The organism is Gilvimarinus sp. 2_MG-2023, assembly GCF_030547685.1.
Classification (GTDB): Bacteria; Pseudomonadota; Gammaproteobacteria; order Pseudomonadales; family Cellvibrionaceae; genus Gilvimarinus.
The window spans coordinates 1-230,686 of record NZ_JAUOQM010000048.1; the positions used below are offsets into that span (position 1 = coordinate 1).

Genomic DNA, 230,686 nt, shown 5'->3' on the forward strand with positions numbered 1-230,686 from the left:
TGGTTGGTTTGGCGCTTACATTTGACAGTGCCGTTGGCTTGGGCGCGCTGAGCTTCGAGCAATACGTAGCCAGACAATAGTAAACCGGCTAAATCCCCAATCACGGGCACTAACCCGATAATAGAATCTAGGCCAATCCTAAAGCGAGTTAAGGGAATGGGAATGCTACTGTCGGTTAACCGGCTAAAGGTGTCCAGTCGCGCCAGTATGGCCTGTTCTTGCTCTAGTGTTGGCTTGGGCATAGCGTTAGTGGTCTGGTGTTATTGAGTTAGGGGCCGGTTTAATCGGTTTCAGCGCCGATTTCTTGCAGTGCTTGCTTAAAGGTAGCGCTTTCTTGCGCACCAGATATTAAATATTTGCTGTTTACGATAAACGCGGGTACCGCCGTAATGCCAGCTTGTTGGTAGGTGGCTTCGTCTTTACGCACTGCCTGTTCGTATTGATCTGAGTTTAGTACTTGTTCAGCGCTTTCTGGCGCGAGCCCTATGCTGGCGGCGCAGCGAGTTAGTACGTCGTGGTCAGAGACGTCTTCGGCTCGGCCGAAATAGGCGTCAAACAGCGCTTGTTTCATGGCGGTTTGTTGGCCTTGTTTGCCTGCCCATTTCACCAGCCTGTGTGCGTCAAAGGTGTTGCATGTACTGCGCTCTTGCAGCTTGTCAAAATTAATTCCAAGGTCTTTGGCAATTTTTATCATTTGGTCTTGATTGGTGCGCATTTCGTCTTCGGTGCCGCCGTACTTTTTTACCAGTGCAGGCAGTATGGGCTCGGCCTCGCCATTGTGTGAGGGGTCTAACTCGAATGCGTGCCAGTGTAGAGTGAAGTTGTGTTCGCTGCTTAATTCTTCAATGGCTTTCTCTAGGCGGGCGTAACCTATGGCGCACCAAGGGCAGGCGATGTCGGAAACGATATCGATTTGAATGTCGGACATAATTGGGCCTGTTGAGTAATAAAATTTCGCGTTCGGTTAATGTAACACGTCGCTTCGCTTTGTACTCAGATTCGCTATGGATGGCACAGTTCCGTGATCGTAACGCCGTAAATTAAAGGTATAAGCGCCGTTTGTGTCTATTCCGAGCATTGATATTTAGCAGCATCTTGTTCACAAGCGAGCTTGAGCCAAAGGGTGGGGTTGTTACGCACATCCTCTAAGGTGTGGTCTTTTTTGATTTATCACGCCTATTGGTTGATTTATTGGTTAACCAATTAAGATAAATGGCACTATCTTTGTAGTTAGTGGCATAAAGTATTAACAAATGCGCCAAATTCTTCACTATGTGCCATTTATACAGATTGGTTCACAATAATGGCTGTGCAGATTGTATACATATTGGAATTCAATGCGGTAGTATCTAAAACCTGCTTGATCGGGACAGACGATAATAATGCGTACCTGACTTAAGCAAGGGCTCAAAGTGGCGAAGTACTAGTGTTCAAACTAGTGAGTGGCGTGGAAATTTGCCTGAGTTCTTTGAGCAAAGTTGATAACAATAACGGACCGAATACATAGACATCTATAAGCAAATTGAGTGCTTTGTAAGCTCAGTGCATGTAGGTGTGAGCTTGGCTCTTTACTACGTACTGTGACAGCTAAATTTATACCCGGACGTCACAAGCTGTGTAGAAAAAACGAATAAATCAGATTCACGCCATATTTCCTGTCATGGTTTTGTCGTTTTGCAGTTTCTTCCAGTCATTCTTTAAGCCATACGGATGGTGGGCCTCTAGGGGTTTATACATGTCCCGTAATGGCAAATTTATATAAAAATAATAGGAGAATATGCCCATGCATAAGCAAATACGCATACCCGGAAAACTAACCATGCTCGCGGCGGCCTTGGCCGTTACTCACTCTGCTGCTAGTTTCGCGGCAGTCCCGGTGAGTGTTAATGCGTCTGACCACGATGGTAATACACCTGAAAACACACTGGATAATGATCTTTCTACCCGTTGGTCGGCAAATGGCGATGGCCAATGGATAGAGTATGAGTTGGGTGCGGTCGTTAATGTTGAGTCACTGGATGTGGCTTTCTATAAAGGTGACCAACGCACCACAACCATTGATATTCAAACCTCAACCGATGGCAGTAGTTGGGAGAGTGTTTATTACGGTGACCAACCGGTAAGCACCGCGCAACAACAAAATATTGATGTGACCGACTCGGTTGCCAGTTATGTTCGTCTGGTCGGCTACGGCAACACCTCGAACACCTGGAACAGCATTACTGAAGTTGATATCAACAGCTCGGCTATTAGCAGCTCTTCTAGCTCGTCTTCCAGCTCATCAAGTGTCTCCAGTAGTTCTGCGGGCTCACTTAACGCTTCCGCCAGTAGCGATGATGGTAACGTGGCCAGTAATGTCTTGGACGATGATTTGGAGACGCGCTGGTCTGCAAGTGGCAGCGGTGCGTGGCTGCAATTAGATCTGGGCTCTGTGCAACAAGTTGGCAGTGTTAATATCGCTTTCTACAAGGGTGATCAGCGCAGCGCTTCGTTTGATATTCAAACTAGTACAGACGGCTCGAATTGGAATACCGTGCTGTATAGTGGCAATAGCTCAGGCTCTAGCACATCATTAGAATCCTTTGGGGTTGGCGAAACGGATGCTCGTTATGTTCGCTACGTGGGCTACGGCAACAGTTCAAACGATTGGAACTCCATTACTGAAATGAGTGTGAGTTCTGAAGGTGGTCAGCAAAGCAGTTCGTCTTCTTCTAGCTCTAGCGCGAACTCATCGTCTAGCAGCAGTATTTCCTCCTCCTCTTCTTCTGTAGACAACAGCTCTTCATCGAGTTCATCTACACCTTGGCAGGGCGGTGGTACTACTTATACGGCCTCACCTGATGATGTCGCCGATGTGTTAGCCGGTGCCTCAGCGGGCGACGAAATTATTGTGACTGGTTCGGGTGAGATCTCGATCAGTAATGAGCATTTCACCGCGCCGGTTATGATTCGCGCTGCCTCTATTGGTGGAACGACGCTTAGCAATGCGACCATTTCAAACAGCAGCAATATTATTCTGCAGGGATTTGTGTTTGGACCTAATGAAGAAAGCACCTACCTGAAAATTGTCAATTCGACCAATATTCAAGTGTTGCGCAATGTGTTTGATCACGATGGGATTAAAAACAGTCAGACATCCATCGTCACCACTCAGGCCAGCCAATACATTTCGATTGGTTACAACGAGTTCCGCGGTAAAAATGAAATGTTTACCTCCGAGGGTTACAAGCTAACGGGCAGCTATATCAAAACCCAGTTTGATGACCCGCAGATGACGAAAAACTTACATGTATTCCGCAATCACTTTAAAGATATTTATCCATACGTACCGGACGGTACCACACCAACCGGTGATTCGGACCGGGAAGTAATGGCTATGGGTATTGCTGACTCGCAAGATGTGGTCACTAATAATGTGGTGGAATATAACCTGTTTGAAAATTGTGATGGTGAGAATGAAATTGTAACGGTGAAAACCTCAAACAATAAATTCCGTTATAACACCTTTAAAAATTCAATGGGTTCACTGTCATTCCGTTTAGGTTCAAACAACGAAGCGTACGGTAACTACTTCTACGGTGAAGGTGCCAGTGCCAACTGGGATGATGATAACTATCAAACCGGTGGTATTCGGATTTACGGTGAAGGCCATTTGGTTTACGACAACTATATGGAAAACCTAACCGGTGTCAGCTGGCGTCGGCCGATCCTGATTGACTCAGGTGACACCTCAGACAGTACCGGTGCCGACAGTCACGAAACGCCTAGTAATAATTCTATTTACGACAATACGATCGTCAACAGTGTAGGTGGTGGCATCCATATTGGCAGTGATAATTATGGCAACATGCCTTATAACATCGACATCGATAATAATCTGGTGATCGGTAGTGAAGGTATATTGTTTAATAACTATGCCAATGACTCATCCAACAGTTGGTCCGGTAACCAGGCCTATGCAACGGGTTCTGCCACGGCAGTAGGTGGCGGTTCGCTCGGCTCGTCTGAGGTGAGTGTACTGTCCAGTGAGCCAAGTATCAGTTCGCCAGGTTACTTAACCGCAAGTGATGTTGGCCCTGACGCACCATAAAATCAACGATTGCACCCGACTTGCCGGCCCTAATGGGCCGGCTTTTTTTTGCCTCTTCATTATAGAGTTTGATATTTACCGGTTAAGTCCTCATTTGGGGAAGGCTGAGTCTATTCTCTTGATATATGCTCATCTTTTATGTGTGGCAATACGCAGTGAAGAGTGATGAGGGCGTCTTTTTTTATTTATGCTACATGGACTTTTTCTGGTCGGTTGTTCGAGTAACAACAAGTACAGATACTCGCCCCAACGCTAAATTCGGTAGCAGAATATCTAGCTCAACATGAAACGCCGTTAAGCCAAGCTACCACGATCCAGTTATTAACCTAGCGCCGGTTACGACTTCCACAACACCTGATACCGCAGAGTCATACTGGCCTTGTAGTTGGGTGTCTAGGGGCGATAAGCAGTTATTAATACGAAATTCCTGAATGAAGCTCCGCTAAAACTCACTTTTTTTGATCGCTATGAGCGGTGGTTTCTTATTGAGGATGAAAGCAGAAAGTTGTTTTTTTATTAGACTTGTAGAGCGCCGAGAAAGGTTATTCTTCTTTTACGCTTTGTAAAAAAAGCCCCGCAAAGCGGGGCAGAAATAGGAACACGACAGGGGGAGCCCGCAGGCTCGTATCATTAACCGTTCAGCTTTTTAAATTCGCGAATGGTTTGGTTAAAGGTGTCGGCGTAGCTACGTAACTCATCTTCGGTTTTGCGAGCTTCGCTTGAGCTCAGACGAGCACAAGACAGGTATTCTTCGGTAGCGCGAACATAGGCTTTTACTTCGTTGTTCACTTTAACCATCTGTGCGGTGACCGCTGTTGTTGGGTCGGGAATGGATGGTTTGCTTTGTGGCATTTCGCAGGCCAGAGCAGGGGCCGTTACCAGGGTAAAGATTGCAGCAGTAAACAATGTTTTTTTCATAGCGCTATACCGTATTTTCAATGGCTGTCCTCGCGCTTGGTAAACGCTGGGCAGCGGGTTGGTCTGGTTGTTTGTTGTCGAAGTGTGATGCACGTCTCAAACATGGGCGCATTTTGCCACTGAAATACGATGCTGGAAATAGACCCAACTAATTATTTTGTTATGGATGCGGGCGAAAAGTGAACAATTTGTTATAGCTTGAGGTTATAGCTGGTTTATCTTCTTAGTTCGTGATGGAATTATGTCGCGATTAAGACGTGATGGTTTCGCCAGTTTTAGTGTGACAAAAATATGACATAAAAAAGCCAGGGCGGGCCCTGGCTTTTTAGTGGGGCGTAATGAGCACAGTAAGCGCCGGCCATAGACGCTGTTTACTCGTCGATGGCCTCTATGGCTTTCAGTTGCTCTGATAAGGCGTCAATACTGTTGCTGTAATCAGCCAGCTTGGCTTTTTCCTTGTCCACTACTGCAGCCGGAGCTTTATCAACAAAGTTGGCATTGCCGAGTTTACCGGCAATCCGCGCTTTCTCTTTGTTTAAACGCTCCAGTTCCTTGTTAAGCCGCGCCTTTTCGGCAGCGACATCAATAAGGCCGGCCATGGGCACTAGTATTTCCAGCTTGCCGACCAGGGCGGTGGCCGCCAAAGGGGCTTCATCGCCGGGGTTAAGCCAGGTGATCTCTTCCAGGTTGGCCAGCTTTTGCAAAAATACGCGGTTGGCTTGAAGCCGGGCTTGGTCGTCGCTGCTGCCTTGCTGCATAAACAGTGGTATGGCCTTGCCCGGGGCAATATTCATTTCGCCGCGAATATTGCGCACTCCGACGATCACGCCTTTAAGCCACTCGATGTCGCTGATTGCTTGCTCGTCGATTAAGCTCTGGTCGCTAACCGGGTAGGGGGCGAGCATGATGGTGTCGCCACTTTGCCCGGCCAGAGTTTTAATGCGCTGCCAGATCTCCTCGGTGATAAACGGAATCAGAGGGTGGGCTAGCCGCAAGCTGGTTTCCAGTACACGAATGAGTGTGCGGCGGGTGCCGCGTTTTTGTTCGTGACTGGCGTTTTCATCCCATAGTACCGGCTTGGACAGCTCCAGATACCAATCGCAGTACTCATTCCAGAAAAACTCGTAGAATGTTTGGGTGGCCAAATCCAGGCGATAGGTATCGAGTGCGTCGCGCATCTTGGCTTCGGCTTGTTGCAGACGGCCGATAATCCAGCGGTCCGCGAGCGATAGCTCATAGTTTTCACTACCGTTTTGACCGCAATCTTCCCCCTCTGTGTTTTGCAGCACAAAGCGGGTGGCGTTCCACATTTTATTGCAGAAGTTGCGGTAGCCTTCCACGCGGCCCATATCGAATTTAATGTCGCGCCCGGTGGAGGCAAGCGAGCAGAAGGTCATGCGCAGGGCATCGGTACCGAAAGACTCAATACCGTCGGGGAATTCCTTGCGGGTTTGCTTTTCGATTTTGGGTGCATCTTTCGGGCGCATCAGGCCCTTGGTACGCTTGGCAACTAAGTTTTCCAGATCGATACCGTCGATGATATCCAGTGGGTCCAGGACATTGCCCTTGGACTTACTCATTTTCTGGCCCTGAGCGTCGCGCACCAGTCCGTGCACATACACGGTTTTAAACGGGATTTGCCCCTGGCCGTTTTCGTCTTTTACCAGGTGCATGGTCATCATGATCATACGTGCCACCCAGAAAAAGATAATATCGAAACCGGTGACCAGTAAGTCGGTAGAGTGGAATTTTTTCAAAAAATCGGTTTGTTCGGGCCAGCCGAGGGTAGAGAAAGTCCAAAGGCCGGAGCTAAACCAAGTGTCGAGTACATCGTCGTCTTGCTTGAGGCTGACTTCATCGCCCAGGTTGTGCTTGCTGCGCACTTCGGCTTCATCGCGGCCCACATAAACCTTGCCGCTGTCGTCATACCAGGCGGGAATGCGGTGACCCCACCACAGTTGACGAGAGATACACCAATCCTGAATGTCGCGCATCCAGGAGAAGTACATGTTTTCGTACTGTTTGGGGACAAACTGAATATCGCCGTCTTCCACCGCTTTAATGGCGGGCTCGGCCAAGGGTTTGGTGCTGACGTACCACTGATCGGTGAGCCAGGGCTCAATCACCACACCGGAGCGATCACCGCGCGGGACTTTTAGGGCGTGGTCGTCGATTTTGTCTAACAGCCCCTGAGTATCCAGATCGGCCACGATTTGTTTGCGCGCCGCGTAGCGGTCGAGGCCGGCGTAGGCTTCGGGCAAGCTGGTGTCCAAGTCGTTACGCAGTGAACCGTCAATGTTAAAGACTTGCGCCTGGGCCAGAATATGCGCGGAATAATCCAACACGTTAATCAGAGCCATGTTATGGCGCTTGCCCACTTCGTAGTCGTTAAAGTCGTGGGCGGGAGTGATTTTGACGCAGCCGGTACCAAATTCGCGCTCGACATAATCATCCGCCACAATGGGGATGCGTCGGCCCACCAGCGGCAAAATAATCTCTTTGCCAATCAGCGCTTGGTAGCGTTCGTCTTCCGGGTGCACCGCGACGGCGGTATCGCCTAGCATGGTTTCCGGGCGGGTGGTGGCGACGACTAAATAGTTTTTGCCTTCTGCCGTCGTGGCGCCATCGGCCAGTGGGTAGCGCAGATGCCACAGGTGGCCTTTCTCATCGTGGTTTTCCACTTCAACGTCAGAAATGGCGGTGTGCAGTTTTGGGTCCCAGTTGACCAGGCGCTTACCGCGGTAAATTAAACCGTCATCGTACAGGCGCACAAAGGCCTCTTTTACCGCATCGGACAAACCGTCGTCCATGGTGAAGCGTTCGCGCGACCAATCCAGCGATGAGCCCAAGCGGCGCAGCTGGCGGGTGATATTGCCGCCGGATTCTTCTTTCCACTGCCAGACGCGCTCCAGAAACTTCTCACGGCCTAAATCGTGACGGCTGATGCCCTCAGCGGCCAGCTGACGCTCCACCACCATTTGGGTGGCAATACCGGCGTGGTCGGTACCCATTTGCCACAGAGTGTCATCGCCTTGCATACGGTGATAGCGCACCATGGCATCCATGACGGCATTATTGAAACCGTGCCCCATGTGCAGGTTGCCTGTGACATTGGGTGGGGGAATCATAATGCTGTATGGCTTCTCGCCCCCTTGGGGTTTGAAGTAGCCTTGTTCTTCCCAAGTTTGATACCACTGGGATTCGATGGCCTGGGGCTGGTAGGTTTTATCCATGGACTGTCTGACCTGTGCCTAAACGATGATAGTGAAACAAAAGCGCGATTATACCGAGTTTGGCCCGCCAAGTAGAGAGCTGTGAGCCGGCGATTGCCCTTTGCTTGGCTGCGGCTTGCTTTCGCAGGCGCTTTGGGTAAAAGTGAAGCAAATCGACCATCAAATATCCGCTAAAGTCGCCGGTGTACTTGTGGGCGTACTGACCAAAACAAAAAGAGTCTGTCTATGTTTAAACTTGTGTTTAATGGGGAGCTGCAATCGGGAGCGAAGCAAGCGCGGGTGGTCGCGGCGCTGGCCAAACTGCTGAAAACCGATGCCGATAAAATTCAGGCCAAGCTCTTTGCCGGCAAGTCGGTGACGCTCAAACGAGTGGCCAGCCATGCCGAGGCGCTTAAATGGCAGAGGGCGTTTGCCAAAGCCGGAGCGGTTTTGGCTATTGTCGAGCAAGAGCCGGCCTCGGAGGTGACTTCACAACAAGCAGTCGCCCAACCACCAACCGCTGAGGACAATCGAGCTTCAGAGCCGGAGCAGCCCGACACGTCCGCACACGAAGCGGCCGCAGCAGGGCCAAACCGCGCACAGCCGAAGTCGCGCAAACGGCTCTATATTGGGTTGGGTATTTTGGCCCAGTTGATTATTGCGGCGATTGTGATCGCGCTTTGGTACGCCAGGCCACTGTGGCAACCTGCCGCGCTCAGTGATAGCCAGCAAGCACTGGGTTCGGCCATGGTGACTGATGAGAGTTTTGCCATCGCCCGTTTGGATGTGCAACGACTGAATGCTCTAGAGGGCCTGTCCGGTGATGAATTCGATTTACAGGCTCTACCCGTGGGTGAGGGGGTTGTGAATTCGCTGGCGCGTTCCGGGCTGAACATCAGAGCGGATGTCGATACTGTTTGGCTGGCCGGTTATTTAATAAACGATAAACCGGCGAGTATTTTGTTGGCAACGGGGCGCTTCGACTCCGCGCGTCTGACAACGTGGTTTTCCGAGCGGTATGAGGTGGATCAAACCTTGAGCGATGGCGTCGTTTTTCGCCCCGTGGATGAGACCAATTGTGAAAAAGGCGAACCCGTTCGCGCGTTTGTCTCGGACAACCTAGTGTTGCTGGGGGATGTCGAGCAAGTGGGCGAGGTGCTGGAGCGAATGGCACAGCAAACCGCCGCCAGTGACCGGGTGGCTCGCTGGTTTGCCGTGAGCGATTCGCAGCTTGCATCGGCCGCCGTTTTTGCTCCGGAAAACATTGGTCATACATTGTCTGGCCTACCGGGCATGATGCTCGGTGGTATGGGGCGCGCCGCGGCCCCCGCCGATGGTTTGTACTTTGGGGTGGAGCCCGTTGTTTTGCCACCAGGAGTTGAGTTGCAGGTTGTTATCGAAAGCGACGATTCTGAATTTATTCAAAAAACCGACACGGCGCTAACTACAAAGTTACAAACGCTGCGCGCCTCGGCCGAGATCAATTACCCAGAAACCGTCAAGCTGTACGATCGCCTGAGCGTTTCTCGCACCGATGCCGGGGTGCAGGCCGCTATGCGTTTCGACCAACATTTGCGCACCGAGTTGTCCACTTGGTTTACCTCGCTGTTTGCCGGCGCTATTTCGTCCAATGATGATTCCGCTCCGGTGAGTGAGCAATTGGATGAAAACCCACCCGTCTTTGGCTCCGCTTCGCCGGCCCCGACGACATTGGCGCCGTCAAGCCCCGCCTATTCGGACCCATTTTTTCAATTTAGCAGTAACGCCGGGCCTTTTGCCTTGGGCGTGCAGACGCTTGAGCTGAGCGATGCCAATACCATCGCCATTGGTTTGGAGGCGCGCGCTTATGACTTACCTAATTTAGCGTCGCGTGGTGTGGCGGCGCATATGGTCTTGACCGATATTATTAACCGTGCCGGTGACAGCATTATGCCGCCGCTAGAGTGTGGCCAAGCCGATAATCGTGAGCCGGTCGAGATAGGTCAGGTTATGACTTACAACCATTATGTGGATGGCGAGAGCCTGAGCGGCCGGTATGTGAGCGGCAAAGCCAGTTATACCTTGCCGGCAAGTATGGATGTGAATGATATCGGTCAGCTGCAAGGCTATATTGATTATCCAGCGGTGACATCGGTGGAGACGATCACGCTAAACCAGCCGCTCGCCGGTCAAACGATAGAGCGCGACGGTTTCAGTTTGCGTTTTACTCAAGCCGGCCCCAATGCCGTGAGTTACCTTTACCAGGGCGAGCCGGGTAGGTTATTGCATGTCGCGGGTTTGAACGCTCAAGGTCAAGCACTGGCGAGTGGTGGTGCCATGTGGGGCGGTGTTATGTTTGGCTCGGGACAGACCGCCAATGTCGATTTTCAAGGTGAGGTGGCAGCCGTGAAAGTCGTCTTAGCTAAGGGGCTTCGCCCGCAACGCTTTGATTTTACGCTGCAGCAGGTGGTGCCAGGGTTTCAATCAGATTCTGGTTTTAGTCATCAGCGCGAGCCAATTCAGTGGACGCCGGAGAGCTGGACGGACGTTTTTTCCGGCGAGCCGCCAGCGGTGAGTTATCGCTGGAACAAGCCTGTGCTTGAGCAAGCGGTCGGCCCCATGACGTTAGCCGTTTATGACGCCTCTGCCAATGAACACTTTGGGGTTCAATTCAATGCAGAGTTGTTTGTCGATTATAATCTGGCACTAACCGGCCTACTGAGCCCTGGCCGGTTAGTGGTGGAGTCGGTGGCAGCTCCCCTCAGTGATGAAACTATTGAGTCCCCAAATATTGAGACACCATTAAGCGCACCACTGTCGTTTGCGCTCGATGGTGGTATGTGGGTAAACGGCGTTTATCAAAAAGACGACGAGAAAAATTGGGTTAAAGCGCGTGTTGATCTTCGTGAGCGGGCGCTAAAGTTGGCCTCGCTCGGTGCCATGTCCGGTTACGTTGAGCTTAACCTACCGCTGGCAAGCGTTACCGAGCAAGTGCCGTTTACATTGGGTCAGCAGTGGCGGCGCGATGACTTGACGCTAACCGTGAGTAAAATAGAGGCAGGGGCGGCTTATCTGTCTTTCGATGGCAATTTATCGCCGCTGATATCCGTGCAGGGCAAGAAAGAGGGCGAGTCGGTAACCGAGAGCGCAGAGCTGCATTCAATGTTCGGCGATGCTTCGGTTAAGCTCACATTAACCGAGTTGCCGGATGAGCTAGTCATCACCGTAGCCACGCAAAGTAAGCCGCAGCGCTTTGACTTTGAGTTATCGTTGCCGACAAAGTGATCTTTGATATGCAAAAAAAACCGGCCAATGGGCCGGTTTTTTTTGCGATTAAAAAACGCTTAAGCGTTTTTGTGCAGCTCTTCGTTCAATTGAACCTTAGACTTGTTGGTCAAACATTCAATGCAGCCATTTTGCGAGTTGCGGCGAAACAGTAAGTCGGATTGGTTGGCCAGATCGCGCGCTTTTACAACATCGACGGTAGCGCCTTTATCGTCCAGCAGAGTCACCTTGGTGCCGGCGGTAATGTACAAGCCTGACTCAATAGTGCAGCGGTCGCCCAAAGGAATGCCGGTACCGGCGTTGGCACCGAGCAAGCATTCTTTGCCGACACTGATAATAATATTGCCACCACCGGAAAGGGTACCCATGGTGGAACTGCCGCCGCCGAGATCTGAACCAGACTCGACAAATACGCCGGCAGAAATACGGCCTTCAATCATCCCCGGGCCAGCGGTACCGGCATTAAAGTTAACAAAACCTTCGTGCATGATGGTGGTGCCTTCGCCTAGGTAGGCGCCCAAACGAACACGGGCAGTGTGGGCGATGCGCACTCCGGCCGGTACAACGTAGTTGGTCATCTTGGGGAATTTATCCACGCAGGCAACGTCCAGCAGTTCGCCGTTCAGGCGCGCTTGCAGTTGGCGCTCGGGCAGCTCTTCTAAGTCGATAGCACCTTGGTTGGTCCAAGCCACGTTTTTCAGTGCGCCAAACAGACCGGTTAAGTTAGTGCCGTGAGGCTTAACCAAGCGGTGAGAGATTAAGTGCAGCTTTAAAAAGCCTTCGGGCACATTGGCCGGCGCTTCATCGTTGGCCAAAACGGTGGCCACTAAAGGACGGTTACCGGTGGCCAGTTTAGCGGCAACGGCGGCTTGTTCGGTGTTGCCGGCTTTGGTGAGAGCGTCGGCCAGTGACTGTGCTTGGCTGGCGTCAATCGCCACCACTTGGTTGCCAGCGGCAACACCAAGTGTGTCGGTAATAGCTTTGCCGGTAGCGGCATCTGGGTTGAGCAGGGGCGCGGGGTAAAATACTTCCAGCCATTCGCCTTTGCTGTTTTGGGTGCCGACGCCGAGGCCGACGCTGTATAAATCAGTCATGAGAAATCCTATCGATCAATTAAATAGAGTTTGGTAGTGCTGGGCTTTAAAGCCTACATGCACCTCGTTACCTAAGGTTAAAACGGGGCGCTTAATTAAAGTTGGGTTGGCCAGCAGCAGCGCGGTGGCCGTGTCGGCATCTAACGCTTGTTCTTTCTCGCTATCGGTCAGACCCTTCCAGGTGGTAGAGCGCTTATTAACCAGCGTCGCCGTATCGGTCGCGTCGAGCCAGTTTTGCACTTGCTCGGCACTGAGCCCATCGCTGCGAATATCGTGGAATTGAAAATTTATACCTGCTTGCTCCAGCCATTGGCGGGCCTTTTTGACAGTATCGCAATTTTTAATGCCGTAGAGCATAGCGTCGCTCATTGCGGGTTCCTCAATGGTTACAAGAGTATTCGGTACGCTTAGAGCGTTCGTTCGCTTTAGGTGCCGAGGAAAATCGGCGGCTATTCTAGCACGGGGCGAGCTCGGTAAGAATAAGCGACGCAGTTAAGGCTTGTGGAGTTTTTTCGGGTGTTTGCGCGCCGGGTAACAGGTGCGGCAAATGCCGCAAACCCGTCCATCGCAACCGCGCGCAGAGCAGTGCTCGCGGCCGTAGAAGATGATTTGCAAATGCAGCTTATTCCAGTGGTCCTGTGGGAAGAGCCGCTTTAGATCTTTTTCCGTTTGCACCACATTTTTACCGCTGGTTAGCCCCCAGCGTTGAGCCAGACGGTGAATATGGGTGTCGACCGGAAAGGCGGGGACGTCAAATGCTTGCGCCATCACCACACTGGCGGTTTTGTGGCCGACGCCGGGCAAGCTTTCCAGTGCCGCCATATCGGCCGGCACCTGACCGTCAAATTCGTTGACCAACCGTTGCGACAGCACCGAGATTGCCTTGGATTTTTGCGGTGATAACCCACAGGGGCGAATAATGGCTTTAATGTCCTCTACCGCCACCTTAGCCATATCGTAGGGGTTGTCCGCCAGTTGCCATAGTGCCGGGGTAATTTGATTGACGCGGGCATCGGTACACTGGGCGGATAGCAGTACGGCCACCAGCAAGCTGTAGGCGTCGAAATGATCCAGTGGTACCGGTGTCTCGGGGTAGAGCTCATTCAGCGTTTGCTGAATGTATTGCACCCGCTCAGGTTTGCTGAGGTTTTTGCTTTCGTTCACAGCTACAGTGACTCAACACACGTGCGAATACGGCGCGCCGCTTCAATGCACTCGGCCTCGGTGGCGACCAGTGCCATACGTACATAGTTCTCGCCAGGGTTAAGGCCGTTGGCTTGGCGGGATAAGTAGGCCCCGGGCAGAACCGTGACATTGTGTTCGGCGAAGAGTTTTTGCGCGAAAGCTTCACCGGAGATGGGCAGCTTGGGCCAGAGGTAAAAGCCCGCTTCGGGGCAGCTTACATCGAGACAGCCGCCCAACTCTTTTAAAACAGCCTTGAACTTGGCGCGGTAGGCGTCGCGGTTAGCAAGCACGTGGCTTTCATCTTGCCAGGCCGCAATGCTGGCCAGCTGATTGGGGACCGACATGGCGCAGCCGTGGTAAGTGCGGTACTGCAAAAATTTCTTGAGAATGTCGGCGTCACCGGCGACAAAACCTGAGCGCAGGCCGGGCAGGTTGGAGCGTTTTGATAAGCTGTGAAACACCACGCAGCGGGCAAAATCGTGCCGGCCCATGGCGCTGGCCGCTTGCAGCAAGCCCGGCGGCGGAGCATTCTCATCTTGATAGAGTTCGCTGTAACACTCATCGGAGGCGATGACAAAATCGTAGCGATCGGCCAATTCAATTAATTGTTGAAATTGCTCGGTACTGATAACAGCTCCGGTGGGGTTGCCCGGCGTGCACACATAAAGCAGTTGGCAATCGCGCCAGATACTGGCCGGCACGGCGGCAAAGTCGGGGATAAACTGATTGTCGGCAGTGCAGTTTAAAAAGTGGGGTTTGGCTCCGGCTAAGAGCGCGGCACCTTCGTAGATTTGATAAAACGGGTTGGGGCTGACTACCAGTGGGTTGGCCGTCTGGCGGTTAACCACCGCCTGAGCAAACGCAAACAGGGCTTCGCGCGTACCGTTAACGGGTAAAACTTGAGTTTCAGCGCACAGCCCTGAACTTAATTGAAAGCGCTTGTTCGCCCATTGGCTGATGGCCTGGCGCAATTCGGGCAGACCTTTGGTGGCCGGGTAATTGGCAAAGCGGCCTAGGTTGTCAGCGAAGGTTTGCAAAACAAACTCAGGGGGTTCGTGTTTGGGCTCGCCAATGGACAGTGCGATATGCGCTAAGTGTGCGGGCGGCGTAATGCCGCCTTTTAATTCAGCCAGTTTTTCAAACGGGTAGGGGTGCAGCTGTTGTAAATCCGTGTTCATGGTTTTGCGAATGCTCTAATACGGTTAGTAGCCCGCCGCTTGGTCGACGCGATCGTCCAGCTGGCGACAAATTTCTTCTTGCAGGCGTTGGCATAATTCTGGATCGGCCAGTGGCTGCTCTTGATTGTCGGTGATATAAAAAATATCTTCGACGCGCTCACCCAGAGTGGCAATCTTGGCGTTCTGTAGGTGCAAATCAAACTGAATAAAAACGCCACTGATGCAGGCCAGCAGACCAGGTCGGTCTGGGCTGATGACTTCCAGCAGGGTGTAGCCGCTGGCGATGTCGTTGCGAATGATCGTGCGCGTGGGCATGGTAAAATGTTTAAGCCGGCGCGGTGTTCGGCGCGAACAGGTGGAGGGCGCCTCATCCATTTGCTCCAGTTCGGTGGTCAAGTGCTTGTGCAGTCGTTGCAGGACCGCGGGGTCGGTACCCAAGGGTTCGCCATCTTGGTTGAGGACGAAAAATGTATCCAAGGTAAAACCTGACTTGGAGCTGTAAATTCGCGCATCTTGCACGCTTAAGTTTAATTGATCTAAGGCGGCGGCCATGGTGGCAAAAACCTTGTCACGACCCTTGCAGCGCACAAAGATTTGCGTGGCGCCTTCCAATTCGCGACTGGATGTTTCCTGAATCAAAATTAAGGGTTTGGCTGGATTTTCCTGCATCAGAATCGCTTCGGTGTGCCAGGCGATATCGAGCATGCTTTCGCGTAAGAAGTAATCGTCGTCCACGTCTTCCCACACCGAACGGCATTGTTCGGCGCTGATGTCGTGGCGACTTAAGCGCGAGATGGCACCTTCTTGCGTTTCTTCAATCCAGTCTTGTTTGTCGATGGGGTTTTCTAAGCCGCGTCGTAAGGCGCGCTTGGTTTCTAAATACAGAGTACGCATTAAGCTGGCGCGCCAAGTATTCCATAGATCTGGATTGGTGGCGTTAACATCGGCTACGGTGAGTGCGTAAAGATAGTCGAGGTGTAACTGATCGCCGACAATGAGAGCAAAATTATGAATAACGTCCGGGTCAGAGATATCTTGTTTTTGCGAGACCGCTGACATTAGTAGATGTTTTTCTACCAGCCAGCTAATCAGTCGGGTTTCGCGTGGCGATAGGTTGTGGCGCTCGCCAAATTCGCGGGCATCCACTGCGCCCAACTCTGAGTGATCGCCGCCGCGGCCCTTGCCGATGTCGTGATAAAGTCCGGCCATCAGGACCGTTTCAACTTTGGGTAAACGGCGCATAACATGCCAAGCCACTGGGTAATCTTCTTTGGCTTGTGGTTGCAAAAAATTACACAAGTTTTGCACAAGTAGCAGGGTATGAGCATCGACTGTATAAATATGAAATAAGTCGTGTTGCATTTGTCCGGTCACCCGGCCAAATTCGGGCAAGTACAATCCCAGTACGCCGTAGCGCGACATCCGTTTTAAAATTTCGACTAAGTCTTCGGGGTAGCTAAACAGCTGCAAAAATAATTGCTGATTTTCGGGTTTGAGGCGATAGTTCTCGTCGATTAGATAGCGGTTTTCGCGCATTAGGCGAATAGTGGAGGCGCGCACGCCTCTAATGCTTGGGTTTTGCGCCATCAGTACAAAAATTTCTAACAGTGCCGATGGGGATTCTTCAAACACATAGATATGGCTGACTTCAATATAGTCATCGCGGCGCTGAAATCTTTCATTGATTGGAGTGACGGTTTTTTTCACCCCTTTTTGCAAAATGGCCTCGTACAAAAATTGCAAAAGCACATCGTTAAGTTCGCGCAGCGACATCACTAAGCGATAATAGTGATGCATGAATTGCTCGACTGCGAGATTCTCATCGTTGTCTTTGTAGCCGAAAAGCTGGGCGAGTTGACGCTGGTGGTCAAACAGTAGGCGCTCTTCGGGGCGCCCGGCCACCATGTGTAATCCGTAGCGTACTCGCCAGAGAAACTCTTCGCCGTTTTGTAATAGAGAAAACTCTTCTTCGGTAAAAAAACCTTTGCCGTCGAGCTGTTTTAAAGTCTTGACCGCAAAATAGCGCTTGGCAACCCAGCCGATCATTTGAATGTCCCGCAGGCCGCCCGGGGCATTTTTGATATTCGGCTCTAGGTTGTATTCGCTGTTTTTATATTTTTGATGGCGAGCGTTTTGTTCGTCGAACTTGGCTTTAAAAAATTCATCCGCGGGCCATAGGTTGCGTTCTTGGCTGAGCTTTTCTAGAGTGGCTCGCATTTTTGAATCGCCCACTAATGTGCGCGATTCCATCAAATTGGTGCCAACGGTGATGTCTTCAGCGGCGATTTGCAGGCACTGTTCAATGGTGCGCACACTGTGGCCAATTTCCAGACCGATATCCCACAAAAGGGTTAGCAGCTGCTCTAAGTTATCTTTGCACTCGGCTTCGATGCTCTCATTGAGCAGTATCAGTAAGTCTATATCTGAGTGCGGGTGTAACTCGCAACGACCGTAGCCGCCGACCGCCTCTAGGCTTATACCTTCCGGCCAGTCGAATTGATGCCAGACGTAGTGAAGTATGCAGTCTATAAAAAGGGCGCGTTCGTGAATCAGCGCACGTATATCCTCACCCTCTTTAAAGCGTACATCAAATTGGGCGTTGGCTGCGGTAATGGCGTCTTTAAAGACCCCGATTACCGGCTGACTTACGAGCGCCTGCCGGAATCGGGTTTGGTCAAAAAAGAATAGAGGGCGAGTAAAATAGGGCAGGCTGTCGGCGGCCATGTATTAGAAAGACTCCTCGGTGCGAGCGGTTAAAACTTCAACGCCATCGGCGGTGACGGCCATGGTGTGTTCCCATTGAGCAGAAAGGCGCCCGTCTTTGGTTTCGACAGTCCAGCCGTCGCGCTTGAGCTTGGTGCCGGCTTTACCGGCGTTAATCATGGGCTCGATGGTGAAGGTCATGCCTTCTTTCAGCTCAAGGCCGGTGCCGGCCTTGCCGTAGTGGAGGATTTGCGGTTCTTCGTGGAAAACTGTGCCAATGCCGTGACCACAATACTCGCGTACTACCGAGTAGTAGTTTTTGGCGGCGTGTTTTTGAATGACTTCGCCAATATCACCCAGGCGGCAGCCGGGCTTAACCAGCTCGATACCTTTATATAAACACTCCTGGGTTACCTCTACCAAACGTTGGGCGTGGGGAGCGACATCGCCGACAAAGTACATTTTACTGGTGTCGCCGTGGTAGCCCTCAAAAATCACGGTGACATCGATATTAATAATGTCACCGTTTTTAAGGATTTTTTTCTCTGAAGGTATGCCGTGACAAATCACATGATTGACCGAGGTGCATACGGATTTAGGAAAGCCACGGTAGCCCAAGCAGGCAGGAATTGCTTTTTGTTCGTCGACAATGTAGTCGTGGCAGAGCTTGTCGAGCTCGGCGGTACTCACTCCGGGCTGCACATAGGGCCCAATCATTTCCAGCACCTCGGCGGCCATGCGGCCGGCGATGCGCATTTTGGCGATATCTTCCGGTGTTTTAATCGATACGGTCATGGTGTCTCGCTTTACCGGCGCAATCGTGGTGCGCCCTTGGTCTAAAAACCCCTAGTTTAACGTACCCGAGCTTATGACTACAGTAGGAGAGGTTGTTCATTGGAGATTATTGGACGATTTGTACGCTATTTGGCTGTGGCGGCCAAAGGCTGGGTGGGGTTGCGAGCCGCAGTGGTGCGAGTGAATTCAGGGCGAAAGCGATGAAAAGCTTTATTGTCAGTTATGGTTGTGGTATAAAGCGCGCCTCTCGTCATTCTGGCCGTGATAATGGCCTGCGAGAGTTAACTTAAACGTCACACATACACCGTCACGTTCAACCTGGGTGCCCTGCGGGGTTGGTTAGCGGGGTGTATGGAGGCCTAACCCGATAGACAGGAAAAGATTATGCCTACAGTAAGCATGCGCGATATGCTGCAAGCCGGTGTCCATTTTGGTCACCAAACTCGTTACTGGAACCCAAAAATGGACCGTTTCATTTTTGGTGCTCGCAACAAGATTCATATCATCAACCTCGAGCACACTGTTCCCGCGTTCAACGAGACTCTGGAGCACGTCAAGAAGCTGGCGTCACAGAAGAAGAAAATCATGTTTGTTGGCACTAAGCGCGCCGCTCAAAAAATCATCAAAGAGCAGGCCGAGCGCACTGGTCAGCCTTTTGTTAGCCACCGCTGGTTGGGTGGTATGCTGACCAACTTCAAAACCATTCGTGCCTCTATCCGCCGCTACCGCGAGCTGGAAGCGCAATCGAAAGACGGTACTTTCGATAAGCTGACCAAAAAAGAAGCGCTAATGCGCGCCCGCGATATGGCCAAGCTGGAATGCTCCATTGGTGGTATTAAAGATATGGCTGGTCTGCCAGATGCATTGTTCGTAATCGACGTGGATCACGAGCGTATTGCAGTTCAGGAAGCCAACAAGCTGGGTATTCCTGTTATCGGTGTGGTTGATACCAACTCTAACCCCGATGGCATTGATTACGTTATCCCAGGTAACGATGACGCCATTCGCGCTATTCGCCTGTATGTAACCGCGATTGCCGATGCTTGCGCCGAAGGCGCTGCACAGGCGCAAAGCGTGCCAAACAAAGACGAGTACGTCGCAGCTGACGGCGAAGCCGCCGCTGAGTAAGCGCCACTGACCTGTCATCTTTTCAGGTTAGATTGTGCTCAAGGGGGGTAAACCGGTGGTTTACCCCTTTTTTCAAACGAATTTAGATATATTTTGAGAGGATAGATACATGGCAGCTATCTCTGCTTCAATGGTTAAAGATCTGCGCGAGCGCACCAGCCTTGGCATGATGGAGTGTAAAAAAGCTCTGAAAGAAGCCGATGGCGATATCGAGCTGGCAATTGAAAATCTGCGCAAGGCCAGCGGCTTGAAAGCCTCGAAGAAAGCCGGCCGTACCGCTGCTGACGGTGTTGTTAGCGCCAAAGTGGCCGACGATAACAGCTACGCCGTACTGGTTGAAGTGAACAGCGAAACTGACTTTGTGGCTCGCGATGAAGGCTTTTTGGCTTTCGTTAACACCGTGGTTGAAAAAGCGTTCGCCGACAAGCAAACCGATGTCGCCACTCTGATGGCCGGTGAGCTTGAGTCTGCTCGTGAAACTCTAGTTCAAAAAATTGGTGAAAACATCAATGTTCGTCGCGTTAACTTGGTAGAGGGTGGCGTGATTGATGCGTATGTTCACTCTAACAACCGTTTGGCGGCTGTGGTTCAGCTCGAGGGCGGCAACGCTGAGCTGGCGCGTGATGTAGCTATGCACGTTGTAGCGGTTAATCCTCAGGTTGTAAGACCAGAAGATATGCCAGCTGACATCGTTGAGAAAGAGAAAGAGATTATTAAGGCTCAGCCTGATATGGAAGGCAAGCCCGAGGCTATCGTTGAGAAAATGATGGGCGGTCGCATTAAGAAGTTCCTGAAAGAAGGCAGCCTGCTGGAGCAGCCTTTTGTTAAAAACCCAGAAGTGACTGTTGGCAAGCTGGCTGAAGAGGGTGGCGCTACTGTCACCAGCTTTACTCGCCTTGAGGTGGGTGAAGGTATTGAGAAGGATGAGACTGACTTCGCTGCCGAGGTTGCCGCACAGGTAGCTGCCTCTAAAGGTTGATCAAATCTTCGCCGCCTGGCGGCTTCTTTGTTCGATCCATCGAATAAAGCTCCCTAAAAAGGAGGTCGGATACCCATCCGGCCTCCTTTTGTTGTAAACTGCCCTCCGTTTTTCGTCACCACTTCGTCAGGAGCGCACCCATGGCCAACCCTCGTGAAAAAAAGTATAAGCGGATATTGCTGAAACTCAGCGGTGAAGAGCTGATGGGCGCAGAGGGGTTCGGTATCGACCCCAAAGTATTGGATAAAATGGCTCTGGAAGTCGGCCAGTTGATCGGCATTGGAGTGCAGGTGGGCTTGGTGATTGGTGGCGGCAATCTATTTCGCGGGGCGGCGCTCAATGCCGCTGGCTTGGATCGGGTGACTGGCGACCATATGGGCATGCTGGCGACGGTTATGAACGCATTAGCCATGCGTGACGCACTGGAACGCTCTAATATCTCCTCGCGTGTTATGTCCGCTATCCCCATGAGCGGTATTGTCGAGCATTATGATCGCCGCCACGCTATCCGCTGCTTGAACGCAGGAGAGGTGGTGATTTTCGCAGCCGGTACCGGCAACCCTTTCTTTACCACCGATTCGGCCGCTTGTTTGCGCGGTATTGAAGTCGAGGCCGATATTGTCCTTAAGGCCACTAAGGTGGATGGCGTTTACAGTGCCGACCCAATGAAAGACCCCACAGCCACCAAGTACGATCGTCTTACCTACGACAAAGTGCTGGAGGATAAGCTGGGGGTCATGGATTTAACAGCGATCTGCCTGTGTCGTGAACACGATATGCCAGTTCGCGTATTTCGTATGAATAAAAGTGGCGCTCTGCTGAATATTGTAGTGGGCAGTAGCGAAGGCACCTTGATTGAGGAGGGGGTAACCCATGTTGAATGATTTGAAAAAAGACGCCGAAGATAGAATGCAAAAAGCGGTTGTGGCTATGGGTAACAACCTGAATAAGATTCGTACTGGCCGGGCGCACCCGAGCTTGCTCGACGGTTTGACTGTACCTTACTACGGTGCTGATACGCCGCTGTCGCAAGTGGCCAACATTATGGTAGAAGATGCTCGAACCCTATCGGTTAAACCTTGGGAAAAGCAAATGGTGCCAGAGATTGAAAAAGCCATTATGAAGTCGAACCTGGGTTTAAACCCATCCACTTCAGGGGACAATATCCGCCTGCCGCTGCCCGCTCTGACCGAAGAGACGCGCAAAGGTTATATTAAGCAGGCTCGCGCCGAGGCCGAAAATGGCCGTGTTTCCATTCGCAATGTTCGTCGCGATATATTGTCTGATGTGAAAGCACTGCTTAAAGATAAAGAAATCAGTGAGGATGACGATCATCGCGCACAGGACGATGTGCAAAAAATCACCGATAAATACATCGCTGAAGTGGATAAAATCCTAGCTCAAAAAGAGCAGGAGCTAATGACCGTTTAAGTACAGTCAGTAGAGCCGGGCAGGCCCAGCCCGGCTCTCACTCGAGTTTGCCAGCACTATCACAATAACGCTCGGCAGCTTTTTGTTAATAGGGGCAAGATTCATCAGCCCAGGAGCGAGTTGTGTCCGGCAGTCCGTTACGTCATATCGCCATCATTATGGATGGCAACAATCGCTGGGCCAAGCAGCGAGATCTCTCTGGTATTGCCGGCCATAAAGAAGGCGTAGAGCGTATTCGCGAGGTGATGTCGTCGTGCCAAGAGCTGGGTGTCGATGTGCTAACGCTCTTTGCCTTTAGCAGTGAAAACTGGAAACGACCAAAGCGAGAAGTGGATGCGCTTATGTCGTTGTTTCAGTTGTACCTCAAGCGCGAGGCTAAAGACTTAAAAAAGCGCGGAGTGCGCTTGCGTGTGGTGGGAAATAGAAGTCAGTTTAGCACCGCACTCAACTCGGCTATCACCAAAGCGGAGCAATTAACCGATGTGGCTGAGGCCAAAACAACCTTGGTGATTGCAGCCGATTACGGTGGGCGTTGGGATATAGTTCAAGCTGCCGCGCGCCTGGCTGACAGAGTTGCAGCAGGAGAAATCACAAGTGCCGACATTAATGAGCAGACTTTTGCCCAGAGTACCGCTCTGGCGCAAATGCCTGAGGTTGATTTGTTGGTGCGAACAGGAGGGGAGCAGCGTATCAGTAACTTTGTATTGTGGCAGGCCGCTTACGCCGAACTGCATTTTTCACCCGTGCTGTGGCCAGATTTTAATGCAGATCATTTAAAACAAGCCGCTCAAGATTTTCATTCACGCCAGCGCCGCTTTGGGAAAACCCAAGAGCAGTGTGAGCCCCAATCTCACGGTGGCCCCTATGCTTAAGCAGCGTGTAATAACAGCTATAGTGCTAGCCGCGGTTTTTCTGGGTGTTTTATTTTTTCTGCCAATACCGTTATTTCCTGCATTTGTCGCGACCATTGTGCTGATTAGCGCCTGGGAGTGGGCTAACCTGTGTGGCTTTACTGCCTTGTGGCAGCGGGCGTTGTACGTAATCTTTCAAGCCGCTGCTATTGCTGGGGCTGCACTCTATGTGGGAGCGCTGCCGCTGGGGGGGGCTACCCCTATTGATGCGGAGCTACACTACCGTCCAATATTGATAGCTGGCTGTACTTGGTGGGCTCTGGCGTTGCTCTGGGTGCAGGGGTATCCCACCAGCGCTCTGCTTTGGCGACATCCGGCGCTACGGGCGGTGATGGGCTTTTTTGTATTGGTGCCCACTTGGGCCGGATTAAGCTATGTGCGCCTGCAAGAGCAGGGCGCCTGGCTCGTGCTGATGATTGTGGCAGTGGTGGCTACAGCCGATATCGGTGGTTATTTTGTTGGCCGCCGTTTTGGACAGCGCAAACTCGCGCCTAACGTGAGTCCGGGTAAAACGTGGGAAGGCTTTTTGGGTGGAGTGTCAGCCAATGTATGCCTGGCGCTGCTGGTTTGGTTTTTTACCGGTCAGGCGTTGTGGGCCATTATAGCGCTGGTACTGCCGACCTCACTGGTGTCAGTGCTAGGTGATTTGTTAGAGAGTATGGTTAAACGCGAGCGCGGCATTAAAGACAGCAGCGCTCTGCTGCCCGGCCACGGTGGAGTGCTCGATCGGGTGGATAGCCTGACCGCGGCGGTGCCTGTGTTTGCTTTGGCCTTAACCGCCGTTGATGTGACCCTGGGATAGCTATGCAGAGGGTTACCATTCTTGGTTCCACCGGCTCCATCGGTGTCAGTACATTAGATGTGCTGGCAAGGCATCCGGAGCGATTTGAGGTGTTTGCCCTTACCGCAGCTACACGTTGGCAGCCACTACTCGAGCAATGTTTGGCTTATACACCGCAGTGCGCCGTGATGAGCGACCCGAGTGCGGCAGAGCAATTGCGCCAAGCGTTGCAGCGTTCGGGCTCAAAGGTGGAAGTGTTGTCCGGCACCGAGGCGCTGGTGGCTGTAGCGCAAGATTCGTCCGTCGATACGGTAATGGCCGCGATTGTTGGCGCCGCCGGCCTATTGCCTACCTTTGCCGCTGTAAAGGCCGGAAAGCGTGTGCTTTTAGCCAACAAAGAAGTGTTGGTGATGGCCGGTCATTTGTTTATGGCCGCAGCGAAAACCCATGGCGCGCAGATATTACCGATCGACAGCGAGCACAACGCTATTTTTCAGTGTTTACCTTTAGCGGGTCCTCTAGCTCAAGGAATTGCACTGGCAGAGCTTGGGGTCAGCAAAATCGTGCTAACGGCCTCGGGTGGGCCCTTTCGCCAGCTGCCGTTGTCACAGCTATCGCAAGTCACCCCCGAGCAGGCCTGTAATCACCCTAATTGGAGTATGGGCCCGAAAATCTCAGTAGACTCAGCCACTATGATGAATAAAGGATTGGAGTTTATCGAGGCTTGCTGGCTGTTTAATGCCCGCGCACGGGATGTCGAGGTGGTTATTCATCCGCAGAGCGTTATCCACTCAATGGTAGAATATGTGGATGGCTCAGTCTTGGCACAGCTGGGCAACCCGGATATGCGAACGCCCATTGCTCATGCACTGGGTATGCCCGAGCGCTTACCCTCGGGAGTAGAGCGGCTCGATTTGGTGCGCAGTGCCAGGCTCGACTTTGAGGCGCTCGATGAGGAGCGTTTCCCCTGTATGACTTTGGCGCGCCAAGCCGCCGAACGTGGTGGTACTTGTCCGGCCATACTCAATGCCGCCAATGAAGAAGCCGTGGCCGCTTTTTTAGCCAGCCAATTGCAATTTAATGACATTGCCCAAGTGATCGCGGCGGTGCTCGATAGTGTGGAAAGCGCTGAACCGGTCAGCCTAGATGCTGTCCAACAAGCCGATTTGTCCGCGCGTCAGCGTGCTCGGGTCGCGATTCAACAAATTAGCGCCAAACAATGAGGGTGACGTGAATATAGTACAAATGGTGTTTTGGTTTTTCGTTGCCATTTTAATTTTGGTGACCGTGCATGAGTTTGGTCATTTTTACGTGGCTAGACGTTGCGGGGTAAAAGTACTGCGTTTTTCGGTGGGCTTTGGCAAGGTACTGTTCAGTCGCCGCGATAAACAGGGTACAGAATATGCCTTCTCGGCCATCCCGTTGGGCGGTTACGTCAAAATGCTGGATGAGCGCGAAGGTCCGGTGCCCGAGTCAGAAAAACACCTAGCGTTTAATAATAAAAGTGTTGGTCAGCGCATTGCTGTAGTGCTGGCCGGCCCAGCTGCCAATTTGATATTGGCGGTCTTGTTTTTTTGGCTGCTTTTAGTCGTCAGTGGTGAGCGCGGTGTGGCGCCCATTATTGGCGAGGTAGCCCCGAACTCGGTTGCGGCGGCGGCCAATCTTGAGGTGGGCCAGGAAGTACTGAGTGTGGATGGCGTCACCACCACCTCCTGGCAGCAGGTGCAAAAGCAACTGCTGCGCAGGTTGGGTGAAAGCGGCCAGCTCAGCTTTACCGTTCGCTACCCACAATCGGATTTACAGTACCAGTCCGAGGTGGAGTTAAATGCTTGGCTGCGCGGCGCTGCAGACCCGCAGCCGCTGGCCGGTCTTGGCATAACGCCGTATATCCCGGAAGTTCCCGCTATTGCCGGGCAGGTGCTGGAAGGCTCGCCCGCCGAACGCGCTGGATTGCAGAGCGATGACAAGATAATTCAAGCAGGCAATACACCCATTGGCAGCGCCCAAGACTGGATCGATTATGTCAAAGCGAGGCCTGATCAGACCTTTACTGTACGCATTGAGCGCGGTGGCCAGGTACAGAATTTATCCATGACGCCTGAGCAAATCAGCGAAAATGGCGAGGTGTTCGGCCGGGTAGGGATGGGATTTGCCCCCTATGAGTGGCCCGATGAGTTTATCCGACACTGGGAATATTCCGTGGTGGGAGGATTTATTGCCGCTGTGGACCGAACCTGGGAAACTTCTGCCTTTGTTTTGATGTCTGTTAAGAAGCTGATTTTTGGAGAGATTTCCACAAAAAACTTGAGTGGAGCTATCACCATTGCTAAGGTTGCGGGTTCTGAGGCTGAAAATGGCTGGCGTAGCTTTCTACGCTTTCTGGCCGCTCTTAGTGTAATGCTCGGTGTCTTCAACTTACTCCCTATTCCTGTGTTGGATGGTGGTCATTTGATGTACTACCTCGCAGAACTGGTAAAAGGCAAACCTGTATCGGAAAAAGTGCAGGTAGTTGGGTATCAGTTGGGGCTGGTGATGGTAATTGGTTTGACTCTGTTGGCGCTCTATAACGATATTATGCGGCTCTAACTCCGAAATGATTGCAAACACACAGGCGTAAGTTGCGTCTGTGTTACTGGACTCTGTGTTGAAGCAGATGAGAAATTCAACAATAGAAAGAACTATATGACACACGTTGTTACACGATTGATCGGCCTTATCGCTGTCCTTGCTTTTTCTACGCTCGTACAAGCCCAGTCTTTCCGGGTGAACGATATTAGGGTGGAGGGGCTCCAGCGGGTGTCCGCCGGTACCGTTTTTAGCGCACTGCCTGTCCGCGTTGGGGACACTCTGACGGACGTCGATATCCAAAACGCTATTCGCGAGCTCTTTAAAGTCGGCTTATTTACCGATGTTTCAATCGGTCAGGATGCGGGTGTTTTGGTCTTGGTGGTCAAAGAGCGACCAGCCATTAATGAGATTCTCATTGAGGGCAACAAGGTTATTAAAACCGATCAATTGATGGAAAGTTTGACCGACAGTGGTTTGTCAGAAGGTCAAATTTATCAAAGTGCCACTTTGAATATGATCAGCCAAGCTCTAGAACGCGAGTATATCGGTCAGGGTCGTTATGGCGCTTCGGTGGACTTGGAAGTAGAAGACTTGCCGCGCAATCAAGTTAAAGTTTTAGTTAAAGTAGATGAGGGTGAAACCGCCCGCATCAAAAAGATCAATATTATTGGCAATGAAGCTTTTGCCACCGAGGAATTACTGGATTTGTTTGAGCTACAAACTACCGGCTGGTTCTCTTGGATTATGGGCGATGATAAATACAACAAAGAAAAATTAACCGGTGATATTGAGCGCATTGAATCCTATTATTTAGATCGTGGTTACCTCGCCTTTAGTCTCGATTCCACCCAAGTTTCTTTGAGCCCAGACAAATCAAAAGTTTATCTCACATTAAATATCACTGAAGGCGATATTTACACCGTCAGCGACGTGAATCTAGCCGGTGACCCCGCCATTGATGAGCGACTGATTCGACGTATGATTTTAATGCGTGAGGATCAAACATTTTCACAAGCTTTGATGACTCGCTCCTCGGAATACATAACCAACCGCTTGGGAAATGAAGGTTTTACTTTTGCCGAGGTCGAAGGCATACCTGAGCGTAACGATGAAGATAAAACCGTTAAAGTGACGTTTTTTATCGATCCGAAAAAACGTGCCTATGTTCGGCGCATTAATTTTCGCGGTAATACCACCACGCAAGATGAAGTTTTGCGCCGCGAAATGCGTCAAATGGAAGGTGGTGCAGCGTCTACCTCGCAAATTGAACATTCTAAAGTTCGCTTGGAACGACTGGGCTTCTTTAAAGAGGTGAATGTCGATACGGTTGAAGTGCCTGGAGTGCCCGACCAAGTTGATGTCGATTTTACCGTTGAAGAGCAACCCTCGGGCAGCATGGGGCTGCAGATTGGTTATGCAGACCTGTCTGGCCTTCTATTGTCTGGGAGTATTCAACAAAACAACTGGTTTGGTACGGGCAAGCAGGTTGGCATCTCAGCCAGTCACTCCGCTTATCAAACTTCTTATAACTTCAATTACAATGACCCGTACTTTACTCCGGATGGGGTAAGCCGCGGCATTAGTCTGTACTACCAGTCGAGCGACTATGCGCAAATTAATATTGCCGGTTACAGTACCAATATTCTTGGCGGGGCAGTGCAATTTGGGTACCCAATTTCCGAAATTGAGCGTTTAAGCTTTGATGTGGGGTTTCGTAACTTAGAAGTTATTCCCAACAGTTATTCGGTGCGGGAAATTTTCAATACTCCCCTATACGCAACAGGCTCTGAATATATTACGCAAAGTGACTGGCTGGATCTAATCGAAGGCAAAACCACAGGCGATTACCCGACTTTGGATTATGACACCATGCCTGTCCCCACGAGCTTTGATGATGATATCGACGGTATTCGTGGCGAACCGGGCTTCCTGGACGTGCACGGTACTGAGTTTCATAACTTCACGACCAATTTCTCTTGGGCTAAGTCGACATTAAACCGCGGTATTTTGGCAACACGCGGAAGCTCACAACAATTACGTGCAGAGTTTTCGCTGCCGGGCAGTGACCTCGAATATTATAAGCTAACCTACAGCGCCCAATTTTTTCAGCCCTTAACCCGTCATTTAACCCTGCGTTTACGAGGCAATATTGGCTGGGCCGACTCTTACGGTAAAACTGAAGAGTTGCCTTTCTTCGAGCACTTTTACGCCGGCGGTTTTGGGTCGGTCCGCGGCTTTGAGCGTAACAGCTTAGGCCCTCGAGGCACTTATGCCGAGTCTTCGTATATGCCTGCCATGCTTTGGGATGATATTAACGGTGATGGTGTGGTGGATGACAATGAAGAATACGGTAATTATGCTGTACTCTGTGAAGATCCAACGCTGGGTTACGCCTCTGGTACGACCTGTCGACCTGGCCAGCTAATCACAGGAGCCGGTGGGGTTATTGACGAAGAAACCCGATCGTTCGGTGGGAACTTCTTGGTGGAAACTACCGCCGAGGTGATTTTCCCTCTGCCTTTTATTGAGGATCAGCGTACTTTCCAAGCAGCATTCTTTATTGATGCCGGCAATGTGTTTGACACCAATTGTGCCTCCACTCAGTTAAACTGTTATGACTTTGATGTGAAAAAGTTGAGCATTTCTGCCGGTCTTGGTTTAACGTGGATTTCCACCTTCGGCCCCATGACTTTCTCTATTTCGGATGCCTTGCAAAAGAACGAGTATGACGATGAGAAAAGCTTCAACTTTACACTTGGGCAAACATTTTAAATCAGTATTTATAAATCAACTCATAACTTACGATAATTAAGGGGATGTATTGTGACATTTATTAAGCGAATTTTACTGGCCAGCGCACTGATGGTGACCAGCGTAGGCGCATTGGCGGAAGGCAAGGTAGTCGTCTTGGATGCCCAGCGCGCCATGTTGGCCACTGATTTGGCTAAAAAAACAGTTGATGGTCTGCAGAAAAACGCAGAATTTACCGCTCTTCGCGCAAAAGTAGAAAGTTTGGTAGCCGATCTGCAGGCGTTGCAAGGTAAAGCTGAAAAAGACAGTATGACCTGGTCGGAAGACCAAGTGGCTGAGCACCGCAAAAAAGTGGAATACCTGCGGGCTGATTATGAGCTGGCACAAAAGAAAATGCAGTCAGAGCAGCAGCAAATCCTGCAAAAAGTGCAGCAGCAGCTTCAGCCAAAGATCCCTGCGATCTTGGAGCAGCTGACCAAAGATGAAAAAATCGGTATGATCATCAATGCTCAATCGGTCTTTTTCGCCGATCCAGACCACGATATTACGGCTCTGTTGGTAGAAAAGCTAAACGACGCCGAGTAAATAACGGGAATATTCGTGACTTCCTATACCCTCCGTGAAATAGCGGATGCCTTATCAGCAAGGCTTGAAGGCAATGCCGGTTTATTGATAACCGGCATTGCTGGTTTGGGGCGGGCGGAAAATGATCAGGTCAGTTTTCTGGCTCAGTCACGTTTTCGTAGTCTCTTGGCCGATTGCAACGCCGGTGCGGTGATTTTAGGTGAGGCAGATGCCCATCTGTTTGCCGGTAATAAGCTAATCGTTGATGACCCTTATTTTGCCTATGCCACGCTGAGTCATCTATTCGATAAATCTTTAACGCACAATCCAGGTGTTCACCCCTCTGCAGTGGTGGCTGAATCGGCTCAGGTAGATTCAAGTGCCGAGGTCGGCCCCAATGTCGTGATTGGTGAGCGAGTGGTTATTGAATCTGGAGTGAAACTCGGGCCTGGTGTTGTCATAGGCGCTGGTGCCCACATTGGTGACGGCAGCCGTATATTGGCCAATGTGAGCATTTATCACGATGTTATTATCGGTCACAGCTGTGTTATACACAGCAATACAGTCATTGGTAGCGACGGTTTTGGGTATGCGCCCGATCGAGTGCAAGGTGGGTGGCGTAAAATTCACCAACTTGGATCCGTACAAATTGGCAATCGAGTCGAAATCGGTGCCTCTACAGCCATTGACCGTGGCGCTCTCAACGATACCGTTATCGGCAATGGTGTAATTATCGATAATCAGGTACATATTGCTCACAATTGTGTTATCGGTGATAACACCGCGATTGCGGGCAACTGTGGATTTGCTGGCAGCACTGTGGTTGGAAAAAATTGTACCTTTGCCGGTGCAGTAGGCGTTGCCGGTCATCTAGAAATCACCGACAATGTACACATCTCGGGTATGACCATGGTCACCAAATCAATTTTGGAGCCCGGTAGCTATTCCTCTGGCACCAGTGCTATGCCTTCAAGAGAGTGGCGTAAAAATGCAGTTCGGTTTAATCAATTAAATGATTTGGCATCCAGAGTGAAGGCTTTGGAAAACAACAACGACAAGACTTAATTAACCGGTTTTCTGGTTATTGAAAAGCGCATTGACGCAAAGGCCGCAAGCTAATGATGGACGTAAACGAAATTCGCCAATATTTGCCGCACCGTTACCCTTTTTTGCTGGTAGATCGTGTGGTTGAGTTGGTCGAGGGCGAGTCAATCGTCGCTTATAAGAATATCACTGGAAACGAGGAGGTATTCAACGGCCATTTCCCCGATTTCCCGGTATTTCCCGGCGTGATGATTCTGGAAGCTCTGGCTCAAGCCTCAGGGGTATTGGGCTTTAAAACCATGGATAAAAAGCCAGAAGATGGGTCAATTTATCTATTTGCCGGCATTGACGATGTACGCTTTAAGCGTCAGGTTATTCCTGGAGATCGCCTCACCTTGGCTTCTCGGGTTGTGTCTTCTAAGCGTGGTATTTGGAAGTTTGCATGCCAGGCAACGGTGGACGGTGAGCTGGCTGCATCGGCGACGATATTGTGCGCGGACCGCAAGGTCTAAGGTAATCAAAGCAAGCTATGGCTAACTTGATAGATTCAAGCGCAATTATTCATCCCGATGCCCAAATAGCAGAGGATGTCGAGGTCGGGCCCTGGACTACCATTGGGCCCGATGTAGTTATTGGTGCCGGCAGTCGTATTGCCTCGCATGTGGTTTTAAAAGGCCCGACCATAATTGGGTGCAACAACCAAATTTATCAGTTTTCATCGGTGGGGGAAGATACCCCCGATTTGAAATACGATGGTGAACCCACACGGTTAATCATTGGTGATAATAATATTATCCGTGAAGGGGTCACGATCCATCGTGGTACTGTACAAGATCGCGGTGAAACCACTATTGGCGATGATAATTTAATCATGGCCTATGCCCATATTGGTCACGACAGTGTGGTCGGTAATCACTGTATTTTGGTCAACAATACAGCGTTAGCTGGCCATGTTATTGTTGGCGATTGGGCCATACTCAGTGGGTTTACCTTGGTGCATCAGTATTGCAATATCGGTGCGCACAGTTTTACCGGTATGGGCAGTGCTATCGGTAAAGATGTACCCGCTTATGTGATGGTCAATGGCGCGCCCGCTGCTGCTAAAAGTGTAAACTCGGAAGGGTTGAAGCGCCGAGGTTATAGTAAGGAACAAGTGGCTGCTATTAACCGAGCGTTTAAAATAATTTATCGTCGTGGTCTAACGGTTGATGAGGCATTGTCACAGTTGCAAGTTCTAGCACAAGATTGCAGCGATGTTCAATTAATGATTGACTCTTTGCGCCAATCCAAACGCGGTATTGTCCGCTAGTTCTATTATGAACCGTACCATTCGAATCGGTATTGTAGCGGGCGAGGCTTCCGGTGACTTGCTTGGAGCAGGGCTGATTCAAGCCCTTAAACATCATTACCCCCACGTTGAGTTCTCAGGTATCGGTGGACCCAAAATGTTAGCCGAAGGCTTTCATTCTTTTTTTCCGCAAGATCGTTTGGCGGTAATGGGGTTGATCGATCCGTTAAAGCGCTTACCCGAGCTATTAAAAATTCGTCGTTTCTTGTTTGAGCACTTCAGTGAACAGGCGCCGGATGTGTTTATCGGAATCGACTCACCCGATTTTAATTTAACACTCGAGCAAAATTTGCGTAAGTCGGGTATTAAAACCGTACATTATGTCAGCCCATCGGTGTGGGCTTGGCGTTCAGGCAGAATTAAAAAAATTAAACGCGCGGTGGATTTAATGCTAACCATATTGCCGTTTGAAACTGCCATTTATCAACAACATCAAGTGCCGGTTAAATTTGTTGGCCACCCCTTGGCCGACAGTATTCCCATGCAGCCAGACAAGCACGCTGCCCGAAAAAAGCTTCAACTGGATGCCAGCTCAGCTGTGGTGGCATTAATGCCAGGCAGTCGTCATAGTGAAGTGGAGCGGCTGGGGCCACTTTTTTTTCAAGCAGCAAAACTAATGCTAAAGCAAAGGCCCGGGTTAAGGTTTGTATTGCCTGCAGCCAGTGGCCAACGTTACAAGCAGCTACATCAAATGCTGGGCCCGCACAGTGATTTACCGGTTACCTTGGTGCAAGGTCAATCGCACGACGTGATGGCGGCGGCGGATGTGGTTCTGCTGGCGTCGGGTACTACGGCTTTAGAGGCTATGCTTTTAAAAAAACCGATGGTGGTCAGTTATAAAATGGCCTGGTTGTCGTTCAAGATTATGCGGGCGATGGCACTGGTCCGATTTGTGTCACTTCCTAATTTATTGGCCGACCGGGAAGTGGTGCCAGAGCTTCTGCAGGCGGATGCCGACCCTGAACAAATGTCAGAGGCAGTGCTGCGCTATTTTAATCAACCTGAATTAACGGCCGAGTTGGTGGAAACTTTTACTCAGCAACATCAAAGCTTAAAGTGTAATGCCAATCAAACGGCGGCAGCTGCACTGATAGAATTAATCAAAGGGCAAGAGTAGTGGAGCCATTTGTCAGTGTTTATCAAGGGCACTTATCCGCAGGCGTCGATGAGGTAGGGCGCGGCCCACTGGCTGGTGATGTCGTAGCCGCTGCGGTAATTTTGGATATGAATAACCCTATCGAGGGCTTGGCTGATTCCAAAAAGTTAACAGAACGCAAGCGAGAAAAATTGTTTGTTGAAATACAGGCTAAGGCGCTGAGTTGGTGTATTTCACGCGCCAGTGTCGAAGAAATCGATCAAATAAATATCCTGCAAGCCAGCTTACTGGCCATGAAACGAGCGGTTGAAGGCTTAGCGGTCACGCCAGAGCATGTGCTAGTGGATGGCAATAAAATTCCGAGCTGGCAATTCAGTGCAGAGGCCGTGGTTAAGGGCGATGCACGGGTAGCATCCATTAGCGCGGCCTCTATTTTGGCCAAAGTGACTCGAGACCGTGAAATGATCGCCTTTGATCAAACCTACCCAGGCTACGGCTTTGCCGGTCATAAAGGTTACCCTACTAAGGTACATATGGCGGCCTTGGATAGCCTTGGGCCAAGTCCCATTCATCGCACATCTTTTGGCCCGGTTAAACGGCTGATAGAACAACTAGAAATCTTTTAAGCCTTTATGACTGCCACTTTTATACACCTGCGCTTGCATACTGAATATTCACTGTCCGACAGTGTGATTCGTATTAAACCTTTGGCGGCCCGTCTGCAAGAACAGGGTATGCCTGCTTGTGCCGTCACCGATCAAACTAATTTTTACGGTTTAATTAAGTACTACAAAGCGTTGCAAGGTGCGGGCATTAAGCCCATTGTCGGCAGTGACTTTTTGATTGCTGGCGCCGATAGCGAAGCAAAACCCTCGTTTATTACGTTACTGGCCATGAATGATGCCGGCTACAAAAATATCATAAAGCTTATTTCTCTGGCCTATCAAAAGGGGCAACAGCAAGGCGTCGCGTTTGTTCAGCGAGATTGGATTAGTGACCATGCCGATGGCGTGATTGTTTTGTCAGGCGGTCGTCAGGGTGATGTGGGTATGGATTTGCTGGCTGGGCGCAAAGCGCAGGCGCGAAGTAATGCCGAGCGCTGGATGGCTGAATTCCCTGATCGATATTATCTGGAGTTGCAGCGAACTGGCCGTGAATACGAAGAGAGTTATATACATTCAGCTGTTGAACTGGCTGGTGAATTGCAATGCCCAGTCGTAGCGACTAACGATGTTCGTTTCTTAAGTGCGGATGATTTTGAAGTCCATGAGGCTCGGGTTTGTATTGCCGATAGTCGCACTCTTGATGACCCCAGGCGAGAGCGGCGCTACAGTGAGCAGCAATATCTACGCAGCGCAGAAGAAATGCAGGCGCTTTTTAGTGATATTCCCGAAGCGTTGGCTAACTCGGTTCAAATTGCCAAACGTTGCACGGTGAACATTCACCTGGGCGAATACTTTTTGCCTCAATACCCCATTCCTGAAGGCATGACAGAAAACCAGTTTATGGAAAAAGTCTGCCATGATGGCCTGGACGACAGACTGGAAAAAATTCTCGATAAACAAGACCCTGAATATGATGCAAAACGGCAGTCCTATTTAGATCGTCTGCGATTTGAACTCGATATCATCTTGCAAATGGGATTTCCAGGTTATTTCCTTATCGTTATGGACTTTATCCAATGGGCCAAGGATAACGCCATTCCGGTTGGTCCGGGTCGTGGTTCGGGTGCGGGCTCGCTGGTGGCCTATTCGCTTAAAATCACCGATCTCGACCCTCTGCAATACGACCTGCTGTTCGAGCGTTTCCTGAACCCGGAACGGGTTTCCATGCCTGACTTTGATGTCGATTTCTGTATGGAGAATCGCGACCGGGTGATCAGTTACGTGGCCGATGCATACGGACGTGAAGCGGTCAGCCAAATTATCACCTTTGGAACCATGGCCGCTAAGGCTGTGGTGCGCGATGTAGCACGCGTACTGGGTAAGTCTTATGGCTTGGCCGATAAGCTGTCTAAGCTTATACCTCCTACACCAGGCATGACGTTAAAAGTTGCCCTGGAAGAGGTTGAACAGCTGCGAGAAATGCTGGAAACCGATGCCGACGCCCATGAAATATGGGAAATGGCGATTAAGCTGGAAGGCTTAACTCGTAACGTCGGTAAGCACGCCGGTGGTGTAGTCATTGCTCCCAATAAGCTTACCGATTTCTCTCCCTTGTATTGTGATGAAAATGGTAAAGGGTTGGTTACCCAGTACGATAAAAACGATGTGGAAGAGGCCGGTCTGGTTAAGTTTGACTTTCTCGGCTTACGTACACTGACTATTATCGACTGGGCAATGGAAATGATTAACGCCCAGCGTGAAAAGCAAGGCGATGGGCCGCTGGTGATAGAAGAGATTGACCTTCAGGACGCCGAAACTTTTAAGCTATTACAGCGTGCGGAAACCACGGCTGTCTTTCAGCTTGAATCGCGCGGCATGAAGGATCTGATTAAACGCCTCAAGCCAGACAATCTGGAAGATATGATTGCCCTGGTAGCACTATTTCGGCCTGGCCCTTTGGATTCGGGCATGGTGACAGACTTTGTTAACCGCAAACACGGTAAGGCCGAGGTTGCCTATCCCGATGCCAAATATCAGCATGAATTCTTAGAGCCTATCCTCAAGCCCACTTATGGGGTTATTGTTTATCAAGAGCAGGTCATGCAGATAGCTCAGGAGTTGGCCGGCTATAGTCTTGGTGGCGCCGACTTGTTGCGCCGCGCTATGGGTAAAAAGAAACCCGAAGAGATGGCTAAGCAACGGGTCAGCTTCGAAGAGGGGGCGAAGTCGAAAGGCATTGACGCCACCTTGGCGATGAAGATTTTTGACTTGGTGGAAAAGTTTGCCGGTTATGGTTTTAACAAATCCCACTCTGCCGCCTACGCATTGGTTTCCTATCAAACCGCATGGTTGAAAACCCATTATCCAGCTCACTTTATGGCGGCCACCATGAGCTCGGATATGGATAAAACCGATAAAGTGGTGACCTTCATTGAAGAGTGCCGCACCATGGGGTTGACCCTATTACCCCCTGACGTTAACCGCGGTGAGCTGAAGTTTGCAGTGGATGACAATAACCATATTATTTACGGACTCGGGGCTATTAAGGGCCTTGGTGAAGGCCCGGTAGATAGTATTATTGCGGCGCGCAATGAAGGTGGCCCCTTTAAAGATTTGTTTGATTTCTGTGCCCGCATTGATTCGCGCAAGGTGAATAAGCGCGCATTAGAGGCGGTGATTCGCTCTGGTGCTGCGGACAATTTAGGCCCTGGGCGTGGGCTGGATCAAGATCGCGCCGTTATGTTCGCCGCAATCGCTGAAGCTGTAAAGGCGGCAGAGCAAAGTGCTGCTAATGCCAGTGCTGGCATGACAGATTTATTCGGCGAGGTAGTGCCCAGTTCAGACAATTTAGAAGATACTTATAAAGAATTTGCCCGTGTACGACCCTGGTCAATGAAAGAACGCTTACAGGCTGAGAATGAAACACTGGGTCTTTATTTAACTGGCCACCCCATTGATGAATACGAGCATGAGATCAATCATTTAGTGTCAACGCGTATTAGTAATCTGGCAGCTGATAAAAATGCGCAGCGGGTGGGTGGCTTGGTGGTGGCAACTCGCACCATGAAAACTAAACGCGGTGACACCATGGCCTTTATTACTTTGGATGATCGCACCGGGCGAATTGAAATTGCAGTATTTTCCGATACTTTTAACGAGTGTCGCGAGCTCATTGTGAAAGATGCCCTTGTGGTGGTTGAGGGGCAGGTAAAATTTGACGACTATAATAATGCGTTAAAAATGTCAGCTGATAATGTTAAGCACTTGGCGGAAGTGCGGCAAGACAAAGCGCGTGCCTTAAAGCTGGTGCTTAATGCAGGGAAGTTAAATCATACGGTCGGTAAAGATTTGCACCAATGTCTTGAGCCCTACCGGGATGGTCGCTGCCCAATTGTTATCGATTATTGTCGCTCGGATGCTCGTTGCCAAATAACCCTGGGGCGGGAGTGGAGTGTGCGCCCCGATGATGAGTTGTTGCAGCGTCTACGTGATGATTTTGGGGCGGATGCCGTTACCTTGCAATACACCTAACTATTTTCACGATAATAATTTTGGTTTGGATATTTTAATAGATAAAAAAAGGCCCGGAATTTCCGGGCCTTTTTTTGATCGCTTAGGCTTGTTTCTTCTTGCCTTTAAACTTTGGCTTGCCTTTGCGTGGGGCAGGGCCTCGGTCAGCGCTTATGGATAACACTTGTCCACGCACATGAATACGTGCGATTTTTTGCTCTTGCGAGCCCGATAAGTCGGCAGGCAAATCGAGAGTTGAGAATTTATCAAACAACGTGATTTGACCAATTTGCTGGCTACTAAGACCCGCTTCGTTGGCGATTGCACCGACGATATCGCCTGGGCGAGCACCGTGAGTACGACCTACTTCAATACGAAAACGCTTCATGCCTTCATCTGGCGTTGAGCTGCGACGGCGGCGTTCGCCGCGATCAGCCCGCGGTCCACTATCACGTTCGCGCTCACGCGAGGGTTTGATGTCGGCAAATTTTACTTGCAGCGGACGTTCTTTTTGCAGCATAAACGCCAAAGCTGTAGCGATGCGTTCTGGAGTTTCACCGGTCTCATTGGAGTAGTTGACCAATAATTCTTCGATAAAGCTCAGGTCGGTTTCGTTTTGCAGCACATCGGTTATGCCCTGCATGAACTGACTGGTGCGGGCGTCAGTCACTGCGCTGCCGCTAGGCAGAGTCATTGGCTCAATACGTTTACCCGTGGTTTTTTCAATGGCGTACAGCAAGCGTTTTTCGCGTGGTGCTACAAACAAAATCGCCTTTCCTGAACGACCGGCACGACCAGTACGACCAATGCGGTGTACATAGGCTTCACTATCGTAAGGAATGTCATAGTTCACAACATGGCTGATTCGAGTCACATCAATACCGCGTGCGGCAACGTCTGTGGCGATCAGGATATCCAGCTTGTTGTTTTTTAAGCGCTCAATGGCGCGCTCACGTAGCGCCTGATTCATGTCGCCGTTAATGGCCGCAGCACTGTAGCCTCGCGCCTCAAGCTTTTCGGCAAGCTCCACTGTGGCGGTTTTGGTGCGAACAAAAATAATCACACCGTCAAATTCTTCCACTTCCAGTATACGTGTCAGTGCATCTAGTTTATTAGTGCCGCTAACGGTCCAATAAGTTTGTTCGATGTTCGTGCCGGTAGTGCTTTCCCGCGCCACTTTAATTTCTTGTGGGTCTTTTAAGTAAGTACTGGCAACACGACGAATTTCTTTCGGCATAGTGGCCGAGAACAGAGCCGTTTGGCGAGTACTTGGGGTGTGTTCTAAAATCCAGGACACATCATCGATAAAACCCATACGCAACATTTCATCGGCTTCATCGAGCACTAAGTTACGCAGACCTGACAAGTCTAAGCTGCCACGGCGCAAGTGATCCATAACACGACCTGGGGTGCCGACAACAACTTGAGCGCCACGTTTAAGCTGACGCAGTTGTCCGCGCATATCTTGACCGCCGTATAGCGGCAGTACCTGAAATCCGCTTAAGCCCTTGGCGTAACTGCTTAAGGCCTCGGCCACCTGAATGGCCAGTTCGCGAGTTGGGGCAAGCACCAAAGCTTGGGTGGTTTTATTAGTAGGGTCCAGCTGGGATAGCATGGGCAGGGCAAAGGCTGCGGTTTTACCGGTGCCGGTTTGCGCTAGGCCGACAATGTCGCGGCCTGAAAGCAGGGCTGGAATGGCCTCCGCTTGAATAGGAGAGGGGGTTTCGTAGCCGATTTTTTGCACAGCTTCGAGAACCGATTGGGCTAAACCCAAATCGGCAAAAGATAGATTTTCATTTTGCATTCAAATAGTTCCATTCTGGCAAAAATAGCCAGTATTAGTGAGTCAGCCGCTAGTGGGCATGTTATGGAGCGTGGGCGCCTTGCGTGTCATTCCTGAAGGCACGGGCCTTCGCACATAACAGGAGCAGGTATTGACCTGCCGGGAGGACTGTAAGCACATCTCAAGGTGACATCCTGGAGCTTTTTTCTCCAATCAATCAGTAGTACCTCGATACACTTACTCAAGTCGCGTGTTGCGATCTTCACAGGGAGCGGCGCAATGGCCGAACAAAGGTGAGGCTTTACTGAAGGTGGCGAAGTATAGAGTATTGGTTAGCGTTTGACCAGCTATATTTTCATCTTTATGGTAATCTTAGGTGAATAAGAGGCAAATGCATGACGGATAATCACCCCAAGCACCTATCGACCACCGCTTTGGCCAAGAAAATAGGCAAAGAGAGTAAAGAGCTGTTTATTCTGCTCGCCAACAGTGGCTGGATCGTAAAAGTAGAGAGTCATTGGCAGTTGACGGCCAAGGGGCGTTTTGAAGGGGGCACCTATGCCAACCACCCTCGGTTTGGCGAATATATTGTGTGGCCCGCCAGTATTAGCGAACATCCTGTACTGGGGCTGTTGCCGGAGGCGCCGCTCAGCGCTCGTACTTTGGCACAAAAAACGGGTTTACCTGCTCGTTTAATTAACCGTGTATTGGCGAATATTGGCTGGCTAAAACCTTATATTCACGGTTGGTTAGTGACGGATTTAGGAAAAGAAAAAGGAGGTCAGCAGCACGAGGGTGAAGCGAATGCGATCCCCTTTGTGACCTGGCCTGAAGTTATGTTAGAAGATGCGAGTTTCCAGCGGGCCGTGTCGGGATTAACGTTGGGGGCAACCCAGTGTTTGGATGGACACTCGGCTGAAGCACCGGCTTTAACTTGCATTGATAATTGGCTTTATACATTGGGAATCGCACATGCTGTTGAGTACACACTGTATATAAATAGTGATTCCTCAAGCAGTTGTGTCGTAGATTTTTACCTGCCCAGTGCCAACGCCGTTATTCTCTATTGGCCGGATGCACCCAGTCCCGATGTGTTGGCGACTAAGCTGGCGCAGCGTGAGAGTTTGTTGCACAGCCGCATCGCAATAATTGAACTTACGTTATCGCAGCTCGATAATATTGATGAGCTACTAACGCGTGAGTTATTAAAGTTAGGCGTGGCGGTTTATTAGCCCGTTCATTGAATGATCGATTGTCGTTTGATGCAAATATTGAGAGGTGAAGTATGGCGAGTGTTTTTTCTAAAATTATAGCGCGGGAGTTGCCTGGAAATTTTGTCTGGGAAGATGAAGAATCTGTGGCTATTATGACGATAGCACCACTCAAAAAAGGCCATGTGTTGGTGATTCCTAAACAGGAAGTAGATCACTGGTATGATTTGCCTGATGCCACCATTGCCCACTTGTCAGTGGTGAGTAAAAAAGTAGCCAAGGCTATGCAGCAAGCCTTTCCGGCAACTCGCGTGGCTGTGATTATAGCCGGGCTTGAAGTGCCACACACACATTTGCATTTAATCCCTATGGATGAAATGCAAGAGCTTGATTTTGCCAACGCAAAACCTGCCGAGGCCGATGACCTGGCCCGTTACGCTGAAAAAATCAAAGCCTACCTCTAGCGGGTAACAAAATCTTTTGCTGGCTTATGCTGGAGATGCAGATAACACTGCCATAGTGCCGTGGTAAAAGCTAATCAGTGCAAAAATAAGAAAAATCACAAACGCTGCTCGGTGAAACCATTGAATGGGAAATTTTTGCAGCAACCAGGCGCCACCGTAAATAGCAGGAATATTGGCAATAAGCATGCCCAGGGTAGTCCCCAGAATGACGGCCATTAACGCTTGTGAGTAATGGGCGGCCAAAAGGACTGTGGCAACCTGGGTTTTATCACCCATCTCGGCTAAGAAAAAGACAATACACGTGGCGCCGAAAGCGCCGAGCTTACTAAAACGTTGATCGTTCTCATCGACCTTATCGGGAATCAACGTCCACACCGCAACTGCGAGAAAACTGCAGCCAATTATCCAGGGTAGCCAAGTGTTCGGTATCCAGTGGGTAAGCTCCGCGCCTAGCCAAGCACTCAGGCCATGGTTTACTACCGTGGCGACCAACACGCCGGCACAAATGAGCAATGGCTTGGCAAAGCGTGCTACTAACAAAATTGACAGTAGTTGCGTTTTGTCTCCAATCTCAGCAATAGCGACAGCCACTGTGGCGTTTATAAATGCGTCCATCAATAAATAGAATACTCACGCTTACCGCCATAGGGTAGCGGGGGCAGTGAGTCGGCGATTAGGTAGAGTGCCTCGAGATAGATTTTTTTCACGTCTGGCTTGAGGCCAACTTTCATACGTCTTGATAGCATGGTAACGGGAAACAAACACTCGTTAACACTCATGGCGCATAGGGCGCGCGAATGTCCTTTTTTATCTTCGTAAACTTTCCATTCCAGTTCGGACTCTTCATTCATTAACGCATCGCCCAAAGCGACGCCCAGAGCTTGCTGCATGGAGGTGTCTGACTGACTGATCAATTCGCGTTCGATAATGCGCTGCAAAGTAGTTAGATCAGCTTTAGTGCCGCGAATAGGTGCGCCAATCTTCTCTCCGGCTAGCCTGGCGATACGCTTGCGCTGGGTGTTTAAAAAACTTTCATCGGTCCAGCTTAAATCACGAATTTGCGGTGTTATGGATTGGGGCGGCTGGGCATAGGCAGTCGCAGTTGCCAGTAATGGAGCAATAAAAATTAATAACCATAATTTGTTCATAAGATTTCCTCCGCCGTATCTGAATTCGAGGCCGAAACGTCAGTAGGGGCGCCATCATTGATTAAGCGAATGGGTTCTGGGTAGATTTCACTCATAGGCGCCGAGAGACCGCTCTGGGTGACAATATGGACGTGTTGGCGTTTTAATTTTCTAGGTTCGGACACACCACAAGCGTGGGCCAGCATGCCGACGCCATAAGTCATATTGCGTTGGTAATGAGCGACACGTTCAGCTTTGTCTTTAGGGACTAAGCCCCTCTGTAATTTCGGATCGTGAGTTGTCACCCCTGTAGGGCAGGTGTTTTTGTGACACTGCATCGCTTGTATGCAGCCCAAAGCAAACATAAAACCGCGGGCGCTCACCGTAAAATCCGCACCTGCGGCAATTGCCCAGGCGACCTTCGATGGAGTGATGAGTTTTCCCGATGCTATGATTTTAATCCGTTCGCGTAGACCTGCTTCGGTTAGTAAATCGCAGACAAAAGGCAAGCTCTCTTTGAGCGGAAGTCCAACATAATCCATCAGTGGCTGGGGTGCGGCGCCTGTTCCGCCATCGCAACTGTCGATGGTGATAAAGTCGGGTGCACGGTCAATACCCCGTTGGGTAATGGCTGCCACTAAATCTTTTAACCATTGCTTGTCGCCAATGACTGACTTAAAACCGACCGGCTTGCCGGTGATTTCGCGTACATGCTCCAGCAAATCTAGCAGTTGCTCTACTGAGCGTATATCTGGGTGGCCATTGGGGCTGATGGACGCGTGACCTTCAACGATGCCGCGAATATCGGCAATTTCGCGAGAGACTTTTTCAGCCGGTAAGATACCACCCTTGCCGGGTTTTGCGCCCTGGCTGAGTTTAACCTCAAACATTTTCACTTGTTCTATGGCGGCCAGCCCGCGCAACTTATCATCACTGAGGTGCCCGTCTTTGTCTCGCACGCCATATTTTGCGGTACCAATTTGAAAAACAAGGTCGCAGCCACCTTCAAGGTGAAAAGGAGAGAGGCCGCCTTCGCCTGTATTTAGCCAACAGCCAGACTGTTTGGCGCCGGCCGACAGAGCTTTGATCGCCGGCGCAGACAGTGCCCCGTAACTCATGCCACTTATGCTAAACAGTGATTGAGTTGTATAGGGCTGGCGACAATAGGGGCCCAGTGTGATATCAGCCGGTAGGGCCGCATCTTTTTCCAGTGTAGGGAAAGCGGCATTGAGAAACATGACTGAGCCCGCTGAGGACAGATCTCGGGTGGAGCCAAAAGCAATGTTAGCATCAACATTCTTGGCCGAACGATACACCCAAGAACGTTCCGCTCGATTAAAAGGCATTTCTTCACGGTCCATAGCAAAGAAATATTGCCGGAAAAATTCGCCAAGATGCTCGAAAATATACCGAAATCGACCAATAACCGGATAATTTCGTCGGATAGTATGAGAACTTTGGTTTACGTCAATAAAGTACAGAACGATAGCTGTAATAATCAGCGCAAAAATACCAATCGTTAGCGTTAGGGCGAACAAACCTAAAATTGTCAGAGTTATACTGTTTTCCATAGTCTTAGCTGGCTAGTACCTAGTGAAATCTCAGGCTATGATAGGGGTTTTTAGCGGGAAAATCATGTTTCTGGAGGCATATTTACCATGCGAAATCTGTTGACGTTTGTGTTGTTTCTCGTGGTTGCCATTGAAGCGGGCTTGCTTTATCTGGGCCACCAGCGACAATTAGAGCTACAAGCTGACCTGGTGGAGCAGCAAAAGGCAATCACGGCTTTACAGGTGAAGGTGGATCAACAGGCTCAAACACTAGGTGCACTGGAAGACGAAACCGTCGGCGCTATGGTACAAAAAGCTAATGCGGTAATCGTCGGTGGCTGGGATGCTATTGCCAACTCTGTCGAGGCGGAGCTGGATAAAGCTCGTCAAGCTTTAGAGCAATTAAATGAACAATCCAATGACTAGGTTAATAAGCCGCGTTTATAGATGTGAGTTATGAATTTTTATTAAAAGGATGAAGTTATGAAAGCGTTAAAAATTATTCTTATCATATTAGCGGTTATCGTGCTGGTAGTCGGTGGGTGCTCGTATTGGGTGTATCGCAATATTGATGGATTTATCGTCTCGGCGATTGAGTCTACCGGATCCGACGTCTTGCAAACCTCGGTTAATGTTGACGATGTTAATTTCAGTTTAAGTCAGGCTAGAACTGAATTGCATGGCTTCGAAATTGAAAACTATCCGGGATTTGATCAGCCAAATCTGTTTGCATTAAATCAGATTGCTGTTGATTTTGACCCTAATAGTGTGGAGTCGGGAGTATTGATCTTTGATGAAGTGTTGATCGATGGGGTAACTTTAACCCTAGAACAACAAGCCAGTGGCAATACGAATATACAAGAGCTGAAAAAACGCTTAGATGCTTTAAGTAGTGGGCAGCAGTCTGAAGAGCAGGTAGAGGCTGATGGTGAACAACCTAAATTTATTATCCGTCAGCTTAAATTTACCAATGTTAAAACCGAGGTGTATTCTCCATTAATTGAGAATCAAAGCTATCAAATGCAAGATGTGATTCGTCGTGATTTGGGTGTCGAGAGCGGTGGTGTAACAGGTGCTGAACTAGCCGGGGAAGTTTTCCAGCCCTTTATTGATCAGGTTGAGGATCTCTTGCGCGATAAAGCCGGTGAGGAAATCAATCAGTTGCTGAAAGATAATCTATCGGACGAAGATGCGGAAAATCTCGATCAGCTCAATAAATTGCTCAATCAATAATGCTTTAAAAGCCGCCGCCCTCTCTATTGATCGATAGGGCGGCCCTTTTTAGTGTTAAGCAATACCATCGTACTCACTCCCAAACTGATGGCCGCTACTGCGGGTACAGTGGACGCAAGTTGTCGCTCGTTTTGGGGGGTTGATTTTTTAACTTGCGCAAACCTTTTAGTAATTCATCAAGCTTGAGGTCGGCACTCGCTGAACCGTAAATAGCTTGGTCCAGTTTTGTCAGTTGTTCTTGTGTGGTTTGATCTGATAGCTGTGCCAGTTCGGCCAATGTGTGAACCTCAACCTGTAAATGTTGTTTTGCCCAAGCAATAATTGCCCCTCGCAACTGTTTTAAGTCATTATTTTTAGCGGCTTTTTGAACGGCAGACCATTCGGTTTTGGATGAGGTCTGTTTACTTTGGGGGCTCGGAGCTGACGCAGATTTTTTACGCAGCGCCATGGGCAGTAAAATAAGAATACACAGTACGCTAATCACTTGACTGACAATAATCCAAGTAGGAATACGCTCAACAATTGTCGTCTGATCTGACTTGGCGGGTATAAACGCCTGTGGCGGTGGTGCTGCTATATCGCCCTGGTCTGTAGGAGTGCTGCCGGCCGGCAGTGATGCGCTCACCTCAACGCTTGGCAATGTGGCTGTTTCAAAGCGGCCTGTGGAGGTGTTATACCAGCGCAACGTAATGGGCGGCAACTGTGTTTGCCCAGCCTGATTGGGCACCATGGCAAGGGTTTCAATACGCGAGGCGTTAATGCCTTTGTTGCTGCGAGTTTCGTCGGTTTGTGCCTTGTCCCGATAAATACTAAAACCCTCTACCTCAGCAAACTCAAGCGGCGGTAGCTGGGTGGGGTGAAGCCCTTCGGCGCTGATGGTAATGCGCCGTGTGATAGGCTCGCCGGCGGTTAAGTTGTCTGGGGTGCGGCTAAAATGCTGACTAAGCTCAAGCTGTTGAGCTGGCAGCCAGGTGTCATTACCATTACTTTGCGGAATACTTTTAACTTCAATCGATAAGGGTTGGGCTTTGCCGCGGCGAATTGGGCCACTGTTAAAGCTTAAGAAGCCCCGCGATGAACCCGAGCGCAATTGCACCGCGTAGTCAATGGCCGGTATTTCTAAACGTCCACTAGACTGAGGGTAAACGGCAAAGGTAACCTCGTACACTTTATGCCGAATACCATTCAACTCGGTAATGTATTCGTCTTCACTGACGGCCTCTATCAGGGCATAGTCTAGGTTAAAATCCCCGATTTCCTTACCCGTCCAGTCGTACTTAGAGTAAAGGCACGCGGTTAACAACACTTGTTGCTGAACAAACACACTCTGTTGATCAGCACTGATCTCTAAAAAGGTTTCCGCATTCGGGTCGGAGGCCGTGGTAGGGGCTTCCACCACAGTAATAGTCAGTGGTTGAGTTTTACTACCGGCCAAAGCAATAGCTGGAATGGTCAGTTTGCCCACATGTTTAGGGGCCAAGGTAACCCGCCAGGTTAGAAATTCATTGGTTTCTCGGTTGACGGTGTAAGATTCTTGTCTGCGCTCTATATTAAGAATTTCAAAATTCGACTGTACCGGGCTCAGGTCAGGTTCGACATTATCAGGGCCGTTTTGCAGGCGGAAATTTACGGTTAATTGATCATTGATATTAATGTTAGTGCGCGCTGCCTCGGCGGTAAACGTGGCCGCATTGGCAAGTTGAGCCAAGAGTACGATGGCGCTAATGATTATTAGCTTAAATGGCTGTATATAGCGTTTAGACAATAAAATCTTCATAGATTTACCAGCGTTGTTCCTCATTACCGAAGTCATTTAATCCTTTGAATTGGCGTTCCATTCGGTTCTTACGATATTCGTATTGAAACTTATTGCGCAATAAGCCCGATGGATCATCGGGTATGTTACGTAGCCATTGTTGCTCGGCTTGGCGTTGTTCTTTTTCTTCGGCGGTTAAGGGCTGCTCAGCCAAAGTTTGATTTTGGCTGCCTTGCGAACTCGCTGTGCTACTGGCCGATGCTTGTTGTGAATCCTGATTTTGACCTTGCTCTTGAGCGGCACTGCTTGATTGAGCGCTGCTGGCCTGGCCTTGCTCTTGAGAGTCGCTTGCTGCGCTGGCACTTTGGCCTTGATCATCGCCAGGTTTTGGTTCCGAATTGTTTTGTGCTTGATCTTCCCCCTGGTTTGAAGCCTGATCATTTTGGTTTTGTTCGCCCTCCGACTCATTGCTATCATCATCGGTAGATTGACCGGACTGGTCTTGTTGCTGTTGTGATGGATTCTGCTCGCCCTTTGAGTCTTGCTCTTGATTGGAGGAAGATGAATCACTTTGTTCTTGTTCTTGCTGTTTTAATTGTTCGATCAGTGCTTTGTTGCTGGCGGCATCTTGCAGCTCTGGCTGTATTTCCAGGGCCTGATCGTAAGCCGCTAGTGCTTGATCGAGTTTTCCCATTTGCGCCAAGGCGTTGCCTCGGTTGTAATGAGCTTGAGCCGTATCCAGTTGCGCGAATGACGTGGCGGCTTGCTCATAGTGTCCTGCGCGATAGAGCGCGGCACCGCGCCAGGCCGGGTCTTTAAATTCTTGCGCTGCTACCTCGGCTTGGCCATTGGACAACGCTTTGGCACCGCGTTGATCGGGTGATAACAGTAGTTTGTCCAGCATTGACGACTCAGCAAGTGCCACTGGGCTATCGAATAAAAGGCTTGATGTCAGCAAAACCGCCACCAAAACCCCTTTACGAAACACGAGCAGTGCCAGAGGTAAAAGCAGTATCGCAAGCCAGGGGCCACGATCCAGCCAAGTATCCATTTTGCTGTCAGATAATTGATATTCACCTGGCGAAAGGTCGTGTCTGGGGGCTAACAAATAGGTAAGGTCTGAGGTGTCAAAGGTGGAGGTGACATAGCGCCCATCGGAAGCTCGAGCTAATCGTTGTAGCTGACCACTGGCCAGTGCGGTCGTAATAACATTGCCTTGATTGTCGCGCATAAAACCGCCATTGCCCGAGGGGATTGGCACTGGTTTATCCGAGCCAATACCTAGTATGGATAATCGGTAGGCACTGCCTTGCAGTGCTTCACGAATCGCCACTTGGGCTGACTCCGCTATTCCATCAGTAAACAATAACAACTCACCATTGCGGTAACCCGCATCGGTCAGCATTTTTATGGCGCGGTCTACCGCCGCTTCAGTGCGACTACCCGGAGCAGGCATCATACGGGGGTGCAGGGCGGGCAGTAAGGCACTGATAGTTTGTGTATCTTCGGTCAGTGGGGTAACCACGTGTGCCTGATCGGCATAGGCGATTAACGCGGTATCACCTTCGGTTCGCTGTTGCAGTAACTCGGCAATTTTTAAGCGAGCGCGAATCAGGCGTGTGGGTTTAATATCCTCACCCAACATTGAGGGCGAAAGGTCGAGCAAAATAATCAGAGCATCGGCATTGCGATGCACTTGGCTCGGCGCTTTTTCCCAGCTAGGGCCGGCCAAAGCGATACAGCCTATTAACCAAAAGCTGGCTAATCCCCAGAGCAATAAACGGGAGCTACCTGTGGTTTTACTGTCGGTTAAATAAGGCAAAAGTTTGGCATCGATGACCGTTTGCCAATCGGTAGCGCTACGCTTGTTATACCACAGCCCAATTACTGTGAGCAGCAACGGCAGCAAACCCAATAGCGCCATCGGGCGCAACAGTTGGAGGTCGTTCACAGCGCTCATGTCGAGTCTCCTTTGGCTTGTACGCGCGCGCTGCCAGTCCAGCGCAGCTGGCTTAGTGCTATAAGCCAAGTTAATGCCAGCGCCAAGCCAAGCGGCCAGAAGAATAATCGCAAGACTGGACGCACTTTCAACTGTTCAAGCTCCAGCGGTTCTAATTGATCCAGCTGTTGGTGTACTTGTTTTAATTCCGCGGTGGATTCAGCACGAAAAAAAGCGCCACCGGTTGTATTGGCAATAGTTTGCAGCGTTTGGGTATCTACTTCATTTGTGCGTCGGCTGCGTCGTGTTCCGCGAATGTTTTCGGTTGAGCCAAATGCGATAGTATAAATTTTAACCCCCATATTGGCGGCAATGTTGGCCGCATCAATGGGATTGCTGTCACCGGCAGTGTTGGCGCCGTCGCTCAATAAGATAATCCGGCGACTGCCCTCGGGCCGTTCTTTTAAACGCTTGATAGCGAGCCCCAAGGCATCGCCAATGGCAGTGGCCCGTCCAGCAAAGCCGACCTGAGCTTCTTGTAACAGTTGGTTAACTGTGACCACGTCACGGCTTAAGGGGGCCTGTAGATAGGCTTGATCGGCAAATAAAATCAAGCCTAAACGGTCTCCACTGCGCCGCTCGATAAATTCGCCGACTACGTCTTTAACGGCATCCATTCGAGTGTAATCGTTATTATTTTGAAACTGCATGGCAACCACACCCGGCGGTTGCATGTCAGGGGTAAGCATACTTTGTGATAAATCCACTGCCAGCATCATATCGCGCCCCGAGTAGGGGCTGCCGGTGGGTTTGCCCACCCATAATGGATCACTGGCGGCCAGCACTAATAATAACCAGCTTGCCCAGAGTAGGGTAAGGATACCTTTACGACTGGCTTTTCTTTCTCCGGAAAGTGATAGCGATTCTAGTTGCCGATAAAAAGGCACTTTAATTGCTGTGGTGTTGGCTGGTGCCGGTTTAACCCAACGCATCACTATCGGTAAAGGCAGCAGCAGTAATAGCCATGGATAGCTAAATTCAAACATCACTATCCTCCAGGTTAGCTGGCAAGCGTTTGCGGTGTAATTTTACCCATGCTTGTGCGGCCGCTATTAACGCAGCGCTGTCGTATTTTGGATTAGCTTGATAAGCGGCAGTGCCCAGTACTTGGCAATGCTCGGTTTGTAGCTTAGCCCGTGCTTTGGGCGCACTCTGGGCCAAAAAGTTCAACCAGTTGTGACCGTGCAGGGCGCCGCAAGTATGTTGGCCATAGGCGGCAATAGCGGTCGCCTTTAGAATTTTATTAATGCTGTTCGGGGTAGCGTCAAAGGACTGCTGTTGTAATTGCCGCAGGGCGGCGCGGCGGTAGCGATTGCTTCGATAACTACGCCAAGCCGCGACAACGGCTAACACAATAACAGTGGTTGCTAGGGCAATAATGGCCCACGAAAAAGGGGCCAGCGGCCACCAACCAATGGGCTCGGGGGTATGAATATCGTTTAGTTGCGCTAATGGATTCACAGTTAGCGCCTCCTGGTGTGACGTGTTGGGCCTGCAAAGCGGTGCCTTAAAACCGTAGCGTAATCATCGGCTGTGGATACGGGTATTAATTCAATTTGCAGGCGAGTACAGGTGTCGCGCAATTGCTGCTGTTTGTCTGCGGCCATTAGGGCGTATTCAGACTGGAAGCGCTTTTGGTTGACTGGCAGTAATTGCTTATCCGTTCCGTTAGTGACGGCCAAGGCGCTGTTGCCGATCAGTTGTTGCTCCAGCGGGTCGTGGGTGTGAATTAAACTGATGTCGAGGTGGCGGCTTAATTGAAACAGTTGTTTCTCTGCGGCTTTATCCAAATCGTTAAAATCGCTGATCACAAATAGTGCTGCCCCCGGCTTGGCTATACGTTGGGTGTCATTGAGCATTTGCGCCAGAGATAAAGGATTACTGTTGGCGATAGGCGAATGTAGTTGGTGGTTGTACTGTTCCAGCAATCGGATCAATTGTAATACGGCGTGCTTGCTGCGCTTGGGCCGACTGTCGCGAAAATCTTGATCACCAAAGACTAGGGACCCGACACGGTCACCCGCGCCGAGGGCGGCCCAGCCAATACAACTGGCCAAGTGGCAGGCGAGGGTGGATTTAAAATGCTGAACGCTGCCAAAGAACATTGGTGAGCGCTGGTCGCAAAGTAAATACACCGGTCTTTCGCGTTCTTCACTGTAGAGTTTGGTGTGGGGAACCTGAGTGCGAGCGGTCACACGCCAGTCTATAGAGCGAATGTCATCGCCTGGCTGGTACAGTCTAACTTCTTCAAAATCGACCCCCCGTCCGCGAAAGCGGGTTCTAAAGCGACCAGCTTGGGCACTTTTCACCGGGTGTGGGGCAAAAAGCTTGAGATCGCGAGCGTTAAAACGCTCGCGCAACAGATTTGCTACAGAGCAATAAGCGCTGTCTGCACTCTGGGTGTTTACGTCTGTTGGCATTAGGCTACGGGTACAGTGTTCAGCAGTTGGTCGATCGCCTGATCGCGGGTTGTGCCATCGGCCTCGGCTTCAAAGCTTAATATTAAGCGGTGGCGCAAACAGTCGTGAATCACGCAGGCTACATCGTCAGGGCTGACAAAGTCCTTGCCATTTAGCCAGGCGTTAGCACGGGCGCAGCGCTCCAGTGCGATTGTTCCGCGCGGGCTGGCGCCGTATTCGAGCAGCCCCGAGAGAGATTCGCTGTAGAGTTCTGGGCGTCGGGTGGCGTTGATTAACTGCACAATATATTCTTCAACCGCATCGCTCATGTGTAGGCTTAAAATGGCTTTGCGCGCCTCAAATAAACTGTTTTGAGCTAAGGCTGGGGGCTGGGCTGCCGCTTCTTGTTTGGCCTCAGCACGTACCAGCGCCAAGATTCGACGCTCGGCTTCAACGCTTGGGTAGTCCACATTAACATGCATTAAAAAGCGGTCGAGTTGGGCCTCGGGCAGCGGGTAGGTGCCTTCTTGTTCGATCGGGTTTTGTGTGGCCATCACCATAAACAGCGGTGGCAGGGGGTAGGTTTTATTGCCGACACTCACCTGGCGTTCGGCCATCGCTTCCAGCAACGCTGACTGAACTTTGGCTGGTGCACGGTTGATTTCATCGGCCAGTACTAAATTATGAAATACCGGGCCTCGCTGAAATTCAAAGACACCTTGCTCGGGACGATAAATATCGGTACCCGTGACATCGGCAGGTAATAAGTCTGGGGTAAATTGGATGCGGTTGTAGTCACCTTCTATGGCATCGGCGAGGGTTTTAATCGCTTTGGTTTTGGCCAGCCCGGGGGCGCCTTCTACCAGTAAGTGGCCATCTGCCAAAAGTGCTGTTAATAAGCGTTTTACAAGATGCTCCTGGCCAATAATCTGATGGCCAAGCCAATCACCGAGTGACTGAAATTGCTCCTGTAGTGTCATAGTGTGCCCCTTGCTGATTTTTTGTTCGAACTATACAACCGAGATATGGCTTCTGCGCGCCTCAGACAACAACGATGTGGAGGCAGTTCCCCAAAAATCAATAGTAAATGACCGCCAATATTAAGCCAACTGGCTGTTTTTGTTCAGAAAACGCTATTGGGCTGAATAATTTGTTGGCATAGCCGGGAAATCGCGATGCTAAGCGGCGCGCGCCTGCTTAATCGTCTAGGCTTACAGTGATTTTCAAATACATCGATTGGAGCTCTATATGGAAAGTTCTACTTCTACAGTAGATGTTGAAGCAATCGCCGAGGCAGTCGCCAAGTCACAGCCAGAGTCTGTACGTGAAGCCTGCAAAGTGTTTGTTAGGTTGTTTTTTAACCACTTTCCCGCTGAAGATTTTATCGATCGACCCAGTAGCGATATCAGCGGTTGCTTATTATGGTTGTGGAGTTTACTGCAAGGTGAAGTCGCCAATTTGCCCATCGTGCAGGTGGTGAACCCTGAACTCGACAGCTGGGGCTGGTCCAGCCCACATACCGTGATAGCCGTTCGGCAAATGGATATGCCTTTTTTGGTCGATTCGATTCGACTTGAGCTTGCCCATCGACATATTCCAATTTTTAGTGTTAAGAGTACGCCCTATATACCTGTGCGGCAGGGTGGGCAGTTAGTCGAGATATTACCGGTGCAATCTCGGCAGCATACCGCAGAGGCAATGGTGTATTTGGAAGTGGGTAAATTGACCGATGCGCGCAGTATCCGGGAAGCTGTTCTTGCCCTAAACGAGGTGCTGGGGCAAATTCAAAAAGTAGTGACGGATTTTTTGCCGCTCAAACAAGCCATGCTCGACAGTGCAGACGAGCTGGGTCAGGTCAGCCATGCCTTAGCTTGCAATGATGTCACTGAGGCGCAAAATTTTTTACACTGGCTAACCAATGATCATTTTACTTTTTTAGGTTTTACCGAATTTAACTTAGAGAATCGTCAAGGGAAGGATGTCTTAGTTGAGGATCGTCATCGGCGCGTGGGACTTTTTGATGATAACAGTAAGACCAAAATTAAAATCCTCGATGATGCTCACCCTGGCGTGTCACGTTTTTATTTGTCGCCGGCGTCTATTGCTTTTTCCAAATCGCCACGGCGATCGCGTATTCATCGCAGTGCCTACCCGGACTATGTGGTGGTTAAGCGCTATAACCCGGAAGGTAAAGTAATAGGTGAATGTCGCTTTTTAGGGCTATATACCTCTTCGGTTTACAGTGAGTCGCCTTCGGCTATTCCGCTACTTAGAGAAAAAATCAGTTATCTGTACGAGCGTATGGGATTAACCCCATGGAGCCACGAAGGTAAGGCGTTGGAGCAAATTGTTGAAACCTTCCCTCGCGATGAGCTGTTTCAGTCAAGTGCTGCGGAGCTGTACGAAACCGTTCGGGGTATATTAGAGATTAACGAGCGCTACAAGGTTAAATTATTCTTGCGCCGAGATCGATTTGCCAAGTTTGTTAGTTGTCTCTTATATGTACCCCGTGACCTTTTTTCAACCCAAATACGATTGCGAGTGCAACAATTAATTGGCGAGAAGGTAGGTGCTTGCGACGAACAGTTTAATACTTTTTTTTCCGAATCTCTTCTGGCGCGGGTGCACCTTGTATTTAGACTAAAAGACAAACAAATGCCAGAGGTCGATACCCTGGCACTTGAACAAGAAATAGAAGCGATGGTGCGCTCTTGGCAGGATGCATTACTGTCCGAGTTGTACCACCATCACACCGAAGAACAGGCTCGTTACCTGGCGAAATTATACGACACCAATTTTAGTGCGGCTTACCAAGAAGCGTTTACGGTGCAACACGCGGCCAGTGATATTGCGATTTTAGAGTCAATGGAAAAAGAAACTCTTTGGCTAGAGGTTGTTCCTGGTTCAGAGTCAAGTGGTATTCGTTTAAAGCTATATCGACAGGGTATGCCACTGGCCTTGTCCGATATTATTCCACTGCTGGAAGATTTTGGCTTAAGAGTGCTTTCGGAGCATCCCTTTAAATTGCTTAATAAGAATAAAAAGGTGATTTGGTTGCACGATTTTGAATTGCAGCGTGCGGAATCGGCGGAACCTTTGACGAATGCGGGTTTTGCCAATTTGAAACAAGCGATTATCGCTGTGTGGGAGAAAAAATCTGAAAGTGACAGCTTTAATCAACTGGTAGTAGAGGCAGGATTGGATTGGCGAATGATCTCTGTATTTCGGGCCTACGCCAACTATATGCAGCAAACACTGTTTAACTCCTCGATAGAGCACATTGCTGAAGCGTTGGTTAATCAGCGCTTTATTGTCATGTGTCTCGTTAAATTATTTAATGCTTTATTTTCTCCAGAAAATAATAATTCGAAACTAGCGGAGGAACAATTACAGGCGATAGATGATGCTTTAGAGAATGTGCCAAGTTTAATAGAAGACAGGATTATACGTCAGTACGTGGCACTTATGAATGCCACGGTAAGAACCAATTATTTTCAAAGTGATACCCTAGACTATTTAGCGTTTAAGCTTATGCCCAGACAGCTGAATAACATTCCTGAGCCCAGGCCGATGTTCGAAATATTTGTTTATTCTGGTCGGTTTGAAGGGCTTCATTTGCGCGGAGGTAAGGTTGCCCGGGGTGGACTTCGCTGGTCCGATCGCTATCAGGATTATCGTACCGAAGTGTTGGGCTTGGTTAAAGCTCAACAAGTTAAAAATGCTGTGATTGTTCCCAGTGGCGCCAAAGGTGGTTTTGTTTGCAAGCAGGTGGCAGGGCTTTCTCGCGAAGAAAAATTTGCCGAGGGTAAGGCTTGCTACCGGCAATTTATTCAGGCATTACTGTCCATTAGCGATAATGTCATCGACGATCAGGTGGTGCTACCAAACCAGGTGGTTTGCAAAGATGAGCCGGACCCATATTTAGTCGTCGCCGCCGATAAAGGTACGGCTACTTTTTCCGATCTGGCCAACAGTGTGGCACAAGAAGCTGACTTTTGGCTTGGCGATGCATTTGCCTCTGGTGGTAGTCAGGGCTATGACCATAAAGCGATGGGGATTACAGCCAAAGGTGCATGGGTGTGTGTCCAACGTCATTTTAAAGAATTGTCGGTCGATGTTCAAAATGACCCGATTACTGTAGTGGGTATTGGTGATATGGGGGGCGACGTATTTGGTAATGGCATGTTGTGCTCCGAATCGATTCAACTGGTGGCGGCATTCAACCATCTGCATATTTTTATCGATCCACAGCCGGATGCCAGTGCGAGTTTTGCCGAACGCCAGCGATTGTTCAATGCCGCCGGCTCGCAGTGGTCTGATTACGATGAAAGTTTGATTAGTGCCGGCGGTGGTGTTTTTGACCGCTCCGCAAAATCCATTTCACTGACGGCTGAGGCTCGCTCCGCCTTAGGGATAGATGCTAGCCGGTTAACACCGGCCGAACTCATTAATCATATTTTGCGAGCACCGGTTGATCTTATTTGGAACGGTGGTATTGGTACTTACGTAAAAGCTGAGGCTGAGTCACATGCCGAGGTAGGGGATAAGGCCAATGACGCGGTGCGTATCAATGGTAATGATTTGCGTTGTAAGGTTTTTGGTGAGGGCGGCAACCTGGGGATGACGCAGTTGGGGCGAATAGAGTTTGCCCTTGCAGGTGGCGCATGTAATACCGATTTTATTGATAACTCGGCCGGTGTTGACTGTTCGGATCACGAGGTCAATATCAAAATCTCCTTATCACAATTAATTAAGGCTGACGAGCTGGGTGAGGCATCGCGCAACGCGCTTTTAGTCGAGATGACCGATGAGGTGTCGAGTGATGTTTTGCTTAATAACTACCGGCAATCTCAGGCAATCAGTTTGGCAAGTGGAGATAGTCTTGCCAGAACCGCAGAAATAGTACGCTTTATTCATTGTTTAGAGGCGGCAGGCCGGCTGGATCGTGCTTTGGAATTCTTGCCGGATGATGAAAAAATTGCCCAGCGTCAGGTGGCGGGAAAGGGGTTAGTTCGGCCGGAAATATCGGTACTGATTTCGTACGCCAAAGTCGGGTTAAAAGAAGACTTAGCAACACCTACCATTACCCAAGACCCAGTGTTGGCCAAGCTGTGCCTGCAAGCTTTTCCTGCGACAATGCAAAGTCGATTCCCCAAGGTGCTGATGGACCACCCATTGGTATCAGAAATTGTGGCGACACAGCTTGCTAATGATATTGTCAACACGCAAGGATTTACTTTTGTACAAAGAATGATTGATGCCACAGGATCGACCACCGTAGAGGTGGCTAGAGCCTATTTCTTGGCTACAACCGTAGCAGGCGTTAAGGCGTTGTGGCGGGCGATTGAAGATCTCGGCTTTAGTGTTGAAGACTCCGTACAACAACAGCTGCTTCAACAATTGATGCGTCGAGTTAGGCGCATGACTCGTTGGTTTTTGCGTAATCGTCGGGGTAATTTAGATCTTATCTGCGAACTGCAGAATTTTTCCGACGGCTTGGTGGGGGTTCAACAGAGCTTGGTTAATCACTTAGGCGGCGAGGTCGTTCGCGACTGGCAAGACAATATAGATATATTGGTCAGTCAAGGTGTACCGGAATCTTTGTGTCAAAAAGTATTGTCGCCAGGGTATTTATATTCGGGCATGGGAATATTGGATGTTGCCGATCAGAGTAAGCAACCCGTGGAGAAAATTGTAGAAATTTATGCGGGTTTAGTGGCGTGTTTGCATCTCAATGGCTTTGCCCAGCTGCTCAGCGATGCTCGCGTTGAGAATGATTGGCAAGCGATGGCACGCGAGGCCTATATGGATGATCTTGAGTCGCAAGTGCGGAATATTACCCAGTCATTGGCAGGCATCGATCAGTCGCCGCAAGTGATCGTAGAACAGTGGGCGCAAAGTCACCAATCACTTTTGGACCGCTGGCTAAGTATGGTAAAACAAACACAAACCGCAGGCATGACCGATTATGCAATGTTTTCTGTTGCTCTAAGAGAGTTATTAGACTTGGCTCAAGTAACACGGCATTCATAGTCTTTAAGCAGAACTCGACGCGCACAGAGTGGTCGCAGAGTTAAGTGCAACCGAAATGTTGGAAATAGGTGATACAGATGACGGCAATACCTCAATTAACGCATACGAACTTGTGGCAAAACCGTTGCTACATCGGTGGTCAGTGGGTCGCAGCAGTGGGCGATAATACTTTAGAGGTGGTTAATCCGGCTAATGGCGAGACGTTAGCTCAGGTGCCATTGCTTACGCAAAAGCAAGCTAATGCAGCGCTGGTGGCGGCAGAGCAGGCTTTCGATGATTGGCGAGCGCGATCTCCTAATGAACGTGGCGCTTTATTGCGCCGTTGGTATGAGTTAATGCTAAAACATAAGGACGATTTGGCCACCATAATGACCCTGGAGCAGGGCAAGCCCTGGGCCGAGTCCAAAGCTGAAATTCAGTATGCGGCCGCTTTTATCGATTGGTTTGCCGAAGAGGCAAAGCGTGGTTTTGGCGATGTTATTCCGGCAACAAAACCCCACCAACAACTATTGGCGATACCGGAGCCGGTTGGGGTTAGTGTGGCAATTACCCCCTGGAATTTCCCTGCAGCCATGATCACACGTAAAGCCGGTGCCGCCTTGGCGGCTGGATGCTCAATGGTAGTCAAGCCCTCGGCACTTACGCCTTTATCAGCGTTGGCGCTGGCGGTTCTAGCGCAGGAGGCTGGCATTCCGGATGGTGTGTTTAACGTGATAACGGGAAAGTCAGCCGATATTGGGGAAGTATTTACTCAGTCAACGATTGTAAAAAAATTAAGCTTTACTGGCTCGACTGAGGTCGGACGCCACTTAATGGCTCAGTGTGCCCCTAATTTGCAGAAGCTGTCACTTGAGCTTGGTGGCAACGCCCCATTTATTGTGTTTGCTGATGCCGATCTGGATCTTGCCGTGCAGGGGGTTATAGCCGCTAAATTTCGCAACAGTGGTCAAACCTGTATTAGCCCCAATAGATTTTTAGTCGAGGTATCGGTCCAAGCTGAGTTCGTGCAACGCCTTACCAAGGCTTTGGCAGAATTAAAAGTTGGTGACGGTCTGGAAGAGGGGGTGCAGGTCTGTTCGCTGATCAATGACAAAGCACTCGACAAGGTGCGGCGACATTATGATGATGCGCTTGCGCAAGGGGCTCGCTGTGAAATGGGTCAACGGCCAGGTAGCTTAGCTAATAATCGCATTGCCCCGATTGTGCTTACCCAAGCCAATGAACACATGCAGTTTTGGCAGGAGGAGACCTTTGGGCCGCTTGTGGCCATTAAAGCGTTTAATACCGAAGAGCAAGCGTTGGCTTTGGCTAATGATACTCACTATGGTTTGGCGAGCTATTTTTATACGGCAAGCGCCAGTCGGGTAGTGCGGGTTAGTCGCGCATTACAAGCTGGTATGGTAGGTGTAAACGAGGGGGCTATATCCAATGCCATGGCTCCTTTTGGCGGTATAGATCAGTCAGGTTTCGGTCGCGAAGGTGGGCGCCAGGGCATGCGTGAGTACCAAAGTCTAAAATATATCTGCCAAAGCATTGATAATGGTTAAGTGCTCAGCTTGCTGGGTTATAATACTGCTGTTATGAGAAGTCAGTGGTTAAGCCTTTGAAAGCCGTTATTATCGATCTTGTTATCAGAGCCGAAGAGTTCGAACGCTGGTATTATGGCAGCGCTCAAGACGTGATTGCGCGCGCAGTTGATGGGCGTAAAGTGCGATTTCCGGCCAGTATTCTGCGGCCCTATGTGAGCCATGGCGGGATTAGTGGCCGATTTAGAATCCTATTTGATCAAAACAACCGTTTTAAATGTATCGATCGAATCGACCCCTAGCCATTTTTTCAGTATCCTAGCGCCCCAATTTCTTGATTACATCCCCAATGCAACCGCAAGTGACCAAAGAACGCACTATGTATCCATTGATTAAAAAAATATTGTTTGCCTTTAACCCGGAAACCTCGCATGAGCTCAGCCTTGACTGCCTCGGGGCACTGCATCGACTAAAAGGGTTAGGCCTGCTGGCTAAGCCGGTGGCTGATAACCCGGTACAGGTAATGGGGCTTACCTTTGCTAACCCAGTGGGGTTGGCAGCAGGTCTTGATAAAAACGGTGACTACTTTAACGCTTTAGGTGAATTGGGGTTTGGTTTTGTGGAAATCGGCACAGTGACACCACTTGCCCAACCCGGCAACCCTAAGCCCAGACTGTTTCGCCTGGCCGAGCACAATGCCATTATTAACCGTATGGGGTTTAACAACAAAGGCGTAGATCACTTGGTTGAGCAGGTGAAACGGAGAAAATTCAAAGGTATTCTGGGGATTAATATTGGTAAAAATGCCAAAACTCCGGTGGAGAATGCATTGGATGATTACCGTATCTGTATGCAGAAGGTGTATCAGTATGCCGACTATATAACCGTCAATGTGTCTTCCCCAAATACCCCAGGGCTGCGTAATCTTCAGTTTGGTGATAGTTTGACTGAGTTGCTGACCGGCATTAAGCATGAACAAACGGCATTGGCCCAAAGTCATCAAAGATATGTGCCCATCGCCGTCAAAATCGCCCCCGATATGGATAGTGACGCGGTAAAAGAAGTTGCCGATACACTGTTAACCGTGGGGCTGGATGGGGTCATTGCGACTAATACCACTGTTGGCCGGGAAGGGGTGGAAGATGATCCCTTGCATGAGCAGGCAGGTGGACTCAGTGGTAAGCCGGTACGGGATAAAAGCACTCAGGTGATTAAACAATTGGCCGCTATTTTGGAAGGGCGCCTGCCTATCATTGGTGTGGGCGGAATCGACAGTGGTGAGACAGCCGAAGAAAAAATAGCCGCAGGCGCGAGTTTGGTGCAGGTTTACTCTGGTTTTATATACCGCGGCCCGGCATTGATTAAAGAGTGTGCCGAGGCTATCGCCAAGCGTAACTAAGGCATAAGTCAGTGAAATGTCGGTCGGGTTTTGAGCTAAGGGTAGACAGATAATAGAAGTTAGTGGGGTTTAGTCATATATTTGGGGTATTAAAAAGCCCGCCTAAGCGGGCTTGACCTGCGGGTAGCAGGTCGTGCGGTGGTAAAACTTTCGATACGAATCTGTAATATTTCTGGTAGCTAGGTTAACGCATTCCTCCGTAAGACAAATTGCTGAGCTTTTGCACCTGTGCCATTCGATTGAGCCCGTCCCATTGGTCGGTTCGCGCCTCGCGCCATCCGCTCATCCATTGTGCCCGTACCTTGCCGGTTTCATGCGGACACAAACTTCGGGATCGTCCGTCGATGCCTGCTTGGTAGCCTTTTCCATATGCTCTTTCAACTTGGTCACGTTTTTGGCGTTTCATGCTTAGCAATACCTCTAAATTAATCGTTAACTTGGTAGCACTCGGGTCTATTCGTTTCCCCCGGTGTTACCCCATTGTTTTGAGATTGCGTAAAGCTTTGTCCTCCGTTATTTCGGTTATCGAAGCCAGCAGTAACAAAATGTAGGCCGAACAAAACCGCAAAGCGCATTTATAGGCGCCCTGTACTTTGGCCTTTTTGCCAACTGCTGGGGTTTTGATGCCCGCTGGAAGACCGGGTAATTTTGACCGGTGCACTGTACAATTTGTTCAGCGGGATATTCAGTACACCAAATTGTAGTGGCTGTGTGAACGAATTTATTCTTATAGCGAGCCTGCCTTATAGATCAACAGGCTCTTAAAAACGATCAGTTTTTGACTGATTATACTGTAACAGTTTGATTTAGCAGCCAATTATCAGGCTGCCTGGATTGCGAAATTATGACAATGCAATTTTTTGCTACCTGCCCCAAAGGGCTAGAAGGCTTGCTTAAAACAGAACTAGAGGGCTTAGGGGCCGAGCAATGCCGTGAAACCGTCGCGGGAGTCTATTTTGAGGGCGAATTATCACAAGCTTATAAGGCCTGTTTGTGGAGTCGTTTGGCAAATAAAATCCTACTGCCTCTCACATCGGGGGCTGTAAAAGACGCCGAAGACCTCTACGAACTGGTATTTGCTCTACCGTGGCACGAGCATTTACAGCCAGAGGGGACTCTATTGGTCGATTTTAGTGGCCAGAATAACGCTATTCGCAACACCCAATTTGGAGCGGTAAAGGTAAAAGACGCTATTGTCGACAAGCTTAGACAAGTCAGTGGATCGCGCCCATCGGTGGATAAAGCTCAACCGGATATCCGCATCAATGCCCGGCTCAGCAAAGGTAAATTGGTGGTTAGCCTCGATTTATGTGGCGATAGCTTGCACCGTCGCGGTTACCGCCAGCAGCAAGGCCAGGCACCATTGAAAGAGAATCTCGCCGCAGCGATCTTATTGCGATCGGGTTGGTGCCAAGAGACTGAGCAATCGGAACCTGAATTGGCCCTTATAGACCCCATGTGCGGCTCAGGTACCTTTTTGATAGAGGCGGCCATGATCGCCGCCGATATTGCGCCAGGGCTTGGGCGAGCTCATTTCGCTTTTGAGCGCTGGCTGGGGCACGACGCGTCTGCTTGGCAGACCCTACAAGAGGACGCTAAGGCGCGTCGTATGGTGGGTCTAGCGCGAGAAGACTTGCCCGAAATTCGTGGTTATGACGCCAATTTAAAAGTCATTCGCGCCGCAGAGCAAAATATTGTTCGAGCCGGATTGGATGACTGGCTGCGTGTCACTCGAAAAGAGCTGCGGGAATTAAAGCGACCCACTCATAGCGAGCTTACCCGCGGCCTTATTTTGACCAATCCTCCTTATGGCGAGCGCTTGGGTGAGGTGGAGTCAATGAAAATTCTCTACGCCCATTTAGGTGAAAGACTGCGTGCTGAGTTTACTGGCTGGCGGGCTGGGATTTTTACCGGTAATCCTGAGCTGGGTAAAAACTTAGGGATGCGCTCCAATCGTAAGTACAAACTATTTAATGGCGCGATAGCCAGTGAGTTACTGTTGTTTGATATTAATCCTGAGCAATTTTATAAAGAGACTTCGCACGAGCCAGCGGTTAGTGTCGCGGTTGACAACCTTGCCCCAGTGCCATCCAGCAAGCCAGAGCTGAGTAACGGGGCGCAAATGTTAGTCAATCGAATAAGCAAAAATCACAAGGCCTTGAAGCGTTTTTTCAAGCGGACTGGCACCAATGCATACCGATTATATGACGCGGATATGCCTGAATATGCCTGCGCAATCGATGTCTACCAAGGCCAGAGCCATCAAACTGGAGCCCCTTTACGACTGGTGCATGTACAAGAATATCAAGCCCCTAAAACGGTAGATGAGGCACGTGCAGCGGAGCGCTTTGCTGAAATACAAGCTGCGGTACCGGTAGCGCTTGAGGTGGACGAAAGCCAGGTGAGTTATAAGCAGCGCCGTCGCAACAGAGGGCTGGAACAATACGAAAAACAAAGTGAGCGCATCGACGGTGAATCTTTAGTGTTGACAGAAGGGCAGGCGAAACTTCTGGTCAACCCTTGGCCTTACTTAGACACTGGTGTGTTTTTGGATCACAGGCCTGTGCGTTTGAAAATTGCCGAGCAAGCCAAAAATAAACGATTCTTAAATTTATTTTGCTATACCGCCTCGGCGAGTATACACGCGGCCGTAGGTGGTGCCCGATACACCACCAGCGTGGACATGTCGCAAACCTATTTAAATTGGGCGCGTCGCAATTTGGCATTAAATGGCTTGTCCGAATCGAAAAATCGGTTGATTCAAGCCGACTGTTTGAAATGGTTAAATGAGGCGGATGGGCTCTACGATATTATCCTGCTGGACCCTCCCACCTTCTCTAATTCTAAGCGTATGGACAGTGTATTGGATGTGCAACGCGACCATGTAGACTTAATCAGTAAAGCCATGAAATTATTAGATCAGCACGGCGTTCTGTACTTCTCCAATAATTTACGTGATTTTCGAATGGAAATAGAAGCGCTTAGTGAATTTCAGCTCACAGATATAACGAGCTCAACCATTGATGAGGATTTCAATCGCAATAAAAAAATTCATCACTGTTGGGAAATTCGACACGGCCAATGAAAGAAGTGATTAGGGGGAGCTCCAATTGGCTGTGGAAAAACAATCCGGTAACTCGGGTTGTTTACGCCCGGGCCCCATGGGAGATTAAGCTAATCGCACTGAGTTTAATGGTGTTGTTGGCCGCCTCGATGCCCTGGTTGTATTACCGGCTTTTGCTGGCCGATGCGGCCCCACCAGATACAGTTTATTACTGTTTTTCTGCGGGGGCCGTGCTGGCCCACCTCGGGTTTTTTGTGGGTTTGGTTAGTCTGGTGGTTGAGTTTTATAAATCACGCTAACTGCCCATTAATCTTCACCCAAAAAGCCACCAGATTGATGATGCCATAGCTGTGCGTAAATACCTTTACGTGCGAGTAGCTCAGAATGGGTTCCTTGCTCGGCTATTTTGCCGTTATCTAAAACAATTAAGCGATCCATCGCGGCAATAGTTGATAGGCGATGGGCAATGGCGATAACGGTTTTATCATTCATTAAAGTAGTTAAATTGTTCTGTATGACCGACTCCACCTCAGAGTCCAGTGCCGATGTCGCTTCGTCCAAAATCAAAATAGGGGCGTTCTTTAGTAGCACACGGGCAATGGCAATGCGCTGTCTTTGTCCACCCGATAGTTTTATTCCGCGTTCTCCCACATGTGCATCGTACCCAGTTCTGCCTTCGCTATCCTCCAGCCCCATAATAAAATCGTGAGCTTGTGCTTGCTGGGCGGCCGTGATCATCTGGTTATCGGTGGCCTTGGGGCGTCCATAGGTGAGGTTGTCTCGAATCGAGCGGTGTAAAAGAGATGTATCTTGAGTAACCATGCCTATATGCTGGCGCAAACTATCCTGAGTGACGGCCCGAATCGGTTGCTGGTCTATTGTTAATTGGCCTTGGTTTATATCATAAAATCTCAGTAGTAAATTAACCAAGGTGGACTTGCCGGCGCCAGAGCGACCGACGAAACCAATTTTCTCGCCGGCTTTAATATGCAGGGAAAAGTCTTCAATGACGTTTTTCCCTTTCGCATAGGAAAAGTTTACTTGTTCAAATTTTATTTCACCTGCTCGCACTTTTAAGTGGGGCGCTTGAGGGCTGTCAGTGACTGAAATTGCTTGCGACAGTGTATTGGCACCATCTTGCACGGTACCGATATTTTCAAACAAAGTGGATACTTCCCACATAATCCACTGCGACATACCATTGATACGCAGCACCATGGCCAGTGCTGCGGCAATGGCGCCTGTACTTATATCGCCCTGTATCCACAGGGTAATCCCCAAGGCTGCCAGGGTGAAAATCAGTGCCGAATTAAGTGTCCAGACGGATATATTTAATCGGGTGGCCAAACGCATTTGCGGGTGTACGGTTTGCAGGAAATTGTCCATACCTTGCCGGGCATATTCTGCCTCTCTTCCGGCATGAGAAAAGAGCTTAACTGTGTGGATGTTAGTATAGGTGTCGACAATACGCCCGGTCATATCGGCTCTGGCGTTAGCCTGAGCGGTAGCCACTCGGCGCAACTTGGGAAGAAAGTAAATCAGTATTAAGCAGTAAATAATAATCCAGATTACCATCGGCACTGCAAGGCGCAAATCCAAAGTGGCCATAAGCACCACCATGCTGACAAAATACACAGCGACATACACGGCAACATCTAACAGCTTCATGACGCTTTCACGTACCGCCAGGGCTGTTTGCATAAGCTTGGTGCTAAGCCGGCCGGAAAACTCTTCCTGAAAATAGGCAAGGCCTTGCTGTAATAAATAGCGGTGCGCCTGCCAGCGAATAGCCATGGGGAAATTACCCAGCATGGTCTGATGTATAAGCATGGAGTGCAGAGCTACCAGCAGTGGTAAGCCAATTAATAGAGTGCCTCCCAGTGCCAGAAGCTTGCCGCTGTGTGCTTGCCATAAGCGATCGGGAGAGGTTGTATTGAGCCAATCCACCAAATTACCCAATGCTGCAAAAAGCGTGATCTCTATCACGGCAAGGCTCGCTGCGAGCATGGCCATTAAAATGAGATAACGTTTGGCACCACGACTAAAATGTAAACAAAAAGCCAATAGAGTGCTCGGCGGCTGTTTTGCCTCTGCCGTAGGAAATGGCGTGAGAAGTCGTTCGAAAAAAGAAAACATGGGGTTTCACAAACCTTTTAACCTGTCTATAGTAGCCAAGCCTAGTTTCAGCTAGAGTGTTCTCAGTGGCGGGGGCTTTGACTACTCGACGATTGGTGTGGTTATTAATAACTACAAATTGTAACAAATACCTACAATGGCATGTGTAAAATAATGAGAAAATGGTTATTGGTTTACGGTTGCGGCAGCTTCGCGGCACTATTGGTAACTCTAGCGCAATGGTTGTTAGCGAAATTCGGCGTATATTACGAACTGGGTGCAGATTTGTCACCCAGCATCAGTGCTGTGGGTTTATACCCTAAAATGGTGTGGGGCGGCGTGTGTGGATTTTTGATCCTTATGCCGCTCACGGCAAGCCGCTGGTTGCTGCGTTCTGTTTGGGTCGCGCTAATTCCAGCGTTAATACAGCTGTTTGTGATTTATCCCGTCATGACGAGTTTTGGTGTGGCGGGCTTAGCGTTAGGCGTGTTAACTCCCGGTGTGGTTTTTCTATTTTTTTGGGCTTGGGCGCTATTAGCGCTTACTCTGTATCGTTTTTAACAAGATTTAAGTCTTTGCTTTAGGAGATTAGGTATGCAATTTCAATCAATTCGTGGCTTGGCAATGCTGTGTGCTGCGCTTTTGCTTTCATTGTTGTCGGTTGTTGCCTCGGCTGCGGAAAAATTGACTAATGCCGATGTGGAAGCATGGTTGGGTGCCACGGAACAACTGATGCCTATGCAAGATGCTTTTACCAAAATGGCAAAAAATGAAACCATTGCCAATCAGTATACAGAAGAAGAGTTCAAAGCTTTGGCGCCGGCAAAGCAAGATGAGGTTATGGATGAAATGCTCAAGCAAGAGGGCGTTTATGATCAAATCTACCCAGTGCTAAAACAGTTTGACTGGGAAAGCGCTGGCGAATATATGCGAGTGAGCTCTCGCATTGGTTTGGCCATTGGTGCATACATGCGGGAACAGTTGTTGGCCTCAGTGCCAGAAGATCAGCGCGAGCGTATGGAACAAGTGGCGAAACCCGTGGATGCCAACCCTGAAGACGTGGCCGTGGTCAAAGAAAATTGGGAGCAAGTCTCTCAGTTTATGAATAAGCATATGAGACCACCACAGTAATAAATGTGTGTTGTAAGCCAGTCGTAAAGCGGCTGGTTTCTATGTTTCTGTTAACTTCCCGCAGCGATAATCATATATCGCTTGTTCTATCTCTTTATCAGTGTTCATGACAAACGGTCCGTGTTGGGCGATAGGCTCGTTGATGGCTTTGCCGCCAATGATTAAAGCTCGTGTCGGACCTGTGCCCTGCAGCTCAATAGTGCTCCCGCTGGTTAAAATTCCCGCCTGTGAGCAGGGCAGGCGTCGGTGCAATTCACCCACTAATATCTCACCCTGGTATGGGTAGATCATCAGCTGATGGTTGGGTGGTACCGCCAAAGATTCACTCACCCCATCTGGCAAGGTAACATCCCAATAAAGAGGGTCGACGCTAGATTTGGGTAGCGCTGCTGCAGTAGTGCCCGCAATGGTAGAGAATTCACCGGCGATAACTTTAACGCTTACTCCACTGTTGAGGTCTACCACTGGTATAGAGTCGGCATTGATGTCTCGATAGGCCGCCGGCTGCATTTTTTCTGCGGCGGGTAAATTAATCCAGAGTTGAAATCCGCGCATTCGGCCTTTCTCTTGCTGGGGCATTTCAGAGTGAATAATGCCTCGGCCCGCGGTCATCCACTGGACGTCTCCAGCGCGTAAGTTGCCCCGGTTGCCTAGGTGATCTTCGTGTAACATATGCCCGTCGAGCATATAGGTGACAGTTTCAAAACCTCGATGTGGATGTGCCGGAAATCCAGCAATATAATCATCGGCCTGATCGGAATTAAACTCATCGAGCATCAGAATGGGGTCGAGTCTGGTTTCTGCTGACTGGCCCAAGCTGCGTTTAATCTTTACCCCCGCGCCGTCTTGAGTTGTAAGCGCAGGAATGATTTGTCGTAACTCCCGAACTTGTCGTATTTCACTTTTCACTGCGTTCATTGCTCTGCCCTTATTGATTAAGCCGCTGCCAATTTTTTAATTTCTTTTGTCGCCTCTAATAGGGCATGGGAGCGAATGTCTTCCTGCATATTAAGGCCTTCGGCGTAGACAAATTGTACATCGGTCAATCCAATAAAGTTTAAAAAGGTTTTCATATAGCCCGATTGAGAGTCCGCTTGGGTGCCTGAATAAACCCCACCGCGGGCGGCCAATATATAGACTGGTTTATTTGCCAATAAACCTTGGGGGCCATGAGCGGTGTATTGAAAGGTTACCCCGGCTCGCGCAATATGATCAAAATAGGCTTTGAGCGTTGAGGGAATACCCAAATTGTACATCGGCAGTCCAATGGTGATGACATCGGCTGTTCGTAACTCGTCAATCAGCTTGTCTGAGAAAGCGACAATACTCTGCTCACGTTCGCTTCGCTCAGAGTGTTTGGTTAAAAAGGCGGCGAATCGTTCGGCATCGAGGTGTGGCACAGGTGTTTGTGCTAGATCGCGAGTGACCACCGTTCCCTCTGGGTTTTCACCCATCCAGCGTTCGCTAAATAGGTGGCTTAATTGCGACGATTGCCCTGAGCTGCCGTTCAGGCTACTTTTTATTTGCAGTAAGGTTTTCATGTTTGTTTCTCCGTGATGAAAAGCATAAGACTATTTAAATATCTGGCAAACAGATGATAAATAGCTTATTTTGCGGGCTTTATATCGAAAATTTCGATTGCATGAGCGAGGAGAAGGAGAGACTGTGAAAGTGACCTTAGACCAATGGCGAGCGCTAATCGCCGTTATTGAGGCCGGTGGTTACGCCAAGGCCGCCGAGGCCTTGGGCAAAAGCCAATCTACGGTTTCGTACGCGATTAACCAGCTAGAGCAAGCGCTCAATATTGCAATCTTTCAACTGGAGGGGCGCAGGGCAATAGCCACACCGGCTGGCAATGCACTGTACCAGCGCGCCAAACACTTATTGGCCGAGGCCAAGTCGTTGGAAGGGGCCGCCGAGCGCCTGGGGCAAAGAATCGAGCCCGAGGTGGGGCTAGCGGCAGACTTATTAGTTCCCAGCTGTCAGTGGTTGAAGTGTCTTGATTTGTTCTCGGAAACCTACCCCGATACTCGGGTCGATGTTCTAGAGTCGGCCCTCAGTGGTACAGAAGATGCCTTGGTACAAAAACATGTTGATTTAGCTATTACTGCCAGAGTTCCAGCTGGTTTCCTAGGGCAGAGGCTGGGGGCTGTGACCATGGTCGGTGTGGCCGCTCCGCAGCACCCTTTACATCACCTAGGGCGCCCCGTCGTACAGGAGGATTTACGTCACCAGCGCCAACTCGTTGTGCGAGACACGGGGGTACACAGGCGCTATAGCGCGGGCTGGCAAGAGGCCGAGCAACGCTGGACTTTTGCGCATTTTTCTACCTCACTGGGCGCAGTCAAGCAGGGGCTGGGCTTCGCCTGGATGCCGGAGGGGTATATTGAACGCGACCTTTTGGAGGGCAGCTTGAAGAAGTTGCCTATCGCTGAAGGTGGCGAAAGGTTACTACCGCTCTATTTAGTGTTTGCCAATCAAGATGTGGCGGGGCCTGCGACTCACGCCTTAGCGGATATTCTTCTGGCACAATTCACGGTCTAGCGCTGAGTCACCAGATTCAGGCCCATTTTAGGCGAGCAAAGTACATGCGTCGCTGAAAAAATCGTCGTTTCAGTTACAATGGCGGGTTATTGTGTATTGGATTTTGGAAATCTAGATGACGAAAGAATTTGAAGTGGTCAGCGATTACGCTCCTGCTGGTGATCAGCCCACCGCTATAGCGGGTTTGGTGGATGGCATAGATTCCGGCTTAGCTCATCAGACATTATTAGGGGTTACGGGCTCAGGTAAAACCTTTTCAATAGCTCATGTGATTGCCCAGGCGCAGCGACCTACACTGGTGATGGCGCACAATAAAACCCTGGCCGCTCAACTTTACGGTGAATTTAAAGAGTTCTTTCCCGGCAATTCGGTGGAGTACTTTGTCTCGTATTACGATTATTATCAGCCCGAAGCCTATGTGCCCTCATCGGATACCTTTATTGAAAAGGATGCTTCGGTTAATGAGCACATAGAGCAAATGCGCCTCTCGGCTACAAAAGCATTGATGGAACGTAAAGACGCGATTGTGGTGGCAACGGTTTCTGCCATTTACGGCTTGGGCGACCCCGATTCTTATCTCAAGATGATTCTACATTTGGTTCGGGGAGATCGAATCGATCAACGTAAAATCTTACGTCGATTGGCCGAGCTGCAATACACTCGCAATGACGCCGACTTTCATCGGGCCACCTACCGGGTGCGGGGTGATGTTATTGATGTTTTCCCCGCTGATTCAGAATATGAAGCTGTGCGAATTGAACTATTTGATGACGAGATCGAGCAAATCTCTATCTTCGACCCGTTAACCGGAGAAGTATTAAATAAAGTTCCGCGCATGACGATTTATCCCAAGTCACATTACGTGACGCCACGAGAAAAAATTCTGGAAGCGATCGAAGAAATCAAGGTCGAGTTGGAAGAGCGTCTAAAGCAATTGCGGGATAACGACAAGTTGGTCGAGGCACAAAGATTAGAGCAGAGGGCCCGCTACGATATAGAAATGATGCAAGAGCTGGGTTATTGCAATGGTATTGAAAACTACTCTCGCTATCTATCCGGCAGGGAGCCCGGTGATGCGCCGCCCACTTTATTTGATTATTTACCGGCAGAGGCACTACTGGTTATAGACGAGTCCCATGTGACCATTCCGCAAATTGGTGCCATGTATAAAGGTGATCGGTCGCGTAAAGAGACACTGGTTGAATACGGTTTTCGCTTACCCTCGGCTCTCGACAATCGGCCGATGCGCTTTGATGAGTGGGAGTCGCGCGCCCCGCAAATGATTTTTGTCTCCGCCACGCCGGGCCCTTATGAACAAGAACACGCCGGTCAAGTCGTCGAGCAAGTCGTTCGCCCAACAGGTCTGGTGGACCCAGAAATTGAAATTCGCCCGGCCACCACTCAAGTCGACGATGTGTTGTCGGAAATACACAAGCGGGTCGATGTCGATGAGCGAATTCTGATTACTGTGTTGACCAAACGCATGGCGGAAGACTTAACTGATTACCTAACGGAACAAGGTGTGCGGGTGCGTTATTTGCACTCAGATATTGACACCGTTGAACGGATAGAAATTATTCGCGATTTACGCCTGGGTGAGTTTGATGTGCTGGTGGGTATTAATCTCTTGCGTGAAGGTTTGGATATGCCCGAGGTGGCTCTGGTGGCTATTTTCGATGCTGATAAAGAAGGTTTCTTGCGTTCAGAGCGATCGCTGATTCAGACTATTGGTCGCGCCGCGCGCAATGTGAATGGCAAGGCCATTTTGTACGCCGACCGTATGACCGGCTCCATGGAGCGCGCCATCGACGAGACCGATCGTCGCCGTACCAAGCAAGTAGAGCACAATAAAGTTCACGGCATTACGCCTAAGGGTATTCGTAAAAATATTGCCGATATTCTTGAAGGCTCGCAGGTGCCTGGAGCGGGTGGGCGCATGCAACGCAAGGGCGACCGAAAAGGTGTTAAACCTGCGGTTGAGCTGCCGGCCGGCGGTGATGTTTTTAAACAAATTGAGCAGTTAGAAACGCTTATGATGAAGGCCGCAAAAGATTTAGAGTTTGAAAAGGCTGCGGCTATTCGCGACCAAATCAATACCCTAAAAGCCTCGGCCGTCTAGCGATGCTTATTTTAATTCACGAACTAAGCGGAAGCCCACATCTTCATGCAGTGTGTGTGCTGGCTGGTGACGACGCTTAAACGCGGTCACTTCATCGGCGTCATCCAGCATTGAGCCACCGCGAATAACCCGAGTTGAACAATTGTCTTGAGTGCGGGCTTGTCCGTTGCCGGCTAAACCTTCATAGCTATCTTGATAACAATCGGCGGTCCATTCTGCGACATTGCCAGCACTGTCATGGATGTTGAAATCGCTGGCTGCAAAGCTGCCGACAGGAGCGGTTTTACTTCGAAATAATCCTGTGTAATCACTGTCACAATAACGCCGGCAGTTGGCTTTTTGCGACGCATCTCGCACATTGTTGCCCCACCAAAATGCCGTATTACGACCGGTTTTGGCCACATACTCCCACTCGGCTTCACTGGGTAGGCGGTAAGTGTGCCCGGTTTGCTTGCTTAACCAGCGCGCGTACTGTGATGCCTCTTCCCAGCTGACGTTAATCACTGGGCGGTCTTTGCGGCCCCATTTATTGTCGCCGGGTAGGGCGAGAGATTGCTGTTGTGCAAAAATCTCGTATTGTGCAAAAGTCACTTCATATTTGCCGATGGCAAAAGGCTGGTTGAAGCGAATTTTTTGGTACGGTTGGGTGTCGTCATCGGGGCCGCCCAGTGTGAATTCTCCCGCTGGAATTACCACCATGGCTGGTGCTTTACCACCTGCCTTTAGTAAGTCAGAAAACTCACTGCCTGCTAGCTTGGCGGGTTTTAAAGTGATTTTGTGAGTTAAGTCTTGTGAGCTTAACTCAACCCACCGCAAGTATCTTTGATAACCAGGTGCGGTAGCTTCTACACGGTAGCGTCCGGGCTTGAGTTTCATGCCGTCGCTATATTTGGGGCGGATATTCATAATACGAACCCGAGCAGATGCGGGATCGGTAGTGACGGTCAGTGCAAAACGGGGTGGAGTTGGGTCAGATTCGACCGCTTCTGATTCACTTTCTTCGTTGGCGCTGAGTGTTTCCGTTGTTTTGTCTGTTGGCGTTTGCAATGTGTCGGTCAGCAGTTCGTCTGAAACAGATGGCGAGGTCAGTTTCGGCTCAGTAGTGTCGGTTGATTCTGACGTTGTTGCTATCGATTTATTTGTTGTGAGTGCCAAATGCTCGCTAGGTGCGATAGGCTCGGGGTTAGTTTTGTTGTCTATGGCCTTGTCTGCGCTGGCCGCTAATGCCGTTTCAACTCCGAAAACCTTCGTTTCTTCTCTAAGAGTTGTGTTTGCCTCGTTTGATGGTGTCGAGGCGGCTTGGCTTAATAATTCAGGGTATGAGCTGTCTAAGTTTACGTTATTACTGCTCAAAGCCGCTGTCTGATCACGGTTAATGCCCGACTCTTGGGCGCTATGCTCGTGCGGTGTCAGAGAGGTATCGAGTGTCGTTGGTTTAGATATTTGCAATTTGGGGCTGTCAGCTTGAACAGAAACCGTTAAAGGCTTTGTTGGAGTTTCTTTAACAGGTAGGGTTTCGGCCGACTGCAAAAACAACAATGCGAGGGCCAGTAGAAAAAGTCCGCTGGCGCCGATCAAGGTCCAGCGATAATTGACGGGTATCTGCCGCCAAGTGTTTAGCCAGCCGGTTTGCTGATACTGTTGTTGAATTCGGGTGGCGACCAATGTGTTTTGCTGAGTCAATTGATCGCTTATATTGTGAGTGGTATTTTCTGCTCGATAAAACCCTTGCTCACGATTGAAACGCAGTGATTTACATATTTGCCACAACTTGCTGCTGACTTGAATAAAGTTGGAGCGAGTTTTACGCAGAAGAACACTGAATAAGCTAGCAAATTGACGCCCTAAGCCACCACCGCTGGATAAATATTCATCGCCTTGATTACGCATCTGCAACTGCAGCATTTCAATGTCGGCGACCAGCTCGCGTCCGGTTTGATAGCGCTTTTCCGCCTCTTTATCCAGCAATTTATCCAGGATGGGCTGAAAACGAATAAATTGGGCGGGTAGGGTGGGCAGAGGCGATGCCAAGTGTTTTAAGGCAATGGTGACAGCCTCTTCCCCTTGATAGGGCACAGTGCCGGTCAGCATTTCATAAAAAACGATACCGAGGCTATAAAGGTCAGAGCGGCCATCCACCGTTTTGCCGCGAGTTTGCTCGGGACTCATGTAGTGTGGTGTGCCGACTACCGTACCGGCATGGGTGGCACGTGAACCTATAGCGAGCGCGCGGGCGACTCCAAAATCGGTAAGTACTGAGGATCCGTCGTCGCGAAAGAGTATGTTTTCGGGTTTAATATCGCGGTGAATATAGCCACGTTCGTGAGCATGGTCCAGCGCTGAGCCTATTTCTTTTAAAATTTTAAGTGCTTGCTGAGCGTTGGTTCCCTCTAGCATTTTATCGTGAATAGAGCCGCCAGGAAGGTAATCCATCGCGATATAATTGTAATTGTTGTGACGCCCTATGTCATATATTGACACAATGTGCGGGTGCGATAATTGACCAACAATATTGGCTTCACGTTGAAAGCGCTCACTATAACTCGGGTCGCTATTGAGAGCCGGCGACATGATTTTTAACGCCACAACACGGCCGACGCTCTCTTGGATCGCCAGATAAACGGTCGACATGCCGCCGTGGTTTATTTTTCTAATAAATCGGTAGCCGGGTATCTGCATGAGGCAAGTTACTTAAATGTCCAATATAGCAAGGCGAGCAGTAATAAAAATGCGGTGCCGAATATTAATTTGTCCAGTGTACGGTTGTGAGTAAAAATCGGTACCCACTGAGATAGCGCACTAAAAACACCGGGTTTTGTTGTTGGGGCTGCAATCGCCTGGACGGTAATGTTATCGCGACCACCGGCGCGTAAAGCGGCTTGTATCAATTCTCTGGTAACACTCTTAACGTCGGTGCACTGTTTAATTATTCGACTCATTTCACTGGTTTCTAATTCATCCGATAAACCGTCACTGCAAAGAATGATCCACTGATTGTCTTGCCAGGATTTGGTGAGTGTATCGACGGTCACTTCGTCGAGCTCTTGCGAGCCTAAACACTGAGTAATGATGTTTTTGTCGGGGTGTGTGTGAGCTTCGTTGGGCTCGATGGCACCGCTTTCGAGCAGCATTTGGACGTAGGAGTGATCTGTGGTGAGGGCTTCGAGGTCTTGGCCCGGGGTGTAGAGATAGGCGCGGCTGTCACCCACCCAGGCAATTTCATAATGATCGCCCCAATGTTTCATTGCGACCACGGTCGACCCCATGCCTTCGGCACCAATACCCTTGGCGGCGGCGGATAATACTGCTTTATGGGCGTTTTGAATGGCCGTTTGCAGCGAGCTGGTGGTTTGCTCTTTCAGAGTACGTCGAACTATATCACTGGCGACTTCACCGGCTTCGTGCCCACCCATGCCATCGGCAACCATCCACAGGTTTTGCTCCGGTAGGCTGAGGTAGCAGTCTTCATTATTACTGCGTTTACGTCCCGGGTTGGTCAGTGAACTCGATTCCAAACCTTGCATGTATGGCTTCCGTCCTGATGCTCCACTCAACTGGCGCGCTACACGTCAGTGCGTTGTCTCAGCTGTTTAATCGCCGAGATATATCTTTTTTATAGATTAGCATGGCTTAGAGCCCCTCGCTCGGTAATAAGGGGCAACCTTTTCAATGAGTTTACAGGGTTTTAACCTTCAGCCCTAGTTGCTCTAGTTCTCGATTGGCAGATTTTGGTGCAACAACCGCGATACTGGCATTATCGGCTTGCAAATACTGAGCTGCCACACGTTTTAAATCAGGGCCACTCACTTCAAGCACACGCTGACGAAATTGCTCGCGTTTTTCTCTTGTACGGCCAAACAGCTCGGCATGGTAGGTTTGTTTGGCCTCTCCGGCGGGAGAGCCGGGTTTATCGATACTGCTTACAACGCCCAATATTGCCTGCTCAATATCCTCAGGTTCAATTTCACTGTTTAATAGCCAGTCGATCGAGGCGTCAAAGTCGGCCAGTGTCTCTGTTAGGCGTGGGTCGCGATAAGAGAAGAAGCGAAAAGCACCACTATTACTGTCCTGGCTGGCTCCACCCCCATAGGCGCCGCCTTGTTCGCGAATTACCCGGTGTAAGTAGCCATTTCTTAATATGCCAGCCAGTACGGTTAATACCGCTGCATCGGGGTGGTCAGAGGCGACCGTGGGATAGGCTTTGGCGCAAAAATTAACCTGTGTATTGGTTACCCAACCCTCGCGAATACATTCATTGACTGGGTTAAAGGTCAAGGCTTTGGCCTCAGCTGGAGGGTTTTCCAGCCACACCTTTTGTAGGATGTCTTTGTAATCGGGTAATGGTTCGCTTTCCCCCACCACCAACAGCTGTCTTGGTGCGTTAAGCAGTCGTTGATGCAGTGCTTGTAAATTTTCGCTAAAGGCACGCAAATGTTGTTCATCGCGATTGGATTCGTCCAGTTCTATCGCGTGAGCGATGCCGGCAAGTCCACTCAGTTGATGATTCACTTTTGCCGAGGGCGACATACCAGCCGTTGCCGCAGCCATGGCTAATGCGTGACCATTGCCTGTGACAGATTGTTCTCGCCGAGCGCGAAATTGCGCCATGAGCTCTTGCAGTCTCGGCCCTTCATCAAAACGTGCTTGGATGAATGTGTCATACATTAACTGTGCACACGCATTAGCATTCTGAGCCAGCGCTTTGGCGGAGATAATTAAATAGCCATCGGTAAATTGTGTATCGGTTCCGTTTGAGCGAATACTGACACGTGCCGATATCGAGCCGACAGTTTTGGCTTGCCTTTGCTGGGCGGCAAGGTAATCCAGATCGGCGTGGCCTACCTCGGTCAAACTGATACTGTATACCGTTAATAATTGCAGTTGTTCGGCACTTAGCTCTGGCAGATGTACAATCAGTTGTTGGTACACTAAACCATTGGTACCAGCTGCATAACTGCACAGCGGATATTGACCAAGCGTCTCGTGAGTGCCAGCAATATACGCCATATGCTCTGGAATATCGTTGATCTCAACCTTGGGCAAAATAGTTTCGTCGTCTTTTTGTTGTTGACGCGCATCCAGCGCTTGCGCCTGGTCGATAATGGATTGGTAGTCGGCTTCATTAAGACTGGCTTTTATATTGGCCAAGCGTGTTTGTTCCGCTTTTTGTGCCCGAGTGTTTAATTGTGAGTCAGGTCGTAAAGTTAGGGTTACCCGGTGGGTGTTCTCTAATAGAGATTGTTGAACGAGGTTTTGAATAAAATCGGGCTGTTGGATTTTTTTGCGCAAACCTTGCAGTGCCAGTTCGAGGTCCAGTTGCGCGATTGGATCGCCGCGGTGTGTGGCGGCCGTTAACGCCATCATAATCAGTTGCAATCCATAGGGAAAACCATCGCCGCCAATTTCTCGCTGGGCGAGTTCTAATTGGTGCAGCGCCGATTCAATGTCCTCAAGGGGAACGCCTTTATCGGCGACTTCTTGTAAGGTGTCGAGAATCAGGGCCTCCACTTTACGTGTGTCGTCTTCACCGCAGCCTTCCAATCCGCAGACAAAGCTCATTTCAAACTGACTGTCTTCCAGTCCGCACAGCGGGGAGGGGGCCTGTCCGAGGTCGGTTTGCTCTAACGCACGCTGCAGTGGAGATGCGCTGTTGTCGAGCAGAATCATAGCCAGTAGATGCGATTCAAGAGCCGATTCTAAATCGGTCACCTTGCCCAGTAGCCACCCCATAACGATATGGGTCTTGTTGTTGGTGTCTTCATCTTCAGCTTCAAGAGGGTAGGCGTCTTCTACTCGAATGGGGCTGTGTAAACGTTTTTCAGGGTTTACCTGTATGGTTTTATCCAAGGCGTCAAAATGCTGTAGTGCTTTTGCTTCAAAGGCTTGTTGATGCTCTGCAGCGGGGATATCCCCATAGGTCATAAAAGTGGCATTACTGGGGTGGTAATGTTGGCGGTAAAACGCTTGCAAATCGGCGTATTCAAGATCGGGAATATGCTCTGGTTCACCGCCGCTGTTGTGGTGATACGTCGCGGTGGGGAATAAATGGCTGCAGAGTTTTTGCCACAATTGCGAAGGCACTGAGCTCATTGCGCCTTTCATTTCGTTGTATACCACCCCTTTAAAGACCAGAGGCGAATCGCTGTTACCCGACTCCTGAAAATCGAGACGGTGCCCCTCTTGGGCAAAATCGAGTGGGTCGAGGGTGGCGAAAAATACAGCGTCGAGATAGACATCCAATAGGTTGTTAAAATCTTTTTTATTTTGGCTGGCAAAGGGGTAGGCGGTCCAATCGGGGCTGGTAAAGGCATTCATAAAGGTGTTGAGTGACCGGCGAGTCATCATAAAAAAAGGATCGCGGACCGGAAAGCGCTGACTGCCGCACAACGCAGTATGCTCGAGAATGTGGGCGACACCCGTAGAGTCTTCGGGCACGGTGCGCAAAGCCACTAAAAATACGTTTTCTGAATTATCACAAGCCAGGTGGATATGCTGTGCGCCGGTAGCACTGTGAACGTACTCTTCAACGGTTAAGTTAAGAGCATCGTTGCGTTCGCGGCGAAGTAAAGTAAAGGTGCTTGGGGTATCAGTCATAGTGTTCTCTGTGGTTTGCCGTCAACGATTTGGGTCAAAATCGGCCAAATGGGTCATATATTGAGCGAATTGTTCGAGCAAAGGGCGGTATTTATCCGAATTGCTCTCTATTTGTTGTAGAGCGTAACAACTTGCTTCCAGTGTGGAAAGTTGATGTTGATCGCGCGCGCTGCGAATACGGTAAAGACTGCTATATTGCGCGGTTAATGCTAGGCGCGGCAAGCGCTGTAACGCGGGGTTGAGCTGCAGCATTTTATGACTCTTGCGCCAAGTTGCGTCCAAAACAATCAGACAGCTGGGCGGTTGAGTGTATGGGATCTGGCGGGTAGTCGAACCATTGTCGTTAGGCTCCGTCGGATACAACAAGGCGGCCCCTTGCAGCCAGGGTGAGAGGCTTTGCGGGGTAAATTGCTCACCTTGAAGCAGCGTTGCATTTGATAAGCTGCGCACTAATAGCTCGCCGGTATTTTTGGGGTGACCATGCTCCTTAGGGTGTTGTAAAAGCACAATCGGACAATAATTGTCCGTAGGTTCTATATAGGCACATAAGCAGCGCTGGGGTGGGCGCTGGCAAGCCTCGCACTGGCTGCGTTTTGCATTCATTAGGATTTGACCGTGGTAAGCAGTGTGGGGCAGGGGTGAGGTGAGCCAGCCTCGATAAGAGACAGCTTAGCCTTGCGGTTGAGTTTTTTAATGGCAGCTTCACGCTGGCTGGCCGAGGATCGACTCGGATGTGACTCCAACCAACGCAGTACACGCGGGGGGCTGCTGTGAAAAAAACGCGCGCCTTTTTTGCCTGTACAGTGTTCTGACCAGCGGCGCTCCATATCGGTGGTGATGCCGGTATAAAGTAAGCCTTTTTTGTTTTCGATGATGTATGTAAACCACATAGGGCTATAATACGACATCTTTCCCTGACAATTCAGTAAATCGCCATGCCAAAACAATTCTCTGGAGTCGATCGCAATTTTGATGATCTGGCAGAGCGCTTTGACCGCAATATATACGGTCAATTAAAAGGGAAGATTCGATTGGCGGTGTTACATCGTGACTTTGCTGATTTTTTGCCCATTGCACCTTATGTACCTCTGACGCCGGATAAGACTTGCAACATACTAGACGCCGGTGGTGGGCAGGGACAATTTTCGCTGCCTTTGGCCGCGGCGGGCCACTCTTTGACCTTGTGTGATCTTTCACAAAAGATGTTAAGCAAAGCCAAAATTAGGGCGGCGCAACTTGGGGCTGAAGGCGTTCGGTATATTCATAGCCCGATCCAGTCTCTGCCAGAAACAGTGCACTATGATGTGATTTTATGTCATGCCGTCATGGAGTGGGTTGTTGATCCCCAAGCGTTGTTACAGTGCCTGTGGCACAAAATACAGCCAGGCGGCTATGTTTCGATTATTTTTTATAATCACCACGCTTTGGTGTATAAAAATCTACTGCGCGCCAATTACAAAAAGGTGATCGCAGCCGATTACCGAGCATCTCGAGGCAGCCTTACCCCCATTAACCCCATAGAGCCTGAGCAAGTACTGGGGTGGGCCGACTCACTGGGGGCTGAATTATTGTGTCACAGTGGTATACGAGTATTTCACGATTATATTCTCGACCCGCAGAGCCGCCAGCAGGCCCCAGACCAGGTGATTGAGCTTGAGCTCAGCTATTCTCGCCGGCCACCCTTTCGCGATTTGGGTCGTTATGTCCACTTGTTGTTGCGTAAACCCATGGTTGAGGATTAAACCTCTTGCAGTAATACGTCTTTTGCTTGATTAACCCTCTGAGCGAGATAATCATTGCCGCCACGATCGGGGTGTACCTTTTGCATAAGTGCTTTATGAGCTTTTAATAACTCCGATTGGGTGAGTGTGCCTTGATTAAAGCTTTGTTTTAATCCCAGCACCTCGGCCGCCTCTGAGGGGGACATTCGACCATTGGTGGTTGCTTGAGGATTTTGGGTGCGACGTTTTAGAAAGGGTAATATTTGTACAATCAGCCCCAGGGCAACTTTGCCCAGTGGGAGGAGTGCCGCTAGCGCTGCTCCTAACCAGTGGATTCGTCCGGTCATCACCAGATAAATCAGTAGCACCATTAATACAGCAAACAGTGTTTGTAAGATTGCTCGACGCTTTTTCCCCGCCGGTTGGCTTTTCAGCCATTGATAACCGAAAAAAACCAAGGCAATAAATAATAAAACGGGTAATAGTCGAAACACGCGAGAGCTCCATAGTCAGAATAAGTCTACTTTAGCATTACTTTGGTGTGAGTTTTAGCGTAACCCCTAGTAGATATGGATGTCATATCGATTGTTTTGCGCGCAAGGCTGAATGTTGGGACGACAATCGCGATCTAGGGGTATCTTTTGGTCTATTTTGCCCGTTATGATTGCCTATATCTTATATGCTGCTCTATTTCTGACTGGGAAATCTGTATGCTCCGACTGCGAGATTCAAGGATGAATATAAAATCACTGTTAATATTGAACACTCTAGTGTTAGCTGCCTGCGGCGGCGGTAGCGATGGGGGCGCGCCCCCTGTGGGATCGACCTCGTCAAGCTCAATCCAAACCAGCTCTACGCAATTCAGCTCGTTACAGTCCAGTGTGGGGTCGTCCAGCTCAGTACAATCGAGCTCTGTACTGTCGAGCTCAGCCCGCAGTAGCAGTCTGTCGAGCGATTCTAGCGCCAGTGTATCGAGCAGCAGTGCGTTGTCATCGAGTATCAGTAGTGTGCCGGTAAGTAGTTCATCCAGCAGCAGTGTTATTGCCATCAGCAGCTCTTCGGTCAGCTCTGCTGCTAGTAGTTCAACAAGCTCCTCAGTCAGCTCTACCAGCAGTAGTGCTCAATCCAGTGCGTCGAGCAGTTCAGCCGAGGTCGATATCACCGGCACCGTGACCTACGATAGGGTGCCTGTTACGTCTACCGGTTTAGATTATGCCAACACTTATGAGCAACCAGTGCGCGCCGCTGTTGTTAATTTGGTGGACTCATCGGGCCAAATATTGGCAAATACCGAAACGAATGATGCGGGCAGCTACTCATTCACCATCGATGCCAATACCTTGGTTAAAATTCAGGTTGAGGCACGATCACAACGCACAGGTACGCCGCGTTGGCATTTACGGGTGGAAGATAACACCAATGATAATGCACTGTATGTGCTGGAAGGGGCGTTGTTTAATTCCGGCAGTTCCCATTCCAATCGCGATTTACACGCGCCGTCTGGCTGGACCGGCAACAGTTATGGTGATGTCAGGTCTGCTGCCCCATTTGCCATCCTCGATACAGTCTATGATGCCTTAACAAAACTGTTGGAATCGGATGCTAATTTACAGTTACCCGTCTCGCGCTTGCGTTGGTCGCCTCTGAATAAAACTGCCAATGGTGCATTAACCAGTGGCGACATCGGCACCAGTTTTTACTCCAATTCGGTTATTTATATTCTTGGTGACGAAGATAATGATACCGATGAGTACGATCAGCATGTGGTGGCCCACGAGTGGGCGCACTATTTAGAAGATAAGCTTGCCAATCGGCAAGATTCGGTCGGCGGTTCTCACAGTGGCAGTGATAAGTTAGATATGCGAGTAGCTTTCTCTGAAGGGTTCGGTAATGCCATTGCTGGGCATGTATTGGCAGATGCCCTCTATCTGGATACTTATTCTGCTCAGCAAGGGTTTGCCGGTGGCTTTGATATTGCAGCGGGGTCTTACTCAGACAGCGGTTGGTTTAACGAATCTTCCATTCAAAGTATTCTCTATCGATTCTCACAAACGACTGGCGGGTTTGACGCGGTTGTTGATGTGTTAAGTTCCCCGCACTACCGCGATAGTGAGGCGCATTTAAGTATTTTTACCTTTGCCGATGTGTTGTCCAACGTTGAACCGACTAAATTATCGAGTTTTGAAAGTTTTTATAATGCCGAAACCATTCATTCGACGGATGCCTTTGCGCTGGGTGAAACCAATGATGGTGGCACCCCTAATGCGTTGCCAATTTATAAAACTCTACCCACCGATGGCTCAATCACTAATGTATGTAGTACCCAAATTAACGGTACATCGCAAGGCTCTAATAAATTGGGTTCCTGGGTGTATTTCACAATTCAACCGACGGTGACCGGAACCTACCGGTTGGATATAAATAAGACCAGTCCCGCGGCCAGAGCCACCGACCCCGATTTTATTGTCGCCCTACGTGGCCAGTCGATCGCTGAGGGATATTCGGCCGAGGTTGATGCCGAGAGCAATAGTTTTTCTCTGGTCAATGGAAATCTTTATGTCGTATCGGTGCAAGATTGGAATGCTCATAGCGACAGTAACGAGGCATCTTGTTTTGATCTTACTTTGGCCCAGTTACCTTAAGGGATAGGTTATGAATATTGTAAGCAAAATTTGTTTATTAGTGGTGTGTGTTTGGGGTCTCTACGGTTGTGAGAGAGGGCAGTCGCCGTTAAGTCTAGACAAGAAACCGATCAGTCGCGCCTTGCCTATAATCACGGCAAAATCATTGCACTCACCAGTGGGTAAGCCCTCAATGAATGTAGCGATTAAATACTCTGAATATACAGTGCCGATGGGGGAGGTGTTTGAACTTGAGACACCACTGCTTAGCGGTTTAGATGCGGGTGAGCTTGAGGTGACTGCCACAGCCGATAATGCAGTTACTTTGTACGATGGCGTCTTTAAGCGTTTTTCTCCGGTTCGTCGAGGAGAGCTGCCCTTCACTTTAAACGTATTGGTTCAGCAGCCCGGCAAGCATTACCTGACGCTTGAGTTGACGCACCGTAAAGAGCGGGTAAAGTTTCCTCATAAGACAGTTAAACTTATTTTATGGGTTGGCGAAAAGCCTGAGCTAACGCTAAAGAAGGCATCAAGCTTATCCAAACACACCGTCTTGCCGGCGCAAGAGCGCGAGTGATCGAAGCTCGTTATGCATACTCTCCGTCCAGTGTGGGCAAAAGGCTATGACGCAATTTGAATTATTACCCGAATGGAGCCCGCAAGCGGCGGTGCTCTTGACCTGGCCTCATGCTGACACCGATTGGCAGCCCATTTTATCTGAGGCGGAGCTAGTCTATGCTCAGTTAGCCCGCGCTATATGTCAATCTGCAAAATTGATAGTGGCAGCTCCGGCCTTTTTACACGAGCACATATTCACTCAATTAGATGGGCAGGGTTTAACCGTCAACCAGTTCAAACTCTACCCTGTTAATAGCAATGATACCTGGGCCCGCGATCACGGCCCGCTCTCGGTCAGTGATGGACGCTCCTTTAAAATCATGGACTTCACATTTAACGGTTGGGGGGAGAAGTACGAGGCGGATTTGGATAATCAAATAACCGGTACGCTGGCGTCTCAGGGTGTGTTCTCAGTTCCTGTGGAGGCCAGCCCTTTTGTCTTAGAAGGTGGCGCTATCGAAGTAGATGAAACCGGCGCCCTGCTAACCACGGGGAAATGCCTATTAAATCCTAACCGCAACCCCACATACTCACGTCAAGAAATTGAGGCTGTATTGCATAAAAGCTTAGGAGCCAAAAAAATTAATTGGCTGGATTACGGCTATTTGGCCGGGGATGATACTGACAGCCATATTGATACTCTGGCGCGGTTAGGCCCTAATAATGCCTTGTTGTATGTGGCCTGCGATGATCCTACAGATGAACACTTTATCGAATTGAACCAAATGCAGGCGCAGCTGCAAACCTTCAGTAACGCCAAGGGGCAGGCTTATCGATTATTTGCCTTGCCTTGGCCCAAAGCCATATTTAACCAAGCAGGCGAGCGGCTACCCGCTACTTATGCAAACTTTTTAATTGTAAATAAGACGGTATTGGTGCCAACCTATAATGACGTGAATGATGCAAAAGCTCTGGAGGTGATCGGGCGCGCCTTCGCGGATTTTGTCATAATAGGCATTGATTGCCGTGTGTTGATTAAGCAACATGGCAGCTTACATTGCGTTACTATGCAGCTACCGGTAGGAGTGGTCGATGGTGAATAATTTAAAAGTTGGGGTTATACAGCAAACGTGCAGCGCTGACCTCAACGCCAATATGGATAAAACCCAACAAACCATTCGTGCATTGGCAAATCAGGGGGCACAGTTGATTGTGCTGCAGGAGCTGTATCGCGGGTTGTACTTTTGTCAGCAAGAAGATGTAACTCAGTTTGATCAAGCAGAGCCGATTCCTGGCCCGTCAACGGATGTATTAGGTGTGTTGGCCAAAGAGTTGGGTGTAGTCATTGTGGTCTCACTGTTTGAGAAGCGTGCGGCGGGTCTCTATCATAATACAGCCGTGGTCCTAGAGCGTAATGGAGATATCGCGGGCACTTACCGTAAAATGCATATTCCTGACGATCCTGGCTTTTACGAGAAATTTTATTTTACCCCAGGCGATAAGGGTTTTGAGCCAATTGACACATCGGTTGGGCGTTTGGGGATATTAGTGTGCTGGGACCAGTGGTTTCCCGAGGCGGCTCGACTAATGGCAATGGCGGGGGCTCAAATACTTATTTACCCAACGGCTATTGGCTGGTGTCCATCGGATGACCCCGCCGAGAAAAAACGTCAGAAAGACGCCTGGGTTACTGTGCAGCGCGCTCATGCTATTGCCAACGGCCTGCCGGTGATAAGCGTGAATAGGGTTGGACATGAAGACGACCCTGCCGGCGGTGAAGGAATAGATTTTTGGGGGAACAGCTTTGTGACAGGGCCTCAAGGCGAATTCTTAACCGAATTGGATGCGACTGAGCAAGCACAAGTGGTTAACATAGACTTGCAACGCTCAGAAGATGTGCGACGTATATGGCCATTTTTGCGCGATCGACGTATTGATGACTACCAAGACTTAACCAAACGCTATCGCGATTAACATGAATGACTGATAAAGCTGATCGTAATGAAGATTGTGTGGTGTGTGGACCCAGTTGTCCCTATCGGGATGAGGTGCTTTGTCTGCGCAAAAAAATCGACGACCTGCAAACCATTGCCCGCACCGACGCCTTAACGGGATTATTTAACTACCGGCACTTCTGTGAAACCTTAACCAATGAGATGGAACGGGTCAGGCGAAGTGGTCAGCCAATGGCACTTGTGATTGGCGATGTCGATCATTTTAAACACTTTAACGATGCTCACGGTCATGAACTCGGCAACGAGGTTCTTAAGGGCGTGGGGCGTTGCATCGATCGTACTTTGCGTAAGCTAGATGTGGCTTGTCGCTATGGCGGTGAAGAATTTGCGCTTATATTACCTGGCACCAATCTGCGTCAAGCACAAAGAGTGGCCGAGCGGGTCAGAAAATCGGTAGCCGCTGAACAAATAAGCGCCGAAGACGGTTCTGTATTAACCGTCACCATGAGCCTGGGTTGTACATTGTTTTCCACAGATTGCAGTGTAACGCCAGACCAGCTTGTGGCTGCGGCCGATAAACAATTGTACCAAGCTAAAAATCAAGGGCGTAATTGCGTTTGTGTGGAAGAGCGCAAAGTGGCGAGTAGTTCACCTGTTACGCAAGAAGAAAAGTCGGCCTTGTTTGAATTGCTAAATAACAGTGCCAACCAAGATGATTAAGGAGTTGTAATGAGCTTTCCCAAAGTGGGTAATCTAGCCCCAGCTTTCAGTTTGAAAAATCAAGCCGATGAAAAAATCAGCTTAAAAGATTTTCGGGGCAAGAAAAATGTTGTGGTCTATTTTTACCCGAAAGCATTAACCCCAGGTTGTACCACACAAGCCTGCGCTCTTCGTGATGTTAAACAAGAGCTGGATGATCGTGATGTGGTGGTGCTGGGGGTCAGTCCTGATCCTGTTGCTCGGCTACCCAAGTTTATCGATAAACACGAGTTAAACTTTGATCTACTCTCAGATGAGGATCACAAAGTTGCCGACAAATACGGTTGCTGGGGTTTGAAGAAGTTTATGGGTAAAGAATTTATGGGGTTGATCAGAACCACATTTATTGTGGGTAAAGATGGCAAGCTATTACTAGTGATGGATAAATTTAAAACCAAAACACATCATGAAGACCTGTTGACTGAGCTGGATCGTTTACTATAAGTACATGAGTGATGATTATTTTTGTCGCCTAATAACACAAAGTTATAAACGCCGCCATTAATAGTGTGATATGTCTCACAAAAGTCTGGAAAAAGCGGGGGCGATTTTATCAGAATTCACCAAATAGCCTATAATCGCAAGCTATTATTCCAAGATGGCCTTAGAACGAGCCACCAGTAGTATGCTCTGGAGCCCAATAAAACGTTTTATATGCCAAGCGGCTCTAATAATGCTCGAGCTTTGGCGAAACTAGTCTTAAAAATGCGCCATTAAGCATTGTCACTTGCCTGAAATGCCTCTATATTCATTGGAGACATTTTGATCGCAAAATGATCGAATGCTCTAATGGCACAAGGAGAGCCCCAATGATTCAGCTGCAAAGATTAGGTCCACAGATCGCAGACGAGGAAGGTTTTTCTCGCTCTGGCATCCGCTCCTTTCACGAGTATGTGGTTTTAGCGAGAATACCCCAAGTGGATGGTGTTGCAGCTCGGGTTGTCGAGGCGCTCGATAAGCGTATTGGCCATTCGCCGATGGCGATTGAGCAGATTGCCGACGACCTGAACCTATCCAAGCGCACCCTACAACGGCGGTTACAGCAACAAGATTCCAGTTTCGCACAGTTGCGTGATAGCTTAAGGTTTCACTACGCTATTAAGTATTTGATTGACGATCATATGAGCGTTGATGCGGTATCTACGGCACTGGATTTTTCCGATCGAACAAGCTTTACCAACGCATTCAAGCGCTGGACGAATTTATCTCCCAGTGTGTTTCGCAAGCTGTTTCGCGATTACGCTTAATCCTAGCGTTGTTATTACTCCAAAGCCGGGCGTGTCCCGGCTTTTTTGTAGGCGCTTAGTTGGCCTCATGTTGCCCCTAGCGTTGCCTGATATCGGCAAACAGGGTAGAGTTACGCCTTTTTAAATTGAGAGGTTTTCCATGGGTTTTCTATTCGAGTCTGCCGTTGCGCAGACACAGGCCGCTCCGCAGGGTGCCCCAATGTACATTAACCTGTTGATGTTCGGTGGTTTGTTCCTGTTTATGTACTTGCTGATTATTCGACCCCAGCGCAAGCGTCAAAAAGAGCACCAAAACTTGGTGACCAGTCTGCAAAAGGGCGATGAAGTTCTGCTTACCAGCGGTATGCTAGGCAAGGTTGTAAAAGTAGATGATAGTTATATCGTGTTGGAAACCGGCACTGTGGAGCTGAAGTTTCAAAAGGTGGCGGTGCATGCCGTTCTGCCTAAGGGCACCATCAAAAGCATCTGATCTTTAGTCCTGATCCCGATCCCCCTATAATGGTTTAAACCCTTAAGTGGAGATCGGGATGCCTTCCCCATTGCAGTTCCCAGATTCAATCCCTCTGGCCCAGTGCCCCACACCTTTGCAAGCATTACGCTATAGGCAGAAGCAAAGCCCTAATATACGTCTGTGGTGTAAACGCGATGATCTTACCGGCTCGGTGCTCAGCGGTAATAAAGTTCGAAAATTAGAGTTTATCTTGGCCGATGCCCTGCGTCAGGGCGCCGATACATTGATAACTTGTGGTGGCTTGCAGTCCAATCACTGTCGGGCTACGGCGCTGGTCGCGGCCCAATACGGACTTCGTTGTCGACTTATTTTACGAGGTGAGCAAAATTCGGCCAGCTCCGATGGTAACTTGCTGCTCAGTGAGCTGGCTGGTGCCGAGATCGAAATTTACTCCCCCCGTGAATACCATGCCAATTTACCGCAGTTATTTCTCCGTGCTGAACAGGTGGTCAAAGCGCGTGGCAGCCAGCCTTATTCAATTCCTACGGGTGCGAGCAATGACGTGGGCTTATGGGGTTACGTGGCCTGTGCGCGCGAATTAGCCCTGGATTTCGAACGACACAACATACACAGCCCGTTGGTCGTGTGCGCAGCCGGCTCAGGGGGCACATTGGCGGGGCTGTCCGCAGGGTTGAATCATTTCAGTCCTGGTGCTCAGGTGTTAGGTGTGGCCGTTTGCGATAGTGCCGAGTATTTCGCAAAGCGAGTCAAGGCTGACATTCAGGCCGCTCAAGCGCGTTTTGTCGATAGCGGTCTGTCGCTGCCACATCCACCGATGATCGTCGATGACTATATTGGCCCAGGTTATGCTATAGGTTATCCCGAAGTGTTTTCGGTAATCCGAGATCTGGCTCGCTCTGATGGTTTGGTTTTGGATCCGGTTTATACTGGCAAGGCCTTTTATGGCATGTTGGAGGAGCTCGCTCAGGGGCGTCATCAACAGCGTGAGATAGTGTTTATTCATACCGGCGGGGTTTTCGGCCTGTTTCCGTACAAAAACGAATTATAACGGCGAATATAAAATGGAAGATCTATTCATTGTAGTAAGAGATTTTATTTGGGGGCCGTGGTTTCTACTCTGGCTATTGCCACTGGCCGGTGCCTTTTTGATGGTTCGCCTAGCTGCTTTCCCCATTGTGAATGCTGCGGCAGCTTTTCGCACTCTTTGGCGCGGCAGAAAAAGTAGTGGGCCGGGAGAGGTAACCTCTTTCAACGCTCTTATGACGGCACTGTCTGCCACGATTGGCACGGGCAATATTGTCGGTGTTGCGACTGCTATTGGTATTGGTGGCCCAGGCGCGCTTTTTTGGATGTGGTGCACGGCACTGCTGGGGATGGCGACCAAATACGCTGAGGCGGTTTGTGCCGTACATTATCGCGATTGCGATATTAATGGCCACAACGTGGGTGGCCCTATGTACTACATTAAAAACGGGCTTGGGAAAAAATGGGCTTGGCTGGGCACTGCGTTCGCTTTTTTTGGCTGTATGGCGGGGTTTGGAATAGGTAATACGGTGCAAGCTCACTCTGTGGCTGACGCGCTTTATGGCAATTGGCACATTCCTAAAGTGGCGACGGCTTTGGCGTTGATGGTGCTCGTGTTTGTCGTGCTTATTGGGGGCGTTAAGCGTATTGCGGAACTGGCTGGTAAGTTGGTGCCTGCAATGGGGTTGCTTTATGTTTTTTGTGGCATAGCTGTACTGATTACTGTGGCTGATCGAGTACCAGATGCCTTTGCGCTTATTATTAATAGTGCGTTTAATGGTACCGCGGCCGCAGGCGGTTTTGCGGGCGCAGGCATTGCGTTGGCGATTCAGTTCGGTGTGGCACGCGGGGTTTTCTCCAATGAGGCAGGGCTGGGTAGTGCACCTATTGCCCATGCTGCAGCGCAAACCAAAAGCCCAGTTGAGCAGGGGGTGATCGCGATGCTGGGCACCTTTATCGATACAATTGTCGTCTGTACGATTACAGGTTTGGTTATTGTGGCGACAGGTGTCTGGAGTGGTGTGGCGAAAGGCTCGCAAATGTCGCAGGCCGCCTTTGCAGTAGGTATACCCTATGGTGAGGTGGTCATTACTTTAGCCATTGTTTTGTTTGCATTTACCACCTTGCTGGGCTGGAGTTACTACGGAGAACGTTGTGCCCAGTTCTTATTTGGCCCTCGGGTCATTGTGCCTTTTCGTGTGGTTTGGGTGTTGGCGATTTATTTTGGCGCAACAGCGAAATTACATTTTATTTGGATTGTGGCTGATGTGCTTAATGGTCTAATGGCCATCCCCAATTTAATTGCGTTGGTTTTACTGTCTGGTATCGTGGTCAAATTAACCAAAGAGTATCGCCGTGAAAAGCAACACTGATCTGTCTAAAAGCAATTGGCGGGCCTGGGTAGGCCCGCAATTTTAGCGATAATCAGGGCCGGGTGTGGTGGAAACAGAGACAGTAAATATAGGCTGCGGCCTTTTTCTGGCCCCAGCTTTTGCTGGATGTAGCGCACCAATGCTCGACTAGCCGGGGCTAAATCAAACTCTTGGTAAAAGGCCTGTACCGTGTCAATTACCTCCCAGTGGGCCTGGGTAAGCTCAATGTTTTCATTGCGCGCTAATTGCTCGCCTATGTCCCGGCTCCAGCTCGACAACTGCAAAAGATAGCCGTCTTTATCAAGGGGGGGGAGGTCGCAAGACATTGCTTAATACCAGCTCTGGATGCACTGGTGTGTGCAGGAGAGCTTTACAAAGCCTGGGTAATCAACGAGCTCCACTCCCTGCAGAAAAGTATGTAAGCCTCGAGCGCTGGCATCGTTTTCCAGTACATACACGTTGATACCATCTTCCATTAAACGCGTTAGCGGCTCACGGCAGGGAGAGCTTTCGCACCCCCCGTAGGTCCCATCTTCTATCAATAAAATACTATCCTCACCACTACAAAGCTGTAAGCAAGAAGTAAGTGAGTTGTTCTCAAATGGAGATTTATTGACGGTATGCAGTGTGCTCATTAAAAACTCAATAGCTGATCATGCTGTTGTATCAGGGTGCGAACTTCATTGTTGGTTACTAATTGTACGGCATCTAGGTGTAAGGAGTCACGTGTTAGGCCGCGCTGAGTTAAGGAGGGAGTGTGAATATAAACTTGCTTCACGCCGAAAAGTGGCAGCGCTGCCATTTTTTTACCGATGCCTGTGCGCCCTAGTAACGATGCCTGTTGGTTCTTGATGGCCTGCCACACGCCTTCATTCATAAGCAGTAAGGAAACCTCTTGATCAAAGGCACCGGCGGCTAACACCGCGTCTAATGCGTCACAGGCACTGCTGGTCTGATAAGGTGAGTGGCGGCTGATGCAGAGAATACGGCTCATTGAGTTAGCTACCGAAGGTTATGGTTCTATCGCTGACGGAACTGGCGGCAATTAGCTGGCCTAAACCGCTAAGGCTAAAGCAGGCCCCTAAATTGGCGGCATTTTTTTCATAGCGTGTTTGCTCGTTGTGGTCCAGAATGCCGCGCTTTAATGCAGCGGCAATGCAAACCACGGCATCCAACTTATATTCGTTAATTAATTGAGACCAGCTGGCGGGGAGGTCGGCTTCATCTTGAGGCGGGGCGATCAGCGAGCTGGCATTATGAACGCCGTCAGCATAAAAAAACAAACGCTCAATTTGATGATTTTGCTCCAGCAATGCGTGGCAAAATTCCAGTGCTGAACGACTACTGAGGCTACCCTCGGGCGCGCCTAAAATAACAACGGTAAATTTCATGGGCATTAAAAAAGCCCCATTAGGGGCTTTTCCGTTGGCGGAGCTAATTGATTAATCTTCACCCGCACCCAGTAAGTGCAGCAGGCTGGTGAAAATATTGATGATGGCTAGGTACAAGCTGGTTGTGGCCATAATGTAGTTGCGCTCGCCGCCGTGAATAATGTTGCTGGTTTGAAACAAAATGATGGCTGACATCAAAATAATCACACCGGCCGAGAATGCAAGGCTGAGCATTTCTAGGTGGTAGCCAAATAAGGAGGCGCCCATCAGAAGCAGCATGGCTCCAATCATTACCATAACACCCATAACCACAAAGCCTTGTAAAAAGCTAAAATCTTTGCGGGTAACTAAGGCGTAACCGGACAAGCCCAAAAACGCAAAAGCGGTGCCGCCGAGTGCTTGTAATACAATGGAGGTGCCGTTGGCAAGAGCTAGGTAGTAGTTCAGCATGGGACCCAAGCTGGCGCCAATTAAGCCGGTAAAGGCAAAAACGACCACTAAGCCTGCGGATGAGTTGGCCGTGCGGGGTAGTACAAACCACACCAGAGCGATAGCGACTAGGGACATGATTAGCCCGGCGCCGTGGGACATATTAGCGGCCATAGCAATACCCGCTGTTAACGCGCTAAACGCTAAAGTCATTGATAATAAAAGATAGGTGTTGCGCAAAACACGGCTGACTTCGGTAGTTTCCGGTATAGCGGTTTGTGCTGTGCGAATATGTTCCATTCAGAATGCTCCAATTACTCAAAAGTTAGGGTAATCATACAACCTTGGGAAAGCAATGCAATGATTTCCGGTGTATTTACAGTATTAGATATGGGGTTGCAGGATAAGTTTCTTCAAGGGTTGGTAAAGAAATTTTAAGCATAAAAAAAGCGCCAATTAAGGCGCTTTTTTTATGCTCGTTAGAGCCAATATGGCGGAAGGGCAGGGATTTGAACCCTGGGTAGGCTATTAACCTACGCCGGTTTTCAAGACCGGTGCTTTCAACCACTCAGCCACCCTTCCGAAGTGGGGCAAATTATACATGGGATTTTAGGACTGGCAAGTAATAAATCCTAAAAAAACCTTTTTTTTCTTACACTTGCATAATTATTCGGTTATTTGTACAAGGACTGAGCACCTGGCCGAGAAGTCGGCCAGGTGCTGTACTCTATTGGCTTGAGTCGCCTTGTTTTTGGGCCACGCGTGGGTCATTAGCGGGGCGTGTCAGGTTACGCGGATTGTGAATAACCCTCGACGGTTTGCTGGTGTCCAATGCCCGGGGCAGAGGCGTGGTGCGTTTCTCCGTCTGGATGCGAATCTGCTGCACGGGTTTTGGGCTTGTGCGTGGATCATTGCTCGCTCTGCTAAAAACACGGGCAGTTTCTTGCCCGCCATTTTTATTGGCAATTTGCACGGTTTGGTTTTTTTCTGCACCAGATGTATCCGTCTTATCAGCCGACTTTTCCGTCTCAGTTGTAGGCGAGGCGCTTTCCGCTTGTGTGTCTGAGGTGGTTGATTCAGCTTCGGCTGCAGGGGCTGAGACTTGTTGATCGGTCGATGGTGCTTGTTCATCAGCCGGTGAAGCCTGCTCAACTTCAGCTTGAGCAGGTTCAGTAGCCTGGGCGTTGTTTTGCTTAGACTCTACCTCTGCACTGGCTGTAGGTTTCTGCTCAGTCTGTGCATTGTTGGTTTGCTCAGCATTTGGCTTAGTGTCAGCCGGTGTAGCGCTAATTTGCTCACTAGAGGCGTTTGACTCTTTGTGTGCAGGAGCTTCTTGCTTACTGACAGAGGCAGCTTCTGGAGCGGGGTTTTGATTTTCCTCGCGTTTAGCTTCTGTTGGATTACGCTGGGCCGGTTTTTGCTCATCGTTAGTGTTTGTAACGTGAGTTTGCACTTTACCTTTGTTATCCGCTCTGTTGTCGGTTTTGTCATTTGCGGGGCTGTCTTTGCGGTTGCCGCCTTGTTTTTCATTGGCTGATTTTTCGTTAGGCGCATTGTTTTCTGTATTCGCATTTTGTTTTTGCGTGTCGCCGGTTTCGCCATCGCGACGACGACGGCGCTGATTGCGACGACGGCCCGAGGGGCGTTTCGCTGGGCGCTGTTCATCTTTGTCGGCCACAGCTGCGGCCTGTGGTTCATCGCTTTGGTTTTGTTTTGTCGGCTCGGCATCGTTTTGCTGGGTGCGGTTATCATCGCGATCGCGGTTGCGATTGCGGCCGCGACCACGGCGTCCACGGTTAGAGCGGTTGTCGCTGCGCTCTTGCTTGCCTTGGTTGTCGTCGTTGTCTTTTTCTGGCTTATTCGCTTTGCCTTTGGTTGTGTCTTTGGTTTTGGCGTTAGCTTGCGAATCGCGCTCATCGTTTTTACCGCTGCCACGACGGTTGCGGTTTTGTTGTTTGCCGCCACGACGCGAGCGTTGATTGTTGTTTTTACGATTGTGCCCTTTGCCCTTGGGTTGTTCCTTTTTCTCCTTCTCTTCGTCGGCAAATACCTCTTGCAGCCATGAAATTAAGCGTGCAATAAGGCCAGGTTGGGCTTTGGCGACTGGAGCCGGTGCTTGTTCAACGGGTGCTGTAGGCTGCACTAAAGGTTTCGGCAGTGCCACAGGCGGCTCTTCAGAGGTAGAGTCGTGCTCGTGATGTTCGTCGCTGGCAACAATTTTATAGCTGGTTTCCAAGGTGCCGTCGTCATCATCGCGCAGGCGCTGTACTTCAAAATGCGGAGTGGTCATTTCACCGTTGGGTACGATAACGACTCGCGTATTATTGCGCTGCTCGATACTGAAAATCGTTTTACGTTTTTCATTGAGCAAATAAGTCGCCACAGACATGGGCGTAATTGCCCGAATTTCTGCACTGCGTTCTTTTTGCGCTTCTTCTTCGACCAGTCGCAAAATAGACAGTGCCAGTGAGCGCGTGCCGCGAATAGTGCCTTGACCGTTACAGCGTGGGCAGGGTTTGGAGTGCACTTCGCCCAGTGATGGGCGCAATCGTTGGCGTGACATTTCCAGCAGGCCAAAACGAGAGATGCGACCAATTTGAACACGAGCGCGATCCATGGATAGGGCGTCGCGAATGCGAGTTTCTACTTCGCGCTGATTGCGGGTGGATTGCATATCGATGAAATCGATTACTACCAAGCCGCCCATGTCGCGCAGGCGCAATTGGCGGGCAATTTCATCGGCCGCTTCTAAGTTGGTTTGAACGGCTGTCTCTTCGATGTCTCCGCCTTTGGTGGCGCGTGAAGAGTTGATGTCAATTGATACCAAAGCTTCGGTTACATCGATAACAATCGAGCCACCGGACGGTAATTTCACTTCGCGCTGAAAGGCGGTTTCTATCTGACTTTCTATCTGGTAGCGATTGAATAGCGGGATATCATCTTCATAAAGTTTTACCCGGCTGCCAAAGTTAGGCATCACCTGGCGAATAAATCCGGAGGCTAGTTCAAACGATTCTTTATTGTCGACAATGACTTCGCCTACGTCTTGACGCAGGTAGTCTCGAATGGCGCGAATGATGACGTTACTTTCTTGAAATAAGAAAGTGGGGGCGCTTGAATTTTTGCCGCCTTTGTCGATGGATTCCCACAGTTGCAGTAGGTAGTTTAAGTCCCACTGGAGCTCTTCGGCGCTTCGGCCAACACCGGCTGTGCGAATAATAATGCCCATGCCGTTGGGGATTTCGATATGGCTGAGGGCATCGCGCAGTTCGGCGCGATCTTCACCTTCAATGCGGCGCGAAATACCACCTGCGCGTGGGTTGTTAGGCATTAATACCAGGTAGCGTCCGGCTAGGCTGATAAAAGTTGTCAGGGCAGCGCCTTTGTTACCACGCTCTTCTTTATCAACTTGAACAATAACCTCAGTGCCTTCTTTAACCACCTCTTTGATTTTGACGCGACCGTCTGAATCGCCAGATTTGGCAAAGTATTCGCGGGAAATTTCTTTCAGGGGCAGAAAGCCGTGGCGTTCAGCGCCGTAGTCGACGAAGGCAGCCTCTAGGCTGGGTTCGACTCGTGTGATGCGGCCTTTATAGATATTGGCCTTTTTTTGTTCGCGATTGCGGTTTTCGATATCGAGGTCGTACAGCCACTGGCCGTCAACCAGTGCAACGCGCAACTCTTCGGGTTGAGTTGCGTTAATCAGCATTCTTTTCATGCGTTTCCTAGTCTTACTTTGTTGGGCGCAGCAGCCCAGCGACTCATCAACGCTAGAGTGTCTTGTGTTGTCGCGCCAAGCCAGTCAAGGCTCGGCGGCTAATCGATTGAATTCTTATTGAACTTCGTCGTCAGCCAGAGGCGATGGGCTCTTCGGGCTGAAATGTCAATATTCTGTCGGTTAACCTAATGTCCGGGCGCTCCCGGTACGTCACGTTTGCCTTTTCGGTGCAGTAGGCCAGTAGGGCCGTTAACTGTGTGCTCAGGAGAGGCGTTCTCTCCGATGTACATTTCTGCAAGCGTCCGGCTTGGTAATTCACAAAACACGTTTAGCGGATCAATCGCATTGCGCCAGCTGCGCAATGGTTTGGGTGTTCGCGCTGCGGCTAAGCCTGTTTGATGGCTCTGCGCGCGCGTCGCACCTGCTCAATTGCTTTCTTGTGGCCCCTTAATACTCATCTTAGTCGGTGCCAGTTAGCTGGCAGCGGTATTCCCTCGCGACACGCCTAAAAATGCAATGTCCGGAAACCTGCCTGTCCCAGCTGGCTCGAATATATCAGCTATAACAAGTTGCAGCAAATCTTTATTTGCTTATGCGTTCCGGCTGGGGCGGGTTTGCTGGTAAACTAACGCTTATGACAAGCCATTCAAAACCCGCCCCCTCGCTCGATGACCGTTTTGCTCGTGTGCAACTGTTAGAGGTTGATGCCGATCTTGCTGGACAGCGAATTGATAATTTTCTTGTGGCGCGCCTTAAAGGTGTGCCGCGTACCCATGTCTATAAATTGCTGCGCAAGGGGGAAGTGCGGGTCAATAAAGGCAGGATTAAAGCCGACTACCGTATTAAAGCTGGGGATATGGTTCGCTTGCCGCCCATTAAGGTGGCCGCACGCACCCCGCCGGGTAAATTAACTCAGGGGTTGGGGCGTAAGCTCAGCGAAGCCGTACTGTACGAAGACGACGGTATGTTGGTGATTAATAAGCCCCCGGGTATAGCTGTGCATGGCGGCAGTGGTGTGAACTTGGGGTTAATTGAGGCGTTGCGTCAGTTGCGCCCTGAGGCGCGCTACCTAGAATTAGTGCACCGTTTGGATCGCGACACGTCGGGATGCATCATGGTCGCCAAAAAACGTAGTTATTTGCGTCATTTGCAGCAGTGTCTGCGAGAAAAAACAGCTGGCTCAGACTCGATCACTAAAGTGTATCAGGCGCTGGCTGTAGGGCGCTGGCCTAAAGGTGCAGCCGAGGTAAGGGCCCCTTTGTTAAAGCTTGACTTGGCTGGCGGTAAAGAGCGTATTGTTAAGGTGCATCCCGATGGCAAGCACAGCTTGACCCGGTTTAAGGTGCTTGAACGCTACGAGGATTTTACCTTGCTGGAGGCGCGCCCGGTGACGGGGCGTACCCATCAAATTCGTGTGCACGCCCAATATAAACAGTGCCCATTGCTGGGGGATGAGAAGTACGGACGCGATGAGGTGAACCTGCAAATGCGTAAGCTCGGCGCCAAGCGTTTATTTCTGCACGCCAGTTCATTAACGTTCCATCTGCCTCATGAGCTCGGTCGGGTCACCGTAGAGGCGCCGCTGGCGGATGATCTGGCCTTGTTTATTCAAAAGCTGCAGGAGCGTTAATCGTTGTTCTTTATATTTGACTGGGATGGAACGCTCAGCGATTCCACTGCCACTATTGTGTTAGCAATGCAGCGCGCTGCCGAGGATATCGGCTGGCAGCGCCCAGAGGCCGAGGTTGTGCGCAATATCATCGGTTTGGGGCTGCCCGAGGCAATTGAGCGTATTTACCCCGGTATTAATACTGCAAGCTCCGCCGCGCTGCGCGATGCGTACCGTGAGCATTACACGTTGATCGATCAGGCCGACCCGGCTCAGCTCTATCCTAAAGTGCTCGATACCTTGCATCAATTGCGTCAACAGGGGCATATATTGGCCGTGGCAACGGGCAAGAGCCGGCGCGGCCTGGATAGGGTGCTTAAAGCTCTGGAGTTGGAAACCTTTTTTCATGCCAGTCGCTGCGCGGATGAGACTGCCTCGAAACCGGATCCATTGATGTTGGATCAATTAATGGCTGAAGTTGCCATGGGGCCAGAGGTATCGGTTATGATTGGCGATACCGAGTACGATATGGAGATGGGGCGACGGGCTGGTATGGATCGAATTGCTGTATCTTATGGGGCTCATATTCGCGATCGTTTGATCCCTTATGAGCCGGCCCTGTGTATGGATTGTTTTTCTCAGCTGCTCAGCTGGAAGCGCTTGGCCAACCCTCTTGAAAAATAATTGTTACATGTAAGCTCGGTTGCCGGCTATTTTGATGGCTTGGGGCTCAGTGGGTCGATACCGGCCAGAGTTAATAGAGATGTTAGAGTGATCAGTGGCAGTCCGATTAAACCTGTTGGGTCTGCACCTTCCATTTGTTCAAACAGGGTTATTCCGAGTCCTTCACTTTTAAAGCTTCCGGCACAATCGTACGGCTTCTCTAATGTTAGGTAGGTGTCGAGCTGCTTTTCGGTTAATGATTTAAATTTGACGCGGTAGGTGGCAAGCTTGCTGTACTCCTGTCCGGTTTTGCTGTCGTAGACACATACGCCTGTATGAAAATCAACCCATTCTCCTTGTGCTGCTTTGAGCTGCAGTAGTGCGTTTGTATGGGTGCCCGGCTTGCCCATTGCTTGGCCGTTTAGGCAGGCCACTTGGTCGGAGCCTATAATTAAGCTGTCAGGGTGGGTGCCCGCCAGTGCACAGGCTTTGTCACAGGCGAGGCGCTGGGCCAGTGCCGCAGGTGTCTCTGTGCTTCGGGCTGTTTCGTCAACTTCGGGCGACAGGGCTTGAAAGGGCAAGCCCAGGCGCTTTAAGAGTTGGGCGCGGTAGGGAGAGCTGGAGGCGAGTATAATGGAGCGCATTGGTTTAGTAGTCTCTGTAAGCAGGGCCGGTTATTGTAACAAATCATGCTTTTTTTCTGTGTTTTGCCTTTGTCACTGAGCAAAGGCACTGGAATGTGGCAAAAACCGGGTTAAATTTAAGAATTTAGGGCGATTTCCCTTTGACAGACTGGGGTTGTATCCCTATTATTGCGCGCTTATGTCTCAAGCAACTACGAGTAAGTCATTGCCGCGGCGGGGAGATCCTCGCAAGTACGCCCAGCAGGGTGTAGAGCTGACCGGTTATTTGGCGCTTGACTCACTGCCGCGTTTAAGAGCTGCGGTGGTTGATGGCGAGGGTAAAATCCATGCTCGCTTGTCTTTCGGTATTAGTGACGAAGGTAAGCGGGTTCTCGATGGGCGAATTGAGGGCTGTGTCAATTTAATTTGCCAGCGCTGTTTGGAGCCTGTGGAGCACGAGATAAGCAGCACAATCTATGTAGGTATTGTGTGGAGCGAGGATCAGGCGAAAGCGTTACCGCGTTCGATTGACCCTTGGATAGTAGGCGAAGGCCAGGCCGACTTTTACGATATTGTCGAAGAAGAAGTGCTGTTGGATTTGCCGCAGGTAGCCTATCACGCAGAACAGTGTGTCCCCCGGGAACGCTTTTCTAGTGAGTCTGCCGAAGAGGTCGGGGCTAAAGGGCCCAGGCAAAACCCGTTTCAAGTTCTGGAGCAACTTAAAGGAACGCCGAAAAAGTAGTTTAACTACCCGAGGCGCCCCAGCTTCAGTTTTTTGTTATATAGGAGTTAATCATGGCTGTACAAAAAAGTAAAAAGACCCGTTCCAAGCGTGGAATGCGTCGTTCTCACGATGCGTTGACCGGACAAACCTTGTCTGTTGATCCAACCAGTGGTGAGAAGCACCTGCGTCACCACGTAACGGCTGACGGTTTCTACCGTGGTCGCAAGGTTATCGAAACTGCATCAGACGAGTAAGCTTGTCTAGCCGATGAGTCGATTCAACCTTGGCTGAATCAATAAGATTGGCATTTGATGCGATGAGCGGGGACTTCGGTCCCCGTATTACTATTCCTGCTGCACTCGCTTTCGCCGAGTCTGCCCCCAGTGCGCACTTGCAGTTATATGGCAATGTCAGCGCTCTCAACGAATTTCTGCCTGCCCAGCTACCTTCTAATATCTCATTGCATGACTGCAAAGGGGTTGTGGCGATGGATGCCGCCCCCAAAACTGCACTGCGTACGGCTCAGGGCTCTTCCATGGCTGAGGCATTAGAGGCTGTGGCCAGTGGTCGGGCTGAGGCCTGTGTCAGTGCGGGCAATAGCGGTGCGCTGATGTTACTTGCCCGTCGCCAGTTGGGCACCTTGGCCGATATTGAGTGGCCGGCCTTTTGTAAGGCGATGCCTGTCGAGCAAGGGTCAACTCTTATGCTCGATCTGGGTGGTAACGTGCAGTGTGATGCTGATCAGTTGATTCAATTTGCACGTATGGGCAATGTGTTGGCGCGCGGTCAAAGTATTGGTCCGGGTAGCGTTACACCGACCATAGCACTGTTAAATATCGGAACAGAGCCCGGCAAGGGTACCGCTGCGATTCGACAGGCAGCCCAGCAGTTGTCTGCGCTGAGTGAGCTGAATTATGTTGGCTTTGTAGAGGCGAATGATATCTTTACCGGCAAGGTGGATGTCATTGTCTGTGATGGCTTTAGTGGCAATGTCGCACTGAAAGCCAGTGAGGGGGTGGCTCGCTTAATAACCCGACGCATCGAAAAAAGCTTTAGCCGGTGGCCCGGTAAGCTGGCCGGGTTGATGCTTTGGCCCATTTTGCGGCATTGGCGTCGCGAACTGAATCCAGATGCGTATAATGGCGCGATTCTGGCGGGTCTTAAGGGAACCGTTATAAAAAGCCATGGCGGAGCGCAAGTACAGGCAACCCTCAACGCGTTAAATTTAGCTTTACAGCAAGCAGGCTTAGATATTCCCAACAAAATTAGCCGCGCCTTAGATTGTTAGTAGCTGTCGTTTTAACAATCAGGGGGCATGGCCAGGATTAACCATCATTTACCTGGCTGATTAATACATTTTTTTGCAGATAAACAAAAGAGAAAATTATGACCATTGCAAATCTGGCCTTTGTTTTCCCCGGTCAGGGCTCACAAAAAATTGGTATGTTGAGTGAGCTCGCCGCCGAGTACCCATTGGTATCAGAAACTTTCGCCGAAGCCAGCGAGGTTCTCGGTTATGACTTGTGGGACCGTGTGCAAAACGGCACGCAAGATGAGATCAATATGACTGAGTGCACGCAGCCGCTCTTGTTAACAGCCAGTGTGGCCTGTTGGCGTGTGTGGTGCGAGCGCGGCGGTGCCCAGCCTGCCTTTATGGCAGGCCACAGCCTCGGTGAGTGGTCTGCACTGGTCTGTGCTGGTGTGGTCGCATTTGCTGACGCGGTTAATCTGGTCCGTCAGCGCGGTAAGTTTATGCAAGAAGCTGTACCTGCAGGCCGGGGGGCTATGGCTGCCATTATTGGTTTGGATGACGACGCTATTGTTAAGGCGTGCAGTGAGGCGGCCCAGGGCGATGTTGTTTGTCCGGTAAACTTCAACTCCCCAGGGCAGGTGGTTATCGCAGGTACCGCTGATGCCGTGCAGCGCGCCATGGAGTTGTGCAAAGAGGCGGGGGCTAAGCGCGCACTGCCGTTGCCAGTGAGTGCGCCGTTTCACACCAGTCTAATGCGGCCGGCGGCGGATCGACTGGCTGAGTTGGTTGAGGCGACAGAGTTCAGTGCCCCCAATGTGCCAGTTGTGCATAACGTCAACGCGAAAACCGAGTCGGATCCGGCGCGCATAAAAGCGCTTATGATTGAGCAAATCTATGCGCCAGTGCTGTGGGTGGATTGCGTCAATGTCATGGTGGATGCGGGTGTAACTCAAGCGCTAGAGTGTGGGCCGGGTAAAGTGTTGTCGGGTTTGGCCAAACGTATTAACCGCTCTTTGGCGGCGGCCGGCTTGGAGTCACCTAAAGATATTGACGAAGCGTTGTCGACAATAGAATAAGTTTTACAAGAGATAACATTATGAGTTTAGAAAATAAAGTAGCTTTGGTTACTGGTGCTAGTCGTGGTATCGGCGCTGCAATCGCCGATCATTTAGGTAAAGAGGGGGCGATTGTTATTGGTACAGCCACTTCTGAAAAAGGGGCTGAGGCCATCTCTGCAACACTAAAAGCGGCGGGCCATCAAGGCTGTGGTATGGTGCTTAATGTGACCGATGCCGATTCAGTGCAAAACTTGCTCTCAGCAGTGAATGAGCAGTATGGTGCGCCTGTAATACTGGTGAATAATGCTGGTATCACCAAAGACAACTTATTGATGCGCATGACGGATGAGCAATGGTTCGATGTGATTAATACAAATTTAAGTGCCATTTATCGTCTCAGTAAGGCCGTGTTGCGCGGTATGATGAAAAATCGCTGGGGCCGCATCGTCAATGTCGGTTCGGTAGTCGGTTCTATGGGCAATGCTGGTCAATCGAACTACGCTGCCACCAAGGCTGCTGTGGCAGGATTTGCACGCTCACTGGCCGCTGAGGTAGGTTCACGTGGTATTACGGTTAATACGGTTGCACCTGGCTTTATTGATACTGATATGACTAAGGTGTTGCCGGAAGAACAAAAAGCCGACCTGTTAACAAGAATTCCATTGGGGCGCTTGGGTAAACCCGAAGAGATCGCCGCTGTGGTAGGATTTTTAGCATCTGACGCAGGTGGCTATGTATCTGGTGAGACAATCCAGGTAAATGGCGGCATGTATATGTGTTAGTGAGATTTGTAACTCATTGATATTATTGGAATAAATAATAAAGGGTAAAGTTTTTTTACCCTTTGCGTTACAACCAGGCGAAATAGATGTAAAATGCGCGTCGATTTCGCCGTAGATAATATGGAACCGCCACAGTGGTTCTGAATGTGACGGTTTCGTCGATACTACCTATTAGGAGTTGAATTAGATCATGAGCAGCATTGAAGAACGCGTAAAAAAAATCGTTGCTGAGCAACTGGGCGTTAAAGAAGATGAAGTGAAAGCCGAGGCTTCTTTCGTTGAAGATTTAGGCGCGGACTCACTGGACACAGTAGAGCTTGTAATGGCTTTGGAAGAAGAGTTCGAAACAGAGATTCCGGATGAAGAAGCCGAGAAGATCACCACTGTTCAGCTGGCCATCGATTATATCAATGCCAACCTGGCGTAATCTGCGAATTTCTTGATTCCAGATTTGTACGAAAGCCGTATTATTGCAAAATAGTACGGCTTTTTCTTTTCATCGTTGTTCACTTTTACAATAAAGTGACGGCGTGGGTTAATTACCTGTGCATGGAGAATGTGTTTCGTGTCGCGCAAAAGAGTTGTCATTACTGGCCTAGGCATGGTGAGCCCACTGGGTAACACCGTAAACGATACTTGGTCTGGTATTTTAAATGGTAAGAGTGGCGTTGCTCCCATCACCACTTTTGATGCTTCGGCATTTGCCACACAGTTTTCCGCCTCAGTGAAAGACTTCTCTGTTGAAGGCTACTTTCCAACCAAAGACGCCCGCAAAATGGATCCTTTTATCCAGTATGGGATGGTGGCAGGTATTCAGGCGATGCGTGACAGCGGCTTGGAGGTCAGCGAGAGTAACAGTGCTCGCATGGGCGTTTCCATTGGCTCTGGCATTGGCGGTATAGGTACCATTGAAAATGGCACCTTGGTCGTAGAGCATAAAGGTCCGCGCCGGATGTCGCCATTTTTTGTACCCGGCGCCATTATTAACATGATTGCCGGCAACCTCTCTATTCTTTACGGTCTGCGCGGCCCGAATCTAGCAGTCACTACAGCTTGCACTACGGGTACTCATAGTATCGGTTTGGCGGCACGTTCTATTATGTATGGCGATGCCGATGTGATGCTGGCAGGCGGTGCCGAAATGGCAACAACTCCGGTCGGTTTGGGTGGTTTTGCGGCGGCTCGTGCATTGTCTAATCGCAACGATGATCCCCAGGCGGCCAGCCGTCCTTGGGATAAAGACCGCGATGGTTTTGTGTTGGGCGATGGTGCTGGTGTGCTAGTGCTTGAAGAATACGAACACGCTAAGGCTCGTGGCGCAAAAATGTACGCCGAACTGGTCGGTTTTGGCATGAGTGGCGATGCTTACCACATGACATCGCCACCAGCTGATGGTGCGGGTGCGGCTCTGTCGATGCAAAACGCCATCAACGACGCTGGTATTGAACTTGCGAGCATCAATTATATTAATGCTCACGGCACTTCTACGCCAGCGGGTGATAAGGCCGAGTGTCAGGCGGTTAAAACGGTTATGCAGTCGGCTATAGATCAGGTTGCGGTTAGTTCAACCAAATCAATGATCGGTCACTTGTTGGGCGCTGCTGGTGCCGTTGAAGCTATCTTTAGTGTGTTAGCTATTCGGGATCAGGTAGCACCGCCGACCATCAATCTAGATAACCCAGATGAAGGTTGCGATATCAATCTCGTGCCACACACCGCGCAAGAACGAGAAATCCAAGCGGTGCTGAGTAACTCATTTGGCTTTGGCGGAACCAACGGGTCGTTGATCTTCTCCAAGGTTCAATAATTCCACAGGGTAGGCTTTTGCAGTGACCGCGAATCAAGCTCCAGTAGTTTGGGTGGATGGGGTACGTGATAAGCGCCTATCGCCCCTCAATCGCGGTCTAGCTTACGGCGATGGTTTGTTTGAAACCTGCCGCCTTGAGAGTGGTTGTATTGCGCTTTGGCCCTGGCATAGAGCGCGTATGATCGATGGCTTAGCCCGTCTGGGTATTGAGCTGTCTGGTTCAACGTTAGAGTCACTTGTCCAAAGTGCCCTAGACGATACGTCAGGCTCGGGGATTCTAAAGGTTATTGTTACACGCCAAGACGGCGGGCGAGGCTATCGAGCATCGGGAATCTGCGGCGCTTGCACCGTTATCATTCATTACCCTGCATCTATCCCGCCGCCCTCAAGCTATCGTGTTCGACTCTGCCATACACCGATTGCACAGAACCCCGCCACGGCGGGGTTGAAACATTTGTGCCGACTGGAAAACGTTATCGCGCGCTCTGAGTGGTCTGACGATACTATTCATGAAGGCCTGCTGTTGACTCAGGCCGGTGAGGTTGTTGAGGCGACTGCGCACAATATTTTTATCGCTCATAGCAATGTGTTAATAACACCAGATTTAAGCGAGTCTGGCGTCTGTGGTGTTATGCGACAGGTGATATTAAACGAAGTGGCGCCGAAGATAGGTATACCGACTAGAGTGGCCCCGCTCACGCAGGCAGAAATGATCTGTGCCAGTGAAATATTCTTATGTAACAGTAATGTGGGAATTGTACCTGTGGTGGATGTGCTTAATTCAGAGGGTGGCTCTTTGCAGCAATATGTTTCGGGCCCTGTTGTACAAAATTTGCAAGCTGCTCTGGAGCAGTTTCTGGCGAGCCAGCAATTACTGTCACCCATGCGGAGGTGCTAAGTGGGGCGGGTGGCGCTTGGTGTTATACGTAAACTTATTTTGTTGGCTATTTTGGCGGCAGCCGCTGCTAGCTTTGGTGCCTATCAATATTTCACCCAGTGGCTGTATGCGCCGCTGTCGTTGACGCCTGCTGGAATGGTATACGAGCTAAAACAAGGCAGCAGCTTAAGTCACGCTGTTACCGATTTAAGCCAGCAACAAGTATTAAAGCACCCTCGTATTTTATACTACTTTGCTCGAGCCACCGGTCAGGGGCAAGTAAAAGCTGGCGAGTATAAAATTGCCCACGGCACAACACCGGCTCAGTTACTAGTATTGTTTCATCGCGGTGAAGTGGTTGAGCACAGTATTACCTTAATTGAAGGTTGGACCTTTGCTCAAGCGGTAGAGGCGTTATCACGAGCGCCTAAGTTAACGTCCTTGCTGACTGGAAGGCCCGTTGAGACGCAGCTGTCTTTGCTGCAGCTACCCATCGATCATCCCGAAGGTTGGTTTTTCCCTGATACCTATTACTACACTGCGGGCACTACCGATGTCGAAATTATGCAGCGTGCCTATAAAAAAATGCGTGCCACATTAGATGATCTGTGGTCGGCGCGAGAGCAAAGCTTACCTTATGACAGTCCGTATCAGGCACTGATTATGGCCTCGATCGTCGAGCGCGAAACCGGAGCGTCCTGGGAGAGGCAAAAAATAGCGGGTGTGTTTGTGCGCAGGCTGAGGCAGGGAATGCGCTTACAGACAGACCCAACCGTTATTTATGGGATGGGAGCAATGTATAAAGGGCGCATAGGGCGAGCTGATTTAAGGCGGCCAACACCCTACAACACCTACACCATTAATGGTTTGCCGCCCACTCCGATTGCAATGCCAGGTCAAGAGTCGATATACGCCAGTTTGCACCCGGAGCAGGGGACTGAGGTTTATTTTGTGGCCCGTGGTGATGGTACGCACAGCTTTTCAACGACCTTGGCAGAACATAATGACGCTGTTCGGCGCTATCAACTACAGCGAGCAGACGATTATCGATCGACCCCTCCTGTGCCGGAGTCGGCGCAGTAGGAAAACAACTCCCTAGGTTATACAATAGTGAGCTTTTCTGGTGCCATTATGGCGCCGCCATTGAATCTGGATTGAGAGCAGTATGAGCGACAACCCCGTAGCGGAGAAAAATGCGGTCGAAAAACCCGCGCATTTTTTGCAAAACATTATTAAGGCTGATCTGAGTGCTGGGCAGGTGGGCGCTATAGTGACCCGGTTTCCACCAGAGCCAAATGGTTACCTGCATATTGGGCACGCCAAATCAATCTGCCTTAATTTTGGACTCGCTAAAGAATTTGGCGGGCAGTGCAACTTGCGTTTTGATGACACCAACCCTGCCAAAGAAAGTGATGAGTATGTCGAGGCAATCAAGAAAGATGTTTCTTGGTTGGGTTTTCAATGGGCGGGTGATATTTGCTTTACCTCCAACTATTTTGATCAGCTTTACGCTTGGGCGTTGGATTTAATTCGAGCGGGTAAAGCCTATGTGTGCGATCTATCTCCAGATCAGGCACGAGAGCACCGTGGTACCTTGAAAGAGCCGGGTAAAAACAGCCCCTTTCGCGAGCGCAGTGTGGATGAAAACTTAGCTCTTTTTGAAAAAATGCGTTCGGGCGAGATGCCAGAGGGTAGCTGCTCACTGCGCGCCAAAATTGATATGGCCGCGCCCAATATCAATATGCGCGACCCCATTCTTTATCGTATTAAGCATGTCAGTCACCATCATACAGGTGATAAGTGGTGCATTTACCCTTCCTATGACTTTGCCCACGGTCAAAGTGATGCTCTTGAGGGGGTGACTCACTCCATTTGTACTTTAGAGTTTGAAGATCATAGACCTTTATATGAATGGTTTATTGAGAATCTACCTGTTCCTGCTGCACCCAAGCAGTATGAGTTTGCACGTTTAAATCTGAATTACACCATAACCAGTAAGCGTAAATTGCTACAGTTGGTTGAAGACGGACATGTAGATGGTTGGGATGACCCGCGAATGCCGACAATTTCTGGCATGCGCCGCCGCGGTTATACCCCAGCATCACTGCGTAATTTCTGTGAGCGCATCGGCGTCACTCGCTCGGATAGCGTGGTTGATGTGGGTATGTTGGAGTTTTGTGTGCGTGATGATTTGGATAAAAACGCGCCTCGAGCTATGTGTGTGCTGCGCCCGTTAAAAGTGACCCTAACCAATTATGACGAAGGTAAAACACAAACCTTAACGGCGCCAGGCCACCCTAACCGTGATGATTTGCCAGTGCGTGAATTGACTTTCAGCAAAACACTGTATATTGATTGCGAAGATTTCCGTGAAGAAGCCAACAAAAAATATAAGCGTTTGGTAATTGGCAAGCGAGTTCGTTTGCGTAATGCCTATGTGATTGAAGCCGATGAGTGTGTTAAAGACAGTGCCGGTAATATCGTTGAGGTGAAAGCGCGAATCATTGACGATACCATCGGTAAAGATCCAGCCGACGGTGTTAAGCCCAAAGGTGTTATTCATTGGGTAAGTGACAGCAATCATATTGATTGTGAGGTGAGGCTGTACGACAGATTGTTTCAAGATGAAAATCCAGGTGCCGGAGGAAGTGATTTCCTTGAATGTATTAATCCGAACAGCTTAGAAGTATTAACCGGCTGTAAAGCGGAACCTTCTTTGGCCGATGCGCAATCTGAAGCACCTTACCAATTTGAGCGCGAAGGTTATTTTTGTTTTGATGAGACCTATAGCCAGCAGGCTGGCAAGCCGGTTTTTAACCGAACGATAAGCCTGCGTGACAGCTGGGCAAAAATCTCTCAACAATAACCATTTTTTTAATTTTTGTATTACAGGAAGCGTAATGTCTCTCAAAATTTACAGCACACTAACGCGACAAAAAGAAATTTTTACGCCCAATCAGGCTGGAAAGATTAGCTTGTATGTGTGTGGTGTCACCGTGTATGACTTCTGCCATGTCGGTCATGCACGGGTGCTGGTAGCTTTTGATGTTATTACGCGTTTTCTCAAAGCTCGTGGCTGGGAAGTCGATTATGTACGCAACATTACCGATATCGATGACAAAATTTTGCAACGCGCGGACGAAAATGGTGAAGACTACACTGATCTGACCGCTCGGTTTATCGATTTTATGCACGAAGATGAGCGGGCTCTGGGTATTTTACCACCCAACAAAGAGCCCCGTGCGACAGCGCATATCGATGATATTATTAATATGGTGAAAGCACTCATTGATAAAGGCCACGCTTATGCCGCTGCCAATGGCGATGTTTACTACCGCGTCAATAGCTTTGCTGACTATGGCAAACTAACCAATAAGAACCTTGAGGATTTACTGGCAGGCGCTCGAGTAGAAGTGGGTGAGGTTAAAGAAGACCCGCGTGATTTTGCATTGTGGAAACATGCCGAACCGAATGCCGTTGGTTGGGAATCCCCATGGGGCAAAGGTCGGCCGGGTTGGCATATTGAGTGTTCAGCCATGAGTAAACATTGCCTGGGTGCTAATTTCGATATTCATGGTGGCGGCCCCGATTTGCCATTTCCGCATCATGAGAATGAAATCGCACAAAGTGAGGCGGCTAATGGTTGTACCTATGCCAACTACTGGATGCATGCAGGAGCCGTTCGCCTGGATGGTGAAAAGATGTCTAAATCATTGGGCAATTTTTTCACCATTCGTGAGGTATTAAAGAAATACCACCCAGAAATAATCCGTTATGTTCTATTGGGTAGTCATTATCGCAGTCCCATTAATTACTCTGAAGACAGTCTAGTTGAAGCGCGTTCTGGTCTTGAGCGTTTCTACAGTGCACTGCGTGGTCATGAAGCCGTACCTGCCGCCTCCTTTGATACCCTGACAGATGAGTATAGCGCACGATTTGTCGTGGCAATGGAAGACGACTTTAATACCAGTGTGGCTCTGGCAGCGATGTTTGACGCAGTACGAGCCCTGAATAGCGCCACTGAAGAAGCAGTGACCAAACCATTGGTCGCAGCCATTAAATCAATGGGGCAGGTGTTGGGTATTTTGCAAGACTCTCCAGAAGCATTCTTACAGGCAGGGGCGGCGGACGAAATGTCGGCGGTCGAGGTTGAAGCTCTGATTGAGGAGCGAATAAAGGCTAAAGCGACAAAAGATTATGCCCGGGCTGATGAGATTAGAGGCTTATTAACCGACGCGGGTATCGTGTTAGAGGATTCGCCGCAAGGGACCTTATGGCGTCGAAGTTAATAAATTCAATATTAATAATGAGGTGTAACGGATGAAATGGTTGGGCTTAATTGCATCTTTAGCGGTATTGTTATGGGTTCAAAGTTCATTCGCGCATGGTGAGGGGCGAGTGGTGATTGATGTTCGTAGCGCAGAGGAGTATGCCGCAGGGCATGTTGCGCAAGCTGTCAATATACCGCACGATGAAATCGCCGAGGGTGTTATCGATATTAATGCCGAAAAATCCACCGAAATTATTTTGTATTGTCGCAGTGGGCGCCGAGCGGAGTTGGCAAAAGAGGTTTTGCATGAGCTGGGCTATACACATGTTGTTAATGCGCAGGATGCGGTTGGTGCTGAAGCAATGATTGCAGAGCATGACCATAATGCAGAATAATTCGAATGAGGTAAGGTAATGATTCGCAACCTAGGTCGCTATCGCCGGTTGGCCGCTACCTGCTTTTTAGCATCAGCCTGCTTTGTGGCGCTGGCTATTTATGGTTGGGGCTTAAGCTGGCAGGAAGCTGGGTCGTATTTGTTGATTACAGTTGTATTGTTGGCCGTATTGCTATTGCTCGCTGCCGTAATGGGATGGGTGATCCACAAATTACGTCGCTAATGCTAACCATGGAGAACCCTTAATTCCGTATAATTAGACTGACATTGCTACTGAAAAGAATGAATGGCAATGATTGTGCGTGTTTAAATGATATTTTATATCTCGTTGCAGGAGTGGGTTAAACAACTGTTTCGTCCATTTGCACCCGAAACCAGCCGATCATTTTGTCGGTGATCTCAACGGTTTCAAAAATATACTGGTCAATACTAAAGCTGACGTTGCCGTCGGGGATGCGTTCCATATACTCCATGGCCAATCCGTTTAGGGTTTTGGGTCCATCGGTGGGTAGCGACCAGTCGAGTGCGCGGTTAATGTCACGAATAAATGTACCACCGTGTATTTTAAATGAGCCGTCTTCTTGCTCAATAATATCTTCTTCACTCTCTTCGGCAATATTGGTGGTGAAATCACCGACGATTTCTTCTAGTAAATCCTCCAGAGTCACAATACCTTGGACCTCACCGTATTCGTTAACCACTAAAGCTATACGACATTTCTGTGATTGGAAATTCAGAAGCTGAGTGTGCAGTGGGGTGGATTCTGGAACAAAATATGGCTCATCCGAAAATGACAATATTTGATCTTGTGTAACTTGGGCGTCATCGCCATTTAGGAAACGCGATACATTGCGCAGGTGCAGTATGCCGGCGACGTTGTTTAAGTCATTACTGTAAACCGGAAGGCGGGTGTACTCACTGGAGCGTATTTTTTCCAGCAAGGTCTCAACGCTATCGTCCAGGTCTAGCCCCGCCACTTCATTGCGGGGAATCATAATGTCCTCGACGGTCGACTTTTCTAAATCGAGAATATTAAGTAGCATGCCCTGATGCTGATCCGGAATTAACTCACCGGCTTCATCCACGACTGTTCTGAGCTCCTCGGGGTCGAGGTGTTCTATCGTGCTGTGTACCTTATGGATGCCAAAGAGCTTGGTCACGCCGTTGGAAATAGCATTAACTAACATAACCGCCGGCATCAGCAAATAAGATAGTGGTTTTAGGATCAGGCTGGAGCCGAATGAAATACGTTCTGGGTAAAGGGTCGCTAAGGTTTTGGGGGTTACCTCGGCGAACACCAACATAAATAACGTCAGGACAATACCACCCACAAGGGCGCCAGAATCGCCCAACAGACGAATGGCTATAACGGTGGTGACGATGGCGGCAAAGTTGTTGGCAAGATTGTTGCCAATCAAAATAAGGCCAATAAGGCGATCGGGGCGCTTTAAAAGCTGCTCAACCCGTTCGGCGCCGCTGTGGCCTTTTTTACTGAGGTGTTTTAGACGATAGCGGTTAATGGCCATCATTGCCGTTTCGGAGCTCGAAAAGAACGCCGATGTGATCAGCAATATAGCCAGAATGCCATACAGCAGCTCTAGGGGGATATCGTTCAAGGAGGTGTCATACCTGTTCTAAAAACCGGCCCAGTATCTTGCAGGAGTTTGGCCGTTTGCGCAATAGAGTATGCTTGCAAACCTAGCCAATCTTTAGAATAAACTCTAAAACTAGCTTGCTACCAAAATAAGCCAGCATTAGGCAGGCAAATCCCACCAAAGTCCAGCGAATAGCGGTGTAGCCGCGCCAGCCCAAAAAGTGGCGGCCCCAAAGTAAAACGCCATAAATACACCAGGCAAGCACTGTAAAGACAGTTTTATGAACCATGTGCTGTGCTAGCAGATCACTGACAAAGAGCGCCCCGGATATGATGGCGGCGGTGAGGAGTATTTGACCGGCCCATAGCATTTCGAACAACAGTGATTCCATCGTCTGCAAGGGCGGTAGTACCCCAACAGGAGGTAGGGCACGTTTATGCTTGAGGCGGTAGATTTGGAAAGTCAAAAAAACGGCTTGCAAGGTGGCAATGGTTAACAGGCTATAGGCGGTAATGGCCAAGAGTATATGACTGGCGAGCCCCAGCGTGAGTGGTTGTACTTCGCCGGCACCGCTCAAGTAGAGTGAGCCAAACAAGGCCAGAACAGTCAGTGGTATCAGCAGTATAAATAAATTATGCACCGGTTTTTTCAGGGCGCTAAGTAAAACAATGGTGTTAACAGCAAGGAATACCAGCGATAACGTGGGGAAAAGTTGCAAATGTAGGCCTTGATCCCCCACGATAAGCTGGTGACTGGCTATGGCGTGGGCAAATACGGCTGCGCCAGTGGTGGCCAATAGCCAGCGGTGGCGCGTCGAGCTGAGCGTCTTAAACTTATTGAGTAGCAAAGCACCCGCAGCCAGATACAAGACTGCTGCGATTATGTGTACGATTAGCACGGGCATCCGGTTGAAATTCCCTTATTTACCTTAATCTCTATCTGTAGAGTGTGTCATAAGCGAGCGAGCTTGAGAAGTGTTAAATGAGAAACGTTATTAACTATTCCGATTATGGTTAGCCCCCGGTGTTGGCGTTGTTCTGGCATGTTGAGTTTGCTTAAGTCGGGTCTCAGGGCAAGACGAGAGGGGGTCATACACGGTATAATTTGCCCAATGTTTGCAATACGCCCAAGATTAGGTGTCATTTAGTTATGTTTGAGAATCTCCAAGATCGGTTGTCTGCCACCTTTAAAAAGGTGTCGGGTAAAGCTCGTCTAACTGACGACAATATTCAAGCGACTTTGCGCGAGGTGCGCAAAGCACTGCTGGAGGCAGATGTCGCCCTGCCAGTGGTGAAAGATTTTGTCGGACGTGTGCGCTCCCGGGCACTGGGTACCCAGGTGGGTAAAGCGCTTAACCCAGGCCAGCAATTTCTGAAAATTGTTGAAGCCGAGATGGTCGCGGTGATGGGCGAGTCTAACGAGTCCTTGAATTTAGCGGCGCAACCGCCAGCGGTCATATTAATGGCTGGCTTGCAAGGTGCCGGTAAGACCACCTCTGTGGCCAAGCTCGCCAAGTTTCTTACTGAGCGTGAAAAGAAAAAGGTTTTGGTGGTCAGCGCCGACGTTTATCGTCCGGCTGCGATTGAGCAGCTCAAAACCCTGGCGCTTGAAATCGGTGTCGAATGTTTTCCCTCTACCGAGCAAGATAAGCCATCGGCGATTGCTGATGCGGCACTGGATCATGCCAAACGTCAATTTTACGATGTCCTGATTGTCGATACAGCCGGCCGGTTACATATTGACGAAACCTTGATGGGGGAGATTCAGGGGCTGCATAAGCAATTAAACCCGGTAGAGACCCTGTTTGTGATCGATGCCATGATCGGTCAGGATGCTGTTAACACTGCCAAAGCATTTAATGAAGCGCTGCCTCTAACTGGTGTGGTACTAACCAAAGCGGATGGTGATGCTCGCGGTGGTGCGGCTCTTTCGGTACGTCATGTAACGGGTAAGCCAATTAAATTTCTTGGCATGGGTGAAAAAGTCGATGCCTTAGAGCCGTTTCACCCGGATCGTATTGCATCGCGAATTCTCGGTATGGGCGATATTATGTCGCTTATCGAAGAAGCTGAGCGAAAAATAGACAAAGATAAAGCCGAAAAGCTGGTTAAAAAAGTCTCTAAAGGCAAAAGCTTTGATTTGGAAGATTTGCGCGACCAGCTCCAGCAAATGCAAGATATGGGTGGCTTGGGCAGCCTGATGGACAAGTTACCGGGTATGGGTAATATGGGGCAAATGGTTCAGCAAGCCGATATGGGCAGTCAATTTAAGGTTATGGAGGCTCTCATTGGTTCAATGACTCCGTGGGAGCGCAAGCACCCAGATGCCTTAAACAGTTCGCGTAAACGACGAATTACTGCCGGTTCTGGAACACAAATCCAAGACCTTAACCGTTTGCTAAAACAACATAAGCAAATGGCTAAAATGATGAAAAAAATGAAAGGTGGCGGCATGTCGAAAATGATGCGTGGTTTGGGCGGTATGATGCCCGGTGGTGGCGCTCCAGGCGGTGGCTTGCCCCCAGGTTTCGGTCGGTAAGACTTTCCTCAATAGCGCCGAGCACTGCTCGGCGTTTTTGTATTTAGGGGGTGTACAAAGTACTAAAACTGGCTAAGATCATACAAACAGTGAATGATCTGCCTGATTCGGCAAAGTGCTGATTAAAGGAGCGAATGATGTATCGTGGTATTGTTTTTCTAGCTTGCTTCATTTTGGCAAGCTGTCAGTTAATGGATTCTGGTTCAACCTCGGACGCTGGCCATACTGAAGCGGATTTAGCTGTACTTATTGCAGGCACTTGGCAGCTGGAGTCGGTTGGCGGCAACACAGTAAATCCTGACTTGCAGGCACATTTGGCCTTCAATTCGCCGTCTAAACTTGCTGGCAATAGTGGCTGTAATCAATTTGTTGGGCGTTATAGCATTGATGGCAACGTTTTGCAGATTGCCGACAATCTCGCCACCACTCGAAAGATGTGCCTGCCCGGTATCATGCAAATTGAACAACGATTATTACAGGCATTACAGGGTCAATGGCGGGTTGAAGTTGTCAATGACCAGCTCGTGTTTATCGATGAGCACGGCAAGCCCCAATTACAAGCACGTAAAGTAATCGAATAACACTTACGCGCGTTCATATTTAAAGACAGGTAAACTTGTGAATTCCAGACCTATTTATATTCCCTTTGCGGGCCCTGCATTGCTTGAGGCGCCTCTGCTTAATAAAGGCAGTGCGTTTAGCCGCCAAGAGCGCCAAGCATTTAATCTTGAGGGGCTATTGCCTTTTAGTATTGAAACCATTGAAGAGCAAAAAGCGCGGGCCTATGAGCAATTGTGCTCATTCAAAACAGATATTGATAAGCATATTTATTTACGCAATATTCAAGATACCAATGAAACACTGTATTTTCGCTTAGTTACCGAACATTTAAGCGAGATTATGCCGTTAATTTACACTCCTACTGTAGGTGAAGCCTGTCAGCTTTTCTCAAAAATTTATCGTCGTAAGCGGGGTCTTTTTGTCTCCTATCCAGACCGTCACCGGCTGGATGATATTTTACAAAATGCCACCAAACACAATGTGAAAGTCATTGTAGTCACTGATGGAGAGCGAATACTTGGCTTGGGCGATCAAGGGATTGGAGGTATGGGCATCCCTATTGGCAAACTTGCTCTGTATACTGCGTGCGGTGGTATTAGCCCGGCCTATACACTGCCTGTAGTTTTGGATGTGGGCTGCAATAATCGCGAGTTAATCAACGATCCAATGTACATGGGCTGGCGGCATGAACGAATCAGCGATGACGAGTACTACCAGTTCGTCGACCAGTTTATTCAGGCGGTTAAGGTGCGCTGGCCGAATGCATTGCTACAGTTTGAAGATTTCGCACAAAACCATGCAACACCTTTGCTGGAAAAATATCGCGACGATATTTGCTGTTTTAATGATGATGTTCAGGGTACAGCATCGGTAACGGTGGGGACCTTATTGGCGGCTTGTTTAACTAAAAAAGAAACGCTGGCTGAACAAACCTTTGTTTTTGCCGGAGCAGGGTCAGCCGGTTGTGGAATTGCTGACCAAGTTATTGCCGCCATGATTGAGTCGGGGGTTAGTGAAGAGCAGGCACATTCTCAGGTGTATCTGGTTAATCGTGACGGTTTACTAACCACGGGTTCACAAAATCTTTTGTCATTTCAGAAGCGGTTCTGTAAGCCTGAGTCTTTAATTAGTGAATGGTTGTTGGATAAGCCGGGTGTGGTTGGCTTGGCGGATGTGGTGCGTAATACAATGCCCACAGTCTTGGTAGGCGTGTCTGGTCAACCGGGCTTATTCAATAAAGCTCTTGTTGACAGTATGCAAGCTCATTGCGAGCGACCCATAATTTTACCTTTATCCAATCCAACATCTCGGGTTGAAGGTCAGCCGGTGGACATTCTGCGCTGGACGGGTGGTCGCGCTATTGTGGCAACCGGCAGTCCGTTTGCGCCGGTTGATATAGGCGGTCGTTTACACCCGATTGCCCAGTGCAACAACAGTTACATTTTTCCGGGGGTCGGCTTAGGTGTTTTGAGTGCCAAAGCAAACAAAATTACCGACAGTATGATGTTGGCGGCCTCTCGGGCTCTGGCCAAATTATCGCCCCTGGCGAATACAGGCGAGGGTCCGCTTTTGCCAGATTTAGAAGATATTCGCAGTGTGAGTAAAACCATTGCACTCGAGGTGTTTCGTCAGGCGGTATCCGATGGTGTTGCTATGTCGGTACCAGAAGAGCTGATGGTCACTAAAATTGAGAAGAATTTCTGGCACCCCAGTTACCGTGACTATCGTAGAACTTCATTTTAAACAGAGGTCGATATGGCAGTGACGCAGTCCGGTATTGCCCTGGGGTTAAAGTTAAAAGCAATTCGCGAGGGAAACGGATTCTCTCAACGCGAACTGGCTAAGCGGGCGGGTGTGACCAATAGCAGTATTTCCATGATTGAGCAGGGGCAGGTAAGCCCCAGTGTACAGTCGCTGGAAAAAGTTTTGTCCGGTATTCCTATGACGTTATCGCACTTCTTTGCTTGTGGTGAGAACCAGACTGAAGATGTATTTTATGGCGAGAACGATATGCAAAAGCATGATAAGCCCTATGGTTACATGCAAGTTCTAGCGGAAAAGTTAGTGGGGCGAAGCGTGACTTTTAAGCGATTGTATTTTCGCCCCGACTCCGGCACTGGAGATGCACCGTTAACAAGTTTTTTTGATCAAGCTGGCTGGATATTTTCCGGCAATATACTACTATCAGCAGGGTCAACTGTGCGTAAATTAACGGCGGGAGAGGGCTTTTATTTGCAGGCCTACACGCCTTTTCGCGCCTGTAATGAGTCGCTAACTGAGCCGGCTGAAATAATTGTCGCTTCTCAGGAGGGCGAGTAACCTACCCGAGGTTCCCTATGTATCAAGGCGAGCGCCTAAACCTTACTTTAGAAGATAATATTGCCACGCTGCGATTCGATGCCGCAGGTTGCAGCGTCAATACCTTTAATCGAGCCACTGTAAACGAGCTGGATTTAGCATTAACCAAACTAGAGCACTCCAACGCTCGAGGGTTAATTATTATCAGTGCTAAGTCTAGTTTTATGGTGGGCGCCGATGTTCATGAGTTTTCCCCCGTCTTTGCCAAAGGGGAGGCGGCTATCAGCAAGCATTTGGCGAAAAACATACAAAACTTTAATCGTCTAGAAGATTTACCTTTCCCCACCGTGGTGTGTTTGAACTCTTACACCCTAGGAGGGGGGCTGGAGTTCGCGCTGGCCTGCGATTTTCGCTTGGCCGATTCAACCCTGCGCATAGGCTTGCCTGAAACAAAGCTGGGCATTATTCCCGGGTGGAGTGGAACGGTACGTTTACCACGTATTGCTGGCGCCGGCACGGCCATCGATTGGATTTGCTCGGGTAAAGATCATAGTGCCAAGCAGGCACTAAAAGCGGGAGTCATTGACGCGATTATTGAGTCGGATAATTTTGTTGATGCCGCACACAAGGTGTTAAACGATATTGCCTGCGGCACACAAGATTATAACGCCCGTAGGCTGCGCAAAAAAAATCCGCTGTGTTTAAATGCTGTCGAGGCGGCTATGGCTTTTGAGTCTAGTAAAGGCGTCGTTATGGCTATCGCCGGTCCGCATTATCCAGCGCCAGTGGCTGCTATTAATGCCATGCAGGCCGCTTCAGACAAAGCGCGTGGTAAGGCACAAGAGATTGAGCTTAATGAATTTTTAAAAGTGGCGACGGGTAAGGTTGCACGCTCTTTGGTTAATTTATTTGTCAGCGATCAATTGCTGATGAAAAAAGCAAAAAAGTTGACAAGCACTGCCGCTGATATTAACCGTACTGCGGTGTTGGGCGCGGGTATTATGGGGGGTGGTATTGCCTACCAGGCGGCCTATAAAAAGAAACCTGTGGTATTGAAAGATATCGATGCAAAAGGCATTGAGATTGGCTTGCAAGAGGCGGCTAAATTGATGCAAAAACGCGTTGATAAGGGCCGAATGAGCAGTGCCGATATGGCTGCGGCTCTCAATCGGATTGATCCCACGCTGCATTATCAGGATGTGGGCCAGGCCAGTGTAATCATTGAGGCTGTGGTTGAGAATGCACAAATAAAAAAGAAAGTATTGCAGGAGGTCGAAGCGACTGTTTGCGACGGGGTAGTACTCACCTCCAACACCTCAACCATATCCATTACCGAGCTTGCTCGAGGCTTAAAAAATCCATCGGCCTTCTGTGGCATGCATTTTTTCAATCCAGTACATGCCATGCCTTTAGTTGAGGTAATCCGAGGGGAGCAAACCTCAGATCAAACACTGGCAACGGTGGTGTCCTTAGCCTTGTCGCTCGGTAAGAAACCGGTGGTGGTAAACGATTGTCCGGGCTTTCTGGTGAACCGAGTTTTATTTCCTTATTTTGCCGGTTTTGCGTTACTGGTACGCGATGGGGTGAATTATCAGCGTATTGATCGGGTTATGGAAAAATGGGGCTGGCCAATGGGACCTGCGTACCTGCTTGATGTGGTGGGTTTAGATACCGCCATTCACGCCGAAAAAGTGATGGCCGAAGGCTTCCCTGATCGCTTGTCTCGCAGCTACACCTCGGCAGTTGAAGCGTTGTATCAAGCCGGCAAGCTGGGGCAAAAGAATGGTTCAGGTTTCTATGCCTACACTTTGTCCAAAAAAGGCCGGCCAGAAAAAACCGTTAATCAAGCCGCCCTTGATTTGTTGGGTGATGAAGATGTCCGGGATATTAGCGATGAGCAGATAGTTATGCGCATGATGATCCCTATGGTAAACGAGCTGGCCCGTTGTTTGGACGAAAAAATCGTTGCCAGCGCGCAAGAGGCCGATATGGCCATGGTTTATGGAACGGGTTTTCCTGCGCACCGTGGCGGTGTGCTGCACTGGGTGGATGACTTTGGGGTAGATAAACTCACCCAAATTATGGAGTCTTATGCTGATCTCAGCCCACTTTATCAACCCTGTGGCTTTATCAGCAAACTTGCGGCAAAACAGGACACTTTTTATCCGCCGGTAGTACCTTTGGAGGAGTCGTAACGTGAATATTCACCCTCGAGATGCAGTTATTGTCGATTATGGCCGCAGCGCAATGGGACGTTCCAAAAACGGATGTTTTCGCCACGCTCGGGCGGATGACATCTCCGCTGAGCTCATAACCTCTGTATTACAACGCAACGCAGCGTTAGATCCGGCCTCGATTGACGATTTTATTTGGGGCTGCGTTCTGCAACGCGAAGAGCAAGCGTTTAACATTGCGCGCAATAGTTGGTTGTTGGCAGGTTTGCCGACTAATGTGCCGGCGCAAACAGTCAATCGATTGTGTGGCTCGTCTATGGCGGCGCTGCACAGTGCCGCGGCCAATATTCAGGCCGGTTTAGGGGATGCTTACTTAGTTGGCGGGGTAGAGCATTTAGGGCATTTACCTATGTACGATGCGATAGACCCCAACCCGAAATTAGGCCTGTACGCGGCCAAAGCGGCGGGAAATATGGGGGTTACCGCGGAATATCTGGCGCGCCTACACGGCATCGCTCGCGAGCAAATGGATGAATTCTCTCTGCGCTCACACCAACTGGCAGCAAACGCGCGGGATCAGGGGAAGTTTGGACGGGAGATTGTTCCGGTGGCCGGGCACGATGATAGCGGTGTGCCGATCATGGTGGCGGTGGACGAAACCATTCGAGAAGACACCACACTTGAGGGGTTGGCAGGGTTAAGGCCTGTGTTCGACCCCAAAAACGGTGCGGTTACGGCGGGTTCATCCTCGCAATTATCCGATGGGGCCTCAGCGATGCTGGTGCTCTCGGCTGAGCGGGCGCAAGCCTTGGGGCTTGTCCCCATTGCTCGGGTAGTGTCTATGGCAGTAGCGGGTGTTGACCCATCAATTATGGGGTACGGACCTGTGCCCTCTACGCAAAAAGCCTTAAGTAAGGCGAACCTGGATATCGACGATATTGAGTGTGTGGAGCTCAATGAGGCCTTTGCCGCGCAAGCTCTACCAGTGCTAAAAGATTTGAAGTTGCTCGACACCATGGATGAAAGAGTCAATTTGCACGGTGGGGCGATCGCTTTAGGGCATCCCTTTGGTTGCTCGGGAACACGCATTACCGGTTCGCTATTAACGGTTATGGAGCAAAAGGGGGCAACCCTTGGTCTGGCAACCATGTGTATTGGCTTGGGGCAGGGCATTAGCACCATTATTGAGCGCTATTAACTCTTGTTGATAGGGCCTAATAATCTCTTTATACCCGCCGAGGCTAAAAAACAGCACAGGCTTTACCTATTCGGCGCGGCTGTAAAACGCCGATTTTTTGTTTGGTTGACGCTGCCTGCGTTTTTTTTGTGAGCAATTCCACCAAATAGTTTACCCGGATCATGCTGGCAGGCTCTGTTCTGTCTCAAAATTGATCAATTAACGGTATTCTTGCTGCTATTTTCAATAATTCTTAAAGGAGTTGTTGAACCCTTTGGTGGAGTGTGGCAAAATCTGCACCCTTCTCGCATCCGTCATCTTGATTGATTGGAAAATCGTTTAAAAATCAAGGGTTTGAGGTGGGTGTGTGAGCCTGAAAAGGCACGCGGTCGTGGTGGAATTGGTAGACACGCCAGATTTAGGTTCTGGTGCCGCAAGGTGTGAGAGTTCAAGTCTCTCCGACCGCACCATTATAAGCGAAGGCGTTGTTAATGATAATGACGCTTCAAACGATGCACTAAGCATTGATGTATTTCACGAGGACACTATGCAGGTTTCAATCGAATCGACTTCTGGCTTAGAGCGTCGCCTGACCATCGGCGTACCCGCTGATACTGTGGAAGGCGAAATTGAAAAGCGCTTAAAAGAAGCTGCTAAAAACATCCGCTTGAACGGCTTCCGTAAAGGCAAAGTGCCGATGAAAGTGGTTAAGCAGCGCTACGGTGCCGGTGTTCGTCAGGAAGTTGTGGGTGAAGTAATCAGCCGTTCTTTCTACGAAGCGGCTCGTAAAGAAGACGTTAAACCTGCCGGTCAACCAAGTATCCAGCCTAAAGAAATGAGTGAAGGTAAGGATCTTGAATTTGTCGCGACCTTTGAAGTCTACCCTGAAGTAGCACTTAAGGATGTTGACGGTTTTAAAGTGACCCGTTACAGCGCCGATATTACCGACCAAGATGTCGATAATATGATTGAAGTTTTACGCACTCAGGCCGCCACCTGGGAAGAAGTAGACCGTGCTGCGAAAGAGGGAGATCAGGTAAATATTGATTTTACCGGTACTAAAGATGGCGAAGAATTTGACGGTGGTAAAGCCTCCGGTCATAACTTAACACTCGGTTCGAACTCTATGATCCCGGGTTTTGAGGATGGTATTGTTGGCATGAAAGCCGGTGAGGAGAAAACCATCAAGGTTACCTTCCCGGACGATTACCAAGCTGAAGAGCTAAAAGGTGCCGATGCTGAATTTTTGATTAAAGTGAATACTGTTTCAGAGCAGCAGTTACCTGAGCTGAAAAAGCCTTTTTTCCAGCAGTACGGTTTAGAGAAGGGCGGTATTAAAGCTTTCCAGAAAGAAGTGAAAGCCAATATGGAGCGCGAGTTGAAAAATGCGCTTAAATCTAAGGTTAAGTCTCAGGTGATGGATCAGTTGATCGAGTCGCATGAGGTTGAGCTGCCAAAAGCGCTTGTTGCCAATGAGGTCAACGTTCTGCGCAATCAAATGATGCAGCGTTTTGGTCAGCAGCCCAAGGGTTTTGATGCCAAGTCACTCCTGCCGGACACCATGTTCGAAGAAGACGCCAAGCGTCGCGTCTCTTTAGGTTTGATTGTGGGTGAGGTGGTTAAAGACGCCAAATTACAGGCCGATCCAAAATCTGTGAAGAAAATGGTAGAAGAGATCGCCACTACTTACGAAGATCCGCAAGAAGTTATTGACTATTACTACGGTCAGCGTGAGCTTTTAGCCGGTGTAGAGTCAGCTGTTTTGGAAGATCAAGTTGTGGAGCATATTCTCGCCAAGGCCGAAGTGAGCGAAGAAACCTCGACCTATGATGAAATTATGCAGCCTCAAAAGGCTGAAAAATAACGCTTTTTGAATAAAAATGCCGCGAAACGCTCGTTTCGCGGCCACTTCTCTTACCTTTTTGTTGTCACCTCTGGCCAATCCTTTCATCTCAGGTTAAGCTCCTTCTTAATAAGTAGTCCGAAATCGATCGGATTGTATTTTGAATGTTTTAGAAAAGGGTGTGTAACCAAATGTCCTATCAGTTAGAAGATCGCAATTCGCTGGAAGTATCCGCAAGTGGCCTGGTGCCAATGGTGGTAGAGCAAACCGCTCGTGGAGAGCGTTCGTACGATATTTACTCCCGGCTGTTGAAGGAGCGCGTGATTTTTCTCACCGGACAGGTTGAAGACCATATGGCCAATCTGGTGGTGGCGCAATTACTGTTTTTGGAAGCCGAGAATCCAGATAAAGACATTCACTTGTATATCAACTCTCCCGGCGGGTCAGTAACAGCAGGGATGTCCATTTACGACACTATGCAGTTTATTAAGCCCGATGTGAGCACCATGTGTATGGGGCAAGCTTGTTCTATGGGGGCTTTCCTGCTGGCATCAGGGGCAGCGGGTAAGCGCCACTGCTTGCCTAACTCGCGAGTCATGATTCATCAGCCTAGTGGCGGTGCCCAGGGGCAGGCTTCCGATATCAACATTCACGCTCAAGAAATTCTGAAAATTCGCCGTCGTCTGAACGATCTGCTGGCTTCTCATACCGGTCAGACACTGGAGCAAGTCGAACTGGATACTGAGCGTGATAAGTTTATGTCGGCGGAAGAGTCCAAAGAGTATGGAATTGTCGATTCTGTGGTACAGATACGCTCAGAATCCTAAGATATCATCAGTTGTGCCTTATGCAGAGCGCCATAGGGCTTGAAAAATTGAGTTAAAGGGGTCATCTTTAACTCTGAGAGAAGAATTGGGAGTGGGTAATGACCGATCACACCGGAGACAACGGCGACAAAAACGGCAAGCTCTTATATTGCTCGTTTTGTGGTAAAAGCCAGCACGAGGTGCGCAAACTAATTGCGGGCCCCTCGGTGTTTATTTGCGATGAATGTGTCGATCTTTGCAATGACATCATCCGTGAAGAAATACAGGAAAGCACGACTGAGGGACAGTCCGACAAGCTGCCAGTGCCAGCCGAAATTTCGGCGATTCTGGATGAATACGTTATTGGTCAAAAAAGAGCCAAAAAGGTATTGGCGGTCGCTGTCTACAACCACTACAAGCGGTTGCGGGTAGGTAGCAAGACTAAAGATAAGGACGCCGTTGAGCTGGGTAAAAGTAATATTCTGTTGGTCGGCCCCACAGGCAGTGGTAAAACATTGCTGGCGGAGACTTTAGCCCGCCTTCTCAATGTGCCTTTTACCATTGCTGACGCCACCACATTAACCGAAGCCGGTTATGTGGGGGAAGATGTAGAAAACATCATTCAGAAACTCCTGCAAAAGTGCGACTACGATGTCGAAAAGGCGCAGCAAGGTATTGTTTATATTGATGAAATTGACAAGATTTCCCGTAAGTCTGACAACCCCTCTATCACTCGCGATGTGTCGGGTGAGGGCGTACAGCAAGCGCTGCTTAAGCTGATTGAAGGTACGGTGGCATCCGTGCCGCCTCAAGGTGGACGCAAACACCCGCAGCAAGAGTTTTTGCAGGTCGATACCAAGAACATTTTATTCGTTTGTGGTGGCGCTTTCGCTGGCCTAGATAAAGTGATTCGTGAGCGTTCCGAAAAAGGCGGCATTGGGTTCTCTGCCCAAGTGAAGAGTAAGGCTGAAGATAAAAGCTTTGGCGACACCCTACACGAGCTTGAGCCTGAAGATTTAGTGCGTTATGGGTTAATTCCTGAGTTCGTGGGCCGTTTGCCGGTCATCGCGACCTTAGATGAGCTCGATCGTGAGGCGTTGGTTGAGATTCTGGCCGAGCCTAAAAATGCCATAACCAAGCAATATCAGCGTCTGTTTGAAATGGAAGGGGTTGAGCTGGATTTCCGTCGCGATGCTCTTGAGGCGGTGGCCCAAAAAGCCATGGATCGCAAGACTGGAGCGAGGGGGTTACGCTCGATTATGGAATCTATGTTGTTAGATACCATGTATCAGATTCCCTCCGAGGAAGATGTCAAAAAAGTGGTGGTGGACGAAACCGTCGTCAAAGGTGAGTCTGATCCTATTCTGGTTTATGAAACACCAGAGCCCGCTCCAGCCAAGGTGGCGAAAGAGGATTGATCGAATAATCTTCAGCTGTAACAAAAAAGGGTGCTTCTGGCACCCTTTTTGCGTTTTTTACTATGACTATCTTGTAATTGGCGAAGACAGTCCCCACCCTTATAGTAACCGGTGGCTTTTTGCCACCACGGCCTGAGAGGGGTCAAACATGCATCAAGATGAGCAAGATTCAATGAATACCGATTTACCGCTTCTGCCGTTGCGCGACGTTGTCGTGTACCCACATATGGTTATTCCTCTGTTTGTTGGGCGACAAAAATCCATAGAGGCGCTGGAAAGTGCTATGCGTGCCGATAAGCAAATCGTGTTGGTCGCTCAGAAAAACCCAGCAGACGATGACCCTAAGGCCGATGACTTATACGATGTTGGTACCCTTGCCAGTATTCTGCAATTGTTAAAGCTGCCCGATGGAACCGTTAAGGTTCTGGTTGAAGGTGGCGAGCGTGTTTTTATTGAGAGTTCAGAAGAAGTCGAGGGGCATCTGCGAGTTGCGGTTCGGGTTTTTGAAGAAGAGTCGATTGATGCAGAAGAAGCTGAGGCTTTGGTTAAAGCTGCGCGCGATCAATTTGAGCACTATGTCAGCTTGTCACGTAAAGTGGCCTCAGAGGTTATGAGTTCTCTCAGTGGTATTGATGAGCCTGGCCGACTGGCTGATACCATCGCTGCGCATATGACGCTGGAGCTGGATCAAAAGCAAGCGGTGCTGGAGTTAACCGGAATTCGTGAAAGAATTGAAACCTTGCTGGGGCTTATGGATGGCCAGATGGATCTACTGCAGGTTGAGAAAAAAATTCGCGGCCGGGTCAAAAAGCAAATGGAAAAAAGCCAGCGCGAGTACTATCTGAATGAGCAAATGAAAGCGATTCAGAAAGAACTAGGCGATATGGGAGAGGAGGTCAACGAGGTTGATGAACTCGAACAAAAGATTGCCGATAGCGGTATGCCCGATGAAGCCCTAGAGAAAACCCGTGCTGAACTGGCCAAATTGAAAATGATGTCGCCTATGTCGGCGGAGGCCTCAGTGTTAAGGGCCTATATCGACTGGATGATTAAGGTGCCTTGGAAAAATCGCAGCAAAGTTCGCCACGATTTGGAACGCGCCGAAAAGGTTCTGGAGAAGGATCACTACGGTCTGGAGGAAGTGAAAGAGCGTATTTTGGAATACCTCGCTGTACAAAAACGCGTGAAAAAAATTAAAGGTCCGATTTTGTGTCTGGTCGGGCCTCCAGGGGTTGGTAAAACCTCTTTGGGCGAATCCATAGCGCGAGCCACTAACCGCAAATTTATCCGTATGGCTCTCGGTGGGGTGCGCGATGAGGCCGAAATTCGTGGCCACCGCCGCACTTATATCGGCTCTTTGCCGGGTAAATTGGTGCAAAAAATGGCTAAGGTCGGAGTCAGGAACCCACTGTTTCTACTCGACGAAGTCGATAAAATGGGTATGGATAATCGTGGTGATCCAGCAAGTGCGCTGTTGGAGGTGCTCGACCCAGAGCAAAATAACCACTTCAACGATCACTACCTTGAGGTTGATTACGATCTGTCCGATGTCATGTTTGTCTGTACGTCGAACTCCATGAACATTCCAGGCCCACTGCTGGATCGTATGGAAGTGATTCGGATTCCGGGCTATACCGAGGCGGAAAAGGTCAATATTGCACGCAAGTACCTTATTCCCAAGCAAATTAAGGCCAATGGACTAAAGCCCTCCGAGCTCAGTGTGGCCGATGAGGCCATTCAGGATATTATCCGTTATTACAGCAAAGAGGCGGGTGTGCGAGGGTTGGACCGCGAGATCGCCAAGTTAGCCCGCAAAATTGTAACCAAGCATACACGTAATAAAACCACGGCTGCGGATCATATCGGCCCTGAAAATCTAGAAGAGTTGCTTGGTGTACGCAAGTTCGATTTTGGTCGCGCCGAGGCCGACGATCAGGTGGGGCAGGTGACAGGCTTGGCTTGGACTCAGGTTGGTGGAGAGCTGTTAACCATCGAGGCTACGGCGGTGCAAGGTAAGGGGCGGATCGTTAAAACGGGCTCTTTAGGCGATGTTATGCAAGAATCCATACAAGCCGCTCTTACCGTTGTTCGCTCACGGGCTCAGGTGTTGGGGATAGCGCCCGATTACCATGAGAAGGTCGATCTGCATATTCATGTGCCAGAGGGGGCGACCCCTAAAGATGGCCCCAGTGCCGGTGTTGCTATGTGCACGACATTGGTATCGGTGTTGACCGGTATTCCAGTTAAAGCTGAGGTGGCAATGACGGGTGAAATCACCTTGCGCGGGGAAGTGTTGAAAATTGGCGGTCTAAAAGAGAAGCTGTTAGCTGCTCATCGCGGCGGCATTAAAACGGTCTTAATTCCGCACGATAACGAGCGTGATCTCAAGGAAATCCCGGATAACATTAAAGCCGATCTGGACATACGTCCGGTCAGGTGGATTGATGATGTGTTGCAGGTAGCCTTACAGCATACTCCTAAGCCTCTGTCCGATGAAGAGTTTAAGGCTATGGAAAAGGCCGCTAAATCTGATTCGGCTGGGTCCAGGATTAATACCCACTAGTCATCATGGCTATTTTTGCGTTGGGTGGGCAGGCTTGCAGCATCGCTTGTTTAGCCCACCCAGCTCGATGTTGACGTAAAGGTGTTCTTTGCTGGGGCGCTACTGGACGATGGGTCCAGCATAAAAAGGTTGACATTCGGTTTATTTGGCTATTTATTTCCGGCGAAAATGTTACCCAATGTGTTACTTTATTGCGGTCAATTGTTGCGGTCTTGGCTTGAGTTGTATAAAACCTATCCAAAATACAAACCAATTCAGTATTTACCTACGCCAGCCTTGACCCGCATCCACCCACTTGGTATAAATCGCAGTTCAATAGTGAGTGGTGGTGCTGGACCTCACCGTGTTACTCGTTGATAGCACCGAGTCAATAAAAAACACTGCACAAATATAAAACGTGTTCTGGAAAATCTATTTTTAAGGGGTTAAACGTGAACAAAACTGAGCTGATCGAAGCCATTGCCGCATCTGCGGATATTTCTAAAGCTGCTGCTGGCCGTGCACTGGATGCCGTTGTCGACGGCGTTACCGATTCTTTGAAAAAGGGAGACCAAGTGGTTTTGGTCGGTTTTGGTACTTTTTCTGTTAAAGAGCGTGCCGCCCGCACTGGTCGTAATCCACAAACAGGCGCTGAAATTCAAATTGCAGCGGCTAATGTACCAAGCTTCAAAGCTGGCAAGGCATTGAAAGACGCCGTAAACTAAGTCAGTCAAGCTTAGCAGTGAGTCATCGCTGGCTTACCCCATGCGATGAATATAAGGCGCATCCCAGATGCGCCTTTTTTATGATAATCAATTAGCAAAGCGATCCAATTTCTGGTTGCAGGAGCCAAACATGTTGCAATCCATGCGGGACAATTCCAAAGGACTTGTTGCCGGTATTTTAGTGGGCCTGTTGGTCATAGTTTTTGCGCTCTCCGGTGCTGAGGCGCTGTTTTCAAGTCGCAATCAAACGCAAGTGGCGGCGACCATCAATGGGGATGAAGTCTCTGAGACCGATGTTGCTAGAGCCATTGAGCGGCAGCGTGCGCAGATGAGAAATCGTTTTGGTGATGCAGTGCCAGAAGACTTTCTCAGCGATGAAAACTTACGTGGCGAAGCAATGGATCGTCTGATCGAGCGCACGTTGTTGGCTCAGTTTGTCCGTGATAGTGATATGACCATCGCTCCTCAACAAATTGACAATAGATTGATTTCTGATCCAACGTTTCAAGATGCATCTGGTCAATTTGACCCAGAAGCGTATCGAATGTTGCTCGCTCGCTCTGCTTATACCCCCACCAGTTATCGCGCAGAATTAACCCGTGACCTATCCATTAGTCAGTTAGTTACGGGGCTTACACAATCTAATTTTGCCACCGAAGGGGAAGTGACTTATGTGGCGGAGCTAAACAATCAACTGCGCAGTTTTGATTTCTTAACTCTGAGCGCTGAATCATTACTCGAAGAGATTGAGCTCGAAGAGCAAGCGATAAGCTCATACTATGAAAGCAACAGTCAAGATTACGCTGTGCCTGAAAAAGTGGCGGTAGAATATATTGAATTGAGTATTGCCAACTTAATGCAAGATATCGAAATCTCTGAGGAGTTGATTCGCAGTCAATACGAAGAAAACGTCGATAATTTCACGCCTACTATTGAGCGTCATGTTGCTCATATTTTAATCGAAGAGCCGACAGATGAGAAGATTCAGCAAGTTCAATCGGCGATTGATAGCGGCCGAGACTTCAGCGAAATAGCCACTGAGTTTTCTGATGATTTGGGCTCTAAAGATTTGGGTGGGGATCTCGGGATCACCAATGCCGATGCATTCCCTGACACTTTTGAAGAAGCATTGGCTGAACTTTCTGAAGGCGAGGTGTCGGGGCCGGTAGAAACCGACAGCGGCACGCACTTTATAAAATTGATTTCCATCGATGGAGATAAAGCCGCCCCCTTTGCTGAGCAAAAAGATCAAATTGCCCAAGAGTTGCAGCGTGTTCGAGCCGAGGAGCAGTTTGTCGAACTATCAATTCGTTTGGAAGATTTATCGTACAATGCCCAAAGCTTGGAAGATGTAGGTCAAGAGCTGGAGCTGGATGTTGTTACTACAGAGCCTTTTAGTCGCGATGGCGGGGCGGGCATTGCCAGCTCTGGAGCTGTAGTGCGTGCTGCCTTCGATGAAGAAGTGCTTGAGTATGGAAATGCTAGTGAGTTGCTTGAGTTGGCTCCAGACAGAGTTGTGGTGATCAAAAAAGTCGATCACCAACCTAGTTTTGTGCAGCCGTTGGCAGAGGTTCGAGAGGAAATCGTCGCCCAGCTTAAACAAGAGCAAGCCATGGCTTTATTGTCTGAGCGTGGCAGCTCTATCGTTGAACAGCTGCGTTCAGGCTCTGATATAGAGTCTTTGGCCGAGCAAGAGGGGTTAGAGTTCCAGCAGGCAAGTTTGATACAGCGCAGTGATTTGGATCAGCCTCGTCGAGTGGTTGAATTTGCTTTCTCATTGCCACTGCCTGAGGATGATGCGACTAAAGTGTCAGCCGGTAAAGGCTTGGCGGGCGAATATATTATTGTTCAACTTACTGACGTTGACACCCCAGAGGGTGAGTTAGACGCAGAGCAAAAAAGTGCTTTAGGGCAAGCGTTAAGCAGTATGTATGGTGCGGTTGATTTTGAGTCGATGAGCGGTTATTTACGTGAGTCGGCTGAAATCGAGTAAGCCATTGTAAGCATGCGATGAACAGCGCCGGAAGGCGCTGTTTTTTTATGGGGTTTGGGGCAGTGAGTAGCTCTGGTTACGCCCATGTTCTTTACAGTAATACAGCGCTTTGTCAGCACTTTCTAGCCATTGCTGATAACTATCGATAGTCTCGTTTAGCTCGCAGATCCCTAGGCTGACAGTTATCTTGATTTCTTGCTCACCAAAAACTACCATTTGATTCTCTATTTGTTTGCGCAGCCTTTCAGTCAACTCCACTGCACCGGCAGTATCCGTGTTGGTCAATACAACCCCAAACTCTTCCCCTCCGTATCGTCCCGCAAGGTCTGTGTCTCGTAATTGGCTACGAAGAGTTGCACTTACCATGCGGATTACATCATCGCCCGCTATATGACCATAGGTATCATTGACCGATTTAAAGTGATCAATATCAAACATGATTAATGACGCAGGGATTTGATAACGATCAAAGCGTTTAAACTCTTTCTCTAGGCACTGCTCCCAATAACCCCGATTATAAAGTTGGGTCAAATGATCAATTCGGCTAAGGCCCTCTAGCCGGTTATTGGCTTCAATTTGAGCCAGCTTATTCATGGCCGAATCGGTCACATCATAGACAATCAAACAAATGTGAGACACCTGGCCATTCGTGTTCATGAGAGGAATAATTGTAGTGTTTTGATACATAAAGCGCGCGGTGCCGGTAATGGGCCGGTAATGGGGGAAGTGGAACAAATAAGGGCGCTGTTCCCAGGTTGTAAAAGTGGCGCTTTTCAATATAAAGGCAGGTTCGGCTTTGCGTCGAAACCAATCTTCGGAAAGCTCAGGGAAGACGCTAAACAGAGTTTGGTTGAGTACAATTTCGGGAGCTTTACCACTGTGGTTTTGCATAAATTGATTCCACAGTGATATTTCATAGTTTTGATCTAACACTACTAAACCAACGTCAATATTCTGCAGTATGTCCATCAACCAATGGACATCTTTCAAGAAATGGCTTAATTCAGTGTCTTGCGACATAAGTGGGCGCTTAGAGTCAGTCCAAAAGGTAGTTTAATTTTTCCAATAAACCATCAATACAATTTTCACTGATCACCAGTAACAGATCGCAGTTTACCCGGTGGTCTTCAATAGTGTAGTTGATTTCAACGACAAGTGCGTTCTTCCAGGTAACCTCGCGTTTGTTGAGCAGATCTGGTATGTCGTAATGTTCGCCCAGTAGCGTCGGAGAGCCCAAGCTAAAGTGGGTGTCCAGTTGTTGGGCCAAGCTGTGCAGACAGGCACCACCGAGTACATTGGTGGTATCCATTAGGATTTCGCTGCGATTCTCCGCGTTGTTGTCGTATTTAAGCAGCTGAGCCAGGTCCCGGTAATCGGTTCCGTTAAAAATCAACAGGGCCTCGCCGGCAATGCCGTCCCCGATAAAGCCTTGGCAAACCCCGGTTAATTGCTGCTCATGGCCGTCTAAAGCCTGCAGTGAGTTGAGCGTCATGGCGACATCGTTAGGGGTTAGAACGCTTACGTTTGGTATAGAAAGCACGACAAAGACATCGAGCAGGCGCGCGAGGCGGTCGGCGGATTGTCCCATTGCCACATTGGCTATTTCTTGTAGGCAATCTCGCTGGTCTTCATTGAGAAGGGAGGCCGTCATTACGTTTAATCTGTGCTCTTAGTTAGTGCTGGATGGTTAATTATTGTTCAGTCTGAACTCAATTATATGTCTTTATAGTAGCACCGACTGCCACTATTGTCTGGGATCGTCATAAAAATTACCCAGGAAAGGGGTATAGGGCTTGTTTCTGAATAAAATAGTCTGATAATTGGTTGTCAGATAGGTATCGCGTGCACACATTGATGAATCTTTCCGTACAATCAAGGTCTTATTTTGGAGAGAGTGAGAGAGTTGACTATGCAGATATTTAAGGCTTGGGGTTTGGGGATGCTACTAATCCCATTGATCGGTATCACAGGCTCCATGAGTCACGCAGAATCCAAGGCTGTTACTTCTTCAAGTGAGTCTAAGTCTGTGAGCATTATTCGTTCTCACGCATTTGCTAAGCGCGGTGAGCCCAAATACGGTGAAGGATTTAAGAGCTTTGACTATGTAAACCCTGAAGCGCCAAAGGGGGGGCAGTTGGTATTATCCACAACGGGTACCTACGATAGCTTCAATCGTTATGCATCGCGCGGTGACAGCGAAATCAATAGCGAGGCATTTTATGACTCATTGATGGTCGCAAGCGAGGACGAAATCGGTGTTTATTATTCACTGATAGCTCAGAGCCTTGAATACCCAGATGACTACAGTTGGGTTATCTTTCATATCAATCATAAGGCCAAGCATCAAGACGGCGAACCGATAACATCGGAAGATGTCACATTCACCTTCCAAAAATTTATGGATGAGGGGGTCGCTTTCGTACGGCAAAAATACGCTGAGGTGGAAGAGGTTGTTGCTATTGACGAGCATACAGTTAAATTCAGTTTTAGCGGCCCGAACAAAGACTTGATTAGCAGCGTAGCTTCCCTCCCCATTTTACCCAAACAGTATTGGGCAGAGCGTGATTTTTCTGAGCCTCTAAAAGAGCCGCCACTCGGCAGTGGAGCTTATCGAGTGGTTGATTTTAAAATGGGTCAATCTGCTACTTATGAGCGAATTACCGATTATTGGGCACAAGATATACCTTCTCGCCGCGGTTTAATGAACTTTGATCGCATTCGTTATGACTACTATCGAGATGGAACGGTAGCCCTGGAGGCATTTAAAGCGGGGGAATTTGATTTCCGTCAGGAAAACGTAGCTAAACAGTGGGCCGAAGGGTATAAAGTGCCCGCGGTAAAAGACGGACGTATAATCAAAGAAGAGCTCTCGCATTCTATACCGCAATCTATGCAGGCGTTTGTATTTAATACCCAGTTTGAACTGTTCCAAGATCGCCGTGTTCGTCAAGCGATAAATCTTATGCTGGATTTTGAATGGCTCAATAAAACTCTTTTTTACTCATCATACAGTCGTAACGAAAGCTACTTTGAAAATACTCCCTACAAGGCCACTGGCAAACCTACAGACGCTGAGTTGGCGATATTAGAACCCTTTCGTGATCAGTTGCCTGAAGAAGTATTTGGCCCAGTATGGCGCCCTAATAAATCAGATGGGTCTGGCCGTATTCGTGGCGCAATGCGTGAGGCACTGTCGCTACTAAAACAGGCGGGCTGGGAGCTCAAAAATGGGATTTTACGCAATACTGAGAATGGCACCCCATTCGAGTTTGAAATTTTAATGTATTCACCCAGTACGGAGCGAATCACACTGCCATTCACTCGTAATCTGGAGCGTATTGGTATTAAGGCAGAGTTGCGTATGGTGGACTCTACTCAGTTTCTTAACCGAATGCGCTCCCGCGATTTCGAGATGTTGCCTCAAGGTTATGGAGCGATGCCATACCCGATGACAGACATGAAGATTATTTGGCATTCAGAATACATCGAGTCCACCTATAACCAAGCAGGTGTGCAAGATCCTGTTATTGATGCATTGGTTGAGCAAATAGAAGCCAATCAGGAAAACGATGAAATGCTGCTTGCTTTGGGGCGTGCCTTCGATCGTGTGGCGCTTTGGAATTTTTATGTGGTTCCTCAGTGGCACTCGGACTCTTTTCGGATTGCCTACTGGAATAAATTCTCCCGTCCCGATAAGCGGCCGAAATATTCAATCGGTACTGATAGCTGGTGGTATGACAACACTAAAGCCAAAAGTCTGAAGAAATAAGCGGAGAAGTCGATTGGCGTCCTATCTTCTACGCAGGCTGTTGTTGGTAGTGCCAACGTTGCTTGCGATTATTACCCTCAACTTTTTTATTGTTCAGGCCACCCCTGGTGGCCCGGTTGATCAGGCCGTTGCAAAAATGTTGGGCATAGGTGAGGGCGCCATGGAGCGTATGACCGGTGCCGAGTCTGACCAAGCTGCCGGGGGTATTGCTGAATCGGACAATCAAAGTCGTGGCGGGCGTGGTCTCGACCCCGAAATTATCGCTGAAATTGAAAAACAATTTGGCTTTGACCGCCCCTTACACGAACGCTATTTCAGTATGTTGTGGGATTACTTGCAATTTGATTTTGGTGATAGCTTATTTCGGGCCGATAGTGTTATGGATCTCGTGGTTGATCGATTGCCCGTGTCAATTTCGTTGGGGCTATGGAGTACGCTGATCATCTACTTTGTTTCAATACCACTGGGAATCCGCAAGGCGGTTCGCCATCATAGTCCGTTCGACGTGTGGACGAGTTGGGTGATTGTCATTGGCAATGCTATTCCTGGGTTTTTGTTTGCTATTTTATTGATCATCGTTTTTGCTGGCGGCTCGTATTTTGATTGGTTCCCGCTTCGAGGCTTAGTGTCTGACAATTTCGATGAGCTTAGTTGGCACCAAAAAATCATCGATTATTTCTGGCATTTAACTTTGCCTATACTGGCCATGGTGATTGGTGGTTTTGCAACGTTAACTATGTTGACCAAAAACTCTTTTCTCGATGAAATTAACAAGCAGTATGTAATGACTGCTCGAGCTAAGGGGGGCAGTGAGAGGCGTGTTCTCTATAAACATGTTTTTCGCAATGCAATGTTGATTATCATTGCCGGTTTTCCGGCGACGTTTATCAGTATGTTTTTCACCGGAGCACTTCTGATTGAGGTAATTTTTTCTCTCGAGGGGCTCGGCCTTTTGGGGTTTGAGTCTACCTTACAGCGTGATTACCCGGTGATGTTCGGCACACTGTATATTTTTGGGCTGTTAGGGCTCCTTATCGGTATTGTCAGTGATCTTGCCTATACTTGGGTAGACCCGAGGATCGATTTTGAAGGCCGTTAAGTTAAGTCCACTTAATCAAGAGCGCTGGCGACGGTTTTGTCATAATCGCCGCGGCTATTTTAGTATGTGGCTCTTTCTCCTGCTCTTTGTTGTCACCCTGGGAGCTGAGCTTATCGCCAACGACAAGCCAATTGTGGTCAAACATGACGGGGATTGGTTTTTCCCAGTGGTGCAGAATTACACTGAGTTGGATTTTGGCGGTGATTTTGATATGGCAGCCGATTACCGCGATCCCTATATCGCTGATATGATTAATGAGGCGGGTTGGATGCTTTGGCCGCCTATTCGGTTTGATTATCGTACAATAAATTATGATCTTCCCACTCCGGCACCAAGCCCCCCGAGTTCGAAAAATTGGCTCGGAACCGATGATCAGGGACGAGATGTGCTGGCGCGTTTGATATACGGTTTTCGTATCTCAGTTTTATTTGGATTGATGTTAACCATTGCCACTTCCATTATCGGTATTGCGGCGGGGGCTGTTCAGGGGTTTTACGGCGGTAAAGTTGACCTTATTGGTCAGCGAATAATGGAGGTCTGGTCGAGCGTGCCAACGCTATTTGTACTGATTATTATCGCCAGCCTGGTGCCGCCTAATTTTTGGATTCTGCTGGCCATTTTGTTACTGTTTGGTTGGATGGCATTGGTTGGGGTGGTGCGTGCGGAATTTTTGCGTGCCCGTAATCTAGATTATGTCTTGGCGGCAAGAGCCATGGGGGTTGGTGATGGAAAAATTATATTTCGCCATTTGTTACCCAATGCCATGGTCGCTACGATTACTTTTGTGCCTTTTTTATTGGTCAGTGGTATTACCAGCCTTACCGCTCTCGATTTTCTCGGTTTTGGCCTGCCACCGGGCTCAGCCTCACTGGGCGAAATGGTTGGGCAGGGGAAAAACAATCTACATGCCCCGTGGATAGGGATTTCTGTCTTTATTGTTCTGGCTTTGCTTTTGACGCTGTTGGTCTTTGTCGGTGAAGCGGTGCGAGATGCGGTTGACCCCAACAGAACACGGTAGGTGATAATGACTAAAGCGCTTTTATCTATTGAAGATTTAACCATTGGTTTTCGCCACGCAGACGATGTTCGGACCGTTGTGCACGGGTTGAATCTTGATCTGTACCCCGGTGAAACATTAGCCCTGGTGGGGGAGAGTGGCTCTGGCAAGTCGGTCAGCGCTCAATCTATTTTGCGGTTATTACCCGAGCACTCTGCTGTTTATCAACAGGGGCGCATCGTGTTTTCAGGCGTTGACCTGCTGTCTATTCGCGAACGTAAAATACAACAGGTGCGGGGTAATCGAGTCTCCATGATTTTCCAAGAGCCGATGACTTCACTCAATCCACTGCACTCAATTGAAAAGCAACTGTATGAGTCATTAACTTTACACGGTTGGCTTGGAACAAAACGTTCAGCTCAAGAAAAAATTGTTCAGTGGTTGGAACGCGTGGGTATCCGCAATCCCGAGCAACGTTTGTCATCATTGCCCCACGAGCTTAGTGGTGGTGAGCGCCAGCGGGTTATGATCGCCATGGCCTTGATCAATGAGCCGGAATTGTTGATTGCGGATGAGCCAACCACCGCGTTAGATGTAACAGTGCAGGCGCAGATACTGAAATTGCTAAAACAACTGCAAAAAGATCTGGGAATGGCGGTATTATTTATCACCCACGACCTTAAAGTGGTTAAGAGTTTAGCCGATCGCGTTGCTATTATGCAAAAAGGGCAGTTGTTAGAGGTGGGTAAAACAGCTGAGGTTTTTGCTAAGCCTAAACACAGCTACACCAAAGTTCTGTTGGACGCGGAACCCGGTGCCGAGCCGCAAGCTATCGCCGATGACGCTTCCCTTATATTAAAGGTGGATCAACTTAACACCTGGTTTCCGATTAAAAAAGGTTTGTTTAAAAAAGTCGTAGATCACGTTAAAGCTACCAACAATGTTAATTTTGAACTGCGTAGTGGAGAAACGCTGGGAGTAGTGGGTGAAAGTGGTTCCGGTAAAACAACGTTGGGGCGCTCTATCCTGCGTTTAATCGACTCTCGTGGTGTAGTCGAATACGGTCAATCAAAAATCGATTTGTTGAGTGTCGACCGTAAAACGATGCGCGATCTCAGGCAGGATATTCAGATTATCTTTCAGGACCCTTTTGCCAGTCTGAGCCCCAGAATGTCAATTGCAGATATTATTGCCGAGGGCTTGTCGGTTTTTCAGTCGCTGTCAAAAGAAGAATTAGACGGTCGTGTTGTGACGGTGTTGGAGAGGGTGCGCCTCGATCCGGCCATTCGTTATCGCTACCCCAATGAATTGTCCGGCGGGCAGCGCCAGCGTGTTGCCATTGCCCGGGCGTTGATTTTAAAGCCGAAGTTATTGGTGCTTGATGAGCCTACATCAGCGCTGGACCGCTCGGTGCAAAAAGATGTTATTACACTGTTAAAAGAGCTTCAGCTCGAATATGGTTTGTCTTATATCTTTATCAGCCACGATCTTGAGGTGGTGCGAGCCATGAGCCATAAAGTGCTAGTGATGAACCGGGGCGAGATCGTTGAGGCCGGAGTTGCCAGCGAGGTGTTAACCCGGCCCACGCATGCATACACACAAACCTTGTTGGCATCGGTTAACGACCCTTTGTAACATCCACAAAGACGGTGAGTGATTGTCCGGGGTGGATGTAGCGCCCGGTGGTAACCGAGTTCCAGCGTGAAATATCGGCAACCGAGACATTAAATTTATTGGCAATACGAGCTAATGAGTCGCCTTTGCGAACCTTATAAGAAAGCTTGCGGGTGACTTGACGGTCAGTTTCTTCGCTTTTCGTTGTTTGACTCCATATTACTAATCTTTGGCCCGGCTTTAATGTATCTCGCGGGGCCATGCCATTCCAGCGGACAAGCGAGCTGACACTCACCTGATGTTGGTTTGCGATACGCCAAAAGCTATCACCCTTGCGTACCGTGTAGTGAATTTTTTCACTGCCACTTTTTCCTTTGGAGCGCTCCTGAGTTTGCTCTCTTCTTTGAGGGGCGCTAAACGCATAGTGCTCGTTGCCTGCAATCGCCTTGGGGATCATTAAGGTATCGCCGGCGCGGATACGGCTGCTGCGTAAATTATTGGCAGTTTTCAGGGCCTCGGCACTGGTGTTGTGTTGACGGGCAATTTTAATCAGTGAATCTCCAGACTTGATCGTATAGCGTTGCCAGCTGATACGTTGCTCAGTTGGTATGGCGGCCAGCCCGCTACTAAAACTGCCTTGCTTTGCGGCGGGTATATTGAGTCGGTGTGGGCCTTCGGGGTCAGTGGCCCAACGATTAAAACCGGAGTTAAGTAAATAAAGCTCATCCATGCTGATTTCGGCTAATTCGGCGGCTTGTGCCAAGTCTAGCTGAGAGTCAATATTGACGGAAACAAAATAGGGCGCATTAGGTATCTCTGGTAGGGCGATATTAAAGTCCGCTGGATTGTTAATGATTTTGGACAGCGCCAGTAATTGCGGTACATAGGCCCGAGTTTCTCGCGGTAGGCTTAATGACCAAAAGTCGGTAGCTTTACCGGCTTTTTGATTGCTTTTAATAGAGCGCATTAGGCGACCCTGCCCTGTATTATAAGCCGCTAGGGCATGCAACCAATCGCCATCAAACAGTTTGTGGAGGCGTTTTAGGTAGACAATGGCGGCATCGGTGGAGTCGACAACGTCGCGCCGGCCGTCGTACCACCAATTTTGCTTTAGGCCATAATCAGAGCCAGTCCCAGCCATAAATTGCCACATGCCCGAGGCTGTGGCGTGAGAGTATGCAAAAGGGTCAAATGCACTTTCCACAACCGGCATTAACGCGATCTCTAGCGGTAACCCCTGTTCTTCTAATCGCTCTACAATATGAAATAGATAACGCTGGCCGCGCTCAAAAACTCGGTCTATATACTCAGGGTGAGACTTGTACCAGCGGACATATTGCTCCATCTTAGGGTGTGAGTGCTCTTGCAGGGCAAATCCCGCTCGTATACGTTGCCACAGGTCTTCGGTCGCTGGTGGAACGTCGACTGTTGCTTGAGGCTGCGGTTTGGGCTCAATGGTAGACCGTGATTCAGGGTCTTGACGCTGGTGGGGCTCGCTGGACGCACTCTGAGCGTTATCGGCAGGGGGGGAAAGGGTAGAGCACCCTGCCAAAAGTAACAATACGAGGCTGGCAGAGAGGAGTAACACTTTATTCATGGAAGCGACAACTTTGCGGATAGTGACAAACTGTGGTGGATTCTATGGGTTTGCTTGCAGGGGGTCAATGCAGGCTAGTGTGCAGCAGATTGCAGAAATCACAGGTCTATGGTCACAATCTATCGAGTAGATAACGTAATCTTACCTTTCAATTCACTTTTCGACATTATGGTTGACAAATGGTGGCTAAACGGCGAAGCCCGAACGGGGTTGGTTTAGAAGAGCAAGCGCAAGAGGTCAGTAGGTGGTTTGCGCAACCTCGTGGCCAAGCATTGTTGCAGCGAGAGCGCGGCGATATCGATGAGGCTCTGGGCTGCCTGTTTGGCTACCATCTATGTCAAATTAGTGCCTGCCAAGAGCTCACGCTGACTGATAATAGCCGTATCACTCATACCTTTGCCCTCCAAGGTGGGGCGGGGCGATCTTCCAGTACTACTAATGCTGGCGCCTATAGTGAGTACCACCGTTTGCCATTAGCGCCGGAATCGGTTGATGTCATCTTGTTGCACCATGTATTGGATTTTAGTCAGTCTCCACATCAGGTGTTGGCTGAGACAAGCCGTGCACTTATTCCCAGAGGGCATATTATTATTGTGGGTTTTAACCCGTGGAGTTTGGGGGGGGCATGGCGTCTATTTAAACGTACTACCAGTCGTAAGTTGTTATGGCGTCAGCAAGCTTTACGTGTCGGCCGCCTGTACGATTGGTTTGCATTGCTTGATCTAGAGGTCATTAATATTAAAAGAGGGCATTTTTGGCCATTTTCTCAAGACCCATCGGCCAGTACAATGGTCAATAAGCTCGAAAAGCTGTTGCGCCTCGGTAAGGCGCCTTGGGGAGATTATTATTTGATCACTGTGCGCAAAGACGTCAGCGGTGTTATCCCTTTAAAGCCCGAGTGGCAGGCCCCCAAGCTCGTTGATTTAGCGGGAGTTTCCGGTAAATTAGGTGGCAGGCAAGTCAGTAGAGATCACAACGATTCATCTATAAGGAATAACAAAACACTTTGAAAACCATAGAAATATTTACCGATGGCGCTTGTCGTGGCAATCCAGGCCCTGGAGGCTGGGGCGCACTGCTGCGCTACAATGATCAAGAGAAAGAACTGTGCGGTGGTGAGTCTATGACAACCAATAACCGTATGGAATTAATGGCTGCTATTGAAGGCTTAAAAGCGTTGAAAGAACCTTGTGTTGTAACGCTCACAACTGATTCACAATATGTCAGGCAGGGAATCACTAGTTGGTTGGCTGGCTGGAAACGCAATGGCTGGAAGACGTCGGCCAAAAAGCCGGTGAAAAACGATGATTTATGGCGCCAGCTGGATGAACAAAACGCTAGGCACAAAGTGAGCTGGCAGTGGGTGAAGGGGCACAGTGGCCACAGTGAAAACGAACGTGCCGATCAGTTAGCCAATTTAGGCATAGACTCTTTGAATAAGTGAAAAAGTAGATGCAAGATAATTCAGTCGGTCACCGACAAATAGTGCTTGATACCGAAACAACCGGTCTTGACCCAAAGCAGGGGCATAAGATTATTGAGATTGGCTGTGTGGAGATGATCAATCGCAAATTAACCGGCAAGCACTATCATCAATATATTAACCCTCAACGTGAAGTAGATGCTGGGGCAATTGAAGTTCACGGCATTACTAACGAGATGCTGGAAGATAAGCCCATTTATGCGCAAATTAGCGGCGAGTTCATGGCCTTTATTGCCGGTGCTGAGCTGGTGATCCACAATGCGCCATTCGATGTGGGGTTTATCGATCACGAATTGCGCCTGCTAGATCCCAGCCACCAAACCATTGCACTAAACAATAATATTGTTGATTCGTTGCTGTTGGCGCGGGGTAAACACCCGGGCCAGAGAAACAGTCTGGATGCCTTGTGCAAGCGCTACGGGGTGGATAACTCTCAGCGCGAACTGCACGGCGCTCTGCTTGATGCTGAAATTTTGGCCGATGTTTACTTGCTGATGACCGGTGGCCAAACGGCACTTTCCTTGGGTAGCAGTGGCAATAGTGGAGAGTCGGAATCCAATCAAGCGGGCGAAATTCACAGGCTTGATGCGTCTCGGCCCGCTCTGCCTGTTATTGCCGCAACAGAGCAAGAGTTGGCTCGTCATCAGGATAAGTTGGCGCAAATCGATAAAGCCTGCGGTGGTAGCAGTCTGTGGTCGCAATGAGAGCCAGTTCCTGTCCACAAGCTTGCCAACAAGGCGCTTAAAGCGGTTTAATGTAGATTCTAAGATTGACCATTAACTTATTGCCATTAAAGCCAAAACTTAATTTTAAAAGGCTTGTGGGCACTTCAAAAGTAGGATGCAACTGTGACAACTGAAATGGCTGAGCGCTTCAATCCCTCCTCTCTAAAGTTGGTGCATAATGAACTAGTCGCCACTATTGAAAGTGCCGCCGGGCGGCTGGAGCAATTTGCTTCAGATTTAAACAATGGCGAGTTGTTGCAACATTGTATTGACGATATCACTCAGATTCGGGGAACCCTCAGCCTATTGCAGCTGCGCGGTGTTGATTTACTGGCCGATGAGTTAGTCGAACACATCACCGATATACCACTGGGAGAGGCCTCTAGCTGTCTACCTAAGCTGGAAAAGATCACCTCGGTTTTCTTTATTCTGCCGCGTTATCTTGAATATTGCAGCCAAACTGGCCGGAGTATGGCCGTTCTATTGATTCCGCATATTAATGAACTGCGTTTGGCTCGCAAGGTGAAGCCCATTGGTATGGGGTATTACTACCCAGTTGATGTCAGTGACTGCCAGCGCGGCGAGGTAGAGCAAGTCGAAATCCCTGAAGATTTGCGCCAAGTGGTCAAACGATTACGCCATATGTTCCAGGTGGCGATGCTTAACGTCTTACAAGGCAAGCAGGTCAAGCCGTCATTGGGCATGATGGAGCGTTCATTTCAGCGGTTGGATAAACTATCGGGCAATAACCCGATGGGCCAGTTGTGGTGGGTGGCTGCGGAAATGATGTCGGCTCTACAGGCGGAAGATCTACAGTTAAACAAAGCTCGCAAAATGCTTTTTAGTGCCCTCGATCGCGATTTAAAGCGCTTTTTATTTGAAGGAGAAGATGCATTAAAAAAGCAGCCTAATCCCGACATGCTCAAAGAGTTGGTTTATCAGGTGGCGCTGGCGCGCAATGAAAGTGAACGCTCGTTAGCCATTATTGAGGCTTATTCGGCGCCCAAACTCGGTTATAACGAGCAAGAGCTTTTTCGCGAGCAGGAGTATCTCAAGGGCCCGAGTGCAACTACCGTCACATCCATGACCAGTGTCTTGCAGGATGAGCTGCGCAGCACCAAAAATATTTTAGAGCGGGCCGCCCAGGGTGGGGTGGAGCTGTTAACTGACAGCCCAGAATTGATAGACACACTGAAAAAAGTGGCTGAGATATTAGCGGTGGTGGGACTAGTGGCTCCGAGTAAGTCACTAAAAGAAGAAATCACCAAAATTGTTAGCTGGCAAACCGGTGAGGTCGAAGCTCATACAGACGACTTGTTAGGCGTAGCGGATACCTTACTCTATATTGAGAGCACCGTGTCTGGTTTGTCCAAAATGAACCTTTCGGAAGAAAAGTTAGCCCAGCTCAATGCCCTGTCACGCGAAGAGGCACTGTCATCCAGCCAGTTGATGGAGGCCGAGGCCCTCGTCATCGAGGAAGCAGAGTCCGGTCTGGCGTTGATTAAACGCGCGCTTAACTCTTACTCTGAGTCTAATTACGATGTCGGCCATATTAAGAATGTAGCCTCAACTTTATCATCGGTTCGCGGTGGGATGTTGGTACTTAATCTGCCACGGGCAGCGGCCGTGGTTGCGGCAAGCGAAAAATTTGTCAATGAAGCATTGCTCGGCCCCGAGCCACTTGCAGCTGTGCAACATTTATTGGAAACTTTTGCCGATTCTGTGATTAGCCTGGAGTATTATCTGGACGCCATTAAGTCTGGTAAAGATGCCGATACCAGTGTACTGCAAGTAGCCGAAGAAAGTCTGCAGGCTTTGGGTTTTCCCGTTGCTTCTTAATAATTACCGCTCGAACTTATGACTCATACTGCTATTTGTTGGCAGGTTCATGGCAGTAAGTTGGCCGTTGATAAAGCTACCGGTTACCCTTGTTCTGTTTCGGTGGCGCCCCTAATGCCGGGCAGTGTTAGCATTCCATTGCCCGGCACTACGGGCGATAGTGTATTGATAAACCAAGACAGCCAATTGTCTGGTGCTCTGGAATGGGTTGAGCTGCGTGATTGCCTATCACTATACTCATCGGACATGTTTGAGCGGGCAGGGGTGGCGGTACAGTTGGCCCATTGGTGGCAATCGCAACGCTTTTGTAACCAGTGCGGCTCATTACTGCCTGACCCTGATACTCATTTACTAGAGCGCAATGAGTATGTAAAAGCCTGCAAGACATGCGACACACACCACTACCCTCGGTTAAACCCTTGTATTATTGTACTGGTCACTCGTGCTCAAGAATGTTTGTTGGCACTGCACCACCGCTCGAAAAGCGGTGTTTACACCACCTTGGCAGGGTATGTGGAACCGGGTGAGTCGATAGAACAAGCGGTGTGTCGGGAAGTGCAAGAAGAGGTGGGGGTTAAAGTCTCACAGCTACGCTATCAGTACAGTCAAAGTTGGCCATTTCCCGGTCAGCTTATGTTAGGGTTTTGGGCGCAATACGATTCAGGCGAGCTATTATTACAAGACGATGAAATAAAGGATGCTGCCTGGTACCGGTTCGATCAATTACCAAGCGTACCTCCTAAAGGCACGATAGCTCGACGATTAATTGATGATTTTGTGGCGAGTCTCGCCAATTAAAAGACGTAAACTGGTTATCAGTGGAGACCGTTCGACATGTTTTACAGCGCTCTGGCAGTAATTGCTGCCATATTATGCTTAATCATCGCTTATTCTGGGGCTAAGCTCCTGTTTCGCAATAGTTGGATTTTGGGTTGGTTGCGCGGCATGTTTGGCTTGTCACTGTTGGCAATGGCGCTAATTTTTGCTTTTGTCGCGTTTGATATTTTCACTTATCGACAAATTGTTAAAGAACAAGTAATCGCCACTATTAGCTTTGAAAAGTTAGCCGAGCAAGAATTCAAAGTTATGTTGGCAAATTCTGATGGTTTAGAGAAAACCTACACCTTGCGTGGCGATCAGTGGCAGCTGGATGCCCGCATTATTAAATGGAAGGGTGAGGTGGCAAAGCTGGGCATTCAGCCGGGCTATCGTCTCGATCGAATCTCCGGCCGTTATTTTTCCCTTGAAGATGAGCGAAACGCCGAACGTACACTCTATTCGTTTAATGAAAGTCATCTCGGTGTCGATGTGTGGCAATGGCTAAGGCAAATTAAGAATACACTGCCAGTAGTCGACGCTGTTTATGGCTCGGCCACTTACTTGCCAATGGCCGATGGCGCACTGTTTGAAGTTAGCTTATCCGGTACGGGTTTGGTTACCCGGCCTTTGAATGAAATTGCTCAAGATGCAGTTGGGCTTTGGCAATAATTGATAAAACAGGAGTACCCTTGGAATTTCTTATAGATTACGGTCTTTTTTTCGCCAAGTCAGTCACTGTCTTGGTGGTGATAGCCTTGGTGTTGGCGTTAATAGCCAGTAATAAACAAAAAATAAGTGGTCAAAATAAAGGTCATATAGAGGTAAAAAACCTAAACGAAACTTTTGCCGATTACACCGATGCAATCAAATCTGTGGTGTTGGACGAGGCTCAGTTAAAAAAAGAACACAAAGATAAACAAAAACAGGAAAAACAAGATCGTAAGGCACAAAAGAAATCTACAGAGCAAGTGCCTGAACGCCGCAAACGGGTGTATGTGATCGACTTTGATGGCGATATTAAAGCTTCCGCCAATAGCAGTTTACGTGAAGAAATTACCGCCGTTTTGGGGCTGGCGGAATCACAGGATGAAGTCGTTATCAAACTTGAAAGTGGCGGCGGTATGGTACACAGCTATGGCTTGGCTGCCAGTCAGTTGACTCGTATTACCGAAAAATCTATTCCACTAACGGTTTGTGTCGACAAAGTCGCCGCCAGCGGTGGTTATATGATGGCTTGTGTGGCTGATAAAATTGTTGCTGCGCCTTTTGCGATTTTAGGCTCAATCGGTGTTGTTGCGCAGTTGCCGAACTTTCATCGGTTACTCAAGAAAAATGATATTGACTATGAAATGTACACCGCCGGTGAGTTCAAAAGAACCGTCACTATGTTTGGTGAAAATACCGAGAAAGGCCGCACTAAATTTCTAGAAGATCTGGAAAAAACACACGTACTGTTTAAAGACTATGTGCAAGAGCATCGCTCAGTGGTTGATGTCGATAAAGTCGCTACCGGTGAGGTGTGGTACGGACGTCGCGCACTGGACGAGAGATTAATCGATGAATTGAAAACCAGTGATGGGTATTTATTAGATCAGGCACAAAAAGCTGACATATTTAGGGTGGAGTTTACCCAGAAAAAATCACTGCCAGAAAAATTAGGTTTTGCGGCCGAGTCGACACTTGATCGCTTATTAGTACGCTGGTTGAGTCGAGTGCAATCTAAACGCTGGTTCTAAGTTAAACAGGGTTGGCAATTATGAAAGAATTTTCCGCTGTCAGAGTTGAAGCCCAAGATGGTTTATATCAGTGTCAATTACAGTCGGTAAATGTTGATCAATTGGCATCGGCTGGCGTGTTAATTAAAATCGTTTGTTCGGCGTTAAATTATAAAGATGCTTTAAGTGCTTCCGGGCACCCAGGTGTCACCCGCAATTTTCCCCACACGCCCGGTATAGACGCCGCCGGTATTGTGGTAGAGGACAGCTCTGACCAGTTTAAAGCCGGGGCAAGGGTGATTGTCAGCGGATTTGATTTTGGGATGAACAGCGATGGAGGCTTGGCCGAGTATTGTCGTGTGCCGGCCGAGTGGGTTTGTCCGTGCCCAGATAAATTGTCGTTTTTCAATGCAATGGCACTGGGGACTGCCGGTATTACGGTGGCAACGGCACTGAACAAACTAGAAAGACAAGTTCCCACGGCCAAGGCCGGCGATGATTTTGTTATATCCGGTGCTTCTGGCGGTGTGGGCAGTGTGGCGATTAAACTCGCCGCAGCCCGAGGCTATTGTGTTACTGCTATGAGCTCAAGGCCCGACGAGTTTCATCGGCTGAAAGCCTTGGGGGCTCGACATTGCATCGATAGCGGGTCTTGGCGAGAGCGCTCGCCTAAACCTCTGTTAAAGCCTGAGTTTTCTCTGGGGCTGGATACCTTGGGCGGTCCCATGCTGGAAAATTTACTCAAAGTTATTCGACCTGAAGGCGCCTTGGCCACCTGCGGTATGGCCCTGTCTGAGCAGTGCCAGACAACCGTTTACCCATTTATATTGCGCGGGGTTTCTTTGCTCGGTGTGGACTCAGCAGAAATCCCTCTGCAGCTTAAAGCCCAATTGTGGGAGATGTTATCCAGCTTGGCACTGGATTATCATGACTTGGCCACCGAGGTGACCCTGGAGCAGGCGCCTAAAATATTACAGCAAATGCTGGCTGGTAAAGCGCAAGGCCGAACAGTTGTTAGAGTGGCTGAGGAGTCGTCATCATGAATACCCTTAACCAAAAACTCCACCTGCCGACACCCGAGCAAGCACTGCCCGGCCGGGAGCAATCACTGGCTGTGGACTCCACACACTTTGTTACCGGCGAATCAATTAAGCCACCCTTTCAGCCGAACAGTAGCTGGTTTTTGCTCGGCATGGGGTGTTTTTGGGGGGCGGAGCGCTTGTTCTGGCAGACCCCTGGGGTCATTAGCACAGTGGTTGGCTACTCGGCAGGTTTTACTCCGAACCCTACCTATGAAGAAGTGTGCAGTGGTCTTACGGGCCACAATGAAGTGGTGTTGGTGGTATACGAGCCGGCCAGCATTTGTTTTGAAGATTTATTGGCGTTGTTCTGGCAATCTCACGATCCCACTCAGGGCATGAGGCAAGGCAACGACAGGGGCACCCAGTACCGCTCGGGTTTATATCTGAGTACCGCTGAGCAAATGGACCAAGCGCTTAACAGTAAACAGAGTTATCAGCAGGCGTTATCGGCGGTAGGTTTTGGCGAGATAACCACCGAAATACTGAGAGCGGGGCAGTTCTATTACGCTGAAACTTACCATCAGCAGTATTTAGCTAAGAACCCGTCGGGTTACTGCGGCATTGGCGGGACAGGAGTTGTTTGCCCGGGGGCCTGAAGGCATAGGCTAGGCGTCTAAAACTTCCATTTGAAATTTCAAATACACGGTGTACACCTCAGTAGAGCCGTCGTCTTGTTCCACTAAAAAAAACGGTGCCCGGTCCACCTCGTATTGTTTTGCTAACTGCATACCGCGGCTGTCAGGATCGGTTTCGATAGCCTCCACGATCTGATCAATTTGAGCAAGGTAACCACCTTGCTCAAGCTTATGCAGAACATCGGCACATTTACGGCAGGGTGAGCCATCGGCGAGTATTTTCTTAACCAGTGTAATGTTCACGCTGTCCTCAATCTTACGGGTTGATATTGCTAGCGTGAAGACCGCATTCCTTTTTGGTGTCTTCTTCCCACCACCAACGTCCTTCACGTTCGTGTTGGCCAGGCCCTACGGGGCGAGTGCATGGCTCACAGCCGATAGAAATAAAGCCCCGGTCGTGCAGAGGGTTGTAAGGCACTTCATAGGCACGAATATAGGCCCATACCTCCTCCGAACTCCAGTTGGCCAAAGGGTTGTATTTGGTCAGGGTTTCTCCGGCTCGGGCGAAACCCTGATCATCTTGTATGACCGGTATGTCGGAGCGGGTGCCCGGGCTTTGATCTTTACGCTGACCCGTAATCCAGGCGTCAACCTCTAAGAGCTTATTGCGCAGTGGAGTGATCTTACGAATGCCGCAGCACTCTTTGTGTGTGTCTTGATAAAAGCTGTACAGCCCTTTCTCGCGTACCAGTTGACGTACGGCGTCACCGTCCGGCGAAATAATATCAATATTGATCTTGTAGTGGTTTCTCACTGTCTCAATAAATTGATAGGTTTCTGGGTGCAGTCGACCGGTATCGAGAGAGAATACCTCTACATCAGGTCGAATTCGGCTGGCCATATCAACTAAGGCGACATCTTCGGCGCCACTGAATGAGATGGCAATACGATCATGGCTCTCCAGAGCGTGCTTCATAATACGGAACGGGCTCTGGTTGGCCAATTGTTGTTCGATATCCACCAGAGGAATTTGGTCATTCATTGCTAGATCCTTAATCACGGTCAATCTAAGGCTTATCTGCTCTATTTGGGCGGAAGGATACCAGAGCTTTTAAAGGGTTCCCAATAACACGCGAGTCTTAACTTATAACTGAGAGTACTTTTTCGTGAAACCATGATTTAAAAATAATCGAATAGTACTGTAAATGTACACATGCTGTGCTTAAATATTAAACAGTTACTATATCTGGTGTTATTAAGGCCCATATTGCTGGGCTTCATAGGCTTGGCGCCTTTAACCATATATTCCAAAAAGTTATTATATTCTCAAGTTAATTACGGTATTTGGGATATGTTCCACGTGAAAAAGTAGCTGAGTCCGTTGCGTTTTTACGCTAAGCAGGTTAGATTCGCCAGCTTTTCTATCTAAATAATTTTTGGAGGCTGACGTGGAGCTGGCATGTTTGGACCTGGAAGGGGTTCTGGTACCGGAAATCTGGATAAAATTTGCGGAAAAGACCGGTATTGAAGAACTGAAAGCAACAACGCGAGATATTCCGGATTATGACGTGCTTATGCGTCAGCGTTTGCGAATCCTTGAAGAGAATAACTTAGGCTTACATGAAATTCAGGAAGTGATTGCGACCCTTGAGCCTTTAGAGGGAGCGGTCGAGTTTGTAAACTGGCTGCGTGAGCGTTTTCAGGTCATTATTTTGTCAGACACTTTCTATGAGTTTTCCCAGCCTTTGATGCGTCAGCTCGGTTTCCCCACGCTCTTATGTCATCGTTTAGAGACAGACGACAAGGGCAAGGTGATCAACTATCATCTGCGCCAGCGAGATCCAAAGCGCCAGTCGGTACTCGCCCTAAAAACCTTGTATTACCGTATTATTGCTGCTGGCGACTCCTACAACGACACGACTATGCTGGGTGAGGCCGATGCCGGTATTTTATTTCATGCCCCGCAAAATGTGATCGATGAGTTTCCTCAGTTCCCGGCTGCTCACACCTATGAGGCTCTAAAACAAGAGTTCATCAAAGCCAGTAACCGAGACTTGTCTTTATAAGTTGCCTCTGGCCACTAATAAACCCTTAATCTTGGTCGAGATTAGGGGTTTTTAGCGCACTAGAATGTAGATTCATCGAGCTGCTATGAGTTTCAGTTTGTTGGTTCTATTGTTGTTGGTGTTTGACGTGTGGCCGTTAAATTATTGGTCAAGACTCGTAAGTCAGTTATATTGGAAATTGTATAGACCCACCTTTACAGCTAAAGCGAGAGTTACAATTGACCAGATTCTCGCGGCGCCATTTTTACAGAGCAAAGATATGTGCCCCTGTTAGCTCCTAAGGAGCAGCTGGTCTTTCACGCGTTATGAAGCCTCTGGCTGACATAATATGAGGCTTAAATGAACACGTTCTTATTAACTTTTTGCGCTATGCTGGCATTTGCTGGCAACTCAATATTCTGTCGATACGCGTTAGGCTTCAGTGCAATTGATCCGTTATCGTTTACGCTTGTTCGGTTGGTCAGTGGCGCAGCTGTACTAGCTGCTTTGGTGGTATTTACCGACTCCGGGCGGTGGCGCGAAAAAGTGAGTCAGGGTAGCTGGTCGGGTGGCCTGGCTCTTTTTGTTTATGCGCTAAGCTTTTCATTGGCCTATGTTAAGTTGGGCACTGCGGAAGGGGCCTTGGTGCTTTTTGCTACTGTGCAGCTTGTCACTATTGTTGCGAGCTTTATTGCAAAACAAAAACCTAGCGTGCTAGAAGTATGGGGCTTGATGATTGCCTTGCTAGGTGTGGCTATTTTACTCTTACCCAACGCGGCCCGGCCCGATATGCTCGGTGCTATTTTAATGATTGTTTCCGGGGGCGCTTGGGCTGGCTATACGCTGCTAGGACGCAATGGTGCCAAGCCGTTAATCAACACAACGGGCAATTTCTTTCGGGCTAGCGCTTTGGCTCTACTGCTTTTGGTGCCGTTGCTGGCACTTTGGTCGCCCCCCATACTGACTGGCGCCGGTTTGCTTTTAGCTGTGGCATCTGGGGCTTTGGCTTCGGCGATAGGTTACGCAATTTGGTATAAATGTTTGGCAAGGTTGACCATAACTCAGGCGGGCGTCGTGCAGCTGAGTGTGCCTATGTTGGCTGCGATCGGTGGTGTGCTGTTCGTCGGAGAAGCGTTAAGCGTAATTTTAATGATTGCTATGATCACGGTGCTGGCTGGGATCGCGCTCACACTGAAACCTAAAAAAGCCTAAATTAAAGCGGGTAAAGCGCCACACAAGGTCGTAGGTTTTCAGGCTGTTGACTTGATTTGTGAGCTCGTTATACTCAAATTTGCTTGAAAGTTAGTCCTGTTTGATGACTTGCCAAGACCATCGTTGTTGCCGGTTCCATCAATCAAAAGACATAGTAATATTTTAAGCAATTAGAATTAAGAGTATTAAGTAAAAAGCGCTCCGAAAGGGGGCGTGAATGATTGAGGAATGATTTATGTCTACCGTAACGGGTACCGTAAAGTGGTTTAACGAAGCTAAAGGTTTTGGTTTTATTGAGCAAGAGTCTGGCCCTGATGTATTTGCTCATTTTAGCGCTATTCAAGGTTCAGGTTTTCGCACTCTGGCTGAAGGTCAAAAAGTTGAGTTCACGATTACTCAGGGTCAAAAAGGGCCACAGGCCGAAAACATTGTCGCTGTGTAAGTTCAGCTTACGCACCGATCGAAAAGGGTGGGCAAAAGCTCACCCTTTTTTTTGCTTTACTTTTTAGCTTATGTTTTGGGGTGCTACCCCGTGCCCGGTTTTGGAAAATTATGTGAGGATCAATGGATAAGCGACAAGAATTACTCCGCCAGGCGATTACCACAATTCCAAATTACCCTAAGCCCGGCGTGCAATTTAGAGACATTACCAGTTTGTTGGAGCAGCCAGAGGCATTAGCCGAGGCGGCGGCGGGCTTGGTTGAGGCTTTTGCCGGTGCGAATGTCAATAAGATTGTCGCGATCGAAGCGAGAGGGTTTATCTTTGGTTCGATCTTGGCCCACCAGCTGGGGCTGGGGCTGGTGCTGGCGCGCAAGCCGGGTAAGTTGCCGCGCGCGACTCACAGTCAAGCCTATTGTTTGGAATACGGCGAAGACACGCTGCATATTCATAGTGGCGCCTTAAGCTGCGGGGATCGGGTATTGTTGATTGACGATCTGATTGCTACCGGAGGTACCGCGCAGGCCGTTGTTCGGCTTGTTAAGACAATGGGGGCTGTGGTTACCCATGCGGGCTTTGTGGTGGCTCTGCCGGAACTTGGTGGAGTTGAGCAACTTAAGCAAGCGGGGGTTAAAACCGTCTATTTGTTGGAATATAAGGGGCTGTAATGAAATTATTGATCGGGTTGATGTCGGTATTGTTAGTTGCGGCGTGCAGTAATAGGGCGGTTTATGAGAATGTGCAGCACAATCAACACCAGTTATGTGATCGCGAGCCTCCCGGCGCGCAGCGCGAGTGCCGCGAGCAGTCTTCGCAAAGCTACAGTGACTATGAGCGTGAGCGGCAGCAGCTACTGCAATAGCGCTTGGTTGGGGCCATACAATTGAGTATGATACGCGCCGCAATTGAATTTAGAGGGTAGAAGTCATGGGCTTCATTATCGGCTGTATTGTCATTTATGTGGCTTGTATCGTTTTTGTACGCACGCGCAATAGAGTGACATTTCCGCTCAGTCGCCAGCTGACAGATTTCTCCACTTTTATGGTGCCCTTTAACCTACCGGCCTATGGCTTATCCAAGGTGGAGACTACACCCAGAATATCTAAAGATCACTTTCCGGAGTTGCAGCTTATCGAAGACAATTGGCAGGTAATTCGCGATGAAGCTCTGGCCCTCTACACCGAAGGGAAAATTACCGCTAAGGATGATCTGCCCGCCAGCAGTTTCTATAAAGATAATCGCTGGACCAGCTTTTATTTAAAACTCTACGATAACCGTATCCCCTCAGCTTACGAGCTGGCACCTAAAACCATGGCCTTGTTAGAGCAGGTACCCTATCTCAACCTGGCTTTGTTTGCCGTGCTGATGCCGGGCAAAAAACTCAGCCAGCACCACGACCCTTTCGCCTATACATTGCGTTATTCTTTGGGGCTAAGCACGCCCAATAGTGAAAAGTGCGGCTTGCAGATTGATGATTTTCACTACCCCTGGCGAGATGGTGACAGCATTATTTTCGATGAAACCTACCTGCATTCTGCGTATAACGACACCGAAACCCCGCGTATTATTCTAATGACGGATATCGACCGGCCGTTAAAGCTCGGCTTTGTGCAGAAAGGGTATTGGTATTTTGGCCGCTTTTTCAATCGCCTGTTTATGATTGATAACGTCGACAGCAGTCACTCCGGAATTGGCAACAAGCTCGGCAAAGGCTTGCTGAGCTACCAGCGCCTTTTAAAGAGCTTTAAAAAGAAAAACCGCAAGGCATACTACATCAGTAAGTGGGTCGTTATCGGCGGTTTGTTGCTGCTTATCGCTTCCGCCATTATTTAGTGTTGCCTATTGCTGTGGGGCGGGGAATTCACCTTCCAGCGCCCTGAGTAAAATATCGACCTTGGCCAGAGTCTCGTTGTACTCCGACTCTGCCTCCGAGTCGGCGACAATGCCGCCGCCGCCCCAGCAACTAATCTCATGGTCTTCGGCCACCAAGGTGCGAATGGCAATATTGGTGTCCATATTGCCGCAGTAGCTGATATAGCCAATGCTGCCGCAGTAAGGGCCGCGCCTGTGGCTCTCAAGAGACTCTATCACCTCCATAGCTCGAATCTTCGGCGCCCCGGTAATAGATCCGCCGGGAAAGGCGGAGCGCAGCACGTCGACGCAAGACTGCCCTGGTTTTAATTGCGCCTCAATGGTACTGACCAAGTGATGAACATTGGTGAAGGACTGTAACTCGAACAGCTGAGGTACCTTTACGTGCCGGCATGTCTGGCTCAAATCGTTGCGCAGCAAGTCCACAATCATGAGGTTCTCCGCCTGGTCCTTGGGGCTGTCCAATAGCTGCTGACCGGCTAACTGGTCGGCTTTGAGGTTGTCTTTGCGGGCGGCGGTTCCCTTGATGGGGCTGGTCGTTACCTTATCTTGTTGGGCGGCAATAAAACGCTCCGGCGACAAGCTTAGAATGGCGCCGTCTTCGAGCGGGATAAACGCTGCGAATGGGGCGGGGTTAATTGCTCTTAGGTGCAAATAAGCCGTCAGTGGATCGCCTTTATACTGGCTGGAAAAGCGCTGGGCAAAGTTAACTTGATAACAGTCACCTTCGCGAATGTGATTCTGGATAATATCGAATTTTTCGAAGTAATGTTTAGCATTAAGATTGCTTTCGAACTTATTGATTATAAAGGGATTTGATCCATTTTCTAGAATTGACTTTAAGTTGTTTTGGCTCGATAAATATCCGGTTATAGCCTCGGTAGAAGCCTTATTGACGGCACTGATATAGGCTTTTTCAGCGGTGTGATCTAGCACTAGGGTCCAGGGATAGAGGCCAACCGCCATATCCGGCAATTGGCTGGTTTGCTCTATCTGCTCTTTTACAGGCACTAAGTACCGGGCTAAATCGTAGCCCCAAAAGCCCAAAGCCCCCCCGTATATAGGCAATTTGCACTCGTGTTCAGTGCGCTTTGTGTTAAGTGTGGGTAAATGGCGAGCGAGCACCTCGAACGGGTCCTGGCGGTAGAGACACTGGTGACTGGCCTTGGTATTGCTCTTGGTTAGGCCTGAGGCACAGCTATAGGTATCCACCTGGGTGCTGTCGGCAAAGGTCTGCAAGTAGTGGCTAGGGCAGGCAGCAAAGATGTCATAGCGGCCGGATTGCGTCGCCGGGTGGCAGCTGTCCAGCCAAATTGGATGTTTTAACGGGTGTAGTTGAGCAAAGTAGGCACTGGCGTCAGGGGTGTATTCAATTTCTGTTACAAAGGGTTCAAAGCTCATTGCTATCTGTCGCGTCCGTAAAGCTATAAAAGGCGCCGTGACAGCGCGTTTGTGAGTATACGGATTTGCCAGATAAAGCCCAAATTTAATAATGGGTTAATTGGCTCGGTACCGACAAGAAGAAGCTTGCCTGTGGGCACCGAGCGTCAGGGTAGGTTAATGCTCGAGTTTAAATGTCCAGTTACCCGTGATGGGGACGATGGGCGAAATACTGTTTAGACCGGCCAGTTCTTGCAATTTAGTAAGCCCTGCGGTCAAAGAAAACTGCTGAGCATTGAGCAGTATGGGGCTGCGAGTGGCTACCAACAATGTGTGGGCGTCGAGTTTTGTGACAGTCAGCTTGGCCGGTAGTGTTTGGCTTTCCCCGTGCAATGTTAACTGAATGGATAAATCGAGATTCTCGGGCGTGCTTTGCGCTAAATCATCGATATAGTCCTTGTCTAGCTGGGCGGCGAGCGTTGCTTTAGGGTATTTCTTAGTATTGAATAAAATGTCGCGCAAACGTTGGTTGCGTAAATCAATTAAGGTATCAACGCTGCTCAAGTCGACCTGAACATTAATTTGACCATCGTCGTTAATATTGGCAGCAAAGCGATTAAACGAATTCGTTTCGGCAATGGTGTCATTTTTTACTGTGACAAAATGCAGGCTGGATTGTTCTTGCTGCAGTGCCCAGTGGGCCAAGACAGGTGAGCTGGCAAATGCCATCAGGGCAACTGCAGAGTATTTTTGTACGATATTCATGTCGGATCTCCGTCCATAATAGTGTCGATGGACAATACCCTAAATTTATTATGGTTTATGTCAAGTATAAACTCGACCGTTTCGGTTCGGTGGCTGCTTTCGTGCTTGTTTATGGATAATCCTCTCGATTCTGATGGGTTGGCGGGCGGCTAAACGTTAGTGGGGCAGCGTCTGACCTGATAGTTCGTAGTTAAATAACATTTGAATCCAGTCATCCACATCATCAATGGGGGAGAAGGCGACATCAATGAGCGGGGCGATAACAACCTCCGCCGGCACCGGAGCCAGTAGTGGCTGCAGCCTTTGTTTTACGGTTTCAATTAATTCACCTAAATCTGTGTTGGGCTTATATTTACGCATGGCATAAATCAGTTCTAAAGCCGTGCGCAAATAGCGCTCAATGGCAAACTTTTGAGTGTGAGGGGCTTGCAGCATGGTGTCGGCCACCTCCAGCGCCGTTGCATAATCCTTAACCGCCAGGCCCCACTGCTGGGCCTGAAGGTGCTTGCGCGCTTTTGTTTGCAGGCGACAGCCGAGCATTCCATTGCCGATGGATTGTTGCCAGTAAGCTTGTGTTGAATCATGTGTTGCCGATGATTTGTGCACCGTTAGTTACCTGCTAAGTCAGTTTTTTAGGGTCGAGCAGTTGCTCTAATTCAGATCGGTCGATATCTGTCATATCGGCGGCCACGTCAATAATGGGGCGACCGCTGGCGTAGGCCGCTTTGGCGATTTCAGCGGCTTTTAAATAACCCACAATGGGGTTGAGTGCAGTTACCAGAATTGGATTGCGGGCGACCGAGGCGTTTAGATGTTCCTCATTTACTTTAAAGGTCTTTATGGCTTTATCGGCTAGCAGTACAGAGCTATTGCTGAGCAGCGTAATGCTGCTGATTAAGTTGTGAGCGATCAGGGGCAGGCAGACATTGAGCTCAAAATTGCCCGACTGGCCGCCGAGCGTAATAGCCGTGTCATTGCCAATCACTTGATAGCCAGCCATAACGGTGGATTCAGGGATGACCGGATTAACCTTGCCCGGCATTATGGATGAGCCAGGCTGCAGGGCTTCCAATTCAATTTCGCTGAGGCCGGTGAGGGGGCCAGAATTCATCCAGCGCAAATCATTGGCAATTTTAATCAGGCTCACCGCGCAAGCTTTTAATTGCCCCGATAGGGCCACGGCCGTGTCTTGGCTGCTGATGTGCGTAAATGGATCGGCTGCCGGGGTAAATTCAAGGCCCGTTGCGCAGTTAAGTTTCTGGCAAAAAACGCCGGCAAATTCTGCCGGAGCATTTACCCCGGTTCCCACTGCAGTGCCGCCTTGAGCCAGACTTTGTAATTGTGGTTGTAGCGCCTTGATATTATTGAGGTGCATCTCAATAAGACCCGCCCAGGCGTTAATGGGTTGGCTCAGGCGCACCGGCATGGCATCCATCAAGTGAGTTCGGCCGGTTTTAATGTAGTGCTCAGTTGTGGCCGCTTTTTCTTGGCAGACTTGTATCAGATGCGTTAAGGCCGGGAGCAGTTTCTCTGCCACCAGAATTGAGGCGCTCACGTGGATGGCCGTGGGAATGACATCATTACTGCTCTGGCTGGCATTTACATCATCATTGGGGCTCACCGACTCGCCAAGCGTGCGGCTGGCAAGGGTGGCAAGCACCTCGTTCATATTCATGTTGGTACTGGTGCCTGAGCCGGTTTGAAACACATCTACCGGGAAGTGATTCAGTCGGTCGGGGTCTTGCTCCACTTGCAGGGCGGCATCGCAAATGGCCTGTGCCGTTGGTGAGGGTAGAGTACCTAACTCTGAATTGGCTTGCGCCGCGGCCGATTTGACCTGTAGCAGGGCTCGAATAAAAGACTCGGGCAATCTCTGCCCGCTGACTGGGAAATTGTTTATAGCGCGCTGGGTTTGCGCCCCGTAAAGAGCATCCTCGGGGACGGCCAGCTCGCCCATGCTGTCTTTTTCTGTGCGTGTTTCATTCATAAAATTGCACCTTAGCGCTAGAGAGTGTGTAGCGATATTGGGTATCTGCTTGCCTATCTTAGGCCTATAATTCAATCCTTGCACAAACGATAACGGTTATCAATAACATTTAATCGGTATTGCTAATTTTTGCTAACAGGGCCTTAAAAAGATTGCGGAAAGAGGTTGCACACAATACAATGAGAATCATTATCGAGGGATGCCTAGCTGCACCTCCAGTGAAAATAATGGGTTAATACTTTAGTGTTGGGGGTTAGTGTGCGGTTTGGAAGCCTAAGACAATGGCATTGGGTGAGTTCGGCCATATGTCTTATAGGGTTGCTTTTATTTGCCATCACGGGCATTACCCTTAATCACGCGCATCAAATACCCGCGCAAAAATCCACCTTGAGTCTTGAGGCTAGGCTCGATCCCCAACTGCTTACCCGTCTTGAGCTGGAAAACATCGACAGTGGTCCGCTGCCGAAACCTCTACGATTGGAAATTCGTCGAGCACTCGGTGTTTATATCAACAGCGCTATAGATGCCGAATGGTATGGGGATGAAATCTATGTGCCCTTGCCAAGGCCGGGCGGGGATGCCTGGATGAGTATCGACATAAACAGTGGTGAGGCGATTTACGAAAAAACCACACGCGGTGTTGTGGCTTATCTCAACGACTTGCATAAGGGGCGCAATACCGGCGTTGCCTGGAGCTGGTTTATCGATGTATTTGCCATTGCTTGCTTAGTTTTTTCATTTACGGGGCTGTGGTTATTAATACGCTTACAAAAAAGTCGCCCCGGTACATGGCCTATGGTGGCTTTTGGTCTCGTGGCGCCGCTGATTATTATTATTTTATTTGTTCATTAAATAACGAAGGATCTGAAAAATCTATGAGCGTATGCAAACAAATGATGCCGTTGCTGTTGGCCGGCATTGGAGCGCCGCTGGCCGCTGCGCAATTAACTGTAGATGTTGCCATTCCTGAGATGGATGTGGCTGAGTACCATCGGCCCTATGTTGCCATTTGGGTGCAAAATATAGACAGCAAAGCGGTTACCAATGGCGCTGTCTGGTACCAGATTGACGCCGACGGTGAGGGAGAAAAATGGCTTAAAGATATGCGCTTATGGTGGCGTCGCAGTGGCCGCTCTCTCGATATGCCGATCGATGGTGTCACAGGTCCAACTCGCAAGCCAGGGTCTTATAACGTTAATCTCGATCATGTTACTGAGAACCTTGAGCCGGGCCAATACCAACTTTATGTTGAAGCCTCGCGGGAAGTCGGTGGGCGGGAGCTGTTGCATATCGACTTTGACTGGCCCTTAACAAAAGCACAAACATTAACTGCACAAGGCAAGACCGAGCTAGGCAAACTTTCGGTTACCTTTAACCCTTAACAACCACAGGAGTGGGTTATGAAATTTAAACAATTTTTAGCACTAGGTTTGGTTTTGGCATTACCGATGGCCGCTGAAGCGCATCGCTTTTGGGTTCTGCCGGCAGCGACGGTACTGTCTGGTGACGACCCCTGGGTCACCGTTGACGCCGCCGTGTCCAACGATATATTTTACTTCAACCACTATCCTCTGAAAGCGCATTACCTCAGTGTGGTTAAGCCCGATGGCAGTGAGGGTGAAATGCTGAACTTAGCTGAAGGCAAGCACCGCACGACCTTTGATTTAAATTTAACCGAGCAGGGCACCTACAAAGTACTAATGAGCTCAAGCGGTTTACAGGCCAGCTGGGAAGACGAGAATGGCGAGCGCAAACGCTGGCCTGGCCGTGGCGAAAAGCCAGCGCCCGGTGACTTTGAAAAACAAGTGCCGAAAAAAGCCAAAAACTTAAAAGTTGGTTATTCATCTACCAAGCTCGAATCCTTTATTACCGCCGGTAACCCTACCGACACCGTATTGGCACTGAGTAATAAAGGGTTGGAAATGCAAGCGTCTGCCCACCCCAATGATTTATTCACCGGTGAACCTGTGAACTTAACCTTCTTAATGGATGGTAAGGCTGTGCCGGGTGTGGAAGTCGTGATAATTCCGGATGGCGTGCGTTATCGCAATTCTCAGCAAGAAATTAAACTGACCACCGACAAAAATGGCAAGGTGAGCGTTGAATGGCCACAAGCTGGACGTTATTGGTTAGAAGCTGAATACGAAGACGATCAAGCCCAAGCGCCGGCGACAACCCGCAGCGGTAAGTATATCGCAACGCTGGAAGTGCTACCGCTGTAATCATTAATGAGTGAACTTGAACGCATAGCGCTGGCACTTGTGCTGGCGCTTGTTTATCTTGCTTTTAGTGGGTGGTGTTATCGTCGCACGCCGCGCTCTGACCAAAACGTTGCAGCGCAAGCTGATGTGGTCATTGCCTATGCCAGTCAAAGCGGTAGGGCACACCAGTTGGCTGAAAAAACGCGCGACGCTTTTTCTGTGCCGGTCATGCTTTGTGCGCTCAATCAACTAACGGTAAATGATCTGGGCAAAGCCAAAACCCTATTAGTTGTGGCGAGCACTTACGGTGAGGGCGAAGCGCCGGACAACGCTATTGCTTTTGCCAGGCGCATTAAATCTTTACCCTCTAACGCGCTGAGCCACCTAAATTTTGTGGTGTTGGGATTGGGCGATAGCCACTACCAGCAGTACTGCGCGTTTGCCTATCAGCTGCAGCAGTTACTTGTTGATGCTGGGGCTAACCCTATCGCTGAAATTCTCACCCTTGATGCGGCGCAGCCGGAGCGAGAGCACGAGGTTATCGCCCAGTGGCAAATCTTTATTGCCACACTAGGTGGCCAGTTTAATAGCGCTGAAGCAGAGCAATCTGTACTACCGGCCATACAAACTTTACAGCTTACTCGACAACAGCAACTCAATAGTGGCAGCCCCGGTGCCCCTTTGTATTGGTTGCGATTAGAGTCGAGAGATCCGCTGGATTATCAAGCGGGTGATATTGCAGAGGTTTACCCCAGGCAAAGTCCAGACAGGTGTGAACAGGCACGACGTCAACTCGCGTTGCCGACGCAAACCATCATTGAACCAGACGAAGCTCCTGTGGATACCATTGCTTGGTTGGCAGAGCGCGAGTGGCGTGATCTTGAGTTGCCTATAGGTGCTGATCAGGATACCAAGCTTGCCTGGCTACGGGGCCTTAAAACACCTGCGCCGCGCCAGTACACCATTGCGTGTGCGCGAGATTCACACGCTTTAGAACTGGTCGTACGGCAGCAGCAAGCGGGAGACAATCTTGGTCTTGCATCTGGCTGGCTTACCCGATATACGACACCGGGCGAAAAAATTCAATTGTCTATACGTAACAACAGTGAGTTTCACACGCCGCCCAAGAACTCTCGGTTAATTCTCATTGGTAACGGTTCAGGCATTGCCGGGTTGCGCGCTCATCTACAAGAACGAACCGCAACGGGCGGAGAGCCATGCTGGTTGATTTTCGGTGAGAGAGATCCCGTCGCAGACGCGTTGTTTTACGATGAGTTTGAAGCGTTACACCGCAAAGGAGTATTACAACGCATCGATCGCGCTTATTCAAAATGCCCCAGTCAGCCGAGGTACGTACAGGATTGCCTACAGCAAAACGTTAATGTTTTATGCCAATGGATAGAGCAGGGCGCCTACTTGTATGTGTGTGGAAGTCGGCTTGGAATGGCGCAGGCGGTACACGATGAATTGAATCGGTATCTGGGGGAGAGTTTGTTGCAAACACTTCAGGCTGATGGACGTTATTGTCGCGACGTGTACTAAACCACCGGTCCGTTGTGTTTATTTATCTTTTCATTATCATTGTCGGGCTCTGATTTAGGGCGACGTATTTTGAATGCGTCCGGCGGTTAAATCTAACATTACGCGATTATCTGGTTCGGCATCCATAAAACCCATCAGAAGCTGCAGCACACCGGAGATAAACTGTTGAGTCACCGGCAAGGTAACTGGCTTGTCTTCGTTTTGCACTTGATAAGCACTAACGCCTTGATATAACTGTGCAAGAGCCTTGTAAGCACTTAATCGGTTCGAGCCAATATCCTCCTGCGCCAAATCCCCACCGTTGCGCAGCATATAGAGGTCAACAAGTAGATCAAAGCCTGTAACATCGTTGGATAAACCATCCATTTCGGTTTTTGTTAATTCCGTAAGATATTGGTCAGTTGCCTGCCTCCAGCTGTCTTTATTTTTAAGAGTCGCTAGGTCGGTGACTATATCTTGCGTTTTTTCGGTTGTATCTAATTGTGCCAGTATGGCTAAATCATGCAGTGTGCTTTGCGTTAAAATATCAACCAGAGTCGAAGGCCATTCGTTCGGAATAAAGCGTTCTCTAACCAGTTCTCGCAGATGTTTTTTTGTGAAATCATTGTAATTTTCGGCATTGAGTACGTCGATATTCCAAGCATTTTCCGGGCTGTTGTTAAGCAAATATTGATGTTCCCGCTGATAGTGGGGGAATAATTCGTTGAATCTGGGTACCTGTTGTAATCGGATTGTATCAACTTGCACTCGGTTCTTAGGCAGAAGAGACACTACTTTATAAGCCGGCGGGTAAGCGGCAAGGCTGGGCGCTTGAATGTTAAACAGCGTTTTTCCATCCTGACTGCGATATACCCCAGTATCGTTCATATGCATATGGCCAGAAATATGGAAATGTAAACCAGTTTTGAGTATTCGCTCACTAGTGGCCAGTTTGGGCAGGCGCTTTAGCTGAAAGGCATCACGGCCCAATATGGATTTTATGCTGTCACCTTGCTCGTCATAAAAATCCACCATCGGAAAATGACTAAACGAAATCAGTCTTTTACCTTGTAATTGTGCTTGTATCACTACCTGCTCAATCCATTGCAGCAGGTATTCTTTATTTTGAGCAATAGCGTTGTAACCGGCATTGCCGGAGCCGGAGAATCCGGTCTTTAGTCCGTTTTGATTTGTTTTTGGCAGGTAGACATTGGCGTCTATGGCCAGCAACCAGAGCCCTTCGGTGGGTTCGACCAGATAGCTTGTATCAGGCATGTCGATGCACAAATCGGGTTGTGACGCTGATGTTTTGGCACAAACACTTGAGTGGCGTTTGGCTAAGGAACCCGCTACGACGGCGGCCTCGAATTGATAGTTATCCGGTGTGTAGGCGGTAAAAGGCGTTGCCCAGTAAAGATAGCTTTTTTGTGGAAAGAAGCCATTATTTCTCATCGTATGAGTGACACCCTGATAGCCTAAATGACGGATCTTTTCGCTGCAGATCAGTGAGTCAGTTTGTCGTCCGCTTTTATCTTGACAGCTTTTGGTGCCAGGGCTTTGAATGGATATCTCGCTTCCATCTGTGTTGAGAAAATCGGATTTTCCGCCCGGCGTGTCATCAGGTCGAACCGGATCATGATTGCCGGGAGTGGCAAAGAACATAACGTTATGACGATCGCGGTATTCATCGAGTATGGTTGCAAGTTTATTCAAATGCACGGGCTGGCCATCATCACTAAAGTCGCCAGGTAGGCCAATATAGCGAATGCCCGATTTGACAGCGTGATCCAATGCGGCCAAAAGGGCGAAGTAATTTTCATTAAAAAGTCGGGTGGAGTGTAGTTGTGCAGCCATGGAGCGAATGCTCGCATGTTTATGGCCGTCGTCGTTACTGATGCCTGCGAAACCCTCGTCTCTGAAATCAGCGTAAATATCATGAAAATGAATATCTGGCATAAACGCTACTTGCACGGGTCTCTGCTGGTCTGTGTTGGCCATTGCAGTTGTTTCTGCTGTTGCAGTTATTGTGAAGAGTGCAATTAATAAGCCAGCAACTAAAGTCGGAAGAGAGTTTTTCATAAGGTAGGTCTTGGAAGAAAAAAGCACGTCCTTGTGCCAAGAGATGCCATGCTTAAAAGTTAGCGCGTACGCCTAATGTGTAACGGCTGCCGGAGACTTCATACATAGTGGGGAAGCGTGGATCCATGGTGTAACCTTGGGTCGCTTCTTCGGTAATGTTAATGCCTTCTAAAGAGAGCTTAATATTTTCTGTGATATAGAAACCGAGAGAGAGGTCTAGCTGGCCGTAGCTGTCGCGATACACGGGATACATATCGCGCTCAATACGCTCTACATATTTGTCCTTGTAGTTATAGAGAATACGCGCATTGAAACGATCGTTTTCATAATAAGCTACTAGATTATAAGTGTTTTCGGCGAGCCCTTCCGGTGCTGTGGGAATGTTAAGGTCTGATTCGCCCGTTAGTGAATTATCTAAAATGGTGTAGTTGGCATTAATACCAAAACCTTCTAAAGATTCACTAATTATTGTTAATGGAAATTGAGCAACTAATTCAACCCCTGATACGTCATAGGAGCCCTCAGCGTTAATCTTTTGATAGACTTCAAAGTCGTAGACGCCATCCAGAGTGCCGTTATCGTTGTACTTGGTAACATTAGGGACTATTCCTGTCAGCGATTCGCGCACTACGCCTTCGATTTCTTTTTCAAAATATGAGGCCGAGAGAATACCGCCGCTTTCCAGGTAATATTCAACCCCTAGCTCCCACTGATCTGCGTAGGTAGGCTGTAAGTCCGGGTTGCCATCGTAGTATTTAAACTCACTCAAGCTAACTGAGCGTTTGTAGGCGATATCGGTTAGCGCTGGGCGCATTAAAGTCTGTGACGCGGCAGCACGAAACATTAAGCTTTCGCTTAACTCTACTTTCATATTAAAGCTGGGCAGTAGGTCATCATAGCTGCCGTCTTTAGAGACAGGCTCAGACGTGTAAACGGTAGAGCCGTCGGCAGTCTGCACTTGGTGAAAACCGGAAGATAAAACGGAGGTGTCTACATATCGAAAACCGGCGTTGATTAAAGCAGGCCGCGATAGAATATCAAACTCAAAATCCGCCATGGCGTAGAGGCTAAATACTTCCTCATCCACTTGGTAGTATTGGTCGGGGGCATAATCCACGTGGAAGCCATCGTAGCGGAATAAGTCCCGTGCATACTCATTGGATACTTGAGCCCAGCTTGGGCTATAGGATAAGTCCGGTAAATACTCGCCGCCAGGCACCAGTTCTTCTATAGGTGTTAGCTCGCTATCTTGCAGTGTGCGAACACCGCTCCAGCTAGAGTCGTCTGCCGATGGCCCTTTAACTTCTTTGTCGCCTTGATTGCGCTTTTTGCTTTTATCTGTATAGCGAACACCAAAGTGAATATCCGCCAAAGCGGGCAGGAAGTCGATGTGCATTTCACGGCTAACATCGAACTGCGCTGCGTACTTATCATCCTGTATCTCTTCCAAAGTAACATCGTAGAAGTCGAAGAGGTAACTGGAAGGGGCGTTATACATATCGATGGAGTCTGGATCGTCGCTCATGAGGGTCTGGCCCCCTTGATCGGTATAACGCGTGCGCGAAGGTGCATAAGAGGTATGTTTAAGGTTGGTTCGGTCCGAGAACTTCTCCGCTCCCGAATAGCCCAACAATCCGTCGATGGACCATAAGCCTACAGACCACTCGGAAGCAAGGCTGAATTGTTGATAGTCGGTTTCGTTCACGTCCTCTTTGCTCAAAAATTCGTGTTGAGTCAGAGCGTAAGACGTATCAGTGAGAACGGTAATGCCGTAATCAGAGAGTGTGGTGCTGTCGTAATCGTGAATTTCAGCGAGAGAGCTTGGGCTTGAGGCGGAGTATGCGGCGGCATCATACTCATCTTCGGTTGCATCATACTTGCCGACCAGTGCATCAAAGGTCAGGGAGAAATTATTGCTTGGTTTAAATTGAATGGAGGCTGTAGCTCCCCACTTCTCCTGCTCATTTAAGTAAGCCCGGTCTCCGGCTTTGTTTAGAAATACAACACGGCCGGTTTCGTCGTCATTGAATCGGTCATTGATGACAATGCCTGTGTCGCGTTCAAGAACCGCTGCGGCTTGGTCTGACTGGTGCTGAGAAGAGCCTGATTTTTCGAGCCAACGGGAAAGAGGGCGAAAGTCCACACCAGAGTTAGCGTCTGTTCGATTCGTTCTCTGTGAGCTAGAAAATGACACTAAGGCACCCCAGTTGCCAACTGTATTGCTCGCTAGCAGTGAAAAATTTGGGTCAACTTCTTCTGAAATGGTGTTGTAGGCACCCTCGGCAGAAACAATAACTTTACGGCCACTGTAATCGAATGGGCGCGCAGTCTGGATTTCTACGGTTCCCGCGATTCCGCCTTCTTCATCCGCAGCGGTAGGAGATTTTTTCACTTTTACCTGCTGAATAATATCAGAGGCAAACATGTCGAATTCAACATCGCGCCCGCCACTGCCAGATGCTGTCGCCAGGTTGTTTATCGATACATGGGTGAACTCACTGGGTAAGCTGCGAACATTAACTTTGTTGCCAAGGCCTTTGTTGCGCTCAATAGTAACGCCCGGAATGCGTTGTAGGGCCTCTGCCAGGTTTTGCTCGGGGAAGTCGGCGATGTCTGAGGCAACCACAGAGTCGGAAAAACCAATGCTGTTTCGTTTAATGTCGACGGCTTTTTCCAAGCTTTTCTGGTAGCTGCCGGTAACGATCATTTGCTCGATATGGTCGCCCGCTTCAATCTCTTGGGCTTGGGTGGCTGAATTGCTTACCATGGCGGTAAGAAATGCAATGATGCCTGAAAGTTGCTTCTTCTTAAAATCCACTTGTCTTTCCTCGTTTGACGGTCTGCTGTTGTCGGCAGTTATGGTCAATATCCGGCTGTCGGTAATCTTAGGCTGCAACCCTGTTCCAGACAGAACCTGTGCAATAGCTTCCGGTATTGAGTAAAAACCCGATATCGAATTTGCTTTTAAACCTTTCACAAGCTCTGCCGAAAAAAGAACCTGAAGATTTGCTTGTTTAGCAAAAATCTGCAGTGCTTTATTGGCCGGTAATTGTTGTATGTCAAATTCAATGCGTTGCAGTTCAATGCTTTCTGGCACCCCTGATGCAGACGTTGGGGCGGAAAAGCTTTGAGCTGCGTTCGCGCTCAAAATAACGACGAGACAATACCGGCTTATTCGAATTGCGGGGTAAGCCGTCAAGTCTCGTAGTAAAGGACAAGGTAGAAGTGAAAATCTACCAGTGGATTTTTTAAAAAAGTTCGATGTTTTTTTATTTGATTGAAATTTAATACAAAGCACGTTGATCGTCATTTTTCTTTAACAAAACAACGTTATCCTTACTTGTTTGCGCTTCTATATTAAAGCTGAGCTGCAATGCTTGAAGCATTGAATCCGTTTCTCCTGCTTTAAAATAACCTCCGATTTTAAGCGACTTTAATGACTCGTCTGCCAATACAATTTTGACATCGGTGTAGCGTGATATTTCTTCAATGGCCTCAAGCAAGGGAGTGTCTTCAAACGAAAGCATTCCGCTGGTCCACGAAAGATTTCTTTCTATTTCTTTGCTGGTGGATGGTGATGCCTGAGGTTTTTCAAATTTCTTGAAGATCACTTCTTCGCCGGCATTCACCATAATATTATCCGCTGTATTATGGTTGTTTTTCCCGGTGGAGATTGTAGTATGGTCCGCTATGCTAACAATGCCCTCGGTAACGGTTAGCTTGGCCGTTGGTCCGGTTTTTCTAATATTAAAAGCGGTACCAACTGCGGTTACTACATTGTCTCCAACCTGTACGGAAAAGGGGCGTTGTTTGTCTTTGGTTACGGTGAATAGGGCCTCGCCACTATGTAAAATTACCCGCCGAGCCGTTTCTGAGTAAATAACTTCAATATTTGAGTTTGTATTGAGAGATACTGTGGAGGCATCACTGAGAGAGATTTCACTAATTTCACCCACAGCCGTTTGAAATGTTTTAGGTTCTAGTTCGTCGGCTTTCTGTAGGCCCGGCCAAAGCAGCGCGGTAAATAGTACAAAAACTGCAAAAACACTTGCCGCAATCGCTTGGGGAGTTTGCCAGCCGCCTCTTTTACCTGAAGAAGGCTCACTTTCGTCGGTCTCGATGGCAACCCAATCTTTTAACTGATCGGCAAGGCCCCATATTTCAGCGAGCTCAAAAAATTCAGTTTCGTTTCTTTTGCTCTGCTTAAGCCAGTCGCTTAATTCGCGTTGTTGGGCTTGATTAAGATCGCCTTTATCTAGCTCAATCACCCAGTGAGCAGCCTCTTCCTGGACCGATATTTTGTTTTTAAATGCTTTTACTTTGCTCATGGGATTAATCTAGCGAATGTTGTTATTTATGGTTTTAAGGGCAGGGGGGATTTTTTCTTTGAGTGCCGGCTCGAAATGCCCTAGCTGCTTCAGTGACTCTTTGCACTCAATCATCCCCTTGGCCAGGTGCTTGTCGACCGTACCAACCGAGATGTTCAGTTGTCGGGCGATATCGCTATTGGATATTCCCTCGATTTTCTTCATTATAAATATTCTTCGGCATTGCGCCGGAAGGCGGTTTATAGCATCACAAAAATGAATGAAGCGCTGATGTTGCTCTGCTTGCTCGTCGAGTTCAATGGTGGTGGGTGTATTATGGTCGTTTATAGCAGACTCTATAGAGTCGTTTAAGCGAACACCAGAGCGGTTTTTTTCATTAATGGCGAGGTTTCTCGCGACCTTGCATAAAAATGCTTTAGGGGCACGCACATCGCTTAGTCCGCCGCGCTCAATAACTTTCACATAGACCTCCTGAACCAGGTCGTCCACATCCTGACTATTCTTAAAAAAAGTAGAAGCATGCTGACGAATAGCTTTTACGTGGTTAAGAAACGTCTTGCTGGTGGTTTCCTGCTCCGGGTGGTGCACCTGCAGTATCGACTGGTTTCTTTCCAAATACGACATAACTAAGGAAGCCCCAAGTGCGTTGTCAGCCGAGTAAACGTTAAGCGGTGGTGTTAGAGTCGCAGACCACAGCGGGAAGGGCGAACCATACTGGGTTAGTATTGCAATTATATGACGGGCGGGGCGGTGGGTGGCTTTTCAGCTAGAATGTATGTGAAAAATCAAGGGCTTAAGATTGTCGAGAGGAAAGGGCGCTTGCATGGACAAGCGCTCTTTAAAAGCTGAGGTTTGTGGCTTTAGTCTCGGTAGATTTTTTGTTTTAGTCGATTGAGCCGTTCAATGGCACCATCTGTACTCTGGTCGTTAATGACCAAGTGACCTAGTTTGCGGCCCGGGCGAACAGACTTGTTGTACCAATCTAAGGTGGCATCGTCCTCAAGTTGGTTGTCTTGGTCCAATTCTATGCCGAGCAAATTCAACATGGCGGCCACACTTGTCAGCTGGGTGTTTCCCAGCGGCCACCCTGCGATGGCGCGCATATGGTTTTGAAATTGGCTGGCCACCGCGCAGTGCATGGTCCAGTGACCACTGTTGTGTACACGCGGGGCGAGCTCATTGACCCAAAGCTGGCTTGAAGTCACAAAACACTCCATAGCCATTACGCCCACATAGTCCAAATGTTCCAGAATCGCTTTTAGGCCAGCTTGCCCCGTCGCGATTAACTCATCGGATAAATGCGGGGCAGGGGCAAGAGAGTGTAAAAGCACTCCGTTTTTGTGCACGTTTTCCGTAGCGGGATAAAACCTAACTTCGCCATTGACGCCGCGTACGCCAATAAAGGACACCTCGCGCTCGAAATCCATAAAAGGCTCGGCAACATAAGGCGATGCATTGTCTGACTGGCGTTCAAAATGAGCGCTCGCTATAAAGTTTTGCACATCGTTCTGATCGTAAAGGCGCCATTGTGCTTTGCCGTCGTAGCCCTGCTCGGTGTGTTTGATAACAAGCGGAAAACCCAGGGTTTCTACGGCCGACTGCAACTCATCGGCAGAGGCAACGCTGACGAACGGCGTGTGAGGTACCTGGCAGTTGATCAGTAGCTGTTTTTCACGTTCGCGGTTTTGGCATTGATAAATAGCCTGGGGGTTAGGGTGCACAGCGCAGTGTTCGGCCAGCCGCTGCAAAGGTACTAAAGAGCACTGCTCGCGCTCTACGGTCACCACATCGGGCTTGCCTAAGGCTTCATAAAGCTCGTGACTTGATAAGTCCTCAGCCATAGCCGTTATCGGACCCAATCCGGCAACGGGGGCCGTATCTTCGTTGTTTTCCGATAAAAAGCTAAAGCTCATACCCATAGGTATGCCTGCTAGGGCCATCATACGGGCCAATTGGCCACAGCCGAGAACTGCAACGCGCATTATTCGACCTCCACCGGTACCGAGTCGGTTTGATTCTTGCGCCACTCAATAAAGCGCTGACTCAATTCAGGGTCGTTTAAACCCAATATTTGGGCGGCCAAAACCCCGGCATTAGCCGCGCCGGCCTCGCCAATGGCTTGGGTGGCAACAGCAACGCCCTTGGGCATTTGCACGATTGAAAGCAAACTGTCGAGGCCTTTTAGTTGGCGGCTGGATACCGGCACCGCAACCACAGGAATATGAGTCATGGCCGCTGCCATACCTGGCAGGTGCGCTGCACCGCCGGCTCCGGCGATAATGACTTTAATGCCGCGATCTGGGGCTTGCTCCGCGAAGTCATACAGGCGTTTTGGGGTTCGGTGAGCCGATACCACCTGAGTCTCGTAAGGCACACCGAGCTCATCCAAAACATCCGCCGCCAAACGCATGGTTGGCCAATCAGAGCGGGAACCCATAATGATACTGACAACGGGATCTTGCATAAAAAACCTCGAAAGAGAGCTACTCAAAATTTGTGAGGGCGGCATTTTACCGGATTATTACGGTTTAATCCTAATTTTCGGTTCCCGATTAACCTAGGTTAGGCAAAGTAGCAATTTTAACAGCTGATCAAGGGCCAAGCGGGGCGAAAAGTAATCGAAAACGGCTGGACGCACTGAATGATGACGCTTGCTGCAGACTAAGTCTGAGTGGCGTGCATAGGTACAGGCAAAGTGGATATTTTTTAGCTAATGGCAGTGCAAGGCCCAGTGAGAGCCAAGTAAGGTGCTAAGAGGGATTAAGGTTGGATTTGAGCTTATATTCTATTTAACATAATATACATTATGCGCATTTATAGATTGATAAGTCGTGGATGAGTAGTTTGTTGATTTGGCCTGTATTCGTAGTATTGCGGATTCGTAACTGGTATTCAGTTGTGCTCTCTGCCTGCCGTCGGACTATGGCTTATGGGCATTTTGAGCTTAATGGGCATTTATTAAGGCTAAATAAATACCCATTTAGGTCTAAAAAATCACTTAAGGATTAAAAAACAACGACACGGCTTCTCTAAATGATGGTTCGGTAATCGCGCCGTGTGTTGTGTTGTATTCACGTTTTACGATTTGTAGGCCTGAAAATGCGCGCTCATTTAGGCTGCTTTCAAAGTCTGTAACGTACTGATCGTTGCCCTCAGGCACGGCGCTGGATAGAAATAAGCGGCCATTTAGCTCATTGCTGGCAAGATAGCGCTCAAGTTCTAGCGCTTCGGTTTCAGCTTGATGTTGATAAAAACTGGCATCAAAAGCTAAAAAGTTATGGAAGTATGGATCGCTAACGTCGTCCATCAGCATGGTTAACCCTGCCATTACACCACCAAATGAGGTGCCAACAATGCTTCTTTGCGCGGGTTCGATACGCAGTCCGGGCTCAACTAGGGGGATTAATTCGGTGGTGATAAAGTGGAAAAAATCGGTTGCGCCGGGCAGTAGATAGTCGGTACGGCGACGATCATCGGGGCCTTCTGATATTGCGACAAGTATGGCGTTTACCCCCTCTTGCTCCAGTAAGTATGGCAGTCCTGGGTATAGAACCTGTCCGTCTAGCGCATAAATAATGGGGTAATTCTGGCTGGATTCGTGATAACCCACAGGTAAATAGACGTTTACTGGGTAATCAATACCGGTAATGACTGAGCTGATGACTTGCTCTGGTTGTGGGTGACCTTTCAAAAAAGTGTAATTTACATCGTTATCAGTACTTTCTTGGCTTTCGCCACTAGTATCGTCTTCGGGAGATGCGCTTTGTACGGGGGGAGCTTCAGGGGTTTGCAGTTCATCTTTACTGTTTGAACTAACGGGGGTACTGCTTGTAGCCGAAGAAGTAGAGCCACCTCCTCCGCCGCATGCGGTTAGTTGAAGAATGAAGATAAAACTTAACGCACTTACTAATGTTCTCATATGAAGCCCTTACCGATAACGTTGTTGTTTGTGCGGTAATAAGCGCCATACTTTTTTGAGGCCGAACGGAACCCCGGTGCGCTAACACCGCTTTAAAAACCGATAGTCCATTCGGATAGTGATCAGATTTGACCGGTATGTGCGGGACTCAATTCCCGAACTCCATTAACTACGGCTCAACTGTCGCCGTAGTTCATTTCTTCACGTAATAAATATTGAAAAAAGCGCCAAAAGCTGAATATGTGTAAAATGCGCCAAATTAGATCGTGAAAAATTCTCCCAAAATGTTTCAGGGAAGAGTCCATCCTAAATTGAGACTGGTGTCGCGAGGTTCTTGCGAGCGGGGAGCCCTATTCACTGTATAGGCTCGGTGACATTCCGTTTCAACCCAAGGGTATCGACAGTCTTATTATTCCTTAGTCGCATAATACACGACTGGTTTGAATACTAAATTAACTATTTGAGGCTGTAAAATAACCAATTGGAATAGATGTGTCGCTTTATCCGCCAACTGTTACTGTAAGGGGAATTACTGAGTGTTTGAGCTATTTGTCGTTGTTATTGACGTGTTGCTTTTAGGTGGGGGGATACACTACCGAAACAGTATTGTTTCAAATTGTAAAAGGAGCATAAAAAAGCCCCTACAAGTAGGGGCAACAGGGTGGAGATATCGATGAAGGTGTTCTTTTAGAGCCCGGAAGTATCCCCGGGCTCAGTTCAGTGGGTTATTGACTGGGAGGTGCAACGCACATGGCATGAACTCGTAGCTCTTCGAGCGCACCGAGTACAGCATTTTGGCGTATTTCTACGGAGTCAAAATCATTGTCCGTTTCGATTACCAATATTTGCTGGCCGGGGTTGTTTAACAGCCCCAATAATTGCAGACCTAACAGCCCCCCTGCTCCCCCAGATTGCTGTGCCTCACCATCTTTATAGGTAGTTATAGAGATTTGCTCTAATAGAGATAAGTCTAGCAAGTTGTCGGGTTTAGTCAGTACTACACCAACACGTCGGGGGCCTTCGTAAGTATTCGCGCCGTCTGTTACACGAATATACACTTGGCTTGCCACACCGACGAGGGTATACATACGAGCGTAGCTGTTAAGGTCTTCGTCGATGACCAGTGAATTGCTGTCAACTCCACAGCCGACACAAAGTACGCCCTCCACACCGGACACTACACTGGAAGAGTCACCGTGTATTGGTTTAAAAAGTTTGTCTGAGCCGCAGTCTATATCTTCCACGCTATCGCATACATCGCCGATGCCGTCACCGTCAGTGTCGGCTTGATCGGAGTTTGCGTTTAATGGACAGTTATCGCTTGCGTTGATCACGCCATCGTTATCGCGATCGTCGTCACAGGCATCACCAATTCCGTCGTTGTCTGTGTCAGTTTGATCTGAATTGGCAACCACCGGACAATTATCTGAATCATCGTCCACGTTATCACCATCTTGATCGCTGTCACAAGCGTCACCGATACCGTCATTGTCAAAATCGTTCTGCCCTGGGTTGAGCACGAGCGGACAGTTATCGGTTTCGTTTTCAATGCCGTCGTTGTCCCGATCAGAGTCGCACACATCGCCCAGACCATCGCCGTCGGTATCAGCTTGTTCGGAGTTGGCGACTAACGGGCAGTTGTCTGCTTCATCCTCAACACCATCGCTATCAGTATCGATAAAGTTATCACAGGCATCACCAATACCATCACCATCAGCATCGGTTTGATTGCTATTGGCCGTTAACGGACAGTTGTCGGGCGTATTGTTAATACCGTCACCGTCGATATCGTCATCACAAACATCGCCCAGGTTATCATTGTCGCTGTCTTGCTGATCCGCATTAGCGGTAGCTGGGCAGTTGTCTGAGCCATCGTCGATGCCGTCGTTGTCTGTGTCGGTATTGCTGTCACAAACATCACCAATGCCGTCACTGTCTGTGTCTTGCTGATCGCTATTAGCATTCACTGGGCAGTTGTCGGCATCATCTGAAATGCTGTCACCATCGACATCATTGTCACACGCGTTACCGACACCGTCATTGTCCAAATCATCTTGGTTGGTGTTGGCGGTCATGGGGCAGTTATCTTGCTCGTTATCGACATTGTCACCGTCGGTGTCATCATCGCAAGCATCCCCTACTGCGTCATTGTCCAGATCATTCTGGTTGGTGTTGGCATTGATAGGGCAATTATCATCGCCGTTGTTTACACCGTCTCCGTCCATATCGTTATCGCAAACATCACCGATGTCGTCACCATCGATATCGGCCTGATCGCTGTTGGCTATTAACGGGCAATTGTCGATATCATTAACGATGCCGTCGTCATCGGTATCGTTACTTACGGTTGAGTCGCAAGCATCGCCAATACCATCTCCGTCTGTATCCGCTTGATCAGCATTTGCAGTAACAGGGCAGTTGTCATCTGTATTGATAACATTGTCTCCGTCTACATCGTTATCGCAGGCATCACCTATACCGTCATTGTCCAAATCTTCTTGGTTAGGATTTGAGGTAAGCGGGCAATTATCCAGATCGTCAATAATACCGTCGTTGTCGGTGTCGGTTGTATCGTCATTATCGCAAACATCACCTATACCGTCTCCGTCAGAGTCAAGCTGATCTTCATTGGCAATGTTAGGGCAGTTGTCGCCAGGATTATTAACCGTGTCGTCATCGCGGTCATCATCACAGACGTCTCCTATTCCATCATTATCAATGTCGGATTGATTGGCATTGGGGGTCAGTGGACAATTATCTTGCTCATTGATAATGCCGTCACCATCTAGATCGTCGTCGGGCGTAGTGCTGGTATCGCAAGCATCACCAATGCCGTCATTGTCGCTATCAACTTGATCGGGGTTGGCAACATTGGGGCAATTATCCCCGGGGTTCAGAACGTCATCACCATCGCGATCATCGTCACAGGAGTTGCCAATACCGTCTTCATCATCGTCAAGTTGATTAGCATTAGCAGCCGCTGGGCAATTGTCGGTAAAATCAGGTATGCCATCACCGTCTTGATCCAGATCACACGCATCCCCAATACCATCACTATCCAAATCGCTTTGTTCTGGGTTTGGGGTGTAGGGGCAGTTATCTAGCTCGTCGCTAATGTTGTCGCCATCGGTATCACTGTCACAGCTGTTACCTAGACCATCTAGATCGTTATCCAGCTGGCTAGTGTTAGGCACTAATGGGCAGTTGTCGCCGCTGTCGGCAACCCCGTCGTTATCGGAGTCAATATCACAGGCATCGCCAATTGCATCAAAGTCTTGATCGAGTTGGTCAGTATTGGGATCGAGTGGGCAGTTATCAATACCATCATCGAAACCATCACCGTCGACATCGCTATTTAGGTCGCAGGCATCGCCAATACCGTCAGCATCTGTATCTAACTGATCTTCATTGCTGTCGGCAGGACAATTGTCCTCGGCGTTTTCAATGTTGTCACCATCTTTGTCTGAGTCACATAGATCGCCAACGCCATCATCATCCAAATCAGATTGCGCAGTGTTCGCCAAAATAGGACAATTGTCGTTGTCATTTTGAACACCATCGCCGTCGGAATCACCATCACAAGCGTCGCCGATACGATCGCCATCTGTATCTGTTTGGTTGGAGTTGATGAGTGTTGGACAGTTGTCTTCCGCATCGGTTATTCCGTCCCCGTCATCGTCTTGATCACAAGCATCGCCAACATTATCGTTGTCGATATCTTGTTGGTTGGGGTTTGCGATGGCTGGACAGTTATCCACCACATTGGGGATTGTATCGCCATCATCATCGGGCCCACCGGAAAAATCACAGGCATCACCAATACCATCTTCATCGGTATCAATCTGATTTTCATTGGCGGTGACCGAACAGTTATCGTCTGCGTCGGCAATGCCGTCGTTATCAGAATCAGTTGGAATGTCAATTGGATCGGGTTCTTCGAACCCCGGGCTGCTGGAAGAGGAAAATGTAGATCCGCCTGACGAAGAGGAGCCGCCACACGAACAAAGAAAGAGTAATGAAATAATGAGAATTAAAATCTTGTTCATACTGTACCTCACCCTGGTGTATAACTAATTATTCCCCAAAGAAAATAAATTCTATTTTCAAATATTTTTAAAAATAAAAATAAAAATAAAAATAAAAATACAAAATATTGTGATCTCCATGTGTTTTAAATTTCAAATATGTTTATTCAAGCATTGCTTCTTTTATTTTTTTTTCCGTAATTTAATAAATAGTAGAAATGGCTGTGGTTTTCTATCAACCAAAAATTCTATAACTTGCTATTAAAAGCATTGTTTATATTATGTTTTTAATATTTGGCGCATTAATTCATATTTATATCAGGGTTTAGAATATAAAAAAATGTAAGGTTTGAAATCGAATATTAAAATCATTTATTTCTGATAATAAATTAATCTTTTTATTAAAAAAAAGTATTAAAAATTAATCAATCCGAAAATCTATACTCTCTTGCCTTGTGGGTTTGTGACCGCTAATGGTGCGCCGACATTGGTGATGATTATTTTTTGGGGGATTTGTCAATGTCGAGTCCCGTAAAACTTTTAATGGCGTATTTATTTGTTTGTGATTTGATCCATGATGGTGCGTTTTTGTTTGAAATAAAGGCGGCTAAAATCCGAACAAGGAGTCAGGCCCACAGCTTAACTTTTTTATACGGAGTCGTAGCGGTGGCTCTAGAGAGTCATACCTCTATAAAAAAGCGGCCTAAAGCTAGGTATGTCGCAACTATTAATGTACGACCAACGTCACTGTTTCAACTTGTTCGTAAATGTCGATATTGGTCATTTAACGTAGTGTGCTAAGTTGTCTAGAAGGCTAATCTAGCGATTTATGAGGTGCATCATGCAACAAGTGGGGGTTGTAAAAGAGATTTGGCGCTATCCAGTGAAAGGGATGGCTGGCGAGCAACTAGAGTGTTGCTCTATCGGTGAGATCGGTGTGTTCGGTGACCGAATTTGGGCGCTGCGAGACACTCAACGTCAGGAAGTACAAAGCTGTAAGTTTCGTCCCGAGCTGCTGCAGTGCACCGCAATACTGATGAAGGATGGCTCAGTTAGCATCACAATGCCCCATGGTGATGCACTTAGCTCCGACGATACCTCTCTAAATGATCGGTTGTCATCTCTTGTTGGCCACGACTCAACACTAGAAAGATTAAAACCTTTATATGACGACGGCGAAAACCTAGCGTTTTACCGACGCTATAAAGTCAAGGGGGAGACTTGGCTGGATGAGTTAAAAGCAACCTTTACTCGTGAGCCGGGAGAGCCCCTCCCCGACTTTAGCCAAATGCCACAACAGGTGCAGGATTTTGTCACTATTCCGGGCACTTTCTTTTTAGTCTCGCCCCTGCACTTTATCACTACCGCCAGTATTCAGAGCATGCAACAAAAACTGCCAGAGGCAGATTGGGATGTGCGCCGGTTTCGGCCCAATATCGTTATTGAAACCCATAAGGGGTACCAGGGTTTGGTTGAGCAAGCCTGGATTGGTCGACAGCTGACCATTGCAGGATTAAATATACCCTGTACAGCGGCAGCACCGCGTTGCGGCGCTATTACTCGTGCACAAAACGCCCTGGCGTTCGACGCGTCAATGCTGCGGACAGTTGTTCGCGATGCCGATCAGAACCTAGGAATTTACGGCTCCACTCAAGAAGAAGGCGAGTTGAGAGTGGGCGATGCGGTTTATCTGCAATAACAAGGGCTCCGCATAGGAGACGCTCCATCCCAGTATGCACCCTACTGCTAAATCGCCCATTTTAGGTCAATAGCCCTTCGGAGCATGTATTGGGACTCTCCTAGAGCGATTTTCACATATAACAAGAAACTAAAGTCGTTAGCCGTATGGGCCTTCTGCACTAGTTCGAAAGGAGCTGTTTCGATCTCAGGCGATTACAGCAAGACTGCGTTCTTTACGCCCACCTAGCGATATCAGTATGGCGAGAGGCTCTACTGTACCTGGCTGGTTAATTAATAAACTATTGGGAAAGCCGAATGGCGTACCCGCCGGGTGGGAAAGGAAACTTTACAACTATTTACTAAACAAGGGTTTTGACCGTCCAGTAGCACTGTATATAGGCCCGCAGCCGGGTTATCGGTTAGGCCAATAATGTTATAGTTTTGTCGGCTGTGCTTTGTCATCTACAATATCCAGCGGCTTCAGTTAGAATGAACTTTGATCATAATATAGCCATAATAATCTTATAAAAGAAGGATACTATGAAACTACTATTTAGCATGCTGGGCACACTGGCCCTAGTGTCGGCCTATAGCTCCTCGTTTGCAGCGGACTTTCGGGCTGAAAATGCCGAGAGTTTACAAAAAGCCATTGCAAAAGCCCAAGCGGGCGATAACATCATTTTAGAGAATGGCACCTACACAGATCTTGAGATCGTTTTTTCTGGCGAGGGCACAAAAGACGAGCCGATTACTCTCAAGGCCGAAACCAACGGCAAGGTATTTATTGAGGGCGAGTCTAACCTTAGGCTGGGCGGAAGCTATCTTAATGTAGAAGGCTTGCACTTTAGAAACGGTTACAGTGCCGATGGCCCGGTTGTTTCATTTAGAATTGACAGTCAGCGTGCGGCCTTCCACTCTAAGTTTACTAATAGCGTTATCGAAGAGTTCACCCATAAAGACCGCGAAGTTAAAGATACCTGGGTCGAGTTTTGGGGCCAGCACAACGAGCTCAGCAATAACTACATCGCCGGAAAATCAAACTTCGGCCCCACCGTGATGGTTCAGCTTAAAGGCAATCAGCACGTCAACAATCACCACCAGATTATCAACAACCACTTTGGCCCACGACCACGCAAAGGCGGCCCTCACGGCGAGACCATGCAAATTGGTGACAGCAGCACCTCTATGACGCCCTCGTACACGAATGTTGAAGGCAACTTGTTTGATCGCTGCAATGGTGAAGTGGAAATTATTTCCAGCAAGTCAAACTTTAACCAGTTTAAAAACAACGTATTCTATAAAAGCGAAGGCTCGCTAGTGTTGCGCCACGGAAATTACGCCACTATTGACGGCAATGTGTTTATCGGCGGCGACTCCGAGTTTTATGGCGGTATTCGCGTTATTAATACCGGCCACTGGATCACCAACAACTATTTTTACAAGCTCTCGGGTGAAAAGTTCCGCGCGCCTATCGCGGTAATGAATGGCATTCCTAAATCGCCACTTAACCGATACAACCAGGTAACCGATGTTGTTTTGGCCTATAACTCGTTTGTGGAAACGCCCACCCCTTGGTACTTCAGCGTTGGCACCAATATTGATCAAAGCGATGTTCTGCCTAAATCGGAAATTCGATCAGCGCGCCCTACCCGCACTATCTTTGCTAACAACTTGATCTACAATTCTGATAAAGCGGAATACCCCATCTACAGCTACGATAAAGTGGACGGTGTTGAGTTTAAAAATAATATCTCCAATCACGCCAATAAATCAGAGGTTCAAGATCGGGGTGTTGCAAAAAAACGCATAGAAATGACCAACATTGCAGACTATTTGATGGTGCCCACGTCTAACCACAGTGACACCTATCATGGATTTGACTTCGACAAAATTAGTACCGACCTGTTTGGCAACTCAAGAGCCGACAGCAACAGTGTAGGCGCCGTCGTCTCCCCTGTGGGCCAAGACGTTACCCTGATTGATAAATCGTTATACGGTACCTCTTGGTTTAATCCAGAGCCGGAGCAAGCACAGGCTAAAACTATTCCGGTGACGAATAGTGAAGATCTTGTGGTGAGTATCCAGAGCGCAAACGCTGGCGATATTATTGAGCTAAGTGCAGGCACTTATAAGCTAACGGAGGCCGTCGATGTCACTAAAGCGTTAACACTTCGCTCTGCGAATAGTGACAACCGTGCAACTATTAACGTAACGGCTGAGGGCACTGCCTTTACGCTACACCCCAGCTCTCACTTGCACATCGACGGTGTTCAACTGCTCGGCAATCAAAAACAAAATGCTTTTACTACTCTAAAAAAGCACATGTCTAAAGCTTATGACCTGACTATCAGTAACTCTGATGTCAGTAATTTCGCTAATGTGCTGGATGTATCAAGAGGTTCTTTTGCTGATGATATTCTGGTTACCGACTCAAGCTTTACCAACAATCAGAACGGCTTTTTGCTCAATAAAGAAACCCGCAACAAGGGTAACTACAACGTAGAGTTCTTGACCATCACCGGCTCGACCTTCGATAGCATTGCTCAATCAGTGCTGGACTTTCATCGTGGCGGTTACGATGAATCAACCATTGGTGGCAATCTGGTGTTTGAAAATAACACCGTGACCAACTCGGGAAAAATGCAACAAGAAAGCATGCTGATCAAAAATCGGGGGATTGTGAACGTAAGCCTCGCGAACAACACCTTTAAAGACAATCCGGTTAAGGTTATCGCCGTTCTTTGGGGGGAGAAAGGCCAAAAACCCGAAAATAACGAGATTAAAAATTCCGGCGAAATTAAGGTTGTTCAAAACCTTAAGCTGGAACTGATGTACTAATTCTTTATGGGTTAAACATTACCTGAAATATTCACCAAAAAAGAGAGTTGCCCGTTTTAAATAGGTACTAAACCGAGCATTTAAACGAAGGCATCTCTCTTTCTCTCTCTTGCCATCAAGACCAATCTCCAAAGATAAACTGAACAGGTCTACTGAACAGGTCTGAAGTCGGACGGCTGGCTAATGTCTAACACCATAGGCAAAGCGCACGTTTAGGCTCCTTGTAAAACCGCTCCTAAATATTTCCCGGTCAACGACCTTTTACGCTTGGCGACCGTCGTCGGTGTGCCTTGCGCCACAACCTTACCTCCGCCTGAACCCCCTTCGGGGCCCATATCAATCACCCAGTCTGCTTCGGCGATGACATCGAGATTGTGCTCAATAACGAGCACCGAGTTGCCGGCATCCACTAAGCGGTGCAGTACATGCAGAAGCTTGTCCACATCCGCCATATGCAGGCCTACGGTGGGCTCGTCCAGCACGTATAGATTGTGTTGATTAACCCGGCCTTTGGCATCTTCCGGTGTCATTTTAGCTTTGGCCAATTCGGCCACCAACTTAATGCGTTGTGCTTCGCCACCGCTTAGGGTTGGACTTTGCTGGCCAAGCGTTAAATAACCCAAACCCACATCTTGCATTAAACGTAAGGCATGATAAACCTTGCTAATGGGTTTAAAAAACTCACAGGCATCGTCAATATTCATGGCGAGCACGTCGCCAATATGTTTGCCTTTGTAACGCACACTTAAGGTTTCATCGTTGAAGCGCCAACCGTGGCATACGTCGCAAGGGACGCGTACATCGGGCAGAAAATTCATTTCTATTTTCTGCATGCCCTGACCGCCGCAACCTTCGCAGCGGCCATCGCCGGCGTTAAACGAAAAACGTGCGGGGGTGTAACCGCGAAGGCGAGCATCTACGGTGCCGGCGAATAGTTTGCGAATCGCATCCCAAATACCAATATAAGTGGCTGGGCACGAGCGCGGCGTTTTACCAATAGGGGTTTGGTCCACCTCCAGGATACGGTCTATGCCTTGCCAGCCTGCGATGCTTTTAGCCCCTTGCCACAGCTGTTTAGGTTTGCGTTTTTGGGCGATGGCGGTTTTTACATTGGGGTAAAGGACGCCGCGCACCAGCGTGCTTTTACCGCTGCCACTAACGCCGCTGATGGCAACCAGTTGATGCAGTGGTACAGACACGTCGACGTTTTGTAGATTGTTTTGGTTGGCGCCTTCTATGATGATGGACTCTTTCTCCCATAAAGTGCGCATCTCACGGTTGCGCAATTCGGGCATGGGGTGACGTAAAGGTTGCGCAAGCATTTGCCCTGTTAGCGACTGCTTGTTTTTCATAAGCTTGGCAACACTGCCCTCGCCCACCACATTACCGCCGTTAACACCGGCGCGGGGGCCGATATCAATAATATGATCGGCTTCGCGCATGGTGTCTTCATCGTGCTCTACCACCAATACGGTATTACCCTGCTGTTGTAGCTCGCGCAAGGTGTCGAGCAGTTTGCGGTTGTCGCGGGTGTGCAAGCCAATGGTGGGTTCATCCAACACATAGCACACACCTTGCAAACTCGAACCAAGCTGGGCAGCCAAGCGAATACGCTGCGCCTCGCCCCCGCTTAAGGTGGGCGCGGCGCGATCCAGGGTTAGATAATTCAGCCCGACTTTTTGCAAAAAGTGTAATCGATTTTGCATTTCGCTGAGTAGATCGCGGGCTATGGCTTGCTCATCGGTTTTGAGTGTTAGCTTGCTTAACCACTGCTCGGCCTCAAGCACCGGCAGTGCGGCTAATTCGGCAATGCTTTTATGGCGAAATCGCACAGACAACGCTGTCGGGTTAAGGCGCTGACCTTGGCACTGAGAGCAGGTGGTGTCGCAGCCGTCCTCTTCGGGTTGCCAGCTGCTCTCTTCGCCAGATTGTTCTTCGTCAAAGCCTTTAAGTTTTACCCCGGTACCAAAGCAACCTTCGCACCAGCCGTGTTTTGAATTGTAAGAAAACAAGCGTGGGTCCAGCTCGGGAAAACCACAACCACAACTTGGGCAGGCCCGCTGGGTAGAAAACAATCGCTCTTTACTCTTACTTTTAGACTTAACTTTAGCATTGTCCTTGGCAGCATTAGCGGGGGCAACAATCACCACGCCATTGCCTAAGCTCAGTGCTTGCTGCAGGGCAGCCAAAAGGGTTTGTTGCTGTTTGGGCTCTATGGTGAGAGTGCTAAAAGGCAACTCAATATTGTGCTCTTTATAGCGGTCGAGCTTAGGCCAATCGTCGGTGGCAAGGTAGTTGCCATCGACCCGCAACTGAGGGTAACCCTTTTCTTGCGCCCACTGAGCCAGTTCGCGGTAAATACCTTTGCGCGCCACCACCAGTGGAGCGAGCAAGGTAACCGCTTGCCCGCGATAGTCTTTCTGCAAGCGGGCCAAAATGGCATCCACCGTTTGCGGCTCGATAGCCACATCACAGCTGGGGCAATGTTGCACGCCCAGCTTGACGTACATAAGGCGCAGATAGTGATAAATTTCGGTTAGCGTGGCAACGGTACTTTTGCGCCCGCCGCGACTGGTGCGCTGTTCAATGGCGACAGCAGGCGGTATGCCGTAAATGGCGTCTACATCCGGTTGCGATGCTGGTCGCACAAACTGGCGTGCGTAGGCGTTTAACGACTCTAAATAGCGGCGCTGGCCTTCGCCAAAAATCAAATCAAACGCCAGAGTACTTTTACCGCTGCCGCTCACACCCGAGATAACCGTAAGCTTATCGCGCGGAATTGTAACGTCGATATTTTTTAGGTTGTGCTCGCGGGCGTGGTGCACGCTAATCACGTTTTTTGCTTTGCTTTTCGGTTTGTTGCCATCAGCCACCGATAAGGCGCCGCCGGTGTTGAGTGTGTGACAATACTCGTTTAGTGCGCGAGCGGTATAGCCTTTGGCCTTTTGCATGATCGTTTGTGGTGTTCCCTTGGCGATAAGCTCGCCACCGGCGTCGCCGCCTTCGGGGCCAATATCAATGACCCAGTCGGCGGCGCGAATCACATCCAAATTATGCTCGATAATCAGCAGTGAATGCCCGGCCGCTTGCAGCTGGCGAAAGGCCTGCATCAAGGTGGCAATATCGGCAAAGTGTAAGCCGGTAGTGGGTTCGTCAAATAAAAACAGCGTATGATCGCGCTCGCGGCTTTTGCTGTTGGCCAAATGCCCGGCCAGTTTTAAGCGCTGCGCCTCACCACCACTTAAGGTTGGCACCGCCTGCCCCAACTGAACATATTCCAGCCCTACATCGGCCAGAGGTTGCAGACTTTTTAGTACATCGGGCTTATCGTTAAAAAAGCTCAGCGCTTCGCTAACCGTCATTTCTAGCGCATCGGCAATAGATACGGCGCGCTGGTCTTTAAGTAGTTTAATTTCCAGAATTTCATCACGAAAGCGTTTGCCGTTACACTCTGGGCAGCTTAAATACACATCGCTTAAAAACTGCATTTCGACGTGCTCAAAGCCATTTCCCTGACAGGTCGGGCAGCGGCCGTTGCCGGAGTTAAAACTAAAAGTACCCGGTTTATAGCCCCGCTCCTTGGCCTGCGGGGTGCTGACAAAACACTTGCGAATGGCATCAAAGGCGCCCACATAGGTGGCTGGGGTGGAGCGTGTGGTTTTGCCAATGGGGCTCTGGTCCACCATGACGACCTGATCGACTAGCTCCATACCGGTAATGGCACGGTGCTCGCCGGGCGTTTCGGTTTGCTCGCCCATATGCTTGCGCAGCGCCGGATAAAGCACTTGCCGCATTAAGGTGGATTTACCCGAACCACTCACACCGGTTAAGCACACCAGTTGCCCAAGCGGAATTCTGACATCAATATTTTTTAAGTTATGGGCGCAGGCGCCTTCAATGTTAATACTTTGGCCGCTTTGTACTTTTAAGGTCGGCAAGTATTCGGCGGCGATTTCTGTCACACCATCGCTACTTGGCATTTCAATTTGTTCGCTGCCGTTTAAGTAGCGCGCAGTGGTGTTGGTTTTGCGCTTGAGCAAGGCTTTGGGGGTACCGAAAAATTCGATATTGCCGCCATTGCGGCCGGGTTTGGGGCCGATATCTAAAATTCGGTCGGCCGCTAAAATCACTTGCGGGTCGTGTTCAACCACTAACAGCGAGTTACCGGCATCACGCAGGCGGTGCAAGACTTTAACCAAACGATCAATATCGCGTGGGTGCAAGCCGGTACTGGGTTCATCCAGTACAAACAAAGTGTTTACCAGCGAGGTGCCGAGTGCGGTGGTCAGGTTAATACGCTGTACCTCACCACCACTTAGGGTGCGCGACTGTCGGTCCAGTGTTAAATACTCCAACCCCACTTCACATAAATAGGTTAAGCGCGAGCGAACTTCACTGAGTAAGAGTTCGGTGGCTTCGTCGAGCGCGTTATTTATGCCTTTGCTTTGCGCCTCTAATTGGGTGAAGAAGGTTAATACGTTAACCAGTGGCAAGCCCATGGTGTCGGCGATATTTAAACCGGGTAGCTGGGCAAAAGTTTTATCGGGCAGTGTCGCGCCCACGGGTTTAAATCGCGCGCGCCCGGCCAGCGCTTGCTCGGCTAAATTGAGCGAGCCAATACGCCACCACAGTGATGGCGCTTTTAAGCGGGCGCCATTGCAGTCAGTACATAGGCTGTAGGCACGATACTTAGAGAGCAGTACACGAATGTGCATTTTGTAGGCTTTAGATTCCAGCCAATCAAAAAACTCGCGCACGCCATACCAGACGCCCTTGCTCCAGCCGCCCTCACCTTCGAGTACCCAGTGGCGCTCTTCGTCCGACAGTTCGCGCCAGGGCTTGGTAATGGCAATACCGCGCTTTTTTGCAAACTTAATTAAATCGCGCTGAACTTCGGCGTAGCTAGGCGTTTGAATAGGTTTAATCGCGCCGTCTTTTAAGCTTTTGCTTTCATCGGGGATAACCAGCCCCCAGTCCACTCCAATGACGCGGCCAAAGCCTTTGCAGGTTTCACACGCACCCAGCGGTGAGTTAAACGAAAAATGACTTGGCGTAGTCTGGGCGTAGCTGATATCGCAACTGGGGCAATGGTGATGGCTGGAAAAATGCCTGGCCTCACCCGCCTCGCGGTTATCGTCTAAGGGGTAAACGCGAACATGCCCCTTGCCGTAATGCAGCGCCGCCTCCAAAGCCTCGGTTAACCGGCCGCGGTTTTGCGAGGTTAGTTTAAGGCGATCTTGCACTACCTCAACCTGGGTGCCATTGCGCTGGTGGATGCGAGCATAACCCTGCTGATTAAGCAGCTGCAGTACCTCATCGTCGCTAAGAGCTGCGGGGACGGTCACCGGCAGGCAAACCATTAAGCGCTGATCGGACGGCCATTGTTCAAACAAGGTTTGTACAATGCTCTGCGAGCTATCGGTCACCACCGGTTGCCCACAGCTCGAGCAGTAAAGATTGGCGAGCCGGGCAAACAGCAACTTTAAATAGTCGTTAAGCTCGGTCATGGTGCCCACGGTGGAGCGCGAGGTACGTACGGTGTTGCTCTGCTCTATGGCAATAGCCGGTGGAATACCGTCAATGCTATCGACAGCGGGTTTGTCCATGCGGTCGAGAAACTGGCGGGCATAAGCCGAGAAGGTTTCGACGTAACGGCGCTGGCCCTCGGCGTAGATGGTGTCGAACGCTAGAGTAGACTTGCCTGAGCCACTAACCCCAGTCACCACCACCATTTCTCCGAGGGGAATATCAAGGTCGAGATTTTTCAGGTTATTTTGGCGCGCGCCGCGTACTTTAATAGCGTCGAAACTCATGGATAGTAATCTCACAACTGAGGAAAAAGACTGGGTAAATATACAGTAATCGACCTTGTTGACCAACCGATAAAAGTCAATTGTTCACAGTACGAACGTATGCCTAAATAAGATGCCTGTCCTTGACGTTAATCACAGGGGTCAGCTAATTGCTTATTGATCAATAACATCGCGATTGTGAAATTACTGGCCCGAGTACGCTATCATATCAACCGCTCTGTACCCTAGGTGTGACTGAGCACTCGCCGCTTTGATTCACACACATTTTAGGCTACCAAATTAAGGACTGAGAATGTATCGATATTGCCCCTTTACGTTGAGTTTATTAAGTGTCTGTGTGATAAGCGCCGGGGCTTGGGCACACCCTACCATGGAAGAAATCAATGTGTCGGGGCAGCGCAGTAACTTAATTGGCCAGAGCGTATCCGCTTCGCAGGGGGTAGTCACCCAAGCGGATATAGAAACACGGGCACTGTTGCGAGTAGGTGAAATACTTGAGTTGGTGCCGGGCATGGTTGTGACCCAACACAGCGGCACCGGCAAGGCCAATCAGTATTTTTTACGCGGTTTTAACTTGGACCACGGCACTGACTTTGCGACGGTGTATGACGACATGCCGGTTAATATGCGCAGCCACGGCCACGGCCAAGGATACACCGACATCAACTTTGTGATTCCTGAAACCGTGGGTTCACTGCGCTATCAAAAAGGCCCCTACTACGCCGCAGTGGGTGATTTTAGTGGTGCCGGTGCCACGCAAATAATCAGCCTGCGGGCCCTTGATGAAGGCACACTAAAACTCACCCTGGGTGAGCATAACTACCAAAGGTTACTCGCCGCCGATAGCTTGCACCGCGGCAATAGCGATATATTGTGGGCGCTGGAGCACACAGGCTACCAAGGCCCCTGGAGTGATATCGATGAAGATTTAGACAAACTCAACGCGCAACTTAAGGGCACAACAGATCTAGCGGCAGGCACTTTGCGCTGGGGCGTAATGGCCTATCGCAACCAGTGGAACAGCGCGGATCAAATCCCCGCCCGCGCCGTCACCAACGGCACCATTAATGAGCTGGGCTCTATAGATCCCAGCGCCGGAGGCGAATCCAATCGTTACAGTGTCAACGTGGGTTTTGACAGCGCCCACTGGCATGCTTCCGCTTACGCCATCGATTACGATATGAACCTGTGGTCTAACTTTACCTATTATTTGGATGACCCCGAGCACGGTGATCAATTCGAGCAGGTGGACCAGCGCCGACTTTTCGGCGGTCAAGTTACCTATCAACGCGTCGATCAATTGGTCGGTAAGCCTATGCACAATGTATTTGGCCTGCAAACACGCTGGGACGATATTGCCGAGGTAGGTTTGTACACCACAGAAAACCGAGTGCGAGATGGCGTGGTACGCGCCGATTCGGTGGATGAACACAGCGTGGCATTGTACTGGGACAATACCATTCACTGGCGCAACGATTTTAAAACCGTACTGGGTGTACGTTACGATCACTTTGATTTCGATGTGCAAGATAACGTTGGCGTAAACCGCTACGGTGTGGATTTAAGCCCAAACAGTGGCGAGGCCTCAGACGGTATTGCCTCAGTTAAAGCCAGCGGCATTTACACCCTAAACCCCCAATGGGAAACTTACCTGTCTGTCGGCAGCGGTTATCACTCAAACGATGCGCGCGGCACCACCATTCGCGTAGACCCAAACACCGGCAGCACCGTAGACAGTGTAGACCCCTTGGTGCAATCGCTAGGCAGTGAATGGGGCTTGCGCGGTCGACCGTTGCAAAACCTCAATGTATCGGCGGCCCTCTGGTATTTACAGCTGGACAGCGAACTGCTGTTTGTCGGGGATGCGGGCAATACCGAACCCAGCGATAAAACGGAACGCACCGGTGTAGAGCTAACCGCCTATTATCGTCTTAATGACAATTGGACACTGGATGCCGAATACGCCTACACACATGCCCGCTTTGTTAATGAACAACCGGGCCGCTATGTACCGGGCGCGGTAGAAGATGTTCTGCAACTGGGCCTAAGCGCCGATTACGCCAGCGGTTTATTTGCCAGCCTGCGGGTAAGACACTTTGGCCCCCGACCATTAGTCGAAATCGGCGATATTAAATCAGAGGCCAGTACCTTGCTCAATGCAAAGCTGGGTTACCGTTATCAGGCTTTCACTATAAGCGTAGACGCACTAAACCTGCTAGACAGTGACGACCACGATATAGATTACTTTTATGAGTCACAGTTAGCAGGGGAAACAGCGCCAGTGGAAGATGTGCATTACCACCCGTTAGAGCCGAGAAATTTTCGGTTAACGGTAGAGGTGGCGTTTTAGTTGTTAAAAAGCCCGGACAATGTCTGGGCCTTTTGGATGTTGGTGAACCACGTTCCTGTTTGGCTAGAGAAGTCATCAAAAGGCCGTTCTTGTGCATCCCTGCGTCCACGACATTATTTATTATGCGGCTCTTTGCAATGAAGTTTCCCGAGAAAAACGGACCTAATTATTTTGCGACATTTATTGCTTTTATTTGCCGGCGGTGTTTGATGTAGACTTGCCTCGAAAACCAAAACAACCAGCCTGATCAATTGTTGTATGAACCATGCGATAATCGAATTTTGATGTGCTGGTCAGACCTCCCCAATAGAAATGACAAGTCTGGCGCCATAAATAACCCATTGAACAGTACTCTGTACCCTTCTAAAGACTGGTTGAGTGCTATCTGCCACATTGAGCGAGGCTTTGGTCGTGTCATCAGTCTAGTTGTCAAAGACACTGATCTAGGTAAATTGTTAGCCCCAACTGAATATGGGTCATTGGCCACCGCTGACACATTCACAGTATATGGGGGACAACAGCCAATATGCTAATGACCGAACGACTGTTCTGATATCGTTGATCGGCGGCATTTAATCGTTTTGTTTGTGGCAATAATACAATAAATACCGGCGCTAGGCCGGTAACAAATAACTACAAGCCCATCCCCCCGACCCTATCCCTGGCAAACTGCCAAGCCACTCGCCCACTACGCGAGCCACGGGTCATACTCCAACGCAAGGCCGCGGCTCTTACCTCGTCATCCCACTCGCCGCCCAAATGCTCAACCCAGGCTTGTGCGGCCTGCATATACTCCTCTTGCCGGAATGGGTAAAAGCTTAACCACAGGCCAAACCGCTCAGATAGTGAGGTTTTTTCTTCTATTGTATCGCCGGGGCGTATATCGCCATCGACCAACTCTGTTTCCAGATTTTCGCTCATTTTATGGGGCATAAGGTGGCGGCGGTTGCTGGTGGCGTAGAATAAGACGTTATCACCAGGGGCAATGATTGAGCCGTCTAGTGCTGATTTTAACGCTTTGTAGTTACTTTCACCTTCTTCAAAAGAGAGATCGTCGCAAAAGATAATAAAACGATCTTGTTCTCGCTCGCTTAATAGCGAAAGCAATTGGCCTAGGTCTTTCAAGTCGGGTTTATCGATCTCGATTAATTTCACCAAGTCTTTTTGCGCATACCAGCAACTTTTAATTAAGGTGGATTTACCGGTACCGCGGGCGCCGGTTAGAAGAATATTATTGGCCGGTAAACCCTGGGCAAATTGAGCGGTGTTGCGAAAGATAGCCTGCTTTTGCTGCTCTACATTTTGCAGGGCATCTAGTGGTACATGGTGTGGTTCATAGACCGCTTGTAAGTGGCCACCATGGGTACCGCCGCGCCAATAAAAAGCCGGGGCTTGCCAATCGCAAGGCTGACTGGCGGGAGGTATCAAAGGCTCTAAACGGTCTAGCAATTGATTAAGACGGTTAAATAATAAGTCGATGTCACTCACAAGTAGAGGCTCCGGTGAATAGTGAACGTTAGGTTACTGCTCGCGTTTGGAGCTTTCTTGATCGCGCCGCAGTAATTCGTTAACAGAGGCCTGCAGTTGCTGAATTTGAGATTCCAGGTCGGCGCGGTTAGGCTGCTCGCCCTCCTCTTCCAACTGGCGGGCACGATTTTCCGATTCAATGACATTAACCACAATGCCGATAATCATATTGAGGAAGGCAAAGGCCGTAAGGAAAATAAAGCTCACATAAAACAACCAGCTAAACGGGTACTGCTCCATGGTTTCGTACATAACGTCGGTCCAGTCTTCAAACGTCATTACCCGAAACAGAGTTAACATGCTAATGGCGATATCGCCCCACAGCACGTCATTGATGGAGGCAAAAAAGAAGCTGCCCACGGCGCCGTAGATATAAAAAATAATGAACATCAGTAGCGCCACGTAACCGAGTTGTGGCATCGCCTTTAATAGTGAGCTAATCAAAATACGCAGCTCGGGGATAATGGAAACCATCCGCAGGACGCGGAACACCCGAATTAAACGGCCAATAAGCGCCATATCACTGTCTTCAATTGGCACCAGGCTGACAATGACAATTAACGTATCGAAGATATTCCAAGCCGATTTGAAAAAGTTGCGTTTGTGCGGCTCGCCAAGAAAACGAATGGTGATTTCCACTAAAAAGAATAAAGTGATAAACCAATCGGTAATTACAATTACCTGCGATACGAGAGGCGGAATATCGTAGGTCTTGGCGCCGATAACCAAAGCAGAGAAAACAATAATACCCACTACAAAAAGCTCAAAAGCTTTATTGCTGCGCAAGCGATTAAACTTATTTTGCAGCGTATTATCACGCGCCGCTTGCATGGTTTTTTCTAAATCAAAACTCACAGGTTATGCCTCGCAGGCTATGGCGTTGGGTAAATACAATGTTGAGCGAAAAGTTTGGCATCGGCGGTTTGCCACTGGGCGTCTGGCAATTGCATCATGGCTTCACACCAGAGCTCTGAGCCTGTGGCTGCGTCTTCTATTAGTGTGGTATCACCCGTTGCGGATTCAGATTGGGGCAAGCTGGGAATCATATAATCTGCTTTATCAGCGGTTCCTTGAGCGCTAGGGTCGGCGTTAAAATTAGCCGGCGCCGGGGTTTGGCTCAGAATATAAAGCCCTACTACAATGGTAAAAATTCCAATGACAGTGGTTGTAAGGGCGACGATTAATTGTTTGGACATAGCTTTCTCAGTTGGCCTTTCACTGTGTTGTGATTTTGGTTCTATGTTTTGCGTAACATCACATTCTGTTTGCTGAATGCTGGCCTGTAGGCTAATGATCCTTGAGCCAACGGGCAAGGTCCTTAGCGTAGTAAGTAATGATTAAATCGGCTCCGGCTCTTTTAAAGGCCGTCATGGTTTCGCAGACAATGGCTTGTTCATCAATAACCCCAGCGGCGGCGGCGGCTTTAATCATAGCGTACTCACCACTGACATGATAAACAGCCAAGGGGCGCTCACTGTGCTGGCGAATGTTAGCCAGTACATCCAAATAGGCGGTGCCGGGTTTGACCATTAAAATATCGGCGCCCTCTTGCTCGTCTTGCATGGATTCGGCCAGTGCTTCGCGGGCATTGGCGGCATCCATTTGGTAGGTGCTGCGGCTGCCTTTAAAAGTGCTGTCAACCGCATCGCGAAACGGGCCGTAAAAAGCCGAGGCAAATTTAGTGGAGTACGACATTACCGGTATATGGGTGAAACCGGCGTCATCCAATGCGCTGCGAATGGCGCTGATCATACCGTCCATCATGCCCGATGGGGCAATCATATCGACACCGGCCTTTGCGCAGTTAACCACTTGCTGTTGCAGGTTGGCTAAGGTGGTGTCGTTGTCCACATCGCCATTACACACCACGCCACAGTGGCCGTGATCGGTGTATTCACAAAAACAGTTATCGCTGATTACGGTCATTTCTGGTGCCGCTACTTTGGCGATTTTAATCATACGCGCCAGCAGGCCTTCGCTGTGCCAAGTGTCGGCGCCGATGGCATCTTTGTGCTCGGCCACACCAAACAACAATACCGCCTTGATGCCTAGCTCCCACGCATCCGCCACGGCGTCAGCCAATTGGCTTTCGGGGTAACGCACTACCCCGGGCATGGAGTCGATGGTTACCGGCGCAGCAATATTTTCTTCGACGAAAATAGGCAGAATTAAGTCGTTGACGCTGACTTGGGTTTCTCTGACCATATCGCGCAATGCCGCGGTGCGGCGTAGGCGACGAAAACGAAAGTTATTGGGTTTCATAGTTAAGCTCGCAGATAATCTTCGTGGCTCCATTCGCACTGCACAAACATGTCACCAGAGCCCGGCACATGGTAATTGCGCTTGCATTCCCAGGTAAATGTATGGGTGCCGCTGAGTTCGGTTTCTAGGTGCACGGTGGCAGACACCCAGTACATACGACTGAGCAGACTTTCAAACTGCTCAATCCACTGTGTCCATTCGTATTCCACGGCGCGATAAGAGGCGCCGAAGTGCATAACATCGGTTTGGTAGTTGCCAGGCTGTGTGACAGGGTCCGGGATTGAGAACATCTCTTGGCAGAGAAATGGCCACTCTTCGGCCCGGGGTAATGACAGCATAGCGCTGCGATTCATTTGAATACGCTCGCTCTGCCCATCGCCCAATATACTGTCTTTAATACAGCCGTATACTATTGATTCGCAATCCATAACACCTACTCTTTGTATCAGGTTGAGTATTGATTTAGTAACTCAAGTAATTGCTCTTCACTTAAAATTTCAATGCTCAGGGATTCGGCCTTGGTGCGCTTAGAGCCAGCACCGGGGCCTGCCACAATAAAATCGGTTTTTTTCGAAACGCTGCCAGACACTTTTGCCCCCAGGGTGCGCAGTCGCTCCCCTGCTTCATCGCGGGTCATAGCTTCTAGGCTACCGGTTAAGACACACGTTTGCCCTGCCAGTGGTAGCTCGGCTGCGTTTTCTAGTGCTGCATTTTGCGGCTCGCTCTCTGGCCATGTGATTCCAAGCCCTTGGAGGCTGGCGATAATATCCAGGTTGTTTTGCTCGGTAAAAAAGTCGCGTATAAAGCGCGCAACGATGGGGCCAATATCATCGACCGCTAACAGTGCATCTTCATCGGCGTTACTGAGTGCCTGTATCGAGCCAAAATGCGCGGCAAGGTTACGTGCTGTGGCCTCGCCTACCTCGCGAATGCCCAGCGAATAAATAAACCTTGGTAATGTGGTTTGTTTTGCGGCCTCTAAGGCGTTGAGTAAATTGGCGGCCGACTTCTCACCCATTCTATCCAGACCGGCGATGTCCTGTTGTAACAGTGAGAACAAATCCACCACATTTTTAACCAAGCTTTTATCGACCAGTTGATCGACAATTTTATCGCCCAAGCCGTCAATATTCATGGCTTTGCGTGAGGCAAAATGAATAATGGCTTCTTTGCGCTGAGCTGGGCATATAAGCCCTCCCTCGCAGCGAATAGCCGCTTCACCAGGTACTCGTACTGCCGGCGAGCCACATACTGGACAAGTGGCGGGAAACTCAATTTCGCGGGTGTCGTCTGGCCTGCGCTCTTTAATCACGCTGACGATTTGTGGAATAACATCCCCCGCGCGACGGACAATAACGGTATCGCCAATTTGTACACCTAAACGATCAATTTCATCTTTGTTGTGCAGCGTAACATTGGACACCGTTACCCCGCCGACAAACACAGGTTTTAATCGCGCAACCGGTGTTAACGTGCCGGTGCGTCCTACCTGAAACTCAACATCTTGCAGCTGAGTCATCTCTTCTTGGGCGGGAAATTTATAGGCAATTGCCCAGCGCGGTGCGCGTGAGACAAAACCGAGGGTTTCTTGTAAGTCTATGCTGTTGACTTTAAACACCACCCCATCGATGTCATAGGGCAATTCATCGCGCTTTTCACCCAATTGCTGGTGGTAGGCAATGCAGTCGTTAATGGACTGAGCGACCGCCATATTAGGGTTGATTTTAAAACCCCAACGATTGAGTAAATGTAAAATGTCGGTGTGTTTACTCGGCAATGCCAAACCCTGATGAATACCCACACTATAGGCGCATAATTCTAAGGGACGGCTGGCGGTAATGCGCGAATCCAATTGGCGCAAGCTGCCGGCGGCGGCATTGCGCGGATTAACAAATACCTTCTCGCCTTTGGCCGCTGCGCTTTGGTTGAGCTTGGCGAAGCCGGCGCCGGGCATGTAAATTTCGCCCCGCACCTCTAAGCGCTCGGGCAAATTCTCGCCGCGCAATTTGAGCGGTACCGATTTGATGGTGCGCACATTTTGGCTGATGTCTTCACCGGTGCTACCATCGCCCCGGGTTAAGGCTCGAACGAACTGGCCGTTTTCGTACAAAATACTGATCGCAATACCGTCGAGCTTGGGCTCGCAGGCGTATTCGATCGTCTCATCGCTTTTTAGGCGATCTTTTAAACGTTGATCGAAAGCAGTCAGGTCGTCATCACTAAACGCATTGTCTAAAGACAGCATGCGCTTTTCATGAGGGACCGAATTGAAGGCGTCCAGCGGTGCAGCGCCCACCCGCTGAGTGGGTGAGCTGCTGTCGATTAAGCTTGGGTGCTGTTGTTCGATGTCACGCAGCTCATTGAGCAGGCGATCGTATTCGGCGTCGGGGATGGAGGGTTCATCGAGCGCGTAATAGCGGTAGTTGTGTTCATCAATATCGTGGCGCAATTCAAATGCGCGCTGGCGCGCAGCTGCGGGGGGCGCTTGCTGAATCACAGAAACCCCCTCTATGCGTTAGCGCGAGACAAGCGCTTGCGCTCGTACTCAACAATACGTTGGCGGCAGTGCTCCATGGTTTGACGAGTCATGATGCTGCGCTGCTCGTCTTTTAGTTCACCGTCCAGTGTTTCGGCGATGGTTTGAGCGGTATAGCGCATGGCATCGAAGGCTTGAATACTGTCGGTACGCAGCGGCAGGGTCAAAAACATACTAACACCGGGTGTGGCAAAGTTTTCCATGTTATCCAAGTCGAAGGTGCCCGGCTGAACCATATTGGCCAAGCTGAATTGGATGGGGCCTTCGCCCATACCCTGCTCGTGACGGTGAAAGATGTTCATGTCGCCATAGCGCAGGCCGCACTGCAAAAGGACATCTAACAGTGCGCCGCCGGCAAATTGATAACCCTCACGAGCCATAACGTTAATAATAATAACTTCGTCTGGCTGGGCGATGGGTTGTTCGGATTCCGGTGGCGCAGATGGCGCTTGAGAGGCCCGTGATGTTGTCTGCGTTGTGTTTTGAGTGGCTGCTTGTTCGTACTCAAAATCACCGTTGGGCTCAGAGAAAATAGGCTCGTGCTCTTGGCCCGGCAAGTCGTCACCATCCAGCGCACCGAAGCTAGGTTCCACTCGATTTGATGAGGAGTACTCTGGTTGCGCCGTGTTTTCGGCACCATGATTGGGTGTTGGCGAGTTTTCTGCCGCGGCATCAGCTTTGCGTTCGGCCTCAACCGACTCCATTAGCATGGGAACAGATTCATCCAAGTTAAGGGAAACTTGCTGTGGAATTTGCTGATTGTGCGTACCGGCATTTTCCGGGGTCAGTTCAATGTTAGGTTGACCGGGATCGGCGGCGGTGTCAGCTTGGTTGCGTTTGGCAATAACACGGGCACCACCGTTGGGCAGCTCGCTGGTGTAATGCCCGGCATCGTCTTTACTGTCTGAGCTGTTGAACTGGCGAGCCCGTTTTGACACACGAATATTGTCTTTACGCGCCATACGCATACGGCGCCAACCATCGAGTAAAATACCGATAATTAACAATACCACTATGATGGTTAACCACTCTTTCATAGCAAGTCCAGCTACCTTTTTACCGTAATGTTGTTAAATGGCGGCCAGCTCGGCCGCCTCGTCTACGTCGACGGTTACTAAGCGCGATACACCGGGTTCGTGCATAGTAACCCCCATCAACTGATGCGCCATTTCCATCGCAATTTTGTTGTGGGTAATATAAATAAATTGTACGTGCTCAGACATTTCTTCCACCATGCGAGCGTAACGGCCCACGTTGGCGTCATCCAGCGGCGCGTCAACTTCATCCAGCATACAGAAAGGCGCTGGGTTGAGTCTGAAAATGGAAAATACCAGAGCGATGGCCGTCAGTGCTTTTTCACCACCGGAGAGCAAATGGATGGTGCTGTTGCGCTTGCCCGGTGGGCGCGCCATGATGGCGATACCGGTGTCGAGTAAATCTTCGCCGGTAAGCTCTAGGTAAGCGTGGCCACCGCCAAACACCTTGGGAAACAGTTCTTGCAAGCCGCTGTTGACCTTGTCGAAGGTTTCTTTAAAGCGGGTGCGGGTTTCGCGGTCAATTTTCTTAATCGCGTTTTCCAGTGTTTCCAGCGCTTCTAGCAGATCTTCATTCTGAGCATCCAAATAGTTTTTGCGCTCAGACTCAGACTTGTACTCATCGATGGCTGCCAAGTTAATGGCGCCTAGGCGAGATATCCGGTTTGCCAACTGTTCTAGCTCGGCCTCTAGCGGTTGCATCTCAGCGTCTTCAGCTAAGTTTTCTAGCAGGCTGTCCAGATCGAAATTATCTTCAGCCAGTTGATCGGCCAAGGTTTTGCGCTGTACTTCGAACGTTTGTGCGGCCAAGCGCTCTTGCTCTAGATGCGAGCGAACGGCTTGCACTTCTTGCTCGGCGCGGTTGCGCGATTGTTCTGCTTCACGCAGGTCGTGCTCTACAGTTTCTAGGGCGCGGCGTGATTCGGTTAACTCTTCTTCGACGGCAATGCGTTTGGCCAGCGCGGCTTCCAACTCTAGTTGATTGTCTTCGGCCGGGTCGCGATTTTCGCTCATGGATTCGGCGAGTTGTTCGCGCCGCTCTGCCAGTGTTTCTGTTTGCTCTTCCATGCGCGCAATATTGAGCTTGATGCTGTCAATTTGCGTATTGAGTGACGCGGCGCGCATTTGCAGCTCGTGCGCTTTGTCTTTGTCGTGACGAGCTTTTTGGCGAGCGGTGTCGAGTTTGGTACGATACTCGTCGCGACGAGCCAGTAAGGTTTCGCGCTCCTCAGTATCGGCTTCCATCGCTTCGATGGCATCACTTAAAATGGTGCGCGCTTCGGCGAGTTGTTCTGCCTCTTGCTCCATTTGTTCGCGTGCGTCGGCAATGTCGCCTTGTAAACGCGATTTGCGCTGGCCCAGTTGCTCGGCTTTTACTTGAGTGGCGCTAATGTTTGAGCGCAACTCACTGTGCCGTGCGTTTAGGCTGTCTTGTTCACGTCGATGTTGTTCGCGTGCCGCCTCAGTCGATTTAATGGCCTCGCGGTTTTGTTCGAGCTGCTCGGCAAGCGACTCTACTTTTTGTTCGGTTTGAGCGATCTGCTCGGCCAGAGTTTCTAGCTCTTGTTTGCGGGCGATAACACCGGCGCTGGCGTCAATTTCTCGGGCTACTTTTATCCAGTGAGCGCTGAGCCATAGGCCGTCTTTGGTGACGACCGATTCGCCGCTGCTCAGTGTGGCACGAATGCCCAGTGCATCGGTTAAATTGTCGGCAATATAAATACCCGCCAACAATCCGTCGGTATCCCAATTGGCGTCAACTTGGCTGGCCAGTGTTTCGGCTTTGGTGTGGCTGGGGCTGTCGGTACGGACTTTGGTGTCCAGCAGAATTAACTCGCCCTGCTCTAACCCCTCTAGGGTATTGACCACGCCATCTGCGCCCTCGACACAAACCGCTTGCAGGGTGTTGCCCAGAACGGTTTCCAGGGCTGTGTCCCAGCCATTGCGAGCGCTAACCTGCTCGGCTAGGCGCGGAGCATCCACCAACGCATGGGTTTCTAACCATTCGGTAATGGTTTTGTTCTTTTCGCCTAAAGCGGCCTGTTGCAACGCTTCGAGGGAGGCGTGACGACCACGCATGCTCTGTAAATCACTGCGCTGGCTGTCGAGCTGGTCGGTGAGCTGTTTGTTTTCGTTGCGCGTCTGCTCAAGGCGATCGAGAAACCCCTCGCCTTTTTCGCGGGTGCTTTCCAGTTCAAGCTCAAGTTCGGCCATGGCTTCGCGCAACAGTTCGACTTCTTCACCGGACTCTTGGTCTTCACCTAGCGCGCGTTTCTCTTCATCGAGCTTTTCAATGCGCACTAGCAATCGCTGCTGAACTTGCTCAAGGTGCTGAATGCGCGATTGTTGGACTTCGGCCCGCTGGCGTGGTTCTGCCGCGCGCTGGTTGAATTGGTCCCAATCGTTTTGCCAGTTCTGCATAAGCTCTTCAGCCTCATGCAGCAGGTCACCTGAGGATTCTTCGGCCGCTTCGATTAATTCCAGCTCGGGTTCTATCTCAAGCAGTTCTGCCTGCCAGAGTTGCTCGCGATCGCGGTCGGTTTCGAGCCGGTCTTTAACTTCGCGAGATTCCTGATCGGTGCGCTCAAGATCGGTTTGCAGTTGGCGGTTGCGCTCTTCGGCGTGTTTGATGCTCTGCTCAACCCGGGCAATATCGGCGCCGATGGCATAAAAGCGCCCCTGCACCTCATTGAATTTGTCGCCTAAATCGGTGTACTGAGCTCGGTATTTTTCAATTTGAGTGTCTTTGTTGACCTGGTCGGTCACAAAAGACTCCATTTTGATTTCGAGATCGCGAATGCCCTGCTGCTTACCCTGAGCCTGCTGATCAAGATTGCGGTACTTAAGCGCTTGCACTTGTGCCTTGAGGCTGCGCTCTTGCTTTTTAAATTCGGTATATTTTTCCGCCGCTTGGGCCTGACGCTCCAGGCGAGACAGCTGGCGTTCAAGCTCATCGCGGATATCGGTTAGGCGCTCAAGGTTTTCTTGAGTGCGGCGCATACGGTTTTCGGTGTCGCGGCGGCGCTCTTTGTATTTTGATATGCCGGCGGCCTCCTCGATGTAAACCCGCAGCTCTTCGGGTTTTGCTTCGATAAGGCGCGAAATCATGCCCTGTTCAATAATGGCATAACTGCGTGGGCCGAGGCCGGTACCCAGGAAGATATCGGTAATATCGCGGCGGCGGCACTTGGCGCCGTTCAGGTAGTAAATATTTTGGCTGTCGCGGCTAACCTTGCGCTTGATGGAGATTTCAGTAAAGGCGGCGTACTCGCCTACCAAAGTGCCATCGCTGTTGTCGAAGACCAGTTCAATGGAGGCTTGGCCGACGGGTTTACGCCCACCAGAGCCATTGAAAATGACGTCCGTCATGGACTCGCCGCGCAGATTTTTGGCCGAGGACTCCCCCATCACCCAGCGCACCGCATCGATAATGTTGGACTTACCACAGCCGTTAGGGCCTACCACGGCGCCTAGATTGCTGGGGAAGTTAACTGTAGTGGGGTCTACAAAGGACTTGAACCCCGCCAATTTAATACATTTTAACCGCATAGGTCCTTGTCACTCTTATACGTGCCTGATGGCCACCGGGTTTCTTAGGTGCGACAAAGCTCAGGTTTTTTACATCCCTGTTGGGTGATGTCCTGCGCCACTGGCTCTTAAACCGTGCCCAAGTAAAGCTGGAAATTTTACACGCTTGAGAAGCGCTTTACACCCGCGTGACGCCTCAATTTACAAAGAAATCAATGCTTTCGCGCAATTGAGATCACAATCGCATAAAAAGTAAACAAGTGGTTGGCCCATATTGGGCTCTGCGGGGTGTGAGTGGCGGTAAATTGAATGCAGCAGAAGACGTGGTGCGCGGACGCGGCAAGATTTGTGGCACTCAGCCCAAGGCCTCAGCGCCACTATCACTGAGCTATAGCGTCTGGTCGATAACGACCTGAACTGGGTCTGCGAGCTTGCTCATGTCGACAGGAGCGGTACTCCCCTGTAAATCGCCAGGTTGCGGTGCGGCTGTGCCCGCCAGAGAAACCCGCGCGACCACTTCCAATGGGCCATTGGCGTGCAAACGGCTCTTGGTTGTCATGGCCATAGTTTCATCAAGAATAATTGACAAAGGAAACTCTGTCAGCTGCAAGCGTTGTACTGCAAGGGGCATGGGGCTGCCGTTGTGCTCACGCACTAAGACAAACACAGTTCCGGAGTCCGGCAAGCTAAGATTGGGCGCCAATGACACCTCAATCGGCAACTTCCAGGTCGCGTTTGTTTCAGTATCAGGCTCTGTGCCCAATTCCTGCTTGGCCCGGTTAATACCGGCCATCAGTGCCTGCCTGCCCGAGGCACCCACGGGGGTTAGATCCACCGCTGACTGCCAGTGTTCAATGGCCGCCGCATAATCCTGAGAGCTAAAAGCATTAATTCCCGCCAGACCGAGGGCTGTGGTGTCTTCGGGGTCAGACTCTAGGGCGCGTTCGATTAAAAAACGAATCTCGTCGGTTATTTGATTGTCTTCGACAAAGAACAGTGCTTGCGCCAGCTGGGAGGCAATTCCCGGATCGTTGGGCGATATGTCATAAGCCCCCCGAAACCCCTCAACCGCTAATTCGTAGCGCCCGACCTGATTGGCATAGCGCCCCAATAAATACCAATATTGAGGGTTGTCGCTGCGAGTTTTGACGCGCTCTTGCAGCAGTTCGATCAGCTCAGTGGTGGGCCCGATATCGGGCTGGCGGCCGGCTTGCATGGCGGCGACATTGTGTTCTGCCACGCGCTTTTGTAATTTTACAAAAAGTGCATCACCGATAGAGCCTTGTGCCAGGTAAAGCCAAACACAAACGCCTGCCATGATTATTGCGCTTACCGACAACACCCACAAGCCACTACTGTGGGCACTAGAGCGTCGCTCAGTGCTGTGGTCCGAGAGCAGGTTTCGTTTTAACTCTGTCACCAGTTTTAGGTGCTGCTCCTGATTAATTCGCCCCCGATCCAGGTCTGCATCAACCTCTTTCAGGTGTTCAAGGTATAAGGCGATGTTCTGCGCTTCACGCTCTTGTTCGCCAATGTGAACAGCATCGCTGCTGCGCCTGTGGCGACACAGAGGCCAAAGCAGTGTTATCAGGGCAATGAGTAATAGTGCAGCTGCCCCAAGCATAAAAAGTGTCATTGGCTTTCCTTGTTATATTTGGCCAACATTGAGGCAATTTTTGCCTCGTCCTCATCGGTAAGTGGCGTCGGTGCTGTTTGACGGCGGCGCACCATGCGCCAGAGCACTAGAGTGCCCAGTACCAACAAAAGCGCTGGGGCTAACCAGAGCACCGCTGTTTTCCACTCCAGAGGGGGTTTGTACAAAATATAGTTGCCGTAGCGGCGAACCATGTCATCTACGATTTCCTTATCGCTGCGCCCGGCCAGGATTTGCTCGTACAAATCCTGGCGTAAGCTTTCGGCCACTAAAGAGTCCGAACCAGCCACGTTTTGATTTTGACACTGGGGACAACGCAGTTCTTGATTAAACTGATCAAAGCGCTCGCGGTCCACTGGGTCGTCGAATGAATAGATTTGCTCGGCTGTGGCTAAAACACTTAACCAGCACAGTGAAAATAGTAAAGCTAGACGCATGAAAATACCTTGTTTAGAGCTGTCCGGAGTATACCGCCCTGCCCGCTTCGACGCGACCCCACAAGCTGAGTGCCGATCAACATTTAAACAGCAATCAATAAATGTAAGAAATATGCAAAAAAGTAGTTGACCTGCCCTAAGTTTTCATTAGAATACGCATCTCCTGAACGGGGGTGGTTAGCTCAGCTGGGAGAGCATCGCCCTTACAAGGCGAGGGTCACAGGTTCGATCCCTGTACCACCCACCAATTCAGGATTGCGGACCGGTAGTTCAGCTGGTTAGAATGCCGGCCTGTCACGCCGGAGGTCGCGGGTTCGAGTCCCGTCCGGTCCGCCACTATTTAAAAAGGCTCCACTTTGTGGGGCCTTTTTTTATGCCCGTTGAAATTGTCTATGTTGGCAGACGAGACGATGAACCTTAGGCGGCGTTCAATTTAATCGTACGGGGCAATATGCCCACCGTGCAGAGTCTCAGTAAGCTACCCCACTCGTTCAGTTTTAAACGGCTCCTGCTAAGCCCGTAAAGCGAATGGAACACTAGTGCCTTATTGCCCAACCTGATTGTATTGGCTGTAAAGCGGCTCTAAGGTGTCTTGCCAGACGCGTTCATTGACGACGCCGATATGGCGATAGCGAACAATGCCTTGCTTGTCTACTAGGTAGGTTTCGGGGGCGCCAGTGACGCCTAGCTCTAGCCCCAGTTTACCGTCTTGATCGTAGAGGCTATAAAGGTAGGGGTCGTGTAATTCTCGCAACCACTTCTGTGCGGCTTTGCGATCATCTTTATAGTTCACGCCAACAATGTTGATACCCTCTTCAGACAGAGAGTTTAAGTATGGGTGCTCTGCTTTGCAGGCAAAGCACCAAGTGGCCCATACATTGAGCAAGGACACCTGTCCTGTTAAATCCTTGTGACTGGCACTGTGTTGCTCATTGGCAACCAAAGGTAAAGAGTACTCGGGCACCGGATTGCCGACCAGTGCCGAGGGCATTGCAGTTGGGTCAATGGATAATCCAACATAAAATAGAGGCAGCAGAATTAATACAATTAATAACGGTAAAAATAATTTAAGTCGCCCCATTACTGTGCCCCCGATATTGCTGTTGCGTTTGCTGGTGATTTTTCATCCGCCGTTCGAACTCTTTTGCGGTATCGTTTATCGATAACCGCGAGCATGCCACCTACTGCCATCAATAAAGCGCCGAGCCAAATCCAGCGCACAAAAGCATTGTAGTGAATCCGCATGGGACGGGTGTTGGGCGATATGTTTTCCGCCTCGCCTACGGCGATGTATATATCGCGCAAGAACCCAGGGGCAATAGCCACCTCGGTCATGATTTGCCCGCTGGCTAAATAGCGCCTTTTTTGTGGCTTAAACTCGCGTATCACCCGGCCATTTTTTCGCATAACGACGCGTGCTTCATCGGCAATATAATTAGGGCCTCGTACTTTATCTAACGATTCCAGCGTAAATTCGCGCTCCGCCACTACCACAGGTTGGCCAATACTCATGCGTACTTTTTGCTCATCGCTGTACTGGGTGGTATAGCCTACCCCTAATACGGTAAAGGCAATGCCAGTGTGGGCGATGATCATGCCCCAATAACTTAGGCTGTGTTGTTTTAGCCCTTTACTAAAACCCGCTTTATGGCTTGATTTAACCAGCAAATCGGTCCAGGTAGTGCTCAGCACCCAAACACCGACAAAGCTTACGGCAACGGCAATAGTTGTGTACTTGCCTAACAATAAAGGCACTAAAGCAGCCGCGCTTAGCGAAATGATAATCGGCGCTTTTATGTTGCGGCGAATGCTGTCGCCGGAGCTGCGCTTCCAGCGGCTAAAAGGTGCAATGCCCATCAGCAAACACACCATGGTGATAAACGGGGTGAAGGTTAAATTAAAGTACGGGGCCCCTACCGAGTATTTACCTAGCTTCATGGCATCGGCAATGAGTGGAAACAGCGTACCAAATAAAACGGTGAGCATGCTGATCATTAATAAAATATTGTTGGCCAGCAATAATGCCTCGCGCGAGAACAGGTTAAAACCCGGGCGGGATTTAACCACCGGCGCACGCAAGGCAAACAACAATAGAGACCCACCGACTACAACGCCCAAAAAGCCGAGAACAAACAAACCGCGATCCGGGTCGTTGGCAAAAGCATGTATCGAATTGAGCACCCCTGAACGCACCAGAAAGGTTCCCAGTAAGCTTAAAGAAAAAGCAAAAATGGCTAATAAAATCGTCCAACTTTTGAAAAGACCGCGTTTTTCAGTAACCGCCAGCGAGTGGATTAAAGCGGTGCCGACCAGCCAAGGCATAAAGGCGGCGTTTTCGACGGGGTCCCAAAACCACCAGCCGCCCCAACCCAACTCGTAATAAGCCCACCAACTGCCAAGCGCTAAGCCCAACGTTAAAAACGCCCACGCGGTGGTGGCCCAGGGTCGCGACCAGCGTGCCCAGGCAGTATCGAGCTTACCGGTTAGTAGTGCCGCAATTGCGAAAGCAAAGACAGTACTAAAACCGACATAGCCCATATAAAGTAATGGCGGATGAAAAATCAGCCCCGGGTCTTGCAGTAGCGGGTTGAGGTCAGAACCCTCCAAAGGCGCCATGGGCAAAATACGATCAAATGGATTCGAGGTGAGCAAAATAAATAAGGCAAACCCCGTGGCCACAAAACCCATTACGGCCAAAACCCGAGCCTGCATATCCAATGGCAGAGATCGGCTGAGCATGGCTATGGCAAATGTCCAGCCCGAAAGCATAAACATCCAAAGCAATAAAGAGCCCTCGTGGCCGCCCCATATAGCGCTGATTTTATAGTAAACAGGCATTAAGGAGTTGGAGTGACCGGCAATATAAGAGACCGAAAAATCATCGTGCAAAAAAGCATAACCCAAGCAGGCCAGCGCAATGCTGACCATTATAAACTGCCCGGTCGCCAGTGAACGGCCACTGTACATTAAGGTGGTGTTTGCGGTATAGGCGCCCCATAAAGGCAAAACAAACAGTACCGCGCTTAGGCCCAAAGCAATAATGAGCGCAAAGTGTCCTAACTCAGGAACCATAATTGGCCTCCTCGCAGCTCGCTTGATGCTGTTCGCCGTTATTCATCGCTTCGGCTACTTCTGGTGGCATATAAGTTTCATCGTGTTTGGCCAGCACTTGGTCGGCGTAGAAAACATTGTTATTGGACCAGGTGCCGTTTACGACAGCCGCTTCACCCTCGGCAAATAAATCGGGCAGTATTCCGTCATAAGCCACCTTAAGCCGGCCAGTACCATCAACCAAAGCAAATTTGACCAACAGAGAATCTGAGTCACGCACCACGGAGCCAGGCTCAACGCAGCCGCCCGCGCGCACCCTTACCTCTCGCGGTACTTCATTGGCACTGAATTTAGCCGGAGGGTAAAACAAATTAATATTCTCACTCAGCGCGTAGACCAGTAAGCCAATGGCCAACGAGGATAACGCCACAATGGCAAGCACGATGATTAAACGCTGCTTACGAACCGGATGCATATTGATACCTAAGTTTGGTTTTCTTGCTGGTGCTGGGACAGTTGCGCTGCGAGCACTGCTTGCTGCTGGCGTAACTTCTGAAGTTGGCGTTTGCGCAGCCATAAAGGGTGCACAATAAGCGCTGTTAATAAAACCAAGGCAATCGCGGTACAGCTCCACACATAAATGCCGTGTCCGCTCATGTGAATAAACTCTGCCAGTGAGTCAAATTTAAAGCTTGGCATGAGCTCCCCCTTGGTTTTTACCGGGCAATTGAGATAAGTCTTTTACCCATTGAGTGCGCGCTTCCCGCACAAGAATTTCATGGCGGGTATATAAAATAAGGGCCAGTGAAAACACACAATAATAGGCCACAACACAGATGAGCAAGGGGTACAACATACTGGCGTGAATGCTGCTTTCACCGGTAAATTTAATACTGGCCGGTTGATGTAAGCTGTACCACCAATCGACGGATTTATAAATAATAGGAACATTGACCGTGCCGACTAATGCTAACAGAGCACAAGCTTTATCGCCGGCATCGCGAGAAGGATAAATAGAGCCCAGCAATATAATGCCCAAATACAAAAACAGCAGTATCAGCATAAAAATATTGCGGGCATCCCACTCCCAGAAGGTGCCCCAGGTGGGATGCCCCCACAGCGAGCCGGTGATTAGTGTCAGTGCCGTTAAAACCGCGCCTATGGGGGCGGCTGATTTCATAACCATAAAAGGCAGTTTCATTCGCCATATAAGGCCAACAGCGCCGGCAACAGCCATTACGTAATAGCCGGCTAAGGCAACTACGGCGGCAGGCATATGAATAAAAATGATTCGATAACTATCGCCCTGCTTGGCATCGATGGGGGCAAATGCCAAGCCCCACACCAAGCCTGTTGCTAACAGGGCCAGGGTAAGTGGCATTAACCAAATTAACCAGCGACTGGATTTGTCGTAAAACCAGCGAGGGGATCCGAGCCTGTGAAACCATTGCCAAGCCAAAAGCATTCCTCCAACTCTTAGGCACCTATAATGTTAAAGGTGTTTTCTTATTGATTGGTTGATATTTTAAGTGCCCCGGCAATGGCCGGTGGCATAACAATTAACGCTATCGCTAAACCCGCAATTAAAAGCGCCAATTCGCGGTCAAAACCAAAACCGGCAACCGCACTCGATACGGCGCTAGAGCCAATAATCAACACAGGCAAATAGAGCGGCATAATAATTAGAGTCATCACCAACCCTCCGCTGCGTAAACAGACGGTTAATGCGGCCCCTAGGGCGCCAACCAATGTCAAAATTGCCGTGCCGGGTAAGAGTGTTAGCAGTAAAGCCCAGTAGCCATCAGCCGGAAGCGATAGCATTAATCCCAACATCGGTGCCATTAGAGTCAGTGGCAAGCCGGTACTCAACCAATAAGCGAGCACTTTGTATAAAACGATTAAATACAGGGGCTGGCTGGATAATTGAAACTGTGCCAGTGAGCCGTCTTCAAAATCTGTACGAAATAATGCATCAAGCGACAATAACGTGGCGAGCATGGCCATAATCCAGAGCATACCTGGGGCTACGGTTCCCAACAGCTGCTTGGAGGTCCCAATCGCCAACGGCAGCATGGTAATACCAATCAAATAAAAGATCACGGGGTTGACGATATCGCTGCGGTGGCGCCAAATAAGACGCATATCACGACTTAATATCGCACCGGCCCCGGTATTAGCTTCGTTCAACTCAGCCATGGGCGATATGCTCCTCAAGGCTTGGCTGGTAGCGCGACAAATCCAAGCTTTGCAGGTGTTCCAGCTCCACCGGCTGATGGGAGGTCAAAACTACGATGCCCCCGCGCTCGGTATGCTGCTGTAGCCTCTGAGCCAGCTTTGCCACGCCGGCTTTATCAATACTGGTAAAGGGCTCATCAAGCACCCACAACGATGCTTGGGTCAAATACAGTTGGCTCAAGGCCACACGGCGCCTTTGGCCAGCTGATAACTGGTGGCAATGTGTATCGGCATAAGCAAGTAAGTCGACCTCAATCAGGGCTTGCTGGATCGACGTATATGACGGTGCTGGGTGCAGTGAGCGGAGCCACTGGATATTTTCAGTAACGGTAAGATGACCCTTGACCGGCGTTTGATGCCCCAGAAAGAACAGAGATTGCTTAAATAATTGGGGGTTTAAGCTGATGTCTTGTGCTTGCCAGAGAATCTGACCCGTGGCGGGTTGTCTTAGGCCACAGAGGGTGTGTAATAAAGTGGTTTTGCCCGCGCCGTTAAAGCCTACCACTTGTAACAAGGTGCCAGATTTACACTCATAGCTGAGATTGTTGAACAAAATTCGTTCATCTCGCTCACAGCTGATATTATTAAAGGACAAACTGGCTAGCAAAACTGGCTTCCGTTGTTAGGAGTGATCTTTCGGGCATTAGTGCTCAACTTCGCTGGGCAACGGCCGACTATACCTATAACTGCGCGCTGATTATATAGTCCTTTGCGGCAAAAGTTTACCTAGGGCTGTACTCTCCAGTATAAAGATCTATTTTGAGAGTCTATCAGGATTCATATGCCGATTGATTTTACCCAGTTGCACGCCCCTGCCTCCGCGAATACGGCGGCCACTACGACCAGCACGACTCGTTTGTTGTCCAACCTGTCATTGCGTGTTGGGCAACCGGTAGCCGCTGAGGTGACGGGGGTCCGTGTGTTGACCGGGGCCGAAAAGCAGCTAATGCAAGCTCAGGCAAGTTCAACTGGGGCCAGGCCAAGCAGTAACGCACTCAACGCCATTAAGCCGGAGTTGGCGACTAGCCTGTTGCAGCAATCCTCCCTCAAATTGGTCAATGTCAAAATCCAAGCTCAACAGGTCGCGCTGTTGAGCGCCCTGCCCTTAGCAAAGGGGGATAGCGTTTGGGTGAATCGAGTTAACCCACAGAAGTTGGAGATAATGAGTGAAAATGGCAAGCCGGTAATGGTTAATCCTCAATCGGCGGGCCCCAAGCAAGGCTCAACCACCGCTACAGCTTCGGTTTTGGGGCAAATGAGTCGTCCCGAGGTGGCCGCGGTACAACAAACCTTACGGGAAATTCTACCCAGGCTGCAGGGCGTAAGCCTTGAGCAGCAAAGCCAAAGCTTGCAGTTGCTCAGTAAATTGTTGCCCCACAATAAGCTGGCCAATGCGATTAACGAATCTTTAAAGGCGTTAGACAAGCAAGCGGTGCCCATTGAAGTGCTTAGGACTGCCCCACAGAACATAGCTGGTGTGGCTATTAAGCAGGCAGTTAACAATAGCGGTACTTTTTTTGAGGCCAATCTAATGAAGCTGTTGACTGGTGCTCAGGGTAAATCCACCGAGCTTCTGCTCAACACGGATCGCAAAGCCATTTTGCTTAATTTGGCGCGGCTTACGGGCGCTAATAACCTAGCAGCCTCCACTCAGGCGGGCTCTATCGCGCAAGGCGCGGCCTCTCAGAGTACAAGCTCTGAATCTGCCAGTACGCACAGTCTGGCACAAATCATCAAATCATTAATGACTCCCAGTTCGACGAGCGCGGCCTCTACACCGGCCTCCAATGTGAATTCCAGCAACAATGCTGCATCACCGTTAACCGGTCATGCAGCACAAATGGCAAAAGCCAACTTATTAGAGGTAAACCGACTGCTGCCCAGTCTTTCGCAAGCGTTTTTGTCGGGAGTAACCGCAGCACCACAAAGCGCCGAGGCCGCAAGTTTACAAACGCAGCTTATGTTGTTGACCCATCAGTTGAGCTTAAATAGCCTGGCGAAAATTCGCGGCCAACAGTTAGGAGCGGATCCTGTCAATCCTAAATCGGCCGAATCAGTCGGCAGTAGCCAGCAATTTGCTGTTGATTTGCCCGTGCGCTGGGGCGAGCAGACTCAACATGCCAGAATAAGTTTTGAACCGGAGCGTGATAACGTCAACGATAAAACGTCCACTCAAGCCCATGCTTGGTTAGTAAAGCTGCATATTAACACCGAAGCTGTGGGCGATATTTACGTGCATATACGCTACTGTAATGAGCAGCTAGGTTTAGGGTTTTGGGCGCAAGATACATCGGTTTTACAAGAGGCCAAAGCCAAACTTGAGACGATTCGCCAGGCCATGCAATCGGCGGGACTCGCTATTACGCAGGTCAATTATTTTCAAGGTAAACCGGCAGGCAATAGTAATGAGCTGAGTTATAACCTGGTGGATGTTAAAACATGAATCGCAATGACGATAATGCCGAATTACTGCAAGCGGTTGCCTTGTATTACGACGGTGAGAAATCCCCCATACTCAGCGCTAAAGGTCGTGGCGATGTGGCGCAACAAATCATCGACATTGCCAACGAACATGAAGTGCCCCTGTGTGACAACAAATCCTTAGTGGATTTTCTGGTGACATTGGAGCTGGGTGAGGAAATACCAGAAAAACTCTATGTGGCAGTCGCTTATATAATTGCCTTTGCCTACGACCTTAAAGGCGTTGTTCCGGGTCAGCGTAACGATAGCGAATAATCACGTCTTGATCACCCCCTGTGCTGTCGGACAAGTTGGAGCGCCCGCGGTATTCCGTCAGGCGCTGCTGTTGATCAAAGCCGAGTGTAATCGAGTCGACAAACATTGCGAGAAATCGATTGCTCAGTGCCATTTCAAAGCAATGGTTTGCCTGCATTCGCGCTGGGCACTTTTTCTGCCGCGCGGCTAAACGAGCGTTAGTTGCTCGGTTGGGCAGTGCAAAGAAAAAGTCGATGCTCTGCCCTGCCTGCAATGCCGACCAATTGTTTCGAATAACGGCGGTAAAGCCGGCATCCACTACTTGATTCTTTTTACGCTCAAGCGTGGCTCGTTCAGCTTGCGGGCCAGATTTCAGATACAACTCAACATTAGATGCGTTGACTTCTACCCGTTTGCTAATCTGATGTCGCTGATCTTCAAAAATAAAACTTGGTGTTAATCGCCCCGTTGCGTAATCGAGAACTTTTTCTGCAATTAACTGCTCCGAGTGGTTGGTATAGAACACCTGCACCTGATTATCTGTCAGGAAGTAGTAGTCTTCGCGGTAAAGCCACGGCGCTTGAGTGTCGCTATTATCTGACATGGTATAGGCAAAACCACTGATCGCCGGAATTTTTTCATCGGCTTCAGCAGTACTGATGTTCAATGTTGTCAGAACCATTAAAAGCAGTAAGGTGGTACCTGCCCAACCGAGCAGCTTAAGCAGTGGATCTGTGTTAATCAGTGGTTGCAATTTGACCATAAGGTTTACGTTTCGACCTGAACAAATTTTTTCATTAACGAATAATGCAACGGCAAAATGAATAGCCATGCAAATGCGATTATTAGACTTCCCCATCCATCCAATATTCCCCACTGGGCACCACTTAATTTAACCCCGGCACTATAAGCTACGGCTCCGCCCACAGCGCCTAACAGTGAAGCTAAAATTTTATTTCGATAGATAAAATGTAAACTATGGTTCAGTGTTAAGCCCAGCAACACCCAGATCGCCGATAGCCACGGCGGTGGTATGATGCTATCGCCAATGACCAGTACACCAGTTAACAACAGCGCCACATCGTGCAGATAACCGATAGCGAACAACGGTAAAACGGCGCAGTAATCGAATCTTCGTGTGGTGCTATAATAAAAATGCAGTGTTCCGGCGAAAATTACATAAGCAATGGCTGCGCGACTACCAAGCATCACTGCTATTGCCCAGCCAACCTGAAACATCAGAAAGTTGGCGAAAATAAAGAGTCTACGACAGCCTGTTAACATCAGAAACGGTACTCAGGGCCGGCAAATACATATTGGCCAGTACCAATAGTGCGCTCCATAAAGCCGCCCTCGCAGTAGCATAAATAGTAATCCCACATACGAATAAAGCGCTCATCGAAACCTAGTTCGCGCACGGCAGCCATTTGCTGCCAAAATCTTTGCCGCCATAATCGCAATGTTTGTGCGTAGTGGCTGCCAATTTCATCAAATCCAATAAGGTTTAGAGCCGTATGTCGTGTGACTAATTCGGTTATTTTTTGAGTCGATGGCAAGCCGCCACCTGGGAAGATATAACGCTGAATAAAATCCACACTATTTTTGGCCAACTCGTAACGCTGATCGGCAATCGTAATCGCTTGAATCAGCATCAGTCCGTCGGGCTTGAGTAGCTGGCCACATTGACGAAAGTAACCGGCGTAATGTTCGTGACCCACCGCCTCAATCATTTCAATAGAAACTAGCTTGTCAAACGTGCCCTGAAGGTCGCGGTAATCTTGCTGTAAAACGGTTACCTTATCTTGCAGGCCCTGCGCTACTACCCGCTCAACTGCCCGATCGTGCTGTTCTTTCGATATTGTTGTGGTGGTAACACGACAGCCGTACTGACTGGCAGCGTAGGCGGCTAAGCCACCCCAGCCGGTGCCTATTTCGAGCAGGTGATCACTGGGCTTTAATTGCAATTTTTCACACACCACCTGCAGTTTGTACTGCGCGGCCTCATCCAATGAGCTGTCGATATTGGGAAATATAGCCGACGAATACATCATTGAATGGTCGAGAAACAGTGAGAAGAATTCGTTACTTAAATCATAGTGGGCACTGATGTTGCGTTTAGCCCCCTCTTTTGAGTTTCGATTAAAATAGCTGAATACTGATAGCGCCGCTTTACTCCACCAGGATTGCGATTGATCCATAGCATCCAGTGTGGATAAGTTAAGTACAAAAATGCGCACCACACGGGTCAAGTCCGGCGAAGACCAATAGCCCGACATATAGGCCTCCCCCGAGCCCACCGAGCCGGCAAAAGCGACATCCCGATAGGCTGCTTGGTCGTGTACATAGATGTCGGCCACAAGTTCAGCTTCATCGGAACTTTGACCGTACTCGGTACACTGCCCTGTATCGTGAATGCGCAGACAGCCGATTTTAAGCTTGCCAAGTTGAGCCAGTACCAGTTTTTTGGCAATTCTATGGTTTTTGTTAAAAACCTTGGCTCGATGTCCTGAGAGTTCGTTAATGCCTCTGTGGGCGCTTGCGTTGGTCACGATCGGTCTCCTCGACGCAGTTACTTATTTGTCTACAGGTTGGTGGTCGTAAATGGGGGCCTTCTTCCACCAAAGCTTTATAGCTTGCCAATAAATTAACAGCGGCACTTTAATTGTGTTGAAGGGAGTACGAATTAACGCGCGATTCAGATGCGCAGAGCTCCAGCTTTTTTTCTGTAAACTTAAGGTTGCATCCATATGTTTTATATCGCTTTGCCAATTTTCCATATGGATATCGATACTTTGCCCCGGCTCATTGGACTGCCAACGATAATCCATTATCAGCGGATTAAAGGGCGATACATGAAAGCGTTTTGCGAAGTGGTATTGATAAGGGGACACTTGATCGGTGGTATTAACCACATAGCGATGTCGCTCCTTCCAAGGGGTATTGTTGACCTCGGCTACAATGCCGACTAATTCCTCGGTATCAAACACGTAATAAAAACTAACGGGGTTAAAGCAGAACCCCCACTGGCGAATATTGCTCAATAAATAGACTTTAGGTGAATTCACCGTGCACAGAAGTGCTTTTTCGACTTCGCTGACGGCGATAGATTTTAAGTCTTGATGATGCGGTGCCATATAATCGGAGCGGCGAAACTGCGCCAGGCTCCAGCGCTGGCAAGAAAACCAGCGCGACTGCGCCATTAATTGATCTATCTCATCCAAATTGAGTAAAAATAGCGTTATTGAATAACTAAATTCGTGCACCACCGGATAAAAACGCCGGTGGCGTACGATACCGGTATAGACCGCGCTGTCGGGAAGTGTCACGGTGTTACGCCCAGCTGTTGAGCCACCTTTAGCGCCGACACAACACCGTCCTCGTGAAAACCATTGCGCCAGTAGGCACCACAATAATATATTCGGTCGGCTCCCGAGACTTGCTGCCATTGCTGCTGCGCGGCGATCGACTCTCGAGTAAAAACCGGGTGGTGGTACTGGTACTCACCGAGCACTTTGCGGGTATCGAGTCGATCACCCGGATTCACACTGACACAAAATGTTTCCGGGGCGCGAATATTTTGCAAGATATTCATATTATAGGTCAGCAACGTTTGTGTATCGGTATCGCTTTCGAGCTTATAGTTCCAACTGGCCCAGGCGGCTTTCTGGGTGGGTAAAATGGTGTTGTCCGTATGCAACACAACCTGATTGGGTTTATAAGTTATCGCCCCCAAAACTGTTTTCTCGGCAGCGCTGGGGCTATGTAACAGGCCCAGGGCTTCGTCACTGTGGCAAGCCATCACGACGGCATCGAAGCTTTTTACCGAGTTGTCGTCAAAATGAATATCTACGCCCGCCTCCGCTCTTTGCACAGCGCGAATACGTGCATCGGTGGTGATTTGATTGACGAAGGGAGCGATTAAGGGCGCTAGGTATTGGTTTGAGCCGCCGCGCACTGTTTTCCACTGCGGTTGATCAAATATACTCAGCAATCCATGGTTATGAAAGAAGCGAACAAAGAATGTCAGAGGCATTTGCTCCGCAATGGCAGTACCCGAGGACCAGATAGCCGACACCATGGGCAAAATATAATAAGCCACCAACTCTTTGGAGAAACTTTCCTGACGTAAAAATTCACCCAGTGTCCTACGATCGGACAACGGCAATCGTTGGTAGAGACTCGAGCACAGGTTATTAAAGCGCACAATATCGCGCAACAAGCGCCAATGTGCACGTTTAAATATATTTTTCCGCTGAGCAAAAAGACCGGCAATAGACGTACCGGCGTATTCATAACCGGTGTGCTGACAGCTGACGCTAAAGCCCATTTCGGTGTTCTGCCCTTCTACACCCAACTGGTTTAACAGTCTTATAAAATTAGGGTAGGTTCTGTCATTGTAGACAATAAATCCCGTATCGATGCTGTAGTCGCCAGAGTCGATACTGACTTTTTTGGTGGCCGTATGACCGCCAATTTCGCTATTTTTCTCAAACACAGAGACGTGATATTTTTGGCTAAGTAAAAACGCGCTGTACAGACCACTTATGCCGCTGCCAATAACCGCTATATGTTGTTTTGCATCGCTCATTCTTTAGGGACCATTTTTTGTAAAAATTTAACCTGTAAAGGCAGAGGCAAACGGGCGATTAAGCGCAACGACAAGGCTAACTGCCATGGGAAACGATAGTTGTACTTGCGCTGCTCAATGGCTTTCAGTACATGTTGTGCGGCCACCTCCGGCTCCATTAAAAATGGCATCGCAAAATCATTGCGATCGGTCAAAGGCGTTTTGACAAACCCTGGCTGTATCAAGGTAACATCCACCCCGAACCGGTAAAGGTCGGCTCGCAGCGAATTAAGCATATAGGCAAACCCCGCTTTACTGGCACCATAGGCCTCAGACCGAGGTAAAGGTAGCTCAGTCACTAAGCTAGAAATACCGACAATATGCGGCCGCTTCTCGGACTTAAGTAACTTGGGAATAACAACCTCTAAAATATTCGCGTTGCCTTGCAGGTTGACGTTAATTACCCGGGCAAAACTGGCGGCGTCGAATTGGCTGGCTTCAATATATTCACAGGTGCCGGCGTTGAGAATCACCGAATCGAATACCGCAATATTACTTAGCGCCTGGCGCACAGAGTCTAGCTGAGTAATATCGGTGGCAATCGCCGTTAAATGCTCTGGGTACTGTGCCTGTAAATCGGCAACGGCGGCTGTATTGCGGGCCAGTACAACCACCCTACACTGCTTGTCTAACAACAGTTTTAATGTTTGCAGACCAATGCCTTGGGTGCCGCCGGTTAAGAGCACTTTGCGCCCGGCTAATGGATTAGTGTTCATGGGACTCCTTGGCGTATTGCTCTTTGCAGGCTTTAAACACAGCAATAGCCTCTTTGCGGGTGGCTTTTACGTCAACCATGGGTGCCGGGTAGCCATTTATCGGACCGGGGTTGTGAATATTCTTGCCTTTTACGGCCGCAAGTTCAGGTAACCACTGACGAATAAAGTGGCCCTGTGGATCATAGCGCTCCGACTGAGTCAGCGGATTCATAATGCGAAAATACGGTGCGGCATCGGTGCCGGTCGAGGCACTCCACTGCCAGCCCCCGTTGTTAGCACTGAAATCGCCATCAATAAGCTGTGACATAAAATAAGCCTCGCCCTTACGCCAATCGATTAGCAAATTTTTGCTAAGAAACATGGCCACAATCATGCGCAGACGATTATGCATCCAACCGGTTTGGTTCAGCTGCCGCATAGCGGCGTCGATAATGGGGATGCCAGTCTCGCCCTGGCACCAGCGCTGAAAATCGGTTTCGTTTTGACGCCAGGGAATACATTCAGTATAGGCCTGCAGCGGTCGATGCATACTCACCTTGGGATAAATAGCGGCGATATGCATATAAAATTCACGCCAAATCAGTTCGTTAATCCAGGTGTGGGCGCCCACATTCTCACTCACTCCGACCGCGTGGCGGCAGGCGATATAACATTGCTTGGGGCTTAACAACCCAACCGACAAATACGGAGACAGTTTCGAGGTAGCTTGCAGTGCGGGATAATCTCGTTCTTCGTCATAATCGGCCAGATGTTGTTCTATAAAATCTTGCAGCGCATCCAGAGCAGAGTGTTCATCGGCTTGCCAAAGTACGGGCTGACAATCGGCGCCAGCGCGGGAAAATAAACGGTTGATAGTGTCGCTAGGCGCTGCAACTGCCTGAATTTTGCTCTTGGGGGCGGAGTAGATTTGAAATTGTGAGGCATCTGCCAGCTTGCGCCAAGCGCGGGCAAAGGGAGTGAACACCTTGTAATGGTCACCGGCCTGAGTTTTAAGTGCGCCAGGGGGGATAAGGCAGCGATCGTGATAGGCGTTAAAGGTAATTCCTTGCTCTTCACACAGCGCTTTACAGTCTTGATCTCGGCGTCTTTCATCGAGCGGGTATTCACGATTGCAAAACACGACGCGCGCGCCGACGTGGCTGCAGACATCAACTACACGCTGAGCGATATCGGCCTTTTTCTCCACATATTCGGTGCGTAGCTCTATCCCTTGCTTGGCCAAACCCTGTGCTAGGTTAAGCAGAGCTTCTTGCATAAAGCGCAGCCGTTTGGCGCCAATAGGATGGGTATCGATGTACTCTTGACAGAGAATAAACAACGCCGACACAGGGGCGTCGTCAGTGCCAGTCGTTTTATCGTCAAGACAGTGATGCAACGCCGGGTTGTCGATCAGTCGTAAATCGTTGCGAAACCAGATAAGCCGGTTCATTTGCTTGCCAAGCGCTTTTTAATGCTGCGTATCAAGCGGCCCAGTAACGGAATGTTTTCGTACAGCATCTCCCCCAGGTCGTAGTAATCGCGATGGTAGTAGATCTTATCGCTGTAACGAAGGTGAGAGCAACCTGCCAAACTGGTAGCCACACCGCTGTTAAGCTTGGGGTGGGAAAAGCGCATTTGCCAAAATAAGACCGCGCTGGATTCGCCCTGCGGGCAGTAATCATTAATAACGGATTGAAAATCAAACTGACAGCTGGTTAAATTTTCTGCCAAGTTGGCAAAGTATAAGCGTAGGTCCTCTTTCCCGTCGAGCCTTTCGACGGGGTCGATAAAGCAGATGTCATCATTGTAGAGCGAGAGTATATCCGCAAGACTGGATTTATCGAAGGTTTGGTAATGCGCTTTAAGCGTATCAATTAATAGATGTTTCTCATCTTGCACTATCACCATGATTTGACCTCTGTCCCGTTGATTGCTTTTCGGCCACTTATTATCTAAGTTCATCCTTAATACGTCTTACAATTCCTTTTGGTTGTGTCCAAGCAACACTATTTTTGCGGGATTAGGTGGGGATTACATTGCGCAAGCCGAGCCGCTCTGGGTGCGGGTTCCAAAACGTCTGGCGCTGCAGATAGTCATCATCAATTTTTAGTAGGTGGTGTTTTAGCAACGTAAGCGGCACCACCAGCGGTACCAAGCCTTCGCGATAATTGTCGATTAACCCAGATAGCTCTTGATTCTCTTGAGCATCTAATTTCCCGCGTAAATATCCGCGCAGATGTAACAGAGTGTTGGTGTTGCCTTTGCGTGTTGCCAAATGCGATAAGGCAGTCATAAAAATAGTCAGAAACTGTTCGCATACGGTTTCGATCGGTGGTGTTTTTAAATCCGCCAGTAAGGGTCCGATTGCCTTGTAGCTGGGCACATGATGGGCCATTACTTGATATTTATAGCGTGAGTAAAATTCAATTAACGCGCCCGGACTGGGATCCTGGGCTACTGATACCTTCCAATCGTGATAGGCAAAGACTCGACTGATAAAGTTATCGCGCAATCCAGCATCGTTTAGTCGCCCTGCCTCCTCGATTGGCAGTAGCGGAAAGCGCTGCATAATTTCATCGGCAAAGGCGCCCCGTCCATTTTTATCCAGCGGGTATCCATTACTACCGTAACGCTTCATGCCAAAAGCACCGCAACTGGGGGAGTTTTGCATAAAAATATAGCCGCATACGTTTTCTATATCGCTCGTCAGGCTTCGCGCATAGTCGCGCAGCGGATCGGTAACATCGATACTCGCGTCATCTGCTTGTACCACGCGAGTCATACCATCGGTTGCCAATAAACGTATCGGTTTGCGTGGAATCCCGAGGCCTATGGCCACTTCGGGACAATAGGCTCGGTATTCAAAGTAATCACTTAGGGTATCGGTGATGTAGCTTGAGCGTTTATGCCCACCGTCAAAGCGCACGCGCTCTCCCAGTAAGCATTCACTAATCGCCACAGGAATTTTGCCGGACTCTACCATGAGCTAGCCACCTTTTGAGTTATGTCATCTGACTGGGTATTCGTATGGCCCGAGTCTTCAGATCACTACTGCGAGATAAAATTGTTGCGGTCGTCCTGGAGACTCGTACGAGAACTCCAGGCGAGTATTAATAGGAAGGCAGAGGAATTTCGGCAAACAATTCTTCAAGCTCGGCACGAGAATGACACGCATAAGCCTGATCGATAACCTCCCGGGTAAGATGTGGAGCAAACTGTTGAATAAAATCGTACATAAACCCGCGTAAAAAGGTACCGCGCCGAAAGCCAACCTTGGTGATGCTGGTGGCAAACAGGTGGCTGGCATCAAGTGCAACCAGATCGTCATCGAGTTCATTATCGAATGCCATGTGCGCAATAATACCGATCCCTAAGCCTAGGCGTACATAAGTTTTAATGACGTCAGCATCAGCGGCGGTAAAGACTACTTTGGGAGCCAAGCCGCGATTAATAAAAGCTTCGTCCAACTTAGAGCGACCGGTAAAGCCAAACACATAGGTGACGATGGGATGCTTAGCCACCTCCTCTAAGGTCAGTTCCGGCAGGCTCGCCAACGGATGGCCTTTGGGAACCACGATGCAGCGATTCCAGCGGTAACAAGGCATCATTACCAGGTCACTGAATAGCTCTAATGCCTCGGTGGCAATGGCAAAATCGACAGTGCCGTCGGCGGCCATTTCGGAGATTTGCATTGGCGTGCCCTGGTGCATATGCAGGGACACGTCGGGGTATTGTTCGATAAACCCTTCAATCACCCGAGGTAGTGCATAGCGAGCCTGGGTGTGAGTCGTGGCAATGGACAAACTACCCTTGCGTTCATTGCTAAACTCTTGAGCTACTTGTTTGATGCTTTCTACTTTGCGCAGTATTTCACCTGCGGTTTTTAGAATCGCCTCTCCGGCTGGGGTAATCCGGGTTAGGTGCTTACCGCTGCGAGAAAATATTTCTACCCCTAGCTCATCTTCCAATAAGCGAATTTGCTTACTGATACCGGGCTGTGAGGTGTATAGACTCTGCGCCGTCGCGGATACATTAAGGTCGTGATGAGCCACTTCCCATATATACCGGAGTTGTTGCAGCTTCATAAGCCCTCCAAATGGCTTTTGATATTCGTGTTATAAAAATATAGTTGATTATTCATCCATAGAATAGTCGAATTTTGCGCTAAGTACCAAAATATAGTCTTTTGAATAATATTTATCCATTGCTGTTGGGTTTTTGCTCAACTGACTTGGTGTTAGCAACCCCATGGGGGACATGCCCGGTGGCAACATGGGCACTGGCTGAATCGATGTGTGCCTGTTGGTCATCGAAGAAGACATCGGCCCCATAGGCCTTTAAAAACTCGCCCTTAGGCAGTCCGCCGAGAAATAATGACTCATCAATACGGATATTCCAGGCTCTCAGTGTGCGGATAACTCGCTCGTGAGCCGGCGCAGAACGTGCGGTAACCAAAGCGGTGCGAATGGGACAATCCTCTACATCGCCAAATTCGGCCTGTAAGCGGTGTAAAGCATCCAAAAATGGTTTAAATGGACCGCCCGGTAGTGGTGTCTTAGCGGCGGCTTTTTCACTTTCGGTGAAAGCCGACAGCCCTTCCTGCTTGAAAATACGCTCGGCATCATCCGAGAATAAAACGGCGTCACCATCGAAGGCAAAGCGCAATTGACTGGCGTTTTTACTGCTAGTTTTAGGCGCCATCAAGGTAGCGGCGGCAATCCCGTGCTCTAATGCATTGCGTACGTCGTCGGCCTCGGTGGACAGAAACAATTGACAGCCAAACGCTTGTGCGTAACGGTATGGGCTATGCCCCCCACCGAAAGCCGCACGGGTGATATTGAGCTTATAGTGCTCAATGGAATTAAACACCCTGAGACCGGTATCAGCGCTGTTTTTCGACAGCAAGATGACCTCTACCCGAGACTCTCCGGCTAGCCCTTCGTTTAGGTGCAATAATTTTTGTACCATAGGAAAAGCATCGCCAGCTTCCAGCGGTTCGTCTTCGTGCTCAATTTGATAGCGGGCGTAGGCCTCAAGCCCATTATCTTTATAGACTTGGTGGCTCTCATCCAAGTTAAACAGTGCTCGCGAGGAAATGGCGATAACCAGTTTATTGCTTGTTTCAGGCATGTAAGACTCCTATTGCACCATTGCCTAGCCTATCAAGCCAGGCTTTTGCTGACCACTTCATAACAGTCGGGAGATAAACCGGGCTGTTGGGCTAACTCCTGCAGCTGTTCACGCATTAACTCACTAAAAGGCGCAGCATAACGACGCCAGCGCGTCAGCGGGCTCAGTAAGCGGGCGGCGATTTGTGGGTTTTTAGCGTCTAGCTCACGAATCTGCTGGGCTAAAAAGGCATAGCCCCCCTGCGCTGCCGGATCGCTAATGTTGTGAAAGTTAGGCGTGTTCGCCCCACAAAAACTGCCGATAACCGATCTGATTTTGTTGGGGTTGGTACTATCGTAAGCCTCGTGTTGCATTAAAGCGTTGACCCGTGTAAGACCACCGGCGGCCGTATTGCGCGCTTGCAGTGCCAACCACTGGTTGACCACCAGGGCTTCATTTTTCCATTTGTTATAAAAGCTTGCTAACGCTTGCTCGGCGGCTTGTTGGGCCTGTTCGTTATCGGCCATAACCAGTGCGGTTAAAGCTGCCATCTCATCGGTCATGTTGTTGGCTGATTGGAATTGCTCAAGGCACAAAGAGAGCTCTTGTTCGCCAGGGGCATCCATTAAATACGACAGACACACATTTTTTAAGCTGCGCTTGGCAATTGCTTGCGCATCGGCACTGTAAGGCACAATCGCTTTGAGGTTTTCAAACACCGCCTTGAATTCAGCATGCAGTGCTTGAGCCAGAGCGCTTTTGACTTGCAGACGGGCTCGATGAATAGCCAGTGGGTCAATAAGTGTTTGTTGTTCGGCTATATAGCCTTCGGCGGGCAAGCTCAACATATAAGCGAGCATAGCCTGATCCAAATCCGGTTGAGCTAACAATTGGCGATAGATGTCGGTTAAACGCGAATCCAAGGTAAAGCTAGCGCCGCTTGCATTGGCATTAAGTGCGTCGTCGATAACCGCCATCGCTAGGTTTTGCACCGCCTCATAACGGTTAAAGCCATTGCTATCGCGTATGGCGAGTGCACACAGATCGTCACGGCTGTAATTATATTTTATCTTCACAGGTGCTGAGAAATCGCGCAGTAAAGAAGGTACGGGTTTTTCTGGCACATTGTTAAATACAAAGCTCTGCGTAGTTTCTGTTATTTCTAATACCCGATCGGTGTTATCAGAGGGTAAGTCTTCTACAGTCTCGTCAGCCAGTGTTAGTGCCAATTCGCCGGCATCACCAATTAAGCCGACCCGCAGCGGTATATGAAATGGTTTCTTTTCACTCAATTCAGGCGTGGGTGGTGTGTATTGGCTGATGGTTAAAGTGTACTGACGTGAGTTTTCATCGTACTCATCGGTAATGGTGAGCTCAGGTGTCCCCGCTTGATTGTACCAATGGCCAAATTGAGTCAGGTCACGGCCGGATACCTCGGCCATTGCGGCTACAAAATCTTCCGTGGTAACAGCCTCGCCATCGTGGCGCTGGAAATAAAGATCTGAACCTTGACGGAATAATTCAGGCCCAAGCAGGTTGGCAATCATGCGCACCACTTCACAACCTTTTTCGTAAATGGTTAAGGTATAGAAGTTGGATATTTCCATATAACTGGCGGGTCGAATGGGGTGTGCCATTGGGCCGGCATCTTCGGCAAACTGATGAGTACGCAAAAACGCAACATCTTCAACTCGCTTAACGGTTCGCGATCCCATATCGGCGGAGAATTCCGAATCCCGATAAACCGTGAACCCTTCTTTCAAGCTCAACTGGAACCAGTCCCGGCAGGTAACCCGGTTGCCGGTCCAGTTGTGGAAATATTCGTGTGCGACAACTCCCTCCACTCGCTGAAAACCAGCATCCGTAGTGGTTTCAGGGCTTGCCAACACACACGACGTGTTGAAAATATTAAGTCCTTTGTTTTCCATGGCCCCCATATTAAAGTCATCAACCGCGACAATCATAAAGATATCGAGGTCGTACTCACGGCCATATTGCTCTTCATCCCAACGCATGGCATTTTTGAGTGACGCCATAGCGTGATCACATTTGGTTAAATCTTTTGGTTCGACAAAGATTTTTAAACACACCTGTTTCCCAGAGCAGGTGGTAAACGAATCTTCGATATGAGCCAAATCTCCCGCTACCATTGCAAAAAGGTAAGCGGGTTTTTGGTGTGGATCATGCCACACCGCAAAATGACGACTGTCGTCCAGATCGCCACTGTCGATTAAATTGCCGTTAGAAAGCAGCACCGGGCAGGTGGTTTTATCCGCGGATAGTCGAGTGGTGAAGTCACTCATAACATCAGGGCGGTCTAAATAATAGGTGATTTTACGAAAGCCTTCGGCCTCGCACTGCGTGCAATACATCGTTCTGGAGCGATACAAACCCTCAAGCGATGTGTTCTTTTCAGGCTCAATTCGAACACGCGTCTCTAGTGTAAAGTTCTGAACGGGGGGCGTTAAACTCAGGCTAGTATCGGTTAAAGTATACTCACTTTCCGCCAGATTTCTGCCGTCAATTTTAATCTCAAGCAGCTCTAGGTTTTCACCGTGTAAGTCCAAAATTTGGCTTTGCACCGCTGAATTTTTTTCAATGGTAAGCTTGCTCTGAACAAACGTTTCACCGCTGTAAATGGCTACATCCAGTTCGGTCTTTTTAATCCAATAAGCTGGCTGTTGGTAGTCTTTTAAATAAATTGTTTTCATTGCAGTCTCTGATTCGGCAATATTCATAAAGGGCTCACGAATTAGAAATGGATATATCGACATGATAGCCGCCGAACTTACGCACATTTAGCACCTGATCACCAAATATTAGGTATTGACCTTTGATGCCGGTAAGTTCGCCGGTGAAAACTGGTGTTTTATCAAGATTAACGGATTTGACTTTGACCGGGTGACTATTAACCGGATAGTGTATGCGGGTGCTTTTAGTATCGTTCGAGACTAAATCCGTCATGCAGTCCGTGCCAAATTCATTTTGTATTGTCTTTATTTCCAGCGCCACTTTGGCCTGTAGCTCTAACGCTAACTGATGTAAATCAATGTCCTCAGGAGTCGCTTTTAACATTCGTTGCCATTGTGTGCGATCACTGATGTGGGGCTTGTAAATCACCTCGACCAGCCCTGCTATACGGCGGCTGGACGTTTTGAGAATGGGTAACGCTTGAGCGGCACCTTGATCAACCCAACGCGTGGGGATTTGCGTGGCGCGGGTGATGCCTATTTTAGGTGCCGATGAATTCGCCAAATACACGATATGGTCATTCATACAAAAATCATCGCCCCATGCAGGATCGCGACACGTGCCCATGTGATAGTGACATTTCTCTGGACTCACAATACAGGAGTCGCATTGGGCCAGTGATTGAAAGCACGGGTAACAGTAGCCCTGGCTAAAGCTTTTGCGAGTTTTACGGTTACAGTGCAAGCAGTGGATTGCTCCGGCATAGGTGATCGTCAAGGTGCGACCAATGAGTTCATTGGCATTTACGGTGTGTTGGCCGCAGTGTAAGGCGTAACTAACCTGAGCATTGCTATTATTTAAACTAACAGCCATTTTCTTTAAGCCACCGCTCATACTCTCTGGCAGCTCGTTTACGGGAATTACTTCCATTTAAGAGGCTGCTCCGAGCTGTTTTGTTTTGTTTCGTCGTCACAGGCGTCACCCGGCTTGGGTGGAATATAGCCTACCTGCTCTTCGGGGGGGAGGTGAATATGTTCGTAGGCAATAACCGCTTGCATGCAGGTGTCGCGCTGCTCTTGAGTTAAAACTTTTCCGTCTGGCCATTTGCCCAGTTCAACGGCACGCTTCAGGTTTTGGTAAACATCTGGGGTCAGGTTATTAATAACCTGCTGAAAATTGTCGTTCATTTCTGCTCCGAAAAAAATCTATCAAATAGCAAGCTAATAGCTGCTATAGATACGCCTGCAATTAATCCACCTAAATGTGCCGCATTGGCAACACTGCCGCTTATCGCAAAGTCGATTACACCGGTAAACCCTATAGCCAGCCAGATCAACATAAACATCAAAATACCGCGCGGAATGGCCGTTAGCGGATGGGGCTTAAGCGCGTGTGAAACCGCTAAGAAACCTAAATACGCATAGACTACACCGGACATGCCCCCCAGCAAAGATGGCTCGGGGGACCAATAATATTGTAATAAATTACCCGAAATGGCGGCCACCATAAAAAAGCCCATTGCAAAGCTGGTGCCTTTGAGCACTTCTATACGTCGGCCCAGTTCCCAGGTCCAAAGTCCATTAAACACTAAATGTAGAATGGAGAAGTGCAAAAACGCAGGGGTCACTAAGCGCCAATATTCATGGCGTCCTAATGAGTCGGAGAGCTCTCCAAAGGCTAACCATCGGCCCGATACGATTTCTATTGGAACCAATGTAAGGACAAACTGCCAATGTTGTAACGCGGGTAAGGTGCTGACAAAGTAACCCGCCAGACTCAATATTAACAAAATGGCAGTGACTGGCGTTTGCGCAAGCTGGTGCAGCGATAGGCCATGCCACAGGCTTGTCTGTGACCTAGGCGCGTTATTGTAATCACCTTGCTCCCAGCGTTGCAGAATCGCCCGACCAGCCTCTTGTTGGGCCGGGTCTAAAAATAGGACTTGTTCACCATTGCGCTCAATTACTCGACAATTAACGCCACCGGATCGCAAGTTTTCAACCAGATCGGTTAAATCTCGGTCGATTGGGAATGATTGAATGGGTATCCAGGACAAAGTACGGCCTAAGGGTCAACATAAACCCAGTTGTATTGGTTGGGGTGTAACGTCTGACGACCATCACATCGATAGGCCACTAAGCGACCAAACTTTACTGCACTGTAATCCAGACATGCAATATTTTCTGTAATTGGCTTGGGTGAGCCATTGAGCCAATAATGACCCACAAATAGTGGTGGCTGGCTTGAATCGTACACGACCAGCTGCGCTTTAATATCGTCAGTAACAGGTAGCGCGGCCACTGAATCTGGTAGCGGGTCCGGCTGAAAGGCTAAGGCGCCCAGGTTTACTGGGTTTGACTGCCAAAAGCCGGCCCGAAACGACCTGCGTCTGTACCCTTCAGCACTGAGCATAATATGGGGCTCAGGCAGAGGTAATTCAACACCTGAGGTTAAGCGTTTAACGTCGCGTGACAGCTGACTGGCTGGGTCCGCCAACTCTGACCACCTAGCCTCGGGAATAACAGCAGCCAGCCTGTTAATAACCGACTGGTCCCAACAGGCGTGAATAACACGCACTCCCGGCATTTGAAAATACAGTGGGCGCTGCTTAAGCCACCTCAAGTGGTCTTGCCAGTCCTGGGAGTGATTTGCGAATTGCTCTAACGTCTCTTGGATAATAGAGGTATTGCGAGGGGTATGAGGGCGCAAATAGTGGTTGGGAATATTGGGGTTAGGCAAACAGTAACACAATGCATGCAACTCATGGTTGCCCAGCACCATAGTGGCCTCCCCAGCATCCACCATATCACGCACTATGGCTAGAGCTTCACGTATTCTAGGGCCACGATCGACAATATCACCCACAAAGACTACTTTGCGTTGAGGGTTGCGATAGACCCCAGCCACTTTTTGGTAATCGAGCTTTTGCAGCAGCCTTTGTAAGGTATTGGCGCAGCCGTGTACATCGCCAATAATATCCAACTGGCTCGCTTTAACGTTTAACTCTTCTGTGGCTTGGAGATCACTCATGATCGCTCCAGTAGATGCCCTCCCCAGCCTAACTTTGAGCGACAGCGCTCATAAAAGTTATGATTGACTGGATGAATAAGTTGCAGAGTTTGTGGTTTTTTGGTGATGATGACTTTATCGCCGCCTTGTACTGTATCGTGGGTTTGGCCATCACAGGTCACTTGCGGGATAGCGCTATTACCCTCGCCCACCACAATTTCTATTAAGCTACCGCCGGGCACGACCATTGGCCGACTGCTCAAGGTGTGAGGGTTCATCGGTACCAGACCAATGGCGTCTAATTTGGGGTGCATAATGGGGCCACCACCACTCAGAGCGTAGGCGGTAGAGCCCGTAGGCGTTGATACGATCATGCCATCGGAGCGCTGTGAGGTGACGAAGTGTTTGTCGACATAGAGCTCAAATTCGAGCATTCGGATAAATTCACCGGGATGGAGCACCACGTCATTCAGGGCATCGCCCCGGCATACCGTCTCGCCACAACGCTCAACGCGCATATCCAGCATAAACCGCTGTTCTTGCACGTATTCGCCGGTAAGCACTTCGGTGATTTTTTGTTCAATATCGTCCGGCACAATATCGGTTAAAAACCCAAGCCGGCCACGATTAATGCCTAAAATGGGGACATTGTATTCGACCAAATCTCGAGCCCCACTGAGTAAGCTGCCGTCACCTCCCACTACAATAGCCAGATCTGAATTGGCGCCTAATTCTGGCATAGCAACCTTGCTTACGCCTTTAAAGTCGCGATCAACGTTAATTAACTGCCCGGTTTGTTCATCGATATAAACCTTAACGTCGCAGGTCTCAAGGAACTCTATAAGTCGTCGAACCGTGTATTTTGCCCGGTCATTATCGAGACGTCCGATTAGTCCAATTCGAGAAAACTGACTCATTATAATCCTCATAGCCTAGCTATTGATTGACACCTAATTATGGCAGGCGAATAATAACACGCCGATTAACCAAGGAGATGCCTATCAACCCCTGGCTAGAATTTGTGCATTCATTGCGTACACCGCAGGTTCGTGACCTGGCGGCTAGCTGTATGGGCGAGCACTTATTGAGCACTCCGCTGGCCAACGGCATGGAGTTTTATCAGCCCGCAACCAATAAAGATGATATCTGCCTGTGGTTAAAACAACAGGATGACAACCCCAGTTTATTATTGGCGCATTTAGCACAGCGTAAAAGTACTCGGTTAGGTTTATATTTTGAGTCACTTTGGAGCTTTTTTTGGCAAGCTGGCGGGAACACTAAAATCCTTGCCCATAATTTACAAATTGAACACAACAAAAAAACCATTGGTTCACTCGATTATGTCATAGAAGAGAATGCTCGGTTTATACACATTGAAGCTGCGGTAAAGTTTTATTTGCTGGTCGGTGATAATCCTCAGTCGTACCACCACTGGATTGGCCCCAACGCCAATGACAGTCTTGGGAAAAAACTGGATCATTTGCAAGGCCATCAATTTCCGTTGCTACATAAGACCACCACACAAACTGTTTTAGCCCGAAACCAGATTGATTTCGGCTTAATACAACAGCGTTTAATTCTAAAAGGTGCGCTATTTTGGCCCGGGCATAGAGACTTGAAATCTATCGCGAATCAAGGCCAGTATCACAACAAAATTGCCGCTGAATATCTATGGTTACCCGTTAATCAGCTGCACAGGGTTGATAAAAAAGGCCTCTACACGATTATTCCTCGCAATCGCTGGATTGGCCCTGCCCGGCTTCATAAATGTTGTATACCGTTAACAGCTCCTCAGTTGTGCGCGGCATTATATGGCCAAATAACCTACGATGGACATCCCCGTATGGTGGCACAATTGCAATACCATCAGAATGGTTTTTGGTTCGAGACCCGCCGCTACTGTGTAGTCAACAATCAATGGCCCGGCTTAGAGTAGCCTTCGCGCAGAACATAGTTTGAGCCAACTTCTAGCTCAGGGCTATCCTTACAGCCCTCAAAAACCTGCTCACAGTTCGCGAGCGCTTTAACCATAAAGCCCTGCTCTCGCAATAAATGCGTGGCGGCTTGGCTGCGTCGGCCGGTATCACAATAACAAATATACTCAACGCCAATGCGCAATAAGCGTGACTTTATGCCCAGTAAGTGCAGAGGTATATTGACCGCTTGGTGCAGATGGCCAACGGCATACTCTTCATCGGATCGAACATCGACCAGTACCTGTGGTAGATCATTCACGTACTCGATGGCCTGCGAAAGCGGCACAGTGGGTACATCGGGCGCTTTTATTAACCGATAAAACTCTTGCTTGCGTAGATACATTAAAACACCATCAGTGGCCATGGTCACAGTGGCGTTACGCGGGGCATCGTTAACCAGAGCATCCTCGCCAAAACATCGGCCTTGATGTATTTCAGCTACAAATTCGTTACCGGTTTCACCTTGTCTTGTGACATGGGCCACTCCCTCTTTAATGAAATAGCAGCGATCACCGAGCTCTCCTTGTCGTAAAATGACTTCTCCTGTATCGACAACGGTCGACTCCATTTGACTAAACACTTCGTCAACATTTAATGGGGAAACTTTGAAAAATAAGTTTGAATGTAAAACTTGCATCATCCACTGCACATCTTCATCGAGGTCGCGATCGCGGGCAATAATACTGTGCAGATAATCGGCAACCTGGCTCCAAGTGAGCAGCTTGTCCAGAGTATTGCTTTCAATTCTAAGCACCGCACAATCGGTTAGTGCTGTTGCCTGCTGCTGTCTTGGCTTGCAGTGAGCAATTGGTAGTAATGAACTGCGACCTTTAATTACCTGCTGAACGCCGCATTCTGACTCTAAAAGTAAATCTCCATAGAGCAGGTACAAGTGGCAGTTATCAATGGCACCGCGATTAAAAAGCGTTTGTCCTTGATACAAATATTCTGTTTGGGCAAATTCCAGCAACTCATTAACATGTGCTTTACTCATGTCTTTGAGCGGCACGAGAGAGTGTATAAGTGCCGGATCGACCGGAGTGGACGCTTGATTTGGTTGTAATAGATTATCCATATTTAGGTCACATTACAGGTTTAGGTGTTGGCCAATCCATTTGTTGGGAGAACCCTCTGCGCCCTTGCAGCCCACCAGTATGTATCACAATGACAGTGTCCCCAGTATTCCAATATCCTAGTCTGGCCAATTGATCAACCCCCCACAGCATTTTCAATGTGTAAACGGGGTCGATCGCTATTTGATTATTTTGCTCGAATGTTCGCCAAAAATTTACGGCCTGGGCAGGTAGTCGGCGCCCGTAGCCGCCAAGATCGAAGCCCCACGCTAAACTCCATGGCTGATGATTAATGCTGCCTAAACCGAAAAGAGTCGTTTTTTTGTGTGTGTTTTTAAGCACCGCAACACCCAAGGTGTGGCAAAGGCCACCTAAACCTTGCACAACTCCCCGAAAGGTACCACCGGTGCCAACCGCGACACATACGCTAGAGGGGGTGCCGGAATATCGTCGAATTGCCTGACCAATGTATTGACAGCCATTAACCCCTAAATCATTACATCCTCCCTCGGGAATAAAGTAATCATGTTGCCGGTTTTCTAATAATTTATCGGGCAGTGAAGCTTGCTCACTGTGCGGTAAATTCGTTAGTGACTGATACTCGGTAGTACTGACAAAATCTAACTGCATGCCTAATGATTGGCAGTCTTGCAGGGTTTGGCTAAGGAATTTATGATGCTTTCCGCGAATTAATGCCCGGCTTTGCATTCCGTTTTTTCGGGCCGCCTGTGCACAGGCCAACAGATGGTTTGACCAGGGGCCACCCATAGTAACTAAGCGGCGCTTATGGCTTTTAATTGCATGATTGATATTGAAGTAGAGCTTGTAGAATTTATTGCCAATTGCGTTGGGATCAATCAAATCGTCTCTGCGCATCAAGAGCTTTAAGCCACGTTTAGTAGTGTTCGGCATGCTAATGGCCTGATAAGGAACCATCATGGCGCGCTCTAACAGAGCACTTTCTGGCATTTGGGCACTCATTAGCCGCGCCCTATGTTTAAATTGCCGCCTATACTTTTATGGATGTCGCAGCGGTTGGTTTCACCGTTGTGAAAATCGGTGGGGTTGGCCACTCTTTTTACACCCGCACCACACTCTTCACCGTCAGCATTTTTGGCGTTGCAGTATGGTGAATGGTTATGGTCGAGCCATAGTTTGTAGGTTTCTACCGTCACACCGCATTTGTCCGCTGCAAATTCTGCCGGGGCTGACATGTACTCCGCCACTTGGTCGGGTGGTAAAGTTATCTGCCCCAGCCCCGGCTGGAAGACTACAAAACTTATACCCGCTTTACTCAGAGGCACCAATATTTTTGAGCTGCCATGCTCAAGTAAAGACTCATGTTCGTCGCGTAAGGTGTTTAGCTCCTCGCGCAAGCTCTCTTCTTGCTGTTGGCGGTAAAACAGCTCCATATCTTTCATGTCTAGCTGTTGTTGTAATTCTTCTTTTACCTGTGCGACCTGAGCGTCCAATTCTTGAGTAAAACCCGATTCGAGTGCCTCTATTTGTGCCCCACCGTTAAGCTGGGCCGCACTAAGCTTGTGTTCATAGTATTCACGAACCCCCTGGACTTTACTGTCTTTTAGCTCCAGTTCTTTTTTATGTGCCTCAATATCAGCTTGCAATTGTGCGTTCACCTCTTGCAGTGATCGCATTTGAACTTGGTAATCGGCCAGGCGTATTTGATGTTCACGCTTAAGGGCATCTATTTTCAGAGACATCTTGCTTTTTAGCGTGTTGATGCGTAGCCGCTGCTCTTTCAGTGTATGAGCAAGCCGGGTACGCATTGCGGTAGCGTACTCTCGTTCCAGTCTTTCATTAAATTCAATCTGCCCTGAATTAAGTTCCGAATTGGAGGGGGATTCTGGCTCTGGGAAGACTAGACCTAGACGATTACTGGCAACGGCTTTTTTAAGCAATACAAAGCTATTGCGCCCAGGCTCCATCGTTGGATCCCAGAGGCTTTGTTGCTGCATCGCAATGGGGCATTGGCTATAACAAGCCAATGCAATGGGGTTGGCGCCTAGGTCAGGCCCCTTTGCCGCGTTATTCACAAGTTGCTGCAGGGGGACGTTCCACTTATCGGCGATCATGCCTTTGGTGTTAAAGCCAACTTTAAAAAAGACACAACCTGTGATTTTTAAGTCTTGATTAATTAACAGGTAAACCGCATTGACAGTTGTACCGGCAAAGTCTGGCATGGGTACAAAACCGTCCATAACCGCCTCAAACTCAGGGTACTGAAGCTCTCTATCGATAAAATCATCGACAAAAATGGCTATCGCTTCCTTTGTTATATCACGGTTCGACATTTCGCATCCTGTATCACCACTGTCGCCTAGGTATAGATTACTCCCTAATTATAGGGTTGGCACAGTCAGAAATCAGCTAATGTCGTATTAGTTGGGCTTTAAAGGTGTAAATGTGGGATTTAGTTCAGGTTTTGCGGGAGGGTGTAATTAGAAAGGACACAATAATGGCCGTTTTCAGGCCATTATACTTCGGCATAATCCTCACAGTACTCATCATCAAGGTCATCGAACCCTGTATCGAGTAATTCTTCTAAATAATCTTGCATTTGTAAATCTCCTAATTATTAACAATCGACTATTAGAGCTAAAACAGCGCGTTTTAGTTCCATCAACGTTAAAATCGCATAAAAATGTGACAATTACGTGATAAAAACGATCCTTAATATGCTTATATGCGCCAACCTGCTCGCAGAGAATAGACGTATCGTCAATAAGTAGTAGATGAGGATTTTGGGGGGGTATGTCAGTGCCTGGCTGATCAACTCAAATGTTATCGCTCCGCCCGAGCGGCATTACCTTTTTAAATAGTGGCGGATCGGACGGGAAACATGGCCGCCATAACCGCTATAGATGGTGGGAATGCCGAATATGCAGGAGCCATTTTTCGGCCCGTGGCGGCCACCCTAGTGGCAACGCCTTCGCGCTGTGCAAAATGGCTATCCTGCCATTAGTTACGGCCATCTTCCTGATGGCCGCCCTTCGGGCAGCGCGTTACGCTGTGCCAATTCGCTCCCGACGAATTGGTCGAACACCGCTTCGCGGGTTCATCGTCCCGTCAAGTCAACATGTGCCTTTTTAACAGGCATAAAAAAGGCCCCACAAAGTGGAGCCTTTTTAAATAGTGGCGGACCGGACGGGACTCGAACCCGCGACCTCCGGCGTGACAGGCCGGCATTCTAACCAGCTGAACTACCGGTCCGCAATGCTGATTGGTGGGTGGTACAGGGATCGAACCTGTGACCCTCGCCTTGTAAGGGCGATGCTCTCCCAGCTGAGCTAACCACCCCTCATCAGATGGTGGGCATTCTACTGAAATGCCGGAAGCTGTCAAACATTTTTTTAAATAATTCCCCTAAGTGTCTATATTGTAAGCATTTTTTCTATTTTTTAATCAATATTAAGAAGTTAGAAGCAATATAAGTGCGGGCCATAAAATGCTAGACTGAAAAAATCCTTATTATTCGACTCATTTAAATATGTTGTGAAAAGAATTCCTTTTTGGTTAATCCTCTGCGGCGCTTTCGTGGTGACCAGCGAATCGGTTATGGCAAGTCCCTCAGACGTTGCCTCTGACCAACGCTGGTTATGGTTTATTATTATCCTGCTACTGGCCCTACAGACTGCTCTAATTGTTGGGCTTCAGCGTAGCCGGCTAAAGATCACTCGCGCTCGACAAGCACTTTGTGCTTCGCGCGATGCGCTAGAGGAGCAAGTAAAAGCACGTACCGAGTCTTTACACAACACGAATGATCAGCTGTATCAAGAAATTGGACGCCACGAGGCTACCGAGCTGCTGTTGCGTGAAACTCAAGAATACTTACACAGCATCATTAACTCGATGCCCTCGATTATTATCGGGGTCAGCCACCGAGGCTTTATTACACATTGGAATGCTGCAGCAGAAAAAAGGTGTGACATTCCGGCTGAGCAGGCACTGCGACAACATATTCTGGATGTATACCCCACCTTACCGATCCAAAGCGCCACCATTGCCGAAACCATTAATGCCGGCACACCGTATATAACTGAAAACTTTCAAGAGCTGTACTCTGGCGATACTCGTTTTTGCGACCTTACGATTTACCCTCTGATTGCTGCACAATCCATCGGGGCCGTTATTCGTATAGATGATGTCACCATGCGTGTTCGTGTTGAAAATATGATGATCCAAAACGAAAAAATGCTCTCACTGGGAGAGCTCGCCGCTGGTATGGCTCATGAAATTAACAACCCCCTTAGTACCATACTGCACGGGGTGCAAAATATTTACCGTCGAACATCACCGGAACTTCCGGCAAATCAGGTTGCTGCGCATTCACTAGGGCTAGAGTTAGATGCTCTGCAGCAATATTTTGCCGATCGCAAAGTCTCCCAGTTTTTAGAAGACATACGCGAAGCGGGGGAACGCTCGGCCGACATAGTCACCAATATGCTAGATTTTTCTCGCCATAGTAATCAACGACCTCAGCCCTATGATCTAGGCCATGTTATAAGCCATGGTATAAGCCTATTAAAGGCTGAGCCATCCC

General features: G+C 49.3%; 195 protein-coding genes and 6 tRNA genes (1 of these 201 cut by a window edge). 103 read left to right on the forward strand and 98 right to left on the reverse strand.

The features are described 5' to 3' along the window. The coding region (locus tag Q4526_RS11800) for a DUF4112 domain-containing protein (RefSeq protein WP_215977289.1) at positions 1-242 on the reverse strand (242 nt) is incomplete at its 3' end. Positions 243-280: 38 nt separating this feature from the next. Next, a complete protein-coding gene (locus Q4526_RS11805; RefSeq protein ID WP_215977290.1) occupies positions 281-928 on the reverse strand; it encodes a DsbA family oxidoreductase in 648 nt (215 codons plus the stop codon). Between the two features lie 855 nt (positions 929-1,783). Here Q4526_RS11805 and Q4526_RS11810 point away from each other — a divergent pair. Next, entirely contained in the window at positions 1,784-4,090 is a 2,307-nt protein-coding gene (locus tag Q4526_RS11810; RefSeq protein ID WP_215977291.1) for a discoidin domain-containing protein, read from the forward strand. Positions 4,091-4,720: 630 nt separating this feature from the next. Here Q4526_RS11810 and Q4526_RS11815 read toward each other — a convergent pair. Together Q4526_RS11815 and Q4526_RS11820 are read right to left on the reverse strand one after the other, a co-directional pair. Further along, on the reverse strand, positions 4,721-5,008 hold the full coding sequence (locus Q4526_RS11815; RefSeq protein WP_215977292.1) for a hypothetical protein: 288 nt from the start codon (positions 5,006-5,008) through the stop codon (positions 4,721-4,723). A gap of 371 nt (positions 5,009-5,379) precedes the next feature. Next, positions 5,380-8,241 carry a valine--tRNA ligase gene (locus Q4526_RS11820; protein WP_215977293.1) on the reverse strand — a complete coding sequence of 954 codons (2,862 nt, stop codon included), beginning with the start codon at positions 8,239-8,241 and terminating at the stop codon, positions 5,380-5,382. Between the two features lie 225 nt (positions 8,242-8,466). Here Q4526_RS11820 and Q4526_RS11825 point away from each other — a divergent pair, with 225 nt between their 5' ends. After that, positions 8,467-11,484 carry a hypothetical protein gene (locus Q4526_RS11825; protein ID WP_215977294.1) on the forward strand — a complete coding sequence of 1,006 codons (3,018 nt, stop codon included), beginning with the start codon at positions 8,467-8,469 and terminating at the stop codon, positions 11,482-11,484. A 59-nt stretch (positions 11,485-11,543) separates the two neighbouring features. On the opposite strand, the gene dapD is transcribed toward Q4526_RS11825, so the two are convergent. From dapD to map, 6 genes are all read right to left on the reverse strand, one after another. Beyond that, complete coding sequence (gene dapD / locus Q4526_RS11830) at positions 11,544-12,578, reverse strand: 2,3,4,5-tetrahydropyridine-2,6-dicarboxylate N-succinyltransferase (RefSeq protein WP_215977295.1); 1,035 nt, start codon at positions 12,576-12,578, stop codon at positions 11,544-11,546. A gap of 15 nt (positions 12,579-12,593) precedes the next feature. After that, the gene (locus Q4526_RS11835; RefSeq protein WP_215977296.1) at positions 12,594-12,947 is read right to left on the reverse strand and encodes an ArsC family reductase; all 354 of its coding nucleotides are present in this window, start codon (positions 12,945-12,947) and stop codon (positions 12,594-12,596) included. A gap of 123 nt (positions 12,948-13,070) precedes the next feature. Further along, positions 13,071-13,742: an endonuclease III gene (nth, locus tag Q4526_RS11840; protein WP_215977297.1), complete on the reverse strand. Its 672-nt coding sequence runs from the start codon at positions 13,740-13,742 to the stop codon at positions 13,071-13,073. Positions 13,743-13,744: 2 nt separating this feature from the next. Further along, on the reverse strand, positions 13,745-14,941 hold the full coding sequence (dapC, locus tag Q4526_RS11845) for a succinyldiaminopimelate transaminase (protein WP_215977298.1): 1,197 nt from the start codon (positions 14,939-14,941) through the stop codon (positions 13,745-13,747). A 24-nt stretch (positions 14,942-14,965) separates the two neighbouring features. Continuing rightward, positions 14,966-17,665, reverse strand: a complete 2,700-nt coding sequence (locus Q4526_RS11850; RefSeq protein ID WP_215977299.1) for a [protein-PII] uridylyltransferase — start codon at positions 17,663-17,665, stop codon at positions 14,966-14,968. A gap of 3 nt (positions 17,666-17,668) precedes the next feature. Next, a complete protein-coding gene (gene map, locus Q4526_RS11855) occupies positions 17,669-18,439 on the reverse strand; it encodes a type I methionyl aminopeptidase (RefSeq protein WP_215977300.1) in 771 nt (256 codons plus the stop codon). Between the two features lie 384 nt (positions 18,440-18,823). Between map and rpsB the strand changes: the two genes are divergently transcribed. From rpsB to dnaE, 16 genes are all read left to right on the forward strand, one after another. Then, positions 18,824-19,567 carry a 30S ribosomal protein S2 gene (gene rpsB, locus Q4526_RS11860; RefSeq protein ID WP_215977301.1) on the forward strand — a complete coding sequence of 248 codons (744 nt, stop codon included), beginning with the start codon at positions 18,824-18,826 and terminating at the stop codon, positions 19,565-19,567. A gap of 109 nt (positions 19,568-19,676) precedes the next feature. Continuing rightward, entirely contained in the window at positions 19,677-20,546 is an 870-nt protein-coding gene (tsf, locus tag Q4526_RS11865; RefSeq protein WP_215977302.1) for a translation elongation factor Ts, read from the forward strand. Between the two features lie 140 nt (positions 20,547-20,686). Beyond that, positions 20,687-21,430: a UMP kinase gene (pyrH, locus tag Q4526_RS11870; RefSeq protein WP_215977303.1), complete on the forward strand. Its 744-nt coding sequence runs from the start codon at positions 20,687-20,689 to the stop codon at positions 21,428-21,430. After that, the gene (frr, locus tag Q4526_RS11875) at positions 21,420-21,977 is read left to right on the forward strand and encodes a ribosome recycling factor (protein ID WP_215977304.1); all 558 of its coding nucleotides are present in this window, start codon (positions 21,420-21,422) and stop codon (positions 21,975-21,977) included. The genes pyrH and frr overlap by 11 nt, the downstream gene beginning before the upstream one ends. A 122-nt stretch (positions 21,978-22,099) precedes the next feature. Continuing rightward, positions 22,100-22,849, forward strand: coding sequence for a polyprenyl diphosphate synthase (uppS, locus tag Q4526_RS11880; RefSeq protein WP_215977305.1), 750 nt, complete (start codon positions 22,100-22,102; stop codon positions 22,847-22,849). Beyond that, complete coding sequence (locus tag Q4526_RS11885) at positions 22,842-23,690, forward strand: phosphatidate cytidylyltransferase (RefSeq protein ID WP_215977306.1); 849 nt, start codon at positions 22,842-22,844, stop codon at positions 23,688-23,690. Before uppS ends, Q4526_RS11885 begins: the two co-directional genes overlap by 8 nt. A gap of 2 nt (positions 23,691-23,692) precedes the next feature. Further along, the gene (ispC, locus tag Q4526_RS11890) at positions 23,693-24,892 is read left to right on the forward strand and encodes a 1-deoxy-D-xylulose-5-phosphate reductoisomerase (protein ID WP_215977307.1); all 1,200 of its coding nucleotides are present in this window, start codon (positions 23,693-23,695) and stop codon (positions 24,890-24,892) included. A 7-nt stretch (positions 24,893-24,899) separates the two neighbouring features. After that, positions 24,900-26,255 carry an RIP metalloprotease RseP gene (gene rseP / locus Q4526_RS11895; RefSeq protein WP_215977308.1) on the forward strand — a complete coding sequence of 452 codons (1,356 nt, stop codon included), beginning with the start codon at positions 24,900-24,902 and terminating at the stop codon, positions 26,253-26,255. 96 nt (positions 26,256-26,351) lie between these two features. Continuing rightward, complete coding sequence (gene bamA / locus Q4526_RS11900) at positions 26,352-29,009, forward strand: outer membrane protein assembly factor BamA (RefSeq protein WP_215977309.1); 2,658 nt, start codon at positions 26,352-26,354, stop codon at positions 29,007-29,009. A 51-nt stretch (positions 29,010-29,060) separates the two neighbouring features. Next, on the forward strand, positions 29,061-29,573 hold the full coding sequence (locus tag Q4526_RS11905; protein WP_303603256.1) for an OmpH family outer membrane protein: 513 nt from the start codon (positions 29,061-29,063) through the stop codon (positions 29,571-29,573). Between the two features lie 15 nt (positions 29,574-29,588). Beyond that, a complete protein-coding gene (gene lpxD / locus Q4526_RS11910; RefSeq protein WP_215977310.1) occupies positions 29,589-30,617 on the forward strand; it encodes a UDP-3-O-(3-hydroxymyristoyl)glucosamine N-acyltransferase in 1,029 nt (342 codons plus the stop codon). A 53-nt stretch (positions 30,618-30,670) separates the two neighbouring features. Then, entirely contained in the window at positions 30,671-31,108 is a 438-nt protein-coding gene (gene fabZ / locus Q4526_RS11915; RefSeq protein WP_215977311.1) for a 3-hydroxyacyl-ACP dehydratase FabZ, read from the forward strand. 17 nt (positions 31,109-31,125) lie between these two features. Beyond that, the gene (gene lpxA, locus Q4526_RS11920; protein ID WP_215977312.1) at positions 31,126-31,905 is read left to right on the forward strand and encodes an acyl-ACP--UDP-N-acetylglucosamine O-acyltransferase; all 780 of its coding nucleotides are present in this window, start codon (positions 31,126-31,128) and stop codon (positions 31,903-31,905) included. A 7-nt stretch (positions 31,906-31,912) separates the two neighbouring features. Beyond that, positions 31,913-33,061, forward strand: a complete 1,149-nt coding sequence (gene lpxB / locus Q4526_RS11925) for a lipid-A-disaccharide synthase (RefSeq protein ID WP_215977313.1) — start codon at positions 31,913-31,915, stop codon at positions 33,059-33,061. Then, complete coding sequence (gene rnhB / locus Q4526_RS11930; RefSeq protein WP_215977314.1) at positions 33,061-33,666, forward strand: ribonuclease HII; 606 nt, start codon at positions 33,061-33,063, stop codon at positions 33,664-33,666. The genes lpxB and rnhB overlap by 1 nt, the downstream gene beginning before the upstream one ends. Positions 33,667-33,672: 6 nt before the next feature. Then, positions 33,673-37,176: a DNA polymerase III subunit alpha gene (gene dnaE / locus Q4526_RS11935; protein ID WP_215977315.1), complete on the forward strand. Its 3,504-nt coding sequence runs from the start codon at positions 33,673-33,675 to the stop codon at positions 37,174-37,176. Between the two features lie 82 nt (positions 37,177-37,258). Here the strand turns inward: dnaE and Q4526_RS11940 are convergent, their stop codons facing one another. Continuing rightward, entirely contained in the window at positions 37,259-38,959 is a 1,701-nt protein-coding gene (locus Q4526_RS11940; RefSeq protein ID WP_215977316.1) for a DEAD/DEAH box helicase, read from the reverse strand. A gap of 374 nt (positions 38,960-39,333) precedes the next feature. On the opposite strand from Q4526_RS11940, the gene Q4526_RS11945 reads away from it, so the two are divergent. Both Q4526_RS11945 and Q4526_RS11950 read left to right on the forward strand, forming a co-directional pair. Then, on the forward strand, positions 39,334-40,170 hold the full coding sequence (locus tag Q4526_RS11945; protein WP_215977317.1) for a 4-alpha-glucanotransferase: 837 nt from the start codon (positions 39,334-39,336) through the stop codon (positions 40,168-40,170). A 53-nt stretch (positions 40,171-40,223) separates the two neighbouring features. After that, entirely contained in the window at positions 40,224-40,613 is a 390-nt protein-coding gene (locus tag Q4526_RS11950; RefSeq protein ID WP_215977318.1) for an HIT family protein, read from the forward strand. Between the two features lie 24 nt (positions 40,614-40,637). Here the strand turns inward: Q4526_RS11950 and Q4526_RS11955 are convergent, their stop codons facing one another. Genes Q4526_RS11955 through Q4526_RS11965 form a run of 3 tightly spaced genes read right to left on the reverse strand, consistent with a single transcriptional unit; the run spans position 40,638 to position 43,311 of the window. Beyond that, complete coding sequence (locus Q4526_RS11955; protein ID WP_215977319.1) at positions 40,638-41,228, reverse strand: TMEM165/GDT1 family protein; 591 nt, start codon at positions 41,226-41,228, stop codon at positions 40,638-40,640. Next, positions 41,228-41,761: a DUF3806 domain-containing protein gene (locus Q4526_RS11960; RefSeq protein WP_215977320.1), complete on the reverse strand. Its 534-nt coding sequence runs from the start codon at positions 41,759-41,761 to the stop codon at positions 41,228-41,230. Before Q4526_RS11960 ends, Q4526_RS11955 begins: the two co-directional genes overlap by 1 nt. Further along, a complete protein-coding gene (locus Q4526_RS11965) occupies positions 41,758-43,311 on the reverse strand; it encodes an FMN-binding glutamate synthase family protein (protein WP_215977321.1) in 1,554 nt (517 codons plus the stop codon). The genes Q4526_RS11960 and Q4526_RS11965 overlap by 4 nt, the downstream gene beginning before the upstream one ends. Positions 43,312-43,398: 87 nt before the next feature. Between Q4526_RS11965 and Q4526_RS11970 the strand changes: the two genes are divergently transcribed. Next, entirely contained in the window at positions 43,399-43,716 is a 318-nt protein-coding gene (locus Q4526_RS11970) for a hypothetical protein (RefSeq protein ID WP_215977322.1), read from the forward strand. Positions 43,717-43,773: 57 nt separating this feature from the next. Beyond that, the gene (locus tag Q4526_RS11975; RefSeq protein ID WP_215977323.1) at positions 43,774-44,523 is read left to right on the forward strand and encodes an AsmA family protein; all 750 of its coding nucleotides are present in this window, start codon (positions 43,774-43,776) and stop codon (positions 44,521-44,523) included. A 94-nt stretch (positions 44,524-44,617) separates the two neighbouring features. On the opposite strand, the gene Q4526_RS11980 is transcribed toward Q4526_RS11975, so the two are convergent. Genes Q4526_RS11980 through Q4526_RS12005 form a run of 6 tightly spaced genes read right to left on the reverse strand, consistent with a single transcriptional unit; the run spans position 44,618 to position 51,657 of the window. Further along, positions 44,618-46,300, reverse strand: a complete 1,683-nt coding sequence (locus Q4526_RS11980) for a BatD family protein (RefSeq protein WP_215977324.1) — start codon at positions 46,298-46,300, stop codon at positions 44,618-44,620. 4 nt (positions 46,301-46,304) lie between these two features. Continuing rightward, on the reverse strand, positions 46,305-48,239 hold the full coding sequence (locus tag Q4526_RS11985; protein ID WP_215977325.1) for a VWA domain-containing protein: 1,935 nt from the start codon (positions 48,237-48,239) through the stop codon (positions 46,305-46,307). Beyond that, positions 48,236-49,264 (reverse strand): VWA domain-containing protein, encoded by a 1,029-nt coding sequence (locus tag Q4526_RS11990; RefSeq protein WP_215977326.1) that lies wholly within the window; start codon positions 49,262-49,264, stop codon positions 48,236-48,238. Before Q4526_RS11990 ends, Q4526_RS11985 begins: the two co-directional genes overlap by 4 nt. Beyond that, complete coding sequence (locus tag Q4526_RS11995; protein ID WP_215977327.1) at positions 49,257-49,739, reverse strand: DUF4381 domain-containing protein; 483 nt, start codon at positions 49,737-49,739, stop codon at positions 49,257-49,259. Before Q4526_RS11995 ends, Q4526_RS11990 begins: the two co-directional genes overlap by 8 nt. Before the next feature lie 2 nt (positions 49,740-49,741). Continuing rightward, positions 49,742-50,698 (reverse strand): DUF58 domain-containing protein, encoded by a 957-nt coding sequence (locus tag Q4526_RS12000; protein WP_215977328.1) that lies wholly within the window; start codon positions 50,696-50,698, stop codon positions 49,742-49,744. Next, positions 50,698-51,657 (reverse strand): MoxR family ATPase, encoded by a 960-nt coding sequence (locus Q4526_RS12005; protein ID WP_215977329.1) that lies wholly within the window; start codon positions 51,655-51,657, stop codon positions 50,698-50,700. The genes Q4526_RS12000 and Q4526_RS12005 overlap by 1 nt, the downstream gene beginning before the upstream one ends. Before the next feature lie 268 nt (positions 51,658-51,925). Between Q4526_RS12005 and Q4526_RS12010 the strand changes: the two genes are divergently transcribed. The 4 genes from Q4526_RS12010 (at position 51,926) to Q4526_RS12025 (ending at position 59,635) form a co-directional block, all read left to right on the forward strand. Beyond that, complete coding sequence (locus tag Q4526_RS12010; RefSeq protein ID WP_215977330.1) at positions 51,926-56,710, forward strand: NAD-glutamate dehydrogenase; 4,785 nt, start codon at positions 51,926-51,928, stop codon at positions 56,708-56,710. Positions 56,711-56,787: 77 nt separating this feature from the next. Beyond that, positions 56,788-58,257 (forward strand): NAD-dependent succinate-semialdehyde dehydrogenase, encoded by a 1,470-nt coding sequence (locus Q4526_RS12015; RefSeq protein WP_215977331.1) that lies wholly within the window; start codon positions 56,788-56,790, stop codon positions 58,255-58,257. 44 nt (positions 58,258-58,301) lie between these two features. After that, positions 58,302-58,538, forward strand: coding sequence for a DUF2835 domain-containing protein (locus Q4526_RS12020; protein ID WP_303609642.1), 237 nt, complete (start codon positions 58,302-58,304; stop codon positions 58,536-58,538). Between the two features lie 77 nt (positions 58,539-58,615). Then, on the forward strand, positions 58,616-59,635 hold the full coding sequence (locus tag Q4526_RS12025) for a quinone-dependent dihydroorotate dehydrogenase (RefSeq protein WP_215977332.1): 1,020 nt from the start codon (positions 58,616-58,618) through the stop codon (positions 59,633-59,635). Between the two features lie 184 nt (positions 59,636-59,819). On the opposite strand, the gene rmf is transcribed toward Q4526_RS12025, so the two are convergent. Then, positions 59,820-60,041: a ribosome modulation factor gene (gene rmf / locus Q4526_RS12030; protein WP_215977333.1), complete on the reverse strand. Its 222-nt coding sequence runs from the start codon at positions 60,039-60,041 to the stop codon at positions 59,820-59,822. Positions 60,042-60,479: 438 nt separating this feature from the next. Here rmf and rlmKL point away from each other — a divergent pair, with 438 nt between their 5' ends. Further along, positions 60,480-62,720, forward strand: coding sequence for a bifunctional 23S rRNA (guanine(2069)-N(7))-methyltransferase RlmK/23S rRNA (guanine(2445)-N(2))-methyltransferase RlmL (gene rlmKL / locus Q4526_RS12035; RefSeq protein WP_215977334.1), 2,241 nt, complete (start codon positions 60,480-60,482; stop codon positions 62,718-62,720). Continuing rightward, entirely contained in the window at positions 62,717-62,998 is a 282-nt protein-coding gene (locus Q4526_RS12040) for a hypothetical protein (protein WP_215977335.1), read from the forward strand. Before rlmKL ends, Q4526_RS12040 begins: the two co-directional genes overlap by 4 nt. 7 nt (positions 62,999-63,005) lie before the next feature. Here the strand turns inward: Q4526_RS12040 and Q4526_RS12045 are convergent, their stop codons facing one another. Beyond that, on the reverse strand, positions 63,006-64,835 hold the full coding sequence (locus Q4526_RS12045) for an ABC transporter ATP-binding protein (protein ID WP_215977336.1): 1,830 nt from the start codon (positions 64,833-64,835) through the stop codon (positions 63,006-63,008). A gap of 153 nt (positions 64,836-64,988) precedes the next feature. On the opposite strand from Q4526_RS12045, the gene Q4526_RS12050 reads away from it, so the two are divergent. Both Q4526_RS12050 and Q4526_RS12055 read left to right on the forward strand, forming a co-directional pair. After that, positions 64,989-65,375 (forward strand): hypothetical protein, encoded by a 387-nt coding sequence (locus Q4526_RS12050; protein ID WP_215977337.1) that lies wholly within the window; start codon positions 64,989-64,991, stop codon positions 65,373-65,375. Positions 65,376-65,408: 33 nt separating this feature from the next. After that, on the forward strand, positions 65,409-65,945 hold the full coding sequence (locus Q4526_RS12055; RefSeq protein ID WP_215977338.1) for a hypothetical protein: 537 nt from the start codon (positions 65,409-65,411) through the stop codon (positions 65,943-65,945). Positions 65,946-65,984: 39 nt separating this feature from the next. Here the strand turns inward: Q4526_RS12055 and Q4526_RS12060 are convergent, their stop codons facing one another. Beyond that, complete coding sequence (locus tag Q4526_RS12060; RefSeq protein ID WP_215977339.1) at positions 65,985-66,863, reverse strand: pirin family protein; 879 nt, start codon at positions 66,861-66,863, stop codon at positions 65,985-65,987. 17 nt (positions 66,864-66,880) lie between these two features. Then, entirely contained in the window at positions 66,881-67,486 is a 606-nt protein-coding gene (locus Q4526_RS12065) for an FMN-dependent NADH-azoreductase (RefSeq protein WP_215977340.1), read from the reverse strand. A gap of 124 nt (positions 67,487-67,610) precedes the next feature. On the opposite strand from Q4526_RS12065, the gene Q4526_RS12070 reads away from it, so the two are divergent. Next, a complete protein-coding gene (locus tag Q4526_RS12070) occupies positions 67,611-68,489 on the forward strand; it encodes a LysR family transcriptional regulator (RefSeq protein WP_215977341.1) in 879 nt (292 codons plus the stop codon). Positions 68,490-68,604: 115 nt separating this feature from the next. Beyond that, entirely contained in the window at positions 68,605-70,608 is a 2,004-nt protein-coding gene (gene uvrB / locus Q4526_RS12075) for an excinuclease ABC subunit UvrB (protein ID WP_215977342.1), read from the forward strand. Between the two features lie 6 nt (positions 70,609-70,614). On the opposite strand, the gene Q4526_RS12080 is transcribed toward uvrB, so the two are convergent. The 5 genes from Q4526_RS12080 to Q4526_RS12100 form a co-directional block, all read right to left on the reverse strand. Further along, positions 70,615-73,287: a bifunctional serine/threonine-protein kinase/formylglycine-generating enzyme family protein gene (locus tag Q4526_RS12080; RefSeq protein WP_215977343.1), complete on the reverse strand. Its 2,673-nt coding sequence runs from the start codon at positions 73,285-73,287 to the stop codon at positions 70,615-70,617. Between the two features lie 8 nt (positions 73,288-73,295). Further along, a complete protein-coding gene (locus tag Q4526_RS12085) occupies positions 73,296-74,132 on the reverse strand; it encodes a PP2C family serine/threonine-protein phosphatase (RefSeq protein ID WP_215977344.1) in 837 nt (278 codons plus the stop codon). A gap of 151 nt (positions 74,133-74,283) precedes the next feature. Then, positions 74,284-77,202: an insulinase family protein gene (locus tag Q4526_RS12090; RefSeq protein WP_215977345.1), complete on the reverse strand. Its 2,919-nt coding sequence runs from the start codon at positions 77,200-77,202 to the stop codon at positions 74,284-74,286. Positions 77,203-77,223: 21 nt separating this feature from the next. After that, complete coding sequence (locus tag Q4526_RS12095; protein WP_215977346.1) at positions 77,224-77,805, reverse strand: tRNA-uridine aminocarboxypropyltransferase; 582 nt, start codon at positions 77,803-77,805, stop codon at positions 77,224-77,226. After that, complete coding sequence (locus tag Q4526_RS12100) at positions 77,805-78,092, reverse strand: GIY-YIG nuclease family protein (protein ID WP_303609643.1); 288 nt, start codon at positions 78,090-78,092, stop codon at positions 77,805-77,807. Before Q4526_RS12100 ends, Q4526_RS12095 begins: the two co-directional genes overlap by 1 nt. A gap of 45 nt (positions 78,093-78,137) precedes the next feature. Here Q4526_RS12100 and Q4526_RS12105 point away from each other — a divergent pair, with 45 nt between their 5' ends. Continuing rightward, complete coding sequence (locus Q4526_RS12105; RefSeq protein WP_215977348.1) at positions 78,138-78,944, forward strand: methyltransferase domain-containing protein; 807 nt, start codon at positions 78,138-78,140, stop codon at positions 78,942-78,944. Here the strand turns inward: Q4526_RS12105 and Q4526_RS12110 are convergent. Then, positions 78,941-79,417 (reverse strand): molecular chaperone DnaJ, encoded by a 477-nt coding sequence (locus Q4526_RS12110; RefSeq protein WP_215977349.1) that lies wholly within the window; start codon positions 79,415-79,417, stop codon positions 78,941-78,943. The two genes, Q4526_RS12105 and Q4526_RS12110, sit on opposite strands and share 4 nt — an antisense overlap. Before the next feature lie 164 nt (positions 79,418-79,581). Next, positions 79,582-79,971, reverse strand: coding sequence for a hypothetical protein (locus tag Q4526_RS12115; protein ID WP_215977350.1), 390 nt, complete (start codon positions 79,969-79,971; stop codon positions 79,582-79,584). Here Q4526_RS12115 and Q4526_RS12120 point away from each other — a divergent pair. From Q4526_RS12120 to Q4526_RS12165, 10 genes are all read left to right on the forward strand, one after another. Further along, a complete protein-coding gene (locus Q4526_RS12120) occupies positions 79,931-81,565 on the forward strand; it encodes a hypothetical protein (protein ID WP_215977351.1) in 1,635 nt (544 codons plus the stop codon). The two genes, Q4526_RS12115 and Q4526_RS12120, sit on opposite strands and share 41 nt — an antisense overlap. Positions 81,566-81,575: 10 nt before the next feature. Continuing rightward, a complete protein-coding gene (locus Q4526_RS12125) occupies positions 81,576-82,121 on the forward strand; it encodes an LPS export ABC transporter periplasmic protein LptC (RefSeq protein WP_215977352.1) in 546 nt (181 codons plus the stop codon). Positions 82,122-82,167: 46 nt separating this feature from the next. Then, complete coding sequence (locus Q4526_RS12130) at positions 82,168-83,205, forward strand: agmatine deiminase family protein (RefSeq protein ID WP_215977353.1); 1,038 nt, start codon at positions 82,168-82,170, stop codon at positions 83,203-83,205. Beyond that, positions 83,195-84,076: a carbon-nitrogen hydrolase gene (locus tag Q4526_RS12135; RefSeq protein WP_215977354.1), complete on the forward strand. Its 882-nt coding sequence runs from the start codon at positions 83,195-83,197 to the stop codon at positions 84,074-84,076. Before Q4526_RS12130 ends, Q4526_RS12135 begins: the two co-directional genes overlap by 11 nt. 5 nt (positions 84,077-84,081) lie before the next feature. After that, positions 84,082-84,777, forward strand: coding sequence for a GGDEF domain-containing protein (locus Q4526_RS12140; RefSeq protein ID WP_215977355.1), 696 nt, complete (start codon positions 84,082-84,084; stop codon positions 84,775-84,777). A gap of 9 nt (positions 84,778-84,786) precedes the next feature. Then, a complete protein-coding gene (bcp, locus tag Q4526_RS12145; protein WP_215977356.1) occupies positions 84,787-85,260 on the forward strand; it encodes a thioredoxin-dependent thiol peroxidase in 474 nt (157 codons plus the stop codon). A 365-nt stretch (positions 85,261-85,625) separates the two neighbouring features. Next, positions 85,626-86,063, forward strand: a complete 438-nt coding sequence (locus tag Q4526_RS12150) for an AraC family transcriptional regulator (protein WP_215977357.1) — start codon at positions 85,626-85,628, stop codon at positions 86,061-86,063. A 139-nt stretch (positions 86,064-86,202) separates the two neighbouring features. After that, complete coding sequence (gene yajC / locus Q4526_RS12155; protein ID WP_215977358.1) at positions 86,203-86,532, forward strand: preprotein translocase subunit YajC; 330 nt, start codon at positions 86,203-86,205, stop codon at positions 86,530-86,532. Between the two features lie 58 nt (positions 86,533-86,590). Then, a complete protein-coding gene (locus Q4526_RS12160; protein ID WP_215977359.1) occupies positions 86,591-87,583 on the forward strand; it encodes a 1-aminocyclopropane-1-carboxylate deaminase/D-cysteine desulfhydrase in 993 nt (330 codons plus the stop codon). Positions 87,584-87,596: 13 nt separating this feature from the next. After that, positions 87,597-88,931 carry a sodium:alanine symporter family protein gene (locus Q4526_RS12165; RefSeq protein ID WP_215977360.1) on the forward strand — a complete coding sequence of 445 codons (1,335 nt, stop codon included), beginning with the start codon at positions 87,597-87,599 and terminating at the stop codon, positions 88,929-88,931. Positions 88,932-88,936: 5 nt separating this feature from the next. On the opposite strand, the gene Q4526_RS12170 is transcribed toward Q4526_RS12165, so the two are convergent. The 7 genes from Q4526_RS12170 to rne all read right to left on the reverse strand — a co-directional run bounded on the left by Q4526_RS12170 (position 88,937) and on the right by rne (position 94,469). Then, the gene (locus Q4526_RS12170) at positions 88,937-89,257 is read right to left on the reverse strand and encodes a TusE/DsrC/DsvC family sulfur relay protein (protein WP_215977361.1); all 321 of its coding nucleotides are present in this window, start codon (positions 89,255-89,257) and stop codon (positions 88,937-88,939) included. A 3-nt stretch (positions 89,258-89,260) separates the two neighbouring features. Then, positions 89,261-89,566, reverse strand: coding sequence for a sulfurtransferase complex subunit TusB (gene tusB / locus Q4526_RS12175; RefSeq protein ID WP_215977362.1), 306 nt, complete (start codon positions 89,564-89,566; stop codon positions 89,261-89,263). Further along, positions 89,566-89,925, reverse strand: coding sequence for a sulfurtransferase complex subunit TusC (tusC, locus tag Q4526_RS12180; RefSeq protein ID WP_215977363.1), 360 nt, complete (start codon positions 89,923-89,925; stop codon positions 89,566-89,568). Before tusC ends, tusB begins: the two co-directional genes overlap by 1 nt. Before the next feature lie 4 nt (positions 89,926-89,929). Continuing rightward, complete coding sequence (tusD, locus tag Q4526_RS12185) at positions 89,930-90,328, reverse strand: sulfurtransferase complex subunit TusD (protein WP_303609644.1); 399 nt, start codon at positions 90,326-90,328, stop codon at positions 89,930-89,932. A gap of 45 nt (positions 90,329-90,373) precedes the next feature. After that, the gene (locus Q4526_RS12190) at positions 90,374-91,051 is read right to left on the reverse strand and encodes a Bax inhibitor-1/YccA family protein (protein WP_215977364.1); all 678 of its coding nucleotides are present in this window, start codon (positions 91,049-91,051) and stop codon (positions 90,374-90,376) included. A 191-nt stretch (positions 91,052-91,242) separates the two neighbouring features. After that, positions 91,243-91,333: transfer RNA gene (locus tag Q4526_RS12195), tRNA-Ser, on the reverse strand. A gap of 145 nt (positions 91,334-91,478) precedes the next feature. After that, positions 91,479-94,469, reverse strand: a complete 2,991-nt coding sequence (gene rne / locus Q4526_RS12200) for a ribonuclease E (RefSeq protein WP_215977365.1) — start codon at positions 94,467-94,469, stop codon at positions 91,479-91,481. 634 nt (positions 94,470-95,103) lie between these two features. Between rne and rluC the strand changes: the two genes are divergently transcribed. Both rluC and Q4526_RS12210 read left to right on the forward strand, forming a co-directional pair. Then, the gene (gene rluC / locus Q4526_RS12205) at positions 95,104-96,099 is read left to right on the forward strand and encodes a 23S rRNA pseudouridine(955/2504/2580) synthase RluC (protein ID WP_215977366.1); all 996 of its coding nucleotides are present in this window, start codon (positions 95,104-95,106) and stop codon (positions 96,097-96,099) included. A 3-nt stretch (positions 96,100-96,102) separates the two neighbouring features. Continuing rightward, the gene (locus Q4526_RS12210; protein WP_215977367.1) at positions 96,103-96,762 is read left to right on the forward strand and encodes an HAD-IA family hydrolase; all 660 of its coding nucleotides are present in this window, start codon (positions 96,103-96,105) and stop codon (positions 96,760-96,762) included. Between the two features lie 26 nt (positions 96,763-96,788). Here the strand turns inward: Q4526_RS12210 and Q4526_RS12215 are convergent, their stop codons facing one another. Further along, a complete protein-coding gene (locus Q4526_RS12215; protein WP_215977368.1) occupies positions 96,789-97,385 on the reverse strand; it encodes a nucleoside triphosphate pyrophosphatase in 597 nt (198 codons plus the stop codon). Positions 97,386-97,563: 178 nt separating this feature from the next. Here Q4526_RS12215 and Q4526_RS12220 point away from each other — a divergent pair, with 178 nt between their 5' ends. The 13 genes from Q4526_RS12220 (at position 97,564) to Q4526_RS12280 (ending at position 108,751) form a co-directional block, all read left to right on the forward strand. Then, on the forward strand, positions 97,564-98,106 hold the full coding sequence (locus Q4526_RS12220) for a DUF177 domain-containing protein (protein WP_215977369.1): 543 nt from the start codon (positions 97,564-97,566) through the stop codon (positions 98,104-98,106). A gap of 53 nt (positions 98,107-98,159) precedes the next feature. Then, positions 98,160-98,342 carry a 50S ribosomal protein L32 gene (gene rpmF / locus Q4526_RS12225; RefSeq protein ID WP_215977370.1) on the forward strand — a complete coding sequence of 61 codons (183 nt, stop codon included), beginning with the start codon at positions 98,160-98,162 and terminating at the stop codon, positions 98,340-98,342. A gap of 29 nt (positions 98,343-98,371) precedes the next feature. Next, complete coding sequence (gene plsX, locus Q4526_RS12230) at positions 98,372-99,376, forward strand: phosphate acyltransferase PlsX (RefSeq protein WP_303609645.1); 1,005 nt, start codon at positions 98,372-98,374, stop codon at positions 99,374-99,376. A 98-nt stretch (positions 99,377-99,474) separates the two neighbouring features. After that, entirely contained in the window at positions 99,475-100,416 is a 942-nt protein-coding gene (gene fabD, locus Q4526_RS12235; protein ID WP_215977371.1) for an ACP S-malonyltransferase, read from the forward strand. Positions 100,417-100,436: 20 nt separating this feature from the next. Then, positions 100,437-101,180, forward strand: coding sequence for a 3-oxoacyl-ACP reductase FabG (fabG, locus tag Q4526_RS12240; protein ID WP_215977372.1), 744 nt, complete (start codon positions 100,437-100,439; stop codon positions 101,178-101,180). Between the two features lie 190 nt (positions 101,181-101,370). Beyond that, the gene (gene acpP, locus Q4526_RS12245) at positions 101,371-101,607 is read left to right on the forward strand and encodes an acyl carrier protein (RefSeq protein ID WP_020209685.1); all 237 of its coding nucleotides are present in this window, start codon (positions 101,371-101,373) and stop codon (positions 101,605-101,607) included. Between the two features lie 138 nt (positions 101,608-101,745). After that, positions 101,746-102,987: a beta-ketoacyl-ACP synthase II gene (fabF, locus tag Q4526_RS12250; protein WP_215977373.1), complete on the forward strand. Its 1,242-nt coding sequence runs from the start codon at positions 101,746-101,748 to the stop codon at positions 102,985-102,987. A gap of 22 nt (positions 102,988-103,009) precedes the next feature. Further along, positions 103,010-103,885, forward strand: a complete 876-nt coding sequence (gene pabC, locus Q4526_RS12255; protein WP_215977374.1) for an aminodeoxychorismate lyase — start codon at positions 103,010-103,012, stop codon at positions 103,883-103,885. 9 nt (positions 103,886-103,894) lie between these two features. Next, the gene (gene mltG, locus Q4526_RS12260; protein ID WP_303609646.1) at positions 103,895-104,947 is read left to right on the forward strand and encodes an endolytic transglycosylase MltG; all 1,053 of its coding nucleotides are present in this window, start codon (positions 103,895-103,897) and stop codon (positions 104,945-104,947) included. An 82-nt stretch (positions 104,948-105,029) separates the two neighbouring features. After that, positions 105,030-106,730 carry a glutamine--tRNA ligase/YqeY domain fusion protein gene (locus Q4526_RS12265; RefSeq protein WP_215977376.1) on the forward strand — a complete coding sequence of 567 codons (1,701 nt, stop codon included), beginning with the start codon at positions 105,030-105,032 and terminating at the stop codon, positions 106,728-106,730. A 34-nt stretch (positions 106,731-106,764) separates the two neighbouring features. After that, positions 106,765-108,153, forward strand: coding sequence for a cysteine--tRNA ligase (gene cysS, locus Q4526_RS12270; protein ID WP_215977377.1), 1,389 nt, complete (start codon positions 106,765-106,767; stop codon positions 108,151-108,153). Positions 108,154-108,184: 31 nt separating this feature from the next. Then, a complete protein-coding gene (locus tag Q4526_RS12275) occupies positions 108,185-108,529 on the forward strand; it encodes a rhodanese-like domain-containing protein (RefSeq protein ID WP_215977378.1) in 345 nt (114 codons plus the stop codon). A gap of 18 nt (positions 108,530-108,547) precedes the next feature. Continuing rightward, positions 108,548-108,751, forward strand: coding sequence for a hypothetical protein (locus Q4526_RS12280; RefSeq protein ID WP_215977379.1), 204 nt, complete (start codon positions 108,548-108,550; stop codon positions 108,749-108,751). Between the two features lie 118 nt (positions 108,752-108,869). Here the strand turns inward: Q4526_RS12280 and Q4526_RS12285 are convergent, their stop codons facing one another. Together Q4526_RS12285 and ccsA are read right to left on the reverse strand one after the other, a co-directional pair. Beyond that, the gene (locus Q4526_RS12285; RefSeq protein WP_215977380.1) at positions 108,870-110,144 is read right to left on the reverse strand and encodes an HlyC/CorC family transporter; all 1,275 of its coding nucleotides are present in this window, start codon (positions 110,142-110,144) and stop codon (positions 108,870-108,872) included. A gap of 82 nt (positions 110,145-110,226) precedes the next feature. Further along, a complete protein-coding gene (gene ccsA, locus Q4526_RS12290; protein WP_215977381.1) occupies positions 110,227-111,027 on the reverse strand; it encodes an inner membrane protein YpjD in 801 nt (266 codons plus the stop codon). A 245-nt stretch (positions 111,028-111,272) separates the two neighbouring features. On the opposite strand from ccsA, the gene ffh reads away from it, so the two are divergent. The 13 genes from ffh (at position 111,273) to Q4526_RS12355 (ending at position 128,198) form a co-directional block, all read left to right on the forward strand. Then, positions 111,273-112,661 carry a signal recognition particle protein gene (gene ffh, locus Q4526_RS12295; protein WP_215977382.1) on the forward strand — a complete coding sequence of 463 codons (1,389 nt, stop codon included), beginning with the start codon at positions 111,273-111,275 and terminating at the stop codon, positions 112,659-112,661. A gap of 137 nt (positions 112,662-112,798) precedes the next feature. After that, entirely contained in the window at positions 112,799-113,242 is a 444-nt protein-coding gene (locus Q4526_RS12300) for an META domain-containing protein (RefSeq protein ID WP_303609647.1), read from the forward strand. A 37-nt stretch (positions 113,243-113,279) separates the two neighbouring features. Further along, on the forward strand, positions 113,280-114,965 hold the full coding sequence (locus tag Q4526_RS12305) for an NAD-dependent malic enzyme (RefSeq protein ID WP_215977384.1): 1,686 nt from the start codon (positions 113,280-113,282) through the stop codon (positions 114,963-114,965). A gap of 33 nt (positions 114,966-114,998) precedes the next feature. Beyond that, positions 114,999-115,541, forward strand: coding sequence for a helix-turn-helix domain-containing protein (locus tag Q4526_RS16500; protein ID WP_336623027.1), 543 nt, complete (start codon positions 114,999-115,001; stop codon positions 115,539-115,541). Positions 115,542-115,558: 17 nt separating this feature from the next. Continuing rightward, complete coding sequence (fadB, locus tag Q4526_RS12315) at positions 115,559-117,715, forward strand: fatty acid oxidation complex subunit alpha FadB (RefSeq protein WP_215977386.1); 2,157 nt, start codon at positions 115,559-115,561, stop codon at positions 117,713-117,715. 1 nt (position 117,716) lies between these two features. Further along, complete coding sequence (gene fadA, locus Q4526_RS12320) at positions 117,717-118,892, forward strand: acetyl-CoA C-acyltransferase FadA (RefSeq protein ID WP_215977387.1); 1,176 nt, start codon at positions 117,717-117,719, stop codon at positions 118,890-118,892. 364 nt (positions 118,893-119,256) lie between these two features. After that, positions 119,257-119,341 (forward strand) — tRNA-Leu (locus Q4526_RS12325). 77 nt (positions 119,342-119,418) lie between these two features. Continuing rightward, complete coding sequence (gene tig / locus Q4526_RS12330) at positions 119,419-120,735, forward strand: trigger factor (protein ID WP_215977388.1); 1,317 nt, start codon at positions 119,419-119,421, stop codon at positions 120,733-120,735. 170 nt (positions 120,736-120,905) lie between these two features. Then, positions 120,906-121,541 carry an ATP-dependent Clp endopeptidase proteolytic subunit ClpP gene (gene clpP / locus Q4526_RS12335; protein ID WP_215977389.1) on the forward strand — a complete coding sequence of 212 codons (636 nt, stop codon included), beginning with the start codon at positions 120,906-120,908 and terminating at the stop codon, positions 121,539-121,541. Between the two features lie 98 nt (positions 121,542-121,639). Continuing rightward, entirely contained in the window at positions 121,640-122,938 is a 1,299-nt protein-coding gene (gene clpX, locus Q4526_RS12340) for an ATP-dependent Clp protease ATP-binding subunit ClpX (protein WP_215977390.1), read from the forward strand. A 148-nt stretch (positions 122,939-123,086) separates the two neighbouring features. Continuing rightward, the gene (gene lon, locus Q4526_RS12345) at positions 123,087-125,501 is read left to right on the forward strand and encodes an endopeptidase La (RefSeq protein WP_215977391.1); all 2,415 of its coding nucleotides are present in this window, start codon (positions 123,087-123,089) and stop codon (positions 125,499-125,501) included. Between the two features lie 431 nt (positions 125,502-125,932). After that, complete coding sequence (gene hupB / locus Q4526_RS12350; protein WP_215977392.1) at positions 125,933-126,205, forward strand: nucleoid-associated protein HU-beta; 273 nt, start codon at positions 125,933-125,935, stop codon at positions 126,203-126,205. A 130-nt stretch (positions 126,206-126,335) separates the two neighbouring features. Beyond that, entirely contained in the window at positions 126,336-128,198 is a 1,863-nt protein-coding gene (locus Q4526_RS12355) for a SurA N-terminal domain-containing protein (RefSeq protein ID WP_215977393.1), read from the forward strand. Between the two features lie 45 nt (positions 128,199-128,243). Here the strand turns inward: Q4526_RS12355 and Q4526_RS12360 are convergent, their stop codons facing one another. Together Q4526_RS12360 and Q4526_RS12365 are read right to left on the reverse strand one after the other, a co-directional pair. After that, entirely contained in the window at positions 128,244-129,218 is a 975-nt protein-coding gene (locus Q4526_RS12360) for a diguanylate cyclase (RefSeq protein WP_215977394.1), read from the reverse strand. A 16-nt stretch (positions 129,219-129,234) separates the two neighbouring features. Continuing rightward, the gene (locus Q4526_RS12365) at positions 129,235-129,849 is read right to left on the reverse strand and encodes a histidine kinase (RefSeq protein WP_215977395.1); all 615 of its coding nucleotides are present in this window, start codon (positions 129,847-129,849) and stop codon (positions 129,235-129,237) included. A gap of 258 nt (positions 129,850-130,107) precedes the next feature. Between Q4526_RS12365 and Q4526_RS12370 the strand changes: the two genes are divergently transcribed. From Q4526_RS12370 to Q4526_RS12385, 4 genes are read left to right on the forward strand one after another with little or no spacing between them, the layout of a single operon-like run. Next, positions 130,108-131,967: an extracellular solute-binding protein gene (locus tag Q4526_RS12370; RefSeq protein ID WP_303609648.1), complete on the forward strand. Its 1,860-nt coding sequence runs from the start codon at positions 130,108-130,110 to the stop codon at positions 131,965-131,967. Between the two features lie 13 nt (positions 131,968-131,980). After that, positions 131,981-133,066, forward strand: a complete 1,086-nt coding sequence (locus tag Q4526_RS12375; RefSeq protein WP_215977396.1) for a microcin C ABC transporter permease YejB — start codon at positions 131,981-131,983, stop codon at positions 133,064-133,066. Beyond that, a complete protein-coding gene (locus tag Q4526_RS12380; RefSeq protein ID WP_215977397.1) occupies positions 133,053-134,084 on the forward strand; it encodes an ABC transporter permease in 1,032 nt (343 codons plus the stop codon). Before Q4526_RS12375 ends, Q4526_RS12380 begins: the two co-directional genes overlap by 14 nt. 6 nt (positions 134,085-134,090) lie before the next feature. Continuing rightward, on the forward strand, positions 134,091-135,698 hold the full coding sequence (locus Q4526_RS12385; RefSeq protein ID WP_215977398.1) for an ABC transporter ATP-binding protein: 1,608 nt from the start codon (positions 134,091-134,093) through the stop codon (positions 135,696-135,698). Here Q4526_RS12385 and Q4526_RS12390 read toward each other — a convergent pair. After that, complete coding sequence (locus Q4526_RS12390; protein ID WP_215977399.1) at positions 135,682-137,274, reverse strand: LysM peptidoglycan-binding domain-containing protein; 1,593 nt, start codon at positions 137,272-137,274, stop codon at positions 135,682-135,684. The two genes, Q4526_RS12385 and Q4526_RS12390, sit on opposite strands and share 17 nt — an antisense overlap. Positions 137,275-137,453: 179 nt before the next feature. Here Q4526_RS12390 and Q4526_RS12395 point away from each other — a divergent pair, with 179 nt between their 5' ends. From Q4526_RS12395 to msrA, 9 genes are all read left to right on the forward strand, one after another. Then, positions 137,454-138,284, forward strand: coding sequence for a methyltransferase domain-containing protein (locus Q4526_RS12395; RefSeq protein ID WP_215977400.1), 831 nt, complete (start codon positions 137,454-137,456; stop codon positions 138,282-138,284). Beyond that, positions 138,281-138,718, forward strand: a complete 438-nt coding sequence (rnhA, locus tag Q4526_RS12400) for a ribonuclease HI (protein ID WP_215977401.1) — start codon at positions 138,281-138,283, stop codon at positions 138,716-138,718. The genes Q4526_RS12395 and rnhA overlap by 4 nt, the downstream gene beginning before the upstream one ends. An 8-nt stretch (positions 138,719-138,726) precedes the next feature. Beyond that, positions 138,727-139,461, forward strand: a complete 735-nt coding sequence (gene dnaQ, locus Q4526_RS12405; protein WP_215977402.1) for a DNA polymerase III subunit epsilon — start codon at positions 138,727-138,729, stop codon at positions 139,459-139,461. 144 nt (positions 139,462-139,605) lie between these two features. Continuing rightward, the gene (locus Q4526_RS12410; RefSeq protein ID WP_215977403.1) at positions 139,606-141,321 is read left to right on the forward strand and encodes a pilus assembly protein; all 1,716 of its coding nucleotides are present in this window, start codon (positions 139,606-139,608) and stop codon (positions 141,319-141,321) included. Positions 141,322-141,339: 18 nt separating this feature from the next. Then, a complete protein-coding gene (gene nudC / locus Q4526_RS12415; protein WP_215977404.1) occupies positions 141,340-142,119 on the forward strand; it encodes an NAD(+) diphosphatase in 780 nt (259 codons plus the stop codon). Positions 142,120-142,155: 36 nt separating this feature from the next. Next, positions 142,156-142,809, forward strand: coding sequence for a cation/multidrug efflux pump (locus tag Q4526_RS12420; protein WP_215977405.1), 654 nt, complete (start codon positions 142,156-142,158; stop codon positions 142,807-142,809). 20 nt (positions 142,810-142,829) lie between these two features. Continuing rightward, positions 142,830-143,876 (forward strand): protease SohB, encoded by a 1,047-nt coding sequence (gene sohB / locus Q4526_RS12425; RefSeq protein ID WP_215977406.1) that lies wholly within the window; start codon positions 142,830-142,832, stop codon positions 143,874-143,876. A 20-nt stretch (positions 143,877-143,896) separates the two neighbouring features. Continuing rightward, positions 143,897-144,898: a YhdH/YhfP family quinone oxidoreductase gene (locus tag Q4526_RS12430; protein WP_215977407.1), complete on the forward strand. Its 1,002-nt coding sequence runs from the start codon at positions 143,897-143,899 to the stop codon at positions 144,896-144,898. Then, on the forward strand, positions 144,895-145,533 hold the full coding sequence (msrA, locus tag Q4526_RS12435; protein WP_215977408.1) for a peptide-methionine (S)-S-oxide reductase MsrA: 639 nt from the start codon (positions 144,895-144,897) through the stop codon (positions 145,531-145,533). The genes Q4526_RS12430 and msrA overlap by 4 nt, the downstream gene beginning before the upstream one ends. 9 nt (positions 145,534-145,542) lie before the next feature. On the opposite strand, the gene Q4526_RS12440 is transcribed toward msrA, so the two are convergent. Both Q4526_RS12440 and Q4526_RS12445 read right to left on the reverse strand, forming a co-directional pair. Further along, positions 145,543-145,815 (reverse strand): hypothetical protein, encoded by a 273-nt coding sequence (locus tag Q4526_RS12440; protein WP_215977409.1) that lies wholly within the window; start codon positions 145,813-145,815, stop codon positions 145,543-145,545. Positions 145,816-145,828: 13 nt separating this feature from the next. Further along, positions 145,829-146,554, reverse strand: a complete 726-nt coding sequence (locus Q4526_RS12445; protein ID WP_215977410.1) for a phosphoadenylyl-sulfate reductase — start codon at positions 146,552-146,554, stop codon at positions 145,829-145,831. A 406-nt stretch (positions 146,555-146,960) separates the two neighbouring features. On the opposite strand from Q4526_RS12445, the gene thrH reads away from it, so the two are divergent. From thrH to Q4526_RS12475, 6 genes are all read left to right on the forward strand, one after another. Then, positions 146,961-147,578 carry a bifunctional phosphoserine phosphatase/homoserine phosphotransferase ThrH gene (thrH, locus tag Q4526_RS12450; RefSeq protein ID WP_215977411.1) on the forward strand — a complete coding sequence of 206 codons (618 nt, stop codon included), beginning with the start codon at positions 146,961-146,963 and terminating at the stop codon, positions 147,576-147,578. Positions 147,579-147,917: 339 nt separating this feature from the next. After that, a complete protein-coding gene (locus Q4526_RS12455; RefSeq protein ID WP_215977412.1) occupies positions 147,918-148,769 on the forward strand; it encodes a DMT family transporter in 852 nt (283 codons plus the stop codon). Between the two features lie 235 nt (positions 148,770-149,004). After that, positions 149,005-149,211 (forward strand): cold-shock protein, encoded by a 207-nt coding sequence (locus tag Q4526_RS12460; RefSeq protein ID WP_215977413.1) that lies wholly within the window; start codon positions 149,005-149,007, stop codon positions 149,209-149,211. A 122-nt stretch (positions 149,212-149,333) separates the two neighbouring features. Next, the gene (locus tag Q4526_RS12465) at positions 149,334-149,876 is read left to right on the forward strand and encodes an adenine phosphoribosyltransferase (RefSeq protein WP_215977414.1); all 543 of its coding nucleotides are present in this window, start codon (positions 149,334-149,336) and stop codon (positions 149,874-149,876) included. Beyond that, entirely contained in the window at positions 149,876-150,070 is a 195-nt protein-coding gene (locus Q4526_RS12470) for a hypothetical protein (RefSeq protein ID WP_215977415.1), read from the forward strand. The genes Q4526_RS12465 and Q4526_RS12470 overlap by 1 nt, the downstream gene beginning before the upstream one ends. 65 nt (positions 150,071-150,135) lie before the next feature. Beyond that, positions 150,136-151,041 carry an aspartyl/asparaginyl beta-hydroxylase domain-containing protein gene (locus Q4526_RS12475; RefSeq protein WP_215977416.1) on the forward strand — a complete coding sequence of 302 codons (906 nt, stop codon included), beginning with the start codon at positions 150,136-150,138 and terminating at the stop codon, positions 151,039-151,041. Between the two features lie 6 nt (positions 151,042-151,047). Here the strand turns inward: Q4526_RS12475 and pabB are convergent, their stop codons facing one another. The 4 genes from pabB to Q4526_RS12495 form a co-directional block, all read right to left on the reverse strand. After that, on the reverse strand, positions 151,048-152,481 hold the full coding sequence (pabB, locus tag Q4526_RS12480) for an aminodeoxychorismate synthase component I (RefSeq protein ID WP_215977417.1): 1,434 nt from the start codon (positions 152,479-152,481) through the stop codon (positions 151,048-151,050). A 156-nt stretch (positions 152,482-152,637) separates the two neighbouring features. Continuing rightward, positions 152,638-153,225 carry a YceI family protein gene (locus Q4526_RS12485; RefSeq protein WP_215977418.1) on the reverse strand — a complete coding sequence of 196 codons (588 nt, stop codon included), beginning with the start codon at positions 153,223-153,225 and terminating at the stop codon, positions 152,638-152,640. 156 nt (positions 153,226-153,381) lie between these two features. Continuing rightward, positions 153,382-153,831 (reverse strand): hypothetical protein, encoded by a 450-nt coding sequence (locus tag Q4526_RS12490; protein ID WP_215977419.1) that lies wholly within the window; start codon positions 153,829-153,831, stop codon positions 153,382-153,384. A gap of 13 nt (positions 153,832-153,844) precedes the next feature. After that, on the reverse strand, positions 153,845-155,212 hold the full coding sequence (locus Q4526_RS12495) for a lyase family protein (RefSeq protein ID WP_215977420.1): 1,368 nt from the start codon (positions 155,210-155,212) through the stop codon (positions 153,845-153,847). A gap of 258 nt (positions 155,213-155,470) precedes the next feature. Between Q4526_RS12495 and Q4526_RS12500 the strand changes: the two genes are divergently transcribed. From Q4526_RS12500 to Q4526_RS12515, 4 genes are read left to right on the forward strand one after another with little or no spacing between them, the layout of a single operon-like run. Beyond that, the gene (locus tag Q4526_RS12500; RefSeq protein ID WP_215977421.1) at positions 155,471-156,064 is read left to right on the forward strand and encodes a PepSY-associated TM helix domain-containing protein; all 594 of its coding nucleotides are present in this window, start codon (positions 155,471-155,473) and stop codon (positions 156,062-156,064) included. A 23-nt stretch (positions 156,065-156,087) separates the two neighbouring features. Next, complete coding sequence (locus Q4526_RS12505) at positions 156,088-156,594, forward strand: DUF2271 domain-containing protein (protein WP_215977422.1); 507 nt, start codon at positions 156,088-156,090, stop codon at positions 156,592-156,594. Between the two features lie 18 nt (positions 156,595-156,612). Next, complete coding sequence (locus tag Q4526_RS12510; protein WP_215977423.1) at positions 156,613-157,434, forward strand: DUF4198 domain-containing protein; 822 nt, start codon at positions 156,613-156,615, stop codon at positions 157,432-157,434. Positions 157,435-157,440: 6 nt separating this feature from the next. After that, complete coding sequence (locus tag Q4526_RS12515; protein ID WP_215977424.1) at positions 157,441-158,955, forward strand: flavodoxin domain-containing protein; 1,515 nt, start codon at positions 157,441-157,443, stop codon at positions 158,953-158,955. Positions 158,956-159,009: 54 nt separating this feature from the next. Here Q4526_RS12515 and Q4526_RS12520 read toward each other — a convergent pair whose 3' ends face one another. From Q4526_RS12520 to Q4526_RS12555, 8 genes are all read right to left on the reverse strand, one after another. Beyond that, a complete protein-coding gene (locus tag Q4526_RS12520) occupies positions 159,010-161,013 on the reverse strand; it encodes a metallophosphoesterase (protein WP_215977425.1) in 2,004 nt (667 codons plus the stop codon). Positions 161,014-161,065: 52 nt separating this feature from the next. Then, a complete protein-coding gene (locus tag Q4526_RS12525; protein ID WP_303609667.1) occupies positions 161,066-164,110 on the reverse strand; it encodes a TonB-dependent receptor in 3,045 nt (1,014 codons plus the stop codon). Positions 164,111-164,297: 187 nt separating this feature from the next. Then, positions 164,298-165,341 (reverse strand): FecR family protein, encoded by a 1,044-nt coding sequence (locus Q4526_RS12530; protein ID WP_215977427.1) that lies wholly within the window; start codon positions 165,339-165,341, stop codon positions 164,298-164,300. 9 nt (positions 165,342-165,350) lie between these two features. Further along, entirely contained in the window at positions 165,351-165,965 is a 615-nt protein-coding gene (locus tag Q4526_RS12535; RefSeq protein WP_215977428.1) for an RNA polymerase sigma factor, read from the reverse strand. Positions 165,966-166,201: 236 nt separating this feature from the next. After that, a complete protein-coding gene (locus Q4526_RS12540; RefSeq protein WP_215977429.1) occupies positions 166,202-167,323 on the reverse strand; it encodes a 5-(carboxyamino)imidazole ribonucleotide synthase in 1,122 nt (373 codons plus the stop codon). Further along, positions 167,323-167,805, reverse strand: a complete 483-nt coding sequence (gene purE / locus Q4526_RS12545) for a 5-(carboxyamino)imidazole ribonucleotide mutase (protein ID WP_215977430.1) — start codon at positions 167,803-167,805, stop codon at positions 167,323-167,325. The genes Q4526_RS12540 and purE overlap by 1 nt, the downstream gene beginning before the upstream one ends. Before the next feature lie 534 nt (positions 167,806-168,339). Then, on the reverse strand, positions 168,340-169,260 hold the full coding sequence (locus Q4526_RS12550; RefSeq protein WP_215977431.1) for an alpha/beta hydrolase: 921 nt from the start codon (positions 169,258-169,260) through the stop codon (positions 168,340-168,342). Between the two features lie 725 nt (positions 169,261-169,985). Then, positions 169,986-173,306 (reverse strand): thrombospondin type 3 repeat-containing protein, encoded by a 3,321-nt coding sequence (locus Q4526_RS12555; RefSeq protein ID WP_215977432.1) that lies wholly within the window; start codon positions 173,304-173,306, stop codon positions 169,986-169,988. Positions 173,307-174,126: 820 nt separating this feature from the next. Between Q4526_RS12555 and Q4526_RS12560 the strand changes: the two genes are divergently transcribed. Further along, on the forward strand, positions 174,127-174,984 hold the full coding sequence (locus Q4526_RS12560; RefSeq protein WP_215977433.1) for an MOSC domain-containing protein: 858 nt from the start codon (positions 174,127-174,129) through the stop codon (positions 174,982-174,984). Positions 174,985-175,505: 521 nt separating this feature from the next. After that, entirely contained in the window at positions 175,506-177,803 is a 2,298-nt protein-coding gene (locus Q4526_RS12565) for a chondroitinase-B domain-containing protein (protein ID WP_215977434.1), read from the forward strand. Positions 177,804-178,015: 212 nt separating this feature from the next. On the opposite strand, the gene uvrA is transcribed toward Q4526_RS12565, so the two are convergent. Continuing rightward, positions 178,016-183,616: an excinuclease ABC subunit UvrA gene (gene uvrA / locus Q4526_RS12570; protein WP_215977435.1), complete on the reverse strand. Its 5,601-nt coding sequence runs from the start codon at positions 183,614-183,616 to the stop codon at positions 178,016-178,018. Positions 183,617-183,908: 292 nt separating this feature from the next. Between uvrA and Q4526_RS12575 the strand changes: the two genes are divergently transcribed. Continuing rightward, positions 183,909-185,966, forward strand: a complete 2,058-nt coding sequence (locus Q4526_RS12575) for a TonB-dependent receptor (protein WP_215977436.1) — start codon at positions 183,909-183,911, stop codon at positions 185,964-185,966. 633 nt (positions 185,967-186,599) lie between these two features. On the opposite strand, the gene Q4526_RS12580 is transcribed toward Q4526_RS12575, so the two are convergent. From Q4526_RS12580 to Q4526_RS12625, 10 genes are all read right to left on the reverse strand, one after another. Further along, positions 186,600-187,454 (reverse strand): ATP-binding protein, encoded by an 855-nt coding sequence (locus Q4526_RS12580; RefSeq protein WP_215977437.1) that lies wholly within the window; start codon positions 187,452-187,454, stop codon positions 186,600-186,602. A 33-nt stretch (positions 187,455-187,487) separates the two neighbouring features. Next, positions 187,488-188,324, reverse strand: coding sequence for an ion transporter (locus Q4526_RS12585; RefSeq protein WP_215977771.1), 837 nt, complete (start codon positions 188,322-188,324; stop codon positions 187,488-187,490). Between the two features lie 41 nt (positions 188,325-188,365). Continuing rightward, positions 188,366-188,689 carry a DUF3012 domain-containing protein gene (locus Q4526_RS12590; RefSeq protein ID WP_215977438.1) on the reverse strand — a complete coding sequence of 108 codons (324 nt, stop codon included), beginning with the start codon at positions 188,687-188,689 and terminating at the stop codon, positions 188,366-188,368. Positions 188,690-188,780: 91 nt separating this feature from the next. Continuing rightward, positions 188,781-189,755: a porphobilinogen synthase gene (gene hemB / locus Q4526_RS12595; RefSeq protein WP_303609649.1), complete on the reverse strand. Its 975-nt coding sequence runs from the start codon at positions 189,753-189,755 to the stop codon at positions 188,781-188,783. Between the two features lie 2 nt (positions 189,756-189,757). Then, on the reverse strand, positions 189,758-190,183 hold the full coding sequence (locus Q4526_RS12600; RefSeq protein WP_215977440.1) for a hypothetical protein: 426 nt from the start codon (positions 190,181-190,183) through the stop codon (positions 189,758-189,760). 17 nt (positions 190,184-190,200) lie between these two features. After that, entirely contained in the window at positions 190,201-192,252 is a 2,052-nt protein-coding gene (ligA, locus tag Q4526_RS12605; protein WP_215977441.1) for an NAD-dependent DNA ligase LigA, read from the reverse strand. Positions 192,253-192,263: 11 nt separating this feature from the next. Then, positions 192,264-193,328, reverse strand: a complete 1,065-nt coding sequence (gene zipA / locus Q4526_RS12610) for a cell division protein ZipA (RefSeq protein WP_215977442.1) — start codon at positions 193,326-193,328, stop codon at positions 192,264-192,266. A gap of 33 nt (positions 193,329-193,361) precedes the next feature. Then, positions 193,362-196,874 (reverse strand): chromosome segregation protein SMC, encoded by a 3,513-nt coding sequence (gene smc / locus Q4526_RS12615; protein ID WP_215977443.1) that lies wholly within the window; start codon positions 196,872-196,874, stop codon positions 193,362-193,364. Between the two features lie 367 nt (positions 196,875-197,241). Next, a complete protein-coding gene (gene ccmI / locus Q4526_RS12620; RefSeq protein ID WP_215977444.1) occupies positions 197,242-198,489 on the reverse strand; it encodes a c-type cytochrome biogenesis protein CcmI in 1,248 nt (415 codons plus the stop codon). Continuing rightward, the gene (locus Q4526_RS12625; protein ID WP_215977445.1) at positions 198,486-198,944 is read right to left on the reverse strand and encodes a cytochrome c-type biogenesis protein; all 459 of its coding nucleotides are present in this window, start codon (positions 198,942-198,944) and stop codon (positions 198,486-198,488) included. Before Q4526_RS12625 ends, ccmI begins: the two co-directional genes overlap by 4 nt. A 171-nt stretch (positions 198,945-199,115) precedes the next feature. Between Q4526_RS12625 and Q4526_RS12630 the strand changes: the two genes are divergently transcribed. Then, positions 199,116-199,191 (forward strand) — tRNA-Val (locus Q4526_RS12630). A gap of 12 nt (positions 199,192-199,203) precedes the next feature. Further along, a tRNA-Asp gene (locus tag Q4526_RS12635) sits at positions 199,204-199,280 on the forward strand. Positions 199,281-199,488: 208 nt separating this feature from the next. Here Q4526_RS12635 and Q4526_RS12640 read toward each other — a convergent pair. From Q4526_RS12640 to ccmA, 7 genes are read right to left on the reverse strand one after another with little or no spacing between them, the layout of a single operon-like run. Then, on the reverse strand, positions 199,489-200,025 hold the full coding sequence (locus Q4526_RS12640) for a DsbE family thiol:disulfide interchange protein (protein ID WP_215977446.1): 537 nt from the start codon (positions 200,023-200,025) through the stop codon (positions 199,489-199,491). Then, on the reverse strand, positions 200,025-202,016 hold the full coding sequence (locus Q4526_RS12645; RefSeq protein ID WP_215977447.1) for a heme lyase CcmF/NrfE family subunit: 1,992 nt from the start codon (positions 202,014-202,016) through the stop codon (positions 200,025-200,027). Before Q4526_RS12645 ends, Q4526_RS12640 begins: the two co-directional genes overlap by 1 nt. Further along, complete coding sequence (gene ccmE / locus Q4526_RS12650; RefSeq protein WP_215977448.1) at positions 202,006-202,470, reverse strand: cytochrome c maturation protein CcmE; 465 nt, start codon at positions 202,468-202,470, stop codon at positions 202,006-202,008. Before ccmE ends, Q4526_RS12645 begins: the two co-directional genes overlap by 11 nt. 8 nt (positions 202,471-202,478) lie before the next feature. Continuing rightward, a complete protein-coding gene (ccmD, locus tag Q4526_RS12655) occupies positions 202,479-202,694 on the reverse strand; it encodes a heme exporter protein CcmD (protein WP_215977449.1) in 216 nt (71 codons plus the stop codon). Beyond that, a complete protein-coding gene (gene ccmC, locus Q4526_RS12660) occupies positions 202,681-203,454 on the reverse strand; it encodes a heme ABC transporter permease CcmC (RefSeq protein WP_215977772.1) in 774 nt (257 codons plus the stop codon). Before ccmC ends, ccmD begins: the two co-directional genes overlap by 14 nt. A 47-nt stretch (positions 203,455-203,501) precedes the next feature. Beyond that, the gene (ccmB, locus tag Q4526_RS12665; protein ID WP_215977450.1) at positions 203,502-204,191 is read right to left on the reverse strand and encodes a heme exporter protein CcmB; all 690 of its coding nucleotides are present in this window, start codon (positions 204,189-204,191) and stop codon (positions 203,502-203,504) included. Continuing rightward, entirely contained in the window at positions 204,184-204,837 is a 654-nt protein-coding gene (ccmA, locus tag Q4526_RS12670) for a cytochrome c biogenesis heme-transporting ATPase CcmA (protein ID WP_215977451.1), read from the reverse strand. The genes ccmB and ccmA overlap by 8 nt, the downstream gene beginning before the upstream one ends. Positions 204,838-205,011: 174 nt before the next feature. Between ccmA and Q4526_RS12675 the strand changes: the two genes are divergently transcribed. Next, on the forward strand, positions 205,012-206,673 hold the full coding sequence (locus tag Q4526_RS12675; RefSeq protein ID WP_215977452.1) for a flagellar hook-length control protein FliK: 1,662 nt from the start codon (positions 205,012-205,014) through the stop codon (positions 206,671-206,673). Continuing rightward, complete coding sequence (locus Q4526_RS12680; protein WP_215977453.1) at positions 206,670-206,966, forward strand: EscU/YscU/HrcU family type III secretion system export apparatus switch protein; 297 nt, start codon at positions 206,670-206,672, stop codon at positions 206,964-206,966. The genes Q4526_RS12675 and Q4526_RS12680 overlap by 4 nt, the downstream gene beginning before the upstream one ends. Here the strand turns inward: Q4526_RS12680 and Q4526_RS12685 are convergent. From Q4526_RS12685 to Q4526_RS12765, 17 genes are all read right to left on the reverse strand, one after another. Then, entirely contained in the window at positions 206,926-207,708 is a 783-nt protein-coding gene (locus Q4526_RS12685; protein WP_215977454.1) for a hypothetical protein, read from the reverse strand. The two genes, Q4526_RS12680 and Q4526_RS12685, sit on opposite strands and share 41 nt — an antisense overlap. A 5-nt stretch (positions 207,709-207,713) precedes the next feature. Next, positions 207,714-208,229, reverse strand: coding sequence for a DUF2878 domain-containing protein (locus tag Q4526_RS12690; protein WP_303609650.1), 516 nt, complete (start codon positions 208,227-208,229; stop codon positions 207,714-207,716). Further along, a complete protein-coding gene (locus tag Q4526_RS12695; protein WP_215977456.1) occupies positions 208,229-209,494 on the reverse strand; it encodes a cyclopropane-fatty-acyl-phospholipid synthase family protein in 1,266 nt (421 codons plus the stop codon). The genes Q4526_RS12690 and Q4526_RS12695 overlap by 1 nt, the downstream gene beginning before the upstream one ends. Positions 209,495-209,518: 24 nt before the next feature. Next, a complete protein-coding gene (locus tag Q4526_RS12700; protein ID WP_215977457.1) occupies positions 209,519-210,271 on the reverse strand; it encodes a DUF1365 domain-containing protein in 753 nt (250 codons plus the stop codon). Further along, positions 210,268-211,533 carry an NAD(P)/FAD-dependent oxidoreductase gene (locus tag Q4526_RS12705; RefSeq protein ID WP_215977458.1) on the reverse strand — a complete coding sequence of 422 codons (1,266 nt, stop codon included), beginning with the start codon at positions 211,531-211,533 and terminating at the stop codon, positions 210,268-210,270. The genes Q4526_RS12700 and Q4526_RS12705 overlap by 4 nt, the downstream gene beginning before the upstream one ends. Continuing rightward, on the reverse strand, positions 211,530-212,288 hold the full coding sequence (locus tag Q4526_RS12710; RefSeq protein ID WP_215977459.1) for an SDR family oxidoreductase: 759 nt from the start codon (positions 212,286-212,288) through the stop codon (positions 211,530-211,532). The genes Q4526_RS12705 and Q4526_RS12710 overlap by 4 nt, the downstream gene beginning before the upstream one ends. Then, positions 212,278-213,717, reverse strand: a complete 1,440-nt coding sequence (gene phrB / locus Q4526_RS12715; RefSeq protein ID WP_215977460.1) for a deoxyribodipyrimidine photo-lyase — start codon at positions 213,715-213,717, stop codon at positions 212,278-212,280. Before phrB ends, Q4526_RS12710 begins: the two co-directional genes overlap by 11 nt. Beyond that, positions 213,714-214,175, reverse strand: coding sequence for a nuclear transport factor 2 family protein (locus tag Q4526_RS12720; RefSeq protein WP_215977461.1), 462 nt, complete (start codon positions 214,173-214,175; stop codon positions 213,714-213,716). Before Q4526_RS12720 ends, phrB begins: the two co-directional genes overlap by 4 nt. Before the next feature lie 112 nt (positions 214,176-214,287). Continuing rightward, entirely contained in the window at positions 214,288-215,250 is a 963-nt protein-coding gene (locus Q4526_RS12725; RefSeq protein WP_215977462.1) for a DUF523 and DUF1722 domain-containing protein, read from the reverse strand. Between the two features lie 127 nt (positions 215,251-215,377). Further along, positions 215,378-216,352, reverse strand: coding sequence for an HTH-type transcriptional regulator CysB (gene cysB / locus Q4526_RS12730; protein ID WP_215977463.1), 975 nt, complete (start codon positions 216,350-216,352; stop codon positions 215,378-215,380). 112 nt (positions 216,353-216,464) lie between these two features. After that, on the reverse strand, positions 216,465-217,397 hold the full coding sequence (locus Q4526_RS12735) for a 5'-nucleotidase (protein WP_215977464.1): 933 nt from the start codon (positions 217,395-217,397) through the stop codon (positions 216,465-216,467). Positions 217,398-217,429: 32 nt separating this feature from the next. Further along, on the reverse strand, positions 217,430-220,114 hold the full coding sequence (gene pepN / locus Q4526_RS12740; RefSeq protein WP_215977773.1) for an aminopeptidase N: 2,685 nt from the start codon (positions 220,112-220,114) through the stop codon (positions 217,430-217,432). Between the two features lie 7 nt (positions 220,115-220,121). Further along, the gene (locus Q4526_RS12745) at positions 220,122-220,997 is read right to left on the reverse strand and encodes a DUF2797 domain-containing protein (protein WP_215977465.1); all 876 of its coding nucleotides are present in this window, start codon (positions 220,995-220,997) and stop codon (positions 220,122-220,124) included. Then, positions 220,988-221,254 (reverse strand): YeaC family protein, encoded by a 267-nt coding sequence (locus tag Q4526_RS12750; RefSeq protein WP_215977466.1) that lies wholly within the window; start codon positions 221,252-221,254, stop codon positions 220,988-220,990. Before Q4526_RS12750 ends, Q4526_RS12745 begins: the two co-directional genes overlap by 10 nt. Beyond that, positions 221,251-222,123, reverse strand: a complete 873-nt coding sequence (locus Q4526_RS12755) for a rhomboid family intramembrane serine protease (RefSeq protein WP_215977467.1) — start codon at positions 222,121-222,123, stop codon at positions 221,251-221,253. The genes Q4526_RS12750 and Q4526_RS12755 overlap by 4 nt, the downstream gene beginning before the upstream one ends. 8 nt (positions 222,124-222,131) lie before the next feature. Then, positions 222,132-223,097: a metallophosphoesterase gene (locus Q4526_RS12760; protein WP_215977468.1), complete on the reverse strand. Its 966-nt coding sequence runs from the start codon at positions 223,095-223,097 to the stop codon at positions 222,132-222,134. Further along, on the reverse strand, positions 223,094-223,993 hold the full coding sequence (locus Q4526_RS12765; RefSeq protein WP_215977469.1) for an NAD(+) kinase: 900 nt from the start codon (positions 223,991-223,993) through the stop codon (positions 223,094-223,096). The genes Q4526_RS12760 and Q4526_RS12765 overlap by 4 nt, the downstream gene beginning before the upstream one ends. 77 nt (positions 223,994-224,070) lie before the next feature. On the opposite strand from Q4526_RS12765, the gene Q4526_RS12770 reads away from it, so the two are divergent. Next, on the forward strand, positions 224,071-225,012 hold the full coding sequence (locus Q4526_RS12770; RefSeq protein ID WP_215977470.1) for a DUF1853 family protein: 942 nt from the start codon (positions 224,071-224,073) through the stop codon (positions 225,010-225,012). Here the strand turns inward: Q4526_RS12770 and Q4526_RS12775 are convergent. The 5 genes from Q4526_RS12775 to Q4526_RS12795 all read right to left on the reverse strand — a co-directional run bounded on the left by Q4526_RS12775 (position 224,991) and on the right by Q4526_RS12795 (position 229,443). Further along, on the reverse strand, positions 224,991-226,127 hold the full coding sequence (locus Q4526_RS12775) for a cyclic nucleotide-binding domain-containing protein (protein ID WP_215977471.1): 1,137 nt from the start codon (positions 226,125-226,127) through the stop codon (positions 224,991-224,993). The two genes, Q4526_RS12770 and Q4526_RS12775, sit on opposite strands and share 22 nt — an antisense overlap. Before the next feature lie 7 nt (positions 226,128-226,134). After that, the gene (locus tag Q4526_RS12780) at positions 226,135-227,106 is read right to left on the reverse strand and encodes a 1-aminocyclopropane-1-carboxylate deaminase/D-cysteine desulfhydrase (RefSeq protein WP_303609651.1); all 972 of its coding nucleotides are present in this window, start codon (positions 227,104-227,106) and stop codon (positions 226,135-226,137) included. Further along, the gene (locus Q4526_RS12785) at positions 227,106-228,437 is read right to left on the reverse strand and encodes a hypothetical protein (protein WP_215977473.1); all 1,332 of its coding nucleotides are present in this window, start codon (positions 228,435-228,437) and stop codon (positions 227,106-227,108) included. The genes Q4526_RS12780 and Q4526_RS12785 overlap by 1 nt, the downstream gene beginning before the upstream one ends. 842 nt (positions 228,438-229,279) lie before the next feature. Next, a tRNA-Asp gene (locus Q4526_RS12790) sits at positions 229,280-229,356 on the reverse strand. Positions 229,357-229,367: 11 nt separating this feature from the next. Next, positions 229,368-229,443 (reverse strand) — tRNA-Val (locus tag Q4526_RS12795). Positions 229,444-229,701: 258 nt separating this feature from the next. Here Q4526_RS12795 and Q4526_RS12800 point away from each other — a divergent pair. Next, on the forward strand, positions 229,702-230,686 hold the 5' portion of the coding sequence (locus tag Q4526_RS12800) for a nitrogen regulation protein NR(II) (RefSeq protein ID WP_303609652.1). Its footprint extends 443 nt past the window's final position; the window shows 985 of its 1,428 coding nt (coding positions 1-985); its start codon is at positions 229,702-229,704; its stop codon lies beyond the right edge, outside the window.

Excerpts from the sequence above, each read along its gene's own strand:
- Q4526_RS11805 (WP_215977290.1), bottom strand. The coding sequence starts at position 928 with ATGTCCGACATTCAAATCGATATCGTTTCCGACATCGCCTGCCCTTGG.
- Q4526_RS11810 (WP_215977291.1), top strand. The coding sequence starts at position 1,784 with ATGCATAAGCAAATACGCATACCCGGAAAACTAACCATGCTCGCGGCG.
- Q4526_RS11815 (WP_215977292.1), bottom strand. The coding sequence starts at position 5,008 with ATGAAAAAAACATTGTTTACTGCTGCAATCTTTACCCTGGTAACGGCC.
- Q4526_RS11820 (WP_215977293.1), bottom strand. The coding sequence starts at position 8,241 with ATGGATAAAACCTACCAGCCCCAGGCCATCGAATCCCAGTGGTATCAA.
- Q4526_RS11825 (WP_215977294.1), top strand. The coding sequence starts at position 8,467 with ATGTTTAAACTTGTGTTTAATGGGGAGCTGCAATCGGGAGCGAAGCAA.
- dapD (WP_215977295.1), bottom strand. The coding sequence starts at position 12,578 with ATGACTGATTTATACAGCGTCGGCCTCGGCGTCGGCACCCAAAACAGC.
- Q4526_RS11835 (WP_215977296.1), bottom strand. The coding sequence starts at position 12,947 with ATGAGCGACGCTATGCTCTACGGCATTAAAAATTGCGATACTGTCAAA.
- dapC (WP_215977298.1), bottom strand. The coding sequence starts at position 14,941 with ATGAACACGGATTTACAACAGCTGCACCCCTACCCGTTTGAAAAACTG.
- Q4526_RS11850 (WP_215977299.1), bottom strand. The coding sequence starts at position 17,665 with ATGGCCGCCGACAGCCTGCCCTATTTTACTCGCCCTCTATTCTTTTTT.
- map (WP_215977300.1), bottom strand. The coding sequence starts at position 18,439 with ATGACCGTATCGATTAAAACACCGGAAGATATCGCCAAAATGCGCATC.
- rpsB (WP_215977301.1), top strand. The coding sequence starts at position 18,824 with ATGCCTACAGTAAGCATGCGCGATATGCTGCAAGCCGGTGTCCATTTT.
- tsf (WP_215977302.1), top strand. The coding sequence starts at position 19,677 with ATGGCAGCTATCTCTGCTTCAATGGTTAAAGATCTGCGCGAGCGCACC.
- pyrH (WP_215977303.1), top strand. The coding sequence starts at position 20,687 with ATGGCCAACCCTCGTGAAAAAAAGTATAAGCGGATATTGCTGAAACTC.
- frr (WP_215977304.1), top strand. The coding sequence starts at position 21,420 with ATGTTGAATGATTTGAAAAAAGACGCCGAAGATAGAATGCAAAAAGCG.
- Q4526_RS11885 (WP_215977306.1), top strand. The coding sequence starts at position 22,842 with ATGCTTAAGCAGCGTGTAATAACAGCTATAGTGCTAGCCGCGGTTTTT.
- ispC (WP_215977307.1), top strand. The coding sequence starts at position 23,693 with ATGCAGAGGGTTACCATTCTTGGTTCCACCGGCTCCATCGGTGTCAGT.
- bamA (WP_215977309.1), top strand. The coding sequence starts at position 26,352 with ATGACACACGTTGTTACACGATTGATCGGCCTTATCGCTGTCCTTGCT.
- fabZ (WP_215977311.1), top strand. The coding sequence starts at position 30,671 with ATGATGGACGTAAACGAAATTCGCCAATATTTGCCGCACCGTTACCCT.
- lpxA (WP_215977312.1), top strand. The coding sequence starts at position 31,126 with ATGGCTAACTTGATAGATTCAAGCGCAATTATTCATCCCGATGCCCAA.
- lpxB (WP_215977313.1), top strand. The coding sequence starts at position 31,913 with ATGAACCGTACCATTCGAATCGGTATTGTAGCGGGCGAGGCTTCCGGT.
- dnaE (WP_215977315.1), top strand. The coding sequence starts at position 33,673 with ATGACTGCCACTTTTATACACCTGCGCTTGCATACTGAATATTCACTG.
- Q4526_RS11940 (WP_215977316.1), bottom strand. The coding sequence starts at position 38,959 with ATGCAAAATGAAAATCTATCTTTTGCCGATTTGGGTTTAGCCCAATCG.
- Q4526_RS11945 (WP_215977317.1), top strand. The coding sequence starts at position 39,334 with ATGACGGATAATCACCCCAAGCACCTATCGACCACCGCTTTGGCCAAG.
- Q4526_RS11950 (WP_215977318.1), top strand. The coding sequence starts at position 40,224 with ATGGCGAGTGTTTTTTCTAAAATTATAGCGCGGGAGTTGCCTGGAAAT.
- Q4526_RS11955 (WP_215977319.1), bottom strand. The coding sequence starts at position 41,228 with ATGGACGCATTTATAAACGCCACAGTGGCTGTCGCTATTGCTGAGATT.
- Q4526_RS11960 (WP_215977320.1), bottom strand. The coding sequence starts at position 41,761 with ATGAACAAATTATGGTTATTAATTTTTATTGCTCCATTACTGGCAACT.
- Q4526_RS11965 (WP_215977321.1), bottom strand. The coding sequence starts at position 43,311 with ATGGAAAACAGTATAACTCTGACAATTTTAGGTTTGTTCGCCCTAACG.
- Q4526_RS11970 (WP_215977322.1), top strand. The coding sequence starts at position 43,399 with ATGCGAAATCTGTTGACGTTTGTGTTGTTTCTCGTGGTTGCCATTGAA.
- Q4526_RS11975 (WP_215977323.1), top strand. The coding sequence starts at position 43,774 with ATGAAAGCGTTAAAAATTATTCTTATCATATTAGCGGTTATCGTGCTG.
- Q4526_RS11980 (WP_215977324.1), bottom strand. The coding sequence starts at position 46,300 with ATGAAGATTTTATTGTCTAAACGCTATATACAGCCATTTAAGCTAATA.
- Q4526_RS11985 (WP_215977325.1), bottom strand. The coding sequence starts at position 48,239 with ATGAGCGCTGTGAACGACCTCCAACTGTTGCGCCCGATGGCGCTATTG.
- Q4526_RS11990 (WP_215977326.1), bottom strand. The coding sequence starts at position 49,264 with ATGTTTGAATTTAGCTATCCATGGCTATTACTGCTGCTGCCTTTACCG.
- Q4526_RS12000 (WP_215977328.1), bottom strand. The coding sequence starts at position 50,698 with ATGCCAACAGACGTAAACACCCAGAGTGCAGACAGCGCTTATTGCTCT.
- Q4526_RS12005 (WP_215977329.1), bottom strand. The coding sequence starts at position 51,657 with ATGACACTACAGGAGCAATTTCAGTCACTCGGTGATTGGCTTGGCCAT.
- Q4526_RS12010 (WP_215977330.1), top strand. The coding sequence starts at position 51,926 with ATGGAAAGTTCTACTTCTACAGTAGATGTTGAAGCAATCGCCGAGGCA.
- Q4526_RS12015 (WP_215977331.1), top strand. The coding sequence starts at position 56,788 with ATGACGGCAATACCTCAATTAACGCATACGAACTTGTGGCAAAACCGT.
- Q4526_RS12025 (WP_215977332.1), top strand. The coding sequence starts at position 58,616 with ATGTATCCATTGATTAAAAAAATATTGTTTGCCTTTAACCCGGAAACC.
- rmf (WP_215977333.1), bottom strand. The coding sequence starts at position 60,041 with ATGAAACGCCAAAAACGTGACCAAGTTGAAAGAGCATATGGAAAAGGC.
- rlmKL (WP_215977334.1), top strand. The coding sequence starts at position 60,480 with ATGACAATGCAATTTTTTGCTACCTGCCCCAAAGGGCTAGAAGGCTTG.
- Q4526_RS12040 (WP_215977335.1), top strand. The coding sequence starts at position 62,717 with ATGAAAGAAGTGATTAGGGGGAGCTCCAATTGGCTGTGGAAAAACAAT.
- Q4526_RS12045 (WP_215977336.1), bottom strand. The coding sequence starts at position 64,835 with ATGTTTTCTTTTTTCGAACGACTTCTCACGCCATTTCCTACGGCAGAG.
- Q4526_RS12050 (WP_215977337.1), top strand. The coding sequence starts at position 64,989 with ATGAGAAAATGGTTATTGGTTTACGGTTGCGGCAGCTTCGCGGCACTA.
- Q4526_RS12055 (WP_215977338.1), top strand. The coding sequence starts at position 65,409 with ATGCAATTTCAATCAATTCGTGGCTTGGCAATGCTGTGTGCTGCGCTT.
- Q4526_RS12060 (WP_215977339.1), bottom strand. The coding sequence starts at position 66,863 with ATGAACGCAGTGAAAAGTGAAATACGACAAGTTCGGGAGTTACGACAA.
- Q4526_RS12065 (WP_215977340.1), bottom strand. The coding sequence starts at position 67,486 with ATGAAAACCTTACTGCAAATAAAAAGTAGCCTGAACGGCAGCTCAGGG.
- uvrB (WP_215977342.1), top strand. The coding sequence starts at position 68,605 with ATGACGAAAGAATTTGAAGTGGTCAGCGATTACGCTCCTGCTGGTGAT.
- Q4526_RS12080 (WP_215977343.1), bottom strand. The coding sequence starts at position 73,287 with ATGCAGATACCCGGCTACCGATTTATTAGAAAAATAAACCACGGCGGC.
- Q4526_RS12085 (WP_215977344.1), bottom strand. The coding sequence starts at position 74,132 with ATGCAAGGTTTGGAATCGAGTTCACTGACCAACCCGGGACGTAAACGC.
- Q4526_RS12090 (WP_215977345.1), bottom strand. The coding sequence starts at position 77,202 with ATGACTGATACCCCAAGCACCTTTACTTTACTTCGCCGCGAACGCAAC.
- Q4526_RS12095 (WP_215977346.1), bottom strand. The coding sequence starts at position 77,805 with ATGAATGCAAAACGCAGCCAGTGCGAGGCTTGCCAGCGCCCACCCCAG.
- Q4526_RS12100 (WP_303609643.1), bottom strand. The coding sequence starts at position 78,092 with ATGTGGTTTACATACATCATCGAAAACAAAAAAGGCTTACTTTATACC.
- Q4526_RS12105 (WP_215977348.1), top strand. The coding sequence starts at position 78,138 with ATGCCAAAACAATTCTCTGGAGTCGATCGCAATTTTGATGATCTGGCA.
- Q4526_RS12115 (WP_215977350.1), bottom strand. The coding sequence starts at position 79,971 with ATGGCAATAACACTGCTGCTGGATGAACTACTTACCGGCACACTACTG.
- Q4526_RS12125 (WP_215977352.1), top strand. The coding sequence starts at position 81,576 with ATGAATATTGTAAGCAAAATTTGTTTATTAGTGGTGTGTGTTTGGGGT.
- Q4526_RS12130 (WP_215977353.1), top strand. The coding sequence starts at position 82,168 with ATGACGCAATTTGAATTATTACCCGAATGGAGCCCGCAAGCGGCGGTG.
- Q4526_RS12135 (WP_215977354.1), top strand. The coding sequence starts at position 83,195 with ATGGTGAATAATTTAAAAGTTGGGGTTATACAGCAAACGTGCAGCGCT.
- Q4526_RS12140 (WP_215977355.1), top strand. The coding sequence starts at position 84,082 with ATGACTGATAAAGCTGATCGTAATGAAGATTGTGTGGTGTGTGGACCC.
- bcp (WP_215977356.1), top strand. The coding sequence starts at position 84,787 with ATGAGCTTTCCCAAAGTGGGTAATCTAGCCCCAGCTTTCAGTTTGAAA.
- Q4526_RS12150 (WP_215977357.1), top strand. The coding sequence starts at position 85,626 with ATGATTCAGCTGCAAAGATTAGGTCCACAGATCGCAGACGAGGAAGGT.
- yajC (WP_215977358.1), top strand. The coding sequence starts at position 86,203 with ATGGGTTTTCTATTCGAGTCTGCCGTTGCGCAGACACAGGCCGCTCCG.
- Q4526_RS12160 (WP_215977359.1), top strand. The coding sequence starts at position 86,591 with ATGCCTTCCCCATTGCAGTTCCCAGATTCAATCCCTCTGGCCCAGTGC.
- Q4526_RS12165 (WP_215977360.1), top strand. The coding sequence starts at position 87,597 with ATGGAAGATCTATTCATTGTAGTAAGAGATTTTATTTGGGGGCCGTGG.
- Q4526_RS12170 (WP_215977361.1), bottom strand. The coding sequence starts at position 89,257 with ATGTCTTGCGACCTCCCCCCCCTTGATAAAGACGGCTATCTTTTGCAG.
- tusB (WP_215977362.1), bottom strand. The coding sequence starts at position 89,566 with ATGAGCACACTGCATACCGTCAATAAATCTCCATTTGAGAACAACTCA.
- tusC (WP_215977363.1), bottom strand. The coding sequence starts at position 89,925 with ATGAGCCGTATTCTCTGCATCAGCCGCCACTCACCTTATCAGACCAGC.
- tusD (WP_303609644.1), bottom strand. The coding sequence starts at position 90,328 with ATGCCCATGAAATTTACCGTTGTTATTTTAGGCGCGCCCGAGGGTAGC.
- Q4526_RS12190 (WP_215977364.1), bottom strand. The coding sequence starts at position 91,051 with ATGGAACATATTCGCACAGCACAAACCGCTATACCGGAAACTACCGAA.
- rne (WP_215977365.1), bottom strand. The coding sequence starts at position 94,469 with ATGAAAAGAATGCTGATTAACGCAACTCAACCCGAAGAGTTGCGCGTT.
- rluC (WP_215977366.1), top strand. The coding sequence starts at position 95,104 with ATGACAAGCCATTCAAAACCCGCCCCCTCGCTCGATGACCGTTTTGCT.
- Q4526_RS12215 (WP_215977368.1), bottom strand. The coding sequence starts at position 97,385 with ATGCGCTCCATTATACTCGCCTCCAGCTCTCCCTACCGCGCCCAACTC.
- Q4526_RS12220 (WP_215977369.1), top strand. The coding sequence starts at position 97,564 with ATGTCTCAAGCAACTACGAGTAAGTCATTGCCGCGGCGGGGAGATCCT.
- rpmF (WP_215977370.1), top strand. The coding sequence starts at position 98,160 with ATGGCTGTACAAAAAAGTAAAAAGACCCGTTCCAAGCGTGGAATGCGT.
- fabD (WP_215977371.1), top strand. The coding sequence starts at position 99,475 with ATGACCATTGCAAATCTGGCCTTTGTTTTCCCCGGTCAGGGCTCACAA.
- fabG (WP_215977372.1), top strand. The coding sequence starts at position 100,437 with ATGAGTTTAGAAAATAAAGTAGCTTTGGTTACTGGTGCTAGTCGTGGT.
- acpP (WP_020209685.1), top strand. The coding sequence starts at position 101,371 with ATGAGCAGCATTGAAGAACGCGTAAAAAAAATCGTTGCTGAGCAACTG.
- Q4526_RS12265 (WP_215977376.1), top strand. The coding sequence starts at position 105,030 with ATGAGCGACAACCCCGTAGCGGAGAAAAATGCGGTCGAAAAACCCGCG.
- cysS (WP_215977377.1), top strand. The coding sequence starts at position 106,765 with ATGTCTCTCAAAATTTACAGCACACTAACGCGACAAAAAGAAATTTTT.
- Q4526_RS12275 (WP_215977378.1), top strand. The coding sequence starts at position 108,185 with ATGAAATGGTTGGGCTTAATTGCATCTTTAGCGGTATTGTTATGGGTT.
- Q4526_RS12280 (WP_215977379.1), top strand. The coding sequence starts at position 108,548 with ATGATTCGCAACCTAGGTCGCTATCGCCGGTTGGCCGCTACCTGCTTT.
- ccsA (WP_215977381.1), bottom strand. The coding sequence starts at position 111,027 with ATGCCCGTGCTAATCGTACACATAATCGCAGCAGTCTTGTATCTGGCT.
- ffh (WP_215977382.1), top strand. The coding sequence starts at position 111,273 with ATGTTTGAGAATCTCCAAGATCGGTTGTCTGCCACCTTTAAAAAGGTG.
- Q4526_RS12300 (WP_303609647.1), top strand. The coding sequence starts at position 112,799 with ATGTATCGTGGTATTGTTTTTCTAGCTTGCTTCATTTTGGCAAGCTGT.
- fadB (WP_215977386.1), top strand. The coding sequence starts at position 115,559 with ATGTATCAAGGCGAGCGCCTAAACCTTACTTTAGAAGATAATATTGCC.
- tig (WP_215977388.1), top strand. The coding sequence starts at position 119,419 with ATGCAGGTTTCAATCGAATCGACTTCTGGCTTAGAGCGTCGCCTGACC.
- clpP (WP_215977389.1), top strand. The coding sequence starts at position 120,906 with ATGTCCTATCAGTTAGAAGATCGCAATTCGCTGGAAGTATCCGCAAGT.
- clpX (WP_215977390.1), top strand. The coding sequence starts at position 121,640 with ATGACCGATCACACCGGAGACAACGGCGACAAAAACGGCAAGCTCTTA.
- lon (WP_215977391.1), top strand. The coding sequence starts at position 123,087 with ATGCATCAAGATGAGCAAGATTCAATGAATACCGATTTACCGCTTCTG.
- Q4526_RS12355 (WP_215977393.1), top strand. The coding sequence starts at position 126,336 with ATGTTGCAATCCATGCGGGACAATTCCAAAGGACTTGTTGCCGGTATT.
- Q4526_RS12360 (WP_215977394.1), bottom strand. The coding sequence starts at position 129,218 with ATGTCGCAAGACACTGAATTAAGCCATTTCTTGAAAGATGTCCATTGG.
- Q4526_RS12365 (WP_215977395.1), bottom strand. The coding sequence starts at position 129,849 with ATGACGGCCTCCCTTCTCAATGAAGACCAGCGAGATTGCCTACAAGAA.
- Q4526_RS12370 (WP_303609648.1), top strand. The coding sequence starts at position 130,108 with ATGCAGATATTTAAGGCTTGGGGTTTGGGGATGCTACTAATCCCATTG.
- Q4526_RS12385 (WP_215977398.1), top strand. The coding sequence starts at position 134,091 with ATGACTAAAGCGCTTTTATCTATTGAAGATTTAACCATTGGTTTTCGC.
- Q4526_RS12390 (WP_215977399.1), bottom strand. The coding sequence starts at position 137,274 with ATGAATAAAGTGTTACTCCTCTCTGCCAGCCTCGTATTGTTACTTTTG.
- Q4526_RS12395 (WP_215977400.1), top strand. The coding sequence starts at position 137,454 with ATGGTGGCTAAACGGCGAAGCCCGAACGGGGTTGGTTTAGAAGAGCAA.
- dnaQ (WP_215977402.1), top strand. The coding sequence starts at position 138,727 with ATGCAAGATAATTCAGTCGGTCACCGACAAATAGTGCTTGATACCGAA.
- nudC (WP_215977404.1), top strand. The coding sequence starts at position 141,340 with ATGACTCATACTGCTATTTGTTGGCAGGTTCATGGCAGTAAGTTGGCC.
- Q4526_RS12420 (WP_215977405.1), top strand. The coding sequence starts at position 142,156 with ATGTTTTACAGCGCTCTGGCAGTAATTGCTGCCATATTATGCTTAATC.
- Q4526_RS12430 (WP_215977407.1), top strand. The coding sequence starts at position 143,897 with ATGAAAGAATTTTCCGCTGTCAGAGTTGAAGCCCAAGATGGTTTATAT.
- msrA (WP_215977408.1), top strand. The coding sequence starts at position 144,895 with ATGAATACCCTTAACCAAAAACTCCACCTGCCGACACCCGAGCAAGCA.
- Q4526_RS12445 (WP_215977410.1), bottom strand. The coding sequence starts at position 146,554 with ATGAATGACCAAATTCCTCTGGTGGATATCGAACAACAATTGGCCAAC.
- Q4526_RS12455 (WP_215977412.1), top strand. The coding sequence starts at position 147,918 with ATGAACACGTTCTTATTAACTTTTTGCGCTATGCTGGCATTTGCTGGC.
- Q4526_RS12460 (WP_215977413.1), top strand. The coding sequence starts at position 149,005 with ATGTCTACCGTAACGGGTACCGTAAAGTGGTTTAACGAAGCTAAAGGT.
- Q4526_RS12465 (WP_215977414.1), top strand. The coding sequence starts at position 149,334 with ATGGATAAGCGACAAGAATTACTCCGCCAGGCGATTACCACAATTCCA.
- Q4526_RS12470 (WP_215977415.1), top strand. The coding sequence starts at position 149,876 with ATGAAATTATTGATCGGGTTGATGTCGGTATTGTTAGTTGCGGCGTGC.
- Q4526_RS12475 (WP_215977416.1), top strand. The coding sequence starts at position 150,136 with ATGGGCTTCATTATCGGCTGTATTGTCATTTATGTGGCTTGTATCGTT.
- pabB (WP_215977417.1), bottom strand. The coding sequence starts at position 152,481 with ATGAGCTTTGAACCCTTTGTAACAGAAATTGAATACACCCCTGACGCC.
- Q4526_RS12485 (WP_215977418.1), bottom strand. The coding sequence starts at position 153,225 with ATGAATATCGTACAAAAATACTCTGCAGTTGCCCTGATGGCATTTGCC.
- Q4526_RS12495 (WP_215977420.1), bottom strand. The coding sequence starts at position 155,212 with ATGAATGAAACACGCACAGAAAAAGACAGCATGGGCGAGCTGGCCGTC.
- Q4526_RS12505 (WP_215977422.1), top strand. The coding sequence starts at position 156,088 with ATGAGCGTATGCAAACAAATGATGCCGTTGCTGTTGGCCGGCATTGGA.
- Q4526_RS12510 (WP_215977423.1), top strand. The coding sequence starts at position 156,613 with ATGAAATTTAAACAATTTTTAGCACTAGGTTTGGTTTTGGCATTACCG.
- Q4526_RS12515 (WP_215977424.1), top strand. The coding sequence starts at position 157,441 with ATGAGTGAACTTGAACGCATAGCGCTGGCACTTGTGCTGGCGCTTGTT.
- Q4526_RS12520 (WP_215977425.1), bottom strand. The coding sequence starts at position 161,013 with ATGAAAAACTCTCTTCCGACTTTAGTTGCTGGCTTATTAATTGCACTC.
- Q4526_RS12530 (WP_215977427.1), bottom strand. The coding sequence starts at position 165,341 with ATGAGCAAAGTAAAAGCATTTAAAAACAAAATATCGGTCCAGGAAGAG.
- Q4526_RS12535 (WP_215977428.1), bottom strand. The coding sequence starts at position 165,965 with ATGTCGTATTTGGAAAGAAACCAGTCGATACTGCAGGTGCACCACCCG.
- Q4526_RS12540 (WP_215977429.1), bottom strand. The coding sequence starts at position 167,323 with ATGCGCGTTGCAGTTCTCGGCTGTGGCCAATTGGCCCGTATGATGGCC.
- purE (WP_215977430.1), bottom strand. The coding sequence starts at position 167,805 with ATGCAAGATCCCGTTGTCAGTATCATTATGGGTTCCCGCTCTGATTGG.
- Q4526_RS12550 (WP_215977431.1), bottom strand. The coding sequence starts at position 169,260 with ATGAGAACATTAGTAAGTGCGTTAAGTTTTATCTTCATTCTTCAACTA.
- Q4526_RS12555 (WP_215977432.1), bottom strand. The coding sequence starts at position 173,306 with ATGAACAAGATTTTAATTCTCATTATTTCATTACTCTTTCTTTGTTCG.
- Q4526_RS12560 (WP_215977433.1), top strand. The coding sequence starts at position 174,127 with ATGCAACAAGTGGGGGTTGTAAAAGAGATTTGGCGCTATCCAGTGAAA.
- Q4526_RS12565 (WP_215977434.1), top strand. The coding sequence starts at position 175,506 with ATGAAACTACTATTTAGCATGCTGGGCACACTGGCCCTAGTGTCGGCC.
- uvrA (WP_215977435.1), bottom strand. The coding sequence starts at position 183,616 with ATGAGTTTCGACGCTATTAAAGTACGCGGCGCGCGCCAAAATAACCTG.
- Q4526_RS12575 (WP_215977436.1), top strand. The coding sequence starts at position 183,909 with ATGTATCGATATTGCCCCTTTACGTTGAGTTTATTAAGTGTCTGTGTG.
- Q4526_RS12585 (WP_215977771.1), bottom strand. The coding sequence starts at position 188,324 with ATGCAAGCGGCGCGTGATAATACGCTGCAAAATAAGTTTAATCGCTTG.
- Q4526_RS12590 (WP_215977438.1), bottom strand. The coding sequence starts at position 188,689 with ATGTCCAAACAATTAATCGTCGCCCTTACAACCACTGTCATTGGAATT.
- hemB (WP_303609649.1), bottom strand. The coding sequence starts at position 189,755 with ATGAAACCCAATAACTTTCGTTTTCGTCGCCTACGCCGCACCGCGGCA.
- Q4526_RS12600 (WP_215977440.1), bottom strand. The coding sequence starts at position 190,183 with ATGGATTGCGAATCAATAGTATACGGCTGTATTAAAGACAGTATATTG.
- zipA (WP_215977442.1), bottom strand. The coding sequence starts at position 193,328 with ATGAAAGAGTGGTTAACCATCATAGTGGTATTGTTAATTATCGGTATT.
- smc (WP_215977443.1), bottom strand. The coding sequence starts at position 196,874 with ATGCGGTTAAAATGTATTAAATTGGCGGGGTTCAAGTCCTTTGTAGAC.
- ccmI (WP_215977444.1), bottom strand. The coding sequence starts at position 198,489 with ATGACACTTTTTATGCTTGGGGCAGCTGCACTATTACTCATTGCCCTG.
- Q4526_RS12625 (WP_215977445.1), bottom strand. The coding sequence starts at position 198,944 with ATGCGTCTAGCTTTACTATTTTCACTGTGCTGGTTAAGTGTTTTAGCC.
- Q4526_RS12640 (WP_215977446.1), bottom strand. The coding sequence starts at position 200,025 with ATGGGGCGACTTAAATTATTTTTACCGTTATTAATTGTATTAATTCTG.
- Q4526_RS12645 (WP_215977447.1), bottom strand. The coding sequence starts at position 202,016 with ATGGTTCCTGAGTTAGGACACTTTGCGCTCATTATTGCTTTGGGCCTA.
- ccmE (WP_215977448.1), bottom strand. The coding sequence starts at position 202,470 with ATGCATCCGGTTCGTAAGCAGCGTTTAATCATCGTGCTTGCCATTGTG.
- ccmD (WP_215977449.1), bottom strand. The coding sequence starts at position 202,694 with ATGCCAAGCTTTAAATTTGACTCACTGGCAGAGTTTATTCACATGAGC.
- ccmB (WP_215977450.1), bottom strand. The coding sequence starts at position 204,191 with ATGGCTGAGTTGAACGAAGCTAATACCGGGGCCGGTGCGATATTAAGT.
- Q4526_RS12675 (WP_215977452.1), top strand. The coding sequence starts at position 205,012 with ATGCCGATTGATTTTACCCAGTTGCACGCCCCTGCCTCCGCGAATACG.
- Q4526_RS12680 (WP_215977453.1), top strand. The coding sequence starts at position 206,670 with ATGAATCGCAATGACGATAATGCCGAATTACTGCAAGCGGTTGCCTTG.
- Q4526_RS12685 (WP_215977454.1), bottom strand. The coding sequence starts at position 207,708 with ATGGTCAAATTGCAACCACTGATTAACACAGATCCACTGCTTAAGCTG.
- Q4526_RS12690 (WP_303609650.1), bottom strand. The coding sequence starts at position 208,229 with ATGTTAACAGGCTGTCGTAGACTCTTTATTTTCGCCAACTTTCTGATG.
- Q4526_RS12705 (WP_215977458.1), bottom strand. The coding sequence starts at position 211,533 with ATGAGCGATGCAAAACAACATATAGCGGTTATTGGCAGCGGCATAAGT.
- Q4526_RS12710 (WP_215977459.1), bottom strand. The coding sequence starts at position 212,288 with ATGAACACTAATCCATTAGCCGGGCGCAAAGTGCTCTTAACCGGCGGC.
- phrB (WP_215977460.1), bottom strand. The coding sequence starts at position 213,717 with ATGAACCGGCTTATCTGGTTTCGCAACGATTTACGACTGATCGACAAC.
- Q4526_RS12720 (WP_215977461.1), bottom strand. The coding sequence starts at position 214,175 with ATGGTGATAGTGCAAGATGAGAAACATCTATTAATTGATACGCTTAAA.
- Q4526_RS12725 (WP_215977462.1), bottom strand. The coding sequence starts at position 215,250 with ATGGTAGAGTCCGGCAAAATTCCTGTGGCGATTAGTGAATGCTTACTG.
- cysB (WP_215977463.1), bottom strand. The coding sequence starts at position 216,352 with ATGAAGCTGCAACAACTCCGGTATATATGGGAAGTGGCTCATCACGAC.
- Q4526_RS12735 (WP_215977464.1), bottom strand. The coding sequence starts at position 217,397 with ATGCCTGAAACAAGCAATAAACTGGTTATCGCCATTTCCTCGCGAGCA.
- pepN (WP_215977773.1), bottom strand. The coding sequence starts at position 220,114 with ATGAATATTGCCGAATCAGAGACTGCAATGAAAACAATTTATTTAAAA.
- Q4526_RS12745 (WP_215977465.1), bottom strand. The coding sequence starts at position 220,997 with ATGGAAGTAATTCCCGTAAACGAGCTGCCAGAGAGTATGAGCGGTGGC.
- Q4526_RS12750 (WP_215977466.1), bottom strand. The coding sequence starts at position 221,254 with ATGAACGACAATTTTCAGCAGGTTATTAATAACCTGACCCCAGATGTT.
- Q4526_RS12760 (WP_215977468.1), bottom strand. The coding sequence starts at position 223,097 with ATGAGTGATCTCCAAGCCACAGAAGAGTTAAACGTTAAAGCGAGCCAG.
- Q4526_RS12765 (WP_215977469.1), bottom strand. The coding sequence starts at position 223,993 with ATGAGTCAGTTTTCTCGAATTGGACTAATCGGACGTCTCGATAATGAC.
- Q4526_RS12770 (WP_215977470.1), top strand. The coding sequence starts at position 224,071 with ATGCCTATCAACCCCTGGCTAGAATTTGTGCATTCATTGCGTACACCG.
- Q4526_RS12775 (WP_215977471.1), bottom strand. The coding sequence starts at position 226,127 with ATGGATAATCTATTACAACCAAATCAAGCGTCCACTCCGGTCGATCCG.
- Q4526_RS12780 (WP_303609651.1), bottom strand. The coding sequence starts at position 227,106 with ATGAGTGCCCAAATGCCAGAAAGTGCTCTGTTAGAGCGCGCCATGATG.
- Q4526_RS12785 (WP_215977473.1), bottom strand. The coding sequence starts at position 228,437 with ATGTCGAACCGTGATATAACAAAGGAAGCGATAGCCATTTTTGTCGAT.